General features: G+C 68.0%; 200 protein-coding genes, 2 tRNA genes and 4 pseudogenes (1 of these 206 only partly in view). 73 read left to right on the top strand and 133 right to left on the bottom strand.

The annotated features are described in order from the left end of the window. Positions 1 to 146: 146 nt before the first annotated feature. Positions 147 to 701 carry an MPT63 family protein gene (locus A5750_RS23945; RefSeq protein WP_067266168.1) on the bottom strand — a complete coding sequence of 185 codons (555 nt, stop codon included), beginning with the start codon at positions 699 to 701 and terminating at the stop codon, positions 147 to 149. A gap of 297 nt (positions 702 to 998) precedes the next feature. Here A5750_RS23945 and A5750_RS26190 point away from each other — a divergent pair, with 297 nt between their 5' ends. Next, the gene (locus A5750_RS26190) at positions 999 to 1,175 is read left to right on the top strand and encodes a hypothetical protein (protein WP_197505513.1); all 177 of its coding nucleotides are present in this window, start codon (positions 999 to 1,001) and stop codon (positions 1,173 to 1,175) included. Between the two features lie 30 nt (positions 1,176 to 1,205). Continuing rightward, positions 1,206 to 2,045: a glucose 1-dehydrogenase gene (locus A5750_RS23940; protein WP_066952634.1), complete on the top strand. Its 840-nt coding sequence runs from the start codon at positions 1,206 to 1,208 to the stop codon at positions 2,043 to 2,045. A gap of 30 nt (positions 2,046 to 2,075) precedes the next feature. Here A5750_RS23940 and A5750_RS23935 read toward each other — a convergent pair whose 3' ends face one another. After that, entirely contained in the window at positions 2,076 to 2,405 is a 330-nt protein-coding gene (locus A5750_RS23935; protein ID WP_066952632.1) for a DUF2795 domain-containing protein, read from the bottom strand. A 96-nt stretch (positions 2,406 to 2,501) separates the two neighbouring features. Beyond that, the gene (locus tag A5750_RS23930) at positions 2,502 to 2,915 is read right to left on the bottom strand and encodes a ChaB family protein (RefSeq protein ID WP_066952630.1); all 414 of its coding nucleotides are present in this window, start codon (positions 2,913 to 2,915) and stop codon (positions 2,502 to 2,504) included. A gap of 124 nt (positions 2,916 to 3,039) precedes the next feature. Between A5750_RS23930 and A5750_RS23925 the strand changes: the two genes are divergently transcribed. Next, on the top strand, positions 3,040 to 3,459 hold the full coding sequence (locus A5750_RS23925) for a MarR family winged helix-turn-helix transcriptional regulator (RefSeq protein ID WP_066952628.1): 420 nt from the start codon (positions 3,040 to 3,042) through the stop codon (positions 3,457 to 3,459). Positions 3,460 to 3,495: 36 nt separating this feature from the next. On the opposite strand, the gene A5750_RS23920 is transcribed toward A5750_RS23925, so the two are convergent. Genes A5750_RS23920 through rpsB form a run of 3 tightly spaced genes read right to left on the bottom strand, consistent with a single transcriptional unit; the run spans position 3,496 to position 6,586 of the window. Continuing rightward, entirely contained in the window at positions 3,496 to 4,893 is a 1,398-nt protein-coding gene (locus tag A5750_RS23920; protein ID WP_066952625.1) for an amidase, read from the bottom strand. Between the two features lie 32 nt (positions 4,894 to 4,925). Then, a complete protein-coding gene (tsf, locus tag A5750_RS23915) occupies positions 4,926 to 5,741 on the bottom strand; it encodes a translation elongation factor Ts (RefSeq protein WP_066952624.1) in 816 nt (271 codons plus the stop codon). An 11-nt stretch (positions 5,742 to 5,752) separates the two neighbouring features. Further along, on the bottom strand, positions 5,753 to 6,586 hold the full coding sequence (rpsB, locus tag A5750_RS23910; RefSeq protein ID WP_066952622.1) for a 30S ribosomal protein S2: 834 nt from the start codon (positions 6,584 to 6,586) through the stop codon (positions 5,753 to 5,755). A 263-nt stretch (positions 6,587 to 6,849) separates the two neighbouring features. On the opposite strand from rpsB, the pseudogene A5750_RS23905 reads away from it, so the two are divergent. Beyond that, positions 6,850 to 7,344 (top strand): annotated as a pseudogene (locus A5750_RS23905) (M23 family metallopeptidase); the annotation flags it as partial. 17 nt (positions 7,345 to 7,361) lie between these two features. Here A5750_RS23905 and A5750_RS23900 read toward each other — a convergent pair. The 4 genes from A5750_RS23900 to dprA are packed head-to-tail and all read right to left on the bottom strand — an operon-like array spanning position 7,362 to position 11,539. Next, complete coding sequence (locus tag A5750_RS23900) at positions 7,362 to 8,258, bottom strand: tyrosine recombinase XerC (protein ID WP_066952617.1); 897 nt, start codon at positions 8,256 to 8,258, stop codon at positions 7,362 to 7,364. Positions 8,259 to 8,291: 33 nt separating this feature from the next. Further along, positions 8,292 to 9,455 carry a lactate 2-monooxygenase gene (locus tag A5750_RS23895; RefSeq protein ID WP_066952616.1) on the bottom strand — a complete coding sequence of 388 codons (1,164 nt, stop codon included), beginning with the start codon at positions 9,453 to 9,455 and terminating at the stop codon, positions 8,292 to 8,294. Positions 9,456 to 9,488: 33 nt separating this feature from the next. Further along, positions 9,489 to 10,340, bottom strand: coding sequence for a siderophore-interacting protein (locus A5750_RS23890; protein ID WP_066952614.1), 852 nt, complete (start codon positions 10,338 to 10,340; stop codon positions 9,489 to 9,491). A 32-nt stretch (positions 10,341 to 10,372) separates the two neighbouring features. Continuing rightward, entirely contained in the window at positions 10,373 to 11,539 is a 1,167-nt protein-coding gene (gene dprA / locus A5750_RS23885; RefSeq protein ID WP_067266165.1) for a DNA-processing protein DprA, read from the bottom strand. Positions 11,540 to 11,652: 113 nt separating this feature from the next. On the opposite strand from dprA, the gene A5750_RS23880 reads away from it, so the two are divergent. Continuing rightward, positions 11,653 to 11,928: a DUF4190 domain-containing protein gene (locus A5750_RS23880; protein ID WP_066952610.1), complete on the top strand. Its 276-nt coding sequence runs from the start codon at positions 11,653 to 11,655 to the stop codon at positions 11,926 to 11,928. Between the two features lie 14 nt (positions 11,929 to 11,942). On the opposite strand, the gene A5750_RS23875 is transcribed toward A5750_RS23880, so the two are convergent. The 4 genes from A5750_RS23875 to A5750_RS23860 all read right to left on the bottom strand — a co-directional run bounded on the left by A5750_RS23875 (position 11,943) and on the right by A5750_RS23860 (position 15,819). Next, positions 11,943 to 13,454: a YifB family Mg chelatase-like AAA ATPase gene (locus A5750_RS23875; RefSeq protein ID WP_067266162.1), complete on the bottom strand. Its 1,512-nt coding sequence runs from the start codon at positions 13,452 to 13,454 to the stop codon at positions 11,943 to 11,945. Next, positions 13,454 to 13,831, bottom strand: coding sequence for a YraN family protein (locus tag A5750_RS23870; RefSeq protein ID WP_066952605.1), 378 nt, complete (start codon positions 13,829 to 13,831; stop codon positions 13,454 to 13,456). Before A5750_RS23870 ends, A5750_RS23875 begins: the two co-directional genes overlap by 1 nt. Positions 13,832 to 13,945: 114 nt before the next feature. Beyond that, on the bottom strand, positions 13,946 to 14,764 hold the full coding sequence (gene fdhD, locus A5750_RS23865) for a formate dehydrogenase accessory sulfurtransferase FdhD (protein WP_066952603.1): 819 nt from the start codon (positions 14,762 to 14,764) through the stop codon (positions 13,946 to 13,948). Positions 14,765 to 14,838: 74 nt separating this feature from the next. Further along, a complete protein-coding gene (locus A5750_RS23860; protein WP_066952601.1) occupies positions 14,839 to 15,819 on the bottom strand; it encodes an SDR family oxidoreductase in 981 nt (326 codons plus the stop codon). Positions 15,820 to 16,094: 275 nt separating this feature from the next. Between A5750_RS23860 and A5750_RS23855 the strand changes: the two genes are divergently transcribed. Next, on the top strand, positions 16,095 to 16,853 hold the full coding sequence (locus A5750_RS23855) for a GAF and ANTAR domain-containing protein (RefSeq protein WP_066952704.1): 759 nt from the start codon (positions 16,095 to 16,097) through the stop codon (positions 16,851 to 16,853). A 4-nt stretch (positions 16,854 to 16,857) separates the two neighbouring features. Here the strand turns inward: A5750_RS23855 and A5750_RS23850 are convergent, their stop codons facing one another. The 4 genes from A5750_RS23850 to rplS all read right to left on the bottom strand — a co-directional run bounded on the left by A5750_RS23850 (position 16,858) and on the right by rplS (position 19,254). Further along, complete coding sequence (locus tag A5750_RS23850; RefSeq protein ID WP_046184425.1) at positions 16,858 to 17,163, bottom strand: DUF2469 domain-containing protein; 306 nt, start codon at positions 17,161 to 17,163, stop codon at positions 16,858 to 16,860. Positions 17,164 to 17,167: 4 nt separating this feature from the next. Further along, on the bottom strand, positions 17,168 to 17,962 hold the full coding sequence (locus tag A5750_RS23845) for a ribonuclease HII (protein ID WP_066952599.1): 795 nt from the start codon (positions 17,960 to 17,962) through the stop codon (positions 17,168 to 17,170). Positions 17,963 to 17,964: 2 nt separating this feature from the next. Further along, positions 17,965 to 18,843: a signal peptidase I gene (lepB, locus tag A5750_RS23840; RefSeq protein WP_066952597.1), complete on the bottom strand. Its 879-nt coding sequence runs from the start codon at positions 18,841 to 18,843 to the stop codon at positions 17,965 to 17,967. Between the two features lie 69 nt (positions 18,844 to 18,912). After that, positions 18,913 to 19,254: a 50S ribosomal protein L19 gene (gene rplS, locus A5750_RS23835; protein ID WP_066952595.1), complete on the bottom strand. Its 342-nt coding sequence runs from the start codon at positions 19,252 to 19,254 to the stop codon at positions 18,913 to 18,915. 353 nt (positions 19,255 to 19,607) lie between these two features. Between rplS and A5750_RS23830 the strand changes: the two genes are divergently transcribed. Then, a complete protein-coding gene (locus A5750_RS23830; protein ID WP_066952593.1) occupies positions 19,608 to 20,576 on the top strand; it encodes a hypothetical protein in 969 nt (322 codons plus the stop codon). On the opposite strand, the gene trmD is transcribed toward A5750_RS23830, so the two are convergent. The 5 genes from trmD to A5750_RS23805 all read right to left on the bottom strand — a co-directional run bounded on the left by trmD (position 20,573) and on the right by A5750_RS23805 (position 23,182). Next, positions 20,573 to 21,277 (bottom strand): tRNA (guanosine(37)-N1)-methyltransferase TrmD, encoded by a 705-nt coding sequence (gene trmD, locus A5750_RS23825; RefSeq protein ID WP_066952591.1) that lies wholly within the window; start codon positions 21,275 to 21,277, stop codon positions 20,573 to 20,575. The two genes, A5750_RS23830 and trmD, sit on opposite strands and share 4 nt — an antisense overlap. Beyond that, positions 21,274 to 21,795, bottom strand: coding sequence for a ribosome maturation factor RimM (gene rimM, locus A5750_RS23820; RefSeq protein WP_066952589.1), 522 nt, complete (start codon positions 21,793 to 21,795; stop codon positions 21,274 to 21,276). Before rimM ends, trmD begins: the two co-directional genes overlap by 4 nt. 17 nt (positions 21,796 to 21,812) lie before the next feature. Next, a complete protein-coding gene (locus tag A5750_RS23815; protein WP_003878715.1) occupies positions 21,813 to 22,055 on the bottom strand; it encodes an RNA-binding protein in 243 nt (80 codons plus the stop codon). Positions 22,056 to 22,060: 5 nt separating this feature from the next. Continuing rightward, a complete protein-coding gene (gene rpsP / locus A5750_RS23810) occupies positions 22,061 to 22,585 on the bottom strand; it encodes a 30S ribosomal protein S16 (RefSeq protein WP_066952587.1) in 525 nt (174 codons plus the stop codon). A gap of 177 nt (positions 22,586 to 22,762) precedes the next feature. Further along, positions 22,763 to 23,182 carry a nuclear transport factor 2 family protein gene (locus A5750_RS23805; RefSeq protein ID WP_066952585.1) on the bottom strand — a complete coding sequence of 140 codons (420 nt, stop codon included), beginning with the start codon at positions 23,180 to 23,182 and terminating at the stop codon, positions 22,763 to 22,765. A 57-nt stretch (positions 23,183 to 23,239) separates the two neighbouring features. On the opposite strand from A5750_RS23805, the gene A5750_RS23800 reads away from it, so the two are divergent. Next, positions 23,240 to 24,115, top strand: a complete 876-nt coding sequence (locus A5750_RS23800; protein ID WP_066952583.1) for a D-alanyl-D-alanine carboxypeptidase family protein — start codon at positions 23,240 to 23,242, stop codon at positions 24,113 to 24,115. Here A5750_RS23800 and A5750_RS23795 read toward each other — a convergent pair whose 3' ends face one another. From A5750_RS23795 to ffh, 4 genes are all read right to left on the bottom strand, one after another. Then, complete coding sequence (locus A5750_RS23795; protein WP_066952581.1) at positions 24,116 to 24,724, bottom strand: TetR/AcrR family transcriptional regulator; 609 nt, start codon at positions 24,722 to 24,724, stop codon at positions 24,116 to 24,118. A gap of 1 nt (position 24,725) precedes the next feature. Further along, entirely contained in the window at positions 24,726 to 26,555 is a 1,830-nt protein-coding gene (locus A5750_RS23790) for an amidohydrolase family protein (protein ID WP_067266159.1), read from the bottom strand. A 69-nt stretch (positions 26,556 to 26,624) separates the two neighbouring features. After that, the gene (locus A5750_RS23785) at positions 26,625 to 27,704 is read right to left on the bottom strand and encodes an amidohydrolase family protein (protein ID WP_156659462.1); all 1,080 of its coding nucleotides are present in this window, start codon (positions 27,702 to 27,704) and stop codon (positions 26,625 to 26,627) included. A 98-nt stretch (positions 27,705 to 27,802) separates the two neighbouring features. Beyond that, on the bottom strand, positions 27,803 to 29,359 hold the full coding sequence (ffh, locus tag A5750_RS23780; RefSeq protein ID WP_066952577.1) for a signal recognition particle protein: 1,557 nt from the start codon (positions 29,357 to 29,359) through the stop codon (positions 27,803 to 27,805). Positions 29,360 to 29,501: 142 nt separating this feature from the next. Between ffh and A5750_RS23775 the strand changes: the two genes are divergently transcribed. Both A5750_RS23775 and A5750_RS23770 read left to right on the top strand, forming a co-directional pair. Continuing rightward, on the top strand, positions 29,502 to 30,296 hold the full coding sequence (locus A5750_RS23775) for an alpha/beta hydrolase (RefSeq protein WP_066952575.1): 795 nt from the start codon (positions 29,502 to 29,504) through the stop codon (positions 30,294 to 30,296). A 104-nt stretch (positions 30,297 to 30,400) separates the two neighbouring features. After that, a complete protein-coding gene (locus A5750_RS23770; protein ID WP_067266156.1) occupies positions 30,401 to 32,131 on the top strand; it encodes a DEAD/DEAH box helicase in 1,731 nt (576 codons plus the stop codon). Between the two features lie 5 nt (positions 32,132 to 32,136). On the opposite strand, the gene A5750_RS23765 is transcribed toward A5750_RS23770, so the two are convergent. From A5750_RS23765 to A5750_RS23735, 7 genes are all read right to left on the bottom strand, one after another. Then, positions 32,137 to 34,596: a [protein-PII] uridylyltransferase gene (locus tag A5750_RS23765; RefSeq protein ID WP_082959192.1), complete on the bottom strand. Its 2,460-nt coding sequence runs from the start codon at positions 34,594 to 34,596 to the stop codon at positions 32,137 to 32,139. A gap of 46 nt (positions 34,597 to 34,642) precedes the next feature. Further along, entirely contained in the window at positions 34,643 to 34,981 is a 339-nt protein-coding gene (gene glnB, locus A5750_RS23760; protein ID WP_066952569.1) for a nitrogen regulatory protein P-II, read from the bottom strand. Further along, on the bottom strand, positions 34,978 to 36,369 hold the full coding sequence (locus A5750_RS23755) for an ammonium transporter (RefSeq protein WP_066952563.1): 1,392 nt from the start codon (positions 36,367 to 36,369) through the stop codon (positions 34,978 to 34,980). Before A5750_RS23755 ends, glnB begins: the two co-directional genes overlap by 4 nt. 184 nt (positions 36,370 to 36,553) lie before the next feature. Beyond that, positions 36,554 to 37,864: a signal recognition particle-docking protein FtsY gene (ftsY, locus tag A5750_RS23750; protein ID WP_066952561.1), complete on the bottom strand. Its 1,311-nt coding sequence runs from the start codon at positions 37,862 to 37,864 to the stop codon at positions 36,554 to 36,556. A 54-nt stretch (positions 37,865 to 37,918) separates the two neighbouring features. Further along, positions 37,919 to 41,536: a chromosome segregation protein SMC gene (gene smc, locus A5750_RS23745; protein WP_066952559.1), complete on the bottom strand. Its 3,618-nt coding sequence runs from the start codon at positions 41,534 to 41,536 to the stop codon at positions 37,919 to 37,921. Between the two features lie 175 nt (positions 41,537 to 41,711). Continuing rightward, positions 41,712 to 42,005: an acylphosphatase gene (locus A5750_RS23740; RefSeq protein ID WP_067266149.1), complete on the bottom strand. Its 294-nt coding sequence runs from the start codon at positions 42,003 to 42,005 to the stop codon at positions 41,712 to 41,714. Further along, a complete protein-coding gene (locus A5750_RS23735) occupies positions 41,992 to 42,405 on the bottom strand; it encodes an OsmC family protein (RefSeq protein ID WP_066952555.1) in 414 nt (137 codons plus the stop codon). Before A5750_RS23735 ends, A5750_RS23740 begins: the two co-directional genes overlap by 14 nt. Before the next feature lie 53 nt (positions 42,406 to 42,458). On the opposite strand from A5750_RS23735, the gene A5750_RS23730 reads away from it, so the two are divergent. Then, positions 42,459 to 43,235: a PIG-L deacetylase family protein gene (locus tag A5750_RS23730; protein ID WP_066952553.1), complete on the top strand. Its 777-nt coding sequence runs from the start codon at positions 42,459 to 42,461 to the stop codon at positions 43,233 to 43,235. A 54-nt stretch (positions 43,236 to 43,289) separates the two neighbouring features. On the opposite strand, the gene mutM is transcribed toward A5750_RS23730, so the two are convergent. Genes mutM through sepIVA form a run of 4 tightly spaced genes read right to left on the bottom strand, consistent with a single transcriptional unit; the run spans position 43,290 to position 46,242 of the window. After that, positions 43,290 to 44,150 carry a DNA-formamidopyrimidine glycosylase gene (gene mutM / locus A5750_RS23725; protein WP_067266144.1) on the bottom strand — a complete coding sequence of 287 codons (861 nt, stop codon included), beginning with the start codon at positions 44,148 to 44,150 and terminating at the stop codon, positions 43,290 to 43,292. Further along, complete coding sequence (gene rnc / locus A5750_RS23720) at positions 44,151 to 44,864, bottom strand: ribonuclease III (RefSeq protein WP_066952549.1); 714 nt, start codon at positions 44,862 to 44,864, stop codon at positions 44,151 to 44,153. After that, a complete protein-coding gene (locus A5750_RS23715) occupies positions 44,861 to 45,445 on the bottom strand; it encodes a DUF177 domain-containing protein (protein WP_197505512.1) in 585 nt (194 codons plus the stop codon). The genes rnc and A5750_RS23715 overlap by 4 nt, the downstream gene beginning before the upstream one ends. 59 nt (positions 45,446 to 45,504) lie before the next feature. Next, positions 45,505 to 46,242 (bottom strand): cell division protein SepIVA, encoded by a 738-nt coding sequence (gene sepIVA, locus A5750_RS23710; protein ID WP_066952700.1) that lies wholly within the window; start codon positions 46,240 to 46,242, stop codon positions 45,505 to 45,507. A gap of 321 nt (positions 46,243 to 46,563) precedes the next feature. On the opposite strand from sepIVA, the gene A5750_RS23705 reads away from it, so the two are divergent. Then, positions 46,564 to 47,739: a permease gene (locus A5750_RS23705; RefSeq protein WP_082959191.1), complete on the top strand. Its 1,176-nt coding sequence runs from the start codon at positions 46,564 to 46,566 to the stop codon at positions 47,737 to 47,739. Positions 47,740 to 47,773: 34 nt separating this feature from the next. On the opposite strand, the gene coaD is transcribed toward A5750_RS23705, so the two are convergent. The 5 genes from coaD to A5750_RS23680 form a co-directional block, all read right to left on the bottom strand. Then, positions 47,774 to 48,256, bottom strand: a complete 483-nt coding sequence (gene coaD, locus A5750_RS23700) for a pantetheine-phosphate adenylyltransferase (RefSeq protein ID WP_066952547.1) — start codon at positions 48,254 to 48,256, stop codon at positions 47,774 to 47,776. Positions 48,257 to 48,381: 125 nt separating this feature from the next. After that, positions 48,382 to 48,936 carry a 16S rRNA (guanine(966)-N(2))-methyltransferase RsmD gene (gene rsmD / locus A5750_RS23695; protein WP_066952543.1) on the bottom strand — a complete coding sequence of 185 codons (555 nt, stop codon included), beginning with the start codon at positions 48,934 to 48,936 and terminating at the stop codon, positions 48,382 to 48,384. A 10-nt stretch (positions 48,937 to 48,946) separates the two neighbouring features. After that, positions 48,947 to 49,570 carry a vitamin K epoxide reductase family protein gene (locus tag A5750_RS23690; RefSeq protein ID WP_197505511.1) on the bottom strand — a complete coding sequence of 208 codons (624 nt, stop codon included), beginning with the start codon at positions 49,568 to 49,570 and terminating at the stop codon, positions 48,947 to 48,949. Positions 49,571 to 49,578: 8 nt separating this feature from the next. Next, positions 49,579 to 50,343 carry a DsbA family protein gene (locus tag A5750_RS23685; protein WP_066952695.1) on the bottom strand — a complete coding sequence of 255 codons (765 nt, stop codon included), beginning with the start codon at positions 50,341 to 50,343 and terminating at the stop codon, positions 49,579 to 49,581. 97 nt (positions 50,344 to 50,440) lie between these two features. Next, entirely contained in the window at positions 50,441 to 51,556 is a 1,116-nt protein-coding gene (locus tag A5750_RS23680; protein WP_067266141.1) for an alpha/beta hydrolase, read from the bottom strand. A gap of 346 nt (positions 51,557 to 51,902) precedes the next feature. Between A5750_RS23680 and A5750_RS23675 the strand changes: the two genes are divergently transcribed. Then, positions 51,903 to 52,748 (top strand): aldo/keto reductase, encoded by an 846-nt coding sequence (locus A5750_RS23675; protein ID WP_156659475.1) that lies wholly within the window; start codon positions 51,903 to 51,905, stop codon positions 52,746 to 52,748. A gap of 1 nt (position 52,749) precedes the next feature. On the opposite strand, the gene A5750_RS23670 is transcribed toward A5750_RS23675, so the two are convergent. Genes A5750_RS23670 through A5750_RS23660 form a run of 3 tightly spaced genes read right to left on the bottom strand, consistent with a single transcriptional unit; the run spans position 52,750 to position 57,423 of the window. Beyond that, complete coding sequence (locus A5750_RS23670) at positions 52,750 to 53,463, bottom strand: HNH endonuclease family protein (protein WP_067266241.1); 714 nt, start codon at positions 53,461 to 53,463, stop codon at positions 52,750 to 52,752. Positions 53,464 to 53,515: 52 nt separating this feature from the next. Beyond that, positions 53,516 to 55,735, bottom strand: a complete 2,220-nt coding sequence (recG, locus tag A5750_RS23665; protein ID WP_067266138.1) for an ATP-dependent DNA helicase RecG — start codon at positions 55,733 to 55,735, stop codon at positions 53,516 to 53,518. A gap of 2 nt (positions 55,736 to 55,737) precedes the next feature. Further along, a complete protein-coding gene (locus A5750_RS23660) occupies positions 55,738 to 57,423 on the bottom strand; it encodes a DAK2 domain-containing protein (RefSeq protein ID WP_067266240.1) in 1,686 nt (561 codons plus the stop codon). A gap of 260 nt (positions 57,424 to 57,683) precedes the next feature. Here A5750_RS23660 and rpmB point away from each other — a divergent pair, with 260 nt between their 5' ends. Beyond that, positions 57,684 to 57,878: a 50S ribosomal protein L28 gene (gene rpmB / locus A5750_RS23655; RefSeq protein WP_046185726.1), complete on the top strand. Its 195-nt coding sequence runs from the start codon at positions 57,684 to 57,686 to the stop codon at positions 57,876 to 57,878. A gap of 7 nt (positions 57,879 to 57,885) precedes the next feature. Here rpmB and A5750_RS23650 read toward each other — a convergent pair whose 3' ends face one another. Next, positions 57,886 to 58,707: a mycofactocin-coupled SDR family oxidoreductase gene (locus tag A5750_RS23650; RefSeq protein WP_066952530.1), complete on the bottom strand. Its 822-nt coding sequence runs from the start codon at positions 58,705 to 58,707 to the stop codon at positions 57,886 to 57,888. A 2-nt stretch (positions 58,708 to 58,709) separates the two neighbouring features. After that, a complete protein-coding gene (locus tag A5750_RS23645; RefSeq protein ID WP_066952692.1) occupies positions 58,710 to 59,600 on the bottom strand; it encodes an SDR family NAD(P)-dependent oxidoreductase in 891 nt (296 codons plus the stop codon). Positions 59,601 to 59,696: 96 nt separating this feature from the next. Between A5750_RS23645 and A5750_RS23640 the strand changes: the two genes are divergently transcribed. From A5750_RS23640 to A5750_RS23630, 3 genes are read left to right on the top strand one after another with little or no spacing between them, the layout of a single operon-like run. Then, positions 59,697 to 60,140, top strand: coding sequence for a nuclear transport factor 2 family protein (locus A5750_RS23640; RefSeq protein WP_066952528.1), 444 nt, complete (start codon positions 59,697 to 59,699; stop codon positions 60,138 to 60,140). Positions 60,141 to 60,188: 48 nt separating this feature from the next. Then, the gene (locus tag A5750_RS23635) at positions 60,189 to 61,433 is read left to right on the top strand and encodes a DUF1214 domain-containing protein (RefSeq protein WP_066952526.1); all 1,245 of its coding nucleotides are present in this window, start codon (positions 60,189 to 60,191) and stop codon (positions 61,431 to 61,433) included. 2 nt (positions 61,434 to 61,435) lie between these two features. Then, a complete protein-coding gene (locus A5750_RS23630; RefSeq protein WP_066952524.1) occupies positions 61,436 to 62,266 on the top strand; it encodes an oxidoreductase in 831 nt (276 codons plus the stop codon). A gap of 1 nt (position 62,267) precedes the next feature. Here the strand turns inward: A5750_RS23630 and A5750_RS23625 are convergent, their stop codons facing one another. From A5750_RS23625 to A5750_RS23610, 4 genes are all read right to left on the bottom strand, one after another. Further along, a complete protein-coding gene (locus A5750_RS23625; protein WP_067266134.1) occupies positions 62,268 to 62,918 on the bottom strand; it encodes a nitroreductase in 651 nt (216 codons plus the stop codon). A gap of 108 nt (positions 62,919 to 63,026) precedes the next feature. After that, positions 63,027 to 63,953, bottom strand: coding sequence for an NADP-dependent oxidoreductase (locus A5750_RS23620; RefSeq protein ID WP_067266131.1), 927 nt, complete (start codon positions 63,951 to 63,953; stop codon positions 63,027 to 63,029). A 5-nt stretch (positions 63,954 to 63,958) separates the two neighbouring features. Continuing rightward, positions 63,959 to 64,672 carry a uracil-DNA glycosylase gene (locus A5750_RS23615; RefSeq protein WP_066952516.1) on the bottom strand — a complete coding sequence of 238 codons (714 nt, stop codon included), beginning with the start codon at positions 64,670 to 64,672 and terminating at the stop codon, positions 63,959 to 63,961. A 9-nt stretch (positions 64,673 to 64,681) separates the two neighbouring features. After that, positions 64,682 to 65,644 (bottom strand): thiamine-phosphate kinase, encoded by a 963-nt coding sequence (locus tag A5750_RS23610; protein ID WP_066952514.1) that lies wholly within the window; start codon positions 65,642 to 65,644, stop codon positions 64,682 to 64,684. Positions 65,645 to 65,787: 143 nt separating this feature from the next. Between A5750_RS23610 and A5750_RS23605 the strand changes: the two genes are divergently transcribed. Further along, on the top strand, positions 65,788 to 66,363 hold the full coding sequence (locus A5750_RS23605; RefSeq protein WP_067266129.1) for a DUF3515 domain-containing protein: 576 nt from the start codon (positions 65,788 to 65,790) through the stop codon (positions 66,361 to 66,363). A gap of 106 nt (positions 66,364 to 66,469) precedes the next feature. On the opposite strand, the gene A5750_RS23600 is transcribed toward A5750_RS23605, so the two are convergent. Both A5750_RS23600 and A5750_RS23595 read right to left on the bottom strand, forming a co-directional pair. Then, positions 66,470 to 67,582: a D-alanine--D-alanine ligase family protein gene (locus A5750_RS23600; protein ID WP_067266127.1), complete on the bottom strand. Its 1,113-nt coding sequence runs from the start codon at positions 67,580 to 67,582 to the stop codon at positions 66,470 to 66,472. Between the two features lie 81 nt (positions 67,583 to 67,663). After that, on the bottom strand, positions 67,664 to 68,683 hold the full coding sequence (locus A5750_RS23595) for an NAD(P)H-dependent glycerol-3-phosphate dehydrogenase (protein ID WP_066952508.1): 1,020 nt from the start codon (positions 68,681 to 68,683) through the stop codon (positions 67,664 to 67,666). A gap of 111 nt (positions 68,684 to 68,794) precedes the next feature. Here A5750_RS23595 and cofC point away from each other — a divergent pair, with 111 nt between their 5' ends. From cofC to A5750_RS23580, 3 genes are all read left to right on the top strand, one after another. Continuing rightward, positions 68,795 to 69,448, top strand: a complete 654-nt coding sequence (gene cofC / locus A5750_RS23590; RefSeq protein WP_067266125.1) for a 2-phospho-L-lactate guanylyltransferase — start codon at positions 68,795 to 68,797, stop codon at positions 69,446 to 69,448. 89 nt (positions 69,449 to 69,537) lie between these two features. Further along, on the top strand, positions 69,538 to 71,727 hold the full coding sequence (locus A5750_RS23585; RefSeq protein ID WP_067266123.1) for an RNA degradosome polyphosphate kinase: 2,190 nt from the start codon (positions 69,538 to 69,540) through the stop codon (positions 71,725 to 71,727). 85 nt (positions 71,728 to 71,812) lie between these two features. Then, the gene (locus A5750_RS23580; RefSeq protein WP_067266121.1) at positions 71,813 to 72,754 is read left to right on the top strand and encodes a bifunctional NUDIX hydrolase/histidine phosphatase family protein; all 942 of its coding nucleotides are present in this window, start codon (positions 71,813 to 71,815) and stop codon (positions 72,752 to 72,754) included. A gap of 90 nt (positions 72,755 to 72,844) precedes the next feature. Here A5750_RS23580 and A5750_RS23575 read toward each other — a convergent pair. From A5750_RS23575 to leuC, 3 genes and pseudogenes are all read right to left on the bottom strand, one after another. Continuing rightward, positions 72,845 to 73,354, bottom strand: a pseudogene (locus tag A5750_RS23575) (HU family DNA-binding protein); the annotation flags it as partial. 212 nt (positions 73,355 to 73,566) lie between these two features. Next, complete coding sequence (gene leuD, locus A5750_RS23570; protein WP_066952690.1) at positions 73,567 to 74,163, bottom strand: 3-isopropylmalate dehydratase small subunit; 597 nt, start codon at positions 74,161 to 74,163, stop codon at positions 73,567 to 73,569. A gap of 24 nt (positions 74,164 to 74,187) precedes the next feature. After that, positions 74,188 to 75,603, bottom strand: a complete 1,416-nt coding sequence (gene leuC, locus A5750_RS23565; RefSeq protein ID WP_066952688.1) for a 3-isopropylmalate dehydratase large subunit — start codon at positions 75,601 to 75,603, stop codon at positions 74,188 to 74,190. Positions 75,604 to 75,690: 87 nt separating this feature from the next. On the opposite strand from leuC, the gene A5750_RS23560 reads away from it, so the two are divergent. Continuing rightward, positions 75,691 to 76,392 carry an IclR family transcriptional regulator gene (locus tag A5750_RS23560; protein WP_067266117.1) on the top strand — a complete coding sequence of 234 codons (702 nt, stop codon included), beginning with the start codon at positions 75,691 to 75,693 and terminating at the stop codon, positions 76,390 to 76,392. 68 nt (positions 76,393 to 76,460) lie between these two features. Next, entirely contained in the window at positions 76,461 to 76,973 is a 513-nt protein-coding gene (locus A5750_RS23555; protein ID WP_067266114.1) for a pyridoxamine 5'-phosphate oxidase family protein, read from the top strand. Positions 76,974 to 76,980: 7 nt separating this feature from the next. Here the strand turns inward: A5750_RS23555 and A5750_RS23550 are convergent. From A5750_RS23550 to A5750_RS23535, 4 genes are all read right to left on the bottom strand, one after another. Continuing rightward, positions 76,981 to 77,053: transfer RNA gene (locus A5750_RS23550), tRNA-Glu, on the bottom strand. Positions 77,054 to 77,126: 73 nt separating this feature from the next. After that, positions 77,127 to 77,198 (bottom strand) — tRNA-Gln (locus tag A5750_RS23545). A gap of 147 nt (positions 77,199 to 77,345) precedes the next feature. Next, positions 77,346 to 78,815: a glutamate--tRNA ligase gene (gene gltX, locus A5750_RS23540; protein WP_082959190.1), complete on the bottom strand. Its 1,470-nt coding sequence runs from the start codon at positions 78,813 to 78,815 to the stop codon at positions 77,346 to 77,348. After that, complete coding sequence (locus A5750_RS23535) at positions 78,812 to 79,609, bottom strand: fumarylacetoacetate hydrolase family protein (protein ID WP_067266108.1); 798 nt, start codon at positions 79,607 to 79,609, stop codon at positions 78,812 to 78,814. The genes gltX and A5750_RS23535 overlap by 4 nt, the downstream gene beginning before the upstream one ends. A gap of 95 nt (positions 79,610 to 79,704) precedes the next feature. Here A5750_RS23535 and A5750_RS23530 point away from each other — a divergent pair, with 95 nt between their 5' ends. Continuing rightward, on the top strand, positions 79,705 to 81,009 hold the full coding sequence (locus tag A5750_RS23530) for an MFS transporter (RefSeq protein WP_067266105.1): 1,305 nt from the start codon (positions 79,705 to 79,707) through the stop codon (positions 81,007 to 81,009). On the opposite strand, the gene A5750_RS23525 is transcribed toward A5750_RS23530, so the two are convergent. Together A5750_RS23525 and serA are read right to left on the bottom strand one after the other, a co-directional pair. Further along, a complete protein-coding gene (locus A5750_RS23525) occupies positions 80,909 to 81,919 on the bottom strand; it encodes a 3-isopropylmalate dehydrogenase (RefSeq protein ID WP_067266100.1) in 1,011 nt (336 codons plus the stop codon). The genes A5750_RS23530 and A5750_RS23525 overlap by 101 nt on opposite strands. Beyond that, entirely contained in the window at positions 81,916 to 83,502 is a 1,587-nt protein-coding gene (gene serA, locus A5750_RS23520) for a phosphoglycerate dehydrogenase (RefSeq protein WP_067266097.1), read from the bottom strand. Before serA ends, A5750_RS23525 begins: the two co-directional genes overlap by 4 nt. Positions 83,503 to 83,611: 109 nt before the next feature. On the opposite strand from serA, the pseudogene wrbA reads away from it, so the two are divergent. After that, positions 83,612 to 84,209: pseudogene (wrbA, locus tag A5750_RS23515) on the top strand (NAD(P)H:quinone oxidoreductase). Between the two features lie 52 nt (positions 84,210 to 84,261). Here wrbA and A5750_RS23510 read toward each other — a convergent pair. From A5750_RS23510 to A5750_RS23495, 4 genes are all read right to left on the bottom strand, one after another. Next, the gene (locus A5750_RS23510) at positions 84,262 to 84,633 is read right to left on the bottom strand and encodes a nuclear transport factor 2 family protein (protein ID WP_067266096.1); all 372 of its coding nucleotides are present in this window, start codon (positions 84,631 to 84,633) and stop codon (positions 84,262 to 84,264) included. An 89-nt stretch (positions 84,634 to 84,722) separates the two neighbouring features. Beyond that, positions 84,723 to 85,724 (bottom strand): ketol-acid reductoisomerase, encoded by a 1,002-nt coding sequence (gene ilvC / locus A5750_RS23505; protein ID WP_082939807.1) that lies wholly within the window; start codon positions 85,722 to 85,724, stop codon positions 84,723 to 84,725. Between the two features lie 33 nt (positions 85,725 to 85,757). Further along, positions 85,758 to 86,258: an acetolactate synthase small subunit gene (gene ilvN / locus A5750_RS23500; protein ID WP_066952481.1), complete on the bottom strand. Its 501-nt coding sequence runs from the start codon at positions 86,256 to 86,258 to the stop codon at positions 85,758 to 85,760. Then, positions 86,258 to 88,126 (bottom strand): acetolactate synthase large subunit, encoded by a 1,869-nt coding sequence (locus A5750_RS23495; protein ID WP_067266095.1) that lies wholly within the window; start codon positions 88,124 to 88,126, stop codon positions 86,258 to 86,260. Before A5750_RS23495 ends, ilvN begins: the two co-directional genes overlap by 1 nt. Before the next feature lie 310 nt (positions 88,127 to 88,436). Here A5750_RS23495 and A5750_RS23490 point away from each other — a divergent pair, with 310 nt between their 5' ends. Continuing rightward, positions 88,437 to 88,796: a PH domain-containing protein gene (locus A5750_RS23490; RefSeq protein ID WP_197505523.1), complete on the top strand. Its 360-nt coding sequence runs from the start codon at positions 88,437 to 88,439 to the stop codon at positions 88,794 to 88,796. A 4-nt stretch (positions 88,797 to 88,800) separates the two neighbouring features. Here A5750_RS23490 and A5750_RS23485 read toward each other — a convergent pair whose 3' ends face one another. Next, positions 88,801 to 89,658, bottom strand: a complete 858-nt coding sequence (locus tag A5750_RS23485; RefSeq protein ID WP_066952475.1) for a DoxX family protein — start codon at positions 89,656 to 89,658, stop codon at positions 88,801 to 88,803. 260 nt (positions 89,659 to 89,918) lie between these two features. Between A5750_RS23485 and A5750_RS23480 the strand changes: the two genes are divergently transcribed. Then, the gene (locus tag A5750_RS23480; RefSeq protein WP_066952473.1) at positions 89,919 to 91,040 is read left to right on the top strand and encodes a sorbosone dehydrogenase family protein; all 1,122 of its coding nucleotides are present in this window, start codon (positions 89,919 to 89,921) and stop codon (positions 91,038 to 91,040) included. Positions 91,041 to 91,061: 21 nt separating this feature from the next. Here the strand turns inward: A5750_RS23480 and gatB are convergent, their stop codons facing one another. The 5 genes from gatB to gatC all read right to left on the bottom strand — a co-directional run bounded on the left by gatB (position 91,062) and on the right by gatC (position 96,892). Continuing rightward, a complete protein-coding gene (gatB, locus tag A5750_RS23475; RefSeq protein ID WP_067266090.1) occupies positions 91,062 to 92,573 on the bottom strand; it encodes an Asp-tRNA(Asn)/Glu-tRNA(Gln) amidotransferase subunit GatB in 1,512 nt (503 codons plus the stop codon). 155 nt (positions 92,574 to 92,728) lie between these two features. Continuing rightward, positions 92,729 to 93,904, bottom strand: coding sequence for a MinD/ParA family protein (locus tag A5750_RS23470; RefSeq protein WP_231989289.1), 1,176 nt, complete (start codon positions 93,902 to 93,904; stop codon positions 92,729 to 92,731). Positions 93,905 to 94,039: 135 nt separating this feature from the next. Then, positions 94,040 to 95,071 carry an ATP-dependent 6-phosphofructokinase gene (locus A5750_RS23465; protein ID WP_066952469.1) on the bottom strand — a complete coding sequence of 344 codons (1,032 nt, stop codon included), beginning with the start codon at positions 95,069 to 95,071 and terminating at the stop codon, positions 94,040 to 94,042. Between the two features lie 43 nt (positions 95,072 to 95,114). After that, complete coding sequence (gene gatA / locus A5750_RS23460; RefSeq protein WP_067266087.1) at positions 95,115 to 96,596, bottom strand: Asp-tRNA(Asn)/Glu-tRNA(Gln) amidotransferase subunit GatA; 1,482 nt, start codon at positions 96,594 to 96,596, stop codon at positions 95,115 to 95,117. Next, positions 96,593 to 96,892: an Asp-tRNA(Asn)/Glu-tRNA(Gln) amidotransferase subunit GatC gene (gatC, locus tag A5750_RS23455; RefSeq protein WP_067266084.1), complete on the bottom strand. Its 300-nt coding sequence runs from the start codon at positions 96,890 to 96,892 to the stop codon at positions 96,593 to 96,595. The genes gatA and gatC overlap by 4 nt, the downstream gene beginning before the upstream one ends. 96 nt (positions 96,893 to 96,988) lie before the next feature. On the opposite strand from gatC, the gene A5750_RS23450 reads away from it, so the two are divergent. After that, the gene (locus A5750_RS23450; RefSeq protein WP_156664398.1) at positions 96,989 to 97,645 is read left to right on the top strand and encodes an amino acid-binding protein; all 657 of its coding nucleotides are present in this window, start codon (positions 96,989 to 96,991) and stop codon (positions 97,643 to 97,645) included. Between the two features lie 7 nt (positions 97,646 to 97,652). Here the strand turns inward: A5750_RS23450 and A5750_RS23445 are convergent, their stop codons facing one another. From A5750_RS23445 to A5750_RS23405, 9 genes are all read right to left on the bottom strand, one after another. Beyond that, complete coding sequence (locus A5750_RS23445) at positions 97,653 to 98,897, bottom strand: glycosyltransferase (protein ID WP_066952460.1); 1,245 nt, start codon at positions 98,895 to 98,897, stop codon at positions 97,653 to 97,655. Positions 98,898 to 99,076: 179 nt separating this feature from the next. After that, positions 99,077 to 101,986 (bottom strand): RND family transporter, encoded by a 2,910-nt coding sequence (locus tag A5750_RS23440; protein WP_066952457.1) that lies wholly within the window; start codon positions 101,984 to 101,986, stop codon positions 99,077 to 99,079. Between the two features lie 7 nt (positions 101,987 to 101,993). Further along, a complete protein-coding gene (locus A5750_RS23435; RefSeq protein ID WP_197505510.1) occupies positions 101,994 to 102,440 on the bottom strand; it encodes an MmpS family transport accessory protein in 447 nt (148 codons plus the stop codon). Positions 102,441 to 102,598: 158 nt separating this feature from the next. Then, entirely contained in the window at positions 102,599 to 103,195 is a 597-nt protein-coding gene (locus A5750_RS23430; protein ID WP_066952455.1) for a TetR/AcrR family transcriptional regulator, read from the bottom strand. A 39-nt stretch (positions 103,196 to 103,234) separates the two neighbouring features. Beyond that, positions 103,235 to 104,350 (bottom strand): cystathionine gamma-lyase, encoded by a 1,116-nt coding sequence (locus A5750_RS23425; RefSeq protein ID WP_067266079.1) that lies wholly within the window; start codon positions 104,348 to 104,350, stop codon positions 103,235 to 103,237. A gap of 4 nt (positions 104,351 to 104,354) precedes the next feature. Next, positions 104,355 to 106,436, bottom strand: coding sequence for an NAD-dependent DNA ligase LigA (gene ligA / locus A5750_RS23420; RefSeq protein ID WP_067266075.1), 2,082 nt, complete (start codon positions 106,434 to 106,436; stop codon positions 104,355 to 104,357). A gap of 36 nt (positions 106,437 to 106,472) precedes the next feature. Next, the gene (locus A5750_RS23415) at positions 106,473 to 106,796 is read right to left on the bottom strand and encodes a helix-turn-helix transcriptional regulator (protein ID WP_066952449.1); all 324 of its coding nucleotides are present in this window, start codon (positions 106,794 to 106,796) and stop codon (positions 106,473 to 106,475) included. Beyond that, entirely contained in the window at positions 106,793 to 107,275 is a 483-nt protein-coding gene (locus tag A5750_RS23410; protein ID WP_066952447.1) for an SRPBCC family protein, read from the bottom strand. Before A5750_RS23410 ends, A5750_RS23415 begins: the two co-directional genes overlap by 4 nt. Positions 107,276 to 107,342: 67 nt before the next feature. Next, entirely contained in the window at positions 107,343 to 108,356 is a 1,014-nt protein-coding gene (locus tag A5750_RS23405; RefSeq protein WP_067266072.1) for a methionine synthase, read from the bottom strand. A gap of 106 nt (positions 108,357 to 108,462) precedes the next feature. Here A5750_RS23405 and A5750_RS23400 point away from each other — a divergent pair, with 106 nt between their 5' ends. Then, entirely contained in the window at positions 108,463 to 109,098 is a 636-nt protein-coding gene (locus A5750_RS23400) for a sensor domain-containing protein (protein WP_067266069.1), read from the top strand. On the opposite strand, the gene mnmA is transcribed toward A5750_RS23400, so the two are convergent. Genes mnmA through A5750_RS23380 form a run of 4 tightly spaced genes read right to left on the bottom strand, consistent with a single transcriptional unit; the run spans position 109,095 to position 113,109 of the window. Continuing rightward, positions 109,095 to 110,171: a tRNA 2-thiouridine(34) synthase MnmA gene (gene mnmA / locus A5750_RS23395; protein WP_067266065.1), complete on the bottom strand. Its 1,077-nt coding sequence runs from the start codon at positions 110,169 to 110,171 to the stop codon at positions 109,095 to 109,097. The two genes, A5750_RS23400 and mnmA, sit on opposite strands and share 4 nt — an antisense overlap. Beyond that, positions 110,172 to 111,350 carry a cysteine desulfurase family protein gene (locus tag A5750_RS23390; RefSeq protein ID WP_067266062.1) on the bottom strand — a complete coding sequence of 393 codons (1,179 nt, stop codon included), beginning with the start codon at positions 111,348 to 111,350 and terminating at the stop codon, positions 110,172 to 110,174. A gap of 53 nt (positions 111,351 to 111,403) precedes the next feature. Then, on the bottom strand, positions 111,404 to 112,252 hold the full coding sequence (locus A5750_RS23385) for a 1-acyl-sn-glycerol-3-phosphate acyltransferase (protein ID WP_067266058.1): 849 nt from the start codon (positions 112,250 to 112,252) through the stop codon (positions 111,404 to 111,406). Further along, positions 112,249 to 113,109, bottom strand: coding sequence for a GNAT family N-acetyltransferase (locus A5750_RS23380; RefSeq protein ID WP_067266055.1), 861 nt, complete (start codon positions 113,107 to 113,109; stop codon positions 112,249 to 112,251). Before A5750_RS23380 ends, A5750_RS23385 begins: the two co-directional genes overlap by 4 nt. A 136-nt stretch (positions 113,110 to 113,245) precedes the next feature. Here A5750_RS23380 and A5750_RS23375 point away from each other — a divergent pair, with 136 nt between their 5' ends. Continuing rightward, complete coding sequence (locus A5750_RS23375) at positions 113,246 to 113,641, top strand: SRPBCC family protein (protein WP_067266053.1); 396 nt, start codon at positions 113,246 to 113,248, stop codon at positions 113,639 to 113,641. A 61-nt stretch (positions 113,642 to 113,702) separates the two neighbouring features. Here the strand turns inward: A5750_RS23375 and A5750_RS23370 are convergent, their stop codons facing one another. Together A5750_RS23370 and A5750_RS23365 are read right to left on the bottom strand one after the other, a co-directional pair. Continuing rightward, complete coding sequence (locus A5750_RS23370) at positions 113,703 to 114,659, bottom strand: electron transfer flavoprotein subunit alpha/FixB family protein (protein ID WP_067266049.1); 957 nt, start codon at positions 114,657 to 114,659, stop codon at positions 113,703 to 113,705. Positions 114,660 to 114,698: 39 nt separating this feature from the next. Further along, positions 114,699 to 115,490, bottom strand: a complete 792-nt coding sequence (locus tag A5750_RS23365) for an electron transfer flavoprotein subunit beta/FixA family protein (protein WP_066952432.1) — start codon at positions 115,488 to 115,490, stop codon at positions 114,699 to 114,701. Positions 115,491 to 115,719: 229 nt separating this feature from the next. Between A5750_RS23365 and A5750_RS23360 the strand changes: the two genes are divergently transcribed. From A5750_RS23360 to A5750_RS23340, 5 genes are all read left to right on the top strand, one after another. Next, positions 115,720 to 116,529, top strand: a complete 810-nt coding sequence (locus A5750_RS23360; RefSeq protein WP_067266047.1) for a bifunctional 2-polyprenyl-6-hydroxyphenol methylase/3-demethylubiquinol 3-O-methyltransferase UbiG — start codon at positions 115,720 to 115,722, stop codon at positions 116,527 to 116,529. A gap of 26 nt (positions 116,530 to 116,555) precedes the next feature. Further along, positions 116,556 to 118,106 (top strand): glycoside hydrolase family 57 protein, encoded by a 1,551-nt coding sequence (locus A5750_RS23355; protein WP_156664400.1) that lies wholly within the window; start codon positions 116,556 to 116,558, stop codon positions 118,104 to 118,106. 13 nt (positions 118,107 to 118,119) lie between these two features. Then, on the top strand, positions 118,120 to 119,364 hold the full coding sequence (locus A5750_RS23350) for a glycosyltransferase family 4 protein (RefSeq protein ID WP_067266237.1): 1,245 nt from the start codon (positions 118,120 to 118,122) through the stop codon (positions 119,362 to 119,364). Between the two features lie 8 nt (positions 119,365 to 119,372). Next, positions 119,373 to 120,728: a TIGR01777 family oxidoreductase gene (locus A5750_RS23345; RefSeq protein WP_067266041.1), complete on the top strand. Its 1,356-nt coding sequence runs from the start codon at positions 119,373 to 119,375 to the stop codon at positions 120,726 to 120,728. Positions 120,729 to 120,796: 68 nt separating this feature from the next. Beyond that, positions 120,797 to 121,783 carry a hypothetical protein gene (locus tag A5750_RS23340; protein ID WP_067266038.1) on the top strand — a complete coding sequence of 329 codons (987 nt, stop codon included), beginning with the start codon at positions 120,797 to 120,799 and terminating at the stop codon, positions 121,781 to 121,783. Between the two features lie 40 nt (positions 121,784 to 121,823). Here the strand turns inward: A5750_RS23340 and A5750_RS23335 are convergent, their stop codons facing one another. The 3 genes from A5750_RS23335 to A5750_RS23325 all read right to left on the bottom strand — a co-directional run bounded on the left by A5750_RS23335 (position 121,824) and on the right by A5750_RS23325 (position 123,918). Further along, positions 121,824 to 122,501, bottom strand: coding sequence for a phosphodiesterase (locus A5750_RS23335; protein WP_066952422.1), 678 nt, complete (start codon positions 122,499 to 122,501; stop codon positions 121,824 to 121,826). An 80-nt stretch (positions 122,502 to 122,581) separates the two neighbouring features. Next, positions 122,582 to 123,307: a hypothetical protein gene (locus tag A5750_RS23330; RefSeq protein WP_067266035.1), complete on the bottom strand. Its 726-nt coding sequence runs from the start codon at positions 123,305 to 123,307 to the stop codon at positions 122,582 to 122,584. Positions 123,308 to 123,423: 116 nt separating this feature from the next. Beyond that, the gene (locus A5750_RS23325; protein WP_067266031.1) at positions 123,424 to 123,918 is read right to left on the bottom strand and encodes a MarR family winged helix-turn-helix transcriptional regulator; all 495 of its coding nucleotides are present in this window, start codon (positions 123,916 to 123,918) and stop codon (positions 123,424 to 123,426) included. 303 nt (positions 123,919 to 124,221) lie between these two features. On the opposite strand from A5750_RS23325, the gene A5750_RS23320 reads away from it, so the two are divergent. From A5750_RS23320 to A5750_RS23245, 15 genes are all read left to right on the top strand, one after another. Next, a complete protein-coding gene (locus tag A5750_RS23320) occupies positions 124,222 to 125,394 on the top strand; it encodes a polyprenyl synthetase family protein (protein ID WP_067266027.1) in 1,173 nt (390 codons plus the stop codon). 27 nt (positions 125,395 to 125,421) lie between these two features. Beyond that, positions 125,422 to 126,954 (top strand): phytoene desaturase family protein, encoded by a 1,533-nt coding sequence (crtI, locus tag A5750_RS23315; protein ID WP_067266023.1) that lies wholly within the window; start codon positions 125,422 to 125,424, stop codon positions 126,952 to 126,954. Next, complete coding sequence (locus tag A5750_RS23310) at positions 126,951 to 127,907, top strand: phytoene/squalene synthase family protein (RefSeq protein ID WP_067266021.1); 957 nt, start codon at positions 126,951 to 126,953, stop codon at positions 127,905 to 127,907. Before crtI ends, A5750_RS23310 begins: the two co-directional genes overlap by 4 nt. After that, entirely contained in the window at positions 127,904 to 128,227 is a 324-nt protein-coding gene (locus A5750_RS23305; protein ID WP_066952410.1) for a lycopene cyclase domain-containing protein, read from the top strand. Before A5750_RS23310 ends, A5750_RS23305 begins: the two co-directional genes overlap by 4 nt. Continuing rightward, complete coding sequence (locus A5750_RS23300; RefSeq protein ID WP_066952408.1) at positions 128,224 to 128,535, top strand: lycopene cyclase domain-containing protein; 312 nt, start codon at positions 128,224 to 128,226, stop codon at positions 128,533 to 128,535. Before A5750_RS23305 ends, A5750_RS23300 begins: the two co-directional genes overlap by 4 nt. Then, the gene (locus tag A5750_RS23295) at positions 128,522 to 129,244 is read left to right on the top strand and encodes a class I SAM-dependent methyltransferase (RefSeq protein ID WP_067266018.1); all 723 of its coding nucleotides are present in this window, start codon (positions 128,522 to 128,524) and stop codon (positions 129,242 to 129,244) included. The genes A5750_RS23300 and A5750_RS23295 overlap by 14 nt, the downstream gene beginning before the upstream one ends. Beyond that, positions 129,241 to 130,776, top strand: a complete 1,536-nt coding sequence (locus A5750_RS23290) for an FAD-dependent oxidoreductase (RefSeq protein WP_067266013.1) — start codon at positions 129,241 to 129,243, stop codon at positions 130,774 to 130,776. The genes A5750_RS23295 and A5750_RS23290 overlap by 4 nt, the downstream gene beginning before the upstream one ends. After that, positions 130,773 to 131,783 (top strand): DUF5914 domain-containing protein, encoded by a 1,011-nt coding sequence (locus A5750_RS23285; protein WP_066952402.1) that lies wholly within the window; start codon positions 130,773 to 130,775, stop codon positions 131,781 to 131,783. Before A5750_RS23290 ends, A5750_RS23285 begins: the two co-directional genes overlap by 4 nt. A 10-nt stretch (positions 131,784 to 131,793) precedes the next feature. After that, on the top strand, positions 131,794 to 132,153 hold the full coding sequence (locus A5750_RS23280) for a DUF2784 domain-containing protein (RefSeq protein WP_066952678.1): 360 nt from the start codon (positions 131,794 to 131,796) through the stop codon (positions 132,151 to 132,153). A 353-nt stretch (positions 132,154 to 132,506) separates the two neighbouring features. After that, positions 132,507 to 132,800, top strand: a complete 294-nt coding sequence (locus tag A5750_RS23270; RefSeq protein ID WP_066952397.1) for a lipopolysaccharide assembly LapA domain-containing protein — start codon at positions 132,507 to 132,509, stop codon at positions 132,798 to 132,800. 151 nt (positions 132,801 to 132,951) lie between these two features. Further along, positions 132,952 to 133,380, top strand: a complete 429-nt coding sequence (locus A5750_RS23265) for a hypothetical protein (RefSeq protein WP_066952395.1) — start codon at positions 132,952 to 132,954, stop codon at positions 133,378 to 133,380. Further along, positions 133,380 to 134,861 carry a DUF2867 domain-containing protein gene (locus tag A5750_RS23260; RefSeq protein ID WP_067266011.1) on the top strand — a complete coding sequence of 494 codons (1,482 nt, stop codon included), beginning with the start codon at positions 133,380 to 133,382 and terminating at the stop codon, positions 134,859 to 134,861. Before A5750_RS23265 ends, A5750_RS23260 begins: the two co-directional genes overlap by 1 nt. Before the next feature lie 13 nt (positions 134,862 to 134,874). Then, positions 134,875 to 135,090: a DUF2945 domain-containing protein gene (locus A5750_RS23255; RefSeq protein ID WP_066952391.1), complete on the top strand. Its 216-nt coding sequence runs from the start codon at positions 134,875 to 134,877 to the stop codon at positions 135,088 to 135,090. 8 nt (positions 135,091 to 135,098) lie between these two features. Next, on the top strand, positions 135,099 to 135,374 hold the full coding sequence (locus A5750_RS23250) for a DUF3140 domain-containing protein (RefSeq protein WP_067266008.1): 276 nt from the start codon (positions 135,099 to 135,101) through the stop codon (positions 135,372 to 135,374). Between the two features lie 127 nt (positions 135,375 to 135,501). Next, on the top strand, positions 135,502 to 136,086 hold the full coding sequence (locus A5750_RS23245; RefSeq protein ID WP_066952389.1) for a MarR family winged helix-turn-helix transcriptional regulator: 585 nt from the start codon (positions 135,502 to 135,504) through the stop codon (positions 136,084 to 136,086). Here the strand turns inward: A5750_RS23245 and A5750_RS23240 are convergent. Next, positions 136,083 to 137,333, bottom strand: a complete 1,251-nt coding sequence (locus tag A5750_RS23240; protein ID WP_066952387.1) for a glycosyltransferase — start codon at positions 137,331 to 137,333, stop codon at positions 136,083 to 136,085. The two genes, A5750_RS23245 and A5750_RS23240, sit on opposite strands and share 4 nt — an antisense overlap. 11 nt (positions 137,334 to 137,344) lie before the next feature. Then, positions 137,345 to 138,391 carry a type 2 isopentenyl-diphosphate Delta-isomerase gene (fni, locus tag A5750_RS23235; RefSeq protein WP_067266006.1) on the bottom strand — a complete coding sequence of 349 codons (1,047 nt, stop codon included), beginning with the start codon at positions 138,389 to 138,391 and terminating at the stop codon, positions 137,345 to 137,347. A 145-nt stretch (positions 138,392 to 138,536) separates the two neighbouring features. Here fni and A5750_RS23230 point away from each other — a divergent pair, with 145 nt between their 5' ends. The 4 genes from A5750_RS23230 (at position 138,537) to A5750_RS23215 (ending at position 143,141) form a co-directional block, all read left to right on the top strand. Continuing rightward, positions 138,537 to 140,636, top strand: a complete 2,100-nt coding sequence (locus A5750_RS23230) for an MMPL family transporter (protein ID WP_067266003.1) — start codon at positions 138,537 to 138,539, stop codon at positions 140,634 to 140,636. Further along, positions 140,633 to 141,112 (top strand): TspO/MBR family protein, encoded by a 480-nt coding sequence (locus A5750_RS23225; protein ID WP_067266000.1) that lies wholly within the window; start codon positions 140,633 to 140,635, stop codon positions 141,110 to 141,112. Before A5750_RS23230 ends, A5750_RS23225 begins: the two co-directional genes overlap by 4 nt. A 15-nt stretch (positions 141,113 to 141,127) precedes the next feature. Beyond that, positions 141,128 to 142,456 (top strand): deoxyribodipyrimidine photo-lyase, encoded by a 1,329-nt coding sequence (locus tag A5750_RS23220; protein WP_066952378.1) that lies wholly within the window; start codon positions 141,128 to 141,130, stop codon positions 142,454 to 142,456. Positions 142,457 to 142,589: 133 nt separating this feature from the next. Further along, the gene (locus tag A5750_RS23215; RefSeq protein ID WP_066952376.1) at positions 142,590 to 143,141 is read left to right on the top strand and encodes a DUF4333 domain-containing protein; all 552 of its coding nucleotides are present in this window, start codon (positions 142,590 to 142,592) and stop codon (positions 143,139 to 143,141) included. A 7-nt stretch (positions 143,142 to 143,148) separates the two neighbouring features. Here the strand turns inward: A5750_RS23215 and A5750_RS23210 are convergent, their stop codons facing one another. Then, the gene (locus A5750_RS23210) at positions 143,149 to 143,886 is read right to left on the bottom strand and encodes an acyltransferase (protein WP_066952374.1); all 738 of its coding nucleotides are present in this window, start codon (positions 143,884 to 143,886) and stop codon (positions 143,149 to 143,151) included. A 177-nt stretch (positions 143,887 to 144,063) separates the two neighbouring features. Between A5750_RS23210 and A5750_RS23205 the strand changes: the two genes are divergently transcribed. Together A5750_RS23205 and A5750_RS23200 are read left to right on the top strand one after the other, a co-directional pair. Next, positions 144,064 to 145,317: a PQQ-binding-like beta-propeller repeat protein gene (locus A5750_RS23205; RefSeq protein ID WP_066952676.1), complete on the top strand. Its 1,254-nt coding sequence runs from the start codon at positions 144,064 to 144,066 to the stop codon at positions 145,315 to 145,317. 18 nt (positions 145,318 to 145,335) lie between these two features. Next, positions 145,336 to 145,725: a DUF6264 family protein gene (locus tag A5750_RS23200; protein WP_067265998.1), complete on the top strand. Its 390-nt coding sequence runs from the start codon at positions 145,336 to 145,338 to the stop codon at positions 145,723 to 145,725. Between the two features lie 3 nt (positions 145,726 to 145,728). On the opposite strand, the gene A5750_RS23195 is transcribed toward A5750_RS23200, so the two are convergent. The 8 genes from A5750_RS23195 to ctaD form a co-directional block, all read right to left on the bottom strand. Beyond that, complete coding sequence (locus A5750_RS23195; protein ID WP_066952370.1) at positions 145,729 to 146,412, bottom strand: esterase; 684 nt, start codon at positions 146,410 to 146,412, stop codon at positions 145,729 to 145,731. Positions 146,413 to 146,471: 59 nt separating this feature from the next. Further along, positions 146,472 to 147,674, bottom strand: coding sequence for a class I SAM-dependent methyltransferase (locus tag A5750_RS23190; protein WP_197505521.1), 1,203 nt, complete (start codon positions 147,672 to 147,674; stop codon positions 146,472 to 146,474). Continuing rightward, positions 147,671 to 148,645, bottom strand: a complete 975-nt coding sequence (locus A5750_RS23185; RefSeq protein ID WP_066952368.1) for a class I SAM-dependent methyltransferase — start codon at positions 148,643 to 148,645, stop codon at positions 147,671 to 147,673. The genes A5750_RS23190 and A5750_RS23185 overlap by 4 nt, the downstream gene beginning before the upstream one ends. A 10-nt stretch (positions 148,646 to 148,655) precedes the next feature. After that, complete coding sequence (locus A5750_RS23180) at positions 148,656 to 149,420, bottom strand: enoyl-CoA hydratase (protein WP_067266235.1); 765 nt, start codon at positions 149,418 to 149,420, stop codon at positions 148,656 to 148,658. Then, a complete protein-coding gene (locus A5750_RS23175) occupies positions 149,417 to 150,238 on the bottom strand; it encodes an NUDIX domain-containing protein (protein ID WP_066952366.1) in 822 nt (273 codons plus the stop codon). The genes A5750_RS23180 and A5750_RS23175 overlap by 4 nt, the downstream gene beginning before the upstream one ends. Continuing rightward, entirely contained in the window at positions 150,235 to 151,065 is an 831-nt protein-coding gene (locus A5750_RS23170) for an ABC transporter ATP-binding protein (RefSeq protein ID WP_067265995.1), read from the bottom strand. Before A5750_RS23170 ends, A5750_RS23175 begins: the two co-directional genes overlap by 4 nt. A 94-nt stretch (positions 151,066 to 151,159) precedes the next feature. Continuing rightward, complete coding sequence (serB, locus tag A5750_RS23165; protein WP_066952362.1) at positions 151,160 to 152,398, bottom strand: phosphoserine phosphatase SerB; 1,239 nt, start codon at positions 152,396 to 152,398, stop codon at positions 151,160 to 151,162. A gap of 14 nt (positions 152,399 to 152,412) precedes the next feature. Beyond that, on the bottom strand, positions 152,413 to 154,173 hold the full coding sequence (ctaD, locus tag A5750_RS23160) for a cytochrome c oxidase subunit I (RefSeq protein ID WP_066952670.1): 1,761 nt from the start codon (positions 154,171 to 154,173) through the stop codon (positions 152,413 to 152,415). Positions 154,174 to 154,375: 202 nt separating this feature from the next. Between ctaD and A5750_RS23155 the strand changes: the two genes are divergently transcribed. Both A5750_RS23155 and A5750_RS23150 read left to right on the top strand, forming a co-directional pair. After that, positions 154,376 to 155,458 carry an iron-siderophore ABC transporter substrate-binding protein gene (locus A5750_RS23155; RefSeq protein ID WP_231989293.1) on the top strand — a complete coding sequence of 361 codons (1,083 nt, stop codon included), beginning with the start codon at positions 154,376 to 154,378 and terminating at the stop codon, positions 155,456 to 155,458. Positions 155,459 to 155,575: 117 nt separating this feature from the next. Further along, positions 155,576 to 156,616 (top strand): NAD(P)-dependent alcohol dehydrogenase, encoded by a 1,041-nt coding sequence (locus A5750_RS23150; protein WP_067265992.1) that lies wholly within the window; start codon positions 155,576 to 155,578, stop codon positions 156,614 to 156,616. Here the strand turns inward: A5750_RS23150 and A5750_RS23145 are convergent. Beyond that, positions 156,611 to 157,048, bottom strand: coding sequence for a DUF3349 domain-containing protein (locus A5750_RS23145; RefSeq protein WP_067265989.1), 438 nt, complete (start codon positions 157,046 to 157,048; stop codon positions 156,611 to 156,613). The two genes, A5750_RS23150 and A5750_RS23145, sit on opposite strands and share 6 nt — an antisense overlap. Positions 157,049 to 157,166: 118 nt before the next feature. Here A5750_RS23145 and A5750_RS23140 point away from each other — a divergent pair, with 118 nt between their 5' ends. Further along, positions 157,167 to 157,775 carry a restriction endonuclease gene (locus A5750_RS23140; protein WP_156664397.1) on the top strand — a complete coding sequence of 203 codons (609 nt, stop codon included), beginning with the start codon at positions 157,167 to 157,169 and terminating at the stop codon, positions 157,773 to 157,775. Between the two features lie 70 nt (positions 157,776 to 157,845). Here the strand turns inward: A5750_RS23140 and A5750_RS26685 are convergent. The 3 genes and pseudogenes from A5750_RS26685 to A5750_RS23130 form a co-directional block, all read right to left on the bottom strand. Then, positions 157,846 to 157,929, bottom strand: a pseudogene (locus tag A5750_RS26685) (hypothetical protein); the annotation flags it as partial. A gap of 222 nt (positions 157,930 to 158,151) precedes the next feature. Continuing rightward, positions 158,152 to 158,787 carry a DUF2335 domain-containing protein gene (locus tag A5750_RS25605; RefSeq protein WP_197505509.1) on the bottom strand — a complete coding sequence of 212 codons (636 nt, stop codon included), beginning with the start codon at positions 158,785 to 158,787 and terminating at the stop codon, positions 158,152 to 158,154. Between the two features lie 44 nt (positions 158,788 to 158,831). Then, a complete protein-coding gene (locus A5750_RS23130) occupies positions 158,832 to 159,302 on the bottom strand; it encodes a helix-turn-helix domain-containing protein (protein ID WP_067265982.1) in 471 nt (156 codons plus the stop codon). Between the two features lie 462 nt (positions 159,303 to 159,764). Here A5750_RS23130 and A5750_RS23125 point away from each other — a divergent pair, with 462 nt between their 5' ends. After that, positions 159,765 to 160,364 (top strand): hypothetical protein, encoded by a 600-nt coding sequence (locus A5750_RS23125; protein WP_067265979.1) that lies wholly within the window; start codon positions 159,765 to 159,767, stop codon positions 160,362 to 160,364. A 38-nt stretch (positions 160,365 to 160,402) separates the two neighbouring features. Here the strand turns inward: A5750_RS23125 and A5750_RS23120 are convergent, their stop codons facing one another. The 7 genes from A5750_RS23120 to A5750_RS23095 all read right to left on the bottom strand — a co-directional run bounded on the left by A5750_RS23120 (position 160,403) and on the right by A5750_RS23095 (position 164,847). Next, positions 160,403 to 160,612 (bottom strand): hypothetical protein, encoded by a 210-nt coding sequence (locus A5750_RS23120; protein WP_067265976.1) that lies wholly within the window; start codon positions 160,610 to 160,612, stop codon positions 160,403 to 160,405. Then, entirely contained in the window at positions 160,609 to 161,862 is a 1,254-nt protein-coding gene (locus tag A5750_RS23115) for a phage major capsid protein (RefSeq protein ID WP_067265973.1), read from the bottom strand. Before A5750_RS23115 ends, A5750_RS23120 begins: the two co-directional genes overlap by 4 nt. Positions 161,863 to 162,169: 307 nt before the next feature. Further along, entirely contained in the window at positions 162,170 to 162,394 is a 225-nt protein-coding gene (locus A5750_RS23110; protein ID WP_067265970.1) for a hypothetical protein, read from the bottom strand. 150 nt (positions 162,395 to 162,544) lie between these two features. Next, complete coding sequence (locus A5750_RS26010) at positions 162,545 to 162,739, bottom strand: hypothetical protein (protein WP_156664396.1); 195 nt, start codon at positions 162,737 to 162,739, stop codon at positions 162,545 to 162,547. Between the two features lie 202 nt (positions 162,740 to 162,941). Further along, entirely contained in the window at positions 162,942 to 164,225 is a 1,284-nt protein-coding gene (locus A5750_RS23105; protein WP_067265967.1) for a hypothetical protein, read from the bottom strand. After that, entirely contained in the window at positions 164,222 to 164,611 is a 390-nt protein-coding gene (locus tag A5750_RS26680) for a DUF2742 domain-containing protein (RefSeq protein WP_082959185.1), read from the bottom strand. The genes A5750_RS23105 and A5750_RS26680 overlap by 4 nt, the downstream gene beginning before the upstream one ends. A gap of 17 nt (positions 164,612 to 164,628) precedes the next feature. After that, the gene (locus A5750_RS23095; RefSeq protein WP_067265964.1) at positions 164,629 to 164,847 is read right to left on the bottom strand and encodes an AlpA family transcriptional regulator; all 219 of its coding nucleotides are present in this window, start codon (positions 164,845 to 164,847) and stop codon (positions 164,629 to 164,631) included. 209 nt (positions 164,848 to 165,056) lie between these two features. Here A5750_RS23095 and A5750_RS23090 point away from each other — a divergent pair, with 209 nt between their 5' ends. Beyond that, positions 165,057 to 165,632 (top strand): hypothetical protein, encoded by a 576-nt coding sequence (locus tag A5750_RS23090; protein WP_197505508.1) that lies wholly within the window; start codon positions 165,057 to 165,059, stop codon positions 165,630 to 165,632. Next, the gene (locus tag A5750_RS23085; protein WP_067265958.1) at positions 165,616 to 166,725 is read left to right on the top strand and encodes a tyrosine-type recombinase/integrase; all 1,110 of its coding nucleotides are present in this window, start codon (positions 165,616 to 165,618) and stop codon (positions 166,723 to 166,725) included. The genes A5750_RS23090 and A5750_RS23085 overlap by 17 nt, the downstream gene beginning before the upstream one ends. Positions 166,726 to 166,751: 26 nt before the next feature. Here A5750_RS23085 and A5750_RS23080 read toward each other — a convergent pair whose 3' ends face one another. Together A5750_RS23080 and nrdF are read right to left on the bottom strand one after the other, a co-directional pair. Beyond that, positions 166,752 to 167,522 (bottom strand): TIGR02391 family protein, encoded by a 771-nt coding sequence (locus A5750_RS23080; protein WP_067265955.1) that lies wholly within the window; start codon positions 167,520 to 167,522, stop codon positions 166,752 to 166,754. A 93-nt stretch (positions 167,523 to 167,615) separates the two neighbouring features. Further along, a complete protein-coding gene (gene nrdF, locus A5750_RS23075; RefSeq protein WP_174813777.1) occupies positions 167,616 to 168,590 on the bottom strand; it encodes a class 1b ribonucleoside-diphosphate reductase subunit beta in 975 nt (324 codons plus the stop codon). 184 nt (positions 168,591 to 168,774) lie between these two features. Here nrdF and A5750_RS23070 point away from each other — a divergent pair, with 184 nt between their 5' ends. Next, positions 168,775 to 169,221, top strand: coding sequence for an SRPBCC family protein (locus tag A5750_RS23070; protein ID WP_067265952.1), 447 nt, complete (start codon positions 168,775 to 168,777; stop codon positions 169,219 to 169,221). Next, positions 169,205 to 169,768 carry a TetR/AcrR family transcriptional regulator gene (locus A5750_RS23065; protein WP_067265947.1) on the top strand — a complete coding sequence of 188 codons (564 nt, stop codon included), beginning with the start codon at positions 169,205 to 169,207 and terminating at the stop codon, positions 169,766 to 169,768. The genes A5750_RS23070 and A5750_RS23065 overlap by 17 nt, the downstream gene beginning before the upstream one ends. A gap of 25 nt (positions 169,769 to 169,793) precedes the next feature. Here the strand turns inward: A5750_RS23065 and A5750_RS23060 are convergent, their stop codons facing one another. The 7 genes from A5750_RS23060 to A5750_RS23030 form a co-directional block, all read right to left on the bottom strand. Beyond that, positions 169,794 to 170,252, bottom strand: a complete 459-nt coding sequence (locus A5750_RS23060; protein ID WP_067265945.1) for a universal stress protein — start codon at positions 170,250 to 170,252, stop codon at positions 169,794 to 169,796. A 92-nt stretch (positions 170,253 to 170,344) separates the two neighbouring features. Continuing rightward, positions 170,345 to 171,889 carry an NAD(P)/FAD-dependent oxidoreductase gene (locus A5750_RS23055; protein WP_067265943.1) on the bottom strand — a complete coding sequence of 515 codons (1,545 nt, stop codon included), beginning with the start codon at positions 171,887 to 171,889 and terminating at the stop codon, positions 170,345 to 170,347. Between the two features lie 110 nt (positions 171,890 to 171,999). After that, the gene (locus A5750_RS23050; RefSeq protein WP_156659458.1) at positions 172,000 to 172,734 is read right to left on the bottom strand and encodes a TetR/AcrR family transcriptional regulator; all 735 of its coding nucleotides are present in this window, start codon (positions 172,732 to 172,734) and stop codon (positions 172,000 to 172,002) included. A 78-nt stretch (positions 172,735 to 172,812) separates the two neighbouring features. Beyond that, the gene (nrdE, locus tag A5750_RS23045; protein WP_082948029.1) at positions 172,813 to 174,978 is read right to left on the bottom strand and encodes a class 1b ribonucleoside-diphosphate reductase subunit alpha; all 2,166 of its coding nucleotides are present in this window, start codon (positions 174,976 to 174,978) and stop codon (positions 172,813 to 172,815) included. Further along, positions 174,948 to 175,394 carry a class Ib ribonucleoside-diphosphate reductase assembly flavoprotein NrdI gene (gene nrdI / locus A5750_RS23040; protein WP_066952343.1) on the bottom strand — a complete coding sequence of 149 codons (447 nt, stop codon included), beginning with the start codon at positions 175,392 to 175,394 and terminating at the stop codon, positions 174,948 to 174,950. The genes nrdE and nrdI overlap by 31 nt, the downstream gene beginning before the upstream one ends. A 35-nt stretch (positions 175,395 to 175,429) precedes the next feature. Next, positions 175,430 to 175,669 (bottom strand): glutaredoxin-like protein NrdH, encoded by a 240-nt coding sequence (nrdH, locus tag A5750_RS23035; RefSeq protein ID WP_066952340.1) that lies wholly within the window; start codon positions 175,667 to 175,669, stop codon positions 175,430 to 175,432. 517 nt (positions 175,670 to 176,186) lie between these two features. Beyond that, positions 176,187 to 176,747, bottom strand: coding sequence for an NAD(P)H-dependent oxidoreductase (locus A5750_RS23030; protein ID WP_231989288.1), 561 nt, complete (start codon positions 176,745 to 176,747; stop codon positions 176,187 to 176,189). Between the two features lie 89 nt (positions 176,748 to 176,836). Between A5750_RS23030 and A5750_RS23025 the strand changes: the two genes are divergently transcribed. Both A5750_RS23025 and A5750_RS23020 read left to right on the top strand, forming a co-directional pair. Then, positions 176,837 to 177,451: a TetR/AcrR family transcriptional regulator gene (locus A5750_RS23025; RefSeq protein ID WP_066952336.1), complete on the top strand. Its 615-nt coding sequence runs from the start codon at positions 176,837 to 176,839 to the stop codon at positions 177,449 to 177,451. Continuing rightward, positions 177,451 to 178,494 (top strand): DNA polymerase IV, encoded by a 1,044-nt coding sequence (locus tag A5750_RS23020; protein WP_066952334.1) that lies wholly within the window; start codon positions 177,451 to 177,453, stop codon positions 178,492 to 178,494. The genes A5750_RS23025 and A5750_RS23020 overlap by 1 nt, the downstream gene beginning before the upstream one ends. Here the strand turns inward: A5750_RS23020 and A5750_RS23015 are convergent. Then, the gene (locus A5750_RS23015) at positions 178,429 to 179,352 is read right to left on the bottom strand and encodes an SDR family oxidoreductase (protein ID WP_066952332.1); all 924 of its coding nucleotides are present in this window, start codon (positions 179,350 to 179,352) and stop codon (positions 178,429 to 178,431) included. The genes A5750_RS23020 and A5750_RS23015 overlap by 66 nt on opposite strands. Before the next feature lie 27 nt (positions 179,353 to 179,379). Beyond that, positions 179,380 to 180,015: a TetR/AcrR family transcriptional regulator gene (locus A5750_RS23010; protein ID WP_066952330.1), complete on the bottom strand. Its 636-nt coding sequence runs from the start codon at positions 180,013 to 180,015 to the stop codon at positions 179,380 to 179,382. Between the two features lie 114 nt (positions 180,016 to 180,129). Here A5750_RS23010 and A5750_RS23005 point away from each other — a divergent pair, with 114 nt between their 5' ends. After that, positions 180,130 to 181,608, top strand: coding sequence for a cytochrome P450 (locus A5750_RS23005; RefSeq protein WP_067265941.1), 1,479 nt, complete (start codon positions 180,130 to 180,132; stop codon positions 181,606 to 181,608). A gap of 3 nt (positions 181,609 to 181,611) precedes the next feature. Here the strand turns inward: A5750_RS23005 and A5750_RS23000 are convergent, their stop codons facing one another. The 4 genes from A5750_RS23000 to A5750_RS22985 all read right to left on the bottom strand — a co-directional run bounded on the left by A5750_RS23000 (position 181,612) and on the right by A5750_RS22985 (position 186,395). Then, positions 181,612 to 182,112: a homocitrate synthase gene (locus A5750_RS23000; protein ID WP_067265939.1), complete on the bottom strand. Its 501-nt coding sequence runs from the start codon at positions 182,110 to 182,112 to the stop codon at positions 181,612 to 181,614. 538 nt (positions 182,113 to 182,650) lie between these two features. Next, on the bottom strand, positions 182,651 to 183,640 hold the full coding sequence (locus A5750_RS22995; protein WP_067265937.1) for a sensor histidine kinase: 990 nt from the start codon (positions 183,638 to 183,640) through the stop codon (positions 182,651 to 182,653). 97 nt (positions 183,641 to 183,737) lie between these two features. Further along, entirely contained in the window at positions 183,738 to 185,168 is a 1,431-nt protein-coding gene (locus tag A5750_RS22990; RefSeq protein ID WP_067265935.1) for a FadR/GntR family transcriptional regulator, read from the bottom strand. A 33-nt stretch (positions 185,169 to 185,201) separates the two neighbouring features. Continuing rightward, positions 185,202 to 186,395 carry a thiolase family protein gene (locus tag A5750_RS22985; RefSeq protein ID WP_066952664.1) on the bottom strand — a complete coding sequence of 398 codons (1,194 nt, stop codon included), beginning with the start codon at positions 186,393 to 186,395 and terminating at the stop codon, positions 185,202 to 185,204. Positions 186,396 to 186,455: 60 nt separating this feature from the next. Here A5750_RS22985 and A5750_RS22980 point away from each other — a divergent pair, with 60 nt between their 5' ends. Then, complete coding sequence (locus tag A5750_RS22980; protein ID WP_067265933.1) at positions 186,456 to 186,791, top strand: Zn-ribbon domain-containing OB-fold protein; 336 nt, start codon at positions 186,456 to 186,458, stop codon at positions 186,789 to 186,791. 9 nt (positions 186,792 to 186,800) lie between these two features. Here the strand turns inward: A5750_RS22980 and A5750_RS22975 are convergent, their stop codons facing one another. Both A5750_RS22975 and A5750_RS22970 read right to left on the bottom strand, forming a co-directional pair. Next, positions 186,801 to 188,966 carry an acyl-CoA dehydrogenase gene (locus tag A5750_RS22975; protein ID WP_067265931.1) on the bottom strand — a complete coding sequence of 722 codons (2,166 nt, stop codon included), beginning with the start codon at positions 188,964 to 188,966 and terminating at the stop codon, positions 186,801 to 186,803. Between the two features lie 108 nt (positions 188,967 to 189,074). Beyond that, the gene (locus A5750_RS22970) at positions 189,075 to 189,833 is read right to left on the bottom strand and encodes an SDR family NAD(P)-dependent oxidoreductase (RefSeq protein WP_066952316.1); all 759 of its coding nucleotides are present in this window, start codon (positions 189,831 to 189,833) and stop codon (positions 189,075 to 189,077) included. Positions 189,834 to 189,954: 121 nt separating this feature from the next. Between A5750_RS22970 and A5750_RS22965 the strand changes: the two genes are divergently transcribed. The 4 genes from A5750_RS22965 to A5750_RS22950 are packed head-to-tail and all read left to right on the top strand — an operon-like array spanning position 189,955 to position 196,000. Continuing rightward, positions 189,955 to 191,484, top strand: a complete 1,530-nt coding sequence (locus tag A5750_RS22965) for an ATP-dependent DNA ligase (protein WP_067265929.1) — start codon at positions 189,955 to 189,957, stop codon at positions 191,482 to 191,484. Between the two features lie 39 nt (positions 191,485 to 191,523). Continuing rightward, positions 191,524 to 193,788, top strand: a complete 2,265-nt coding sequence (locus A5750_RS22960) for a carbon starvation CstA family protein (RefSeq protein WP_066952312.1) — start codon at positions 191,524 to 191,526, stop codon at positions 193,786 to 193,788. A gap of 9 nt (positions 193,789 to 193,797) precedes the next feature. After that, positions 193,798 to 195,327: an Hsp70 family protein gene (locus A5750_RS22955; RefSeq protein ID WP_067265926.1), complete on the top strand. Its 1,530-nt coding sequence runs from the start codon at positions 193,798 to 193,800 to the stop codon at positions 195,325 to 195,327. Positions 195,328 to 195,334: 7 nt separating this feature from the next. Further along, the gene (locus A5750_RS22950; RefSeq protein WP_066952307.1) at positions 195,335 to 196,000 is read left to right on the top strand and encodes a nitroreductase family protein; all 666 of its coding nucleotides are present in this window, start codon (positions 195,335 to 195,337) and stop codon (positions 195,998 to 196,000) included. Between the two features lie 14 nt (positions 196,001 to 196,014). Here A5750_RS22950 and A5750_RS22945 read toward each other — a convergent pair whose 3' ends face one another. After that, the gene (locus A5750_RS22945; RefSeq protein WP_067265923.1) at positions 196,015 to 196,479 is read right to left on the bottom strand and encodes a cyclic nucleotide-binding domain-containing protein; all 465 of its coding nucleotides are present in this window, start codon (positions 196,477 to 196,479) and stop codon (positions 196,015 to 196,017) included. A 138-nt stretch (positions 196,480 to 196,617) separates the two neighbouring features. On the opposite strand from A5750_RS22945, the gene A5750_RS22940 reads away from it, so the two are divergent. Beyond that, entirely contained in the window at positions 196,618 to 197,448 is an 831-nt protein-coding gene (locus tag A5750_RS22940) for an oxidoreductase (RefSeq protein ID WP_067265921.1), read from the top strand. Between the two features lie 125 nt (positions 197,449 to 197,573). On the opposite strand, the gene A5750_RS22935 is transcribed toward A5750_RS22940, so the two are convergent. Next, positions 197,574 to 198,680: an NDMA-dependent alcohol dehydrogenase gene (locus A5750_RS22935; protein ID WP_067265918.1), complete on the bottom strand. Its 1,107-nt coding sequence runs from the start codon at positions 198,678 to 198,680 to the stop codon at positions 197,574 to 197,576. Between the two features lie 16 nt (positions 198,681 to 198,696). After that, positions 198,697 to 199,443, bottom strand: partial view of a cytochrome P450 gene (locus A5750_RS22930; protein ID WP_067265915.1) — the 3' portion only. 531 nt of this gene lie beyond the right edge of the window; only the last 747 of its 1,278 coding nucleotides appear in the window; the start codon falls outside the window, past its right edge; its stop codon occupies positions 198,697 to 198,699.

Genomic DNA, 199,443 nt, shown 5'->3' with positions numbered 1-199,443 from the left:
GCTTTTTACCACCCACACCCCGCAATACCCCCTGCCCGCTTGTCTGGTGGGCTGGTATATGTTTATAAGACACACCACCACCGAAGGGCCGAAAACGCACCTCCCCGCGGCGCGGGCGCGCCGCGGGGAGATATCCGCAAGCGGGATCAGGTGTGAGCCGGGCTGGGCGGCGCACCCGGTGCCGGGCTTGGGCTCGGAGCGCCGGGCGCCGAGCTACCCTGCACGTTCGACGTCCACATCAGGACGTCTTGCATCCCGTCGTTGTAGACCACGCCGTTGGGCGGCGCGCCGGTCACGTCGAAGTACAGCGTCCCGGTCGACTCGCTACCCTGCGCGATCGGCGCCGGGTTGAGGCCGTTAGGGGCCCCCACCTTGTCGATCACCCGGTAGTTCTGGCCGTTCGGCCCGCGGGCGATGAAGTCGTTCACCATCGGGGTAACGAGCCCGCCGTCCGACCGAGCGGTAACGTCCGCCTGGTAGAGCGTCCCCTTGGGCGTGTAGCCGGGAATCGAGACATTGCTCGGCTGCAGGTTGCTCACCGTGTAGTTGGTGACCAGCGGCCCGTCCACGAGTTGCTCACTGGTGCCGAAGCCCTGGATGTTGGGCGGCGCGGCAGAAGCCGGCACCGCCGCGAAAATCCCTGCCGCCGCAATCCCCCCGGCAGCGGCAGCGGTCTTCAGCGCGGTCTTGGTGACCTTCATTGCTCATTCCTTTCGTGTCGAACAATCGCCCCCCAGAAGGGCAATACGCACATAGGCCGCAAATAGCCTCTTGCTGTCCGCTTTAAACATATGCGCCCGTTTTATTCGTGATTTTCGGCCGGTCAGCTGGCGAAACGGTGTTGTTTTGCTGGACAGTATCTTTCGCATCAGTTTTTAACATCCGTATCGCTATTCACGTCGAATGACTTGGGCGACGACGCTCTAGGCGCCCGATTAGCCCCGGCTGTGGCGGGTAGTCAGAGCGGGAGGAATCCCACCAGACGAAAGGGGCCGTCGATGGAACGCGGAAGCTCTAAACACAGTCCCCGCGAGGACGACGAACTCAAGCACGAATTGGACGGCACGCTGCGCGGTAACCGGCCCAGTCGCGCCGAGGAATGGCGCGATCCCGAGCCTCCGGCCGACGATGACCCCGACGTTCCCGCGGCCCGCCCGATGACACGCGAACCTTAGACCGGATTCGACCACCTATGGAGGAATCAGATGGGCTTTGCGCCTCAGCAACAGACCGCCCCGGGTGTGCAGAGCCGGATGAACCCCGTGCCCGACTGCGGCGAAAACACTTACCAGGGCTCGGGAAAGCTCACCGGCAAAAGGGCGATCATCACCGGGGGTGATAGCGGCATCGGCCGCGCGGTCGCTATCGCTTTCGCGCGCGAAGGCGCCGACGTGCTGATCTCCTACCTCGACGAGGACGACGACGCCCGCGACGTCGCGCGCTACGTGGAAGACGCCGGGCGCAAATGCGTCCTGGTGTCCGGCGACCTTTCCGATGCTGCGCATTGCCGCGCCGTCGTCGACCGGGCCGTCGAAGAATTCGGCGGCATCGACATCCTGGTCAACAATGCGGCCTACCAGATGATGCACAAGAGCCTTGACGAAATCAGCGATGAGGAATGGGATTACACGTTCCGGCTCAATGTCGGCGCATATTTTTATCTCACCAAGGCGGCGGTGCCGCACATGAACGCGGGGGCGTCGATCATCGGCAGTTCGTCGGTCAACTCCGACACGCCCAATCCGACGCTGGCGCCCTACGCCGCCACCAAGGCGGCGATCGCCAACTTTTCGGCCAGCCTCGCTCAGTTGCTGGGCGAGAAGGGGATTCGGGTGAACAGCGTCGCGCCCGGCCCGATCTGGACACCGTTGATCCCCTCCACCATGCCCCCGGACAGCGTTGAGTCGTTCGGCGACAACACGCCGCTCGGCCGCGCCGGCCAGCCCGCCGAACTCGCGCCGATCTACGTGCTGTTGGCCTCCGACGACGCCAGTTATATCTCCGGCGCGCGGGTGGCCGTCACCGGAGGCCGGCCAATTCTCTAGCGCCGCATCGCTTTTGCACTTGCGGACGGTTCAGGAGCCCCGGTTCTCGCCCAGTTCCTCGACGATCGGGCTCGAAGCGGGGATGTCTTTTGCGTTTTCGGCCAGCCCTGGTTTGGTGTGGGTGCGACGAGCCGCGGCCTTGTCGGCGTCGCCGAGGTCGCGATCGTCGATGATGGTGACCGACGCGAGGACCTGGGCGGCATTGTTGTAGGTCTCGGGCGGAATGCTGCGCAGGGCGCGGATCGTGTCGTCGTCGCAGCCATTGCGATCGGCGGCGTCAAGCAGATCCTGCTTGTTCGCCGGAAAGTCCACATCGGTGAAGCATTGACGCAGCTGATTGGGACTAACGGACGCAACCATGGCTGTCGGGATGCCCGGTGCCCAAAGGGCTAAACCGCTAAACCCGGCCCCGGGGTGACGTCTCGGTCACATCGGCGCGGCCGTGAAACGCCTTTCTCAACGGCCGCGGACTCTGCGGTTGTGCTTCATGATCGCGTCGACCAACTCCGCCTTGCTCATCTTCGACCGGCCCCGCACGCCGAGTCGGCGGGCCACGTCGAGCAGGTGCTTCTTGCTCGCGTTGGCGTCCACCCCCTCGGCCGTCGGGCCGGAGGCACGCGGCCCGCCGCTCTTGGCGCGCTCGTCGGACGGGCCCTTCTGTTCTTTGGGCTCCCAATGATCGCCGATCTTTTCGAAGCTGTGCTTAAGGGCGGAATACGCCACCCGGTGCGCGCGCTCTTCGCTGCCGTATTCGTCGGCCGCTGCGTCATGCGTTTTCGCGAACGTGCGTTGCGCTTTGGCGTTGGAACGCCGCAAAGTGCTCGGCAGTTCGTCCTTCTTCGGCTTGCCGCCTTTCGTCGTCTTCGGCATGAAAACCTCCTGATACGCCCGCGCGGTGCGAGTGACACTCGGTTACCCCATCGACGGGCCGGCAATCAGCACTTCGCCCAGCGAAGCCGCGTCCAGAGCCCGAAAATATGTCAATATCATTGACATGGTTCAGGCCGAAGACGCCCCGCTTGGTTACCTGCTGTACCGGGTGGCCAGCCTGCTGCGACCGGAGGTTTCCGCGGTATTGGGCCCGCTCGGCCTGACGCTGCCCGAATTCGTCTGCCTCCGCATGCTTTCCCTGGTTCCGGGGATGTCGAGCGCCGAACTGTCCCGGCAGGCCGGAGTCACACCGCAGGCGATGAACACGGTGCTGCGCAAGCTGGAAGACATCGGCGCCGTCGCCCGTCCGACATCTGTGTCCAGCGGTCGCGCGCTACCGGCCACGCTGACCGGTCAGGGCCGCGCCCTTTTGAAACGCGCCGAAGGCGCGGTGCGGACCGCCGATGCGCGCATCTTGGCCAAGCTGACCGAAACTCAGCAGCGCGACTTCAAGCGGATGCTCGACAAGCTCGGGTCCGACTGACCCCGCGGCGAAGCGGGCCGCCGCCGAGGCCGCAGATCAAGCGGTTTGGATCCGGGCCCATGGTCGGGCCTCTTCGAGTTCGTAGGCCAGCTCGAGCAGTAGCGCCTCCTGCCCGATGTTGGTCGAGAACATCATGCCCACCGGCATGCCTTCGTCGGACTGCGCCAACGGAAGCGAGACCGCCGGCTCGCCGGTTACGTTCTGCAACGGGGTGAACGAGACCCAGTCGATCAGCCGCTCGATGACCTGGTGGTAGTCGGTGGGTGCCAGATAGCCGATGCGGGGCGTCTCGTCGGCGAGCGTCGGGGTGAGCACTACGTCGTAGGTGTCGAAGAATTGTGCGGTGCGCCTGCGGATTCGGCGCAGGCGCATGATCGCCAGCGGCAGTCGATGAATGTTGTGGGCGGTGTGTCGCTCCAGCCCGAGCGTCAGGCTGTCCAGCCGGCTGCGGTCGAACGTCTTGCCGAACATGTGCCGCCCGGTGCGCACCTGGGCCAGCGCGAGGAATCCCCAGTAAAGGACGAAATCGTCGACGAAGCTGGCCGGCACCGGGGGCTCGTCGAGGTATTCGACGCGATGCCCCAGCTCCTCGAGAAGGCCGGCGGACTTCAGCGTCAGCTCGCGCACCTGGGGGCTGCAGTCGCGTTGCACCGACCGGGTCAGCACGGCGATCCGCAGCCGCTGCCTGCCGGGTCCGACGACGTCACCGACCGGTGCCAGTTTCGGATTGCGCCAAATCCGTTCGGCCTCCCGGTAGAACGCCGCCGTGTCACGCACCGAACGGGTCACCACACCGTTGGCGACGATGCTCACCGGCATCCGGCGCAGGTGGGCGTCCAGCGGCAGCCGCCCACGTGACGGCTTCAGCCCGACAAGTCCGTTGCAAGCGGCCGGGATGCGGATGGAGCCGCCGCCGTCGTTGGCGTGGGCGATCGGCACCACACCTGCGGCAACGAACGCACCCGAGCCCGACGAGGATGCGCCCGCGCTGTAGTCGGTGTTCCACGGGTTGCGGACCGGACCCAGCCGGGGATGTTCGGCCGACGCACTGAAACCGAATTCCGACAGCTGCGTCTTGCCCACCGGGGCCAGTCCGGTGGCCAGGAACAACCGGGTGAATGCGCCGTCGGAGGTGGCATTCCACGGCGTCCACGCGTCGGTGCCGTGCATCGTGGGCTGGCCGGCGATGTCGACGTTGTCCTTGAGGAACGTCGGGACGCCGTCAAAGAAGCCGTTCGCCGCCGCGGCGGTTCGCGCCTGCTGGAAGGCCGCATAGGCCAGGCCGTTGAGGATCGGGTCCACGGCCTCGGTGCGGGCGATGGCCGCCTCGACCACCTCGGCCCTGCTGACCCAGCCGGCCTGTATCGCGTGGGCGAGCCCGACCGCGTCCAGATCACCGAGGGCGTCGTCGCCGAACGCATGCACGTGTCGCATTTAACCGACGCTAGCCCGCGCCCGCGCGGGGCTTAGGCCTGCCCCACCTCGAAGCGCACGAACCGCGTCACCGTCACGCCGGCCTCGTCGAGCAGGGCCTTGACCGTCTTCTTGCTGTCGGACACCGAGGGCTGCTCCAGCAGCACGGAGTCCTTGAAGAAGCCGTTCAGCCGGCCTTCGACGATCTTGGGCAGCGCCTGCTCCGGCTTGCCCTCGGCCTTGGCCGTTTCCTCGGCGATGCGGCGCTCGCTGGCCACGATGTCCTCGGGCACGTCGTCGCGTGACAGGAAGCGCGCCTTGAGCGCGGCGATCTGCAGCGCGACCGAGTGCGCGGCCTCGACGTCGGAGCCGCTGTATTCCACCAGCACACCGACGGCCGGCGGCAGGTCCGCCGCCCGCTTGTGCAGGTAGGCCTCGACGGTGCCGTCGAAGTACGCGACACGGCGCAGCTCGAGCTTCTCGCCGATCTTGGCCGACAGGTCGGCGATGGCCTGCTCGACCGTCTTACCGCCCGTAGCGGCAGCCTTGAGCGCCTCGACATCGGTGGCCTTGGATTCGGCCGCCGCCGCGACGATGTCATCGGCGAGCTTCTGGAACTCGGCGTTCTTGGCGACGAAGTCGGTCTCGGAGTTCAGCTCGATCAGCGCGCCGCCCTTAGCCGCGACCAGGCCTTCGGCCGTGGCGCGCTCGGCGCGCTTGCCGACGTCCTTGGCGCCCTTGATGCGCAACGCCTCGACGGCCTTGTCGAAGTCGCCGTCGCTCTCGGCCAGCGCGTTCTTGCAGTCGAGCATGCCGGCGCCGGTGAGCTCCCGGAGCTTCTTGACGTCGGCGGCGGTGAAGTTGGCCATATCAGCCTTCCCTAGGAGGGTTCAGTGGTCGATTCGGGTGCGCCCGCAGCGACGTCGGTGGGGGCGCTGGCAGCAGCGGAGGCCAGCAGTTCCTGCTCCCATTCGGGCAGCGGCTCGGCGGCCTCGACTTCGGGCTTGCCGTCGGTGCGGCCGACCCCGGCGCGGGCCTGCAGGCCCTCGGCGACCGCGGAAGCGATCACCTTGGTCAACAGCGCGGCCGAGCGGATCGCGTCGTCATTACCCGGGATCGGGTAGTCGACCTCGTCGGGGTCGCAGTTGGTGTCCAGGATCGCGATGATCGGGATGTTCAGCTTGCGGGCCTCCGCGACCGCGAGATGCTCCTTGTTGGTGTCGACGACCCAGATCGCCGAGGGCACCTTGGCCATGTCGCGGATACCGCCGAGGCTGCGCTCCAGCTTGTTCTTCTCGCGGGTCAGCATCAAGATTTCCTTCTTGGTGCGTCCCTCGAAACCGCCGGTCTGCTCCATCGCCTCGAGCTCCTTGAGGCGCTGCAGGCGCTTGTGCACGGTGGAGAAGTTGGTGAGCATCCCGCCCAGCCAGCGCTGATTCACGAACGGCATGCCGACGCGGGTCGCCTCGGCGGCGACGGACTCCTGCGCCTGCTTCTTGGTGCCGACGAACATGATGCTGCCGCCGTGGGCGACGGTCTCCTTGACGAACTCGTACGCCTTGTCGATGTAGGTCAGCGTCTGCTGCAGGTCGATGATGTAGATGCCGTTGCGGTCGGTGAAGATGAACCGCTTCATCTTGGGATTCCAACGACGGGTCTGGTGCCCGAAGTGAGTGCCGCTGTCCAGCAGCTGTTTCATGGTTACGACGGCCATGCTCGTGCCTTACTTGTGTCGGTTGTCGCCCGGCATCGGGTGAAGCCGGGCCCTGGCGCCTGCTGCGATGCCGGACCCTGTTAAGGGACCGCCCGGCACGCGATGCGAACTCCTGGTGGAACTAAGGAGACGCGGGGCGGACGCGCGAAGTCAGCCCGCGAACGAGCTGCGACCAGGAGTTTACACCGACTCAGCTGGTGGTTTTGCACAGCACCGGCCCGCCCTGAGTGGTGCCGCCGCAGGCGGGGCGATGAACTGAGCCGATGCGACGGGTTTTGCGGCTGATGCTGTGCCTGGCGGTGCTCAGCGCGGTGCCCGCGGTTGCGGACGACGCTCGCCTGGATTGGCCGTTGCGACCGCCGCCGGCCCTGGACGGGCAAGCCCGCGGATTCGACGCCCCGTCACCGGACTGGAAATCGGGGCATCGGGGCGTGGATCTGCCCGGGGCTGCAGGTCAGCCGGTGTATGCGGCGGGCACCGCCACTGTGGTGTTCGCCGGGCAGCTGGCGGGGCGGCCGGTGGTTTCGCTGGCCCACCCGGGCGGGCTGCGCACCAGCTACGAGCCGGTCCGGGCGGCGGTGCGGGTGGGCCAACCGGTGACGGCCCAGACCGTCATCGGCTCGTTGCAGGCCGGACATGCCGGCTGCCGGGCCGCGGCCTGTCTGCACTGGGGCGCGATGTGGGGTCCGGCGTCGGGCGCCCACTACGTCGATCCGTTGGGTTTGGTGAAGTCGACGCCGATCCGGCTCAAGCCGCTGCGGGGTTGAGGGGGGCGTCACGCCCGCGGATGGGCCTGATCGTGCACCGCCCGCAACCGCGAGACGGCGACATGGGTGTAGAGCTGGGTGGTCGCCAGGCTCGAATGGCCGAGCAGTTCCTGCACGACGCGCAGGTCGGCGCCGCCCTCGAGCAGGTGCGTGGCCGCGCTGTGCCGCAGGCCGTGCGGGCCCATGTCGGGCGCGCCGTCCACCGCCGACACCGTCTCGTGCACGACGGTGCGAGCCTGGCGGACGTCGAGCCGCCGCCCTCGCGCACCCAGCAGCAGCGCCGGCCCCGACGCGGCGGTCACCAGGGCGGGCCGCCCCTCGTCCAGCCAGGCGCGCAGCGCCTCGGCGGCCGGCGTCCCGAACGGCACGGTGCGCTGCTTGTTGCCCTTACCCAGGACCCGGATCAGCCGATGCCCGGCGTCCACATCGTCGAGGTCCAGGCCGCACAGTTCGCTCACCCGGATTCCGGTGGCATAGAGCATCTCGACGATCAGCCGGTCTCGCAATGCCATCGGATCACCTTGCTGGGCACCGGATTTCGCGGCTGCCATGGCGTCGAGCGCCTGGTCTTGGCGCAGCACCGCCGGCAGGGTGCGGTGCGCCTTGGGCACCTGTAGCCGGACCGCCGGGTCCGCGGCCAGCAGGCCGCGCCGCGCGGCCCACGCGGTGAACGCCTTGACCGCCGAGGTGCGACGGGCCAGCGTCGTGCGAGCGGCGCCGGCGGCGCCCGAGGCCGACAACCACGAGCGCAGCAGGGACAGGCTCAATCCGTCCAGCCCTGCATTGCGGTCGTCGAGAAAGGCCAGCAGCGAGCGCACGTCGCCGAGGTAGGCGCGGCGGGTGTGCGCCGACCTGCCGCATTGCAGCGACAGGTATTCGTCGAACTCCTCGAGGATGGCCTCCACGCCTGCAACGTTCGCAGGAGCCGGGGACCTGAATCAGTCGACGCGCCGAAGTGTGTCCGGGGTGAGATCTTTGAGCAGCGGATATCCGTCGACGGCCATGATCAGGTCGGCTTCGGCCAGCAGCGAACGCAGGACGTGCACGATGCCGTCGACCCCACCGAGCGCCAGGCCATACGCGTACGGGCGGCCGATGCCCACCGCGGTCGCGCCCAGCGCGAGCGCCTTGACGATGTCGGCGCCGCTGCGGACCCCGGAGTCGAACAGCACCGGAAGACCGTCGGCGGCCTCGACCACGCCCGGCAGGCAATCGAGCGCGGGCAGGCCGCCGTTGGCCTGGCGGCCACCGTGGTTGGAGCAGTAGATGCCGTCGACGCCGCCGTCCTTGGCGCGCCGGGCGTCGTCGGGATGGCAGATGCCCTTGATGATGAGCGGCAGCTTGGTCAGCGACCGCAGCCAGGGAAGGTCGTCCCACGTCAACGGATTGCCGAACGTCGTGATCCACTGCAGCACAGTGGCTTGCGGGTCCTCCTCGGGCGGCCGCGGCAGGCCGGCGCGAAAGACCGGGTCGCTGGTGTAGTTGCTCAGGCATAACCCGCGCAACTGCGGAAAGTTTGCCGTGCGGAGATCGCGCGGACGCCACCCGGGAATCCAGGTGTCCAGGGTGACGATGATGCCCCGGTAGCCGGCGGCCTCGGCCCGCTGCACCAGGCTGGCGGCGAGCTCGCGATTCTTCGGCGTGTACAGCTGGAAAAAGCCCGGGGTGTCGCCGAACTGGGCGGCGACGTCTTCCAACGGGTCGGCGGTCAGGGTGGAAACGACCATCGGAACGCCGGTGACCGCTGCGGCTTGCGCGGTGGCCACGTCGCCGTGGCCGTCCTGAGCACAGATGCCGATGACACCGATCGGGGCCATGAACAGCGGCGACGGCAACGTCAGGCCGAACATCTCTACCGACAGGTCACGCTCGGCGGCGCCGACGAACATACGGGGCATCAAGCCCCAGCGGTCGAACGCCTCGCGATTGGCCCGCTGGGTGCGCTCGTCGCCGGCACCACCGGCGACGTAGGACCACACCGACGGCGACATGGCCCGCTCGGCCCGGGCCTCCAGCTCCGCGAAGGCCATCGGCAGCGCGGGCGCGATCCCGCCCAGGCCCTTGAAGTAGATCTCGTTCTGGTAGTCCCCGAAATGCGCCATGGGAGTAGAGGATGCCAGCCGGCGTTCAAGCCGCTAGGAGGCCCCGGCCTCCGCCTCGGCCAGTTCCTTCTTCCATTGCCGGAACGTCTCTTCGGTGCGGCCGCGACGCCAGTAACCCGAGATGGACGACGCCCACCTGGCGTCCACGCCGCGCTCCTTGCGGATGTAGGGCCGCAGATTGTGCATGACGCTTTGCGCCTCGCCGTGAATGAAGACGTGCACCTGACCGGGAAGCCACGGCGTGGTGGTGACCGCCTCGATGAGCGGGGCGTGGTCGCCCGCGCGGTCCTCGGGGACCAGATCGGCCCGCCCGCCGCGATAGACCCAATGCACCTCGACGCCTTCCGGTGCGGTCAGCGGAATCTCGTCTTCCTGGCCCGCCACCTCGATGAACGCCTTACCAACGGCGCTGGCGGGCAACGCTTCCAGCGCCGCGGCGATGGCCGGAAGCGCCGATTCATCGCCGGCCAGCAGATGCCAATCGGCGGCGGGATCGGGTGTGTAGGCACCGCCGGGGCCCATCAGGTAGATCCGCTGGCCGGGCTGGGCCGCCGCGGCCCACTGGCCCGCGACCCCGTGCTCGCCGTGCACGACGATGTTCAGCGTGATTACGCCGGCCGCCGCGTCCACGTGCCGGACGGTCATGGTCCGGACCGACGGCCTCTTCTCGGGGGGCAGGCCGGCGAAGCTGTCCAGGGTCAGCGGCTGGGGCAGGTCCGCGACGTCGATGTCGTCGGCGACGAACGCCAACTTGACGTAGGAGTCGGTGAATTTGCTGGGCACGAAGGCGTCGAAGTCCTTGCTGCCCAGCACGACCGCGACCATGTGCGGTGTGAGCTCCTTGGTATCGACAACCTCGAAGCGTTGCAGAGGTCGACCCGCCACTTGTCCTCCTGTCCCCGCCCGACCCCCGTCGACTATACGAGCCGCGTCGTCGATGCAGCTTGACCCCTTGCGGCCCGCACAAGTCGCCACTTGCCCTCCTGGCGCTGCACCAACCCAGCCAGCTCGAGGATCGCCAGCGGCCCCAACACCCGCTCGGGCGCCAGCCCCGACGCGACCGCGAGTTGCTCGACGGTTGCGTCGCCGCGGCCCGGCAGCGCCTCGTACACCCGGCGCTCATCGTCGCTGAGCCCGTCGAGCGCCGTCGCCGGGCGCGGTTCCTCGGCCGCCAGCTCGCCGATGCGGCCGATCAGCTCGACGATGTGGTCGGCCCGGGTCACCAGTTCGGCGCCGTTGCGCAGCAGCGCATGGCACCCCGCCGACGCGGACGACGTCACGGGCCCGGGCACGGCGGCCACCACCCGCCCCAGCGCCCTCGCCCAGGCGGCCGTATTCGCGGCGCCGCTGCGCAAGCCGGCTTCCACCACCACCGCGGCCCCCGCGACGGCGGCCACCAGGCGATTGCGGGTCAGGAATCGGTGGCGGGCCGGCCGAACACCGGGCGGGTATTCGGTGAAAAGCAGCCCGTGTTGCCCCACGCGGTGCAGCAACGCCGTGTGGCCACTCGGATAGGGGATGTCGAGCCCGCCGGCGAGAACGGCCACGGTGATGCCGTCCGCGTTCAGCACCGCCCGGTGCGCCGCGCCGTCGATGCCGTAGGCGCCACCGGAGACGACCGCGACCTCGCGTTGCGCGAGCCCCGCCGCGAGGTCCTCGGCCACCTGCTCGCCATAGGCCGTCGCCGCGCGAGTGCCCACCAGGGCGGCGGCGCGGTGCGCGACCTCGTCGAGCCGGGTCGGGCCCTGCGCCCACAACACCATCGGCGCCCCGCCGCGAGCTTTCGCCGGGGCATTCCCGAACGCGGCGAACGCCAGCAGCGGCCACTCGTCGTCGTCGGGGGTGATCAACCGTCCGCCCCGGCGGGCGAGCAGCTCGAGGTCGGCGGCGGCACAGTCGATTTCGCGCCGCGCTTCGGTGTGCCGCGCCAGGCCGTCGTCCACCAGCCTGCGGCGGACTCGGTCGGCCGCCTCCACCGGACCAACACGGCGCACCAGGGTGGCGAGCTCGGTGCAGGGCGGCTCGGCCACCCGGGACAGGTATGCCCAGGCGCGCAGCACGGGATCGTCGACCGCGGTCAGCATCGCCGTGTTCCGGGGTCCAAGAATTCGCCAAGGATCCGTATAGGCCCGTACGGGAATGTGTTGTCGTCGACCCCCATTCGCCGTCGCGCAGCCGGCACGGAACGGAGCGAACAATGATCGTCTGCCAGCCGACCCAGCTCGCCGCGCCCGCCCGCCCCGTAAACCCGTGGGCGGTCGCCGCGTTCGCTTTGAGCCTGGTCAGTTGGTGCGGCTTGCCCATTCCGATCCTGAGCGGCGCCCTCGCGTCCGTGGCGCTGCGCGACATGGAACAGCGCGGTGAGGGCGGCCGCGCGATGGCCCAGTTCGCCAGGGCGTTCGCCATCCTGGTGACCGTCGCGATCGCGGTCCGGGGCGGGCACAACGACTGGCTGGCGAAGGCGTACTGGTGACCCGGATACGACGCTCATCGCTGCGCTCCCGGCTGCCGGAAGCTGAGCGCGGCCGCGACCTCCGCGGGCCCGGGCGACACCCCGCCGGCCAAGTCGGTCAGGCTCCACGCGACCCGCAGGGTTCGGTCCAGGCCGCGGATGCTGAGCAGCCCCCGGTCCAGCGCTTTCTGTAGCGGCGTCATCGCGGCGTTGCCCGGCCGGAACTTGCGCCGCAACAGCACCCCGCTGACCTCGGCGTTGGTGCGGAATCCGTGCGGTGACCACCGCTCGGCCGCGGCCGCGCGGGCCTGCGCCACCCGCTGGCGAACCTGTGCCGTCGATTCGGCTTCGGTGCCCGAGAAGGCGCCCGCGCGCACCGCATGCATCTCCACCCGCAGGTCCACCCGGTCGAGCAGCGGCCCGGACAGCTTGCCCAGGTAACGACGCTTGACCGCCGCCGCGCAAATGCAGTCCTGCGGATCGGCGGGCGCGCACGGGCACAGGTTGGCCGCCAACACCAGTTGGAACCGGGCCGGGTAACAGGCCACCCCATCGCGTCGGGCGAGCCGAATCTCCCCGTCTTCCAATGGCGTTCGCAATGCCTCCAGCGCGCTGACGCTGATTTCGGCGCATTCGTCGAGGAAGAGCACCCCACGGTGCGCGCGGCTGACCGCGCCCGGGCGCGCCATGCCCGAACCGCCGCCGACGAGCGCCGCCACGCTGGAGCTGTGATGTGGCGCCACGAACGGCGGCGTGGTGATCAGCGGCGTGTCCCCCGATAGCAGCCCCGCCACGGAGTGGATTGCGGTGACTTCCAGCGACTCGCTCTCCGACAGCGGCGGTAACAGGCCCGGAAGCCGTTGCGCGAGCATGGTTTTGCCGACGCCCGGCGGGCCGGTGAGCATGAGGTGATGCGACCCGGCGGCGGCGACCTCCACCGCGAAGCGAGCCTGCGTCTGCCCCACCACATCGGAGAGATCAGTCGCGGCCTCGGGTTCGGTGGCCGTCGCGGTGATCCTGTTTTCCAGGGCGGCGGACCCGCTGAGCCACTTCTGCAGCTGCCGCAGCGTGCGCACGCCCCAGACGTCGATGCCGTCGACCAGGCTGGCTTCAGCCAGGTTGTCCACCGGGACGACGACGGCCGGCCAGCCGTCGCGTTTGGCGGCCAGCAGCGCCGGCAGTACGCCGCGCACCGGACGGACCCTTCCGTCCAGCGACAGCTCCCCCAGCAGCACCGTCTTCTCCAGGCGGTCCCACGGGTTCTTGCGTTGCGCCGACAGGACGGCCGCGGCCAGGGCGATGTCGTAGACGGAGCCCATCTTGGGCAGCGTCGCCGGGGACAGCGCCAGCGTGAGCCGCGCCATCGGCCAGCTGTTGCCGCAATTGGCCACTGCCGCCCTGACCCGGTCGCGGGACTCCTGCAGGGCGGCGTCGGGCAGACCCACCAGATGCACGCCCGGCAGTCCAGAGGTGATGTCGGCTTCGATCTCCACGATTTGGCCGTCCACCCCGCGCACGGCGACCGAGAACGCGCGACCCAGCGCCATCAGCCGATCCCTTGCAGATGGGTGATTTCGGGTGTGCGCCGGCGCCCGATCCGCACCCGGATCACGTCGATCCGTAGCGCCGCCCAGCGCTCGTCCTGGCCGGCCAGCCACAGGCCGGCCAGTCGGCGCAGCCGGCGAACCTTACGCTCGGTGACCGCGTAAGCCAGCCCACCGTAGCCGTCCCCGGTACGGGTTTTCACCTCGACGAACACCACCGTGTGGGTGGCCTCATCGCAGGCGATGGCGTCGAGTTCGCCGTATCGGCAACGCCAGTTGCGTTGCAGGATCGACAATCCCATCCTCTTCAGGTGATCCACGGCGAGCGCCTCACCCATCGCCCCGAGTTGGGCCCGAGTCAAAGTCGTTTCGGTCGTCATGGGAGCCAATGTGCTCGAGGACCCCGACACGGCGTGCCGCAGCGACGCCTGCGACCCATCCGCGACGGCCGGTTATCCCCAGTGCCGGCTACATCCACAACTGGCCGCAAACTACTAGCCGATGCGGTCCGCCCTGGTGTAGATGTTCATCGAGTCCTCGCGCAGGAACGCCACCAGCGTGATGCCCGACTCCTCGGCCAGCGAGACCGCCAGCGACGACGGCGCGGACACGGCGGCCAGCACCGGAATCCCGGCCAGCACAGCTTTTTGCGTCAACTCGAAGGAGGCCCGCCCACTGACCAGCAGCACCGAGCCGACCAGCGGCACCCGCCGATGTTCCAGCGCCCAACCGATGACCTTGTCGACCGCGTTGTGCCTGCCGACGTCCTCCCGCACCGCCAGCATGGTGCCGTCGACGCCGAACAGCGCCGCGGCGTGCAGCCCGCCGGTGCTGTCGAAAACCTTTTGCGCCGAACGCAATTGGGCCGGCATCGCCTCGAGCGCGGCCGCCTCGACGGTGGCGGGGTCCGCGCCGGGCGAGAAGCGGCCGATCAGCCGCACGGCGTCCAGCGAGGCCTTGCCGCACACCCCGCACGACGAGGTGGTGTAGAAGTTGCGGGTCACGTCGAGGGTCGGCACCGTGACGCCGGCGGCCAGTGTCACGTCGAGGACGTTATAGGTGTTCGTGCCCTCGACGGCGCCGTCGCAATACCGGATGGTCAGCACGTCGTCGCGGCCGGTGATGATCCCCTCGGTGAGCAGAAAGCCTTGGGCCAGTTCGAAATCCGCGCCCGGGGTGCGCATCGTCACGGTGACCGCCGCGCCGTTCACCCGGATCTCCAGCGGCTCCTCGACGACCAGCGTCTCCGGCCGGCTGATCGCTTTCCCGGCGGTGAGATGCTTTACCCGCCGGCGCGCAGTTACGTGCCGCACTAGGCGAATTCACCGTCAGCCGGGCTCGCGGCGGAACGCTGGAACCTCACGCAGCCAAACTACCCTGGTCGGCGTCACACCGCCGAAGCCAGCGCCCTCAGGGTTTCCGCCGACGAGTGCACCGGCCGCCAGCCCAGCTGGGTGCGCGCTTTGGTGGTGTCCATGACCATCGACGTGCGCGCGGTGTGCAGCCATTCCAGCATGGACGGGACCAGCGGCACCCGCGACAGCGCCGCCGACGCCGCCGAGGCCGCGACGGCCGGCACCCGCACCGGGCGACCGCCCAGCGCCCTGGCCACATCCCCCACCGTCACCACGCCCTCCCCGGCGATGTTGTACGCCCCGGGCGGCGCCGGGGTGGTGGCCGCCAGCGCAATCGCGCTCGCGACGTCGTCGTGGTGCACCAGCTGTAACGGGATGCCCGGGTCCGGGACGACCGGCTTCAAAATCGGCACCGCCTTGACCACGGCGCGCATCGGGCCCGGCAACTGGTTCCACGGCATGGCGTCGGCCAGGACGGTGGCATTGGGCCCGGCGACGATGCACGGCCGCAATACGAACACCTCGAGGGGCGAGTCCTTGGTGATCTCGCCGAGCAGCGCCTCGCACGCCGCCTTCTGCGCGGAGTAGTAATGCTCGTCGGAGCCCCGAGCCGGGACGTCCTCGGTCAGCGGGTCCGGGTTGTCGCCGTGATAGCCGTAGGCCGCCACCGACGAGGTGTACACCAGGCGCCGCGTCCGCTCGCTGGCGACCGTCGCCTCGAACACGTTGCGGGTGCCCTGCAGGTTGATGCGGGCACTCTCTTCCCGCGACCCCATGATGATGAAGGCCAGGTGGATGACCACGTCGGCCTGCGCCACCAGCGCGTCGACAGCCTCGCGGTCCAGGATGTCGCCCTGCTGATAGGTCGTCTTCTGCCAGCCGCGCGAAGACGGATCGAACGGCCGGCGCGCCATCCCGACGATGGCGTCCACGGCGGGTTCACGCTCCAGCGCCGTCACCGCAGACATGCCGATCTCGCCGGTTGGCCCTGTCACCGCGACGGTAATTCCCACTTGAAGGCTTTTTCCCGCCGGGCGCCCGCCGAAACCCCCGGTGGGAAATGTCACCAACGGGCGCCGCCGCGAGCGCCCCGATTCGTGCGTGCAAGGTGCTGGGGTACCCGTATTGTCAGCGGGTGCTTTCGCCGGTCCGGGGACTGGCGGCCGAGGCGCATAGGATTCGTCGCAATAGCACCGAACAGCGTGTGAGGGTCGCGCCCAGGACCGATAATCTACGGCGATCGAAACGCGGGGTCAGACTGCGGAATGCGCAGGGAATGAGGCACAACATGGCGGACGAATCGACGGCCGCAGGCAGGCCGACGCCGGGCGGGGAAATGGCCGACCCCGGGACGGTGTTCGCCGCGCTGGCCGAGATCATCTACCAGGGCTCGGACGCCGGCCAGATGTACGCGGCCATCTGCATCGCCGCCACCATGGTCGTGCGCGGATGCGACCACGCCAGCCTGTTGGTGCGCGACGGCGACCGCTACGTCACCGTGGGCGCCAGTGACCAACTGGCGCGGCAGATCGACGAGCTGGAACGGCGTTCGGGGGACGGTCCGTGCATCGACGCGATCGAGGAGGAGACCCCCCAGATCGACCCGGACCTGACGACGCCGTCGCTGTGGCCGCAGCTGGCGAAGGTGCTGGTGGCGGAAACCCCGGTGCGCGGGGCGATGGGCTTTCGGCTGTTGGTGGACAAACGCAAAGGCGCTGCGCTCAACCTGTTCAGCGACACACCCAACGTGTTCGACGCCGAGTCGGCCGGGCGCGCGGCGGTGCTGGCCGCGTTCGCCAGCGTGGCCATCAATGCGGTCGCCAAGGGCGAGGACGCCACCAGCCTGCGCCGCGGATTGCTGAGCAACCGCGAGATCGGCAAGGCGGTCGGCATGTTGATGCTGCTCCACGACATGACCGAGACGCAGGCGTTCGACCTGCTGCGGCGCCATTCCCAGACGCTGAACATCAAGCTGGCCGATGTGGCGCGGGAGGTCATCGATAGACGCGGCCAATTGCCGCCCGCCGAAGAGCAGGAGAACGACTAGCTCGCTACTCCGGCAACCGCAGCTCGGGCTTTTCCACCTCTTCGATGTTGACGTCCTTGAACGTCACCACCCGCACCTGCTTGACGAACCGGGCCGGGCGGTACATGTCCCACACCCAGGCGTCGGACAGTCGCAGCTCGAAGTACACCTCGCCGTCGGCGTTGCGGGGCACCATCTCCACGCTGTTGGCCAGGTAGAAGCGCCGCTCGGTTTCGACGACGAAGCTGAACTGGCCGACGATGTCCTTGTATTCGCGATACAGCGAGAGCTCCATCTCGGTTTCGTACTTTTCGAGATCCTCGGCACTCATCTGTTCAGACGTCCTTCTCGGAGAAACACTTCCCCGGCGTTCCGCCCGGGGAATCCTGGCCCCATCTTTCCTCACCGATATCCGCCGCGCGCGGGCGAGGGTCCGGTCGGCATTCGGCCACGACGCGGCCGCCCAACCCTGCTGACCCTATGGCCACGCGCCGGACATTGATGAACGAGTGGCGGTGTTCGGGGCAGGGACCCAGCCGCGTCAGCGCCGTGCTGTGCGCCGGTGTGCTGTAACCCTTGTGTTCGGCGAAGCCGTAGCCCGGGTGGTCGGCGTCCATGGCGACCATCAGCCGGTCCCGGCTGACCTTCGCCAGCACGCTGGCCGCGGCGATGCACGCCGCCACCGCGTCGCCGCCGATGACCGGGAGCGACGGCACCGGCAGGCCGGGCACCCGGAATCCGTCGCTGAGCACATAACCGGGCCGCAGCGACAGGCCGGCCACGGCGCGGCGCATGCCTTCGATGTTGGCGACGTGCACGCCGCGCCGGTCCACTTCGGCCGGGGGGATGAACACGACGTGGTAGGCCAGCGCGTAACGACGGATCAGCGGGAACAACTTCTCCCTGGCACTCTCGGTGAGCTTTTTCGAATCATCAAGCGCAGCAAGGCTTTCCAGGCGGCCAGGCCCCAGCACGCAGGCCGCCACCACCAATGGGCCCGCGCAGGCGCCGCGGCCGACTTCGTCCACGCCGGCGACCGGCCCCAACCCGCTGCGATACAGCGCGGATTCCAGGGTGCGCAATCCCGACGATTTGCGGATCACCGTCCGCGGCGGCCACGTCGTGGTCATGGCTACTGATGCTGCTGCGGGTTCACCGAAGACACGCCACCCCATCGCCCGGGCGGCCACACGATGAACCTCGCCTTGCCGATCACGTTGGACACCGGCACGGTCCCCGACGCGGGATCGCCCGTGCACAACACGCCCTTGAGCGCCTCGGTCGGGACACTGTTGCAGTGGGCGCGGGAATCCGCCGAGTGGGTCCGGTTGTCGCCCATCACCCACAGCCGCCCCTGCGGAACGGTGACCGGCCCGAACTCGCTGCCCAGGCACGGATACACCGACGGGTCGGCCATCATGGTGGCCGGATCCAGGTAGGGCTCTTTGAGCGGCTTGCCGTTGACCGTCAAGCCGGTGTCGGCCCGGCACTGCACCGTCTGCCCGCCGACGGCGATGACCCGCTTCACCAAGTCGTTTTCGTCGGGAGGCACGAAGCCGATGAAGGACAGCGCATCCTGTGCCCACCGCAGCACGGTGTTGTTGGACCGGATCGACTTGTACCCCAGGTTCCAGGAGGGCGGCCCCTTGAAGACGATGACGTCACCGGGGCGGGGTGACTCGAAGCGATAGCTGACCTTGTCGACCATGATCCGGTCACCGACACAACCGGCGCAGCCGTGCAGCGTCGGCTCCATCGATTCCGACGGGATCAGGTAGGGCCGTGCCACGAACGTCAACATGACGTAATAGAGGGCCACCGCGATTACCGCCAGCAGCGCGAATTCCCGCAGCGTGGATCGCTTGGTGCGCTCCGGCGTGTCCTCGTCGGGCGCCTCTCCCGGTTCGGGGACCTTCGGCGACTCGCCTTCGGGCGTGTCCGGGATTTGAGTGGAGACCTTCGGCTCTGACTGGGCGGACTGGGGCTCAGATGAGTCCGTGGGTTCGGTCACGAGATCAGAGTAGCCAGCGCAGATTGTGGCGCGCTAAACCGACCGTGACTGCCGCCCGGCCGTCCCAGCTCAGCGCTTTTCCTTGATCTTGGCCTTCTTGCCGCGGAGCTCACGCAGGTAGTAGAGCTTGGCGCGGCGGACATCTCCACGGGTCACCACCTCGATGTGGTCGATGTTCGGCGAATGCACCGGAAACGTCCGCTCGACGCCGACGCCGTAGCTCTCCTTGCGCACGGTGAAGGTCTCGCGGACGCCGCCGCCCTGTCGACGGATCACCGCGCCCTTGAACACCTGGATACGCTCCTTGGCGCCCTCGATGACCTTGACGTGCACGTTGATGGTGTCGCCCGGGCCGAAAACGGGGATGTCGTCGCGCAGCGACGCTTGGTCGACGAAGTCCAGGCGGTTCATCTGAGAAGACACTTCCTTGCGGTCGCGGCCTGCGGCAACAGCTCTCACCTGCACGTGAGGCAGTCGCCAAGCCGATGGTTTGGGGCAACTTGGGCGTATCTCGCAGCAGGCAAGAAGCGGCCCGGCCGGCCTGGAACCGCTGGAGACAACTGGTCAATTGTGCCAGACAGGAGGCTTGCCACGAAAATCACAGCGTCGGAGGCGGTTCGCAACGAGCCGAAAACGCTGGTGAATGGTACATATGACTGGGGCCAGAACGCGCTACCCGACCTTGCGTAATGGCCGGGACAGGTGGCGCGATGCGGCCCACACCAGTGCGCTTGGGTGCGTCGGAGCCACGTCGGAGGAGAGGAATGCGCGTTCGGCCGCTGATTTTGTTCACCGCCACAGCGGCGGTGGCGTTGATCGTGGCCGCCGGATGCGAGGCGAAGGTACAGGCCAACGTATATAGCCTCCCGGTCTACGTCACGCCCGACCGAGGCCTGCGCCAGCCGCCCCCGCAGTCGGCCGAGGTCCTGCTCGAGGCGGTCAAGCCACCGCAGCCCGAACTGCAGCTGACCGCCCCGGGGCCCGTCGGCCTGCAGGCGCGGGTGCAGCAGGCAACCGACGAAGCCGCCGCCGGCGGAGCCGCCCTCTCGGTGGCGATCCTCGATCGCAAGACCCACCAGCTGGTCTCCACCGGCAACAGCCAGGTCATCGGCACCGCGTCGGTGGCCAAGCTGTTCATCGCCGACGACCTGCTGCTGCACGAATCGGAGGGCAAGGCCGCGCTGACCGCCAACGACCGCCAGGCGTTGGACATCATGTTGCAGTCATCCGACGACGGCGCGGCCGAGAAGTTCTGGGGCCAGGGCGGCGAGAACGCCATCATCACCGCGGTCGCGGCCCGCTACGGGCTCACGTCGACCACCCCGCCCAGCGACGGACGCTGGTGGAACACCATGAGCACGACGACCGACCTGATCCGCTACTACGAGATGCTGCTCGACGGGTCGGGCGGGCTGCCCGCGGACAAGGCGAAGATCATCGTCGACGACCTGGCCCAGTCCACGCCCAACGGGCTGGACGGCTACCCGCAACGCTTCGGCATCCCGGAGGGTCTGTACGCCGAACCGGTGGCGGTCAAGCAGGGCTGGATGTGCTGCATCGGCAGCGACTGGATGCACTTGTCGACCGGGGTGATCGGCTCGGACCGTCGCTACATCATGGTGGTGCAGTCGCTGCAGCCCTCCGACGACGCCACCGCCCGCGACACCATCACCCGGGCGGTCAGGACGATATTTCCCGAGGGCCGAATCGACCCGTTGGGGCGCGGGCTCTAATCTTCTTGCCCGGGCTCGTCCAGCAGCTCCGGGCGTCGTTCGCGGGTGCGCTGCAACGAGACCTCCCGGCGCCAGGCGGCGACGCGCGCGTGGTCGCCGGATAACAACACCTCGGGAACGTCGAGCCCGCGCCAGCTCGGCGGCCGGGTGTAGCTGGGCCCCTCCAGCAGCCGGTCCAGCGCCGGGGAGTGCGAATCCTCGCGATGCGACGCCGGATTGCCGAGGACGCCCTCGAGCAGGCGCACCACGGCTTCGATCATCACCACCGCCGCCGACTCCCCACCCGGCAGGACATAGTCGCCGATCGAGACCTCCTCGACGCGCATCCGCCGGGCGGCATCCTCGATGACCCGCTGGTCGATGCCCTCGTAGCGGCCGCACGCGAACACCAGGTGCTCCTCGGCGCTCCATCGCTGGGCGTCAGCCTGTGTGAACAACGCACCAGCGGGGGTGGGGACAACCAAAACGGTTTGCTCCGAGCAGATCTCGTCCAGCGCTTCGCCCCACACCGGGGCCTTCATCACCATCCCGGGACCACCGCCGTACGGCGCGTCGTCGACCGAGCGATGCACGTCGTGCGTCCACCGACGCAGATCGTGCACCCGCAGGTCGACCAGCCCCGACTGAATTGCCTTGCCCGGCAACGATTGTCGCAACGGGTCGAGGAAGTTCGGGAAGATCGTGACGACGTCGATTCTCATGCGAGATCCAGCAGGCCCTCGGGCGGATCGATCTCGACACTGCGGTCGTCGAGCGACACCGACGTGACGATCGCGCCGACGAACGGCACCAGTACTTCCCCACCGTCGCCTCGGCGCACCGCCAACAACTCACCCCCGGCGGTGTGCAACACCTCGGCGACGACACCGACGTCCTGGCCCGCAACCGTCCGGACGTGCAGCCCTTCGAGTTGGTGGTCGTAGTAGGTGTCCGGCTCATCAATGGGGGGCAAATCAGCGGAATCGACGACGAACAGGGTGCCGCGCAGCGCGTCGGCGGAGTCCCGGTCGGCCACCCCGGCCAATCGCAACAGCAGCCGCCCGCCGTGCTCGCGCGCGCTCTCGACTACGAAGTCACGTTCTTCACCACCGCGGGATGGCTTGCCCCGCAGGGTGTTACCCGGCGCGAAGCGGGTCGCCGGGTCGTCGGTGCGGATCTCGACGACGACCTCGCCGCCGATCCCGTGCGCTTTCGCGACGCGCCCGACGGTCAACTCCAACGGAGCTCCATCAGCGGCTACTGGTCGGTGTCCACCACGTCGACGCGGATACCGCGGCCACCGATACCGGCGACCAGCGTGCGCAGCGCAGTCGCGGTGCGACCCCCGCGACCGATCACCTTGCCCAGGTCGTCGGGATGGACGTGGACCTCGACCGTTCTGCCACGGCGGCTGGTCACCATGTCGACCCGGACGTCGTCGGGGTTGTCGACGATCCCACGGACCAGGTGCTCCACTGCGTCAACGACGACGGTGCTCACGTCGGTCAGCTTTCGGCGCTCGGCGCGGCCTGCTCGCCGCCCTCGGCGGCCGTCTCCGCCGGCGCGGCCTCAGCGGCCGGCTCCGCCGGCGTCTCGGGGGCAGCCGCCGCCTCTGGCTCGGCGGCCTTGGCGGCCTTCTTCGCCGGCGCCTTCTTCTTCGGCTTCGCCGCCTCGGTGGTGGGACCGCCCTCGGCCTCGGCCAGCGCGGCGTTGAACAGCTCGAGCTTGCTGGGCTTCGGCGGGGCGACCTTCAAGCGGCCCTCGGCGCCCGGCAGGCCCTTGAACTTCTGCCAGTCGCCGGTGATCTTGAGCAGCTTGAGGACGGGCTCGGTGGGCTGAGCACCCACGGACAGCCAGTACTGCGCGCGCTCGGAGTTGATCTCGATGAGGCTCGGGTCTTCCTTCGGGTGGTAGCGGCCGATGACCTCGATGGAGCGACCGTCGCGCCGCGTCCGAGCGTCGGCGACGGCGATGCGGTACTGGGGATTGCGGATCTTGCCAAGCCGGGTCAGCTTGATCTTCACAGCCATGGTTAAGCGGGTTCTCCTGTGTGTGTCACGCTGCAATTCAGCGATCGGGGCGGGGATGCCCGGATCCGGTTTTGCCTCGCGTGTATGACCACGAAGCGATGCGTAATCGCTCGGCGGACAGCCGCCCATTGTGCCAGACCAGGGCGCCGCCCCAGAAATCGCGGCGGCGGCCGCCGCCTACATGACCTTCTGGAAGACCTTGGTCTCGACCCGACGGGTCATCCGCCAGCCGTCCGGCGTGCGGACGAACTCGTCGTCGTACCAGAGCCCGCAGAACAACACCTGCTCCTTGTCCCCGCCGAGCACCATCGGGTTGAAGCAGATCACCCGCGACGAGGCCTTATCCCCGTCGATGCGCACCGAGAAGTTGCCGAGCATGTGCGCGTACACCGGGAAGTTCGGCAGCACCTCCGACAGCCACTTCTTGACCTCCGGGTAGTGGCCCTCGATGCCGCCGAGGGCGGTGTAGTCGATGTACGCGTCTTCCGTGAACACCTGGTCGAGATCGTCGAATCGGCGCTGGTCAATGGCGGTGGAATAGTCCACCAGAAGCTGCTGGATCTCTAAGCGGTCGGAAATCTCGGCCAGGCTCAACATGCATCGGACAGTACTGAAATCGACGCCGAACAGGCCCGGAAGTTAGACTTTCCGGCCATGCGCAAGGTCATGGCCGCAGCGGCGGCCCTGCTCACGGTGGGTGCGTACGGGGCAACCGTCCCCACGGCCCGGGCCGACAGCATGCAGCCGGTGGGCTCGGTGCCGATCCCGGACGGCCCGGCCCAGACCTGGATCGTCGCCGATCTCGACACCGGCCAGGTGCTGGCCGACCGCGACCAGAACGTGGCCCACCCGCCGGCGAGCACGATCAAGACGCTGCTGGCCCAGGTGGTCCTCGACTCGGTGAGCCTGGACTCCACCGTCGTCGCCGACACCGCCGACACCCAGGTGGAGTGCAATTGCGTCGGCATCAAACCGGGCCGCACCTACACCGCACGTCAGCTCCTCGACGGCCTGCTGCTGGTCTCGGGTAACGACGCCGCCAACACGCTGGCGCACATGCTGGGCGGGCCCGAAGTCACGGTCGCCAAGATGAACGCCAAGGCCGCCTCGCTCGGCGCGACGAGCACCCATGCCGCGACGCCGTCCGGGCTCGATGGGCCAGGCGGATCCGGGTCATCGACCGCGCACGACCTGGCCGTCATCTTCCGCGCCGCGATGGCCAACCCGGTGTTCGCGCAGATCACGGCCGAGCCGTCGGCGATGTTCCCCGGCGATAACGGCGAACACCTCATCACCAATCAGGACGAGCTGTTGCAGCGCTACCCCGGCGCGATCGGCGGCAAGACCGGGTTCACCAACGCGGCCCGCAAGACCTTTGTCGGGGCCGCCGCCCGCGGTGGCCGTCGGTTGGTCATCGCCATGATGTACGGGTTGATCAAAGAGGGCGGCCCGACGTACTGGGACCAGGCGGCGACGTTGTTCGACTGGGGATTCGCCCAAGGCCCGCAGTCCAGCATCGGCTCGCTGTAGCTATTCCGCCAGGCCCGCGTCCCCCGCCGCCGCGGACAGCAGCGTCATCAGCATCGGGATCCGTTGCTCGGCGATCTGCGGCTGCGGCAGCACCCCCTCCACCACCGCGGCCCCGTCGAACACGTTGGTCAGCAACGCGACCAGCACCGGGAACGTTTCCTCGGGGAAGCTTTCGGCCCCGGGCAGCGTACGGGCGGCGTCGTGAATCTTCGCCGAGTACTGGCGCAGCTCGGTTTGCAAAGTGGCCCTGAGCTTTTCGTCGGTGCGCGCGGCGACCAACAGCTCGTAGAGCACGGCATTGCTCGGGGCGGCGGTGATGTCGCGGAGTATCGCCAGGGCGGCTTCGAGCGCCGGCCGATCGGCCGGGATTTCGGCGACCCGCTTGGTGAACGTCTCGAGCTGACGACGCAGCACCTCCGACGCCGTGGCGGCCATGAAGTCGCCCATCGTCTCGAAGTGCCGGAACAGGGCGCCCACCGACACCCCGGCGCGCTTGGTGATCACGGCCGCCGACGCTCGGGCGTATCCGACCTCGATGATGGTGGCGATGCAGGCGTCGAGAAGCCGTCCCACGGTCTCTTCCCGACGCTGCTGCTGGGTTCTGGCCACGTCAGCCCCCGATTCTCAGGGCGCTCCGGCCCCGGTGTCGCTGGCCCGCGCGCAGGTAGCGGCCCGACTTCAAGGTCCGGCCGTAGCCGTCCCTGAACTGCCCCGCGCGGAAGACGACGGCCCCGCCCACACCGGTCGCGACGACGGCGTCGTCGTTGCGATTGACCATGCGCCGCAAGCCCCCGTAGAACGGCACCTCCTCCTCGTAGTAGCCCTCGACCGTTTCGTTGAGGCCGGCCGGGTCGATCACCACGAAGTCCGCGCGGTCGCCCTGCCGCAGCGTGCCGGCGTCGACGCCGAACCACTCCCCCAGTTCGCCGGTCAGGCGATGCACCGCCTGCTCGATGGGCATGAACGGTGCGCCCGCCCGGGAGGCGTCCCGAGCCCGCTTGAGCAGCTTGATCGGGAAGTTGTAGAAGGCCATGTTGCGCAGGTGCGCACCGGCATCCGAGAAGCCCATGTGCACGCTGCCCTCATTGGCGAGCGCGTTGAGCAGCTTGGGGCGGTGGTTGGCCACGACGGTCGTCCACCGGACGTTGCGTTCGCCGTTCTCGACGAGCACGTCCAGGAATGCGTCGAGCGGGTGCAGCTTGCGCTCGTCGGCGATGGCCCCAAAGCTCTTGCCTATCAACGACTCGTCGGGGCACTCGACGATGACCGCGTCGTGGAAGTCGCGGTGCCACAACGACGGTCCGAGTTTGATCCGGTCGAACTCCTTGCGGAACTTCCGGCGGTATTCCTTGTCGGCAAGTAACTCGTTGCGCTCCAACTGGTCCCGCAGGTGCAGGGCGGCCGTTCCGGCGCCGAATTCCTCGAAGACCGGCAGATCGATTCCGTCGGAGTACAACTCGAACGGCACCGGCAGATGCTGGAATCGCACATGAGAGCCCAGCAGCTTGTTCAGCAAGCGGGTCCCCGGGCCGAAGACGTATACCGACAGCGGCATCGACTTGGCATCGGCGGATACCAGCATGCTCATGCGAACGCCCTTGCCGCGGTTGAGGATCCGGCTACTGGCCAGGAAGAAGAGCATTCCGGACGACGGCTTCGCCACGTTGGGCGCGCTCTGCAGCATGCGTCCGCGCTTGCGCAGCACCTTGATGAGCCGGCGGCGCTCGCGCCAGGTCGCGAAGGTGGACGGCAGCGCCCGCGACCGGAATCGCTCACCGTCGAGCTTGTCGATGGCCGCGTCCATCCCCGACATGCCGAGCACCCCGGCGTCGAGCGCCTCCTCCAGCAGGGCCGCCATCTGCTCCAGCTCGGCGGGGGTGGGCGTGACGGTGGCGTCGGTGGCCCGATCGAGCCCGAGAACCGCCGTCCGCAGGTCCGAATGGCCAAGCAGCGAGCCGACATTCGGCCCGAGCGGCAGGGCGTCGATGGCCTTGATGTATTCCGCTGCGGTGGACCACGTCTTGTTCTGCAGGGCGCCGTAGACGAACTCGCGCGGCACGGCTTCGACGCGGCTGAACAGGTCGGCGGCGTCCTCGGAGCTGGCGTAGACCGTCGACAACGAGCAGTTCCCGAGCAACACGGTGGTGACACCGTGCCGCACGGACTCCCGCAGGCCCGGATCCAGCAGCACCTCGGCGTCATAGTGGGTGTGCACGTCGACGAAGCCGGGCACGATCCACTTGCCGGCCGCGTCGATCACCTCGGGGCAGCCCGTCTCGTCCAGCGGCCCGTCCGACACGGTGGCCACCACGCCGTCGCGAATACCCAGCGTGCGGGTCTGCGGCGCGCTGCCGGTGCCGTCGAACCACAGCCCTTCGCGAATGATCACGTCGTAAGCCACTTTTGCCTCCAGTTGTCGTGGTGACATGGACCGTAACATAGATAGCAAGCACTCGCAATCTTTTCCGGAAGCCGGCGCGGCAACCCCGTGAACAGGGCCGATTCCGGGCTACGTCGGCGAGCGGAACACCTTGCCGCGCAAAATCACCAGGTCCGGACGGTGCAGCGCGGCCGGGCTCGACCGCGGATCGTCCGCGAAGCACAGCAGGTCGGCGGAAGCGCCGTGATCGAGGCCGGGGCGGCCCAGCCAGCGCCGGGCGTCCCAGCACCCCGCGCCCAACGCATCGGTCGGGCTCATGCCGATGCCCTTGAGCGCTTCGATCTCGTCGGCGATGCGCCCGGGCGCGACCATGGTGCCGGCGTCACTGCCGGCGTAGATCGGCACGCCCGCATCACGGGCCGCGGCGATCCGCGACAGCCCGCGTGCATGCAGGTCGCGCATGTGGGCGGCGTAGGTCGGATACTTCCCGGCCGCGGCGTCGGCGATACCCGGGAAATTCTCGACGATGTTGACCAGCGTGGGGACCAGGACGGTCCCGTGCTCGACCATCAGCGCGATGGTGTCATCGGTGAGGCCGGTGCCGTGCTCGATGCAGTCGATGCCGGCCCTGACCAGGCCCGGCAGCGCGTCCTCACTGAAGACGTGCGCGGTGACCCGGGCGCCATGGGCATGTGCGGTGTCGATGGCCGCCTTGAGCACGTCGTCGGACCACAGCGGTGCGAGGTCGCCGACGCTGCGATCGATCCAGTCGCCGACCAGCTTGATCCAGCCATCGCCGCGCCGCGCCTCTTCGGCCACCGCCTCGGGCAGTTGCCACTCGTCTTCCAGCTCGCGCGAGAAACCCGCCGCATACCGCTTGGGCCGGGCCAGATGTTTTCCGGCCCGGATGATGCGCGGCAGATCCTCGTGGTCGTCGAGGCTGCGGGTGTCGGTCGGTGAGCCGCAGTCCCGCAACAGCAGCGCACCGACGTCGCGTTCGATCTCGGCCTGGGCGATCGCCTCGTCGAGCCGAATCTCGCCGTGCTCGCCGAGCCCGACGTGGCAGTGCGCGTCCACCAGGCCCGGGATGATCCAGCCGCCGTCAAAGACGGTGTCGGCCCCCGCGACCGGTTCGGTGCTGATGCGCCCGCCGACGATCCACAGCTCGGTTGGGGTCTCGTCCGGCAGCCCAACACCTCGCACGTGCATGCGCACAGCGGGTCAGTTTCGTCGGGTCCGACGGTGACGACCTGGGGGCACCTCCCGCTTGCGGGGGACTTCGCCCGGCTTCGCCGCGCTCGCGATCGTCACGACTTGCCTGGGAACTTGAGTTTGGACAGGTCGAAATCCGCCAGCCCGGGCGGCAGCTCGTTGAGGCCTTCCGGCATGTGCGAAAGGTCCGGGAATCCGGCCGGCATGCCCGGCATCCCGGCGCCGAGCGGGTTCCTGGCCTTGGGCGGCGTCGGGCCCCGCCCGCCCTTCTTGCCCTTCTTGCCCTTGCCGCCCTTGGCCTTTCGGGTCGCCGACTTGCGCCCCATGCCGGGGATGCCCATGCCGCCGAGCATCGACGACATCATCTTGCGGGCCTCGAAGAACCGGTCCACCAGCTGGTTCACCTCGGACACCGAGACGCCGGACCCGTTGGCGATGCGCAGCCGCCGGGAGGCGTTGATGATCTTCGGGTCGGCCCGCTCTTGGGGCGTCATGCCGCGGATGATGGCCTGCAGGCGGTCGAGTTGCTTGTCGTCGACCTGTGCCAGCGCGTCCTTCATCTGCCCGGCGCCGGGAAGCATGCCCAGCAGGTTGCCGATCGGACCCATCTTGCGGATGGCGAGCATCTGCTCGAGGAAGTCCTCCAGCGTCAGCTCGCCGGTGCCGATCTTGGCGGCGGCGGCCTCGGCCTGCTCGGCGTCGAAGACCTGCTCGGCCTGTTCGATCAGGCTCAGCACGTCGCCCATGCCCAGGATGCGGCCGGCCATCCGGTCGGGGTGGAAGACGTCGAAGTCCTCCAGCTTCTCGCCGGTGGAGGCGAAAAGGATTGGGACGCCGGTCACCTCGCGCACCGACAACGCGGCGCCACCGCGGGCGTCACCGTCGAGCTTGGTCAATACCACCCCGGTGAAGCCGACGCCCTCGCGGAACGCCTCCGCGGTGGTCACGGCGTCCTGCCCGATCATCGCGTCCAGCACGAACAGCACTTCGTCGGGATTGACGGCGTCGCGGATGGCCGCGGCCTGGGACATCAGCTCGTCGTCGATGCCCAGCCGGCCGGCGGTGTCGACGATGACGACGTCGTGGTGCTTCGCCCGGGCCTCGGCGAGCCCCGCCGCCGCGACCGCGACCGGGTCACCGGGCCCCGATCCGGGGGACTCGCCGGGATGCGGCGCGAACACCGGTACCCCGGCGCGCTCACCGACGACTTGCAGCTGGTTCACGGCGGCCGGCCGCTGCAGGTCGCACGCCACCAACAGCGGAGTGTGCCCCTGCCCGCGCAGCCACGCGGCCAGCTTTCCGGCCAGCGAGGTCTTACCGGAACCCTGCAGACCGGCGAGCATCACAACGGTCGGCGGCGTCTTGGCGAACGCCAGCTGGCGGGTTTCCCCACCCAGGATGCCGATGAGCTCTTCGTTGACGATCTTGACGACCTGCTGCGCCGGGTTGAGGGCGCCGGAGACCTCGGCACCCCGGGCGCGGTCCTTGATCCGGGTGACGAACGCGCGCACCACGGGCAACGACACGTCGGCTTCCAGCAGCGCCAGCCGGATCTCGCGGGTGGTGGCCTCGATGTCGGCGTCGGTCAGTCGACCCTTGCCGCGTAGTCCCTGAAGTGCACCGGTCAACCGGTCGGACAGCGATTCAAACACCCCGCCAGCCTAGTGGTAGTCCAGCCCGGCCGGCTTGGCGCCGCCCATCGACCGCGACACCGCAACTACGCACACGACGCGCCGATAAAGGTGTGCGTAGTTTCAGTCTCGCCGAAACGGCGAGCGGGTTTGAATGGTTCCCATGCTCGAGGTGATCGACAAAGGATCCTGCAGCCGAGATCATCCGGTGCCGCTGCTGTTCGTGCACGGCGGCTGGCACGGCGCGTGGTGCTGGGAGCACTTCCTGGACTTCTTCGCCGACGCGGGCTACCGCGCGGTCGCGATGAGCCTGCGGGGGCACGGCGCCAGCCCGACGGCCAAGCCGCTGCACAAGGTTTCCATCGCCGACTACATCGACGACCTCCGTTCGGTGGCCGACGAACTGGGCGGCGACCCCGTGCTGATAGGCCATTCGCTGGGTGGCTTCGTCATCCAGCGCCACCTCGAAACACGCGGCGCCCCGGCGGCGGTCCTGGTGGGCTCCGTGCCGCCGCAGGGCGTGCTCAGGTTGGCGGTGCGCGTCTGGCGCCGCCGGCCATCGATGACGATGGAAGCCTGGACCGACCCCACGCTGCTGAAATTCCTCGCCACCCCGGCTCTGGTCCGTGAGTACCTGTTCTGCGCCGACACGCCCGAGGCGGTCGTCGAATCCTGCAGGCAACGCGCGGGGGCCGAGAGCATCCGCGCCGCCATGACCGATCCCGTGGTCCGCCGCGTCAGAACGCGGCGGGTGACCACGCCGATCCTGGTCCTCGGCGCGCAGTACGACGGCTTCGTCAGCGCCGGCGATGTGCGTGCCACGGCGCGCGCGTATGCGACCGAACCGGAATTCTTCCCGATGGGCCACAACATGATGCTCGAGCCGGGGTGGGCTGACGTCGCGCAACGCATCCACGGGTGGCTGCAGACCCGCGACCTCGCGGGCCGGCCACGGTAGCCGCGCCCGAGTCGTTACTGCGCCGAAAAGCGTTGGCGTGCTAGATTTCACAGCCACCGCTTCACCACTCTGGCCGGGTCGACAATTACAACAAACGGGGGGAAATGTCCGTGCAACCGCTCGCTCGCACGGAGTCTCCCGTCGACGACAGCGGCCGTGCGCTGCGGGGTTGGCAGCGCCGGGCGTTGGTGAAATACCTGGCCGGCCAACCGCGCGATTTCCTGGCCGTGGCGACCCCGGGCTCCGGCAAGACGACGTTCGCCCTGCGGGTGGCCGCGGAACTGCTGAGCCAGCGCGTCGTCGAGCAGATCACGGTCGTGGTGCCCACCGAGCACCTCAAGGTGCAGTGGGCCCAGGCCGCCGCACGGCACGGCATCGCCCTGGACCCGAAGTTCTCCAACTCCCATGCCCTGATGTCGGGCGAGTACCACGGCGTGATGGTCACCTACGCTCAGGTCGCGGCGCATCCGACGCTGCACCGGGTACGCACCGAGCAGCGCAAGACGTTGGTGGTCTTCGACGAGATTCACCACGGCGGTGACGCCAAGACCTGGGGTGAGGCCATCCGCGAGGCCTTCGGCGATGCGACGCGCCGGCTCGCCTTGACGGGCACGCCCTTTCGCAGCGACGACAGCCCCATCCCGTTCGTCGCCTACGAATCGGGCGCCGACGGGGTGCGGCGTTCGCAGGCCGACCACACTTACGGCTACGCCGAGGCTCTTGCCGACGGGGTGGTCCGACCGGTGGTCTTCCTGGCCTACTCCGGGGAGGCGCGCTGGCGGGACAGTGCCGGCGAGGAGCACGCCGCGCGGCTGGGCGAGCCGCTGACCGCCGAGCACACGGCGCGGGCCTGGCGCACGGCGCTCGACCCGGCCGGCGAATGGATGCCCGCGGTGATCGCGGCCGCCGACCAGCGGCTGAGCCAGAAGCGCGCGCACGTGCCCGACGCCGGCGGCATGATCATCGCCTCGGACCGCACCGCGGCGCGCGCCTACGCAACCCTGCTGACCAGGCTGACCTCCGAGGCGCCGACGGTGGTGCTGTCCGACGATCCCGGATCCTCCGCGCGCATCAGCGAATTCGCCGCCGGCACCAGCCGGTGGCTGGTGGCCGTGCGGATGGTCTCCGAAGGCGTCGACGTGCCCCGGCTCTCGGTCGGCATCTACGCCACCAGCGCCTCCACTCCCCTGTTCTTCGCGCAGGCCATCGGCCGCTTCGTGCGATCGCGGCGGCCGGGCGAGACCGCCAGCATCTTCCTGCCGTCGGTGCCCAATCTGCTGCAGCTCGCCAGCGAGCTGGAGGCCCAGCGCAATCACGTGCTGGGGGATCCGCACCGCCCCGACGACGACCCCCTCGACGGCGATCCCGCCATCAGGACGCAGACCGAAAAGACCGAGGCCGACAACGGCTTCACCTCACTGGGCGCCGACGCGGAGCTGGATCAGGTCATCTTCGATGGGTCGTCGTTCGGCACCGCCGCGCCGGCCGGAAGCGACGAGGAGGCCGATTACCTCGGCATTCCGGGGTTGCTCGATGCCGATCAGATGCGGGCGCTGCTGCACCGCCGGCAGGACGAGCAGCTGCAGCGACGGGCCGCACAGGCTGCGCCGGCCGCGGTGTCGGGGCCGCCGTCGATGCATGGCCAACTGCGCGAGCTGCGCCGCGAGCTCAACAGCCTGGTGTCGGCCACCCACCACCGCATCGGCAAGCCGCACGGCTGGATTCACAGCGAACTTCGCCGTCGTTGCGGGGGGCCACCGATCGCCGCCGCGACCCGCGAACAGATCCAGGACCGCATCGAGGCCCTGCGGCGACTCAACGCCGAGCACGCCTGACCCCGCTAGTCGCCGACCGGCTCCTGGAGCACTTCGACCGTGGGGCCGCCCAACACGGCGAGCAGGTTCTGCTCGATCGCGGCTCGCGCGTCGTGCTCGCCGTGCGCCGGCACCGTCACGCAGAAGACGTCGGCGGCGGTCGAGCCGAACGTGTTGACCTTGGCCCAGACGATGTCGGACCCCGCGCGTTCCAGCGCACGGGTCAACAGCGCGAGCAGACCCAGCCGATCCATGGCCCGGACCTCGAAGATCAACTGGCCGGCGGTCGTCGCGTCGAGCCACAGGATGCGCGGCGGGGCGGTAGACCGGGTGACGGGCACCCCGGCCTGAATCTCGCCGGCCCGGGCCGTCGCGGCGCTGACCGCGTCGCTGTCGCGTCTTTCCAGCGTGCCGAGGATGTCGAGGTCGCCGGCCAGGGCACCGTTGAATTGCTGGCGCAGTAAGCCTGATTCGGGCGGCGAGCCGAACACCGGCGACGCGACGAACTCGACGATCGCCACGCCGTCGTGAATGTTGGCCAACGCCGAATGGATACGCAGGGAGTTCACCGCCAGCACTGCCGCTGCTTTCGAAACCAGCCCGCGCTGGTTCGGCGCGAGCATCACCGCGGTCAAGCGCTCCCGGTCACCGGGGTGCAGCTCCACGTGCACGCCGCGGCCAGCCGCCAGCGAAAGATAGTGGGGCGCAATCGGTTCGGCCTCCAGCAGCGGCTCGCCCGCCATCACCAGCCGGCAGCGACGGACCAAGTCGTCGATCAACGACGCCTTCCAGTCGCTCCACACCCCGGGACCGGTGGACTTCGAATCCGCCTCGGCCAGTGCGTGCAGGAGTTCGAGCAGTTGCGGGTCGCCGCGCAGGGCCGCGGCCACCGACTCGATGGTCTTGGGATCGTTGAGATCGCTTCGGGTGGCCGTGATCGGCAGCAGGAGGTGGTGGCGGACCATTCCCGCGAGCGTGTCGGTGTCCTGGGCCGACAGCCCCAGCCGGTTGCCGATCGGGATCGTCAATTCCGCGCCGAGCACACAGTGGTCCGTGCCGCGCCCCTTGCCGATGTCGTGCAGCAGCGCGCCGAGGGCGAGCAGGTCAGATCGCGCCACGCGGGTGGTGAGCGGGGCCGCGTTGACAGTGGTTTCGACGATGTGCCGGTCGACGGTCCACTTGTGCGAGACGTCGCGCGGCGGAAGGTCGCGCACCGCATCCCATTCCGGGAACAGTCGGCCCCACAGCCCGGTGCGGTCCAGGGACTCGATCGTGTTCACCGCCGTGGGCCCGGCCAGCAGCACGACCAGCAGGTCGTCCAGCGCCTCCCGCGGCCATGGCGAGGGTAAATCCGGGACGCTGTCGGCGAGTCGCTTGAGCGTGCCGGCGCCGATCGGCAGGCCGGTGTCCGCCGACGCGGCGGCGACTCGCAACACCAGGCCGGCATCGGTTTGGGGTTGGGCGTCGCGGGCGAGCACCACCTCGCCGTCGTACTCGACCACCCCCTCGTCCAGCGGTCGCCGCTTCGGGCGCCGCACCAGGGCGGTGAGGCCGCGTCGGGGCAGGGCGTTCTGCGCGGTCCGGAGCCCGGTTTCGGCGTGGTACGCGATGGTGCGGCTGACGCTGGAGAGCATGCGGGACAACGCAAATCGATCCCCGACGCCCAAGGCCGCACTGACCTCGTCGGCGAACTGAGCCAGCAGTTGGTCGAGTCCGCGCTTGGATACCCGGTGCAGTTCTGTGCGGACATCGAGCAGCGTGAGGTACGCGGCGTTCAGCGATCCGCCGGGCGCGTCAGGATGACCCATGCCGTGGCGGTCGATGAGCTGCGCGACGCCCAGCGCGTCGAGCAGTTGGACGTCGCGCAGGCCGCCGCGCCCCGACTTCAGATCCGGTTCGGCCCGCTGAGCGATTCGCCAACACCGTTGCCAGCGTTCATATGTCATGGCGACGAGCTCGTCCATGCGGGACCGGATTGCGCTGCGCCACTGGCGTCGAGCCCCGTCGATCAGCTCCGCCGACAGGCGCTCGTCCCCGGCGATGTGGCGGGCGTCCAGCATGCCCAGCGCGGCCACCAGGTCGCTGTTGGCGACGCCGAGGGCCCCGGACACCGATCGCACGCTGTGGTCGAGCCTGACGTTGGCGTCCCACAGCGGATACCACAATCCGTCGGCGACCCGCTGCAATTGGGTATCAGACTTGTTGTCGTGCAACAGCATTAGATCGAGATCGGAATACGGCAACAGCTCGCGGCGGCCCAGACCACCGACCCCGACGACCGCGAAACCGCTACCGTCGGCGATGCCGATCTCGCCGGCCTTGGCGACCAGCCAGGATTCATGAAGCTCCAGCCAGGCTTTCCGGAGCTCCGCGGCGCCGAGGTGAGCGCCCTCCGACAGCAGTTGGCGCCGCGAGGCAGCCAAATCGGCTGCCCCGCCGGCGCTTCCTGTCCCCGCTTCAGATGACCTGTCGGATGGGCTTGTCATACCCTCCCGGCCCGTCCGGCCTGGTTCAGCAATGTGCGGCTAGGAGTCAGAGGGCATCGGTTCCGCGTTCACCCGTGCGCACGCGCACAATGGTTTCCACGGGGGTTACCCAGACCTTGCCGTCACCGATCTTGCCGGTGCGCGCCGCCCGGACGATGCTGTCCACGACCTTGTCCACGATGGAATCGTCGACCACCACCTCGATCCGCACCTTCGGCACGAAATCCACCGAGTATTCAGCACCCCGGTAAACCTCGGTGTGGCCCTTCTGCCGCCCGTACCCCTGGATTTCGCTGACCGTCATGCCCAGGACGCCCGCGTCCTCGAGGCTGGTCTTCACGTCATCGAGGGTGAACGGCTTCACAATTGCGGTGACTAGCTTCATGCCTGCTCTGCCTCCACTTTGTCGCCCACTCGGTCCTCCTCCAGGCCGTTGCGGTCCTCCAGGGGAACCCGCGCCGCCGGAAGAACGGATCCCTGCCCACCGATCGTTCCGAAATCGTACGCGCTCTCCGCGTGCTCAGACTCGTCGATGCCGGTTGATTCTTCCTCGGCGTCGACACGCAACCCGATCGTGTACTTCAGGATCAAAGCCAAGATCAGCGTGACGATGCCGGAGTAGAAGAGGACGGCGAAGGCGCCGACCGCCTGCCGCTCCAGCTGGGCCCAGCCGCCGCCGTAGAACAACCCCTTCGACACCCCGGCCACCCCGTTGATCGCGGTGGACTCCGGCGCGGCGAGCAGGCCGACCAGCAAGGTGCCCGCCAGACCGCCGACCATGTGCACCCCGACCACGTCGAGCGAGTCGTCGAAGCCGAACCGGAATTTCAGCCCGACCGCCAGCGCGCACACCACTCCGGCCACCGCGCCGACGACGATCGCGCCCAGGATGTTGACCGACGAGCAGGACGGTGTGATGGCGACCAGTCCGGCGACGATGCCGGACGCCGCTCCCAGCGTCGTGGGTTTCCCGTCGCGGATGCGCTCGGTCAGCAGCCACGCGAGCATGCCCGTGGCCGTGGCGACCGTGGTGGTCATGAACGTCGCTCCGGCGGACCCGTTCGAACTGGTCGCCGAACCGGCGTTGAATCCGAACCAGCCGAACCACAGCAAGCCTGCGCCGAGCATCACGAACGGCAGGTTGTGCGGCCGGAACAGCGTGGTGGGCCACCCGCGGCGCTTGCCCAGGACGATCGCCAGCGCCAGGCCGGCCACACCGGAGTTGATATGGACCGCCGTCCCTCCGGCGAAGTCGATGGCGTGCAGCTTGTTGTTGATCCAGCCACCGTGCTCAGACGCGAAGCCGTCGGCGGCGAAGACCCAGTGTGCGACCGGGAAGTAGACCAGCGTCGCCCACAGCCCGGCGAACACCAGCCACGCGGTGAACTTGAGCCGATCGGCCACCGCGCCCGAGATCAGCGCGACGGTGATGATCGCGAACATCAGCTGGAAGGCCACGAACACCGTCGCGGGCATGGTGCCGGCCAACGGGATGTCCACCTGCGTGACGCCCTTGCTCGGGTCCGCCTTGACGGCGTTGCCGCCGATGAGCTTCGCCAGGCCCCAGTAATCGGTCGGATTACCCACGACGCCGCCCCGGTCGTCACCGAACGACATCGAGTAGCCGTAGAGCACCCAGAGCACCGTCACGACGCCCATGGCGCTGATGCTCATCATGATCATGTTGAGCACGCTTCTGGTGCGCACCATGCCGCCGTAGAAGAACGCAAGACCTGGCGTCATCAACAGCACTAGCGCGGAACTCGCCAACATCCAGGCGGTATCGCCGGTATCTGGTTGGCCCAATTGCGGGAATGCCACTCGCTCACCTCCGGTCGGACATGAATGGCCGGCAGGCGACGCCTGTGGCCTGCGAGAACCATGCGCAATTGTTGTTTCCGCAGTGGGGCCGCCGTGTTTCGGCGGTATTAACGTCCGGCTCGCCCTGTAAGGGGTTTCAGCCGAGCAGGGCGTCGACGAAGGCACCCGGCTCGAACGGCGCCAGATCGTCGGGACCCTCCCCGAGCCCGACCAGCTTCACCGGTACCCCGAGTTCCTGTTGGACGCGGAATACGATGCCGCCCTTGGCCGTACCGTCCAGCTTGGTCAGCACGGCGCCGGTGATCTCGACGACCTCGGCGAAGACCCGCGCCTGGGCCAGGCCGTTCTGCCCGATGGTGGCGTCGAGCACCAGCAGCACCTCGTCGACCGCGGCGCGTCGTGTTACCACGCGTTTAACCTTGTCGAGCTCGTCCATCAGCCCGACCTTGGTGTGCAGCCGGCCGGCGGTGTCGATGAGCACCACGTCGGCGCCCGAGGCGATGCCCTTGTCGACGGCGTCGAACGCCACCGATGCCGGGTCGGCGCCTTCAGGCCCGCGTACCACCTCCGCGCCCACGCGGGACGCCCAGGTTTGCAGTTGATCGGCCGCCGCGGCCCGGAAGGTGTCGGCGGCGCCGAGCACGACACGACGTCCGTCGGCCACCAGCACCCGGGCCAATTTGCCTACGGTGGTGGTCTTTCCGGTGCCGTTCACACCGACGACCAGCAGCACCGACGGGTGGTCATCGTGCGGCAGCGCGCGGATCGAGCGGTCCATGTCGGGGTGCAGCTCCCGGATCAGCACGTCGCGCAGTACGGCCTTCGCGTCGGCTTCGGTGCGCACATCGCTGCCGGCCAGGCGGGCGCGCAGCTGCGCCATCACCGACTCGGTGACCACCGGGCCGAGGTCGGCGACCAGCAGGGTGTCCTCGACGTCCTGCCAAGCGTCTTCGTCCAGGTCGCCGCCGCCGATCAGGCCCAGCACGCTGCGTCCCAACGCGTTCTGCGACCTGGCCAGCCGGCCGCGAAGGCGCTCGAGGCGGCCTTCGGGCGGCGCGATGGCCTCGATCTCGGGGGCCGCTGGTGGCGGCTCGGCGGCCGGCGGCGTGGGCGCCGGTGCTACCGGCGGTGCGGCGGGGGTCTCCAGCGTCTCCGGTTCGGGGAGCTCGACCTCCGAGATGGTGCGCCGCGGCGCGTCGCGAGGAATGGTGGCGTCGTCGCCCACCGCGGGCAGGCCCGTGGTGTCGAGCCGATCGGCGGTTGCGGTCTGGCTGAAGGTGATGCCCGACGACGCGGTGTAGCCGCCCGAGCGGTCGATCGCGCCGGGCTCCGGCTTGGCCGTGAAGGTGATCTGCCGGCGGCGGTACCGCACCAGCCCCAGGACCAGCGCCGCGACGACAACCAGGACAGCGACGACCGCGATGGCGATCCAAAGACCTTGGGACACGGTGACATTGTTTCAGGGGCGCGACGCCGCGCGGTCGGCGCGGGGTCTACGCCGCTACGAAGACTGCGAGACCAGCTGCTCCACCTGCTGCCCGCGCATCCGCTGTGAGATCACCGCGGTGATGCCGTCGCCCTGCATGGTCACGCCGTACAGCGCGTCGGCGACCTCCATCGTCGGCTTCTGGTGCGTGATGATGATCAGCTGCGACCGGGCCCTCAGCAGCTCGAACAGGCTGATCAGCCGGCGCAGGTTGGTGTCGTCGAGCGCGGCCTCCACCTCGTCCATGATGTAGAACGGCGACGGGCGGGCGCGGAAGATGGCCACCAGCATCGCCACCGCGGTCAGCGCCTTCTCGCCACCGGACAGCAACGAGAGCCGGGTGATCTTCTTGCCGGGCGGACGGGCCTCCACCTCGATGCCGGTGGTGAGCATGTCGTCCGGATCGGTGAGCCGCAGCCGGCCCTCGCCGCCGGGGAACAGCACCGTGAAGACTTCCCGGAATTCGCGTTCCACGTCGACGAAGGCATCGCTGAACACCTGCAGGATGCGGGCATCGACGTCGGCGACGACGTCCAGCAGGTCCTTGCGGGCGGCCTTGACGTCCTCGAGCTGGGTGGACAGGAAGTTGTAGCGCTCCTCCAGCGCGGCGAACTCCTCCAGCGCCAGCGGGTTGACCCGGCCCAGCTCCGCGAGTTCCCGCTCGGCGCGTTTCGCGCGCCGCTCCTGGGTGGCCCGGTCGTACGGCATCGGAGCGGGCGCGACCACTTGCTCACCGCGTTCGCGCGCCTGCTCGAATTCGGCCATCTCGAGCTCGGTGGGCGGCAGGGCCACGTCCGGCCCGTACTCGGCGATCAGGTCGGGCGGCGCCATTCCGAACTGCTCGAGCACCATCTGTTCCAGCTGCTCGATGCGCATGGCCGCCTGCGCGTTGGCCACCTCATCCCGGTGCAGCGAGTCGGTGAGGGTGGCCACCCGGGCGCTCAACACGTTCACCTCTTCGCGCACCGCCGCCATCGCCGTCGCGCGCTCCTGGCGTTCGGCCGCCAGCGCGTCGCGGATCTTCGACGCCGCCGCGACCACCCTGTCCAGCCGCTGCGCCAGCAGCCGGCCGGAGTCGGCCACCGCGGCGGCCACGGCGGCCGCGCGCAGCCGCGCCTCGCGCGCCTGTTGGGCCCGCAGCCGTGCCTCGCGTTCGGCGGCCGCGGCACGGCGCAGCGAATCCGCGCGCCCGCGCACCGCATTGGCCCGCTCCTCGGCGGTCCGCACCGCCAGCCGGGCCTCCACCTCGGCGCTGCGGGCGGCCTCCGCGGCGGCGGCGATCCGCTGGCGGACCTCCGCATGGGTGGGTTCTTCGGCGTCCGAGTGCTGCGTCTGTTGAGCGTTGCGCAGCCGGTTTTCCAGCTCGGTGACTTCCTCGAGCGTCTGCGCGCGACCGGATTCGAGCTCCTCGCGCTGCCGCAGCAGCCTGCTCCACTCGTCTTCGGTCGTGCGGGCCTCCTGCCCGAGCCGGCCCAGCTGCTCGTACATCGCCGAGATCGCGGTGTCGGACTCGTTCAGCGCGGCCAATGCCTGTTCGGCGGAGTCCTGGCGCGCGGCCTGCTCGGTCAGCGCGCCCGAGAGCGCCGCGGTCAACTGGGCGACCTGCGACTCCGCGGCGGCCAGCTCGCTGCCGGCCTTGTCGATTTCCGAAGTCACCTCGAGCGTGGACAGCTTGCGGTCGGAGCCCCCGCTCACCCAGCCCGCGCCGACCAGGTCGCCGTCGAGCGTGACCGCGCGCAACTGCGGCCGCGTCGCCACCAGTTCGAGCGCCTGATCCAGGTCGTCGACCACCGCGACCCGCGAGAGCATCGCCGTGATGGCACCGCGAAGCCGCGCGGGCGCCTCGATCAGGTCCAGCGCCCATAAGGCGGTGCCCGGCAGGGCGTCGCGCGCCGCCTGGTGGTCGGCGGGCCAGTCACCGAGCACCAGCGCCGCGCGGCCGCCATCGGCCTGTTTGAGGGCGGCGACGGCGGACCGGGCCGCCCCGAAGCTTTCGGCGGCCAGCGCGTCGGCCGCCGATCCCAGCACAGCCGCCAGCGCCGCCTCGTAGCCGGAGCGGACTTTGACCAGCTTGGCGATTGGCCCGAAAAGCCCGGCCTGAGAATGATTTTCGGTAAGCCAGGCCGCGCCGTCCTTGCGCTCCAGCCCGACCGACAGCGCGTCGATGCGGGCCCGCAGCGAGGCCACCCGGCGTTCGGCGTCGCGTTCGGCGGATTGCAGTTCGGCGACGCGTGCGTCGGCCAACCGCAACGCGGCGACGGTCCGCTCGTGGTGCTCGTCCAGACCCACCTCGCCCTGGTCGAGTTCGCCGACGCGGCTCTGCACGGTTTCGAATTCCGCCTTGGACTGCTGCGCGCGGCTGGCGGCCTGTTCGATGCGTTCGGACAGCCGGGCGACGCTGTCGTCGATCGATTCGACCCGCGCCCGCATGGTCTCCACCTGACCGGCCAGCCGCGCCAGGCCTTCCCGCCGGTCCGCCTCGGCCCGCACAGCAGCGAGGTGAGCCCGGTCGGCCTCGGCGGCCTCGCGTTCACGTTCGCCCAGTTCGGCGCGGGCGGCATCGAGCCGCTTGCGCGTCTCGGCCAATTCGGCCAGCAATTGCTGCTCGGCGACGGCCACCCGCTCGGCCTCGGCTTCCAGCTCTTCCGGCTTTCTGGGGTCGGTGTCGCTGGGCGGCGCGGGTTCGGTGTCGAGATGGTGCGTGCGTTCGCTGGCGATGCGGACCGTCGCGGCCACCCGTTCGGCCAGCGCGGACAGCCCGAACCAGGTGTGCTGCACGGATTCGGCGCGAACCGACAGTTCGGTCACCGCCGCCTCGTGCGCGGTGAGCTCCTCGGACGCCACGGCCAGGCGGGCGGCGGCCTCGTCGTGCTCGCGGCGGATGGCCGCCTCGGCCTCGAAGATGGCGTCGCGCTGCACCTGCCGGCTGACCAGGTCGTCGGCCGCCAGGCGCAACCGGGCGTCACGCAGGTCGGCCTGGATGGTCTGGGCGCGACGGGCCACCTCGGCCTGGCGGCCCAGCGGTTTGAGCTGGCGGCGCAGCTCGGTGGTCAGATCGGTGAGCCGGGCCAGGTTCGCCGACATCGCGTCGAGTTTGCGGAGGGCCTTCTCCTTGCGCTTGCGGTGCTTGAGCACGCCGGCGGCCTCTTCGATGAAGGCGCGACGGTCTTCGGGTCGCGACTGCAGGATCTCGTCGAGCTTGCCCTGCCCCACGATGACGTGCATCTCGCGGCCGATCCCGGAATCGCTCAGCAGCTCCTGCACGTCCATCAAACGGCAACTGGCGCCGTTGATTTCGTATTCGCTGGCGCCGTCACGGAACATCCGGCGGGTGATCGACACCTCCGAGTATTCGATCGGCAGCGCATTGTCGGAGTTGTCGATGGTGACCGTGACTTCGGCGCGGCCCAGTGGGGCCCGCGACGAGGTGCCGGCGAAGATGACGTCTTCCATCTTGCCGCCGCGCAGGGTCTTTGCTCCCTGCTCCCCCATCACCCAGGCCAGGGCGTCGACGACGTTGGATTTGCCGGAACCGTTGGGCCCGACGACCGCGGTGATGCCCGGCTCGAAACGCAGAGTCGTCGGCGATGCGAAGGACTTGAAGCCCTTCAGCGTCAGACTCTTGAGGTACACGGCGAGCCAGACTACCGCTCAAATCGCCCGTGCCACCCTCACCGAGGGGTGTCGCCGGGGTCGAAATACAGCCGCCGAACACAGTCGACGCACTGGCCACAGTGACCACATCAGTCACGGGAACGGAAGTGAATCCCGGAGCCGAAACGTGATAGCGCCGGCGCTATCACGTTCGTCAGCGCTCGACGAAGCCTTCGTAACGTTCCTGCGGCTGCGACCAGTCGGCGACGACCTTCTCGACGCGGCCCGGCCTGGGCGGCCACGACTCGCCACCTTCCAGCAGGGCCAGCAGCTTCTCGCCGGCCTCCCGCGGACCCTGAGCGACCACCAGGACGCGGCCGTCGGCCTGGTTGGCCGCGTAGCCGGTCAGGCCCAACTCGAGCGCCCGACAGCGCGTCCACCAGCGAAAGCCGACGCCCTGGACCGTGCCGTGCACCCAGGCGGTGAGCCGGACGTCAGGATCCGACATCGGCGACCTTGAAATTGACCTGCGTGCCGGCTTTCAGCGTGCGCCCCACGGTGCAGACCAGGTCGATCGCCCGATCGACCACCACCAGCAGCCGCTCCCTCTCCTCCGAGGAGAGCCCGGACAGGTCGAGCTCGAGCGTCTCTTCCAGCAGCGGATAGACCTCGCGTTCGCGGTCGGCGTCCCCGGACACCTTGACCACCGCTTTGTAGTCGTCGCCGAGCCGGCGGGCGAGCGGCTGGTCGCTGGACATCCCGCTGCACGCGCCGAGCGCGATCTTCAGCAGCTCGCCGGGGGTGAACACGCCCTCGACGTCCTCCGAGCCGATGAGGACCTGCGCACCGCGCGAGCTGTATCCGGTGTAACGGCGCGATCCCGTGCGCTCCACCCAGAGTTCGGTCATGCCCTACTTTTTACCGGGCGTGCTTTCACCGCGCCCTGGGCATACTGCGTTTCATGGCCACCGTGGTCGCATTCCACGCACATCCGGACGACGAGGTGATCCTCACCGGAGGCACGCTCGCGCGGGCGGCTGCAGGCGGGCATCGCGTGGTCGTCGTCACCGCGACCGATGGGCGCGTGCACAACGCAGAAAGCGATTTCCGGCTGGACGAATTGCGTTTGAGCGCAGACATTTTGGGGGCGCGGCGGGTTGAGTGCCTCGGCTATGCCGATAGCGGTTATGGCCCGCTGTTCTACCCGGACCCGCCGGGACGGGTCCGCTTCGGGCGAGCAAACGTCGAGGAGGCGGCGCAGCGGCTCGCGGCAATACTCAGCGAGGAAGACGCGGACCTCCTGCTCAGCTATCAGCCCAACGGCGGCTACGGCCACCGGGATCATGTCCAGGTGCATCACGTCGGCAAGCGGGCCGCCGAACTCGCGGCGACCCCGCGAGTGCTGGAGGCGACGATGCCGCGCGAATTACTTTTGCGCATCGGCCATCTCGCCAGTCTGCTGCGGCTGCCGGCGCCCTACGAGCCGCACGTTGCGCGCACCGCGTACGCGCCGCGGGCGAGCATCACCCACCGCATTGACGTCTTCGGATTCGCGCGCCAGAAGCGAGACGCGTTCGCCGCCCACCGCTCGCAGATCGGTGAGTCCAGCGTGGGCGCCCGCATGTACGGGGTTCTACTTCGACTGCCACCCCAGGCGTTCGGCCTGTTGTTTCCCCGCGAGTGGTTTGTCGACCCGGCCTTGCCCGCGGGATCCGCGCGCCGGGACATCTTCGATTGATCCGCCTTCGACCCGCTCGGCGTTGGCGCACGCTGGCAAACCCTGGACGCACAGTCAAACTCGCGGTCGCGGCTGACATCTCGGGCAGAAGAACGACGACCGGTTCATGAACTTCTCCCGGCGCATCACGGCGCCGCAGCGCCGGCAGTTCTGCCCCTCGCGGCCATAGGCGTCCAGCGACCGGTCGAAATAGCCCGATTCGCCATTGACGTTGATATACAGCGAGTCGAACGACGTCCCGCCTTGAGCCAGTGCGTCGCGCATCACGTCGGCCGCGGCGTCCAGGACGGCGGCCAGCTGACGGCGGCTCAACCCGGCGGCGATCCGGGCGCCGTTGACCTTGGCCCGCCAAAGCGCCTCGTCGGCATAGATGTTGCCGATGCCCGACACCACCGATTGGTCGAGGAGCTGCCGCTTGATCTCGGAATGCTTGCGCCGCAAGACATTAACGACAGCATCGCGGTCGAAGAGCGGGTCCAGCGGGTCGCGGGCGAGGTGCGCGACGGGGACCGGCACAATGCTGCCGTCCACGCTCACCAGATCGGCAAGCATCCATCCGCCGAAGGTGCGTTGGTCGGCGAAGCTCAGCACCGTTCCGTCGTCGAGCAGCGCGGAGATGCGGACGTGGTCGGCGCGCGGCACTTCCCCCAGCAGCATCTGCCCGCTCATGCCGAGGTGCACCACCAGCGCGGTGTCGGGCTGGCCCGGACCGTCGAGCAGCAGCCACAGGTACTTGCCGCGCCGATCGGTGCCGGTGATCCGGGCATTGAGCAGCCGGGCGGTGAGGTCGGCGGGCCCGGCCCCGTGACGGCGCACGGCGCGCGGATGGTGCACCCGCACGGCCGTGATCGTTTTGCCCACGACGCGGGCCTGCAAGCCGCGGCGCACCACCTCGACTTCGGGCAGCTCGGGCATCTAGACGGACGTTTGTCCGGCGGTGTCCAGCACTTCCAGCGCTTTCCAGGTGGCCGCCGCGGCCTTCTGCTCGGCTTCCTTCTTGGAGCGCCCCACGCCGGAGCCGTATTCGGTGTCCATCACGACGACGACGGCGGTGAATTCCTTGTCGTGGTCCGGGCCGGTGGAGGTGACGACGTAGGACGGCGCGCCCATGCCCCGCGCCGCGGTCAGCTCCTGCAGGCTGGTCTTCCAGTCCAGCCCGGCGCCCAGGGTCGGCGCGGCGTCCAGCAGCGGGCCGAACAACCGCAGGATCACCTCGCGGGCCGTGTCGATTCCGTGCTGCAGGTAGATGGCGCCCAGCAGCGATTCCATGCCGTCGGCCAGGATGCTCGACTTGTCTGCGCCGCCGGTGTTGGCTTCCCCGCGCCCGAGGTAGAGGTGCACGCCCAGGCCGTCCGCGGACAGCTTGCGCGCGACGTCGGCCAGCGCCTGGGTGTTGACGACGCTGGCCCGCAGCTTGGCCAGGTCCCCTTCCGAACGGTCGGGATGCCGGTGGTAGAGCTCGTCGGTGATGGTCAGGCCGAGTACGGCGTCGCCGAGGAACTCCAGCCGTTCGTTGGTCGGCAGCCCGCCGTGCTCGTAGGCGTAGCTGCGGTGCGTCAACGCCAGCGAGAGCAGCTCGTCGGGCAGCTCGACCCCGAGGGCATCGAGCAGGTCTTGCCGTGACGTCACTGCTCACCCCGCGCAGCGTCGGCCTCGGGATACATTCCCGCCAGCTTGGCCCACCGCGGGTCGATGCGGTCGTGGTGATGGTCTGGCTCGGCCGCGAGGGCAACGCCGCATTCGGGGCACAAACCCGGGCAGTCGGGCGTGCACACGGGCGAGAACGGCAGCTCCAGTCCCACGGCATCGACGATCGACTGCTCGAGGTCGATGATGTCGTCGACAATGTGACCGACCTCGTCTTCCTCGGTGGTCGCCTCGGTCGTGCTGTCGGGGTAGGCGAACAGTTCGGTCAACCGGACCTGCACGTGGCCCTTGACCGGGGTCAGGCAACGGGAGCATTCGCCCACGGTGGGCGCATCCACCGTCCCCGTCACCAATACGCCCTCGGAGACCGACTGAACTTGCAGGTCGAGTTCCAACGGAGCGCCCGCCTCGATCGCGATCATGTCGAGTCCGATGCGCGACGGGGTGGGCACGGTCTTCCGCAGGGTCACCATCGCGCCGGGGCGCCGCCCGAGCCGGGCGATGTCAATCGTCATCGGCGAGCTCAGATGGCGCCGCGAGGTGGTGCTGTGCTGCCGCGTCATATCAGAAATCCTACGGCGCGGGCCGCATAATTCCAGGGCGCGGCCGCCCGGTCGACGCGCTAGCGCACCGCGTAGTCGTGCGTACCGGCCGCCGTCCGGAGTTGGTGACGACCGCGCCCGACCGAGCGCAGGGTGCCGTTGAGGAATTCCTCGAACTCGGCGAGCTTGTTGTCGACGTAGATGTCGCATTCACCGCGCAGCCGGTCGGCCTCGGCGTGCGCCGAGTCGATCAGCCGGGTGGCCTCGGCGTTTGCCGCCTCCACCACGCTGTTCTGCGATACCAGGCGCTGCTGCTCCTTGATGCCCTCTTGCACGGCCTTCTCGTAGGAGATGTTGCCGTTCTCAAGCAGCCGGTCGGCCTCGGCCTGCGCGCGGCCGACGCTGGCCTCGTACTCGCGTTTGGCCGCCGTGGCGATGCGCATCGACTCCTCGCGGGCCTCGCCGACCATCCGCTCGCTGTGCTGGCGGGCCTCGCTCACCATGCGGTCGGCCTGCGCTTTTGCGTCGGACAACAGCCGGTCGGCCTCCGCGCGGGCGTGGTTGAGCATCGACTCCGACTCGGTGGTCGCCGAGGAGACCATGGAGTCGGCGTGCGACTTGGCGTCCTGCAGCATCGAATCGCGCGCGTCGAGCACGTCCTGGGCGTCATCCAGCTCGCCGGGGATCGCATCCTTGATGTCGTCGATCAGTTCCAGCACGTCACCGCGCGGCACCACGCAGCCGGCCGTCATCGGAACGCCGCGTGCTTCTTCAACGATGGCGCTCAGTTCGTCGAGCGCTTCAAAGACTCTGTACACGGCCATGTCCTCCTGGCGTCTGCAAAAACCCTGTTGTTACTAGTGTGCCTGGTGTTGCCTTTGTGACAGCGGTGGCGAGGTCGGTGTGTCGGACATTTGACCGCGACAACGACGCGAAACGCCGCCAAAAACCGGCTTCGGCCTCGCCATCACCGGTGAAATGCATCGAAACGCCCGTCCGCGCCGCCAAGGTTGGCTGCACCTGTTGCGGCCATTCTAGGGATCGCGGAGGCCCCAGGCGCCGGCCAGCGCGCTCCACGGCGCTTGACCTATACCCCTGGGGGGTATAAGTTTGGGGGCCCAGCCCATCGAGGGGAAGGATTGGAACTCGTGCTAGCAGCGGTCGGACACGCCCTGGCGGTGGCGGGATCGATGACGTGGGAAATCCTGTGGGCGCTGATCTTGGGGTTTGCCCTGTCGGCGGTGGTGCAGGCGGTGGTGCGGCGCTCGACCATCGTGGCGCTGCTGGGCGACGACCGGCCGCGCACCCTGGCGCTGGCCGCCGGCCTCGGTGCGGCGTCGTCGTCGTGCTCGTACGCCGCGGTGGCGTTGGCCCGATCGCTCTTCCGCAAGGGGGCCAGCTTCACCGCCGCCATGGCATTCGAGATCGGCTCCACCAACCTGGTGGTGGAACTGGGCATCATCTTGGCCCTGCTGATGGGCTGGCAGTTCACCGCCGCGGAATTCGTCGGCGGCCCGCTGATGATCGTGGTGCTCGCCGTGTTGTTCCGGTTGTTCGTGCGCTCTCGGCTTGTCGATGCCGCCCGTGAGCAGGCCGACCGCGGAATCGCCGGCTCGATGGAAGGCCATGCGGCCATGGACATGTCCATCAAGAAGCAGGGCTCGTTCGCTCAGCGCCTCTTTTCCAGGGAGGGCTTCACGTCCGTTGCCCACGTGTTCGTGATGGAGTGGCTGGCGATCCTGCGCGACCTCGTCCTGGGCTTGTTGATCGCGGGGGCCATCGCGGCGTGGGTACCCGAAAAGTTTTGGCAGGTCTTCTTTTTGACCGACCATCCGGGCTGGTCGACGATATGGGGTCCGATCGTCGGACCAATCGTGGCGATCGTGTCCTTCGTCTGCTCGATCGGCAATGTCCCGCTGGCCGCGGTGCTGTGGAACGGGGGCATCAGTTTCGGCGGTGTCATCGCGTTCATTTACGCCGACCTGCTGATCCTGCCGATCCTCAACATCTACCGCAAGTACTACGGCACGAAGATGATGCTGACGCTGCTGGGCACGTTCTACGCCGCCATGGTCACCGCGGGCTATCTGGTCGAATTGATTTTCGGCGCAGCGAGTCTCATTCCCAAGCAGCGCAACGCCACGGTCATGGAAGCGACGATTTCGTGGAACTACACGACCTGGCTCAACATCGCCTTCCTTGCCGTCGCGGCCATTCTGGTGGTCCGGTTCGTCACCACGGGCGGAGTTCCGATGGCACGGATGATGGGCGGCTCCCCCGACGGTGGGCACGACCACGATCACGAGTGCCACTAGCTAACGGCGTGAAAACTCTTGAGCGAGTGAGGATTTAGGACCGGCCGGCGAGCTTCTCGCGCAGGCGGCGATTGACCGGTTCGGGCAGAAGTTCCGAGACGTCGCCGCCCAACAGCGCAACCTCTTTGGCCAAGGACGACGACACGAACGAATACCGCGGCGTCGTCGCGACGAAAAACGTGTCGACGCCGGCGATGTGCTTGTTCATCTGCGCCATCTGCAGCTCGTATTCGAAGTCGGTGCCGGTGCGCAGGCCCTTCACGATCGCGGTCATCCCCTGCGACCTGACGAAGTCCACCACCAGGCCCTGGCCGGCCTCGACGCGCAGGTTGGGCAGATGTGTCGTCGACTCGTTGATCATCGCGATCCGCTCGTCGAGTTCGAACATGCCCTTCTTGGCGGGATTGGTCAGGATCGCCACCACCACCTCGTCGAACTGAGCCGCCGCCCGCTCGAAGACGTCGATGTGGCCCAACGTCACTGGATCAAACGACCCCGGGCATACCGCGCCACTCATGACGCGCGCCGGCGACGATGCGGAACACAGAGATGAGACGGAGGTACGCCCCCGCACGTGGGAGGTACCCCCTCCCGCTTGCGGGGGAGAGCGGCGCACATGACGACAGACGGTACACGCCCGCCTCACAGTCGTTCGGCCATCTCCAAACGGGTGTCGCCGTACACGCGCGGCGGCCAGACGGACCAGCCGCGCGGCCAGGTCAGCTCCGCGCCGAACGCCGCCCGCTCCACCACCGCCACGGTTCCGGCCTGCGTCCAGCCGTGGGTGTCCAAAGCGGCCAGCGCGGCTTCCACGTCGGCGGCCTCGACGTCGTAGGGCGGGTCGGCCAGCACGAGGTCGACCGGGCTCTGGGTTCCGGTCGCCAAGACGGTCGCGACCGCGCCGCGGCGCACCGCCGCGCCGGGAAGACCGAGCGCGTCGATGTTGCGTGCGATGACGGAAGCGCTGCGCTGATCCGATTCCACGAACAGCGCCGAGGCGGCCCCTCGCGACAGCGCCTCCAATCCCAGTGCGCCGGAGCCGGCATAGAGGTCGAGCACCGCGACGCCGTTCAGGTCGCGCCGCACAGTCAAGATGTTGAAGAGCGACTCACGCACCCGATCGGTGGTCGGCCTGGTCCCTCGCGGCGGGACGGCGATGCGCCGGCCGCCTGCCACGCCGCCGATGATCCGGGTCACCTGCCACCACTTACAGCAGCGTCGACCAATAGTCCCAGAACCGCGCCATGATCAGCAGAAACACCGCGGTGAACCACAGCGCGGCGATGGACCACCGCCACTGGTACAGCACCCACGCCACACCGCGTCCCCGGCGTTGCAGCGCCGGGGAGAACACGATCGAGGCGACGACCACGAGCAGCGTCATGGTGGCCGCCCAGACCACCATGCAGTACGGGCACAACGCGCCGATGCTGTACAGGCTCTCGTAGATCAGCCAGTGCACGAACACGGCCCCGATCAGCAGCCCGATCATCAGGCCGATCCAATACCATTGCGGCAACGCCACTTTGGTCACCGCGAGCAGCCCGGTGACGACCACAACGGTGAACGCCCCCAGGCCGAGCAGCGGGTTGGGGAATCCCAGCACCGACGCCTGCGGCGTGACCATCACCGAACCGCACGACAGGATCGGGTTGAAGTTGCACGACGGCACGTACGCCGGGTTGAGCAGGAGGTCGATCTTCTCCACGGTCAGCGTCGCGGAGGCCACCAAGCCGATCACACCGGCGATCAGCACCCACCACGCGCTCGGCAAGGGCACGCGCGCTTCGGGACCCGATTCCGGTGTCAGGCCGGCGGTTTGGGCTGACACCGGGGTGGTCACGTGGCCGGGGGGGTCGCGGCGCCGTCGATGCCCGGCACGTCGCCCACGATGCTCTTGATCTTGGCGACCAGCGCATCGGGCGTGGACGGGTCGTAATCGTCGCCGTTGATCTTGATGGTCGGCGTGGCGTTGATCTTCGCGGCCGCCGCCTCACCCGTGACCTTGGCGATGTACTTGCCGCTGTTGATGCAGTCGGGCACCTTGCCCACGACGCCGGCCTCGCGCGCGAGTTCGATCAACCGGGCGTTGTCGGGAAAGCTGGTGCCGCGTTCGCTGGGCTGCAGGTCGGTAGTGAACAGCGCGGTGTGGAATCGGCGGAACGCGTCAAGGGACTCGTCGGCCACGCACAGGGCCGCGGCGCCCGCGCGCGACGAGTAGTTCTGGTTCCTGGAGTTGTCGAGGATCGACACCATGGAGTAGTCGGCCGCAATAGCGCCGACGTCGATCAGCCTGGAGACCGTCGGGCCGAAGGTGCGCTCGAAGTTGCCGCAGGCCGGGCAGAGGAAGTCCTCGTAGAAAGTGACCACGGCCTTGGGGTTGCTCGTACCGGGCTGGGTGACCAGCTTGCTCGATGTCACCCGCACGGTGTCGCCCGCGCCGATGGCCGCGGTCTTCTTGTGGTGCGTGACCACGATGTAGGAGACCAGCGCGACGAGGAAGATGACGACGACCGCGGTCCCGCCGATCTGGAGGAGTCGGCCCGATTTACCGTCGGCGGCCTTCATGTCAAAGCGCGGGGGGCGTTTGGATTTGTCGGCCACAGTTTCCGTGATCCTTCGGTGCTCGGGTTGTCGTTCGGTGGTGGACGTCACTCGTTCGTGGGCGCCTCTAGATTACCGGCGGCGACCGCGCAACAGGTCAGACCCGGCTCATGTGGGCGCGCAGCGCGGAAATCAACTCGGTGGTCGCGGCGGCGCTGCCGCCGCCGAGCTGGAACAGATTGGCGAAGCCGTGCGTCAGCGACCCCATGCACCGCAGATCGACCGCGGTCCCGGGGGCCTGCAGGGCCGCCGCGTAGCTCTCGCCTTCGTCGCGCAATGGGTCGAACCCGGCGACGGCGATCAGCGCGGGCGCCAGCCCGGCCAGCGACTCGGCCAGCAGCGGCGAGACCTGCGGGTCCGCCCGGTCGATGCCCGAACGCCTGAGGTATTGCGACTCGAACCAATCGATGTCGCGCTTGGTCAGCAGGAACCCGCGGGCGAACAGGCCCATCGAACGGGTCTGCGCGGTGAAGTCGGTCCGCGGGTAAATCAGCCACTGCAGCACGGGGGCGGGGTCACCCTCGTCGCGCGCCCGTTGGCACACGACGGCGGCCAGGTTGCCGCCCGCACTGTCGCCGCCGACCGCGACCCGCCCGGGCGCGGCGCCGAGTTCCCCGGCGTGGTCGTACGCCCACCTGAAGGCGGCGTACGCGTCCTCGACCGCGGCCGGCGCCGGGTGCTCGGGAGCCAGGCGGTAGTCGATCGACAGCACGTGGATGCCGGCGTCACGGCACGTCAACCGGCACAGCGCGTCGTAGGAGTCCAAGTCGCCGATCGACCATCCGCCGCCGTGGTAGAAGACCAGCACGGGCGCGGACGCGCCGTTGGCGGGACGGTAGTGCCGCGCCGGGATCTCGCCGGCCGGCCCGGGCAGCGACAGCTCCTGGACGTCGACGTGGATCTGCGGTCCGGGAAGTTCCAGCGACAGCTGGCGCATCTGAGCGCGGGACGCGCCCGGATCGTCGTCGACGACCAGGCCGTCGATGCCGACGGCGCGCAGACCGGAGAGCATCAGCTGAAGCGTGGGGTCCAGTGTGTTGCCGTCGATGGTCACCGAGCGGCCACCGAACAGCGCGCGCTTGGCAGGGGTCGGGATCCACGGAATGACCTTGACGCCGATCGTGGAAACCGCGCCCTGCATGCGACTGGTCAGGCGCATGGGCGTGTGCTTGACGCCCAGGTGCAGGTCCGGCGCGGGCACGCTCTTGGTCATGGGTACTCCCTCGAATAAAACGTCGTAACGCTCGACGCTGCCCGCCGTCGTCTCGGAGCCCTCCGGCCCCGGCGGCCACCGGTGAGTGCCCTTGGTGCCGGGCGCGCTGGGCGACCGACAGGGCACTTGCCGGTTCCGGTGCGCCGTGTGACCAACACTACGTGGTCACGATTATGCGAAATGCAGACCAGGGTCCGATAACACTGCGCGCCCCGCCCGGGCGTTTGACGAGGTGGTATTTTGCAGCCCGGTAATATCGCGCCGATGGAATGGCGTCGATCTCCTCGCTCGATGACGACATCCGGTTTGGTCCACGAACGTTCAATTTCATAGGCAGGTGAATACATTGGCTGGCGAGTCGGGCGTTGCCGTGCCCTCGATAGCTCTTAATGACGAAAACACGATGCCCGTCCTTGGCCTTGGCGTCGCGGATTTGTCGGAGGACGAGACCGAGCGCGCGGTCTCCGCGGCGCTGGAGATGGGCTGCCGGCTGATCGACACCGCCTCGGCCTACGGCAACGAAGCGGCCGTCGGCCGCGCGATTGCGTCCTCCGGGATTCCGCGCGCCGAACTGTTCGTCACCACCAAACTCGCCACCGCCGACCACGGGTTCCTGCGCTCTATGGAGGCCTGCAAGGAGAGCCTGGAGCGGCTGGGCCTGGATTATCTCGACCTGTACCTGATCCACTGGCCGGTCCCGGCACGAGGCGAATATGTGAATTCCTTCGGCGGGCTGATCCAGTGCCGCGGGGACGGGCTCGCGCGTTCGATCGGCGTCTCGAACTTCACCGACATACACGTGACGGACGTCATCGACCTGAGCTTTGTGACCCCGGTGGTCAACCAGGTCGAGTTGCACCCGCTGCTCAACCAGGAAGCGCTGCGCAAAACCAACGCCGAACACAACGTGGTTACCCAGGCCTACACGCCGCTGGCGCTCGGCAAGTTGAACGACAACCCGACGGTGACTTCCGTTGCCGGCGAATACGGCAAGACGCCGGCACAGGTGCTGCTGCGGTGGAACCTGCAGCTGGGCAACGCGGTCGTCTTCCGCTCCGCCAATCCCGAGCACATCGCCGGGAACCTCGACGTGTTCGACTTCGAGTTGGCCGCCGAGCACATGGACGCCATCAACGGGCTCAACGACGGCACCCGGCTGCGCCCGGACCCGAACACCTACGACGGCACCTGACCTAGCCCGCCGGGCAGGTGGCGGCCGCCTGACGCAATATCGGAGTCGACGGCTGGTCCACCGGTAACGAATAGCCGCGCAGCACGGCGATGAACTGCATGGCGTACTGACAGGCGAACGCGGCATTCGGCGGCATCCACAGCGCCGGCGGCGCGTCGCCCTTGTCCTGATTGGCCTGTCCTTGGACGGCCAGGAGGTTGGCCGGATCGTTGGCGAACCGCAGCCGCTCGCCCGCCGGCCAGGCATAGGCGCCCATGTCCCACGCGTAGGCGAGCGGGACGATGTGGTCGATCTGCACCGCCTCGCCGACCTTGGCGCCGCGCTGGAACGCGATCGTGGTGTTGGTATACGGGTCGTGCAGGGTGCCGGTGGCCACCGCGTCCGGACACCGTTTGGTCGACACATAGGTCTTGTCGACGAGGTCGCGGTTGAGGATGTCGTCGCGGGTGTCGCAGCCGTTGTGCCCCAGCGGGGCGTCGTTGTCGTCGTCCCACGCGTCGCCGAAGGCCGCCCTGCGATAGTCGTACCGGTGTGCGCGCAGCGGCAGCACCGCGATGCCCGCGAGCACGTCGGTGCCGGGTTGCACGGTGGGAACGTCGGCGCGAGCCGCGTACTCGGCGGCATGCCTGGCGGTCGAGGATCCGACCGTCTGGTAGGCGACCAGCAGCGCGAGCGCCGCGACCGCGGACAACCACAGCAGCACCTTGCGATTCACCGGCGCCGTCCCCCACAAGTGGGAGGTGCCCCCACTGCATCGTCGCCGGCGGTCACGACTTGTCCAGGTATTCGATCCGGTCAGTGTTCACGAAAGGCGCTGCCAGCAAAGCCAATTCGGGGCTGGCCGGATCATCGGCGTAGGCCCGCACGCAGAAGTCGCGCGCGGCCTCGATGACGTCGCGATGGTCGGCCAACGAGAGCAAGCGCAGATTGATCGCTCGACCGGACTGGTTGCGGCCCAAGACGTCTCCCTCCCGACGCTCCTTGAGGTCCAGGTCGGCGAGCGCGAACCCGTCCAAGGTGGCGGCAACGGCGGAAAGCCGCCGGCCCGCCGGTGACTCCGGCGAAACCCAGCTGGCGAGCAGGCACAGGCTGGGATGCTGGCCGCGGCCGATGCGGCCGCGCAGTTGATGCAGCTGGCTGATCCCGAAGCGGTCGGCGTCCATCACCAGCATCACCGTGGCATTGGGAACATCCACACCCACCTCGATGACGGTGGTGCATACCAGCACATCGATCTCACCGGCCCGGAAGGCTGCCATCGCGGCGTCCTTCTCGTCGGCGGACAACCGCCCGTGCATCAGCGCCAGACGCACATCGGCCAGCTCGCCGGAACGCAGCCGGGCGTAGAGACCCTCGGCGGTTGCCGACGGTCTGACGTTCTGCTCCTGCTTCTCCGCGTCGTCGGTCTCGTCGATCCGCGGCGCCACCACGTAGGCCTGGCGCCCGGCGGCGACCTCTTCGATGACACGCCGCCAGGCCCGCTCGAGCCACGCGGGCTTGTCCTTGACGAAGATGACGTTGCTGGTGATCGGCTGGCGTCCGCGCGGAAGCTCGCGCAGCGTCGAGGTTTCCAGATCGCCGTAGACGGTCAACGCGACCGTGCGCGGTATCGGCGTCGCCGTCATCACCAGCAGGTGGGGGGTGACACCGGGACGGGCCTTGGCGCGCAATTGGTCTCGCTGTTCGACACCGAACCGGTGTTGCTCGTCGACCACCACCATGCCCAGGTTGTGGAATTCCACCGCGTCCTGCAACAGCGCATGCGTGCCGACGACGATCCCGACCTGACCGCTTGCCACTTCGTCACGGACTTGCTTTTTCTGCGCGGCCGTCATCGAACCCGTGAGCAGGCCGACCCGGGTCGCGTTGTCCGCGCCGCCGAGCTGGCCCGCCATCGCCAACGGGCCGAGCACGTCATTGATCGACCGCAGGTGTTGGGCGGCAAGGACTTCCGTGGGCGCAAGCAGCGCACACTGATAACCGGCATCCACCAGCTGCAGCATCGCCAGCACCGCGATGATGGTCTTGCCCGAACCGACCTCACCTTGGAGCAGGCGGTTCATCGGCCGGGTTGCCGACAGCTCTTGCCCGAACACGTCGAGCACCTCGCGCTGCCCCGCGGTCAGCTCAAACGGCAACCGCCGCAGCAGTTCCGCGGCCAGACCGTCGGGGCGCGGCGGCGCCGGGGGCCCGGATTCCGACAACTCGCTGTGCCGCCGGGCGACCAGCGCCCACTGCAGCCCGACGGCTTCGTCGAAGGTCAGGCGCTCCCGCGCCCGCCTCCGTGCCGCCTCGTCTTCGGCCAAGTGGATGTCGCGCAACGCGAGGTCTTCGGCGACCAGGCCGTAACGGCCGCGCAGGTCGGCGGGCAGCGGGTCGCCCACCGGATCCAGGACGTCGAGCACTTGGCGCACGCACCTGAATATGTCCCAGCTCTGCAACTTCGTGGTGGCCGGATAAATCGGAAAGAAGGCTCGCTCGAAGGCCGCCATCTGCACCTCGCCGGTGGTGGCTTGCGAGGCGATGGCGATGTTCTTCAGGGAGCTGGTGCCGCGGTTCTTGCCGTCCGGTGAGTCGAGGATGAGGAACGCCGGGTGCGTCAGCTGCATGACGTTCTTGAAGAATCCGACCTCTCCGGAGAGCATCACCTTGGTGCCTTCGGTCAGGTCCTTCTTCAAATAGTTCGCGTTGAAGAACGTCGCGGTCACCTTGTTGCGGCCGGCGCCGAGGGTGATGCGGTGGCACAGCTTCTTCGGGGTCTTCTTCATCGGCCACGTCTTGGTTTCGGTGATCGTGTCGACGATCGTGATGTGCTCGCCGGCCGGCGGGCGTTGATCGTCGGAGCCCCAGCGGGTGGCGCCCTCGGTGTAGCTGCGCGGATAGTGGCGCAGCAGATCGTCGACGGTCCGGATGCCCAATTCCTCGTCGAGCTGGTCGGCGGCCTTGGCGCCCACCACGAAGTCCAGCCGGTCGCCGAGCGACGCCACGGCTACTCGACCCCGATCAAGAGCGCATCACCGCGATGGCCGGTGCGGTAGGTGACGAGTTCGGTTCCCGGGTGGTGGTCGTGCATGTGCCTTTCCAGGACGCCGCCCACGGCCGCCGCGTTCTCTTGCGTGTCGATGTCGGCGCCGACCAGCACCGTCACCAGGTCGCCGCCGGAGGCCAACAGCAGGTCGAGCAGGCCGATGGCAGCCGCGACCGCGTCGGCGGCCACGATCAACACCTCGTCCCCGGCGATCCCCAGGCCGTCGCCCGGCTGGCAGCGGCCCGCCCACGTCAGCGCGCTCTCGGTCGCGATGCGCACCGATGCGTGCCGGGCGGCACCGGCGGCACGGGCCATCGTGTAGCCGTCGTCCACCGCCTGCCGGTCGGTTTCGTGCACGGCCAGCGCGGCCAGCCCCTGCACCATCGACCCCGTCGGGATCGGCACCACGTCGATACCCCACCCGATGGCCGCGGTGCACCCGGCCACCAGCTCCTCGGCGGGCACGTAGCCGTTGGGCAGCACCATCACCTGCGCGGCAGCGGTGTCGACCACCGCCCGCATCAGCTGGTGGGCGCTGATGTTGGGTTCGTTGGCGGCCGGATCGCGCTGCAGCACACAGGCACCTTCGCCGCCGAACAGCTCGGCGGCGCCATCGCCGTCGACCACCGCCAGCACGGCGCGTTCCCGTGTCCAGCCACCGGCCGGCAGCCCCGTGCCGCCGGAGCTCAACGCAGAAATCACGATGCGACTCAGCCGCCCAGCCGCCAGCCCCGCCTCGACCGCGGCGCCGGCGTCGTCGGTGTGCACGTGCACCGAGTACGTGCAATCGGCCGACGACGGCGCGGCGGCGATGCCCACGGAGTCCCCCAGCTCCCCGAGCCGGTCGCGCAGCGCGTCGGCCGCGGACGGATCGCATCCGTCCAGCCGGTACATCACCTCGAACTGCGGTGCCGGCCGCTCGGCGGCGCCGTCCGGTTGCGGTGCCGGCGGCGAGAGCTCGTACACCGTTCGGGCGGGCGCCTGGCCGGTGACGGTGGTGCGCAGGGCGTCCAGTAGGACCAGCAGGCCCCGCCCGCCGGCGTCCACGGCACCGGCGTCGGCGAGCACGTCGAGCTGTTCGGGCGTCTTCTCCAGCGCGACGACCGCCGCATCGCCGGCGGCGATGATCGCCGCGGCGAGCCCTTCCCCGGCCTGGGCGCACTCCCCGACGGCGTCGGCCGCGGCCCGCAGCACCGAGACGATGGTCCCCGGGATCTCGTCCCCGCCCATCGAGGTGATGACCAGGTCCACGCCGCGGCGCAACGACGCCTCGAGGATGGCCGCGTCCATGTGGGGCAGCTCACCGCCGGAATCGGTGGCCGCGAGGGCGGTGACGTCGGCGATGCCCCGCAGGATTTGGGACAAGATCACGCCGGAATTGCCGCGGGCGCCGTTCAGCGCACCGGCCGACATCGCCGCGGCCGTCCGGGCGACGCAGGCCGAGCCGCCCTCGGAATTGACGCCCGCGTTGGCCTCGGCCAGCGCCGAGCGCATGGTGAACAGCATGTTCGCGCCGGTGTCGGAATCGGCAACCGGAAAGACATTGAGCCGGTTGATCTCATCGATGTGGGTGATCAGGTCGCTGACGGCGGTGTGCGCCCAGTCCCGCAAGGTGATGGCGTCCAGCAGACGCTCCGACGCTCCCAGTGTTACCCACCTCCTCCACACCCAGCTCCCGGTGGGCGCCAGCGTAGCTCGGCGGCCCGGGCGACGGCTGCCCGTGACCACCACCCGCCGGCGGGGCGATCCGACCCATTGAGCCTAGCCAGACGGGGCGACAGCGGCGTCGATCGTTTTGGTGGTTGCCAGGACAATCGCCTATCCTGGTTGGGCCCGGTCAGCCCGGGCTGTCCCGGCCGCGTGTCAGACCGCCGAGCCGGACCCCCGAGATTTGAGGAGCTTGAACCATGGCCGCTGTGTGCGACATCTGCGGGAAAGGCCCCGGCTTCGGTAAGTCGGTGTCGCACTCCCACCGCCGCACCAGCCGTCGGTGGGACCCCAACGTTCAGACCGTGCACGTCGTCACCCGGCCGGGCGGCAACAAGCAGCGCCTGAACGTCTGCACGTCCTGCATCAAGGCCGGCAAGGTCGTCCGGGGCTAGTCCGCCGCTACATCACGATGTGCCCGGCGTCCACGGGTATCGACACGCCCGTCACGTAGCGGGCACGGGGACCGACCAGCCACAGCACCGCTTCCGTCACGTCCTGCGGCTCGACCAACGGCACGTCGGGCAGCAGCATCTGGGAGACGGCCGGGTTCGGGTTCTCCAGCATCCGGTTGACGACGAAGTCGTTGAGGATCATCGGCGTCATGACGCCGCTCGGGTGGACAGAGTTGACCCGAATCTTGTGTTGCGCATAGGCGTTGGCCGCTGACCGCATCAACCCGACCACCCCGTGCTTGGACGCGGCGTAGGCGAACATCGCCGCACTGCCGTCGCCGCCCCGGCCGGTCAGCCCCTGCGACGAGCTGACCAGGACGATCGACCCCCCCTGGCCCTTGCGGATGATCGACGGGACCGTCGCCAACAACGTGTGCCACACCCCCTTGAGGTTGGTGTCCACGATCGAGGTGAACACCGGTTCGGAATGGGCTTCCGGGTCACCGATCGCCACCACCCCGGCGTTGGCGATGACGATGTCCACCTCCCCTAGCTCGTCGATTCCGCTTTGCACCGCGGCCTCCAGTTGGGGCAGGTCGCGGACGTCGGCGACGACGGGCACCACCTTGCGGCCCGCGGCTTCGACCAGCCGCGCGGTCTCGTCGAGATCCGATTTGGTCCCCAGCGGGTAGGGAATCGCGTCGATGTCGGCGCAGATGTCCACCGCGATGATGTCGGCGCCCTGTTCGGCCAGGGCGACGGCGTGACTGCGACCCTGGCCGCGCGCCGCACCGGTGATAACGGCGACCTTGTTGTCGAGTTCACCCATGGCTATACCTCCAGCTTCGTGCCGGTTTGTTCTTCGGCGAAGGCCACCAGGCGAGCGGCCGTGTCATAGTCGCAGGCGACCGGTGACCGTCCGATCAGCACCGGCCCGCCGCGCAGGCCGAACCTGCCGCTGACCCCGACGTAGCTGCCCGGGGGCACCGGTTCGCTGATGCAGTACAGCGTGGGTGCCGCCCCCTCGTCGATGTCGTTGGCCAGCCGGTCGGCCACCACCTTGACCACTTTGTGGGCCGCCGCCAGCACCGGCGAGTCGCCGAGCTGCGACAGGTTCGAGGCCACCCAGCCCGGGTGGGTGAGCTGGGTGACGATCGGCGACCCGGCGGCGCGCAACCGGCGGTCCAGCTCCAAGCCCCACAGCATGACCGCGAGCTTGGACTGCGCGTAGGCGCCCAGCCGGGTCCACTTGTGCCGGCGCAGGTGCAGGTCGTCCATACGCAGCGTCGCCGACCGGTGTGCGTCGGAGCCGACGTTGATGATCTGCGTGCGCACCTTGGGCAGCAGCAGGTTGGTCAGGGCGAACGGCCCGAGCAGGTTGGTGCCCAGCGTCATCTCGAATCCGTCGACCGTGTCGGTGCGGCGCTCGGTCAGCGCGCCGGCGTTGTTGACCAGGATGTCGATGTCGTCGTCGACCGACTTCGCGAAGGCGCGCACCGACGACAGGTCGGCGAGGTCGACCCTGGCCACCGACGTCGAGCCACCCATCTCGGCAGCGCGTTGCTCGCCCAGTTCGATGTTGCGCACCGCCAGGATCACGTGCGCGCCGGCTTTGGCCAGGGCACGTGCGGTGCCCAGCCCGACCCCGTTGGTCGCTCCGGTCACGACGATTCGCTTGCCGGTCAGATTGCCGAGTCGGCTCGGCGTCCAAGGTAACGTCACGGCGATCAAGAGTAATGGTCGGTTCTATGTAAATTGGACCGGTTCTGCCACCATTGTTCGCGGAAGCGGAGGAGATGGGTCCAAAGGTGGTTCCACATGAGTGACAGCGCAACCGAAATCACCAACCTCATCTACACCTACGCCGAGCTTCTCGACCGCGGCGACCTGGACGGAGTGGCCCGGCTGTTCGAACACGGCCGCATCTGCGGCGTGGAGGACGGTCCACCGGAGACGGTGTTCGCCGGGGCCGCCCGGGTGCGCGAGATGTATGAGATGGCCACGCGCATCTACTCCGACGGCACCCCGAAGACCAAGCACAACACGACCAACGTGCAGCTGCACATCGACGAGGCCGAAGGGACCGCCCGCAGCACTTCCTACTACTGCGTCACGCAGGCCACCCCCGACCTGCCGCTGCAGGTGATCGTGACCGGGCACTACAAGGACACGTTTGCGCGGGTGGACGGCGCCTGGCGGTTCGACAGCCGCACCATGTTCATCGATCAGGTCGGCGACGTCAGCCAGCATTTGAAGTTCTGATCGCGTTGTGTGCCAAGCGTTTTGAGCAGTACATCGGAGGAACAGCGCATGCATGACGACCCCGTCGCGACGACATCCCAGCACGAACAGGAACTGGCCGCCCTTGACCTGATCGAGCACCCGACCGTCAAGGCCGCCTATCGGACGGTGGCCGATACCTGGCTGGGCCGCGCCAAGGCGTCCGACGCGATGCGGGAGCGGTTCGACGACGCGTTCGCCGAGGTGATGTTCTCGGCGGCGGTGTGGTCGTCCAATCAGGACAAGCTGAGGCCGAAGGTCAGCTGCATCACCCGGCTGGCGCATCCCGTCGACGGCCGGCCCATCCCCGGGTCACGTTGGGGCATCGACAATCCGGACAGCGTGTACCGGGTGATCCCGATCTCCGGTGACGAACGCTACGAAATCCACGGCCGGGTGGGCGAACACCGGATGACCGAGAACTACTTCACGTTGTGGGATGCGAACATGGGCACCGTCGACGTGCTCAACGGCCGGACAATGCAGGTCGACTCCGACGGAAGCTTCACCATCACCGTGGACGCCGACCCCGCCGGCGGGCGGCCCAACCACGTGCGGACCACACCCGCGGCACACGAGTTCTACATCCGCGACGTGCTGCTGGACTGGAGCCGCGACGACCCCAATCATCTTGAGGTGCAACGGCTCGGGGGGCCGCCCGCGACACCGGCACGCACGCTCGACGAGCAGGCCGAGGCCACCGCGGCGATGATGGACTACTTCGCCAACTTCACCGGCAAGCTCAGCCACGGCGTGTACAAAATGCCGGCCAACCATTTCAACCTGGCGTGGTCGGCCGACAAGGTCGGCGCGATGCGCAACCAGGTCTACGTCATGGGGCGTTTCGATCTCGCACCCGACGAGGCGTTCGTGGTGGACCTCAACGACGGTGGCGCCGAATACTTCACGGTGCCGCTGAGCAACATCTGGGGCACCACGCTGGACATCCTCGACCGCACCGGCAGCCTCAACAAGGCGCAATCGGTCGCCAACGAGGACGGCAGCTACACCTACGTGATCGCGCCGGCCGATCCCGGGGCGGCCAACTGGATCGACTCCGACGGCCTGCGCGAGGGGATCTTGACCCTGCGCATGGCGGAATTCGGTGAGGCGGGTCCCCGCGAAGACCTCGGCGCCCGCGGGCGGGTGGTCAAGCTGGACCGGCTCGACGCCGAGGTGCCGCACTTGCCGCGGGTGGGCTCGCAGCAACGGGCCGCCCAACTCGCGGCTCGGCGAACCGCGTATCTGCGCCGACTACCGGAAGGGCCGATCTAGCGATGTCGCGCTGGCTGATCACCGGATGCTCCACCGGCTTCGGGCGCGAAATCGCGCGCGCCGCACTGGAAGCGGGCCACAGCGCGGTGGTGACCGCGCGGCGGACCGACTCGATACGCGACTTCGTCGACGAGTTCGGCGACCGGGCGCTGGCCGTCGCGCTCGACGTGACCGACGCCGACCAGATCGCGGCGGCGGTGTCGGCGGCCGATGCGGCGTTCGGCGGCATCGACGTCCTGGTCAACAACGCCGGTCATGGCTACCTGTCCGCAGTGGAGGAGGGCGAGGACGCCGAGGTTCGAAAGCTGTTCGAGGTCAACTACTTCGGTGCGGTCAACATGATCAAGGCGGTGCTGCCGGGCATGCGGACCCGCGGATCCGGGCACATCATCAACATGTCGTCGATGACCGGTCTGGTCGCCAACCCGCCCAACGCGTATTACTCGTCGACGAAATTCGCGCTCGAAGCGATCACCGAGGCGCTGGCCACCGAGGTGCGGCCGCTCGGGATCAAGGTGACCGCCATCGAGCCGGGCGCCTTCCGCACCGACTGGGCGACGCGGTCGATGAAGGAGTCGGGCACCCCGATAGCCGATTACGTCGACGTGGCGGCCCGCAAGGACTTGATCAAGCAGTTCGCCGATCATCTCCCTGGTGACCCCAAAAAGGTTGCCGACGCGGTGCTGATGGTGACCACGCTCGACGAGCCACCGCTGCGGCTGCTGCTGGGCCGCGACGTACTCAAGGCCATGCGCGACAAGATCGCCGCGCTGTCGTCGTCGATCGAACAGTGGAAAGCCGTCACCAAGGACGTCAACTTCGAGAGCTCGTAAGTCACTCGTCGAGGAACACGGCGTGCCGGTCCACGGGGTCTCGCCCGATGTGCAGGTTGTTGGCGGGAAAATCGGGATCGGAATAACCGATCGACAGGCCGCACAGGATGTTCATCTCCGGCGGGATATCGAGCTGCTCGCGCACGACGTCGGGATAACCGGCGATGGCCACCTGCACGCAGGTGCCCAATCCGCGTGCGGTCAACGCCAGCAGCAGCGTCTGCAGGAACATGCCGACGCCCATGCTGTCGGCGTAACCGAGGTCGCGGTGCATGCACACGATGCCGCCCAGCGGTGCGCGGAAGAACTCCCAGTTGCGCAGGACGGCGATGCGCCGGGCCTCGCTGTCATGGCGGGCGATGCCCATCGAACCGTAAACGTGTGCGCCGGTGTCACTCCGGAAATGAGCGAACGCGGCGGGCAGTGTCGGGACGCGGGGCGGTTCGGCGCGCGCCTTTTCCAGCATGGCGGCGACCAACCGGTCCCGGGCCGCACCGGATACGAACACCAGGTGCCATGGCTGCACGTTCGAATTCGACGGCGCGCGCATCGCCAGCTCCAGCGATTCCTGCACCAGGTGGCGCGGTACCGGGTCGGGCAGGAAGAGCCGCGTCGAATGCCGCTGTCGAATGGTGTCTTCGAGGTCGTACATAGCTTCATGGTGTCAGGCGCCGAGCTGACGGCGCCTTCCGCTTCCAAGGGTCACCCCAGCGTGACGGTCGTCGCCGAGCGTCACGCCAGCGTGATCGCCGAGAAGGCCCTAGTCCCGAACGACGATGACCGTCTTGCCGGGCCGCCGGCCCGGGCGGCCGCCGCTCTCGAAAGCCTCGCGGCCCTGCTCGAGCGGGAACGTCTCGGCGATCTCCACCCGCAATTGTCCCCGGTCAACCAGCGCCGCTAGCTCGACCAGCTGATCCCGATTCGGCGTGACGATGAAAAAGATTGCCCTGACGCCGTATTCATCGGCTACGCCCGTCGGCGGCGGCGCCGACAGGGTGACCAGCCGCCCACCCGGGCGGAGCGCCGGAAACGATCGGTCCAGCGTCTCACCGCCGACGGTGTCGATCACGACGTCGTAGACGGCGTCTTCGACTGTCTCGGTGCGGACGTCGATCACCCGGACGGCACCGAATCCACGGACGAGGTCACCGGCGTCGCTGCGCACGGTCGCGGTGACGCGCGCGCCCAGCATCGCGGCGAGCTGAACCGTCAAGGCGCCCACACCACCCGCGCCGCCGTGCACCAGCACGGCCTCACCCGGGCGCACGCCCGCGTGGTCGACCAACGCCTGCAGGGCGGTCAGGCCGGCCAGCGGCAGCGCGGCGGCGACGACGTGCGACACCGTCGACGGCTTGGCGGCCAGGTCGGCCGCGGGGACGCAGACGAATTCGGCTGCGGCGCCGTCGCGGTCGAACGGGACCAGGCCGTAGACCTCGTCCCCGGGCGCGAAGTCCGTCACGCCCGCGGCGGCCTCGCGGACGACGCCCGAGACTTCGTGCGACGGGATCACCGGCGTGCGGCTGACACCGTCTCGGGTCCAGGTCTCGTCCCACGTCAGCTCATCGAACGTGATGGCGGCGGCGTGGACGGCCAGCAAGACTTCGCCCGCGGCCGGGGCCGGCACGGGCGCCGGCTCGACCACCAGCTGCTCCGGGCCGCCCCGGTGGTGCGCCCGCAAAGCCCTCATCTCGGTCAAGGCAGTCGCCAATCGATGGGATCGGCGCCCATGCCCGTGAGCAGTTCGTTGGCGCGGCTGAACGGACGCGACCCGAAGAATCCCCGAGATGCCGACAGCGGCGACGGGTGTGGCGACTCGATCGCCACACAATTGTCCTCGGCCAGAATCGGTTTCAGCGTCGAGGCGTCGCGGCCCCAGAGGATCGCCACCATCGGCTGCGAGCGCGCCGCCAGCGCACGGATCGCGCATTCGGTCACCGCCTCCCAGCCCTTCCCCCGGTGCGAGGCGGGGTTGCTCGGGCGCACGGTGAGCACCCTGTTCAGCAGCATCACCCCCCGCTCGGCCCACGGCGTCAGGTCGCCGGACGAGGGCTGCGGATGCCCGAGGTCGGCGGCGTACTCGTCGAAGATGTTGGCCAGGCTGCGTGGCAACGGGCGCACGTCCGGGGCCACCGAAAAACTCAGGCCCACCGCGTGCCCCGGCGTCGGGTACGGGTCTTGCCCGACGATCAACACCCGGACGCTGTCGAAGGGAAAGGTGAACGCGCGCAACACATTCGGCCCGGCCGGTAAGTACCTGCGCCCGGCCGCGATCTCGGCCCGCAAGAATTGGCCCATCGCGGCGACCTGATCGGCCACCGGTTGCAGCGCGGTCGCCCAACCCTGCTCGACGAGTTCGCTCAGGGGCCGCGCCGTCGTCACCGGTCCTTTCGAAGCATCAAGGCTCATCGCGCCACCCTAACGGTCATATGACTGCCAGCCGGCGTAGCCGGTCCACTGTTGCCCGTCGACAAGGACTTCGGCCTTCCCCTCGAGAACCCGTCCGATGATCCGCCATCCGGCGGGCGCGGGGCCGGCGAAACAGGCCACCAGGGCGTGGTCTTCGCCGCCGCCGAGCACCCACGACCATGGGTCGGCGCCCGCGGCGGCGGCCGCAGCGGTCAGCGAGTCGTGGTCGGCGGTCAGTGCCGCCGTGGACAAGTCCATCGCCACCTCCGACGCCTCGGCGACGTGCCGCAGGTCGGCGACCAGGCCGTCGGAGACATCGATCATCGCTTGCGCTCCTCCGGCGGCCGCCGCCACGCCCTGCCCGTAGGGCGGCTGGGGAACCAGATGTCGATGGCGCAGCGGATCGAATCCCTCGATCCCCTTGCCCAATAACGAAAGTCCAGCCGCCGAACGGCCGAGTTCACCGGCGACCGCGATCACCGAGCCCGCTTTCGCCCCGGACCGCAGCACCGGCGCGCGGCCATCGAGGTCACCCAGCACCGTCACGGAGATCACCCATTGCGGGCAGCTGACGAGATCGCCGCCGGCGATGCCCGCGCCGATACGCTGCGCCTCGTCCCACATGCCGCCGACCAGTCCGTCGACGTCGGCCGCCCGAGTGTCACCGGGCGCGCCGAACGCGACCACGAAGGCCGTCGGCCGCGCTCCCATCGCCTCGATGTCCGCGGCGTTCTGGGCGATGGCCTTGCGGCCGACGTCGCGGGGGGTCGACCAGTCCAGCCGAAAATGCCGATCCTGCACGAGCATGTCGGTCGACACAGCGATGCGGCCGTCCCTGGCTTGTACCACCGCCGCGTCGTCGCCCGGCCCGACGGCCACCGCGGCCGGCTGCCGGCGGCCGCGCACCAAACGATCGATGACGGCGAACTCCCCGAGCTGCTGCAGTGTGGGCTCCGATGCGTCGTCGCGCACGCCACCTCCTCCGGCGCTCTCGTCCCCTGCGTGGGCCTCTGACGGGTCGCCGACCTGCGGTAAGTTAATTTACTGCCCGCGCGAGCGGCCCGCGCCAGTGTAGAACCCTGCACCGCTGTGCCAGAGATAGGAGGTGCGCGGCGGTGACGACCGACCCCGATACCGGCCCCGCCGTCGACACGGGGCCACCGCCCGCGGCGATCATTGCGGCGGTCGCGGTGGCCGTCGTGGCGATCGGCGTGATCCTGGTGATCGCGGCGAATCGTGAGGCGCCGCCGCAACCGGTCGCCGTGCCCGCCGCACCGGCGCCGCAGGCCGACAGCCCCGCCTGCCGGGCATTGGCCGGGGCGCTGCCGCAGCGGCTCGGCGACTATCAGCGCGCGCCCCTCGCCCAACCGGCGCCCCATGGGGCCGCCGCGTGGCGGGCCGGCCCGGACGGCGAGCCGGTCGTGCTGCGCTGCGGACTCGACCGTCCCGCCGAGTTCGTCGTGGGATCGCCGATTCAGGTCGTCGACCGTGTGCAGTGGTTCGCGGTGCGCCCCGAACAGCAATCCGCCGGTGACGCGGGCAGGTCGACCTGGTACACCGTGGACCGGCCGGTGTATGTGGCGCTCACGTTGCCGTCGGGATCGGGCCCGACGCCGATCCAGCAACTCTCCGAGGTGGTCGACCGCACCATCGCGGCGGTGCCCATCAACCCGGGGCCGGCGGCGGGCTAGTCCGATGGTGGCGACCCGCATCGCCCGGCTACGCCGCGCTCGCGATCGCCACTAGTCCGATGGTGGCGACCCGCATCGCCCGGCTACGCCGCGCTCGCGATCGCCACTAGCGCAGGCCCACGCCCCGGGCCAACGCCGTTTCGACCATGGTCGCCAGCAGGGTCGGGTAGTCCACGCCGCTGGCAGCCCACATCCTCGGGTACATCGAAATCGTGGTGAACCCGGGCATCGTGTTGATTTCGTTGAGCACCGGCCCGTCATCGGTGAGGAAGAAGTCGACCCGGGCCAACCCCTGACAGTCGATGGCGTTGAAGGCCCGGATCGCCAAATGCCGGATGGTGTCGGCGATATCGTCGTCAACCTTGGCGGGCACGTCCAATTCCGCTGCGTCATCCAGATATTTGGTGGCGAAGTCGTAAAACGAATCCTCACGTCCCCGCACCCCGGCCACCCGGATCTCGCCCAATGTGCTGGCTTCTATTGTGCCATCGGGCATTTCGAGCACGCCGCACTCCAGCTCGCGACCGGTGATCGCCGCCTCCACGATCACTTTCGGGTCGTGCCGACGCGCCACCGCGACAGCGGCGGCGAGGTCCTCCCAGCGCGCTACCCGGGTGACGCCGATCGAGGAGCCACCCCGGGCGGGTTTGACGAACACCGGCAGACCCAGCCGCTCGCACTCATCGGGTCGCAGGGTCGACCGCGACGGGCGTAGCACCGCGTACGGGCCGACCGGCAGGCCTTCGGCGACGAACAGCTTCTTGGTGAACTCCTTGTCCATGCCCGCCGCGCTGGCCAGCACGCCGGCGCCGACATAGGGCACGCCGGCCAACTCCAGCAGGCCCTGGATCGTGCCGTCTTCTCCGTACGGACCGTGCAGCACCGGGAACACCACGTCGACCGACGCCAGGACCTCGCCGGCCCCGGACGAGAGGGAGACCAGTTGGCCGCTGCGCCGCGGATCCGCCGGCAGGGCCAGTTCGGTGCCCGACTGCGCGGTCACCTCCGGCAACTGCCGGTCGCTGATGGCCAGCGCATCCGGGTCGCCGTCGGTGAGCACCCACGACCCTTGCGGGGTGATGCCGATCGCGACCACCTCGAACCGCTCGGGGTCGAGATTGCGCAGGATGCTGCCCGCGGACACGCACGAGATGGCGTGCTCGTTGCTGCGCCCGCCGAAGACGACGGCGACGCGAACGCGGCTTCCGCTGGCACTCACAACCTGGAGAGGCTACCGGTTGTGCGGCACGCGGGCCGGGCGGCGGGCCGCTAGCTGGGGTTTCGGTCGCCGCGCGGCAAGTCACTCGGGCTTGGTCCTGCGGCCCAGCAGCAGGGCCATCGCCTCGTCCACCAACAGCCCCTTGTGGCAGACCCGGTGCACGGCGTCGGTGAGCGGCATCTCGACGTCGTAACTGGACGCCAGTGCCAGCACCGACTCGCTCGATGTCACGCCCTCCACGACATGCCCTTCCCTGGCCTGCATCGCCGATTCCATCGTCCCGCCGCGACCCAGGCGTTCACCGAAGGACCGGTTGCGCGAATACGGCGACGTGCACGTCGCGACCAGGTCACCCACCCCGGCCAGCCCGGCCAGGGTGGTGCCCTTGGCGCCGAGCGCGATGCCCAGCCGCATGATCTCCGCCAGACCGCGGGTGATGATCGCCGCCGCGGTGTTCTCCCCGAGTCCGACCCCGGCCGCCATGCCGCACGCGAGCGCGATGACGTTCTTGCACGCCCCGCCGACCTCGGTGCCGACGACATCGCTGTTGGTGTACGGGCGGAAATACCCGGTGTTCAGCATGCGCTGCAGGGCGACCGCGCGCCCGGAGTCGCTGCACGCGACGACGGTGGCGGCGGGCTGACATTCGGCGATCTCGCTGGCCAGGTTGGGCCCCGAGACGACCGCGACCTGAGCGGGATCGACACCCGTCACCGAAACGATGACCTGACTCATCCGCATCAGCGTGCCCAGCTCGATGCCCTTGGCCAGGCTGACCAGGGTGGCGCCGTCGGGTATCAACGGCGCCCACGCCTCGAGGTTGGCCCGCATCGTCTGCGCGGGAACCGCCAGCAGCACCGTCGAGGCAAAGCCCAGCGCCTCGGCGGCGTCGGTGGTCGCGCGGACGTTCGCCGGCAGTGTCGCGCCGGGCAGATAGTCGGGGTTGGAGCGGGAGGCGTTGATCCGGTCGGCGACCTCGGACCGACGGGCCCACAGCATGACCTCCGCGTCGGGTTCGCCGGCCTCGACGAGCACCTTGGCCAGCGCGGTGCCCCACGCCCCGGCACCCATGACCGCGACGGCGCCCTTCGAACCGGTCATCCGCTATCCCCGTCTGTCGTCTCCCGTGTTGCAGCCGCTACACCCTAGATCAGCGGCCGTCACGCGAGCTAGGGCGTCCGCCTTCAGCGGTCGCTGGCAGGATGAGATCTCATGAGCGGCACACGAGCCGACGATGCGGGTAGAGACGTTGCCCTGATCGTCGCGGTCAAGCGGTTGGCCGCGGCCAAGACGAGGCTGGCCCCGGTGTTCTCGGCACGCACCCGGGAGGGCGTGGTGCTGGCCATGTTGATAGACACCCTGACCGCCGCGGGCCGCGTCGGTTCACTGGGCTCGATCACCGTCATCACGCCCGACGAGGCAGCGGCCGCCGCGGCGACCGAGCTGGGCGCCGAGGTGCTCAACGACCCGACGCCCGAGGGGCACGGCGACCCCCTCAACAACGCCATCGCCACCGCGGAACGGGCGGTGGGCGGTTTTTTCCCGAATGTCGTTGTGCTGCAAGGCGATTTGCCGGCGCTTCAAACGCAGGAGCTGGCCGAGGCGATCGCCGCCGCGCGTCATCACCGGCGCAGCTTCGTCGCCGACCGGCTGGCGACGGGAACCGCCGCGCTCTTCGCCTTCGGCGCTCCGCTCGATCCGCAGTTCGGTTCCGATTCGTCGGCGCGACACCGACGTTCGGGTGCGATAGAGCTGACCGGTGCGTGGCCGGGCCTGCGCTGTGACGTCGACACTCCCGACGACCTCGCCACCGCGCGCCGGCTGGGGGTGGGTGCGGCGACCGCTCGTGCCCTCGCCCAGCAGTGACTCATCCGTCGACGCGGCGTACCTGTCCACGCGGTTAACGACGACCCAACGGCGAATGGATGTCCGTCGAGCGCTAGCAGCATCGGCGCGTGATGAGCAATGATCGCAGGGTGACTGAAATCGAAGCTGAGGCGCGCCCCGAAGAGAACTTGTGGCATCAGGGCGACTCGGCTGTGGCAGCGCCGCCCGCCGCGACGCACGCCGCACTCACTGACCTGCCGGAGGACCGCTATCTCAACCGGGAGCTGAGCTGGCTGGACTTCAATGCCCGGGTGCTGTCGCTGGCCGCCGACAACTCGTTGCCGTTGTTGGAGCGGGCCAAGTTTCTGGCGATCTTCGCCTCCAACCTCGACGAGTTCTACATGGTCCGGGTCGCCGGCCTCAAGCGTCGCGACGAGATGGGGCTGTCCGTGCGCTCCGCCGACGGCCTGACGCCGCGCGAGCAACTGGCCCTCATCGGTGAACAGACGCAGCGGATCGCGACCCGGCATGCGCGGGTGTTCCTCGATTCGGTGCGACCGGCGCTCGCCGGGGAAGGCATACATATAGTCACCTGGGCCGATTTGGATCAGGGTGAACGCGACGAACTGTCCACCTATTTCCACGAACAAGTCTTTCCCGTTCTCACGCCGCTCGCCGTCGATCCCGCTCACCCCTTCCCGTTCGTCAGTGGGCTGAGCCTGAACCTGGCGGTCATGGTGCGCCAGCCCGAGGAAGGCGGCCAACATTTCGCGCGAGTCAAGGTGCCCAACAACGTCAATCGCTTCGTGGAGCTGGGCGCACGCGATACGGAGGACAGCGAAGGCCCCACCATAATTCGCTACCTGCCAATGGAAGAGCTGATCGCGGCCTTCCTGCCGGTGCTGTTCCCCGGCATGGAGATCGTCCAGCATCACGCTTTCCGCATTACCCGCAACGCGGACTACGAGGTCGAAGAGGACCGCGACGAGGACCTGCTGCAAGCGCTGGAACGGGAATTGGCGCGCAGGCGGTTCGGGTCGCCGGTGCGACTAGAGGTCGCCAACGACATGACCGAGAGCATGCTGGAACTGCTGCTGCGCGAACTCGACGTGAACCCGGGCGACGTCATCGAGGTGCCCGGCCTGCTCGATCTGTCGTCGTTGTGGCAGGTCTACAGCCTCGACCGGCCGGCGCTCAAGGACCCGGCGTTCGTTCCGGCAACCAGTCCCGCATTCGTCGACCGCGAGACGCCCAGGAGCATCTTCGCCACCCTGCGCGAAGGCGATGTGCTGCTGCATCATCCATATGAGTCGTTCTCCACCAGCGTGCAGCGATTCATCGAGCAGGCCGCCGTCGACCCCAATGTGCTGGCGATCAAGCAGACGCTGTACCGCACATCCGGCGATTCGCCCATCGTTCGGGCGCTCATCAACGCCGCCGAGGCCGGCAAGCAAGTGGTGGCGCTCGTGGAGATCAAGGCGCGCTTCGACGAGCAGGCCAACATCCGCTGGGCGCGCGAGCTGGAACAGGCGGGCGTGCATGTCGTTTACGGGTACGTCGGACTCAAGACGCACTGCAAGACCTGCCTGGTGGTCCGCCGCGAGGGTTCGACGATCCGGCGCTACTGCCACATCGGAACCGGCAACTACAACGGAAAGACGGCGCGACTGTACGAGGACGTCGGCCTGCTGACCGCGTCTCCCGAGATCGGGGCCGACCTGACGGACCTGTTCAATTCGCTGACCGGCTACTCCCGCAAGGTCTCCTACCGCAACCTTCTGGTCGCCCCGCACAGCATTCGCACCGGCATCATCGAACGCGTCGAGCGTGAGATCGCCGCCCACCGCGAGCACGGCGGCGGGCGGATCCGGCTCAAGATGAATGCGCTCGTCGACGAGCAGGTCATCGACGCGCTGTACCGCGCGTCGCTGGCGGACGTGCGGGTAGAGGTGGTGGTGCGCGGCATCTGCGCGCTGCGCCCCGGCGCCGAAGGATTCTCGGAGAACATCACGGTCCGTTCGATTCTCGGTCGCTTCCTGGAGCATTCCCGCATCATGCATTTCAATCGCATCAACGAGTTCTGGATCGGCAGCGCGGACATGATGCACCGCAACCTCGACCGGCGCGTCGAGGCGCTGGTTCAGGTGAAAGATTCCCGGCTGACCTCATACCTGGACGACCTGTTCGAGTCCGCGCTGGACCCGTCCACCCGGTGCTGGGAGCTGGGGGCCGACGGACAGTGGATCGCGTCACCGCAGGACGGCCACACCGTGCGCGATCACCAAGTGTCGTTGATGGAGCGACACCGCAGTCCGTAGCCCCTGCGTGGTGATTTACGGTTGTTCTCCGGCCGCATCGCAAACGTGTGCGCGGTCCCGACCGAATTGACCTGCAGGAGTTGAGTTGCCGACCAAGAGCTCATCCACCGCTCGGCGTCCGGGAAGCCGGATCGTGTACGCCGCCGGCGCGGTCTTGTGGCGGCCGACCGATTCCTCCAACCCCGGCCTCGAGCTCGCGGTGATCCACCGCCCCCGCTACGACGACTGGTCGCTGCCGAAGGGCAAGGTAGACCCGGGCGAGACGGCGCCCGTCGCCGCGGTGCGGGAAGTGTGCGAGGAGACCGGGCAGCATGCGGTCCTGGGCCGGCGGCTCGACATGGTGAGTTACCCGATCGAGGCGGGCGTCAAGAAGGTCTACTACTGGGCGGCGCGCAGCACCGGCGGGGACTTCATCCCCGGCAACGAGGTCGACGAACTGGTCTGGCTGCCGATGCCCGAGGCACTCAAGAAGCTCAGCTATTCACATGACCGAAAGATGTTGCGCCACTTCATGAAACACCCGGCCGACACGCGTTCGGTGGTAGTGGTGCGGCATGGCACGGCGGGACGGAAATCACGGTTCAAGGGCGACGACACCCAGCGACCGCTGGACAAACGGGGACGCGCGCAGGCCGAGGCGCTGGTTCCGCAGCTGCTGGCCTTCGGCGCCACCGACGTGTACGCGGCCGACCGCCTGCGCTGCCACCAGACGGTGGAACCGCTGGCCGAGGAATTGGGCGTGACGGTGCACAACGAGCCGACCCTCACCGAGGAGGCCTACGGCAAGAGCCCCAAACGTGGCCGGCACCGAATGCTCGAGATCGCCGAGCAGCAAGGCACACCGGTCATTTGCACTCAGGGCAAGGTGATCCCGGACTTGATCTCCTGGTGGTGCGAACGGGACGGGATACGTCCCGACAAGTCGCGCAACCACAAAGGCAGCACCTGGGTGCTCTCACTATCGGGTGGCCGACTGGTGGCGGCCGACCACATCGGCGGCGCGCTGGCCGCCAACGTGCGGGCCTGACACACGAATACCCTTCGGGCGCACCGCTGCGGCCCGAAGGGTATTCGCGTTGAGAACTCGGCTGTTGCCTTAACGGCGACCGCGACGCGCGGTGGCCTTCTTGGCGGGAGCCTTCTTCGCCGCGGTCTTCTTGGCCGGAGCCTTGGTCGCGGCCTTCTTGGCCGGAGCCTTCTTGGCGGGAGCCTTCTTCGCCGCGGCCTTCTTGGCGGGAGCCTTCTTCGCCGCGGCCTTCTTGGCGGGAGCCTTCTTGGCGGCGGTCTTCTTGGCCGCGCCGCTTGCCACTACACCACGCTTCACTGCAGGTCCTTCCGACGGGAGACGCTGTGCGCCAGAGACAACCGCTTTGAATTGAGCACCAGGACGGAACGCCGGGACGGAGGTCGGCTTCACCTTCACCGTCTCGCCGGTACGCGGGTTGCGGGCCACCCGGGCCGCGCGGCGCCGTTGCTCGAAAACACCGAACCCGGTAATGGTGACGCTGTCGCCCTTGTGCACGGCACGCACAATGGTGTCGACGACGTTCTCGACGGCGGCGGTTGCCTGCCGACGGTCGGTGTTCAATTTTTGAGTGAGCACATCTATGAGCTCTGCCTTATTCATCCAATCCCTCCGACGCTAGTGGTCCTCGATTTGAACCGACTAGTGCACACGGTAAACCCTCACCCAGCAAATTTCCAAGAGCCACGCGCAATTTCAGGGTCGGACAATCCGAGGTTTCGCAATCCGGTTGCCGCCCTTGACCGGTGGCGGGACTTGGAAATCGGCCCGGTTTAGTTAGGTGAGCGAGAAGAAATTCCGGCGTTCTCGACCGTTCAGGAGGCGGGCAGAGTGCGCGGTTTCCACCGCGGATAGGTGGCCTCGTAAGATTCGATTTTGTCGAGTTTCCGCAGCGTAAGGGCTATATCGTCGAGGCCTTCGAGCAGTCGCCAGGCGGTGTGGTCGTCAATCTTGAACGGCAACACCGTCGTTCCCGCGGTGATATTTCGATCTTGAAGATTGGCAGTGATTTCCAGTCCCGGGCTCTGCTCGATGAGCTTCCAAAGGAGTTCCACGCCGTCCTGAGAAACTTCGGCCGCCAAGAGGCCCGCCTTGCCGGCGTTGCCCCGGAAGATGTCACCGAATCGAGACGAGATGACCACCCGGAACCCGTAGTCCATGAGCGCCCACACCGCGTGCTCGCGCGACGAGCCCGTCCCGAAATCCGGGCCGGCGACCAGGACGGTCCCACGGTCAAAGGGGCTGAGGTTGAGGATGAATGAGGGATCCGAGCGCCAGCTGGCGAACAACCCGTCCTCGAAACCGGTTCGGGTGACCCGCTTCAAATACACCGCAGGAATGATCTGATCGGTGTCGACATTGGACCGCCGCAACGGCACACCGATACCGGTGTGGGAGTGAAATGCTTCCATGCTCATCTCTTCTTCTCGATTGGGTCAGGTCAAATCGGCCGGGGCAGACAATGTGCCGCGAACCGCCGTCGCGGCGGCCACGGCCGGCGACACCAGATGCGTGCGGCCGCCTTTCCCCTGGCGCCCTTCGAAGTTGCGGTTGGACGTCGCCGCGCACCGCTCCCCCGGCGCCAGCTGGTCCGGGTTCATTCCCAGGCACATCGAGCAGCCCGCCTGTCGCCATTCGGCGCCCGCTGCGGTGAAAACCTCGCCCAGCCCTTCGGCTTCGGCCTGCGCGCGCACCCGCATGGACCCGGGCACCACGAGCATCCGCACCCCGGGCGCCAGCTTGCGACCGCGCAGCACGTCGGCGACCACCCGCAGGTCTTCGATACGACCGTTGGTACAAGAGCCCACGAACACGGTGTCGACCGCGATATCGCGCATCGGAGTGCCCGGCCGAAGGTTCATGTAAGCCAAGGCTTTCTCGGCGGCCTGCCGCTCGGCGTCGCCGGTCATCAGCTCCGGGTCGGGAACGGCCGCGGCCAGCGGCACGCCCTGCCCAGGGTTGGTTCCCCACGTCACGAACGGGCTCAACGATGTTGCGTCGAGGTGCACCTCGGTGTCGAAGACGGCACCGGGGTCGGTGTGCAGCTCCTGCCAATAGCGCATCGCCGCGTCCCATTGCGGCCCCTGCGGCGCGTGCGGCTTGTCGCGCAGGAATTCGAAGGTGGTGGCGTCCGGGGCCACCATGCCCGCTCGGGCACCGGCCTCGATGCTCATGTTGCAGATCGTCATCCGGCCTTCCATCGACAGCGATTCGATGGCGCTGCCGCGGTATTCGATGACGTGCCCCTGCCCGCCGCCGGTGCCGATCTTGGCGATCAAGGCAAGAATGATGTCCTTGGCCGTCACACCGGCGGGCAATTCGCCGTCGACATTGACCGCCATCGTTTTGAATGGCCGCAGCGGCAAAGTCTGGGTGGCGAGCACGTGCTCGACCTCCGATGTGCCGATGCCCATTGCCAGTGCGCCGAATGCGCCGTGCGTCGACGTGTGACTATCACCACAGACAACGGTCATTCCCGGTTGGGTCAGCCCCAATTGCGGCCCGACGACATGCACGATGCCCTGCTCGATATCGCCCATCGGATAAAGGCGAATGCCGAATTCGGCGCAGTTGCGGCGCAACGTCTCGACCTGGATGCGCGACACCGGGTCGGCGATCGGCTTGTCGATGTCGACGGTGGGCACGTTGTGATCCTCGGTGGCCAGCGTCAGATCGGGCCGACGCACCGGCCGGCCGGCCAGCCGCAGCCCGTCGAAGGCCTGCGGGCTGGTGACCTCGTGCACCAGATGCAGATCGATGTAGATCAGGTCGGGCGCGTCATCGCTCCCTTTATCCACAACGTGGTCTTCCCAGACCTTTTCGGCCAGGGTGCGCGGCTTGCCGGATCCCATCTGAAAATTCGCCTCGATTCCCTCATCTGCGGCTCGCGGATCGACCATGGGCTGTGATCTCAGAATGCGAGACGCTAGTATCTCTTTGTGAGACAGCATAGCGGCATCGGCGTCCTCGACAAAGCCGTGGACGTCCTGCACACCATCGGCCAATCCCCGTGCGGATTGGCCGAACTGTGCGAAAGAACCGGACTGCCCAGGGCCACCGCGTATCGGCTGGCAGCGGCGCTGGAGATCCATCGCCTGCTGGCCCGCGACGACGAAGGACGCTGGGGACTCGGTCCGGCCCTCACCGAGCTCGCCGCCCATGTCAACGATCCGCTGCTGGCCGCCAGCGCCGGGGTGCTTCCCTTGTTGCGCGAGGCCACCGGCGAAAGCGTGCAGCTGTACCGCCGCGAGGGCACCGAACGAGTCTGCGTGGCCGCCCTGGAACCCGCTGCCGGCCTTCGCGATACGGTCCCCGTCGGGGCGCGATTGCCGATGACGGCGGGCTCGGGCGCCAAGGTGCTGCTGGCCCACAGCGACGCGGCGACGCAAAAAGCGGTGCTACCGGCGGCGAAATTCACCGAGCGCACCCTGGCCGAAGTGCGGCGGCGCGGCTGGGCGCAAAGCGTGGCCGAGCGCGAGCCCGGGGTGGCGAGCGTGTCGGTTCCCGTGCGCGACGGCCGCGGTGCCGTCATCGCCGCCATCTCGGTGTCGGGACCGGTCGACCGCATCGGCCGGCGCCCCGGTGCGCGCTGGGCTGCCGATCTGCTGTCCGCGGCCGAAGCGCTCACCCGCCGGCTCTGAACGTGGCGGGGCGCTTCCTCTGCCACCAGCGCACACTCGACCGCTCGCGGCCTGACAGACTGGCCGCCATGGGAACCAATCAGCGCGCGAGCATCGTCATGTCCGAGGACGAAATCGCCGACTTCGTCGTCAAGAGCCGCACCGGGACGCTGGCTACCATCGGCCCCGACGGCCAGCCGCACCTGACCGCAATGTGGTACGCCGTCGTGGACGGCGAAATCTGGCTGGAGACCAAGGCCAAGTCGCAGAAGGCCGTCAACCTCAAACGCGATCCCCGGGTGAGCTTCCTGATCGAGGACGGCGACACCTACGACACCCTGCGTGGAGTTTCCTTCGAGGGCGTCGCCGAGATCGTCGACGACCCCGACGTCTCACACCGGGTCGGGGTCAGCGTGTTCGAGCGGTACACCGGGCCCTACACCGACGAGATGAAGCCGTTCGTCGAGCAGATGATGAACAAGCGCGTCTGCGTGCGCATCGTCGCCCAACGCGCCCGCTCGTGGGATCACCGCAAACTCGGCCTGCCGGCCATGCCGGTGGGTGGATCCACGGCACCGGCCGTGCTGGGCACCGGCCAATAATTTTTTGTAGCCCCGATGGGATTCGAACCCACGCTACCGCCGTGAGAGGGCGGCGTCCTAGGCCGCTAGACGACGGGGCCGGACACGATCCGGAGAGTCAGCATAGCTCACACGCAGAGGCCCACCTAATCGCTTGAGGTGGCGAGATTTTTGCTGGGGTACCAGGACTCGAACCTAGAATGGCTGAACCAGAATCAGCTGTGTTGCCAATTACACCATACCCCATTGGCTGCCTAAAACCGCTGGTCAGCGGTCATTCGGAGCCTTATCGAGCTGCTCGGAAGACCGCTGCCGCCAACAGTTGTCGGCCTTTGTGAACCGCAGTGCAGACTACCAAAGACTCCCGGCACAATTCGCATGCGAGGTCTTCGCCTATCCGGCGACCGTTTCGCGTGCGGCGCGTAGGCGCTGCAAGCTGCGGTCACGGCCGAGCAGCTCCAGCGATTCGAACAACGGCGGGCTCACCGTCGTTCCCGTGGCGGCCACCCTGATCGGGCCGAACGCCTTGCGCGGTTTGAGGCCCAGGCTTTCGATGAGCGCGCCCTTGAGGGCGGCCTCGATCTGCGCCGTGGTCCAGTCCGTCATGCCGTCCAGCGCCGCCAGTGCGGCGTCCAGCACCGCGGCCGCGTCCGGACCGAGCTCCTTGGCGGCGGCCTTCGGGTCGATGGCGTATTCGTCGTCGTTGAGGAACTTCAACAGCTCCCACGCGTCGGCGAGCACGACGATGCGTGTCTGCACCAGGTCGGCGGCGGTGGCGAACGCCTCGTCGTCCAATCCGATGCGATGTCCGTGGACGTCGAAGTAGTCGCGCAGCCGGCCCGCGAAATCCGCTGGCTTGAGCATGCGGATGTGCTCGCCGTTGAGCGCGTCGGCCTTCTTCTGATCGAAACGGGCCGGGTTGGAATTGACGTCGACGACGTCGAACGCGGCGACCATTTCGTCGAGACTGAACAGGTCATGGTCGTCGGCGATCGCCCAGCCGAGCAACGCGAGATAATTCAGCAGCCCCTCGGGGATGAAACCCCGGTCGCGGTGGGCGAACAGATTCGACTGCGGGTCGCGCTTGGAGAGTTTCTTGGTCCCCTCCCCCAATACCGTTGGCAGGTGCGCGAACTCCGGGATGCGCTCGGCGACGCCGACTCGGATGAGCGACTGGTACAGCGCGAGCTGCCGCGGCGTCGAGGGCAGCAGGTCCTCGCCCCGCAGCACGTGGGTGATTTTCATCAGCGCGTCGTCGCACGGGTTGACCAAGGTGTACAACGGATCTCCGTTGGCGCGGGTCAACGCGAAGTCCGGCACGCTGCCCGCGGCGAAATTGGTGGGTCCGCGCACGAGATCGTGCCAGCCGAGGTCCTCATCGGGCATCCGCAGCCGCACCACGGGCTTGCGGCCCTCCGCCAGGAACGCGGCGCGCTGGGCATCGGTGAGCTGCCGGTCGAAATTGTCGTATCCCAATTTGGGGTTGCGGCCCGCCGCGATGTGGCGCGCCTCGACTTCTTCCGGTGTCGAGAAGGCGTAGTAGGCCTCGCCCGCCTCCAGCAGCTTGGCCACCACGTCGCGGTAGATCTCTTTGCGCTGCGACTGCCGGTATGGACCGTAGGGCCCGCCGACCTCGGGCCCCTCGTCCCAGTCGAGGCCCAGCCAGCGCAGCGCGTCGAGCAGCGCCAGATAGCTTTCCTCGCTGTCGCGTTCGGCGTCGGTGTCCTCGATGCGGAAGACGAAGGTGCCGCCCGTGTGCCGCGCGTAGGCCCAGTTGAACAGCGCGGTGCGGACCATTCCGACGTGCGGGGTGCCGGTGGGCGACGGACAGAACCTGACGCGGACTTTCGTTTCGGGGGTCACGACTTTCCCTTACGGACCACGGGATTGGTGAGGGTACCGATGCCCTCGATGGTGATGGAGACGGTGTCGCCGTCCTCGATCGGACCGACCCCGGCCGGCGTTCCGGTGAGAATGAGGTCGCCGGGCAGCAGGGTCATCACGGCCGAGATCCATTCGATGATGGCGCCGACGTCGTGGATCATCAGCGAGGTACGGCTGTGTTGCTTCACCTCGCCGTTGACCTCGGTTCGGATTTCGAGATCAGCCGGATCGGCATCGGTGACGATCCACGGACCCACCGGGCAGAAGGTGTCGTGCCCCTTGGCCCGGGTCCATTGGCCGTCGGCTTTCTGTTGGTCGCGGGCCGACACATCGTTTCCGATGGTGTAGCCCAGGATGCTGTCGGCGGCCTCGGCGGCGGAGACGTCCTTGCAGGGCCGGCCGATGACCGCGGCCAGCTCGCCCTCGAAGTGCACGGGTGATGCGTTGGCGGGCAACCGGATCGGCACGTTCGGGCCGACGATGGCCGTATTGGGCTTGAGGAAGATGATGGGATCCGGTGCCGCGGGGCCGGTGAGCTCGGTCATCTCGGCGATGTGATCGGCGTAGTTCTTGCCGATGCAGACCACCTTGCTGGCCAATATCGGAGCCAGCAGTCGCACATCGGCCAGCGGCCATGATCGGCCGGTGAAGTTCGGCGTGCCAAAGGGATGCTCGGCGATTTCGCGGGCGATCATGGCGGCGGGATCGGCGAGTTCGCCCTCGATGCTGACGAAGGCGACACCGTCCGGGCTGGCGATTCGACCAAGGCGCATTTCGTTGAGCCTAGTGACGGTCGCGAGCGAGCTGTTGGGGGCACCTCCCGCACCAGTATTACCAGCGGTTTTCGGTGCATGTGCAAGCATTAAGGATGCAAACGGGGACGGCCACGACGCGGGAGCTGGGCGCGCGCGGGCGCTGGTCCATCATGGTCGTATCGCTGGTGGCCACGGCGAGTTCCTTCCTCTTCATCAACGGCGTCGCGTTTTTGATTCCCTCGCTCCAGACGGCGCGCGGAATCCCGCTCGATGAAGCCGGTCTGCTGTCCTCCATGCCGAGCTGGGGCATGGTGGTGACACTGGTGCTGTGGGGCTACGTGCTCGACCGCGTGGGCGAGCGGCTAGTGATGGCCGCGGGTTCGGCGCTCACCGCGGTGGCCGCCTACGCCGCGGCGTCGGCGCATTCGATGGTGTTGATCGCCGTCTATCTGTTCCTCGGGGGCATGGCGGCGGCCAGTTGCAATACCGCCGGCGGGCGGCTGGTGTCGGCGTGGTTCCCGCCGCACCAACGCGGCCTGGCCATGGGCTTTCGCCAAACCGCGCAGCCCCTCGGAATCGCCTTGGGAGCGCTGGTGATTCCCGAGCTGGCCGAACACGGGCCGGCCGCGGGGCTCAGATTCACGGCCTTGGCGTGCGCGTTCGGGGCGGCAGCGAGTGCGGTCGGCATCATCGACCCGCCGCGCAAGCCCCGGGAGAAGGCCACCGATTCCGAACTCGCCAGCCCGTACCGAGGGTCCTTGGTGCTGTGGCGAATTCACACGGTGGCGGGCCTGATGATGGTCCCGCAGACGGTGACCGTCACGTTCATGCTGGTATGGCTGATCAAGAATCTGCACTGGTCGGTCGCGGCCGCCGGCAGTCTGGTGACCCTTTCGCAGCTGCTGGGTGCGATCGGCCGCGTCATGGTGGGCCGCTGGTCCGACCGCATCGGCTCGCGCATGCGACCGGTCCGCATCATCGCGGGCGCCGCCGCCGTCATCCTCTTCCTTCTGGCCTGGGCCGACTTCCTGAATTCGAGTTGGCAGGCGCCCTTGATGGTCGCCATTTCGGTGATTGCCGTGCTGGACAACGGTTTGGAGGCCACGGCCATCACCGAATTCGCCGGGCCGTTCTGGAGCGGACGCGCCCTCGGCATTCAGAACACCACCCAGCGGGTGTTGGCGGCGGCCGCGCCGCCGCTGTTCGGTGCGTTGATCACCGCTGCGAAATACCCGAACGCGTGGATATTGTGCGGACTGTTTCCGGTGGCCGCCGTGCCGTTGGTGCCGACGCGGTTGCTCCCGCCCGGGTTGGAAACTACAGCCCGGCGGCAATCCGTTCGCCGACTTCGGTGGTGGCGAGCCGTTCGCTCCCACGCGTCGACAGGTAGGCCTCGACGGCCCGATCCACCCGCCTAGCCGCATCGTCCTCGCCGAGATGGGCGAGCAGCAACGCCACCGACATGATCGCCGCGGTCGGGTCGGCGATGCCCTTACCGGCGATGTCCGGCGCGCTGCCGTGTACCGGCTCGAACATCGACGGGTTGGTCCGGGTGGCGTCGATATTTCCGCTGGCGGCCAAGCCAATTCCGCCGCACACCGCCGCCGCCAAGTCGGTGATGATGTCACCGAACAGGTTGTCGGTGACGATCACGTCGAAGCGACCGGGGTCGGTGACCATGAAGATGGTGGCGGCGTCGACGTGTTGGTAAGCGACCTCGACGTCGGGGTAGCCCTCCCCGACCTCGGCCACGATCCGCGACCACAGCTTCCCCGCGAAGGTCAGCACATTGGTCTTGTGCACCAGCGTCAGGTGCTTGCGGCGGCGCTGGGCCCGTTCGAAGGCGTCGGCCACCACACGGCGCACGCCGAAGGCGGTGTTCAGGCTCACCTCGGTGGCCACCTCATGCGGCGTTCCGGTGCGGATCGCGCCGCCGGTGCCGGTGTAGGGACCCTCGGTTCCCTCGCGCACCACCACGAAATCGATGTGCGGATTTCCGGCGAGCGGGCTGCTCACACCGGGATACAGCCGTCCCGGCCGCAGGTTGACGTGATGGTCCAGCTCAAAACGCAGGCGCAGCAACAGACCCCGCTCCAGCACACCGCTCGGCACAGACGGATCGCCGATCGCCCCGAGCAGGATGGCGTCGTGCTGGCGCAGCTCGGCGAGCACCGATTCCGGCAGCAACTCACCGCTGGCGTGAAAACGCCGGGCGCCCAGGTTGTAATCGGTCTTCTCGACACCGGGCAACACCGCGTCAAGGACTTTGAGCGCCTCGCCTGTCACTTCCGGCCCGATACCGTCGCCGCCGATAACCGCGAGTTTCACGACAGATCAACCACCTCAAGCTTGTTGGCGCCCACCGCCGCGCCGATTGCCGACCGCACCTCGCTCGGCACGTCGCGGTCCAGCCGCAGCAGGATCGTCGCACCCGGGCCCTCGGCATCCTCGGAGAGTTGCGCGGCTTGGATGTTCACGCCCGCCGAGCCGAGCAGGGTGCCGATCTTGCCCAGCGCCCCGGGCTGGTCGACGTAGTTGATCACCAGGTTGGTGCCCCGGGCCCGCAGGTCGAAGTTGCGGCCGTTGATCTGCACGATCTTCTCCACCAGCTGCGGCCCGGACAAGGTTCCGGCGACGTTGACGGCGGTGCCGTCGTGGGCTACTGCGCGCACGTCGACGACGCTGCGGTGGTTCGGGCTCTCCGAGGCCTTGGCGAGTTCGGCGGTGACGCCGCGCTCTTCGGCCAGCGCCGGTGCGTTGACGAACGTGACTGGCCCCTCGACCACCGCCGAGAACAGACCGCGCAGAGCCGAAAGCTTCAGCACCTCAACGTCTTCGGAGGCCAGCTCGCCGCGTACCTGGACCGAAACCGAAACCGGCGGCCCGTCGGACAGCGATGCGGCCAGCACCCCGAGCTTGCGCACCAGGTCCAGCCAGGGCGCCACCTCTTCGTTGACCGCGCCGCCGCCGACGTTGACGGCGTCGGGGACGAATTCACCGGCCAGCGCGAGCTTCACGCTTGCGGCGACGTCGGTGCCCGCCCGGTCCTGGGCCTCGGAGGTGGACGCGCCCAGGTGCGGCGTGACCACCACCTGCGGCAGCTCGAACAGCGGGCTATCGGTGCACGGCTCCTTCGCGAAGACGTCGATACCGGCCGCGCGGACGTGTCCGCTGCTCACCGCTTCGGCCAGCGCGGCCTCGTCCACCAGGCCGCCGCGGGCGGCGTTGACGATGATGACGCCCGGCTTGGTCTTCGCCAGCGCCTCCTTACCGATCAGCCCCGCCGTCTCGGGCGTCTTCGGCAGGTGCACCGAGATGAAGTCGGCGCGGCCGAGGAGGTCGTCGAGGGGCAGCAGTTCGATGCCCAGCTGAGCGGCCCGGGCCGGCGAGACGTACGGATCGTAGGCGACGAGGTGGGTGCCGAAGGCCGTCAACCGTTGAGCGACCAACTGCCCGATCCGGCCCAGCCCCACCACCCCGACCGTCTTGCCGAAAATCTCGGTGCCGTTGAACGATGACCGCTTCCAGGCGTGCTCGCGCAGCGAGGCGTCGGCCGCCGGGATCTGCCGGGCAGCGGCCAAGAGCAGCGCCAACGCGTGCTCGGCGGCGCTGTGGATGTTGGAGGTGGGGGCGTTGACCACCAGCACGCCGCGCTCAGTCGCGGCGGGCACGTCGACGTTGTCCAGCCCGACCCCGGCGCGGGCGACGATCTTCAGCTTGGGCGCGGCGGCCAGCACCTCGGCGTCGACGGTGGTGGCCGAGCGCACCAGCAGCGCGTCGGCCTCGCCCACCGCGGCCAGCAGCTTTTCCCGGTCCGGCCCGTCTACCCAGCGCACCTCGACCTGGTCTCCCAGGGCGGCGACAGTCGATTGGGCGAGTTTGTCGGCGATCAATACAACAGGCAGATTCACCCGGCCAGCCTAACGGCTGCCTTCGACGGCCATCGACGGGCTCACCACTGCCGTCACCTGCGCCGACACGCGCTTGGGGAGCGCGTCATCGCGGTCCTAGGATGCGCTCGTGACCAAGCTCGCGATCATCTACTACTCGGCCACCGGTCATGGCACCGCGATGGCGCAACGCGTGGCCACGGCGGCGGAGTCCGCGGGCGCCGAAGTCCGCGTGCGGCACGTCGCCGAAACCCGTGACCCGGGATCGTTTGCCCAGAACCCGGCCTGGACCGCGAATTACGAAGCGACCAAGGACCTTCCGGCGGCGACGGGTGCCGACATCGTCTGGGCCGACGCGGTGATCTTCGGTTCGCCGACCCGCTTCGGCTCTCCCGCTGCGCAATTGCAATTTCCTGGACTCGCTGGGCGGGCTGTGGGCCGAGGGCAAACTCGCGGACAAGGTGTACGCGGCTTTCACGTCTTCCAACACCGTGCACGGCGGTCAGGAGACCACGCTGCTGTCGCTCTACATCACGCTGATGCATTTCGGCGGCATCATCGTCCCGCCTGGATACACGGACCCGCTGAAGTTCGTCGACGGCAATCCGTATGGGGTGAGCCTGGTCTCCACCCACGACAACATCAACGAGTTCGATGAGGCCACGGAGAAGGCCCTGGATCACCTGGCCCGGCGCGTGGTCGAGGTGGCTGATCGCCTGAGTTCTTGAGCCGCGACACTGAAACTACGCACGCGACACGCCGGAGCACGTGTGCCTAGTTTCAGGCTCGGGGATCGGGCGTTTGCGCTAAATACGTTCCGTGGCCTTCGATTACGAAGTCGCCGCTGAATCGAAGGACTTCGCTCACGCGGCCACCGTCCTGGTTGCGATAGGCGATGACGATGGTGTCGACACCCTGATAGACCGCCTCAACGCTGAACCGCAGGTGAGGAATACGCTGCAACGCCAGGTTCCAGTAGCGTCGCAATTCCGATTTCCCGCGAACGACTCCGGCGCTCTCCGGCACAATCGTGGCGGCCACCGGCGACGTGAACACCACGTCGTCGTGAAAGTGATCGAGGACCGCCTCGACGTCGTGGGCGTTCCACGCATCGACCCACTGCTGGCCGAAGGCGACCGCATCGACGTTCATCCGGGCACTCCGTGCCTGACCGCCGAACGTGCACTGACGGCGAGAAATCCGCCGAAAACTCGCCCTGAGTGCACGTTCGGCGCCAAAGGCTACGCCGTCTCGGTGATGGGCCGGTCGACCCAGCTCATCAGGTCGCGCAGCTTCTTGCCGGTCACCTCGATGGGGTGCTCGGCGTTCTCCTTGCGCAGCTGCTCGAGTTGCTTGTTGCCGCCCTCGACGTTGGCGACCAGCTTCTTGGTGAAGGTGCCGTCCTGGATGTCGCGCAAGATCTCTCGCATCCGCTCCTTGGTGCCGGCGTCGATGACCCGTGGGCCCGACAGATACCCGCCGAACTCGGCGGTGTCGGACACCGAATAGTTCATCCGGGCGATGCCGCCCTCATACATCAGGTCGACGATCAGCTTGAGCTCGTGCAGCACCTCGAAGTACGCCATCTCCGGCGGGTAGCCGGCCTCCACCATGACGTCGAAACCGGTCTTCACCAATTCCTCTGTGCCGCCGCACAACACGGCCTGCTCACCGAACAGGTCGGTTTCGGTCTCGTCCTTGAAGGTGGTCTTGATGACGCCGGCCCGCGTGCCGCCGATGGCCTTGGCGTAGGACAGCGCCAGCGCCTCGCCGTTGCCGGTCGGGTCCTGGTCGACCGCGATCAGGCAGGGGACGCCCTTGCCGTCGACGAACTGGCGGCGCACCAGGTGACCGGGCCCCTTCGGGGCCACCATCGCGACGGTGACGTCGGCGGGCGGCTTGATCAGACCGAAGTGGATGTTGAGGCCGTGCCCGAAGAACAGCGCGTCACCGGGCTTGAGGTTGGGCTCGATGTCGTTCTTGAAGATGTCCGCCTGCGCCGTGTCAGGCGCCAACAGCATGATGACGTCGGCCCACTTGGCCACCTCGGCGGGCGTGTCGACGTCCAGGCCCTGCTCCTCGACCTTGGCCCGCGATTTCGAACCCTCCTTGAGCCCGACGCGCACCTGCACACCGGAGTCGCGCAGGCTCAGCGAGTGCGCGTGCCCCTGGCTGCCGTAACCGATCACACCGACCTTGCGGCCCTGGATGATCGACAGGTCTGCGTCGTCGTCGTAGAACATTTCTAGTGCCACTGTTGAATATCTCCTTGTGTGTTACTTGGCCGTGGCGATGCCGCGCGGACCGCGGGACAACGACACCACTCCCGATTGGACTATCTCGCGGATGCCGAACGGTTCCAGCACCCGCAGCAGCGCCTCGATCTTGCCGCGATCACCGGTCGCCTCGATGGTCAGCGCCTCCGGCGATACGTCAATCACCTTGGCGCGGAACAGGTTCACCGCTTCGATCACCTGACTGCGGCTGCCCGCGTCGGCGCGGACCTTGATCAACGCCAATTCCCGTGACACCGCGGCCCCGTCGTCCAGCTCGACGATCTTGATGACGTTGATCAGCTTGTTCAGCTGCTTGGTGATCTGCTCGAGCGGGGTCTCCTCCGCGCTGACCACAATGGTCATGCGCGACATGTCCTTCTGCTCGGTGGCGCCGACGGCCAGCGACTCGATGTTGAAACCGCGCCGGGAGAACAGCGCCGCCACGCGGGCGAGCACACCGGGTTTGTCCTCCACCAACACCGACAGCGTGTGCGTGTGCATCAGGCGTGCCCTTCGCTCTCGTCGTCGAACAGCGGGCGAATGCCGCGGGCGGCCTGGATCTCGTCGTTGCTGGTGCCGGCGGCCACCATCGGCCACACCTGCGCGTCCGCGCCGACGATGAAGTCGATCACCACGGGACGGTCGGTGATCGCCCGAGCCGCATTGATCACGTCTTCGACGTCTTCCTCACGCTCGCAACGCAATCCGACACATCCCAACGCCTCCGCCAGCTTGACGAAGTCCGGGATGCGATGCGAATGCGTGGCCAGGTCCGTCTGCGAATACCGCTCCTCGTAGAACAGCGTCTGCCACTGGCGCACCATGCCCAGGTTGCCGTTGTTGATCAGCGCCACCTTGATCGGCACGCCCTCGATGGCGCAGGTCGCCAACTCCTGGTTGGTCATCTGGAAGCAGCCGTCGCCGTCGATGGCCCACACCTCGGCCTCCGGGCGAGCCATCTTGGCCCCCATGGCCGCCGGAATGGCGAACCCCATGGTGCCCAGCCCACCGGAGTTGATCCAGGTGCGCGGGTTCTCGTACGTGATGAACTGCGCCGCCCACATCTGGTGCTGGCCCACCCCGGCGACATACACCGCGTCCGGGCCGGCGATCTGACCCAGCTTCTCGATGACGTATTCCGGGCCCAGGCTGCCGTCGCTCTGCGGGTCGTAGCTCAGCGGGTAGGTGGACTGAACGCTGTCCAGATAGGCCCACCATTCCGTCATGTCGACGTTGCCGGGGATGTCGTAGTGCCGCAGCATCGCGATCAGGTCGGTGATGACCGCTTTGACGTCGCCGACGATCGGCACGTCGGCATGGCGGTTCTTGCCGATCTCGGCCGGGTCGATGTCGGCGTGGATGACCTTGGCCTCCGGCGCGAAGGTGTCGAGCTTGCCGGTCACCCGGTCGTCGAAGCGGGTGCCCAGGGCGATCAGCAGGTCGCTGCGCTGCAGCGCCGCCACCGCGGCGACCGTGCCGTGCATGCCGGGCATGCCCATGTGCTGTCGGTGGCTGTCGGGGAACGCCCCGCGCGCCATCAGGGTGGTGACCACCGGGATGCCGGTCAGCTCGGCCAGCTCGCGCAGCTGCTCGGTCGCCTCGCCGCGGATGACGCCACCGCCGACGTACAGCACGGGCTTGCGGGCGTCCGCGATCAGCTTGGCGGCCTCGCGGATCTGCCGGTTGTGTGGCTTGGTGTTCGGCTTGTAGCCGGGCAGGTCCATGCGCGGCGGCCAGCTGAACGTGCACTGCCCCTGCAGCACGTCTTTGGGGATGTCGACGAGCACCGCGCCAGGACGGCCCGAGGCGGCGATGTGGAAGGCCTCGGCCATCACCTGGGGGATCTCATCGCCCGAGCGGACCAGGAAGTTGTGCTTGGTGATCGGCATCGTGATGCCCGAGATGTCGGCTTCCTGGAAGGCATCGGTGCCGATCAGGGTGCGACCGACCTGGCCGGTAATCGCGACCACGGGCACCGAGTCCATTTGGGCGTCGGCCAGCGGCGTGACGAGATTGGTGGCGCCGGGGCCCGACGTGGCCATCATGACGCCGACCTTGCCGGTGGCGTGCGCGTAGCCGCTGGCGGCGTGGCCGGCGCCCTGCTCGTGGCGAACCAGCACGTGGCGCAGCTTTTTCGAGTCGAACAGCGGGTCGTAAACCGGCAATACGGCACCACCGGGAATCCCGAAGATGACCTCGACGCCGAGCTCCTCCAGCGACCGGATCACCGACTGGGCACCGGTAAGTTTCTCGGGCCCAACACGTTTCGGCTTTTTGGTGGGGGCGGCGGCAGGGGTTTCCGCCGCGTCGGAGGCGACGTCGGCGGCACGCTGTGGCTGTGTGGCGTGCTGCCTGGTGGGTGCGCTCACTGTCTTTGTTCCTTATTCACTCTGGGAGTTTCGCTGGGGGCAACAAAAAACCCCCGACAGCTCATCTGCTGCACGAGGGTTGCGCGTTGGTCTGGATAGCTTCAAATGCCGAAGAGGCTAGTCAGGCACCAACGCGCCGACTAATTACTACGAGCATCCCGGGCTGTCCGGCGGTATCCATAACGTCCGACGGTAGCCTTCGCACAGCTCAGCCGTCAAATCCGCTACGGTCCGCTCGCGCGGCGATCCGGTGTCCCGTGCCGGGTGAAATGATGGTCGGGTGGCTACCGGTTCGTCTTCCCACACGCCCGTGGTGATCAAGCTCTCCCCCATCGCGCACCTGGCCGTCGGGTTCTTGACCCTGGGGTTGCTGATACCGGTGATGCTGTGGCCGCTGTCCGTGCCGCTGCTGGTGATCCCCGTGCTGCTGTCGGCACTGATCGTCCGGCTACGCACCGTCGCCGACGACCGGGGCGTGACGGTCCGCACGCTGCTGGGCAGCCAGACGGTGCAGTGGGATGACATCGACGGGCTGCGCTTCCATCGGGGCTCCTGGGCACGCGCGCACCTCAAGAGCGGCGCGGATTTGCGGTTGCCCGCCGTGACGTTCGCGACCCTGCCCCAGCTGACCGAGGCCAGCTCCGGGCGCGTGCCCAACCCCTATCAGTGAGGGGTCAGGCGATCGGGTTGACCCCGTTGAGCAGTACCCACACCGCGATGCCGGCGGCGATGCCCACCAGCAGCGCGACGAACGACCCGATGAACGGGCGATGGGCCCAGCCCCGCCGCGCGTCGAGGCCGTAACGTCCGGGCCCGCACAGGATGACCGCGACGGCCAAGACGATCAGGGTGATCTGGTATTCGTGCCCGTCCGGCAGGAAGTACGTGAAGGTGTGCGGATGCGGGCGCGCCGTGATGGTGGCCAGCATGCCGTTGATCAGAAAGGCCAGCGCACCGGCCGCGGCCAGCGGGGTGAAGAGCCCCAGCACCAGCAGCACACCGGCGACGAGCTCGCCGCCCGCGCTGACGTAGGCGAGGATGTCGGCGTGCTGGTAGCCGACGTCGGACAGTGAGTTCTTGAACCCGCCGACTCCGGAGCCGCCCCACCAGCCGAACAGCTTCTGCAGACCGTGGGCGGCCAACACGACTCCGAGGCCGACCCTCAGTATCAGCAAACCCAGATGCTGGGTGCCGCGCCGACCGACGTCGTGCAGCCGGTCGTGGTGTTCGTCCGCGTCGATCTCGGTCGGTTCGGCGGCCGCGTGCCGGGCGGATTGCCCCTGGACGTAGGGCAGGGGTTCCTGCTGTTCGAGCAAGTTGTAACTCGTCGCCCTGGGGCCCACGCCGGCGTGGTCGCCCATGTAGGGGATGACGGTGGTGGTTCCAGTGGAGGGGTTGAAGTCGCCGGGGTAACCGACGGGCGTCAGATCATCTTCGGGGTCAACCACACGCGCCGTCGCGGGGCGTCCCGGGGTTGGCTCCGGGGATTCGCCGGGCCGCTGCCAATGTCCGTCATTCGGTTGACTGGTCACGCGTGACAGGGTAAGGGCATTTGGCGCTGAATTGGGGATTTGAGCGGCGCTTTCGCCAGGCAATCGATGGTTTGCCCGCCAAAGTGGCGCGGATTGGGCCGAAATTAGCCCGCTCGCGGCTCCAGCGGGCACCAAACCCCACATTTCGGCCCCCTGGGGCGGCCGTTGGCCGGCGCCAAAAGTGGTCGGATCGTGTGGCGCCGGGCGGGCAGCCCCAGGCATGTGGCGGCGGCGGGCGCACTATCCGTAGCCTGTCGGTCATGCGACTACGGCACTCGGTTCGGTGCGGGTTTGCCGCGCTTTGCGCGGTGGTGCTGGTCGCGAGCGGCTGCGCGCGGTTCAACGACGCCCAGTCGCAGCCTTTCACCACCAACCCGGAACTCAAGCCGCAACCCAGCTCGACGCCTCCCCCACCGCCGCCGCTGCCGCCGACGCCGTTCCCCAAGGCTTGCCCGGCTCCCGGCGTGATGCAGGGCTGCCTGGAGAGCACCAGCGGACTGATCATGGGGCCCGACAGCAAAACCGCGCTGGTCGCCGAGCGCACCACCGGCGCCGTCAAGGAGATCTCGGTCAGCGCCGAGCCGAAGGTGAAGATGGTCATCCCGGTCGACCCGTCCGGCGACGGCGGCTTGATGGACATCGTGCTGTCCCCGACCTATGCGCAAGACCGGCTGATGTACGCCTACATCAGCACGCCCACGGACAATCGGGTGATCCGGGTGGCCGATGGCGACATCCCCAAGGACATCCTCACCGGGATCCCCAAGGGGGCGACCGGCAATACCGGCGCGCTGATCTTTACCAGCCCCACCACGTTGGTGGTGCTGACGGGTGACGCCGGTAATCCGGCCGCCGCATCTGACCCGAAATCGCTGGCGGGCAAGGTCCTTCGCATCGAGCAGCCGACCACCATCGGTCAGGCGCCGCCCACGACGGCGCTGTCGGGCGTCGGCTCCGGTGGCGGCTTGTGCGTCGATCCGGTGGACGGCTCGTTGTACGTGGCCGACCGCACGCCGACGGCGGATCGGTTGCAGCGAATCACCAAGGCTTCCGAGGTCTCCACGGTGTGGACGTGGCCGGACAAACCCGGCGTGGCCGGCTGCGCGGCGATGGACGGGACCGTGCTGGTCAACCTGATCAACACCAAACTGACGGTGGCGGTGCGGCTGGCGCCGGCGACGGGTGCGGTCACCGGCGAACCCGACGTGGTGCGCAAGGACACCCATGCCCACGCGTGGGCGCTGCGGATGTCACCGGACGGAAACGTCTGGGGCGCAACGGTCAACAAGACCGCCGGGGATGCCGAGAAGCTCGACGACGTGGTGTTCCCGTTGTTCCCGCAGGGCGGCGGATTCCCCCGCAACAACGACGACAAGACCTAGCGGACGCTGCGAGAGCTCTCGTCAGCTCTGCCCGCAGGCGGCCAGCACCAGTTCGCGCACCCGGGCCGCGTCGGCCTGCCCCCGCGTGGCTTTCATCACCGCGCCGACGATCGCCCCCGCCGCCGCCATCTTGCCGCCGCGGATCTTTTCCGCCACATCGGGATTGGCTGCCAGCGCCTCGTCGACCGCGGCCTGGGTCACCGAATCGTCACGCACCAGCTCGAGGCCGCGGGATGTCATCACCTGCTCGGGTTCGCCCTCGCCGGCCAACACCCCCTCCACGACCTGGCGGGCCAGCTTGTTGGACAGCTTGCCCTCGTCGACGAGTGCGATCACCGCGGCGACCTGGGCTGGGGTGATCGCCAGTTCGTCGAGGCCGATGTTCGCTTCGTTGGCCTTCTGCACCAGGAAGTTTCCCCACCAGGCGCGCGCCTGCTCGCTGGCCGCGCCGTGCTTGACGGTCTCGATGACCAGTTCCACGGCGCCGGCGTTGACCAGATCGCGCATCACCTCGTCGGAAACGCCCCACTCCTGCTGAATCCTCTTGCGGCTCAGCCACGGGAGCTCCGGGATCGTCTGGCGTAGCCGCTCGACCAACTCGCGGCTGGGCGCGACCGGTTCCAGGTCGGGCTCGGGGAAGTAGCGGTAGTCCTGGGCCGTCTCCTTGGCGCGGCCCGGGCTGGTGTACCCCGCCTCGTGAAAGTGCCTCGTCTCCTGGATGATCCGGCCGCCGGATGCGAGGACGGCGGCCTGCCGTTGCATCTCGTAACGCACCGCCACCTCAACGCTTTTCAGCGAGTTGACGTTCTTGGTCTCGGTGCGCGTCCCGAACTCGGTCGTTCCGGTCGGCATCAGCGACACGTTGGAATCGCAACGCATCGAACCCTGGTCCATCCGAACATCGGATACGCCCAAGGCCCGCAACAGGTCTCGCAACGCCGTGACATAGGCACGGGCGATCTGCGGCGCCCGGGCACCGGTACCGACGATGGGCTTGGTCACGATCTCGATCAGCGGCACCCCGGCACGGTTGTAGTCGAGCAGCGACGTGGTGGCGCCGTGGATCCGGCCGGTCTCACTGCCCAGGTGGGTCAGCTTGCCGGTGTCTTCCTCCATGTGCGCGCGCTCGATCTCGACCCGCCAGGTGGTGCCGTCGTCCAACGGCGCTTCGAGGTAGCCGTTGATGGCGATCGGCTCGTCGTACTGGGAGATCTGGTAGTTCTTCGGCATGTCCGGGTAGAAGTAGTTCTTCCGCGCGAAGCGGCACCAGGGCACGATCTCGCAGTTCAGCGCCAGCCCGATCCGGATGGCCGATTCCACCGCCGTGCGGTTGAGTACCGGCAGCGATCCGGGCAGGCCGAGGCATACAGGACATACCTGGGTGTTGGGTTCGGCGCCGAAAGCGGTGGAGCAGCCGCAGAACATCTTGGTGACGGTCGACAGCTCGACGTGCACCTCGAGGCCGAGTACCGGGTCGAAGCGCGCGATGACGTCGTCGTAGTCCATGAGATCGGCGCTGGCAGCAACACTCATGCCGTCGATCGTAGTGGTGACCGCGAGCGCGGCGGAGCCGGGCGAAGCGGGTCACCACCATCAGGCGTAGTGGTGACCGCGAGCGCGGCGGAGCCGGGCGAAGACCGCGAGCGCGGCGGTGGGGGCACCTCCCGCTTGCGGGGGACCGGGCGAACTCAGGGCCAGTGCGGCGAGCGCGGCACCGGGAACCGATTGCGCTCCTCACCCCTGCCGGGGAACATGTCGGCCAGCACGGCCGCCATCTCCAGGTAACTGCGCCGGCTTTCCTTGCTCAGCCGATCCAGCTCGATCTGTTTGCCCTCGTGTATGTGGCGATCGAACGGCAGCACCACCGTCGCGGCGACGCGTGCGGACAATCGCTCGAGTTCCTTGGCGGCCAGCAGCTCTACCTTGGCCGGCTCGACGTGGTTGATCGCCAGTATCGTCGACCGCACCAGCGCTTGATATCCGTTGTTGCCCAACCAATCCAGCGTGGTCGCCGTCTTGCGTATCGCATCGATCGAAGTGCTGGTCACCACGACCAGCGCCCGCGCCTCGGGCAGGACCGCGTCCATCACACCGGAATTGAGGGCCTTGGCGCAGTCCACCAGCACCACCGAATAGTGATTTCGCAGCAGCGAAAACGCTTTCACCACATGGTGACGCTCGAGCCGCCAGTCGGTGTGCGCATAGTCGGGCAATCCGAGCACTTCCAGGCCGAAATTGTTCATGTAGGTGTGCGCCCGGACATCCGCATAATTCGTGATCGCCCCGTCGGCGAGCAGGTCGGCCATGTTCAGGGAGTTAGGACGGCCATGCCGCTCCACCAAATCCCCGGCGTCGATGTCGACGGCGATGATCCGGTCGTGGCGCACATCGGCGAACGTGGACCCCAGCGCCTCCACCACCGAGGTCTTGCCGACGCCGCCTTTGAGGTTGAGGACGGCGATGGGAAATGCGCCGCCCACGACCGCGCGAATGCGGTTCCGCAGGTCCTCTTTGTACTGCGAGTCCTTGCCGGGGCCCAGATCAACGCCGGTCAGGCGATGGACCACCTTGCGCCAGTTGAACCGCGCGGAGCCCTCGTGTCCCCGCTGGTCGAGTCCGTCCAGCGCCGTCCCGCCCGGAAGTCGCGCCGGCCGCGGCGGCGCGGGGACGCGCGCGGGCGGGGGCGCCTGGAACGGCGGACGGCGGATGGACGGATCGGAGCGATGGGCCTGCGGCACCGTGGCCGCCGCCGGATCGCCGTCGACGCGCCGAGGTGGTTGCGGCGGATTGAGCGGCGGGGCCGGGGGCCCCGCCGACGCCGCGGGATGCTGAACGACTCCGCGAACCGAACCGCGGTTGCTCACATCCCCGGTATAACCCCTGAGGACCAGTCCGGAAACCACCAATTTGCGCCGACGGGTCCTAAGCTGGTCCATCGCCGGGCAAATTCAGGCCGGCGTCAGCTCGAAGCCACCCAACGTTCGCCGAACCGGCCGGGATCACCCGAAGAAGGCGGCGGCGTCGTCGTAGCGACTTTCCGGCACCAGTTTGAGCTGGCGGACCGCGTCGGCCAGCGCCACCCGGCCGATGTCCTGCCCCCGAAGCGACACCATCTGGCCGTATTCGCCCGCGTGCGCGGCGTCGGCGGCGTTGACGCCGAACCTGGTGGCCAATACCCGGTCGTAGGCCGTGGGCGTCCCGCCGCGCTGAACATGGCCCAACACGGTCACCCGGACGTCCTTATTGATCCGCTTCTCCACTTCGGCGCCCAGCTGGGCCGCGACGCCGGTGAACTTCTCGTGGCCGAACTCGTCAATTCCGCCTTCGCGCAACGAGATCGAGCCGGGGACGGGTTTGGCACCCTCGGCGACGACGCAGATGAAGTGCGCATCCCCGCGCTGGAAGCGGCGTTTGACCAGCCGGCACACCTCCTCGACGTCGAAGGGCTGTTCGGGAATCAGCGTCATGTGCGCGCCGGAAGCCAGCCCGGCGTTCAGCGCGATCCAGCCGGCGTGCCTGCCCATCACCTCCACCAGCATCACCCGCTGGTGGGATTCGGCGGTGCTGTGCAGGCGGTCGATGGCTTCGGTGGCCACCGTCAGCGCGGTGTCGTGGCCGAAAGTGACATCGGTGCAATCGATGTCGTTGTCGATGGTCTTCGGCACCCCGACGACGGGCACGTTCTCGTCGGACAGCCAGTGGGCGGCGGTCAGGGTGCCCTCGCCGCCGATCGGGATGAGGACGTCGATGCCGTTGTCGTCCAGCGTCTGCTTGATCTGGTCGAGCCCGGCCCGCAACTTGTCGGGATGCACCCGGGCGGTCCCCAGCATCGTGCCGCCCTTGGCCAACAGCCGGTCATTGCGATCGTCGTTCTGCAGTTGAATGCGCCGGTTTTCCAGCAACCCGCGCCACCCGTCCTGGAAGCCGACCACCGACGAGCCGTACCGGGCGTCGCAGGTGCGCACCACCGCCCGAATGACGGCATTCAGCCCCGGGCAGTCACCGCCCCCGGTGAGAACTCCGATCCGCATGCCCTCATCTTGCCCTGCCCGACACTCGCACGGCGACGAAAGGTCAGATGGCGGACGGCAGCGGGCCGCGGGCGGCCTCGTAGGCGGCGCCCACCCGGTACAGGCGGTCATCGGCCAGCGCCGGCGCCATGATCTGCAGCCCGACGGGCAGGCCGTCGTCGGGCGACAACCCCGACGGCACCGACATGCCGCAGTGGCCGGCCAGATTCAGCGGCAGCGTGCACAGGTCGAACAGGTACATCGCCAGCGGATCGTCGACCTTCTCGCCGAGCGCGAAGGCGGTGGTCGGGGTCGCGGGCGACACGACCACGTCGACGGACTCGTACGCCTTGTCGAGGTCGCGGGCGATCAGCGTGCGCACCTTCTGCGCCTGGTTGTAATAGGCGTCGTAGTAACCGGCCGACAGCGCGTAGGTGCCGATCATGATGCGCCGCTTGACTTCCGGTCCGAAACCGGCGGCCCGGGTCAGCGCCATCACTTCCTCGGCGCTGTGCGTCCCGTCGTCACCGACGCGCAGGCCGTAGCGCATCGCGTCGAAGCGGGCCAGGTTGCTCGACACCTCCGACGGCAAGATCAGGTAGTAGGCGGCCAGCGCGTATTCGAAGTGCGGGCAGTCGACTTCGCTCACCTCGGCGCCCAGTTCGGTCAGCTGACCGACGGCCGCCTCGAAGGAGGCCAGCACTCCCGGCTGGTAGCCGTCGCCGCGCAGCTGCTTCACGATCCCGACGCGCACGCCCTTGAGGTCACCGGCCGCACCCGCCTTGGCGCCCCCGACGACATCGGGCACCGCGGCGTCGACGGACGTGGAATCGCGGGGGTCGTGCCCGGCGATCACCTGGTGCAGCAGTGCGGTGTCCAGCACCGTGCGCGCGCACGGGCCGCCCTGATCCAACGAGGACGCGCACGCCACCAACCCGTAGCGCGACACCGTGCCGTAGGTGGGTTTGACGCCGACCGTCGCCGTCAGCGCCGCCGGTTGCCGAATCGAGCCGCCGGTGTCGGATCCGATGGCCAGCGGCGCCTGGAATGCGGCCAACGCCGCCGCGCTGCCTCCGCCGGACCCGCCGGGCACCCGGTCGAGGTTCCACGGGTTGCGGGTGGGCCCGTAGGCGGAGTTCTCCGTCGACGAGCCCATCGCGAATTCGTCCATGTTGGTCTTGCCGAGGATCGGGATGCCGGCGGCACGCAACCGCATGGTGACGGTGGCGTCGTAGGGGGACCGCCAGCCTTCGAGGATCTTGGAGCCGCAGGTGGTGGGCATGTCGACGGTGGTGAAGACGTCCTTGAGCGCCAGCGGCACCCCGGCCAGCGGCGACGGCAGGCGCTCCCCCGCGGCCACCGCCGCGTCGACCACGGCCGCCGCGGAAAGCGCCTCGTCGGCGGCCACGTGCAGGAAGGCGCGATACCGGTCGTCGGTCGCGGCGATCTGGTCCAGGCACGCCTGGGTGACCTCGACCGACGACAGTTCCTTGGCGGCGATCCGGGCGGCCAGGGTCGCGGCGTCGGCGCGGATGACGTCGTTCACTCGCTGTCTCCCAGGATCTGCGGCACGGCGAAGCGGCCATCGGCGGCCGCGGGCGCCTCGGCCAGCGCCTCCTGCTGGGTCAGGCAGGGGGTCGGTTCGTCCGGGCGGGTGACGTTGACGTCCTTGAGCGGATTGCCGGTCGCTTCGACGCCGGTGACGTCGACCGCCTGCACCTGGCTGACATGGGTCAGGATGGCGTCGAGCTGGCCGGCGAAGCTGTCGAGCTCGCTATCGGTGAGCGCCAACCGGGACAGCCGGGCCAGGTGCGCCACCTCGTCGCGGGAGATCTGAGACACGACAGGAAAGCCTAGCCGCGAGTGTGCGGGCGGGTTCAGGCCCGTTGGTTCTGCGCGAAAATGCAGTCCACGCATCGCTGTGTAACAGTGTTGGCCGTGCCGTCGTATCTGTTGCGCATCGAGTTGGTCGACCGCCCGGGCAGCCTGGGCTCGCTGGCCGTGGCGCTCGGTTCGGTGGGCGCCGACATCCTGTCGCTCGACGTGGTCGAGCGCAGCTCGGGCTATGCCATCGACGACCTGGTGATCGAGTTGCCGCTGGGGGCGATGCCGGACACGCTGATCACCGCCGCGGAGTCGCTTTCCGGCGTCCGGGTGGAGAGCGTGCGCCCGCACACCGGGTTGTTGGAAGCCCATCGCGAGCTCGAGCTGCTCGACCATGTCGCGGCCGCGGGCGACAAGGCGTCGCGGCTACAGGTGCTGGCCAACGAGGCGCCCAGGGTGCTGCGCGTCAGTTGGTGCACCGTGCTGCGCGGCACGGGCGATGAGCTTCAGCGCCTGGCCTTCAGCCCGGGTACGCCGGAGACGCGGGCGGATTCCGCCCCGTGGTTGCCCATCGAACGGGCCGCGACGCTGGACAGCACGGGCGAGTGGGTGCCACAGTCGTGGCGCGACATGGACACCACGATGGTCGCCGCCCCGCTGGGCGATCCGCATACGGCCGTCGTGCTCGGCCGCCCGGGCCCGGAATTCCGGCCGTCGGAGGTGGCTCGCCTGGGCTATCTGGCCGGGATCGTCGCCACCATGCTGCGCTGAACGCCGGCTATGCGGGCACCGGGTCCAGCAGGCTGTTGTAGATGGCGATGATCTTCTCCGTTTGCACGGATTGACGGCCGCTGTCGCGGTGTTCGGTGGCGACGCCGGACATTTCCCGCAATCGGTCGCGGTCCGAGGCGAGCGCACGAATCGCCGCCGCCAGTGCGGACGGGGACGGGTCAGCGGCGAGGATGCCCCCGCCTTCCGGAACGGTTTCGCTCAGCGCGGGGTCGCAGTAGATGACGGGCGACGACATGGCCACCGCTTCCAGGAGGACGAGCCCCTGGGTGTCGAAATCATAGGACGTGAACAGCAGCGCATCGCTCGATCCCATCGCGACCAGGCAGGCTTCGCGGTCGACCCGGCCGTGCAGGCGGATTCGGTCAGAGAGTCCGGCCGAGTGGATGAGTTTCCTCATCGACGCCTCGAGGTGACCCTGGCCGTAGATGTCGAGTGTGCAGTTGTCGACCTGGGCGACGGCCTCGATCGCTTCGAGAGCCCGCTTCTCCGACGATAGGCGCCCACACCACACGAGTCGGAGCGGCTCGTCGTCCGACAAGGCGCCGACCACGGCCGTCCGGGCCCGGTCGACGACGTCATCGTCAAAGCCGTTGGAAATCGCCGATATTGGACGGGTCACCCCGCGTTTGGCCAGCGACCGCGCGAAATGCCGCGTCGGTGTGATCTGGTGGTCCACGGCTTGTGCGTTCGCCACCATGAACCGCCACGCCAGTCGCGAAGCCGCACTTTCCTTTTCGGGGGTCAGGTGGAATTCCTGCGCGAGGTACCGCTTCTGCACCTGACTGACCAATATCGCCAGGAACAGCGGGGCCGGGGTGGCTTGCTCGAAATACGTGTCGTAGCGAGTGTGTTTGGTCTGAACCACCGGAATGCCGTGGCGGCGAGCGGCTTCCACCCCGGCTATCGCCACACCCAAGTCACCCTGGGTGTGCACGATATCGATGGGTCCCCGGCTGCCGAACGCCTCGTCGATGATCGCGCGATTCGCCTTGGAGGGCCACACCAGAACAAAGTCCTCATGCCTGCCCAATTTGCGCATGATCGGGTCGATGACGGGCACCGGCTTCAATTCGACGACGCAGGGGTCCGGATCGACCGCGCCGGGCATCGGTGCCGTGAAGACCGTGACCCGGTGCCCACACTGCTCGAGCGCACGACGCTGGGTGGCCACCGAAACCTGCGTCCCCCCGAGGCCGTCGGGATGGAGATCGGTGAACAGTGCGACATGCATGGGAGAACCTCGCGAAGAGTTGAGTCGGGTGACGGTTGCCCATCGGATTTGGTCGGCAACCTACGATCGCCCCGCCCGCTCTGCCACGAGGGAGACCAAGCGGTCGTCGGACGCATCCTACTGACCGGCCCGGCGCCCCGCGCGGGGTGTGGCGGCGCGGCGGTTGCGACCGGGCTAAATCAGTGCGCCTGCGAGTTCGATCCCGCCAGCACCGCATGATCGTCGTCGTCCCACAGCAGCAGCTGCCGGACCGCCGGCCGCGAACCGTAAGGCCGCAGCATGGTGCTCGCCGGGCGCGGCCGCACCCGCTGCGGCCACCAGAACCACCGCCCGAGGATTTTTGCGACAGAGGGCGTCATGAACGAGCGCACGATCAGCGTGTCGAACAGCAAGCCGAGACCGATCGTCGTGCCGATCTGACCGAGAACCTGAAAACCGCTGAACACGAACGCACACATGGTCACGGCGAAGACGATGCCCGCCGAGGTGACCACCGACCCGGAGCCGGCCATCGCGCGGATGATGCCGGTGTTCAGGCCGGCATGAATTTCTTCCTTGAACCGCGAGATCAACAGCAGGTTGTAGTCGGATCCGACCGCCAGCAGCAGGATCACGGCAAGCGCGAGCACGACCCAATACAACTGGATGCCGAAGAGGTACTGCCAGACCAGAACCGACAACCCGAACGAGGCGCCCAGCGACAGGGCGACGGTGCCCACGATGACGAGCGCGGCGATCAGACTGCGCGTGATGATCATCATGATCAACAGGATGAGACTCAGCGCGGCGAACGCCACGATCATCAGGTCGTACTTGGCGCCATCCTGGATGTCCTTGTACGTCGAGGCGGTCCCACCGAGATAGATCCCCGCGCCCGCCATCGGCGTGCCCTTCAGGGCCTCGCGCGCGGCCTTGGCCATCGGATCGATGTGCGAAATGCCCTCGGGCGTCGCGGGATCGCCTTCATGCGTGACGATCATGCGCGCGGCCTTACCGTCGGGTGACAGGAACAGTTTCAGCCCGCGCTTGAAATCGGGGTTGTTGAAAACGTCGGGCGGCAGGTAGAAGGTGTCGTCGTTCTTGGCGGCGTCGAAGGCCCGCCCCAACGCCGTCGCATTGTCGATCGCGGCCGCGGTCTGCGCGTAAATGCCGGACAGCGTCGCGTAATTGGCCAACGTCAGATCGCGGTTGGTCTGCTGGCTGTCGATCTGCGGAGGTATGAGCGCCACCAGTTTCGGCTGCAGCGCGTCGAGTTTGTCGAGCGAAGCCGTGAGGCCTTCGAACTTTTCGGTGAGTTGGTCAATGCCGTCGAGCGCGTCGAAGAGTGATCGGAAAGCAAAGCAGATCGGAATGTCGAAGCAATGCCTTTCCCAGTAGAAGTAACTCCGCACCGGCCGGAAGAAATCGTCGAAGTTGGCGATCTTGTCGCGCAGATCCTGAATTGTGCCGAGAGTGTCGTGAAAGCTTTGAGTTTCGTCGTGGGTGGTGTTGGCCAACTGCTGCTGCAGCTCGTACTGCTGCCTGAGGATGTTGATGGTTTTGTTCAGTTCATTGGCCTGCTTGAGCGCATCCTCGGCCCGATCTCGTTGATAGGTCAGGTTTTCCTGCTGCGCCGCGCTGGAATTGCTGACCACGAACGCGAGCGAGCTGTGGACCAGTGGGGTGCCCAACGGACGGGTGATGGTCTGCACCTGCGCGACGCCGGGAACGTGAAATACCGCCTTGGCCACCTTGTCCAGGACGAGCATGCTTTCCGGGTTACGCATGTCGTGGTCGGTCTCGACCATGAGCAATTCGGGCTCGAGCCGGGCCCGCGAGAAATGCTTCTCGGCGGCGGTGTAGCCCACATTGGCCGGCGCGCTGGCGGGCATGTAGGGACGAGTGTCGTAACTGGTCTTGTATCCGGGCAAGGCGATCAGACCGACCAGGGCCAGCGCGCAGGCCGCGGCGAGAACGGCACCGGGCCAGCGCACGATGGCGGTGCCGATCCGCCGCCAGCCGCGAGTTCTGACCGCGCGCTTGGGGTCGAAGATGCCCACCCTGGCGCCCAGGGTGAGGATCGCAGGCCCCAGGGTGAGCGCGGCGCACAGTGCGACGAGGATGCCCAGCGCGGCCGGAATACCCAAACTCTGGAAGTAGGGCAGCCGGGTGAAGCCCAGACAGGCGACCGCGCCGGCGACGGTCAGCCCCGATCCCAGCACGATATGGGTCGTGCCGTGATACATGGTGTAGAAAGCTCTTTCGCGGTCTTCACCGGTTCCGCGCGCTTCCTGGTAGCGGCCCACGAAAAATATCGCGTAGTCGGTGCCCGCGGCAATCACTAAGAGCGTCAACAGATTCGTCGCATACGTCGACAACCCGATGACGCCGGCGTTCCCGAGAAACGCGACCAGGCCCCGCGCGGCCGACATCTCGATCAGGACCGTGGCGAGCACCAGCAGCGTGGTGAGCACCGAACGGTAGACGAAAAACAGCATCAGGGCGATCACGCCGACGGTGATCATGGTGACCTTCGCGGTTCCCTTGCTGCCGACGTCGAACTGGTCGGAGATCAGTGGCGCCGCGCCGGTCACGTAGGCCTTGACGCCGGGCGGCGGCTTCATGCGCTCGACGATGTCGCGCAGCGCCCCGACGCCCTCGTTCGCCAACGCCGAGCCCTGATTGCCCGCGAGGTTCACCTGAACGTAAGCGGCCTTGCCGTCGCTGCTCTGCGACCCCGCCGCGGTCAGGGTGTCGCCCCAGTAGTCCTGGACATGCTCGACGTGCTTTTTGTCCTGCTCGAGCCGGCGGATCATCTCGTCGTAGAAACGGTGCGCGTCCGCGCCGAGCGGCTTGTCGCCTTCCAGCACGATCATGGCCGAGCTGTCGGTGTCGAACTCGTGAAACTTTTCACCGATGCGCTTGATGGCCTTGAGCGACGGGGCGTCGGGCGAGTTCAGCGCCACATTGTGCGTCTTGCCAACCTCTTCCAACTGCGGCACCGCGATGTTGGTGATCGCGGCCAGCGCCACCCAGAACAGCAGGATGGGCAATGCGAGCCGGCGGATGGTGCGCGGGACGCGGGCCCGCGACTGTTCGTGGTTGCTCATCGGGAATTCATCCAGACTTGTCGAGGCAGAAGGTGTAGGCGTCGGCTTTGTCAACGGTGCGTTGGTCTTTCACTTCCCCGTTGACGGTGATGCGGCAGCCAAGACTGTCTCCGTTGCCCTGCGCCACGACGTTGCCGATGACCGCGGGCTCCGTCGTGGTGATCGTGAACGACCACGGCAACGGGGCGTCCTTGACTTGCTGCGGCTGGGCGTTGACATCAAGGTAGTTGATGGTCGCGGTTGCGCCGGGCCTGCCAAAGACCTCGAGCACCACCTGCTTGGGGTTGAACGGGACGATCTCGTTGGCCAGACCGCTGTCGGCCGAGGTGCTGCTCTGGGAGCCGAAGATTCCGTGCAGGCGATAGATGGCGAAGCCTGCGAGCACGACGACCAGCACCGCAACCATCACCATCCACCCGCGCTTGACGAGGGCTGCCAACGAAATCCCCTTCACCCGTTCACCTTTCGATCATCGGGCGACACCGTCACCCCCGAACCGACGGCGGCAGCCGGCGGGCCGGGCGTGATCGACAGGTATGACAGTACGGTACGGGACCGTACTGTACAAGAGACGCGAGCGTACACATTCCGTCTCGGCGGATTAACCCGCCGTTACGCGGTGGTTCTGGTCAGACCCGGGATGAGGAACCCGTCGACGAGCGCTTGCACGGTGCGGCGGGTGGGTGGCCGGCCGGGGATGATGGACCGGAAGATGAGGTAGCCCGGCAGCAGGTCCCAGAGTTCGTCGGTGATGACTTCCTCGCTGATCTCACCGCGGTCGACGGCCTGATGCAGCACATGCTGAATCAGCGCCTTGCGCTGCTTGAGGAATTGCTCCTGCAAAGCGTCGTTGAGCGCCGGGTGCCGCGACACCTCGACCATCACCGCGCGAATGGTGCTGGCGTGCTCGGCGCCGTGCTGACCGCACGTCTCCCCCAGGCTCAACAGATCGCCTCGCAAAGTGCCGGTGTTCGGCGGAAGCGCGACCTGGCGGACGCCTTCGATGAAGGCGGCCAGGACCAATTCCGCCTTCGAAGGCCACCGCCGGTACACCGTGGCCTTGCTGGCGTGGGCGGCACCGGCCACGGCTTCGACGGTCAGTTGGTCATAGCCGTGTTCCTGCAGCAGCCGCAGGGTCACGGCCAGTATCTCGGCCTCGCGGGGTGACCACGGCGATGCCTGCGTGCACTCCTCGACCGTCTGCGTCATAGCGCCCACGATAGGACCGCTTCGGCGATGCGGGCCACTTTATGACCGGATGGTGTTGAGCGCCTGCTCGATGTCGGCGACCAAATCGTCGGTGTCCTCGATGCCCAGCGAGATGCGCGCGAACCCCTCGGGGACATGATCGCCCCAGCGTGCGCGGCGGTCCACCGAGGTGTGGAGGCCACCAAAGCTGGTGGACGCGATGAGCAGCTCGCTGTTGTCGATGAGGGTGTGGACCGCGGCGGCGTCGGCCAATTCGGCCGAGACCAGACCGCCGAACCGGCGCATCTGCGCCATGGCCACGCGATGCGCCGGGTCCTCGGCCAACCCCGGGTAGCGGACCGCACGGACCGCAGGGTGGCGGGCCAACATCGTCGCCACCGCCCGGGCGTTCTGGCATTGACGCTCGAAGCGCAGACCGGCACTTGCCAGGCTGCGCAACAGCAGCCAAGCCTCGAACCCGCCCAGAATCGCACCGGCGAGCAGTCGTTGGCGCTCCGCGCCTGCGAGCAACTCGGGATCGTTGGTGGCCACGTAGCCGGCCACCAGGTCGCTGTGACCGGACAACGCCTTGGTGGCGCTGGCCACCACCGCGTCCGCCCCCAGCGACAGCGGCTGCTGACCCAACGGGGTGGCGGCGGTGTTGTCGACGATCAAGCGTGCACCGCGGCCACGGCAGACGGTGGCCAACCGGTGCAGATCGATCACATCCAACGCCGGGTTGGTGGGAGTTTCGGCCAGCACCACGTCGGCGGCCGCGGCAGCGTCATACATCTGCGGGCTCGACGCCTCGATGACGGTCACACCCGCGGGCACCAGGTCTTCCCTGGCCAAGCGGCGCACTTGGTAGTAGCCGTCGGCGGGCACCACCAGAGCCGATCCCGGCGTCGCCAGCGCCCGCAGCACGGCGCCGATGGCCGCCATACCCGAGCCGAACACCAGCGCACCGGTCGCCCCTTCCAGCTCGGCGAGCGCCGACTCCGCTTGCCGCCAGGTGGGATTCGAGCTGCGGCCGTAGCTGTCCAACGCACCGGTTTCGTCGCCGGACAGGTGGTAGGCGGCGGCCAGCACCGCCTGCGGCGCCACCGGTTGCCCCGAGATCGCCTGTGGGCTGGCCGCTTTGAGGCTGCGGGTGGAATCGCCGTAGCGACCGCTCATCGGCCTAGTCCGCCGGTGTTTCCGGCGGGCCCTCGGCCAACAGTTTTCGGAAGCCGTCCTCGTCGAGGACCGCCACGCCCAGCTCGATCGCCTTGTCGTACTTGGATCCCGGCGCATCCCCGGCGACGACGAAGTCGGTCTTCTTCGACACCGAACCGGCGGCCTTCCCCCCGCGCGCGATGATCGCTTCCTTGGCGTCGTCGCGCGAGAAACCGGCGAGCGAACCGGTGACGACAATCGTCAGCCCTTCCAGCGTGCGGGGCACGGTGGCGTCGCGTTCGTCGGCCATCCGCACACCGGCGGCCCGCCACTTGTCGACGATCGCGCGGTGCCAGTCGACGGTGAACCACTCGGTGAGCGCGGCGGCGATCGTCGGTCCGACACCCTCGACCGCGGCCAGCCGCTCGGTGGACGCCGCCATGATCGCGTCCAAATCACCGAACTCGGTGGCCAGCGCGCGCGCGGCCGTCGGCCCGACATGCCGGATCGACAGCGCCACCAGGACACGCCACAGCGCCACCGATTTGGCCTTGTCGAGGTTGTCGAGCAGCCGCCTGCCGTTGGCGGACAACGCGCCGGCCTTGGTCCGGAAAAGCTCGGTGCGCAACAGGTCTTCCTCGGTGAGGGTGAACAGGTCGCCCTCGTCGGCGATCACCCCGGCCTTCAGCAGCGCGATGGCCGCCTCGTAGCCCAGCCCCTCGATGTCGAACGCTCCCCTGCCCGCGACGTGAAAGACGCGCTCGCGCAGCTGCGCCGGGCAGGACCGGGCATTGGGGCAGCGGATGTCGGCGTCGCCCTCCTTGGCGGGCGCCAGCGTGGTTCCGCATTCGGGACACGTTGTCGGCATGACGAACTCGCGCTCGGACCCGTCCCGGAGGTCGACGACCGGGCCGAGCACCTCCGGGATCACGTCGCCCGCCTTGCGGATCATCACTGTGTCGCCGATCAGCACCCCCTTGCGCTTGACCTCGGCGGCGTTGTGCAGGGTGGCCAGCCCCACGGTCGATCCGGCCACCTTCACCGGCGTCATGAACGCGAATGGCGTGACGCGCCCGGTGCGTCCGACGTTCACCCGGATGTCGAGCAGCTTGGTCTGTGCCTCCTGGGGCGGATACTTGTACGCCACCGCCCAGCGCGGCGCCCGCGACGTCGTTCCAAGCCGGCGCTGCAGCGCAAAGTCATCGACTTTGACCACCACGCCGTCGATTTCGTGGTCGATGTCATAGCGGTGCTCACCCCAATACCCGATCCGATCCTCCACGGCTGCGAGGCCACGCACGCGCGCGGTCTCTTCGGCCACCGGCAGGCCCCAGGTTTTCAGCGCGGTGTAGGCCTCGTGCAGCGTCTTGGGCGCGAACCCGTCGGTGCGGCCGATGCCGTGACAGATCATTCGCAGCTTGCGCCGCGCGGTCACCGCTGGGTTCTTTTGCCGCAGCGAACCGGCCGCGCTGTTACGCGGATTGGCGAACGGCGCCTTGCCGTCCTCGACCAGGCTGGCGTTGAGCGCCTCGAAATCGGCGAGCATGAAGAAGACCTCGCCACGTACCTCGAGCACGGCGGGAAGCGGCAAATCGGCACCGGCGGTAAGCCGTTCGGGCACGTCGTCGATGGTGCGCGCATTGAGCGTCACGTCCTCACCGACCCGGCCGTCGCCGCGCGTGGCGGCCCGTTCCAGCCGGCCGTCGCGGTACACCAGCGACAACGCCACCCCGTCGATCTTGAGTTCGCACAAGTAGTGCGGCTCACGGCCGATCTCATTCTCGACGCGGTTGCTCCAGGCGACCAGCTCGTCGCGGTCGAACACGTCGTCGAGGCTCAACATGCGCTCGAGGTGCGCGGCCTCGGTGAAGTCGGTGGCAAAGCCCGCCCCGCCGACCAGCTGCGTCGGCGAATCCGGAACCCGCAGCTCCGGGTAACGGTCCTCCAGCGCGACAAGGTCGTTGAACATCTTGTCGAATTCGGCGTCGGAGACGATCGGCGCGTCCTTGATGTAGTAGCGGAACTGGTGTTCGCGGACTTCATCGGCCAGTTCCTGCCACTGTCGCCGGACCTCGGGCGCCACCGAATCAGCTTCTGGTGAGCTCACCCTCGCAGGCTATCCGAGAACGCCGACACTCCCGACTCAGTCCTCCACGTAGGCCCGTAACCGGTCCACCGCCGCATCCCACCGGCGCGACAACGCGGTGAGGTAGTCACTGGCCTGGGCCAAGGGGGCCGTCCGCACCGCCCACACCCGCTCGCGCCCCCGCTTGCTGCTGGTCACCAAACCCGCCGACTCCAGCAGCTGCAGGTGTTTGCTGGCAGCCTGCCGGGTGACCGGGATGACGCCGGTGAGCTGCGATGTCGAGCTCGGGCCCAGATCGCAGAGCCGCACGATGATGCGCAGCCGGTTCGGATCACCGAGTGCGTCGAAGAGCGGCGCGCCCACGGCGACGCGACCACTCATTCGCGGGCTTCTTCCAGATACCTGCGCACCAGTCCCGCCTGGATAGCCCACCCCTGGGCGTTGGCCTCGAACGAGGACGGGCGGCGCGCTTCGGGAATGTCCTCGAATCCGGATTCGGTGATGGTGAGCAGCACGCCATCGGCAGCCTCCGACAAGGTGAACTCGACCAGCGTGGTCGGCTCTTGCTCGTAGTCGACGTCCGGGTCGACGGCGAAGGGATGCCAGCGATAGGCGAACCGCCGCTGCGGCTCGACCGCGACGATGTGCCAGGTGCTTTTCACCCCGGCGTGCGGCTCCTGACGTTTGGCGACCTCGTCGTCGACCGTTGTCGGGCTGATCACCGCGCCGACCGAAGTCCCGGCGACGAAGGGCCCGTCGAAGCGGACGCCGAACCAGCGGCCGAACTCGTCGGCGTCGCTGATGGCCCGCCATACCCGATCCAACGGTGCGTGCAGCACGACGCTCTTCTCGATCCTCATACGCAACCTCCTGGTTGCCTATTAGTCCATCACGCGACCAGAAAAAGCGCAACTTTTTGGTTGCCTATCAGATGGCGTCGGGGTCCTCGGCGAACGCCTCGGCCGCCTTGCGGGCCAGCTCGATCGCCAAACGGGCCCACTCGGGCGTCGCACCGGCCAGGCCACACGCCGGGGTGACGCCGATGCGGTCGCGCAACGCCGAACGAGCGAAGCCGAGCCGATCCGTCACCGCAACCAGCGCGGCGGCCACCTCCTCGGTCGACGGCCGACGTGGCGGTGCGTTGCCGGCAACCACTCCCAACATCACCGTGCGGCCCGATTCGACGAAGGCGGCGATACCGTCGAGATCCGCCGCGCCCAATGTGCTGGCGTCCACCGATACCGCATTAAAGCTGCTGTCCTGCAACATCTTCCACGGCAGTTCCGGAGCGCAACTGTGCAATAGCACCTCGCCTCCGACCGTGGCGACACAAGTGTTGAGCAGGGCGGCGGCCACCGCTTCGTCGAGCGGCGCCACCGGGCTCAGCGCCGTCACACCGCCCAGCCGCCCGCCCAATGCCCGCGGCAGCGCCGGCTCGTCGAACTGCACCACCACCGGTGTTTCGAGGCGGCGGGCCAGCGCCGCGCGGTGGGCGGCGACGCCTTCGGCCAGCGACGCCGCCAGATCGCGCACGGCGCCGGGGTCGGTGATCGCCCGGTGGCCATTGGTCAGCTCTAGCTCCGCGGCCAGCGTGATCGGCCCGGGAGCCTGCACCTTGACCACGCGGTCGCGACCGCCCAGGCCGGCTAACTCCCAGGCCTCTTCCAGCGCGTCCATGTCCTCGTCGAGGAGACTCACCGCGCGGCGGACGACCGCCCCCGGCCGAGCGGCAACGCGATAACCGCGCGGCACGATGTCGATGGCCACATCGATCAGCAGCGCGCCGGCCCGGCCGAGCATGTCGGCGCCGACTCCGCGGGTGGGCAGCTCGACGATGTGGGGCAGCCCGCCGGCCAGCTCCCCGACGACGACCTCGGCGGCCTCCCGGGGCTTGATGCCGGGCCACGACCCGATGCCACTGCCGATCGCGAAAACACTCACCCGCCCAACCGTATTCGACGCCACCTCGGACGCCCATGGCCAGGGGTGTCTGCCGCGCGGCCGCACGGGTAGGTTCGACGCCGGAAGGGTGCGAAACGTGTCGCGGATGGCGAGATTGGCACGCCCGCTGCTGTGGTGCGGGGCAGTGGCGCTGGCTGCCGCGTGCACCCGGGTGGTGGACGGCGCGGCGGTGGCCGGATTCGGTGCCCCACACAGGGCCGTGCACGGCGTCAATGTCGACACGGTCCTGCTGGACCAGTCGCGGATGCGCGCGATCACCGGCGCCGGCGAGCACCTCACGATCATCCCCTCCATGGACGGCACCAGCCTGGTTGACATCGACGCGCTCGCCGACACCACGCCGCACGAATGCCGATTCATCTACGCCGAGACGGCGACGTTCGGGCCCGAGGTCGAAGAGTTCCACAAGACGACCTTCCAGGACCCGCCCGACGGCGCGCTGATTTCTGAAGGGGCCGCGGCCTACCGGGACGTCGACACCGCACAGCGCGCGTTCGGCGCGTTGGTGACCACGGTCGGGGACTGCGCGAACGACTCGTCGGGCCAGCAATACGTCGGCGACTGGAAGGCCGACGCCGGTTCGCTGCACCTGCGGCCCGGTGGCTGCGGCCGCGACTACCGGCTGCGTTCGGTGGCCATTCTGGAGGTCACGTTCTGCGGCTTTGCGCAATCGGTGTCCGACATCGTGATGACCAACATCGTCGCGAACGTGCCGAACTAGCGCGCGGTGGCGGCGATGATGGCGCTGCCGAGCACCTCGTCACCGCCCGGGTCGGGGCGGTACAGCACCAGCGTCTGACCGCACGCGACTCCGCGAAGGGGGGCGCGCAACCGCACGACCAGCTCGTCGCCGACCAATTCCGCTACGGCACTTACAGTCTCACCGTGCGCCCGCACCTGCACCACGCACTCGAGGGGACCAGACGGCGGCCGTCCCGCGGTGAAGACCGGCTCACGCCCGCGCAATTCACGCACGTCGAGGTCGGCCGCCTCCCCCACCCGCACGGTCGCGGTGTCGGCGTCGATGGCCGTCACGTAGCGCGGGCGGCCGTCGGGCCCCGGCCCGGCGATGCCCAGGCCTTTGCGCTGGCCGATGGTGAAGCCGTGCACCCCATCGTGCTCGGCGAGCACAGCGCCGTCGGCGCCGACGACGGTGCCGCGGCGGACCGCGATGCGCTCGCCCAGGAATGCCCGGGTGTTCCCGGACGGGATGAAGCAGATGTCGTGGCTGTCCGGCTTTTCCGCGACCGCGAGGCCGCGACGGGCGGCCTCGGCGCGGATCTGCGCCTTGGGGGTGTCGCCGATCGGGAACGTGGCGTGGCGCAGCTGCTCGGCGGTCAGCACGGCCAGCACGTAGGACTGGTCCTTGTCGCTATCGACCGCGCGGCGCAGCCGCCCGCCGGACAGCCTGGCGTAGTGGCCGGTGGCCACCGTGTCGAAGCCGAGCGCGAGGGCTTTCGCCGACAGCGCCGAGAACTTGATCCGCTGGTTGCACCGCACACACGGGTTGGGCGTTTCGCCGCGCGCGTACGACGAGACGAAGTCGTCGATCACGTCCGCCTGAAATCTCTCGGCGAAATCCCAGACGTAGAAAGGGATTCCGAGGACGTCAGCGACGCGGCTGGCGTCCGAGGCGTCTTCCTTGGAACAGCACCCGCGCGAGCCGGTGCGCAACGTGCCGGGCGCGGTCGACAGTGCCAGGTGCACGCCGACCACGTCGTGCCCGGCGTCGACCATGCGGGCGGCGGCGACAGACGAGTCGACGCCACCGCTCATCGCGGCGAGGACCTTCACTTAAGGAGCCCCCGCGGCGGCCAGTGCGGCCCGGCGGGCGCGGTCCACCGCCGCGGGCAGCACCTGTAACACCGCATCGACATCGGAATCAACGCTGGTGTGCCCCAACGAAAGTCGCAGGGACCCGCGGGCACTTGTCGGGTCGGCCCCCATCGCGAGCAACACGTGCGACGGTTGCGCGACGCCGGCGGTACACGCAGACCCGGTCGAACACTCGATTCCATTGGCGTCCAACAACATCAACAGCGCGTCACCTTCACAACCGCGGAAGGTGAAGTGCGCGTTGCCAGGCAATCGCAGCGGGTCGCGGGCACCGTTGAGGCCGACGTCCTCGATGCCGGTCAGCACCCCGTCGATCAGGCGATCGCGCAACGCCCGCAGCCGCGCGCTATTCGTTTCGAGGCTGTCCACCGCGATGCGGGCCGCGGCCGCCATGCCGACCGCGCCGGCGACATCGGCGGTGCCGGAGCGAATGTCTCGCTCCTGTCCGCCCCCGTGCGCCAGCGGGACACATGCCACGTCGCGGCGCAGCAGCAGCGCACCCACGCCCGGAGGACCGCCGAATTTATGCGCGGCCACGCTCATCGCCGAGAGCCCGCTGGGGGCGAAGGCCACCGGCAGCTGCCCCACCGCCTGTACGGCGTCGCTGTGCATCGGAACCCCGAATTCGGCCGCGACCGCGGCGAGCTCGGCGGCCGGCATGACGGTGCCGACCTCGTTGTTGGCCCACATCACCGACACCAGCGCGACGTCGTCATGGCTGCGCAGCGCCTCACGCAGCGCGGTCGCCGACACCGATCCGTCGGCACCGGTCGGCAGCCAGGTCACCTCGGCGCCTTCGTGTTCGACGAGCCAGTTCACCGAGTCCAGGACGGCGTGGTGTTCCACCTCGCTGGTGATGATGCGCCGACGGCTTGGTTCGGCGTCGCGGCGGGCCCAGTAGATGCCCTTGACCGCCAGGTTGTCGCTTTCGGTCCCGCCCGCGGTGAAGATGACCTCGGACGGACGCGCGCCCAGCCGGTCGGCGATCAGCTCGCGGGATTCCTCGATGCGCCGCCGCGCCGTCCGGCCGCTGGTGTGCAGCGAGGAGGCGTTGCCGACAGTGCCGAGCACCGCCGTCATCGCCTCGACGGCGGCGGGGTGCATCGGCGTGGTGGCCGCGTGATCCAGGTAGACCATGACGCGACCCACGATACCGGCAGGTCCGAGGGCCTCCGGAGCCCACTACTCCGTTAGGAGGCCACCAGCACGGGCCCGTGCCCGGCGGATCGGGTCGCTCGCGCGCCCACCACCGACTGGCAGCGGCGCGCCAGGGCTCGCCGATCGGTCCCCGGGAGCTGCAGAGATTCGACGTGCACCCGCGCCAGCGTCCGTCGCACGGTCAGCAGCCGGCGGATGGACCCCACGAGGGTCTCGTCGCCGACGAAGGCCGGCACGGTCGAGACGCTGCCGTCGGCGTGGTGGTAGGTGAGTCGAAGCGGCTGCACCGGACGGCCGGCGTCGATCGCGGCCTGGAACATCGCGGGATAGAAAGCCCCGCCGTCCCGACCACACCAGGTGGTGCCCTCCGGGAAGCACACGACCGTCTGGCCGCCGCTCAGCCGGCGGGCGACGGTGTCCACCACCGCGGGCAGCCGGCGCAGACTGGACCGCTCGATCGGGATGATTTTCAGGATGCGGGCCACGATCCCGGTGGCGGGCCCGGTGAACATGTCGGCCCGCGCGACGAACGACCCGGGCAACACCGAGCCGATGGCGAAGACGTCGAGCCAGGACATGTGCGGGCTGACCACCAATACCCCGCTCAGGTTGCGAATCGGGCTGCCGGTGACCGTGATCCGGATGCCGAAGCAGCGCAACACCATCCGGCAGTAGATGCGCTGCACCCGCGTCCGCCCGGGCAGGGGCATCGCCAGCAGCGCCACCCCCGGCGCCAGCACTAGCGCCAGCATGAGGCGAAGCGTCACCCGCAGCGCGACCAACAGCGGCCGCGAGGCCGCCACCTCGCCGAGACGCACACAACCGGCGTCACACGTTGCGCGCGGGAGCCAGGAGTGCGCGCCGGCCGCGGAAGCGTTCATCGGTCGCCGCCGGCCATTTGCGAGGCCGCCGATACGGACCGGAGGCGTTTCAGATATCGGGTATCGGCGCGCCCCTTGTCGAGTAGGACGCAGAAATCACCCACCCCGAAGTCGGGGTCGTGCGCGGGCTCGCCACACACCTGGGCACCCAGCCGCAGGTAACCGCGCATCAGCGCCGGGACCGACGGGCGCGCGGGCGCCGGGATGTCGTCGAGGGCCGTCCCGTCGACGATCACCGGGCGGTGCGGACGCACCCGGTACTGCGCCGGTGCGGCGTGCCGGCTCAGGATGAAGTCGCGGACGCCGCGCAGCTGACGGCCCGGGGCCCGATTCTCCGGATCGTCGGAATCACCGCAGACCGGCACCGACACGCAGCCGGTCACGTAGTCGTAGCCGTAGCGGTCCAGGTAGGCCAGGATGCCCGCCCACATCAGCAGCACGACGCCGCCGTTGCGGTGGCCCTCGCGCACCACCGCGCGTCCCATCTCCACCAGCGACGGCCGGAGCGGGTCGAAAGCGCGAATATCGAACTCCGTAGCGGTGTAGAGGCCCCCGGCCGCGATAGCGCCCGCGGGCGCCAGCATGCGGTAGCAGCCCACCAGTTCGCCGGTGCTGTCGTCGCGGACCAGGAGGTGGTCGCAGTGCTCGTCGAACCTGTCGACGTCGCGTCGGTCGTGGTTGTTCGTCGGCAGCGCGAAGCCGGGGGTGCTGGAAAAGACGTCGTACCGGAGCCGCTGCGCCGCCTCGATCATGCTGGCGTCGGTGGACAGCAACAGTGAGTAGTGCGGCCCGGCGGGCGACGCCGGCGTCGCCCCCGCGGGCTTGTCGCTGGGAATCAGGACAGAAGCAATGCTCATGTCAACCAACGTTGCGTAGTCGATGAGCGAGTCGGCATCGTGGCTGTGACGTGTCCGTGCACGTCAGGTGACGAAATGTGGTTGCGAAGGGCACCGGATCCGCGGGGTTTCGGGGTCGCGTCACACCATTCCGGGTATGCCGACCCCCATGATGCTCACCACCGACCGCGCGATCGCGGCGCCCCCGTCGGCGGTGTGGGACCTGCTGGTCGACCTGGACGCCTGGCCGAAGTGGGGTCCGACGATCCGGGGGGCCAGCCTCGACGAGCCCTACACCGAATTGGGTCTGCACGCGACGGGCACGGTTGACACCTCGCTGCTCATCACGGTCCCGTTCGTCGTCACCGAATTCGAGCCGGGCCGCCTCTGGGCCTGGAAGGTTGCTGGCATCCCGGCGACGCGGCACTGGGTGGATCCGATGGGCGAGGGCGCCCGAGCGGGCATGGGCGTCCCGTGGTGGGCGGCGCCCTACGTGAGCGTGTGTGCGATCGCGTTGCGGCGCATCGACGCACTGCTGACGGATGAGCGCTAGCCCCCAATACGCAAGAGCCCCCGGCACCTGGGTGCCGGGGGCTCTCGGGCCGACAGAAAGCTCAGCCCTTGCGTGCCTTGACGGCGTCGGTCAGCTGCGGAGCGACCTTGAACAGGTCACCCACCACGCCGTAGTCGGCGATCTCGAAGATGGGCGCCTCTTCGTCCTTGTTGACCGCGACGATGGTCTTGGACGTCTGCATGCCCGCGCGGTGCTGGATGGCTCCGGAGATGCCCAGCGCGATGTAGAGCTGCGGCGACACCGTCTTGCCGGTCTGGCCGACCTGGAACTGGCCCGGGTAGTAGCCGGAGTCGACCGCGGCGCGCGACGCGCCGACGGCGCCACCCAGCGAGTCGGCCAGGGCCTCGACAACGCTGAAGTTCTCGGCGCTGCCGACCCCGCGACCACCGGACACCACGATGGTGGCCTCGGTGAGCTCCGGCCGGTCGCCGGCGACCGCCGGTTCGCGGGCCGTGATCTTGGTGGCGTTCTCGGCGGGGGCGGGCACCTCGACGGTCACCTGCTCGCCGGCGCCGGCCTGCGGCTCGGCGTCGATGGCGCCACCGCGCACCGTGATGACCGGGGTATCGCCGTTGACCTGCGACTCGACGGTGAACGCCCCACCAAAGATGGAGTGCACCGCCTTGTTGCCTTCCTGGACGCCGACCACGTCGACCAGCAGGCCGGATCCGATCCGGGCGGCGAGGCGGCCCGCGATCTCCTTGCCGTCCGCGTTGGCGGAGAGCAGGACGGCGGCGGGCGCGTTCGACTCGGCCAGCGCGGCCAGCACGTCGACCACCGGCGTGATCAGGTAGTTCTCGGCGTCGTCGGACTCGGCGACGTAGATCTTGGCGGCGCCCGCCTCCTTCAACCCGTCGACCAGCGGCGCGGCCGTTCCGGGCTTGCCGACTACGACGGCGGCCGGATCGCCCAGCGCGCGGGCGGCGGTGATCAACTCGGAAGTGACTTTTTTCAGTGCGCCTTCGGCGTGCTCAACGAGCACCAAAACTTCAGCCATGGTTTCTTCGCTCTTCTCGTCTGTGGGTTGGGTGCTCGTCTAGATGATCTTCTGGCCGACCAGGTACTGGGAGATCTGGTTACCGCCCTCACCCTCGTCGGTGACCTTCTCACCCGCGGTCTTCGGCGGCTTCGGCGTCGACGACAGCACCGTCGACCCGGCGTTGGCAAGCCCGACCTCGTCGCTTTCGACGCCGATCTCGGCGAGGGTCAGCACCGTGACCTCTTTCTTCTTCGCGGCCATGATGCCCTTGAAGGACGGGAATCGCGGCTCGTTGATCTTCTCGGTCACACTCACCACAGCGGGCAACGACGCCTCGAGCGTGAACAGGCCGTCGTCGGTCTCGCGTTCCCCGGTGATCTTGCCGCCCTCGATGGACAGCTTGCGCAGGTGGGTCAGCTGCGGCAGGCCCAGGTACTCGGCGATGATGGCCGGCACGGCGCCGCCGGAGCCGTCGGTGGACTCGTTACCGGCGATGACGAGCTCGGTGCCCTCGATGGTGCCCAGCGCGCGCGCCAGCGCCCAGGCGGTTTGCACCACGCAGGAGCCGCGCATGCCGTCGTCCTTGAGGTGGACGGCCTTGTCGGCGCCCATCGACAGCGCCTTGCGGATCGCCTCGGTGGCGCGTTCGGGGCCCGCGGTCAGCACGGTCACCGAACCGTCGCCGCCCTCCCGCTCGCGGATCTGCAAGGCCTCTTCGACGGCGCGCTCGTTGATCTCGTCCAGCACCGCGTCGGCAGCCTCGCGGTCCAGCGTGTAATCGCCGTCGTTCAGCTTGCGCTCCGACCAGGTGTCTGGGACCTGCTTGATCAGGACCACGATGTTCGTCATGAGTGTGGTTCGTCCTCCTATTGAAGGAGCCTCGCAGCAGTCGACCACGAGACTTTCAGTACGCGTTTAGCAGCGCACGGTCGTGTTACTACTCGGTAACTTTGTGCAGCCTGCATTCACACCATAGCGGGTCGTACTGCACGTTCTTGCGGCATGTCTACCGTCGGCAACCGGGGGCTCCCCGCTCCCGGTTCGCGAATCCGACACTTCGCGTTAGCCTGCCTATGCGATGAGCGCAACCGTCCCCGACGTCCCCCGACGCAGCCCCGGCGATCCCTCGCCGTCGGCTGACCCCGTGCTGACGTTGACGGGCGAGCGCACCATCCCGGATCTGGACGTCGAAAACTACTGGTTCCGCCGCCACCAGGTGGTTTACCAGCGACTGGCGGGACGCTGCGCGGGCCGCGAGGTGCTCGAGGCCGGCTGCGGAGAGGGGTACGGCGCCGACCTGATCGCCGGCGTCGCGCGCCGGGTCGTGGCCGTGGATTACGACGAGGCCGCGGTGGACCACGTGCGCGCGCGCTACCCGCGGGTGGAGGTGATGCGGGCGAACCTGGCCGAGCTCCCGCTGCCCGGCGCGTCGGTGGATATTGTGGTCAACTTCCAAGTCATCGAGCACCTGTGGGATCAGCCACAATTCGTGGCCGAGTGCGCGCGGGTGCTGCGGCGCGGCGGGTTGCTGATGGTGTCCACACCCAACCGGATCACCTTCTCTCCCGGCCGCGACACCCCGATCAACCCGTTTCACACCCGCGAACTCAACGCCGACGAGCTGACGGAGTTGCTGGTGGACGCGGGCTTTCGCGAGGTGTCGGTCAGCGGGTTGTTCCACGGTCCGCGGCTGCGGGAGATGGACGCGCGCCACGGCGGCTCCATCATCGACGCGCAGATCCAGCGGGCGGTGGCCGGGGCGCCCTGGCCGCCGGAGCTGCAGGCGGACGTCGCCGCGGTGACGTGTGACGACTTCGAGATCCTGGACAGCGGCCGCCGTGACATCGACGACAGCCTGGATCTGATCGCAATCGCGGTAGCGCCGTGAGTAATTCGCACGACCGGGTGCCCGGCATGTTCACCCTGGTCCTGCACACCCACCTGCCGTGGCTGGCGCATCATGGGCGGTGGCCGGTCGGCGAGGAGTGGCTCTACCAATCCTGGGCGGCGGCCTATCTGCCGCTGATGCGGGTGCTGACCACGCTGGCAGACGAGGACCGCCAGGGGCTGGTCACGCTCGGCGTCACTCCGGTGGTCAACGCGCAGCTCGACGACCCCTACTGCCTCGACGGCATGCATCACTGGCTGGCCAACTGGCGACTGCGGGCGGCCGAGGCCGCCAGCGTGCGGTCCAATCCCCGTTCGAAGTCCGCGGGCTTCTTGTCGTGCGCGCCGGAAGCGTTGCGCGACTTGGGTATTCGCGAATGCGCCGAGGCGGATCAGGCGCTGAACGAATTTGCCACCCACTGGCGGCACGGCGGTAGCCCACTGTTGCGGGGCCTGATCGACGCCGGCACCGTGGAGTTGCTCGGCGGCCCGCTGGCCCACCCGTTCCAACCGCTGCTCGCGCCGCGGCTGCGCGAGTTCGCCCTGCGCGAAGGGCTGGCCGATCCGCAGCAGCGGATGGCGCACCGCCCGAGCGGAATCTGGGCGCCCGAATGCGCCTACGCGCCCGGCATGGAGCACGACTACGCCGCCGCGGGTGTCACCCACTTCATGGTCGACGGGCCGTCGCTGCACGGCGATACCGCGCTGGGCCGGCCGGTCGGCGACACCGACGTGGTCGCGTTCGGGCGCGACCTGCAGGTCAGCTATCGGGTGTGGTCACCGAAATCGGGCTACCCGGGGCACGCCGCCTACCGCGACTTCCACACCTACGACCACCTCACCGGGCTCAAGCCGGCGCGGGTGACCGGCCGCAACGTGCCCTCGGAGGCCAAGGCGCCCTACGATCCCGAGCGCGCCGACCAAGCGGTCGACAGCCATGTCGCCGACTTCGTCGAGGTGGTCCGCAACCGGCTGACGAGCGAATCCGAGCGGATCGGGCGGCCCGCCCACGTGGTCGCCGCCTTCGACACCGAACTGTTCGGCCACTGGTGGTACGAGGGCCCCACGTGGCTGCAGCGGGTGCTGCGCGAGCTGCCCGCCGCCGGCGTGCGGGTGGGGACGTTGAACGACGCCATCGCGGACGGATTCGTCGGGCGCGCAGTGCAATTGCCACCCAGCTCGTGGGGTTCGGGCAAGGACTGGCAGGTGTGGGCCGGCGACAAGGTGGCCGATCTCGTCCAGCTCAACAACGAAGTGGTCGACATGGCGCTCAGCACCGTCGACAAGGCGCTGTCGCAACGGGCGTCGCTGGACGGGCCGCTCCCCCGCGACCACGTCGCCGACCAGATCCTGCGCGAGACCCTGCTCACCGTCTCCAGCGACTGGCCGTTCATGGTGAGTAAGGACTCGGCCGCCGACTACGCGCGGTACCGCGCCCACTTGCATGCCCACGCCACCCGCGAGATCGCGGGCGCGCTGGCGTCCGGCCGGCGTGACGCCGCCGGGCGGCTGGCCGACGGATGGAACCGCGCCGATGGACTTTTCGGCGCGCTGGACGCGCGCAGGCTGCCCCGATGAGCGGGGCGACACCGTGAAAGTCCTGATGGTGTCGTGGGAGTACCCACCGGTGGTGATCGGCGGGCTCGGCCGGCACGTGCATCACCTATCGACCGCGCTGGCCGCCGCCGGCCACGAGGTCGTCGTGCTGTCCCGCCAGCCCACGGGCACCGACCCCAGCACGCACCCGTCGTCCGACGAGGTGGTCGACGGTGTCCGGGTGATCGCGGCCGCCCAGGATCCGCACGAATTCTCTTTCGGCGCCGACATGATGGCGTGGACGCTGGCGATGGGCCATTCCATGATCCGCGCGGGGCTGTCGCTGAAGAAGCGGGGCACCACCCGGTCGTGGCGTCCGGACGTCGTGCACGCGCACGACTGGCTGGTGGCTCATCCCGCGATCACACTCGCCCAGTACTACGACGTGCCAATGGTTTCCACCATTCACGCCACCGAGGCCGGACGGCATTCCGGCTGGATCTCCGGCGCCATCAGTCGTCAGGTGCACGCCCTGGAATCGTGGTTGGTGCGCGAATCCGATTCGCTGATCACGTGTTCGGCGTCAATGGGCGACGAGATCACCGAACTGTTCGGTCCGGGCCTGGCCGGAATAACGGTCATCCGCAACGGTATCGACGCCGCGCGCTGGCCATTCGCCGAGCGGCGAGCGCGCACCGGTCCCGCCGAACTGCTCTACCTCGGGCGGCTGGAGTACGAGAAGGGCGTGCACGACGTCATCGCCGCCCTGCCGCGGATCAGGCGCAGCCATCCGGGGACCACATTGACCATCGCCGGCGAGGGCACCCAACAGGAGTGGCTCGTCGAGCAAGCCCGAAAGAACCGCGTGCTCAAGGCAATTCGCTTCGCCGGGCACCTCGACCATGCCGAGCTGCTCGCGGTGCTGCATCGGGCCGACGTCGCGGTGCTGCCCAGCCACTACGAGCCGTTTGGGATCGTCGCGCTGGAGGCCGCCGCGGCGGGCACTCCGCTCGTGACGTCGAACATCGGCGGCCTGGGCGAGGCGGTGATCAACGGCCGGACCGGGGTGTCTTGCGCGCCCCGCGATATCACCGCGCTGGCCTCGGCCGTGCGGATCGTGCTCGACGATCCGGCTGCCGCTCAGCGCCGCGCCCGCGCCGCCCGCGAGCGACTCACCTCAGACTTCGACTGGAAGACCGTGGCCGGCGAGACCGCCCAGGTGTATCTGGCGGCCAAGCGCGCCGAGCGGCAGCCGCAGCCGCGCATGCCCATCATCGAGAACCCCCTGCCGAACCGCTAGCCTGCAGTATGGGGTTGGAATATTCGAGCGTGGTCGACGCGCCGATCGCCGACGTCTTCGCCTGGCACGCCCGGCGGGGCGCGTTCGCCCGGCTCTCGCCGCCGTGGCAGCCGATGCGACTGGTCACCGAGGCCTCGTCGCTGAAGGACGGTCGGGCGACGCTGGCGCTACCGGGCGGCCTGCGCTGGGTCGCCGTCCACCAGGCGGCGGGTTACGACCCGCCGCGGCGCTTCGTCGACGCGATCGGTGGCGACGGCCTGGCCGCGCTGCCGGCACGAATGGCAGTGCGCTGGCGGCACACCCACGACTTCGAAGACGTCGGCGACGGCCGCACCCGGGTCATCGACCGGGTGGACACGCCCGTGCCCGGGTCGTTGCTGCGCCCCATGTTCACCTACCGGCACCGTCAGCTGGCCGACGATCTGGCCGCGCACCGGCTGGCCGCCGACAACGGGCTGGCTCCGGCGACGGTCGCGATCACCGGAGCGTCCGGGCTGGTGGGTTCGGCGTTGACCGCGTTTCTGAGCACCGGCGGCCATCGCGTCGTCCGGTTGGTTCGCCACGCCCCGCGGACCGACGACGAGCGGCAGTGGGATCCCGACGACCCCGACCCGGCACTGTTCGACGGTGTGGACGCCGTCATCCATCTCGCGGGCGCCTCGATCGCCGGCCGGTTCACCGAGAAGCATCGACATGCCATCCGCGACAGCAGGATTGACCCGACCCGCCGGCTGGCTGAAGCTGTGGGCCGCGGCCCACAGCGGCCGGACGTGTTCATCTCGGCTTCGGCGATCGGGTACTACGGATACGACCGCGGTGATGACATCCTGACCGAGGACAGCGACCGCGGCGACGGCTTTCTCGCCGATGTCGTGGCGGATTGGGAGGCGGCGACCGCACCCGCGGCACAGGCCGGGGTGCGGGTGGTGCAGGTGCGCACCGGCATCGTGCAATCCCCGCGCGGCGGAACGTTGAAGCTGATGCGTCCGTTGTTCAGCGCCGGCCTGGGCGGCCGGCTCGGCGACGGCAGGCAATGGCTCTCGTGGATCGGGATCGACGACCTGGTCGACATTTACCACCGCGCCCTATGGGACGAAGCACTGGCGGGACCCGTGAACGCCGTTGCCCCTCAACCGGTTCGCAACAGCGAATACACCGCCACCCTGGCTCACGTCGTGCACCGGCCCGCGGTGTTGCCGGTGCCGTCGCTGGGGCCTCGGCTGCTGCTCGGCGAGCAGGGCGCCCGCGAGCTCGCGTGCGCCAATCAGCGAGTGGCCCCGCAAAAGCTGACTGCCGCCGGGCACCGGTTTCGCCAGCCAGACCTCGACCAAGCCCTGCGTCACCTGCTCGGGCGCACCGGCTGAGGACTAGGACCTCCCGCATTTGGGCCTGATCAAGCCCGATCCGCTCACCTAAATGGTTCAATTTCTTAATGATCTCCGGTGCGCTGGTCCGGCGCGCCCGTCGCACCAGCGCGGCCGCAATGTGCGTCGCCGCGGCGGCCGCCGTGCTGCTTGGCCCGCGCCAGGCCGGCGCCGAATCCACGGAAGCGGACAGCACGACCGACGTCGCATGCGCGACCGAGACCCGGGCGGTTCCGACGACATGGTATTTCCCGAGCACGCCGCCGGTGGGATTGGTCTGGCTGCAGCACGGCTTCGTCGAGGGCGCGAAGGTCTGGTCCACCTTCGCCGCCGAGCTCGCCGGCAGCGGATACCTCGTGCTGGCCACCAAGCTGCCCACCGTCAACCCCTTCGGCTGCACCGTGGAGCACCTCATTGACAACACCGGCTTCCTGAACAACATCGCCGATGTCTTTGCCCACAAAGACGATCCGACTGGCGCGTTGGCGTCATCCTTCGCGATGGCGGCCGCCAAGGCCGGCCGGTCTGTCATCCCGCTACCCGACAAGTTGGTTTTCGTGGGGCATTCGGCAGGGGCCGAGGCCGTCGAATACGTCGCCGAGCGCCTGCACACGGCTTATCCGGACACCTTCGCCCAAATGCGCGGCATCGTCAGCGAAGACGGCGTCAAGTCGTTCCTCGGATCCAACACCGACCAAGCGCTGGCAGGTTTGGCGGGCACCACGCTGCCTATCTACGCCACGGCGTCGCCCCATCTGCTGTGCAACTTTTTCCAACTCGGTACGAAGGCGATCGAACGGTTCCTGTCGGACCGGACATTTCATGGGGTGAAGATCGTCACCGGCGCGCACGGCGACGCGCTGGGACCGTCGTCGCCGGCGTACGAAAACCTGGTGTGCGGTCGTCCGAAGCCGGGCAATGTCGCGGCGGTATGGGGCCTCACGCGGGGCTGGATCGCCGATATGTTCGCGGGGACCCTGACACCCGATTTCTACCCGGGCGGAAGCTACTACAACGAACTCTTGACGGACGGCACCATCAGCACGCTGCCGTGACGGGGTGCGGCGCCGATGCGCTTGGACACGGCGCCGCCCCCTAGTTCGCGTCTCGGCCGCGACGGCTCCGCCGATAAGCCCGGGCCCGCAGGTCGGCGAGCCACCGCGGGTGCAGGCTCAGGCCGGGAGGAGTGTTGATGACGGGATCAAACGATACGTCCCCCGCCCGTTCGGGATCGATGACACCGGTCAGCGCGAGCCGGCCCAGTGGCGTGAAATCGCCTGTACCACAAGCCTGATCGAGTGACACCTCGATTTTGTCATGGTCGAGCCGGTTGCGGACGCTGTTCAGCGAGAGGCCGGGGCCGTCGATCTCGCTCACGATCCGGGCCCTGAGCCACCAGTTGTCCCCCTGATAGTGCAGCGGCATCAGGGTGGTCAGAGTCTGACCGCTCCAGGAGATGGCCGGCCGCAGTGCCAGCGCGCGGGACAGCACCCCCGAGCCCGAGGAGACGAGCAGGATGTCCCATGGCCCGGGAGCCTGCTGCGGCGTTGACCGGAAGGCCAGGCCGATGAAGTCCGGCAAGGCGCCCGGGGTGCCGCTGGCCTTGGACACCCGCGCGACAATCTCGGACGACGATATGGGCAGCCCCTGACCGGGGGGCGCGACCCGTTCGAGGAAGCCTTCCGCCAGCACCCCGATGGGATGGAACAACCGTTTTCCCCGGATAGCGGAGCCCCACTGGAAGGGCGCCGCGACAAGATCGGAAACATTCACCGGCGGCGGGTTCCCGTTTCCCGCCGAAGAAAACGCGCTCGGACGGTTGCCTTCAGGCGAGCTTCAAGAGTCCAGAGCGGTCACGCGATCACCCGATGTCCGATCATGCGCGCTTCACCGGGCAATTGTTGCTGCTGATTCTGTGAGCGACCGTCGATGTAGACCTGCTGCATGACTGCCTGCCACGACTCCATCTCGGGCACCGATCCCCAAATCCCCTCGAACAACCCCACGATCACGGCCCGGTTGTCGTCCGTCAGCGCATAAACGGGGCCGCCGAAGTCACGGCTGTCCACGGCGACGTCTTCAATGATGAAGCGGCCATCGCTGACGGAGCTGATCGATCCGCACCGCTGGCCGTCCGCCCGGCGGAACTGGCACACCGGCAGGCCGGGTTGCGCGCGCAGGCCGGGCGACGACGTCAGCTGCCGGCCAGTCGGCAACACGTCCGAGGCCGTCACGGTCGCACCAAGCCCAATGACCTCGTATTCGACGGGCAGCATCGCGCCGTTCGCCGCCGTGTCGTCGGCGGCCTGGCGGCGCGCGAGCACCACCGTTCCGACCGGGTTTCCGTCCCGGTCGGTGACTTCCGACGTTCCGCTCTCGCATTGGCCGCTGGTCACCGCGACCCGCAACCGGGGCTCAACCAGGCCGACCATGCAAACCGTGCCACCTTGCCGGATCTCCATACCGGGAAACACCGTGACGGCCGGATCGGCGGTCGCCGAGCCCGGGGATCCGACGACCATCAACGCGAACGCGAACACGATCGCCAGGCGACCGCACCGGCAGCTGACCGCTTCCATTGGGCCACACCACCCCTCACGTAAGTCCGACGATTTTGCCGGACACGCTGATGAGCCGTGGATACCCGCCGGCAATGCCGTCAAACCGGCAAAAAGCCAGCTCGGAGGTCGCCCGATCAAGGCCGGGGGCCGCTTCCGTCGCCCTGGAATCGCTGCATCGCGTCGATCATCGCGCCGAGCACCCGATGGGCGGCCATCAAGTCCGCATCGGGCAGCTCCTCCAGGGCGGCCCGGGTGAGGGCGCCCAGCGGACTGAAGAAGGACCGGGCGGTGGCCAGGCCGGTTTCGCCATGACGCAGGACGACCTTACGACGATCGTCTGGGTGTGAATCGCGACGGATGTGTCCCGAATCGATCAACCGATCGACGAGGTAGGTGATGGCCGAACCGGACAGTCCCATCCGCTGGCTGAGATCACCGGAGGTCATCGGACGCCCGGCGCCTTCTGCGACCATGACATACATCAACGCTCGGAAGTCATTGGGCCGCAGACGATGTGACATCGCGAACTGCCGCCCGATCTGGTCGGATTCGGCTGATATCTCTCGCAGATCGGCAGAGATCAGCGACTCCAGCGCATCGCGGCTCCCGCGCTGCCCGTCAGCTTCCATAACAATGTGAGCATATCCCTGAACCGCCACACAGTTCAGTTCGTTAATGGTTAATTGACTGAAATGATCCTCGGTGACGAGCTTGCCGGCAGCGCGAAGGGTCGAGGCGGCGACGACTACGACCCGCTCCCGGCTGGCGGACCGAGAAGAATTTCATTAAGTTAATGTTTAAGTTATTGAAGGTGATGGGTAAGGTCGTCCGAGGTTGAACAGGGTCGATCGGAGCGGTTGCTGTCGCAAGGGCGTTTTGATGCTCCGAGCAGCGGCGATGACCGCGTGTGTTTGAGCCGATCTAACCTGGGAATGCCAAGCCGTCCAGGAGGGAAGCGCGTGGCCAAAATGGGTGCTTTGTCGTTGACACCCGCCACCGAGTCGCCGGTAATCGCGGCGGAACGGTCAGAAGTACAGGACTTCGACGAATGGCGCTCGGACGAATGGCGCTCGGACGTGCGGCACGCGGTTCTCGCCCACCTCGCCGACTTCGTCGCGCCACGGCGTCGCGAGCTCGACGACACGCGCATCGATGCCGCGAGCGACATCCTGACGGCGTTCATCTCCGGCGGTAAATGCGTGCGATCGACCTTCGCGTATCTGGGATGGCTCTGCGGTGCAGCGCCGTGCGAAGCGGCGTTGCAGGCGGCCGCGAGTTTCGAGCTGCTGCACGTTTTTGCGCTGCTGCAGGACGATGTCATGGACGGTTCGACCGAACGGCGGGGGCGCCCCTCGGCGCACCTTCATTTCGCCCAATGGCACCGCGAGCGTGGGTTATCCGGGTCGGCGCGACGGTTCGGTGAATCGGCCGCCATCCTGCTGGGTGACCTCTGCCTGATCTGGTCCGAGCAGATGCTGCGCGAAAGCGGCGTCCCACCCGGGCGCTTGCAGCAGGCGTGGCCCCGCTACGACACGATGCGCACGGAGCTGGCGATTGGTCAGTTCGGGGACCTGACGACCGATGTCCGGCACATGCCTCCGCTGGAGGCCGTGCTCGACGTGGCGCGGCGCAAGTCGGGCAACTACACCGTGCGGCGACCGCTGGAGATCGGCGCGGCGATGTCCGGTTGCGACGATCGAACCATGACACGACTGGGCCGCTACGGCGCCGCGGTCGGGGAAGCGTTCCAGCTTCGCGACGACGTCCTCGGCATCTTCGGCTCGCCGGCCACCACGGGGAAGCCGTGTTCCGGAGATCTGCTGGAACGCAAGGCAACCAGCGTCGTGGTGGCCGCACACCAGCTGGCCGATCCGACGACCCGCGCCGCAATGAACGAATTGATGAACGGCCACGTCCTCGACGACGACGCGCTCGACCAGTGGAAGGCGTTGATCGTGAAGACCGGGGCCGTCGCGATGATCGAGGAGATGATCAGCGACCGGGTCGCGTCGGCGCGTGAACACCTTGGGGACACCCCGATCGACGAGCCCGTCCGTGCCGCGCTGGACGAAATGGCGGCCGCGTGTACGGATCGTGCCGAATGAGTGCCACAAGTTTGGGAGCATGCTGATATGCGGACCATCGAAGGACGCAGCGAGCACGTGGTGGTGATCGGGGCCGGCCTGGCGGGCCTGGCCGCCGCGTTGCACCTGGCGGGACGGGGGCGGGCGGTCACGGTGGTCGAGCGCCAGCCGTGGCCGGGCGGCCGCGCCGGCCGGCTCGACATCGACGGCTACCGCATCGACACCGGGCCGACGGTGATCACGATGCCGGACATCATCGACGAGACTTTGGCGGCCGTGGGGCGGAGCCTGTCGGGCCGGCTGGAGCTACTGCCGCTCGATCCGGCCTACCGGGCGGTGTTCGCCGACGGCAGCGCGCTCGACGTGCACACCGATCCGGACCGGATGGCAACCGCCATTGAAGAGTTCGCTGGCTTCGGGCAGGCAGCGGGCTACCAAAAGCTGCGCGAGTGGCTGAAGCGGTTGTACCGGATCGAATTCGACGGGTTCATCGCCGCCAATTTCGATTCCCCGCTGTCGTTGCTCACGCCCCAGTTGGCGCGGCTGGCCGCGATCGGCGGGTTTCGCAAATGGGATCGCGTGGTCAGGCGCCACATCAGCGATCCCCGGCTGCAGCGGGTATTCACGTTTCAATCGCTGTACGCCGGCGTAGCGCCCCGCAACGCTCTGGCCGTCTACGCGGTCATCGCCTACATGGACACCGTCGCGGGCGTGTTCTTTCCGCGCGGCGGCGTTCGCGCGCTCCCCGACGCCCTGGCCGCGGCGGCCGCCGACGCCGGGGTCCAGTTCCGTTACAACGCGACGGTGACCGGGCTCGACCGCGCCGGAGGGCGGGTCAGCGCCGTGCGAACGGACCGCTTGGACCCGATCGCCTGCGACGCGGTGGTGCTGACCACCGAACTGCCGAAGACCTACGAATTGTTGGGCCGCACACCACGTCGCCCGGTGCGGCTGCGGCACGCGCCGTCGGCGGTCGTGGCTCACCTGGGCTGCCGCCGCGGCGCGTCGGACACGGCGCATCACACCATCCTGTTCGGTGACTCCTGGGATCAGACGTTCACCGACATCATCCGCGACGGACGGCTGATGCAGGATCCGTCGCTCCTGGTCACCCGCCCCACCGCGAGCGACCCGACGCTGGCCCCCGACGGGCGCGACCTGCTGTACGTGCTCGCCCCGGCACCGAACCTGGATCGCGGGAACATCGACTGGGGCAGCGTCGGCGATCTCTACGTCCACGACCTCATCGGCGATGTGGCGGCGCGGTTGTTGCCCGGGTTACCCGAAGACGCAACGGTATTGGACGTCGTCACACCCGCCGACTGGGCGCGGCAGGGCATGGCCGCGGGCAGCCCCTTTGCGCTGGCCCACACCTTCGGGCAGACCGGCCCCTTCCGGCCGGCCAACATGGTGCGCGGCATCGAGAACGCGGTGCTCGCCGGGTCGTCGACCGTGCCCGGTGTCGGTGTGCCCACCACGCTGATCTCGGGGCGGCTTGCCGCCGACCGCATCACCGGCCCTAATGCCGGCCGAGCCGACCGGATGGCGACACACCACGACCTGGGAGCCGGGCTGACATGATCCGCAGCGAATTGGACGCGGCCGGCATCGATGAGCCGCGCCTGCGCGCAGGCTATCGACGCTGCCGCGAGCTCAACGCCGCGCACGGGCGCACCTTCTTCTTGGCCACCCGGCTGCTGGCGCCCGACCAACGGCCGGCGGTGCATGCCCTCTACGGTTTCGCGCGCTACGCCGACGACATCCTCGACGACCTGGATCCCCAGCTGCGCACCGACATCCGCGCCCAACGACTCCAGCAACTGGCCGACGAGTTCTTTGCGGGCGGAGACCACCTGGACAATCCCGTGCTCGCCGCGGTGACCCACACCGCACGCCGGTACCGGATCGGCACCGAGTTGTTCGACGATTTCCTGGCGTCGATGCGGATGGACCTCACGGTGACCGACTATCCGGACCGCGAAGCGCTCAATCTCTACATGCGTGGCTCCGCCGAAGCCATTGGGCTGCAAGTACTTCCCGTGCTGGGGACGGTGGCGCCGGTCGAGGAGGCCGCGCCGTATGCCGCCGCGCTGGGCAGGGCATTCCAGCTCACCAACTTCCTGCGCGACATCGACGAAGACCTCTTGCGGCAACGGGTCTACCTGCCGGCCGACGAACTCGCCGCCCATAGAGTCGACCGCGAGTTGTTGACCTGGTGTCACGAACACCGCCGCACCGATCCGCGGGTCAAGCAGGCACTGGCGGCTCAACACGAGATCACCCGGGAGACTTACCGTTTCGCCGCTCCTGGCATCGCCATGCTCAGCGCCCGCTCGCAACCCTGCGTCGCGGCCGCGGCAGCGCTGTACTCGGAAATCCTGGACCGCATCGAAGAAAGCGACTTCGCGGTGTTCAATCACCGGGCGACGGTCGGCAGGGCTCGACGACTGCAGGTCGCCGGCATCGGGCTGATACGGTCGTGGCGGGCGCGCAATGGCTCGCCCGGTGTTTCGGATTCCCCGGGGGCCGCATGACCGATCGTGGGCAATATCTCTTGGTCCTGGCCGCATGCCTGGCGATCACCGCGCCCCTGGAGATGTTCGGTCCCGGCGTCTACCGGCAATGGCGGCGGCTCGTCAAGGCGGTCTGGCCGGTGGCCGCGGTATTCCTGCTGTGGGACGAGATCGCCATCGCCGCGCACGTGTGGACGTACAACGGCGCCTACATCACCGGCCTGAGCATCCCGTTCCATGTGCCGATCGAAGAGGTGCTGTTCTTCGTCGTCATCCCGATATGCGCGCTGCTCACATACAACGCCGTCAGCACCATTCTGGAAAGGGTCAACCGCCGATGACGGGGGTGGGCTATACCGTTCCGGCCGTGGCGGCCGTATTGGCCGTGATCGCACTGGAATTGGCGGTGCTGCGCACGGGACTGTTCCGGCGGCCGGCCTACTGGCTGTCGATGCTGATCACCCTCGGCTTCCAGGTCCCGGTCGACGGCTGGCTGACCAAGCTCAGCTCCCCCATCGTCAGCTACGACCCTCGACACATCACCGGCCTGCGTTTCCCGTTCGACATCCCGGTCGAGGATTTCTTGTTCGGCTTCGCGCTGGCCACCGCCGTGTTGCTGGGATGGGAACGCCAACGTGCGCGTCGATGAGGCGGGTCCCACTCCCGACCAGTTGTCGGCAGCGTTCGACGCAGGAGCGACGGCCTATGATCGGCTGGTCGGCGCCAGCCCCGGTTACCACGACCAACTGCTGCTCTCCGCGCGCCGCATGCGAATCCGCGACCGCGGCAAGGGCTTACGGCTGCTAGACGTCGGGTGCGGTACCGGCGCCTCGACGGCCGCGCTGCTCGCCGTGGCGCCCGAGGCCGACATCGTCGCCGTCGACGCTTCGCGGGGCATGCTCGACGCGGCGGAAGCGAAAGACTGGCCCCCGTCGGTGCGGTTCGTGCACACCCCCGTCGAGCAGCTGGCAGAGCACGGCATCACCGGACCGTTCGACGGCATCCTGGCCGCCTACCTGATCCGCAACCTCGCCGACCGCGACGGCCAATTGCGGAAACTCCGGATGTTACTGCGACCCGGCGCCACCCTGGCGGTGCACGAATACTCGGTGCGCGACTCCGCCGCCGCCACCCGAATCTGGCACGCCGTGTGCTGGGGCATCATCATTCCCGCCGGGTGGTGGCGCACCCGGGACACGGCGCTGTACCGCTACCTGTGGCGCAGCGTGCTGGAGTTCGACGGCGCAGCACGATTCCGCACCCGCCTCGCCGATGCGGGGTTCACCGCGGTGCACAGCGAAACGATGCCCGGCTGGGAGGCCAACATCGTGCACACCTTCCTGGCGGATGCCCCATGACGGCCATCGGAACCGATCGGCGGCGCGAAACACATTCCGCGACAACCGGATTGCCGGATGCCAGTGCGCTGGAGTCACAACCCCGCGTGGTCGTCGTGGGCGGCGGCATCGCGGGCCTGACCGCCGCCACCGGACTGGCCGAACGCGGCGTCGCCGTCGAGGTGATCGAGCGCGAACCCTACCTCGGCGGCCGGGTGGGCGGCTGGACGGAGCAGCACGACGGAACCGGCCTCGCGATGAATCGCGGCTTCCACGCGTTCTTCCGGCAGTATTACAACCTGCGGTCCCTGCTCGGGCGCATCGATCCGCAGTTGCGGATGCTCACGCCCGTCGCCGACTATCCGCTCATCGACGGGGCGGGCCGGCGCGACACCTTCCGCGGGCTGCCGAGGACCCCGCCGTGGAACGCGGTGGCGTTCGCGGCGCGCAGCCCGACCTTCCGGCTCCGCGACTTCCTGCAGATCGACGCGCGCGCGGCCGCGCCCCTGGCGGCGGTCTCGGTGCCGGAAATCTATGAGCGTCTCGACCACTTCGACGCCGCGACCTTCCTGAAGAGCATCCGATTCCCGGAGGCGGCAAGGCATCTGGCGTTCGAGGTGTTCTCCCGCAGTTTCTTCGCCGACCCCGCCAAGCTTTCCGCGGCCGAGTTGGCGACCATGTTCCACATCTACTTCCTCGGGTCGTCCGAGGGCCTGATCTTCGACGTCCCCACGTCGAACTACGACAGCGCGCTCTGGGAGCCGCTGCGGCGCTACCTCGAGGCACGGGGCGTGCGCTTCCGGCTCGGCACCGGCGCCTCGCACATCGACACGGCGCCGTCGAAACCGTTCCGGGTGCAGACCGATTCGGGCGACCACGTGGAGGCGGATGCCGTGGTGCTCGCCACCGACGTGGCCGGTTTGCAGCGCATCGCCGCGGCATCGACCGGCCTGGCCACCGACGACTGGCGCGCACAGATCGCACAGCTGCGCACCGCCCCGCCATTCGCCGTGTATCGATTGTGGCTCGATCGGCCCGTCGCCGCCCGGCGGCCGGCGTTCCTGGGCACGGCCGGCCACGAACCACTGGACAACATCAGCGTGTTGGAGCGCTACGAACGTCAGGCCGCGGAATGGTCACGCACTCACCATGGGTCCGTCGTCGAATTGCACTCCTACGCCCTCGACGCCGCGCCGTCGAGGGCCGCCATGCTGCGCCAGCTGCACAAGATCTATCCGGAAACCGCCGCGGCGCAAATCGTTTGCGAGCGGCTGCTGCAACGCAACGATTGCCCGCTGTTTTCACCGGGATCGTATGCGCACCGCCCGCCGGTGGTCACGCCGCAGCCCGGTCTGCTGTTGGCCGGTGACTCCGTCCGCGTGGATTTGCCCGTTGCACTCATGGAGCGCGCCGCGACCACGGGATGGTGCGCCGCGAACCATTTGCTGGGAAGATGGGGACTGGCCGGTCACCCGTTGGTCACGGTGCCCACCCGTGGCCGGTCACCCGTGTTGCGATGGCTCGCCAGCCGCGAAGGACCCGCCCGACGATGAATTTTCGTGAACAGCTGCAACACCTGTTGCCGGCCACTCGAGCCAAAGACTGGCCGTTGCAGGTGGTTCCGCGTACGCCCTGGGCCGAGCAGCGCCCGACCTACCGGGACGCACAACCGGCCATCATCGACGGCGCGCTGGAACGCGCCCTGCAAAGACCCACCGGGAACTGGTTCGCGTTCGCGGGCAGCACCGACGTGCGTCCCGGGCGGCCGTTCGGCGCCCGGGTCGCCGGGGTCGAGGTCGTCGCCTGGCGCGACGCGGAACACCGGCTTTGTGTCGGGCCCCGCAGTTGCCCACACCTGGGGGCCGATCTGGCCACCGGGACCGTGCACGGCGGCACACTGATCTGCCGATGGCACGGGCTGGCCCTGGACGGCCGCGCGAGCGAATTCGGCTGGAGCCCCTTGCCCAGCCACGACGACGGCACCCTGGTTTGGGTGCGGCTCGACGGCGTGGGTGGGGAGACCCCGTTGGAGGAGCCGGTGATCCCGGCCCGGCCGGCCGGTGACACCCTGGCCGCCGTCGCCCGAATGGTGGGCGTGTGCGAGCCCGCCGACATCATCGCCAATCGGCTTGACCCCTGGCACGGCGCATGGTTCCACCCGTACTCGTTCGCCCGCCTCGAAGTTCTCACCACGCCAACCGAAGACATCGATCGCTTCTTGGTGGCGGTGACCTTCCGGATGGGCCGCCTGGGCGTTCCCGTTGTCGCGGAGTTCAGCTGCCCCGAGGCACGCACCATCGTCATGCGCATCGTGGACGGCGAGGGAACCGGCAGCACAGTGGAAACGCACGCCACACCGGTCGGTTCAGGCCCCGACGGGCGGCCACGCACCGCCGTGCTGGAAGCCACCATCGCGCATTCGGACCGTCCCGGGTTCAAGCGGGCGTTCCGGGCGGCGCCGCTGATCACACCGCTCATGCGCTTCGCGGCCGGCAGGCTCTGGCGCGACGATCTGGCCTACGCCGAGCGCCGCTACCAGGTGCGTGCCGGCCTCGGCTGACGGCTTGGCCATGCGAAGAGGGTATGCCGCCGCGGTCGTGGTGACGGTCGGCGTGCACCTCGCCTACCTGGCCTACGTGCCCGCAGGCGGCTTCCTCGCGCTGCGCTGGCCGCGAACCATTGTGCTGCACCGGGCGGCCGTCGCCTGGGGGGCCGCCGTCGTCGCGCTCAAGCTGCCATGCCCGCTGACATCACTGGAATCATGGGCCCGTCGCCGCGCCGACATGGATCCGCTGCCCAGCACGGGGTTCGTCGACCGTTATGTCGCAGGACTTTTCGTTCCGTCCGGCCGCATCGGTGTCGCACAGGCATTCGCGTTCCTGTCGGCGGCCGCCTCCTGGAGCCTGTTCTCGAGGCGCGTCAGCCGCTGAGGCCGGCCTGCGGCGGCGAGGCACCGGCCCATGAAGGATCCGTGACGGGCGGCACCGCGTCGGGTTGACTCCGAACCGACTTGCGTTGCCACTTTCGTTGCCACAAAGCCCAAGTGAGCGCCGAAAGCAAAACGGCCGACACGATCAACGTCGGCCAGACGGCCAACTGGGCAAGCCACAGGTCTCGTTGCAAGCGCATCACCTTGCGCCGGCCGCGCCAGACGCGCTGCGGTACCTCTTTCACAGTCATCGCAGGCCAGATACCCCAGAACCGGCGGATCAAACGGCGGGGCACGACACGATCTGGAGGCTCCGGCGTGTTTGGCCCACTGCGTGAGGGGCTAGTCACCAGCATGAGCACTGAGCCGCACGTTCCCTCCGAGCCGTCATCCCGATCGTTCACCCGGCTGGCGGCGGCCTGGTGGGCGCTCGTCGTCGGTTTGGTGATCTTGATCATTCTGCTTATCTTCGTCGCGCAGAACACCGAATCCATAACCGTTCACTTCCTTGGCTTCCACTGGAACTTGCCGGTCGGGGTGGGCTACCTTCTGGCGGCGGTCGCCGGTGCGACCACGACGGTGCTCGTCGGCGCCGCGCGGATCATCCAGCTGCGCAGGGCGACCAAGAAGCATCTCAAGGCGCTCTGATCCTGGCAGCCGGCGCCTAAAACCCTTGCTCGGCAAGCCATCACGAGCGGACCACTATGGCGGTGCCGGTTTATTCCAGTAACTTAACTATTAAGTGTTTTAAACTATGGATCCCAGGGAAATGCCATAGCGACCGGTCGGGGAGGAAGCCATGGATCACGCAGACACGGGCGACGCCGTCGCCGAGGCGGTCGGCAAAGTCACCGAGGCACTGGAAACCGTCGAGCGCGCCCGGGGACACCTGTACTCCTTCCACCAGTTGACCGGGCGGGCCGACCTGCAGCTCGACGCCGCGGCCGCCCAGCTGCACGAGCTTGGCCACTCCGATCTGGCGCAACACATCAGCCGCGAACTGATCGGGCGCAACGTGTTACCCGGCCGGTGGACCTTCCAGGTCGTCGACGATTACGACGAGGGCTACTACCGATGCTTCCGAGAAGTCGAACGTCTGGTGCGTAGCCGGCTCACCGACGGTCGCCGCCACGCCTACGAAGCGCGGCTGAAGGAGCGCCGGCGCACGTCGGGGCATCCTGCCCACACCGCCACCCCCAACGACCACCCGGCTGAAGGAGCGAATTGATGCACTGCGTCGTGTTCGGCGCCACGGGATACCTGGGCACGCGGCTCATCCCCGAGCTGCTGGAGAACGGTCACACCGTGCGCGTGCTGGCCCGAGACCCCGCCAAGCTTGACGACGTCGCCTGGCGTGGGCAGGTCGACGTCGTTCAGGGCGACGTCGTCGACGCCACCGCCGTGCGCCGGGCGCTGGAAGGCCGACAAGTCTTGTACTACCTGGTGCATTCGCTGATGCGCCCGGACTTCGTGGACTTCGACGAACGCGCGGCCCGCAATGTGGCCGAGTGCGCGGCCCAGGCGGGGCTGTTGCGAATCGTCTACGTCGGCGGCATCACGCCCGACGGGCAGAAGCTCTCCGACCATCTGGCCTCGCGCGCGCAGGTGGGGCGCCTGCTGAGAATTTCGGGCGTGCCCTCCGTCGAGCTGCGTGCGGCGGCCATCATCGGGGCGGGGTCGGCCAGCTTCGAGATGCTGCGGTACCTCACCGAGCGGCTTCCGCTGATCGTCGCACCGCGCTGGTTGCGTACCTGCGTCCAGCCCATCGGGGTGCGCGACGTGCTCTATTACCTGGTCCGCGCGGCGGAATTGCCCGCGGAGGTGAACCGGCCATTCGACATCGGCGGGCCGGACCGCTTCACCTACACCGAAATGATCCGCAAGTACGCCGTGATCGCCGGCCTGCCCAGGCGGCCCGCGGTGCCGGTGCCCTTATTGACCCCCCGACTGTCGGCGCCGTGGGTGGACCTGCTCACCCCCATTCCTCGCCAACTGGCGGTCTCGCTGATGGAGTCGCTGGAAAACGACGTGGTGTGCGCCAACCACGACATCGCCCGGTACATCCCCGATCCCGACGGTGGACTGATGCACTTCGAGGAGGCCGTCGAACTCGCCCTCGCGCACGTGCGCGAAAAAGATCTGCGCACCCGGTGGTCGCGCGCCGACATGAACGGTGCGCCTTCCCAGCCGCTGCCCACCGATCCGCAGTGGGCCGGCGGATCGCTGTATGAGGATTTGCGTCAACGCTGTAGCAGCACCGATCCCGAAACGCTGTGGCGGGCCATCCAAACGGCCGTCGCCGAGCGCAACTGGTCGGCGTTTCCGTTGGAATGGCCCCTGCGCGGCTGGATCAACGGCGCGCTGGGCGCCGTACGGTTTCTGCGCCGGCCGCTGGACGGGCAGCAGTTGCATGAAGGCGAAGCCCTGGACTGGTGGCGGGTGGAGCGCATCGACACGCCGCGGCTGCTCCGGTTGCGCGCCGATATCCCGTTGCCGGGGCGGCTGTGGCTGGAGCTGTCCGCGAGCCCCGACGGCAATGGCGGCTCCCAGTACCGCCAGCGGGCGTTGTTTCAGCCGTATGGCCTTGCGGGGCAGCTTTTTTGGAACGCGTCGGCACCCTACCGCGACGTGGTGTTCGGCGGCATCGCCCGCGATGTCACCGCTAAGGCGCGCGGTGGCGTAAGGCCGGCTGCGGCTCGGTCATGTTGAAAGGAGAAGCGACATGGGTGAGAAGAAATTTCACGAGGGCGACAAGGTTGAGTGGCGGAGCCACGGCAGCACCGTCCGGGGAACGGTCGAGGGCGAAATCACTTCGGACACCGAGGCCGCCGGACGCACCGTGCGCGCTTCCGAAGACGAGCCGCAGTACAAGGTCCGCAGCGACAAGACGGGCGCGGACGCGGTCCACAAGCCCGGCGCGCTGCGCCCCCGGGACTGAGGTCACCGATGGCCGACGATGACGAGTGGCTTGCGACCGAGCCGTCGCAGAGTGTGGGACAGAAGCGGGGCGGCGATGAGTCGACCGGCCACGCCAGCGATCGTCGCATTGTCCGGATACTCAGGGCCAAACGCAGTGACCTCGCGGCCGACGACTACGCGCATATGCGCAAGGTCGTCAGTTACGCCAAGCGCCACCTGGCGCAACGCCCCCGGGGCGACATCGACAAGAGCGTTTGGCGCTACTCGTTGATGAACTGGGCTCACGACCCGACCAAGTCCTGACCCTCGCTGGGTCGGTGCCTGCACCGGCCAATCGCGTGCAAATGCGAGACACTTGGCGGGGTGAGCGGGCCGCGCGCGGCGGTCGCCGATACGCTGAGCGGCGAATCTTGCAGAAGGACACAGACAAGTGACCAAGCGCGGTGCCACTGATCGGCGACTAGACCGAGCCGAACTCGAGAAGTTGATGTCGGCCGACATGCGCGCACTCACAGCGCAATCGGACCGCATCGGACGGCACTTCGCCCGCCAGCACGATGTCGGCGGCACCGACTTGCACGCCTTGCTGCACATCATGGTGGCCGAAACCGCCGGGACGCCGCTGACGCCGGCGCAGTTGCGACAACGGCTGGACGTGTCCCCCGCCGCGATCACCTACCTGGTCGACCGCATGATCGACTCCGGCCACCTGCGGCGCGAACCCGATCCCGTCGACCGGCGCAAAACGCTGCTCCGCTACGAAGAACCGGGCATGGCGTTGGCCCGCTCGTTCTTCACCCCCCTGGGCGCCGAACTGCGCGCCGCCCTATCAGACCTGTCCGACCGGGATCTGGCCGCAGCACACCGGGTTTTCCTGGCGATGATGGAGGCGATGTCCTCCTTCGAAGCGCAATTCGACACGGCAACCCCCAAACAGTCGGCGAACGAAGCCAAACTCGCGCCGGCCAAGGGCCGGCGCCGGTCGGTGAGCAAGACCGGCGAGCGCCCGACCTAGCGCACCGGCCGCCGGGCCGCCGGGCCGAGCACCCGCTGCTCGATCAGGTCCGCCCCGCGCTGCACGCCACCCGTCGCGGCGAACCCGGCAGCCACCCGGCGTGCGCCGTCCGCCATCGTCATCGCCGCGCGTACCTTCGCCCTCAGCCGTGCCACGGTGAGGTGTTTGGCCGCCAGGCGGGTGCCGCAGCGAGCGACCTCGACGCGCCGGGCGACTTCGGCCTGGTCCCGCGCGAACGGCACGACGCAGACGGGTACGCCGCGGTCGAGGGCCTTCAGCGTCGTCCCCATCCCCCCGTGCGTGATGGCGCAGCTGGCCCGCTCCAGTACCGCACCGTGGGGAACGAAGCGGCATATGGTCGCGTTCGGTGGCCGGGGAAGGTCGGGCGGTATGCCCGCGGGGAACGTCGCCACCACGTGCACGGGCTCATCGGCCAGCGCCCGCAGCGCGGTCCGCCCCAGCGCGGCGTCCGGCTGTTTGATCGAGGACGTGTTCACCAGCACCACTGGCTGCTCGATGGCGGCGACCCACTCCGGCGTGGGCCGCTGGGTGGGTTCGAATACACACGCGCCGATGTGGTGAACCAAACCGTCCCAGCCGGGGTGCCGATACTCGAATGGCTCGCCGCCGACGGCCAACAGCAGCGGTGCGCGCCGCACGAAGTCGTCGACCGAGGCGACCGGCGCCACCCCCAGCCCGGCGCGAATGGCGTTGACTCGCGGCAGCATTGGCCGATCGAACAGGTGCCGGACGATCGGTCGCACCGAGGCGTCCCGCAAGTCGCCGACAATGCCGGGAAGCGGTCGAAAGCCCGGGCCGAAGGGCGGAACGCCTCGGGACCGCAGGTATGGCGTGAAGGGCGAGAACACCAGCCATGGGATGCTTCCGGCATCCGCGGCCGACATCGCCCCCCAGCAGTTCGCGTCCACGATGACGGCGTCCGGGCGGACCGCGTCCACCGCGCGCCGCAGGTCCTCGACCTCGAGCACCGCGCGCCGGCAGAGCACGTCGATGGTCAACTTCAAGACTTCCAAGGCGTTTCGGGCTCGCCAATCCTCGCCGACGATCGCCTCGATGTCCGGGGCGACGGGCTCGGCGTGCACGCCGACCCCGCGCATCGTCGCGACGCCGGCCGCCATGGTGCGGGCATGAACCTCGTGACCCCGGGCGGCGAGCTCGGCCAGCAGCGCCCCGGCCGGCAGCAGGTGCCCGAGGGCCGGCGACCCGTAGGCCAGTATCACCGCCATGTCACACGCCGCTACGAGGCTGGCGTGAGGTCGACGGCGCGCAACCCCGAAAGGCTTGCGACACCGCAACCGTGCAGGCAGACGCGAAGCTCGTCGATGAACGGCTGCAGCCAATCGACAACGGCCGCAGCGGAATCGATCGCGGCTGGCAGCAGCGGCCGAGCCACCGCCACCACGTCGGCGCCCAACGCGATCGCCTTGGCCGCGTCCATACCCGTGCGGATCCCGCCCGAGGCCACCAGCGGGATCTCCGGCAGCACCTCCCGCACCTCGACGATCGCCGTGGCGGTCGGGATGCCCCAATCGGCCAGGTGCGGGTACCGCAGCTCGCCGTAGCGGACGAACTGCTCGACCCGCGACCATGACGTACCACCGGCGCCCGCGACGTCTATCCCGGAAACGGGCAAGTCCCCTTCGTCCCCAACGAGTTCCGCGGCCGCCGCGCCGCCGATCCCGTGGCCGACCTCCTTGAGCAGGACCGGGCAATCTATCGCGTCGGCCACATCCCGCAGCCTGGCCAACGACCCGGAGAAGTCGGTGTCACCATTGCTCTGCATCGCTTCCTGCAACGGATTAGTGTGCACCGCAAGCGCATCGGCGCCCACCCGGTCGAGAGCCTTCGCGAGCTCGGGCACGGCGGCCTCGGTCAGCTGGGCCAAGCCGATGTTGCCGAACAGCAAGACATCCGGGGCCACATCACGAACGGTGAAGCTGGCCGCCGCCCGCTCACCCAGCGCGCTGTCGAGCATTATCCGCTGCGACCCGAGCATCATCCCGACACCAAGCTGTTGAGCGGCCGCGGCCAAGTTCCGGTTGATGGTGCCCGACAACTCGGCGCCGCCGGTCATCGCACCGATCAGAATCGGCGACCGCAGGTTCGCACCGAAGAATTTGGTGGAAAGGTCGATGTCGCCGAGGCTGGTCTGGGTCAGCGCGTTGTAGGGCAACCGGTAGCGCTCCAGCCCGGTACTGAGCTGCTCGTAGTTGACCTGCTCACCGAGGCACACGTCGATGTGCCGGCGCTTGCGAGTGGTCAGCGGCCCGCGGTCGGCCGTCACAGCGGGCACCCCGGCGCGACGAACCCCCGGCCCCTGACATCCATAATGTTCATAGTGCCCCTTGTTGCGTGCCGTCGGCGCCCTAATGCGTGACGATGCGTAATTTCAGTTGATTAATGGTTAATATACTGAAAGACTTTGATCCGTGGTGTGGGATGGCTTGGCCGCAGCCCTGACGGGACGGCGCTCGTGGCTGTTCGCGCTGGGCGCGCTGCTGCTGGGCATTGGTTTCATGGTGGTCGTCGGCGCAAACGCGGCGGCGGGGCAGGCGCCGTTGTCCGTGCCGCCGGCTTCCGATTCGGCCCGGGTCGACGCCATGACACGCCAGTTTCCCGCCGGGGATCACGTTCCGTTGATCATGGTCGCCAGCCGCACCGACGGCGCCGCGCTCGCCCCGGCCGACATCACCGCCGCACAAGCGGCCCGCGACCGCATGCAGGCCGCCATCCGCCCGGACGGCGCCGTGGCGGCGCCACCGGCGCAGGTGTCCACCGACGGCAAGGCGGCCATCGCGGTGGTGCCCGTCAGCGCCGATCTTTCGGGGCTGACCCTGAGCGACGCGGTCGCCAACCTGCGCAAAACGGCCTCCACCGGCCTGCCGGCGGAGCTGCAGGTCCACGTGACCGGCGGCCCGGCGTTCGGCGCCGACATCGCCGGTGCGTTCACCAATGCCAACGTCACTCTGCTCGCGGTGACGGCCTCGGTGGTGGCACTGCTGCTGATCGTCACCTATCGCTCCCCGGTGCTATGGCTGCTGCCCCTGCTGGTGGTCGGGTTCGCAGACCGGGTCGCGGCGGCGGTGGGTACCGCCGTGGCGTCGCTGACCGGGCTGAGCTTCGACGGCGCCACCTCCGGAATCACCAGTGTCCTGGTGTTCGGCGCGGGCACCAACTATGCGCTGCTGTTGATTTCGCGCTATCGGCAGGAGCTTCGGCACACAACCGAACATCGAGACGCCTTGCGCCACGCGGTGCGAATGGCGGGGCCCGCGATCGTCGCCAGCAATGCCACCGTGGTGCTGGCGTTGCTTACCTTGCTGTTCGCCTCGACGCCCAGCACACGCAGCCTGGGCGCGCTGGGGGCGTGCGGACTCGTGGTCGCCGCGGTGTCGGCCCTGGTGATACTGCCACCGCTGCTGGGACTGTGCGGCCGTCGATTGTTCTGGCCCTTCATTCCCCGCCTCGAGGACAACCCGACCACGGATTCCGGTGTCTGGCATCGCGTCGGGGAGTGGGTGAACCGGCGTCCGGCACTGGTCGCGGCCGTCACGATCGCGGGTCTGGCGGCCCTAGCCACCGGCCTACTGGGCACGCGCATCGGTTTGTCGCAGACCGAGCAGTTCCGGGTCCACGCGGATTCGGTGGCCGGTTACGACATTGTGGCCGCGCATTTTCCGGCCGGCCTGGCCAACCCCACGCTCGTCGTCGCCCCCAGCGACCCGCGGGTGGCGCAGGCCATCACGGCGACCCCCGGCGTGACCTCGGCGACCGATTCCGGCCACTCGGCGTCCGGGCTGACGAAGTGGTCGGTGGTGATCGATGCGCCGCCATCCTCCGATCAGGCGTTCAATACCGTTGCCGCGCTGCGTGATACAACCAAGTCTGCCAACCCGGCGGCGCTGGTGGGTGGAGCGGATGCGCAGGCACTCGATGTTCGCAACGCGGCTACCCACGACCGGCATGTCCTGATCCCGGCGATTCTCGCGGTCATCCTCGTCGTGCTCTATGTCCTGCTGCGCTCCGCACTTGCGCCGCCCACGCTGCTCGCGGCGACGATCCTCGGGGCACTGGCCGCGCTCGGCCTGGGCGGCTGGGCGAGCGGCCACGTTTTCGGCTTTCCGGCGCTGGACAACAGCACGCCGCTGTTCGCCTTCCTGTTCCTGGCCGCCCTCGGGGTGGACTACACCATCTTCCTGGTCACCCGCGCGCGCGAGGAATCCGCGCGGCGCGGCGCACGGGCCGGGATGGTCGCGGCGGTGTCGGCCACCGGTGGCGTCATCACCAGCGCGGGAATCGTGTTGGCCGCCGTCTTCTGCGTGCTCGGCGTGCTGCCGCTGATCGTGCTGACCCAGCTGGGAATCATCGTCGGCCTGGGCATCCTGCTGGACACCTTCGTGGTCCGCACACTGGTCATCCCCGCGCTGTTCGCCGTCATCGGTGACCGTATCTGGTGGCCCGCCGCACCGAAACCCGCCAAAGCCGTTGCAGCACAAGTCGAGTATCAACACGAACGGAGCACGCCGTGAACAAGTCAACCCTGGCCGCGACAAGCCTCGCCGTCGCCATCGCCGGCGGATGCGGAAGCATCGCGAGCGCCAAGGCCGTTCCCGTCTGGTACGCGCGGCTGCGCAAGCCGCCGTACCAGCCTCCCAATGCCGCCTTCCCGGTGGCGTGGACCACCCTTTACGGCGACATCGCGGTCACGTCCGCCGTGGCCATCGACCGGTTTCGCGCGGCGGGACAACACGATAAGGCGCGCCGCTACGCCGTGGCGCTCGGGCTCAACCTTGTTCTCAACGCCGCGTGGAGCTGGATATTCTTTCGTTTCCACAAACTCGGCGCGTCCGCGGTCGGTGCCGCTGCCCTGACGGCTAGCAGCGTCGACCTCGCGCGCCGGACCGCACAAGCCGACCCGCGGGCCGGCCTAGCCTTGTCGGCGTACCCGCTATGGTGTTCGTTCGCGACCGTCCTGGCGACCCATGTTTGGCGGCTGAACCGCTGAGGAAACCAGCGAATCATGCCGACCCTCTTATGGTTTCGCCGCGACCTGCGGCTGAGCGACCATCCGGCGCTGAACGCCGCGGCCGCCGACGGCGAAGTGCTCGGCTGTTTCGTGCTCGATCCGAAGCTCGAGGCTTCCTCCGGCCGGCGCCGCCTCCAGTTCCTGGGTGACTCGCTGCGACAGCTGCGTGACGACCTGGATGGCCGGCTACTGGTGACCCGTGGGCGGCCCGACAAGGTGATCCCGCGCATCGCCGGGGAGGTCGGTGCGTCGGCCGTGCACATCTCCGGAGATTTCGCGCCGTACGGCACGCGCCGTGACGAAAAGGTGCGTGCCGCATTGGATTCCGTTCCCCTGGTGGCCACCGGATCGCCGTACCTGGTCTCGCCGGGCCGGGTCACCAAGAAGGACGGCACCCCCTACCAGGTGTTCACCCCGTTTCTGCGTCAGTGGCGCGAGTCCGGCTGGCGGGCACCGGCGAAATCGAGTGCCGGCTCCGCGCGCTGGCTCGATCCGGCGCAGCTGCCGTTCGAGCAATCCGAAATCCCAGATCCCGGTGCCGAACTCGACATCGCTGCCGGCGAGGCCGCGGCCCGCAAGCAGTGGAAGTCGTTCGTGGACAACGGGTTGCAACGCTACGCCGAGGAACGTAATCGGCCCGATATGCACGGCACCAGCCGGATGTCGGCGTATCTGAAGTTCGGCAGCATCCATCCCCGCACCATGGTCGCCGATCTCGACCTCCGTTCCGACGGGGCCCAGGCTTATGTGCGCGAGTTGGCATTCCGTGACTTCTACGCCGATGTGCTGCATCACCGGCCGGCCAGCGCCTGGCGCAATTGGAACAGCCAGTTCGACGGCATCCGTACCGACACGGGTTCCGACGCGAAACGCCGCTTCGAGTCCTGGAAGGCCGGCGAAACCGGCTTCCCGATGGTGGACGCCGGGATGCGTCAACTGCGCGAGACCGGCTTCATGCATAACCGGGTGCGGATGATCGTCGCATCGTTTCTGGTCAAAGACCTGCACTTGCCCTGGCAGTGGGGCGCCGAATGGTTCCTGGACCAGCTGGTGGACGGGGATATGGCAAACAACCAGCATGGGTGGCAGTGGTGCGCGGGGTGCGGTACCGATGCCGCGCCGTACTTTCGGGTGTTCAACCCGACCACCCAGGGCGAGAAGTTCGACCCGTCCGGGGAGTACATCCGGCGGTGGGTGTCCGAGCTGCGCTCGGTCGACGACGCACACCTGCGCACGGGCGAGCGGCCGGCCGACTATCCGGCACCGATCGTCGACCACGGCGCCGAGCGCGCAGAAGCGCTGCGGCGCTACCAGAGCATCTGAGCCACCAGCCACGCCAGCCCACTCGGCAACGAATTGTCGCGTGCGTGAATGTTTGCTCAATCGCCCTACCCGAAGCTAGTTGGCATGCAATTATCAGCCGATTCACAGTTGTCAAGCCGCTCGGGAGGCACTAATGGCCCACTCCATCGTTCGCACGTTGCTGGTCTCCGGTGCCGCCGCGGGATTGCTGGCCGGCGTCAGCGCCTGTTCGTGTTCCGTGGGCTCGTCGCACACGGTCAGCAAGAGCGATGTGGCCAGCCAGATCACCTCGAAGCTCACCGACGCCGCGGGCAACAAGCCCGATTCGGTGAACTGCCCGAACGACCTGCCGGCAAAGGTTGGGGCGCAGCTCAATTGCGAGATGAAGGTCAAGAACCAGACGTTCAATGTCAACGTGACCGTGACGAGCGTGAACGGCAATGACGTCAAGTTCGACATGGCGGAGACGGTCGACAAGAACCAGGTCGCCAGCATCCTCAGCGACAAGCTGACCCAGCAGGTGGGCAGGCGACCGGACGCGGTGACCTGCCCCGACAACTTGAAGGGTGTCCAGGGCGCGACGCTACGGTGCCAACTCGTCGACGGCAACGACAAATACGGCATCGCGGTGACCGTCACCAACGTCGACGCCGGCGACGTCAACTTCGATTTCAAGGTCGACGACCACGCTGAGCCGGCCGCCTAGTAACTCTCTAGCGTGCAGCCTTCTTGCGCTCGATGTCGGCGAGCGCCGCGGCCAGTTCCGCCCGCTGGGCGGCCGAGCTCTCCCAGGCGAGCTGGCGGTTCTTGACCACCTTGGCCGGCGCGCCGACCGCGATCGAGTAGTCGGGGATGACACCGCGGACCACGGCATGTGACCCCAGCACGCAGCCACGCCCGACGGCCGTGCCGCGCAGCACCGTCACCTTCACCCCAACCCAGGTGTCGGGCCCGATCCGCACCGGCGACTTCACGATGCCCTGGTCCTTGATCGGCAGGTTGATGTTGTCCATGCGGTGGTCGAAGTCGCAGACGTAGCACCAGTCGGCCATCAGGACCGAATCGCCAAGCTCGATGTCGAGGTAGGCGTTAATGACGTTGTCGCGGCCCAGCACCACCTTGTCACCGAACCGCAGTGAGCCCTCGTGGGCACGGATCGTGTTCTTGTCGCCGATGTGCACCCAGCGGCCGATCTCCAGCTGCGCGAGTTCGGGCGTCGCGTGGATCTCCACGTCCTTGCCCAGGAAAACCATCCCCCGGGTGATGATGTGCGGGTTGGCGAGCTTGAACTTCAGCAGCCGCCAATACCGCACCAGATACCAGGGTGTGTAGGCGCGGTTGCGCAACACCCATCTCAGCGACGCCAGCGTGAGGAACTTGGCCTGGCGCGGGTCCCGCAGGTTCGATCCACGCCAGCGGCGATGGACCGGCGCGCCCCACATGCTCGTCATGGCCGGACAGCCTAGCGATCAACCGCGCCGAGATCTCCACGGGTTACCCTCACCTGTACTCGATCGCTGCCCATGCCGACGTCCGCGGAAAGGATCTGGGGAATCCAAGTGCGTGCCCGACATCTGCTGCGTGGGCTTCGGCGTTGGTCATCCGCGCTGCTGGCCGCCGCGACCACGATGGGGCTCGGCGGTTGCGCCAACACCGACTCCTGGGTCGAGGCGTCAGCCTCGGCCGGCTGGCCCGCGCAATACGGCGACGCCGCCAACAGCAGCTACACCGGCACCAACGGCGCCACCAAGCTGGCGCTGGGGTGGACGCGCTCCGTCAAGGGGAGCTTGGCCGCGGGCCCGGCGCTGAGCGCGCGCGGCTACCTGGCCCTCAACGCGCAAACGCCGGCCGGATGTTCGCTGATGGAGTGGGAGAACGACCACAACGGCCGGCAGCGCTGGTGCGTGCGGCTGTTCCAGGGCGGCGGCTTTGCGGGCCCGCTCTTCGACGGGTTCGACAACCTCTACGTCGGCCAGCCCGGCGCGTTCCTCTCCTTCCCGGTGACGCAGTGGACGCGGTGGCGACAGCCGGTGATCGGAATGCCCGCGACGCCGCGGTTTCTGGGACACGGGCAGCTGCTCGTGGCGACGCACCTGGGCCAGGTGCTGGTCTTCGAGGCGCACCGCGGCGCGGTGGCCGGCAGCCCGATGGATCTGGTCGACGGCGTCGATCCCACCGACTCGACGCGCGGGTTGGCCGATTGCGCGCCGGCCCGGCAGGGCTGCCCGGTGGCCGCCGCACCCGCTTTTTCGGCGGCCAGCCAGATGGCGGTGCTCGGCGTATGGCAGCCGGGCGCCCCGGCCGCGGGACTGGTCGGGCTGAAGTATCACCCCGGGCAGACGCCCTTGCTGTCCCGGGAGTGGACCAGCGACGCCGTCGGGGACGGTGTCATCGCCAGCCCGGTGTTGTCCGCCGACGGGTCGACCGTCTATGTCAACGGCCGCGACCAACGACTATGGGCCCTGCACGCCGCCGACGGGAAGGTGAAATGGTCGGCGCCGCTGGGGTTCCTGGCACAGACCCCGCCCGCGGTCACGCCCGACGGCCTCATCGTGGCGGGCGGCGGGCCCGACACCCGGCTGGTGGCATTCAAGGACGCGGGCGATCACGCCGATCAGGCGTGGCGCCGCGACGACGTCGTCCCGCTGTCGTCGTCGAGCCTGGCCGGCGCCGGCGCCGGGTACACGGTCGTCAGCGCCCCGACCGCAAACGGCGCGCCCGGTATGTCGCTGCTGGCCTTCGATCCGGGGAATGGCCACACGCAGGGCAGCTACCCGCTCCCGGCAGCCACCGGATATCCGGTGGGGGTCGCGGTCGGCACCGATCGCCGCGTAGTGGCCGCGACCAGCGATGGCCAGGTGTACGGTTTCGCACCGGCATGACCGGGCCATACTGAGCCCATGGCCACCGATGACGACGAGATGCAGGGCGCTGTCGCCGCCTACTCCAGAAAAAGCGAGCGCAACCTGGCGGTGGACCGCACCGCGACCATTGTGCTGCTCGCCGTCCACGCTTTCCTGGTCGCCGTCACAATCGGCGTGCTGAGCCTGTTCGTCATGGGCACCGACCCGTGCGGCTCCCGGAAGTGCGGCGACCCGGCATGGATCGATCGCGCCATGTTCCTGGGTCTCGGCGGCGGCGCCCTCGTCTTCGTTATCGCCCTGGTCGTCGCCATCCGTCGCCTCACCCGGCGCCGCACCGCCTTCTTCGTTCCGCTGCTCGGTTGCCTCGCGCAGGTGGCGCTGGCCGTGGGCGCCGCGGCGATGGAGACACTGGCCGGGCCGGTCTAGCTGTCAGAGCGTCAGCGGCGGGATGGCGTTGCGGGGCACCTCGGCTTGGACCGGCCCGGCAAACGCCGGCAGCATCTCACCGGGCGCGAAGTAGAAGATCAGCTGATCGTCGGTGATCGCAAAGTTCTGATAGTGCGTCGGATCGTGGCCGGTCGAAGGCAAAATGGTTGCGCCCAATGGGGTTTGGCGTGCCAGGTCGCGCTGCACGACCGGGAAGATGCTGTCCAGCGGCGTGGTGCCCGGCGCAAACAGGTTGTCGAAGGTGATGGGCTGCTTCGTCCCGAGGTTGTAGTTGAACGCCTTGTACCAGATGGAGGGGTGCGACCCGCCGAGGTCCTGGAAGAGCTTGAGCACCACGCTGCGGGTGTTGTGCGGCGGCTGACCGGAGCTGCGTTGCTCGGTGGTGGCCTCCAATTGGTAGGGCTGATCGCGCGACCCGGAGCTCTGCGCGACGTTGACGAAACCGTCCCGGTTTTGCGTGATGTAGTCGGTCAGCGCCTGCTCGTCGGGATAGTCGGCGGGAAACACCATGTTGAGCATGTACGTGGGACCGGTGGCGCGCACACGGCACATCTGGCCGTCCTCCATGGCGCCGCCGAGGCTGACGCACGACGGTGGGGCGGCGGCGGCCGGCCAGCCCAGCAGGGCGGCCGATGCGAGCACCACGGCCGCTATCAGATAACGCATCCTTCTATTGTCCTTGCAGATTGGGCGGGGCTGGCGCCTCCAAGAGCGATCCCACCAGCCTACCGCGAGGGCCTGCATACGAACGCCGTCGCGCGACCGGCGGCGCCCGACCCGATGCGCGTGATGACCACGGACAGGGGCCGGCCACCGCGCAGCCGCATCCGTCGGCGCAGCGCGTCCGGATCGACCCGTACTCCGCGAACCAGGACCTCCAGCGTCCCGCAGTCCAGCGCCGACAACGCCTGGCGGAGCCGTCGCTCGTCGAACGCCAGCCGCTCGAGCACCTCGAAGCCGCGGACCGCCGCCGGCAGTGTGTCCCCCGACAGGTAGGCGATGTCGGGGTCGAGTTGCCACAGCCCGTGCCGCGCCGCGTAGTGGCGAACCAGCCCCGCCCGGACCACGGCGCCGTCGGGATCCACTATCCATCGCCCGGCGGGCCGCACCGGGCAGTCGTCCGGGTCGGTGTCCGTGATCTGCTCACCCCGGTCGAGGACGCTGGCCCGTCGGCGGACGCCGCTCTGCGCCAGTCCGCGCGACCACAGGCACGCCTCCCGTACCGCGCCGCGATAGGACGTCACCTCGATCTCGCCACCGAAGCCGAGTCGGCCCACTTCGTCGAAATCTATTCCGGGAGCAGATTTTACGACGAGATCACGGTCCTGATAGGTGTCGATCAAGGCTCCGAGGCCCGGCCGGTAGTCATCGATGCGCAAGCGGCGGCGCCCGCCGCCACGGCGCGCCGGGTCCACGAGCACCGCGGTGTCGCGGGTCACCGGCACCAGCGCGTCGGCGCGGCAGAGGTGGGCCGCCTCGCCCAGGTTGTGCCGGGCCATCGCCAGCCGCACCGCATCGATGTCGCTGCCCACCGCCCTGACCCCGACCCGGCGCAGCGCGGCCAACTCGGTGCCGATCGAACAGGTCGCGTCGTGCACGACGACTCCCGCCTCGGCGAGCCGCCTGGCGCGGTGCAAAGCCACCGGGGCCGCGGTGGCCTGCTGCAGCGCCTCATCGGTGAAAAGCCATTCTGACACGGGGATTTCGGAGCCCAGCGCGCTCAACTTCTCGGTGGCGCGCCGGCGCAGCAACGTCGTTTCCACCAACACCGCCGCCCGGTCGCCGAATCGGGCGCGCGCGGCGGCGATATCGGCGACTCGGGTGGCGTCGGTCAGCTCGAGCTCGGCGACCTCCGCCAGCGCCGCGGCACCCGATTCCGACCGCAGATAACGGACGTCCCCGGCGCCGAACGTGAGGCCGTCACTCAGGAGGGCTTGACCCCGGTGATCATCACGTTGTAGAACCAGCCCTTCGGCGCCAGGTGGCGCATGACGTTGGCGTCGAGCCAACTCAGTGTCTTCCAGCTGGTGAACGCGAACTTCGCCCAGCCCCAGCCGAGCCGCCCGGGCGGCACCGCGCATTCGAACGTGCGCAGCGGCCAGCCCAGCATCGCGGCGGTGAATTCGACGGTGGCCGTTTCAACTTCGGCCGCACCGGCGTCGACGGCCAGCCGCTCCAGGTCGTCCGGCGTGAAGGTGTGTAGGTCGACGACGGCCTCCAACGCCGCGGCGCGGGAGGATTCGTCGAGTTCGGCCTGCGGTCGCCGCCAGCCGTCCAGACCGGGCAGCTTGGTGACGTTGGTGGCGACGCGCCAGGTCAGGGTCGACAACGTGCGGGCGTAGGTGTCGCCGACGGTGGTCGGCTCGCCGGCGAATACGAACCGGCCGCCCGGCCGCAGCACCCGGACGACCTCGCGCAGGGCCAGCTCTACGTCGGGGATGTGGTGGAGCACGGCGTGCCCGACCACCAGGTCGAATGTGTTGTCCTCGTACGGAATGCCCTCGGCGTCGGCGACCCGGCCGTCGATGTCCAGCCCCAGCGACTGCCCGTTTCGGGTGGCGACCTTGACCATCCCGGGCGACAGGTCGGTGACCGATCCGCGGCGGGCGACCCCGGACTGGATCAGGTTGAGCAGGAAAAACCCGGTGCCGCAACCTAATTCGAGTGCCCGATCGTAGGGCAGCTCGCGCAGCACCTCGTCGGGCACGATGGCGTCGAAGCAGTCCCGCGCGTAGTCCACGCAGCGCTGGTCGTAAGAGATCGACCACTTCTCGTCGTAGGACTCGGCTTCCCAGTCGTGGTAGAGGACCTGCGCCAGCTTGCTGTCATGCCGGGCGGCTTCCACCTGCTCGGCTGTGGCATGCGGGTTGGGAACGGCATCGGTCGAACTCGTCGTCATGCAGGGCAGCCTAACGGGCGCCGGATTCGGAGTCGTCTTCACCGCTTCCACCAGCGGCGAACACGTCGGCGTAGCGGCGCCGCTCGGCGGTGGCCCGGTCGGCCGGGCCCAGCTCGAACACGTCGTTGATGCCGGCCTTCGCGGCGGCCAGCGCGTGCCGCGGGCCGTCGAGGAAGCGGCGCGCCCACCCCGCGGCGGTGTCGTACACGTCGTCGGGGGCCACCATCTCGTCGATCAGGCCCAGCTCCAGCGCCTCCTCGGCGTCGAAAAACCGGCCGCTGAACACCAGTTCCTTCGCCTTGCTCGCCCCGGCCGCGCGGGTCAGCCGGGCCATGCCGTCACCGCCGGGGATGAGGCCGGCCAGGACCTCCGTCGCGCCGAACTTCACGTTGTCACCGCTGACGCGCCAATCGGCGGCCAGGGCCAGCGTGAGCCCGGCGCCCAGCGCGTACCCGGTGATCGCGGCAACGGTCGGCTTCGGGATCCGCGCGACGGCGTCGATGGCCTGCTGCCGCGCCCGGGCCGCCGTCTCGGCCTCCGGTCCGGTCAGCGTCCTCAGCTCGGGCATGTCGTCGCCGGCCGAGAAAATCTCGTGGCCACCGAACAGGATGACCGCCGCCACGTCGTCGCGCTCCCCCAGTTCGGCGGCCGCGGAGACGATCTCCCGGTAGAGCTGACGGGTCATCGCGTTCGTCGGGGGTCGCGACAGCAGCAGCATGGCCAGCCCGGCGTCTTGCGAGCCGTCGCTGACCACGGTGCTGACGAACTCGCTCAATGCCGCCACCCCATCCCGCCGGCTTCGCGTGCCTGGTGGTAGCGGTCGGAGTCGAAGAACTCGAAGACCCAGTTGTCGCCCTGGATCTCCAGGTGCGGCTGCACGGTGACGATCTGCCGTTCGACGGCCAGCACTTCCGCGACGGTGCGCCCAGCCAGTGAATCCAGCTGAGTCCACGTCGGCGGCAGCAGAAAACAGCGGCCGGCCGAGAAGTCGTCGATGGCGGCCTGCGGCGTGGTCCAGCCGGCGCGGTCGGATTCGGTGTTCTCGCCGTCGGCCCGCTGCCCGTGCGGCAGTGCGCCCACAAAGAAGTAGGTGTCATAGCGGCGGGTGCGCTCGGCTTCGGGGGTGACCCAGTTGGCCCACGGCCGGAGCAGGTCGGAGCGCAGCTCGAGGTTCTCCCGGCGCAGGAAATCCGCGAACGACAACGTGCCGTCGGCGAGCGCGCGGCGGGCGTCGGCGTACACCGAGGCGTCGCCGACGATCCCGTCCGGGTCACCCGCGGGCCCCGCGAACAGCACCCCGGATTCCTCGAAGGTCTCCCGGGCCGCCGCGCAGACCAGCGCCTCGGCCAAGTCGGGCTCGATGCCGAACCGCTGCGCCCACCACTGTGGCGGCGGGCCGGCCCACGCGATGTCGGCGTTACGGTCGCGGTCATCGACGCCGCCGCCGGGGAACACCATCGTCCCGGCCGCGAACTCCATCTTGGCGTGCCGGCGCATCAGGAAGACGGCGATTCCGTCCGGGTCGTCGCGGATCAGCATCACGGTCGCCGCGGGCCGCGGCACCAGCGGGGCCTCGTCGTTTGGTGTCGTCATAGCTGCCTCCGGTGGGCTGCGCGGGTGCGGACGCGTCGGGCGAAATAACGCCCGTCGACGACGTCGAGGGCGATCGACTGGCCGAACGCGGTGGACAGGTTCTCTGAGGTCAGGACGTCGGTCAGCAGCCCCGCGGCGACCACCTCCCCTTCGGACAGCAGCATGCAATGGCTGAAGCCGGGCGGGATCTCCTCGACGTGGTGGGTGACCAGCACCAGCGCGGGCGCGTCGGGGTCGGCCGCGAGGTCGGCCAGCCGCGCCACCAGCTCCTCGCGCCCACCCAGGTCCAAACCGGCGGCCGGTTCGTCTAGCAGCAGCAGCTCCGGATCGGTCATCAAAGCGCGGGCGATCAACACCCGCTTGCGCTCGCCTTCCGACAGCGTTCCGTAGCTCCGGTCCGCGAGGTGCTCGGCGCCCAGGCTCTCCAGCATGTCGATGGCCCGGCGGTAGTCGACGTCCTCGTAGCGCTCCCGCCAGCGGCCGAGCACCGCGTAGCCGGCCGAGACCACCAGGTCGCGCACCACCTCGTCGGTGGGCACCCGCTGCGCCAGGGCCGATGAACTCAGACCGATCCGGGAGCGCAACTCCGACACGTCGACCCGGCCCAGCCGCTCGCCGAGGACGAAGGCCACGCCCGACGAGGGGTGCTCGGCGGCCGCGGCAATCCGCAGCAGCGACGTCTTGCCGGCCCCGTTCGGGCCGACGATCACCCAGCGCTCGTCGAGTTCGACCGCCCAATCCAACGGCCCGACAAGGGTGTGGCCGCCGCGCCGCAGCGACACTTTCCTGAAGTCGATCAGCAGATCGGGGTCGGCCGCCTCACTCATCTGGTCGGCTCCACCCTCGGATTCTCTCGAATCCTCGAGGCTCACCTCCGGCGTCCGTCTTTGGGCACCCGACCATCGTGCCGTACCGGGGCCGCTACTCGTCGGGCGGGATCTCCACCCTGCGGACCTCGCCGTCCACCGCGTCGGCGGCCTCGATTTCGCCGCGGGTCACGCCCAGCAGAAACAACACCGTGTCCAGGTATGGGTGGCTCAGCGAGGCGTCGGCCACCTCACGCAACGCCGGCTTGGCGTTGAACGCCACGCCCAGCCCGGCCGCGGCCAGCATGTCGATGTCGTTGGCGCCGTCGCCGACGGCGACGGTCTGCGCCATCGGGACCCCGACCCGCTGCGCGAAGTCCCGCAGGGCCGCCGCCTTGCCGGCGCGGTCGACGATCGGGCCGATGACCCGCCCAGTGAGTTTGCCGTCGACGATCTCCAGCTCATTGGCGGCGACGTAGTCCAGCATGAGCTCCTCGGCCAACGGCTCGATGATCCCCCGGAAGCCGCCGGACACCACACCGCAGTGAAAACCCAAGCGCCGCAACGTCCGCAGCGTGGTCCGGGCCCCGGGCATCAGCTCCAGCTGATCGGCGACCTCGTCGATCACCGTGGCCGGCAGACCCGCCAGGGTGGCCACCCGCTGTTCGAGCGACTGCGCGAAGTCCAGCTCGCCCCGCATGGCTGCGTCGGTGATGGCGGCGACCTTCCCCTCGGCGCCCGCCCGGGCGGCCAGCATCTCGATCACCTCGCCCTGCACCAGCGTCGAGTCCACGTCGAACACGATCAGCCGCTTGGCCCGGCGCTCCAGGGTGTAGTCCTCGACGGCCACGTCGACGCGTTTCTCGGCGGACACCTGGTTCAGGGCCGTCCGCAGCGCGGCGTCCGATCCCGGCGGCACCGAGACGCGCAGCTCCAGGCCGGTCACCGGGTAGTCGGAGACGCCGCGGATGAGGTCGATGTTGACCCCCAGGCCGGCCACCGCCCGGGCCACCGCGCCGAACGCACCGGCGGTGATGGGCCGGCCCAGCACGAAGATGGTGTGCGTCGAGGGTTCCCGGATGATCGGCACGTCGTGGCTGTGCTCGATGGTGACGTCCAGGCCCACCCCGCGGATGGCCGACTCAACGTCACGGCGCAGGTCGGGACCGTCGGCGACGTCCGCGGGACAACACACCAGCACGCCCAGGGTCAGGCGGTGCCGAATCACCACCTGTTCGACGTTGAGCAGCTCGACGCCGTGCCCGGAGAGCGCCTCGAAGAGGGCCGAGGTGACGCCCGGTTGGTCCACTCCGGTGACGGTGATCAGCACCGACACCTTCGGTGGTGTGCTCACCCCCGACTCAGCCGCTACTGCTGGGGGGTCGAGCGATCGGGCTCGGTCCGTGGACCGAATCCCTTCGGCGATTCCAGAGCCGTGGCGTGGCGCCCCACATGCGCCTCGGCGCGCAGCCGCTCCACCATGTGCGGGTAGTGCAGCTCGAAAGCCGGTCGCTCCGAACGGATCCGGGGCAGCTCGGTGAAGTTGTGCCGCGGCGGCGGGCAACTGGTCGCCCACTCCAGCGAGTTGCCGTAGCCCCACGGGTCGTCGACGGTCACCACCTCGCCGTAGCGCCAGCTCTTGAAGACATTCCAGACGAACGGGAACATCGACGCGCCCAGGATGAAGGCGCCGACCGTCGAGGCGATGTTGTACGGCTGGAAGCCGTCCGAGGGCAGGTAGTCGGCGTAGCGGCGGGGCATGCCCATGTCGCCGAGCCAGTGCTGCACCAGGAAGGTGGTGTGGAAGCCGATGAAGGTCAGCCAGAAGTGCAGCTTGCCCAGCCGCTCGTCGAGCAGCCGGCCGGTCATCTTGGGGAACCAGAAGTAGACGCCGGCGAACGTCGCGAACACGATCGTGCCGAACAGCACGTAGTGGAAGTGCGCGACCACGAAGTAGGTGTCGGTGACGTGGAAGTCCAGCGGGGGGCTGGCCAGCATCACGCCGGTCAGACCGCCCAGCAGGAAGGTCACCAGGAAGCCCACCGAGAACAGCATCGGGGTCTCGAAGGTGATTTGGCCCTTCCACATCGTGCCGATCCAGTTGAAGAACTTGATCCCCGTGGGCACCGCGATCAGATACGTCATGAACGAAAAGAACGGCAGCAGAACGGCTCCGGTGGCGAACATGTGGTGTGCCCACACCGCGACCGACAACGCGGCGATCGACAGCGTCGCGTAAACCAGGGTGGTGTAACCGAATACCGGCTTGCGGGAGAACACCGGGATGATCTCGGTGATGATCCCGAAGAACGGCAAGGCGATGATGTACACCTCGGGATGGCCGAAGAACCAGAACAGGTGTTGCCACAGCAGCACCCCGCCGTTGGCCGCGTCGTAGACGTGGGCCCCTAGATGTCGATCGGCGGCCAGCCCGAACAGCGCGGCGGTCAGGATCGGGAACGCGATCAGGATCAGGATCGACGTCACGAGGATGTTCCACGTGAAGATCGGCATCCGGAACATCGTCATGCCGGGCGCGCGCATGCACACCACGGTGGTGATCATGTTGACCGCACCCAGGATGGTGCCCAGACCGGCGACGATCAGGCCCGTGATCCACAGGTCTCCCCCGGCGCCGGGCGAGTGGACGGCGTCGGACAGCGGCGTGTAGGCCGTCCAGCCGAAGTCGGCGGCGCCACCCGGGACGATGAAGCCCGCCGACGCGGTCAGACCGCCGAACAGGAACAGCCAGAACGAGAAGGCGTTCAGCCGAGGGAAAGCCACGTCGGGCGCGCCGATCTGCAGCGGCAGCACCAGGTTGGCGAACCCGAACACGACCGGCGTCGCGTACAGCAGCAGCATGATCGTGCCGTGCATGGTGAACAGCTGGTTGTACTGCTCATTCGACAGGAACTGCAGCCCCGGCGCGGCCAGCTCGGTGCGCATCAACAGGGCCATCAGTCCGCCGATGAAGAAGAAGACGAAGCAGGTGACCGTGTACATGATGCCGATCATCTTGTGATCGGTGGTGGTGATCAGTTTGTAGACGAGGTTCCCTTTGGGGCCGGTCCGGTCCGGGTACGGACGAACGGCCTCGAGTTCTCCCAAGGGGGGCGCTTCGGCTGTCAACAGCTTCTCCAAACATCCGGATAGGACAGGGGCCCAAAATACAGAGCTGACACGAATCTTAACCGTCGATCCTGCCGACGTCAGGGCTGGTCCTACAAACTGTCGTAAACGGGTCGGCGGCGCGGCGTGTCCGTTCGGAGGGGCAAGCCGCGAGCCGGCGGGTGTTAGCGTCTGACGCGTGCTTTTCGGCGTGACCCGACCCGTGTCCCTGCGCGCGGCCGCCGCGCTGACGGCGGCGCTCGCCGTCGCATGCAGCGGTTGCGGATCGGGCAAGCCCGGAACTATGGCGCCGACTCCCACGCTGGTCACCCCCACCACCCAGATCGCCGGGGCGGGTGTGCTCGGAAACGACCGCCGCCCCGACGAGTCGTGCGCACGGGATGCCGCCGCGGCCGATCCGGGGCCGAAGACGCGGCAGGCCCACAACGCGGCCAGCGTCACCCCGGACATGGTGCAGGTGCCCGCCGAGCCTCAGCGCATCGTGGTGCTCTCGGGCGACCAGCTCGACGCCCTGTGCGCGCTCGGCCTGCAATCGCGGGTGGTCGGTGCCGCGCTGCCGGACGGGTCCTCGAACCAGCCCGCCTACCTGGGCAGCGCGGTGCGCGGCGTGCCCGGCGTCGGGACCCGCAGCAACCCGGACCTGGCCGGCATCGCGGCGACCCACCCCGACCTCATCCTGGGCTCGCAGGGGTTGACGCCCAAGCTCTACCCGCAGCTGGCCGCGATCGCCCCGACGGTGTTCACCGCGGCCCCCGGGGCGGCCTGGGAAGAGAACCTGCGCGGCGTGGGCGCCGCGACGGCGCGCGGTGCCGCGATGGACGCGCTGCTCAACGGCTTTGCGCAGCGGGCCAGCGACGTCGGCGCCAGGCATGACGCGTCCCACTTTCAAGCGTCCATCGTGCAGCTGACCACCGACACGATCCGGATCTACGGCACCAACAACTTCCCGGCCAGCGTGCTGGGCGCCGTCGGGGTGGACCGGCCGGCGGCCCAGCGGTTCACCGACAAGCCGTACATCGAGATCCGCGCCACCGACGACGACCTGGCCAAGAACCCGGACCTCTCCGCCGCCGATGCCGACGTCGTCTATGTGTCGTGTGCGTCACCGGCGGCCGCCCAGCGCGCCGCCACCGTGCTGGACAGCAACCCGTGGCGCAAGCTGTCCGCGAACCATGACAACCGCGTCTACGTCGTCAACGACGAGCTGTGGCAGACCGGCGAGGGCCTGGTCGCGGCCCGCGGCATCGTCGACGACCTACGCCTGGTCAACGCCCCCATCAATTAGCGCGCGGGCGAGCGGATACCCGCGGCCCTAAGGTGAGAACGAGCGGCCTCCGGTTGGCCCGGGACCATTACCTTAGCTAAACTTTTGCAGACGCGACCACATCGAAGAGGGATATTCATGAGCACTGTTTCGGCGTACGCCGCGACGTCGGCGACCGAACCGTTGACCAAGACCACCATCGAGCGGCGTGACCCCGGCCCACACGACGTAGCGATCGACATCAAGTTCGCCGGCATCTGCCACTCCGACATCCACACCGTCAAGGCCGAGTGGGGTACGCCGAACTACCCCGTGGTGCCCGGCCATGAGATCGCCGGCGTCGTCTCCGCGGTCGGCTCCGAGGTCAGCAGGTACAAGGTCGGCGACCACGTCGGCGTGGGCTGCATGGTGAACTCCTGCGGCCGGTGCAGCAGCTGCAAGGCCGGGCTCGAGCAGTACTGCAAGCCGGGCGCGACCTTCACCTACAACTCCATCGACAAAGACGGCACGCCGACGCAGGGCGGCTACAGCCAGGGCGTCGTCGTCGACGAGAACTTCGTGGTGCGCATCCCCGACTCGCTGCCGCTAGACAAGGCGGCGCCTCTGCTGTGCGCGGGCGTCACGCTGTTCTCGCCGCTGCGCCACTGGAAGGCCGGCGAGGGCACGCGGCTGGCGATCATCGGCCTGGGCGGCCTGGGGCACATGGGCGTCAAGCTCGGCGCGGCGATGGGCGCCGAGGTGACCGTGCTGTCGCAGTCGCTGAAGAAGATGGAGGACGGCCTGCGGCTGGGCGCCAAGCACTACTACGCCACCGCCGACCCCGACACCTTCAAGAAGTTGCGGAACAGCTTCGACCTGATCCTGAACACCGTCTCGGCGAACCTGAAACTCAACGACTACCTGAGCCTGCTCGACGTCGACGGCACCCTCGTCGAATTGGGCATTCCCGAGCACCCCATGGAGGTGGGGGCGTTCCCGCTGGCGCTGGCGCGGCGCAGCCTCTCCGGGTCGAACATCGGCGGGATCGCCGAAACCCAGGAAATGCTGGACTTCTGCGCCGAACACGACGTGACGCCCGAAATCGAGCTGATCGAGCCGGATTACATCAACGAGGCATACGAGCGCGTCCTGGCGAGCGACGTTCGCTACCGCTTCGTCATCGACATCTCGAAGCTATGAGGCGACCTCGGACGGCTCGTCGGGCGCGCAGTCGCGGGCGATGACTTCGGCCGCCTCCGCGTGCTCGTCGTCGGGAACAACCTCGCTGACGTCGATGCCGGCCAGCGGCCATCCGGCCGCGGCCAACGTGGCGGCCACCCGGATGATGTTTTCCTTGCCGGCGTCGAATTGCGTCATGTCGGAGATGAATTCGGCGATTTCGTCGCGATCGATGGGGTGATCGATGGCCTCCGGAGACCCTTCCTGCGCGGTGATGTGGCGCACCACCTCGCGGATCTGGTCTTCGGTCAGCGGTGTGCTGCGCAGCAATGCCATCAGCGGCACGCGGTCCGGGCCGGGGACGCCGTTCGGGTAGCCGACCTGCAGCCACTGGATCACTGAACGGCAGAAATGGTGGCGGTGATCCTTCTCGGAGGACGCGGGTTTCGTCACCAGAACAGTGTCAGGGCAGTGGCATCACCGGCGCTAGCGAGCCGTCGCTCCGTGCCCACAATTCACATGCCGTTCATTGCCCGAACATGTCCGGGTCGGGCGCGGCGCCTGAGGTTAAATGGCCCGTCTTGTCGTCGCCCATCCCTACGATCGAGGCGTGCTCAAGGCGCTCGTCGTGCTCCCGTTGGCCTGCGGCGTGGTCGTCGGCGTCGTCGACCACAGCCCTGGGATGGCTTTCGCGGCGTTCTACCTGATGCTGCTGCTCGAGGTGCTGGTCGGGTGGTCAACCAACCGTCAATGGCCGCGCGGGGGACGGGCCGTATTCGAGGCCGTTGACGCGATGGACGGGGTGGAGTTCGAGGGCTACGTGGCCGCCCGCCTGCGCCGCGCGGGCTGGCGGGTTACGTTCACGCCGCCGGTCGGCGACTACGGAGTCGACCTGATCGCGGAAAAGGACGGCCACTCCGTGGCCGTCCAGTGCAAGCGCCACGGCAAATCGGTGGGCATCGCCGCCGTCCAGCAGGTGGTCTCCGGCGCCCGCCACCACGGGTGCGTCAGGAGCATCGTGGTGAGCAATCAGGAATTCACCCGGGCCGCAAAGCAATTGGCGCATACCCATGGCTGCCAATTGATCGGCCGCAAAGTATTGCAGGCCTGGGTGCCGCCGCCGGCATGGAGCGCCAAGAATCCCGCGGGAAGAAAATCGGCCCAGCCGGCGTCTGAATAGGAGATCGGGCCGGCCCCAGTCCCTCCCCCCCGACGTGTGCGGCCGGCCCGATTCTCACCAACCTGCGGTTTTAGAAGTCCCAGTCCTCGTCTTCGGTGACGACGGCCTTGCCGATCACATAGGACGAACCCGAGCCGGAGAAGAAGTCGTGGTTCTAAACCGCCCCCAGTTCAAGGAGACGAAAACCGTTCTACCTGCCAAAAGGGGTCACACTCAGTCACGCTCAAACAGGCACTTCTGTGGGCAATTGTGGGCAAAATGTGGGCACGGGCGTACGCATGAACAGCGAAAGACAAGGCGGTCGACCCCCGCGAACAAGCATCCGGTCCATACCTAAGGAAACGCTGCGAGTACTGCGGACCTCTCACCGGGGGACCTAGTCGTCGTCGCTTTTCCTTGGCTCCCTGATGGCGCGTACCAGCGAGGAGGCGAACTCGAAGATGCTTGGTGCTCCGAACACTGCAACGGCCTCCCAGGGGGCCTTCACAAGTACGGCCGTGAGTGCGCCAGCGAGCGACAGTACGACAACCGCTGTGGACTGCCATTGACCACGCCTAACGGATCGCGTATCGCCGTGCGCCAGGGTCGTGTCAACCTCAACCTGCGCATCGAGCGCCTTCTCTGCCATCGACAGAATCCGGTCCGCGGCACCAGGAAGCACATCGTTGTAGGCCCGATACTCCGCCGCTGGCGGCAGTGGCCCTCGATAGGAAGTAAGTGTTTGCTTTACCTCGCGAGTTACGCGCTTAGCGACCTTTGCGACGACCTCGGCCTCAACGACGTCGTCGTCATCATCATCATCATCTAACTTGTCGGGTTGTCCATCGCCGACCGTATCGAGGCGCCCGTTTTCTCCCACGCTCGCCGGATTTGCGCTCCCGACCGCGTCGAGCGAATCCGCTCCGGAGTCCGCAGCTTCCTCGGATGAATGCTGGGCATCACCTCCACCCCCCGACTCCTGGCCCGAGATTGCGCCAGTGCGCTCGCTGTCACCCGGTTGCTCATGCGTCAACGCTAACCTTCCGTCTGAACTGCCGCCAGCCAGCGACGATCACCTTATAGCTGAACTATGTCTCGGCGGACAATATTCTGTCTCAAGTCAACACCAGCCCCATCTCTCACGTCTCGGCCAGCACATCCTCCGGTGATCTGCCCGTCTCGCCCGTATACCCACTCGGTAAACGCCGCCTCGCCGCGTCCATGATCGAACATGGCGCGCGCAGCGTCGCCCGCCGCCGAACCCGCCGGCAGACCTAGAAACCGGTAACGCTCAAGCGCGCTCAACCCGATCGCCACCTCCGAGGGCATCACACGCAGCCATGCCAAATCGTCACTGGTCAGCAAATACAGAATCGGATCATCCGCCGCCGCCACGCCATCACCACCATCCGCCGCCTTCTGCACCTGCGCCCGACGCCACGACCGCTGCACCGATCCTAACGATCGGCCTAGCGTCTCGGCGATACGCCGGAAGGTGTAACCCTCGGCCCGCAACTCGGCCACCTCCCGGTCGCGGTCATCCACCATCCGACCAGCGTATTCGCCGCCAGCAAACTTGGTGTATCGGCTCGCCGGTGATGTATCGGCCTAGAAGCGATACAGCCAGCAAATCCCGGTCAATCGCCCTATTCGCTTCGCCAGAGCGAACTTTCAAACACTACGGCCCGGCAGTTTGCTGTACTCGCGTAGTTCCTATTTCAGGGGCATGGCCTAGCTTGCGGGGGGAGACACCAAGACAGAACCGTCCCGCAAAGCGCCCTCCCAAAAGCTTTGCCGGGCAGGTCCCCTCGCTGCCTAGCTCGGCATCGCGGCGGTCGCGTGCGGTTCGCTGGTATGGCGTTGAGGCGCACCCTGTTTCGGGCCGCGTTGTGTTCGCTGTTACATTGTGCGCCAATGGCTTTCGGCCATACAGTGCATTGCGATTTACAGGGCTGCTGTGGTATTGTTGGTGTTTGCTGGGACGACGGGTTTGGGGGCAGAGGTGGCACCGTGAGCATCGACCGCGATCAGGTCGTGGACCTTGACACCGACGACGGTGGCGAGGGCTGGTCGTTCGCGGATTTGCGGCGCACCGGGCAGCCCGACCCGGAGTTGTTCAACGAGGCATGGCAGGAGTCGCGTCGGCAGGCCCGCGCCGAGCGTGATGCGAGGGCGGCGGTGGCGCGCCGGCAGGCGGTGGAGCGCAATGTGGCTGAGAGCCGGATGCGGGTCGCGCAGCGCCGCAGCCGGACGCAGACCACCGGGCGGGTCACGAAAGCGGCGCAGCGGGTTCCGCAGCCGGTGCGGTCGGCCCCGTCTGCCGGTGTTGTCGAGTTGTTGGGCGCGTCCGGTCAGCCGGTGCCGCCCGCAGGCACGCTCTTGCGGTATGCGCGGCTCGGTACCGGTGGTGCGGTGGTGGCGATCACGGCCGACAGCGTGATCGGCGGTTACCGGCGGTTCATGGTGTGGGCGATGGAGGGCGACGATTGGCGCTGGGTCGGAGGCGGTCTCGATGAGGCGCCGATACGGGAGCTGGCCGAGCAAGTGGCGGGGGGGGGGGCTCGTAGTCTGAACCCACGCCCGCGCACTTCCTCTCCGATGCCCGTCTGATGATGACGCAATCGGAGCCGGGCGCCCGGAGCCCTGTGTCAGCCGCTCTTGCTGCGGCTGCGCGGCGGCTTGTCTGCGGGTGCGGCGTAGCCGGAGTCGATCCAGCACTTGGCGACGACGGGCGGTACGTGGGCCACGCCGCCGGGCCGGTACAAGGTGCCGTCGTGGGAACAGCGGAATGGTGGATTGATTTTCACCGGTCCGTCAAATTCGGGTCCGCTCACTGCGGTGACGGCCATGTTTGTCATGTCGGCAAATTCTCGACGACCATGACGGCGGCGGGCCTGACCACAGCCAAATTTAATCTTTCTTCGGCGACGAACCTCACGACGTTGTTGGTGAAGTCGTTGCCCGCGAAGCCCATTCGCATCACCAGTGCCTCGCGGACGACGACCTGACCGAACTTTGCGCTGTCCAGCAAAATCGCGGTGCCGTCGGCGATCTGGGTGGTCTGCAAAACACTGATTCCCCACAGTGAATCGGGTTCGTCGTTGGCCGGATCGGGCGTGAGGATGTAGCGGGCATAGAGGTCTTTGATCTCCTTGAGCGCAGTCCACGTGTTCGGCGACACGATGAACATGTCCGGCACGGCGAGCGCGCTGCCGGTGCGCAACGCGGCCATCGCGAGTTGGATGGAGTCGATCGCGGTGAAATTCCCGGTGGTGGGGTCGGCGGCGGCGTTATGCGTCAATACGCCGGTGGTGTTGAGCAGCCCGGTCAACTGGCCTGATGCGCCGCTACCGTTGATGAATTGCTGGTTTTCGGCGTAGATGACCTGCCGGTACTGCTCGGCGTGCGCGTAGGAAGTGAAAGCGTCCCAGTCGGACAGAATTTCCCACGTCAAACCCAGATGGCAGGCGATTTTCTGCATCGGCAGCGTGAGTTGCGCCAGCTGGAAAACAAGCTCGGGCTTGGCTGCGCCTTCAGCGACCACGCCGGCTGCCCCGGTGGTGCCGGTGTGCTGCACGAACTCTATCGACGGGCTCTCGGTAGCGTAGCCGGGCCAGCAGTCCGCGAGCCGTGGTTCGTGCTCGATGACCTGGATCGGCCACGGATACAACGCGGGCGGCAGCATGCCGTCAGGGCTGAAGAAGTCGCGCTGCTCGAGGTCGGCATTGATCGCATACGATTCGCGGCGCTGCAAGGCGTCATGCATGCGGCGCAGGTCGCGTTCTTTGAACCGCAACGGCGCGAACCGCGACGCGCGGTGCTCCGGCCGGATTTTGGTGGTGCTCACGCTGGTTGTCCTTCCGGGCTGAGAGTTGCCGCCGTTGACGCGGGCCGACAGCCGCGCGACGCCGGCGTCCACTTCGCGGATGCGATCGAGTTGCTGATCGATGTCACGCAGCTCGGCGACCATTTCATCGAGCGCACGGGACTCGCGCGCCGTGAGTTTTTCGCGGCGTTGCTGATCGCGGATGCCGCGCAGCCACCGAGCGGCGTTGTCGCGGAGACTGGCTCGCCGCTGTTCAAGCAAGGTTGGGTCGACGTTGGTCATGTTGCGGCTTTCTCAGATGGCGGTGCGCATCCCTTTCGGGGGATAGAAGGTGGACGGCGCGGCGACCCCTGTCAATTTCGCCGCGACAGATCGGTTATTTGAAAAGGTGGCGCCTGCCGCCGCCGCCGCCCTGTGACGCCGGAGCCCGCATAGGTCCGCTTGCGGCTTGCGTCCAAGCCGGGCGTGCCGGGGCGGTGTGTCTGGCTCGTCACCGCGCCACGCGTCAAACAGCAGCGTAACCCTATACACCGCTGAGTCGGCAGCAACCTCGTCGCCCGTGTTGCGCTGCGCCGCAATATGTTTGCCGTTACTTGGGTGGTTTGGGTGGCGGTGGTTTCCGGATGCGGATTTCGGAGATCGGCGGCGGCGGTGGCGGCGGGTCCATCGGCGGCAGCGGAAACTGCTCGCGCATGATGCGCCGGGCTTCCGCGTTCTCGACCGCTTCGAGCGCGGACGCCAACGCTTCGTCGTACGGATCGCGGGTCTCGTTGGCCTTCTCGCGGGCTTCACGCGCCCTATCGCACAGTGACATCGGTGCTTCCTTTCATTCCTCCTGGGGCGGGGTGTGCTGCACGATTTCGTCCACTCCGGGGCGTCGCCGCGAGGGCTTCCGGTACACGTTCTGGACGTCGCACGCCAAGTCGTCGGATGCGTGCGCCCACGCTTCAATCTCGCTGCGCCATTAGGTCAGTGCCGCGATCTGCACGTCGTGTTTGTGGACTTTGCCCGGTTCGAACACCACCAGCACCCACGGGCATACCGGCGACGGTCGGGTCGGCGGCGGGTGCGGCGGCGGGGCAGCGGGGCGGTGCGACCGCGCAACCGCCCGCCGCACCCGCTGGCGGCGGCGGCGACGCGCACCCCGGTGACCAGTCATCTAGTCGGCTTCTGCTGCGAGGGCGTCGATAATCCGCAGCGCGATGAGCGACGCGACCTCGGCGTCAGCGAAGCGGTGCAATCGGAGCTGTGGTAACCGTTCACGACGCGGAAATATCCGCAGCCCTTGCACCATTCGGCAGGGCGGTCATGAGCTGCCTGGAAAACCTGCCGCCACACTTCGGCGGGCTTGCTCTCTTTACTCATCGCGGGGGCGCCTGCCGGCCGCCGCGTCCGACGCCGTTACCAGAAATGTCAGTAGCTATGTATCGACCCTTCCCAGAGGTCCCAGAGATAGGGGGTGACATTTCTGGTAACGGCCGCGCGGTCAAAGCGCTAGGAGACACGTCCTCGCTCAGGGTGTAGTACCAACGGGTTTGGTCTTTTCCAAAGCGCTCTTCGTTGTGCTCGTCGAGCACGGCGACGCCGAGCATGTGCAGCGCCTGCAGTTGGCGGTCGACTGTGGCGCGCGGCTTGCTGAGCCGTTTGCGGACTTCGGTCGGGGTTGAATGCGGATGTGCGGAAAGGTCGTCGATGATCGCCAGTCGCAGCGGCGGCATCGAGTCCCGCGCGCAGCGGAGCGACAACCGGACAGCGGCGGCGCGATCCATGCCGACCGCGACACCACCGCGTACGACCTGTGCGAGTTGCTTCGCGAAGCGGGTCGGCATCTCGGGTGCGTGCGCTTCGATCACATCGCCGCGGTAGTCGTACTCGACGCCGGTGCGGGCGCGAGTGACAAGGTCGGCGGCGTCTAGTAGCGCATCGGTTTCGGCCTCAGTGAGGTCGGTGGGTTTGTGGTTCATCGTGTCGATGACCCAGCCGACGGCATTGGCTAGTTCGCGGCGCATCTCGGTTTCGGCGCCAGTGTTGGTGATGGCTTGCCGGCCGGCGGGGAGACGGCCCGTGTGGGAGTCCATGCGCAGCAGCACAAACCGATCGCCCATGGTGGCGATGACATCGCGGGCGGTGTCCCATGCGGTTGTGACGGCGCCGATCACGGCGATACGTCCGGACCAGTTCATGTGCTGGCCGCCGTCGGTGCCGACGTGACGGCTCCAGCGCCCGTCATAAACTTCGCGGAAAGCGGCTAGGACCGAGGCGCGCAGGTCGCGGTGCATCGACAAGATGGACGTAACGTCTTTGATGACCAGGGTTCCCCGGTCGCCGATCTCCCGCAGCAGGCCGCCGGTGGCTTGCTTGGTGCGTTCTTTGCGTGGTGTCGCCGATAGCAGCGCCGCCTCAGACCTGATGACGCTTACGACGAACGCGCCGGCGCCATCGGCGGCCTGCACTGTCTCGGTTTTGGCGTTTCCCGGCCCGGAGATGATCAGCACCCATAGCGGGTCGCCGTCGAGTTGTTCGACCGCGAGAGTGGCCAGTAGCACGTCTAGTGCGTCGGTGTCGTAGTCGTTGCCGAGCCAGCGCCGGAATACCGTGTGGGCTTCGGTTAGTGGGCTTTCGGTCTGCGTCTCTGCGGTGGTCATGGTGACGTTCGCGGGATGTAGACGCGGCTGCGCTGCGTCATCTGCCGGGCAAATTCGCCGCATTCGATGGCATTCGAGACTACCTGCGACGCTTGGGCCATCGCGTCTTGACGGGCTGACTCGCTGACCGCCCAATACTGCGAGACGACCAGGCACCCGGCGACTTTCAGCGGATCATGGTCGGCCAGCTCGCACCAATGAACCGATCCAGGCAACGGGATTGGTCGTCCCGACCGCTCGACTAGCGGCGCAACGAATCGATGGACCTCAAACCAATTGATCTCGCGGGAGGCACTGACGGCCTGTCGGTGGGCGAGCCTAGACTGTTGAACGTCATGGGCTTCAAGCCGCCCGGTTCGCGCCGGGCGGTTCTCTCTTGTTGTCATGGAATGTCTGCCTGGGCTCACCGCGTGCTGCGTGCCCGGTCGCTCACGTCCGTGCGGGTGAAAGTCCGCTCCTCAAGCCACCTTTCGACGTCCTCAAGGCGGTACCGAATTTGGCGGCCGGTCACTCTGATGAACGGCGGGCCGGTGCCTAGATACCGCTGGTTGGCGGCCTGCCCGCGCGTTAGGCCGGTCTTTCGGCAGTAGTCATCGACCGTGAGCAGGCTGGTGGTTTCCATCCCTGGTCCTTCCTACGCAATCACGTCTCTGTAATTCGAGACGTGTAACTTCAGGATGGAGTCAGTGAGCGTTCATTGTCAAGTCTCTGATTTCCGAGTAATGTGTTAACGTGACCCAACGTGAGCCAGCGGTCCCGATTGCCGCCGTCATTGGAACCAACGCGCGGAGACTGCGCGGCGCCCATAAGGCCGAGGAGCTTGCCCGAGCCATGACCGAAGCCGGAATCAAGTGGGGCACCGGGCGCGTCGCCGATCTGGAAGCTGGCCGCGTATCACCGACCCTGCCAACGCTTCTCGTGCTCGCTCAGGCGTTCAGCGACCTGCTCGGCCGACCGGTCCGGGTAAAAGCCGACCTGCTCGCCGGGCACGGTCAGGTGATCGTTACCGGCGACCTAGTCGCCGATCTGGCCGACGTGCGCGGCGCGCTCAGCGGCCCCGTCAAGCTTGCCAAGCCGTCGCCGGTGTCCGACGAGCAAGTGCGTGAGCACGTCATCGAGATGCTGCCGGGCATGCTGACCGCGCTGTCAAGCCAGCCGGCGGGACGGACCGCGCAGCTGTGGCGGATCTGGCGCGACTGCGGATTGACCGAGGAGCGCACTGCCCGCGCGCTCGGCGTCGACTTGGGTCGGCTCACCGATGCGATGGCCGACCTGTGGGGTCACACGGTCAGCGAAGAACGCGACCGCCGGGCCGGGCCGGGCGCAAGCCCGCAGAAACGCGGACAGATCACGCGGCAGCTCAGAGACGAATTGCGGAAGGTACTCGGCGATGGCGACGATCAGTAAGTACCAGGCATCAAGCGGCGCGTGGCTTTACCGCGTCCGATACCGCACACCTAACCAGCGGCAGACCGACAAGCGTGGCTTTCGGACCAAGAAGGCTGCAGAGGCGTTCGCCGCTACGGTCGAGGTCGCCAAGCTGCGAGGTGAGTACGTCGCGCCGAGCAGCGCACGGGTGACGCTGGGCGAGTTAGGACCTGAATGGCTGGCCCGCCAACGTGGTCACCTCAAACCGTCCGGTTACACCGTGATAGAGACAACCTGGCGGCTGCGCGTAAAACCCCGATGGGGCGACACCGCCATCGGGGACATCCGCCCGAGCGCCGTACAGGCGTGGCTTTCCGAATTGGGTCGGGGAAGCGACGACACCAAGCCCGTCGGTGCCGCTGTGGTGAAACGCACCCACTTCGTTCTAGCGCGCGTGCTCGCCGATGCCGTGCGCGACAACCTCATCGCCAAGAACCCCACGGCGGGCGTGAACCTGCCCCGCACCACGCGCAAGCGTGCCGTCTACCTAACCCACGATCAGGTCGCCGAGCTGGCCGCCGCGACTGGCGAATGGGAAGGGCTGGTGCTGCTGCTCGCCTACTGCGGGCTGCGCTGGGGCGAGGCGATCGGTTTGCGCGTGCACGATCTGGACATGCTGCGCAAGCGCGCCAGCATCACCGAGAACGCCGTGCAGTCGGGTACCGGGATGTACCTCGGCACGCCTAAGGCGCACAAACGGCGCACCGTGCCGTTACCCGAGTTCCTGTTGCCGTACCTGGCCCTCCAGTGCGAGGGCAAGAACCGCGACGGGCTGCTCTGGCCCGGCGCAGATGGCGCACACCTGAGACGGCCTCACCCGGAGTCGGGATGGTTCGCCAAGGCGGTCGGCGAGTCGAAGGTTCCGCGTGTCACACCGCACGATTTGAGGCACACCGCCGCAAGCCTCGCGGTGTCCGCCGGGGCGAACGTCAAGGCCGTCCAGAAGATGCTCGGGCATGCCTCAGCGGCGATGACGCTCGACGTCTACGCCGATCTATTCGACGACGACCTGGAGGCCGTCGCATCTGCGTTGGACCGCGCCCGCAGCGTGTCGCATCAAGCCAGCCGATGAGGCACCACATCACAGAGGACTTTTTGCTACGTCGACTTTACGATGTCGGACCGGTCGACTAGGTGGGCGACATAGCTTAGAACGGCGATCATCTCCAGGGCTTCGCTGGCGCTCGGGTCAGGCCATCCGGGATGGGACACGAGATTGCGGACCGCCAGGAACGCCGCGCGAACCGATGAGCCCGCACCCTCGTGGGCTGACTTCCATGTCTTCGATGTCGGGTCGGGGTCAATACCGCGCAGCCGCAAGCGGGGCGACCCCGGCGTCGGATCGCTGAGTCCGTAGAGGGTGGCGAGGTCCGCGCCCGATACTGCAAGGCCAGCGATGGCCTGCAGAAGACCCTCCAGCGCACTGGCCGCGGAACGAACGGACTCGGGAAAGTGACCGTCGTCCCACAGTCTGGCGGCCCTGCTCCAAATTGCTGGATGCAGTTCGCTCGTCGAGAGCTGAGGGCCAATAGGGCCGACGACCTCGGCCAACTCCTCCCGCTGAGTGAGGATCGCCATTGCCTCGACAATTGCGACGCGGGCTTGGGTGAACGGATGCCCTCCGTACATGCCCTCTTCGTGCTCTACGACTTTTTCGGCAATTTCGTTCTCGCCCATCGCCGCGATTACGTCGTGCGCCAGCCTCGAACGCTTTCGGACCTCGTCGATGCCGTCTTTGAGGGGTTGGGCAAGTGCATCGTTTTGCACCGCGCCATGGCCGTAGCCCCAGCGGCGTTCGTAGAGGTCGCCCCAATGGTCAATCGTGTTCAAGACGCCCTCAAGGGTCTTGTGAGCAAGCTCGTGGTTCATCTCGGAGCGGGCAGCTTCCTATTGGAGAATGTGGGCAAATTGTGGGCACGAGGTGGGCACGCCGATGCGTAGAGCGTTGCTGTGACAGCCGCTCTAGAAGTCCCAATCCTCGTCCTCGGTGTTGACGGCCTTGCCTATGACGTAGCTGGAGCCCGAGCCGGAGAAGAAGTCGTGGTTCTCGTCGGCGTTGGGCGAGAGCGCCGAGAGGATCGCCGGGTTCACGTCGGTCTCGTCCCGCGGGAACAGCGCCTCGTAGCCGAGGTTCATCAGCGCCTTGTTGGCGTTGTAGCGCAGGAACTTCTTGACGTCCTCGGTCAGCCCGACCTCGTCGTAGAGGTCCTGGGTGTACTCCACTTCGTTGTCGTAGAGCTCGAAGAGCAGCTCGTAGGTGTAGTCCTTGAGCTCGGCGCGCTTGGCCTCGTCAACGAGCGCCAGCCCGCGCTGGTACTTGTAGCCGATGTAGTAACCGTGCACCGCCTCGTCGCGGATGATCAGCCGGATCATGTCGGCGGTGTTGGTCAGCTTGGCCCGGCTCGACCAGTACATCGGCAGGTAGAAGCCGGAGTAGAACAGAAAGCTTTCCAGCAGCGTGGAGGCCACCTTGCGCTTCAGCGGCTCGTCGCCCTTGTAGTACTGCATGACGATCTCGGCCTTGCGCTGCAGGTTGGGGTTCTCCTCCGACCAGCGGAAGGCATCGTCGATCTCGGCGGTCGAGCACAGCGTGGAGAAGATGTTGCTGTAGCTGCGCGCGTGCACCGACTCCATGAACGCGATGTTGGTGTAGACGGCTTCCTCGTGCGGCGTCAGCGCGTCCGGGATCAGGCTGACCGCGCCGACCGTGCCCTGGATGGTGTCCAGCAGTGTCAGCCCGGTGAACACCCGCATCGTCAGCTGCTTCTCGCCGGGGGTGAGCGTTGCCCACGACGGGAGGTCGTTGGACACCGGCACCTTCTCGGGCAGCCAGAAGTTCCCGGTCAGCCGGTCCCAGACCTCGGCGTCCTTCTCGTCCTGCAGCCGGTTCCAGTTGATCGCCGAAACGCGGTCAATCAGCTTCATGTTTTCGGTCACCAGAACCCCACTTCACCCGCCGTTTTGCCTGAGGGACGTCAGGCTCCAAACACTACCCCTGGGGTGCGACAACGGAGCGGAACACAAGAACTTGTGTTTGCGTGTCGCGAACACACCCAGCGTTCATTTGGACTCCCCTCCCAGTATCTACCCAAGACCGCGCGCGGGATGTACCATTTGGTACATGTTTACCGAAGACAGTGTCGAGATCGATGCGTCGCCGCAGCTGGTATGGGATGTCTTCAGCGAGGTGGAGCGCTGGCCCGAGTGGACCGCGTCGGTGACCTCGCTGGCCGGACGAGACGGTCCCGCGCTCGGGGTCGGCAAGCGGTTCACCATCAAGCAGCCCGGCATGTCGAAGCTGGTCTGGAAGGTGACCGAGATCGACCCGGGCTCGTCCTGGACCTGGGTGCAACGCTCCCCCGGCGTGCGGGTGAGCGCCCGGCATGACGTGATCCCGCAACCCGGCGGCCGCACCCTGGTGCGCCAGCAACTGGATCAGCGCGGTCCGCTCGGCGCGTTGGTCGGGCGGCTGATGCTCAAGAAGACCAAGCGATTCCTGGAACTCGAGGCGCAAGGACTCAAGGCCCGGTCTGAGCAGCTCAGCCGCGCCAATGGCTCGCACACCTGACTCGCTGCGGCGCCGCGAACTACTGCATGCCTTGTTCGAGGAGTTCGCTGCGAACGGCATCGGCAATCGCTCGCTCCGCGATGTCGCGGCCGCGGTCGGCACCAGTCACCGAATGTTATTGCACCACTTCGGTTCTCGAGACGATCTGCTGATCGCGGTCGTGGAGGAGGCCGAGCGCCGCCAGATGGCCATGGTCCCCGACTTGCCCACCGATCCGGCCGAGGGCTTCGCCGCCATGTGGGCCGGCCTTCGCCGCCCGGACCTGCGCCAGCTGGAGCGGCTCTTCTTCGAGTGCTATGCCCGCGCGGCCCAGGGCGAAAAGCCTTTCACGCGAATGGTTCCCGGGGCGGTCGACGGCTGGCTGCGCGAGGTCGAGACCGCCGCCGCCGGCGTCGCCTATAACGGCGCGCTGGCAAGGCTGGGGTTGGCCGTCACCCGTGGCCTGCTGCTGGACCTGGTCGCCACGAACGACGAGGCCGGCGTCGACGCGGCCGCGGCCGCTTTCGCGCAGCTGCTACGCGGACACGGCCCAACGGTCGGCGCGTGACGGCTGGCGCCAAGCGATCGATGCCTCAGCCGGTGGTGTAGACGATCAGCACGTCGGTTCTGGCCCTGCGGGAGACTTCGGATGGGACCGATCCCAGCAGCCGCCCGGCAACGCTGCTGAGCCCGACGTTGCCGACGACGAGCAGGTCGGCCTCGATCTCCTCGGCGAGTTGCACCAGCGCATTGATGGGAGCACCGACGATCGGCTTTTCCTCGACGTTCGTGGCCCCGGCTTGGTGCGCCCGCTCCCTGGCGTTCTGCAGGATCGCGAAGAACGGGGCCTCGCCCACCGTGCGGTAGTCCTGACCGTGGTCGCTTCCCGGTGGGATGGCGTAGCGGCCCTTTTCCAGGGGAACGGGAAGATGCGCGGTCGCAACGATCAATTTCGCGCCGTGATGCGCAGCGATCGCGGCTGCGCGGTCCACCGCGCGCAGCGACGAATCCGAGCCATCGGTGCCGACCACAACGGTCTGGTAGGCAGTCATTTCCCTCCCAGTGTAAGACCAGACGGCGGCTCAACACCCGCTCAGAGAAGAATTCATGGAGAGCCCGACTCGGGCCATGCCTACCCGGCGGCTCAGCCCCGCGCGGCCGCCGCCATGCGCTTGGCGCCCGACCCGTTGCCGAAGAATTCGTACTCCTCCGGCTTGACCGAGCGGGTGTCCCGCCAGTACTCCCAGGTGTAGCCGCCCCACAGCACCGTGTTCTTGCCGTGCTCGTCGAGATACCAACTGGCGCAACCACCGCTGTTCCACACCGACGGCCCCAGCCGGCGCTGCAACTCGTCGTTGAAGGCGTCCTGCGCGGCGCGCGTCGGCGCCAGCGCCTGCACGCCGAGCTTGTCGCAGGTCTTGATCGCGCTGGCCACGTAGCGAATCTGGGACTCGATCATGAAGACCACCGAGTTGTGTCCCAGGCCGGTGTTGGGCCCCAGCAGGAAGAACAGGTTGGGCATGTCGGCGACGGTGATGCCGCGGTGGGCGGCGATGCCCTCCCGGTTCCAGCGGTCCACCAGGTCCTCACCGTTGTGACCCTTGACCTGGACGTAGGTGTAGGAGTCGGTGACGTGGAATCCGGTGCCGTAGACGATGACGTCGGCCTCGCGCTCTTTGCCGTCGGCGGTGACGATCCCGGTGGGCGTGATTCGCGCGATGTGATCGGTGATCAGTTCGGTCTTCGGGTCAGCGACCGCACGATAATAGGTGGAGGAGTTCAGGATTCGCTTGCAGCCGATGCGATAGTGCGGGGTCAGCTTGCGACGCAGTTCGCGATCCTTGACCGACCGGCGGATGTTGTATTTCACGTAGGCTTCGATGAACTTCAGCGCGTTGGGGCGCTTGGTCATCCCGACGGCCAGCGCCTCTTGACCCCAATAGATCGCCACACGCGTCAGCGCCCGCAAGCCCGGGACGTTCGCCATGGCCCGGCGCAGTGCGACGGGAATCTCGGGGTTGGAGCGCGGCACCACCCACGGCGGAGTGCGTTGGTAGAGCTGAAGTTCGGCGACCTGCCCGACGATCTCCGGCACGATCTGGATCGCGCTGGCGCCGGTCCCGATCATCGCCACCCGCTTGCCGATCAAATCGACGCTATGGTCCCATTCCGCGGAATGGAAAGCAGGACCGCGGAATTCGTCGCGGCCGTCGATGTCGGGCAGGGACGGGATGTGCAACGCCCCCGCGCCGGAGATCAGGAACTGCCCGACGAATTCGCGGCCGTCTTCGGTGAAGACATGCCAGCGCTGTTCGTCGTCGTCCCAGTGGGCCCGATCGACGTGCGAGTTGAACTCGATGTACCGGCGCAGGCCGTATTTCTCGGTGACGCCTTTGAGGTAGTCCCAGATCTCGGGCTGATAAGAGAACGGGTTCTTCCAGTCGGGCTTGGGATCGAAGGAGAACGAATACAGGTGCGACGGGATGTCGCAGGCGCAGCCCGGGTAACTGTTGTCGCGCCAGGTGCCGCCGACGTCGTTGAACTTCTCCAGGATCACGAAGTCCACGCCCTGCTGCTGCAGCTTGATCGCCATGCCCAGGCCGGAGAACCCGGTCCCGATGATGATGGCGCGCGCGTGCACGGGCTGGTGTGCGGATGTCGGTTCGGCGTGTGTCACAACGTCGGTCACGGTGGATCGGTCTTCCTGTTAGCTCCCCAAATACCCAGTACCCAGGGTATCGAATGGCACGAGTGTTGACGATCGCCGGAACGATGTCAACGTGCCAAAGGTCCTCAGCCTCAGCTCGCCGCAGGGTTGCTGGGCACCACGCTGTGAACCGGCTGGTCGGGGTCCATCGTGATGCCGAGCACCTCGGCGGTGCCGACGATGACCCCCACCATGATGGTCGTCAGGTGGGCGACGAACTGGTCGCGCGGCATGCGGCGCGCGCTCTGCGGGTCCGGACCCAGCCACCACTCGGTGGCCGATGCGGCCGAGCCGAAGGCCGCGTGCGCGGCGAGCTCGAACGCCGCATGGTCGAGCTCCATCTCGCGCAGCTCGTCGTCGAACAGGTCGGCCATCGCCAACGTGATGCCGCGACCCTCGTTGAGGATCTGGGGGCTTGCCGACGAGCGGCCCTGGATGAACACCCGCAACACGTTGGGGTGCTGGTCGACCAGGCCCACGTACTCGTCGACGGCCCGCCTGATCACCTCGCGCGCCGAGTCGATCTTCAGATCGACCGACGGGAAGATCGCCGTCCAGAGCATGTCGCGCAGCCGTTCCCCGATGGCCTGGAACAGATCGGACTTGTCGTGGAAATGCCGGTAGATCTTCGGCTTGGCGGTGCCGGCCTCCTCGGCGATCTCCCGCACGCTCAGCTCGGGCCCCAGGCGGTCGATGGCGCGAAACGCCGCATCCACGATCTCGCCGCGCACCTTCTTGCGGTGTTCGCGCCACCGCTCGCTGCGCGCGTCGACCTTGGCCCCCGGCGGCTTGACGCTGGGGTGGGGTGGTCGCGGAATTCTCACCACGTCAAGCACCATACCCCTCTGGGACCGCCCTGAGCCGCTGACCTGGGCAGACTGCGCCCCAGGAGCCGGCTGCGACGCTCAGAGCATGCAGGACACGCAGCCCTCGACCTCGGTGCCCTCCAAAGCCATCTGCCGCAAGCGGATGTAGTAGAGCGTCTTGATGCCCTTGCGCCAGGCGTAGATCTGCGCCTTGTTCACGTCGCGGGTGGTCGCGGTGTCCTTGAAGAACAGCGTCAGACTCAGGCCCTGGTCCACGTGCTGGGTGGCCGCGGCGTAGGTGTCGATGACCTTCTCGTACCCGATCTCGTAGGCGTCCTGGAAGTACTCCAGGTTGTCGTTGGTCATGTAGGGCGCCGGGTAGTAGACGCGGCCGATCTTGCCTTCCTTGCGGATCTCGACCTTGCTGGCGATCGGGTGGATCGAGCTGGTGGAGTGGTTGATGTAGGAGATCGACCCGGTCGGCGGGACGGCCTGCAGGTTCTGGTTGTAGATGCCGTACTCCTGCACCGACTCCTTCAGCCGCTTCCAGTCGTCCTGGGTGGGGATCCGGATGTCCGCGTCGGCGAAGAGCTGACGCACCTTCTCGGTCTGCGGCTCCCACACCTGCTCGGTGTACTTGTCGAAGAACTCCCCCGATTTGTACTTCGACCGCTCGAAACCGCCGAACGCCCTGCCCCGTTCGATGGCAATGCGATTCGACGCCCGCAGCGCGTGGTAGAGCACCGTATAGAAGTAGATGTTGGTGAAGTCGATGCCTTCCTCGGACCCGTAGAAGATGCGCTCCCGGGCGAGATAGCCGTGCAGGTTCATCTGTCCCAGCCCGATCGCGTGGGATTCGTTGTTGCCCTGCTCGATCGAGGGCACCGACGTGATCGACGTCTGGTCACTCACCGCGGTCAGCGCGCGGATCGCCACCTCGATGGTCTGCGCGAAGTCGGGCGAGTCCATCGCCTTGGCGATGTTCAGCGACCCGAGGTTGCACGAAATGTCCTTGCCCACTTTGGAGTACGAGAGGTCATCGTTGAACTCCGACGGCGTGGACACCTGCAGGATCTCCGAGCACAGGTTCGAGTGCGTGATCTTGCCCTCGATCGGATTGGCCCGGTTCACTGTGTCCTCGAACATGATGTAGGGGTAGCCCGACTCGAACTGCAGCTCGGCCAGCGTCTGGAAGAACTCCCTCGCCTTGATTTTCGTCTTGCGGATGCGCGCGTCGTCGACCATCTCGTAGTACTTCTCGGTCACCGAGATGTCGGCGAAGGGCACCCCGTAGACCCGCTCGACGTCGTACGGCGAGAACAGGTACATGTCCTCGTTCTTCTTGGCCAGCTCGAAGGTGATGTCGGGGATCACCACGCCCAGGCTCAGCGTCTTGATCCGGATCTTCTCGTCGGCGTTCTCCCGTTTGGTGTCCAGGAAGCGGTAGATGTCGGGGTGATGCGCGTGCAGGTACACCGCGCCGGCCCCCTGGCGTGCGCCCAGTTGGTTGGCGTAGGAGAACGAGTCCTCGAGCAGCTTCATGATGGGGATGACGCCCGAAGACTGGTTCTCGATGTTCTTGATCGGCGCGCCGTGCTCACGAATGTTGGTCAGCAGCAACGCGACTCCGCCGCCGCGCTTGGACAGCTGCAGGGCGGAGTTGATCGATCGCCCGATCGACTCCATGTTGTCCTCGATGCGTAACAGGAAGCAGCTCACGGGCTCGCCGCGCTGCTTCTTGCCCGAGTTCAAGAACGTCGGGGTGGCCGGCTGGAAGCGGCCGTCGATGATCTCGTCGACCAGCTTCTCGGCCAGTCCGGTGTCGCCGGCGGCCAGGGTGAGCGCCACCATGACCACGCGGTCCTCAAAGCGCTCCAGGTAGCGCTTACCGTCGAAGGTCTTCAGCGTGTAGGAGGTGTAGTACTTGAACGCGCCGAGGAACGTCGGGAACCGGAACTTCTTGGCGTAGGCGCGGTCCAGCAGCTCCTTGACGAAGTTGCGCGAGTACTGGTCGAGAACCTCGCGCTCGTAATAGTTTTCGCGAATCAGGTAGTCGAGCTTCTCGTCCTGATTGTGGAAGAAGACCGTGTTCTGGTTGACGTGCTGCAGGAAGTACTCGCGAGCCGCCAGCACGTCCTTGTCGAACTGAATCCTGCCGTCGGCGTCGTACAGGTTCAGCATCGCGTTCAGGGCGTGGTAGTCCGTCTCGCCCGGTAGCGTGTGCGCGCCGGAGGTTACAGGCTCTGCAGTGACGGTTGGTGGCACGTCTGTTCCTTCCAGAAATCTTCCAAACCCGTGCGGACGGCTTCCACGTCGTCCGGGGTTCCCATCAGTTCGAAGCGGTAAAGGTAGGGAACGCCGCATTTGCGTGAGATCACGTTGCCCGCATAGGCGAATTCGGCGCCGAAGTTGTTGTTGCCCGCGGCGATGACGCCGCGGATCAACGACCGGTTGTGCTCGTTGTTCAGGAAAGCGATGACTTGCTTGGGAACATAGCCACCGGCATTCAGATCCGGGGTGGCCCGGCCGCCGCCGTACGTGGGCAGTATCAGCACGTACGGCTCGTCGACCTCGATCGGGCCATGCAGCGGTATCCGCGTGGCGGGAACACCCAGCTTTTCCACGAAGCGGTGGGTGTTCTCCGACACGGAGGAGAAATAGACCAGGTTGCGCGACTGCACCGCAACCTCCTTACCTGACGTCTGCCGCTAACTGCTCAGGCGCTGAGCGCCGATTCCGCGATGGCCCTGATGCGGTCCGGCCGGAACCCCGACCAGTGGTCGTTTCCGGCCACCACGACGGGGGCCTGCAGGTAACCCAGCGCCATCACGTAGTCGCGCGCCTCGTTGTCCAGCGTGATGTCGACCTTCTCGTAGCCGATGCCCTGCTTGTCCAGGGCCTTGAACGTGGCGCTGCACTGCACGCATGCCGGCTTGGTGTACACGGTGATGGTCATAGAAGCCGCTCCTTTGCGGAAGGTGGGACTTGTACGGACTGGCAACTACTCGGGTACTGCAACGAACTCTGTCCTCGCTGTGTTACAGCGGCCCGTCAAGTCCCCCGATTCCCGTCCTGCGGCCGTCGGGGTCGAATGACCTATCGAGCCGATTTCGGGTGGTGAACCAGGCCCCGGTCGGGCTGGTGAACCTGGGATCTGCCGGTCCTCGAAACACTACACCTAGTGGCTGGCAAGATATCGAGATACAAGATGTTCGGAATAACATTTCTGAAATTCGCTGGTCGTAAGCACTCTGGACGACACGCGCCCGGCGTGTCGCAGGTCACATTCGCCGCCTGAGTCATCCATGCGAACGGGTATATCACCGGCCACCGACAACTCCCCGCCGGCGCGGCGCGGGCCCCCCAATCCGACTCGCCGCCAGCAAAGCCGCCAGCCGGGGCTGGCGGCTTCTGCTATCCGGTTACAGCAACCTCGCTGGTCGTCCGGCGGCGGGCTTGTTGACTTCCGCCAATCAGTCGACTTCGGCGACCAGTTTCCCGACGACATCGCGTACGTTCCCCGAGAGCTCGGCGTGGTCCGCGGGCGCCTTGCCTTCCAGTGTTTTGAACGGCACCGAGAGCTTGATCGACTCGACCACGCGGGCACCGGCAATCCCGAACGACTTGCGGGTTTCGTCGTGCGCCCAGACCCCGCCGTACTGGCCGAACGAGCCGCCAATGACCGCCAGCGGCTTGCCCTTCAGCGCGCCGTCACCGAACGGGCGGGACAGCCAGTCGATCGCGTTCTTGATGACGGCCGGGATGCTGCCGTTGTATTCCGGGGTGACCACCAGCGCGGCGTCGGCCTCGGCCGCCGCGGTGCGCAGGGCGGTCACCGGGGCCAGCGGCGGGGCGTCGGCAGTCATCGCCTCATCGATCTCCTCGTTGTAGAACGGCAGGTCCGCCAGCCCGTCGAACACCGTCACGGTGACGCCGTCGGGGGCGATGTCAGATGCCAGTTCGGCGATCTGACGATTGATCGACGCCGCGCGCAGGCTCCCCACTAACGCCAAGACCTTGATGTTGTCTGCCACCGTCGCGTTTCCCTTCATTAGTTGGTCCATCCTCGCACACACAACCGGACCAGAGTCCGGTTGTATTCCCGCGGCGTTAAAGTACAGGAATGAGCAGTGTCGAGCGGTTGGGTGAACTACCCGTCTACCCGCTCCAAGCGGCCCAGCCGGAGCGGGGCGACGCGGCGCGCAACCGTGCCCTCCTGCTGGATGCCGCCCGTAGGCTGATCGCCGAGCGCGGCGCGGACGCGGTCACCATGGATGACGTCGCGGCCGCCGCCGGTGTCGGCAAGGGCACATTGTTTCGCCGGTTCGGCAGCCGCGCCGGCCTGATGATGGTGCTGCTCGACGAGGACGAGCAAGCCAGCCAGCAGGCCTTCCTGTTCGGCCCGCCTCCACTGGGACCCGACGCCGCGCCGGTCGACCGGCTGGTGGCGTTCGGTCGGGAACGCATCCGTTTCGCCCATACCCATCACGAACTGCTGTCGGAAGCACACCGCGATCCGCAGGCTCGCTACAGCGCGCCCGTCCTGGTGCACCACACCCACATCCGGGTGCTGCTCCAGGCGGCGCACACCACCGGCGACCTCGACGCTCAGACCGATGCCCTGTTGGCCCTCCTCCACGTGAACTATGTCGAGCACCAGCTCAACGAACGCGGCCACACCCTGCAGACGTTGGGTGACGCATGGGAAAGCTTGGCGCGCAAGCTTTGTGGGCGCTGATGAGCTCGGCCTGGGTCCTGCACGTCGACCTCGATCAGTTTCTGGCGTCGGTGGAGTTGCGCCGCCACCCCGAACTGGCCGGGCTGCCGGTCATCGTGGGCGGCAACGGCGACCCGACCGAGCCCCGCAAGGTCGTCACCTGCGCCTCCTACGAGGCCCGGGAATTCGGCGTGCACGCCGGCATGCCGTTGCGGGCCGCTTCGCGCCGCTGCCCCGATGCGACGTTTCTGCCCTCGGATGCGGCCGCCTACGACGCGGCGTCCGAAGAGGTGATGGGGCTGTTGCGAGACTTGGGGCATCCGGTCGAAGTGTGGGGCTGGGACGAGGCCTATGTCGGGCTGAACGGCGACGCGGCGGCCGATCCGGCCGCCGTGGCCGAAGAGATTCGCACGATCATCTCGTCGGAAACCGGGCTGTCCTGCTCGGTCGGAATCAGCGACAACAAGCAGCGCGCCAAGATCGCGACCGGCTTCGCCAAACCGGCGGGCATCTTCAAGCTCACCGATGCGAACTGGATGACCCTGATGGCGGATCGCCCGGTCGACGCACTGTGGGGCGTGGGGCCGAAGACGGCGAAAAAGCTTGCCACACTGGGAATTACGACAGTCTGGCAGCTCGCGCACAGTGATGCCGAGTTACTCACTTCTGCGTTCGGCCCGCGCACCGGCCTGTGGCTGCTGCTGCTGGCCAAGGGCGGCGGTGACGCGCAAGTCAGCGCCGAGCCGTGGATTCCCCGCTCCCGCAGCCACGTCGTCACCTTCCCGCGAGACCTCACCGATCGCGCCGAAATGGATTCGGCCATAACGCAACTGGCCGAACAGGCGTTGGCTGACGTGCTCGCGTCCGGCCGGATCGTGACGCGGGTGGCGGTTACCGTGCGAACCGCGACGTTCTACACCCGCACCAAAATCCGCAAGTTGGACGCGCCCACCACCGACCGCGACACCATCGTCGCCGCGGCGCTGGGCGTGCTGGAACTATTCGAGCTCGACCGCCCGATCCGGCTGCTCGGAGTGCGCCTCGAACTGGCCATGCCGGACTAGCGGCGCCGGAGCCGGCCGCAGCGCCCGGGTGAAGATGACGTTGACCTGACGCATCGCCACGCTGTAGGGCCACCAGGCCAGCCGCTTGAAGGCGTACAGCGCCCGGATGTCCGGTGAGGTGTAGATCAGGTAGCGGTTCTTGGCCACCCCGGCCAAGATCTTCTCGGCCGCCTTCTCCGGCGAGACGGCGTGGCCGCTGAACCGGTTCACCCAGCGCGCGACCTTGGGGTCTTCGCGGTCCACGCCGGCGATCTCGACGGTTTGCACCAGTGGGGTGTTCACCGCTCCCGGCACCACGACCGACACCCCGATGCGGTGGCGGGCCAGGTCGAAGCGCAGCACCTCCGACAGGCCGCGCAGGCCGTACTTGCTGGCGCTGTAGGCGGCATGCCACGGGAGCGCGACCAGCCCGGCCGCCGACGACACGTTGACCAGGTGCCCGCCATTGCGGGCGGCCACCATCGGCGGCACGAAGGATTCGATGACGTGGATCGGACCCATCAGGTTGATCGCGATCATCTTGCTCCACTGGTCGTGCGTCAGCCGGTCGACGGTGCCCCAGGCGGAGACTCCGGCGATGTTGAGCACGACGTCCATGCTCGGACGGTCGCGGTGGACGTCGGCGGCGAACGCCGCCACCTGGTCGTAGTCGGCGATGTCGAGCGCCCGGTGCGCGGGCACCTGAGCGCCCAGCGCGCGGGCGTCGGCCACGGTGAGCTCGAGGCCCTCCCGGTCCCGGTCGGTCAGATAGAGTTCGGCGCCCTGTGCGGCCAGCCGCAACGCGGTGGCCCGCCCGATGCCGCTGGCCGCGCCGGTGACCAGACACCGCTTGCCTGCGTAATACCCCTGCTGCCCCATTGCCGTGACGATACCGGCGGTAACGCCCTACGGGCGCCCGCCCCAGAGCGCGTGTAGCCACAACCGCTCGAGTACGCGCACGCGGCGGTCGCGATCGCTGTCACGGCCGGCCAGGATGGGATCGCCGGTCAGCATCAACGCGGTGGTACCGGCCAGGGTGCGGATCAGTGTCGGCAGGTCGTCGCTGATCGGGCTGGCGGTCCCGGCCTTCATCTCGGCCTCGACGATGGCGACGATCTGACCCAGCACCACCTCGAATTGTTGATCCATCAGGTTGCGAATCTCGACGTCGGTATTGCGGGCCTCGTTGCAGGCGGTCATCACCGGGTCGTTGTGCGCATAAACGGCCGCCGCGCTGCCGACCATGCGCTCGGCGAACTGCTCCGGCGACTCGCCCGGCTGGCGAGGGGCGAAATCCTGGGTTAGCGCTTCGAGTTCCTCGGCGGCCTCGGCCATCAGCTGGGCGAGTACGGCGTACTTGGAGTCGAAATAGAAGTAGAAGCCCGACCGGGCCACCCCGGCCCGGAGGCTGATGGTGCTGACCGACAGCTCCGCGAATGGCTTCTCCTGCAGCAGTTCCCGCACCGCCTGCAGGATCGCCTGGCGCTGCTTGTCGCCGCGCCGTTGCCCGCCCGGCTCCGGACTGGCGGGATGGCTGCTCATTCCCTGACCTTGCACCACGCCGGTCAAAAAGCAAACTTGACAGCCGTCAAGTTTTTTCCGAAGGTTATAAGACAGTGACGGCTGTCACCTCGGAGGGAACGCAAAGGAGCGTCTATGACCGCCACGATCAGCACCCCGCAGTACCTGCTGGACCAGGCGCGGCGCCGGTTCACCCCGACGCTGAACACCATCCCGGGGATGGGTGCGGTCGAAAGGCGTCTGCTCAGCCACGACTGGGAAACCAAGGTGCTGGCCGAACCGCCCGCCGGTAGCGGCCTCAAGCCCGTGCTGGGTGACGCCGGCCTCCCGATCCTCGGGCACATCATCGAGATGTTCCGGGGCGGGCCGGACTACGCACTGCATCTATATCGCACCCGCGGCCCCCTGCACTTCCTCGACTCGCCGATCATGCCGGCGGTGACCGCGCTGGGCCCGGACGCCACCCAGGCCGTGTTCTCCAACAAGAACAAGGACTTCTCGCAGAGGGGCTGGCACCCGGTGATCGGGCCGTTCTTCAACCGGGGCCTGATGATGCTGGACTTTGACGAGCACATGTACCACCGGCGCATCATGCAGGAGGCCTTCATCCGCAGCCGGCTGACCGGCTACGTCGAGCACATCGATCGGGTGGCCAGCGACATCGTCGCCAACTGGCCGACCAACGACGCGCGGTTCCTGTTCCACCCGGCGATGAAGGAACTCACCCTCGATATCGCATCCCTGGTGTTCATGGGGCACGAGCCGGGCACGGACCACGACCTGGTGACCAAGGTCAATCAGGCGTTCACGATCACGACGCGCGCGGGCGGCGCGATCATCCGGCAACCCCTTCCGCCGTTCAAATGGTGGCGCGGGCTGCGGGCCCGCAAGCTCCTCGAGGACTACTTCATCGAGCGGGTGAAGGAGCGCCGCAACGCCACCGGCAATGACATGCTCACGGTGTTATGCCACACCGAGGACGACGACGGCAACAGCTTCACCGACGAAGACATCGTCAACCACATGATCTTCTTGATGATGGCCGCCCACGACACGTCGACGTCGACGACCACCACCATGGTGTACAACATGGCCGCGAACCCGGAGTGGCAGGAGCGGGCCCGTGAGGAGTCGGCTCGGCTCGGCGACGGCCCGTTGGACATCGAGGCGCTGGAGAAGCTGGAGACGCTCGAGCTGATCATGAACGAGTCGCTGCGCATGGTGACGCCGCTACCGTTCAATATGCGGCAGGCCGTGCGCGACACCGAGCTACTCGGCCATTACATCCCCGCCGGGACCAACATCACCATCTGGCCGGGCATGAATCACCGCCTGCCCGAATTGTGGACGGACCCAGACAAATTCGATCCCGACCGCTTCGCCGAGCCCCGCTCCGAGCACAAGAAGCATCGCTACGCCTTCGCGCCGTTCGGCGGCGGCGCGCACAAGTGCATCGGCATGGTGTTCGGTCAGCTGGAGGTCAAGACCGTCGTGCACCGGCTGCTGCGACGCTACCGGCTGGAGCTGGCCCGGCCGGGCTATCAGCCGCACCTGGACTACGGCGGCATGCCGATACCGATGGACGGCATGCCGATCGTCCTGCGCCCGCTGTAGGCCTCAGGCGAGCAGTCGGTTAGCGCAGGCGATCACCGCGCGCAACGCCGACTGCGTCGAATCGTCCGACCAGCCCATCGCCCACTCGTCGCGGGCGCCGTTGCTGCCGCGGACGAAAGTGGCGGCGTGGCCGTCCGAGCCCAGCTGATGAAACTTGACGATCTCCACCGCGATCCCGCGATCATGCAGCATCGCAATCAGCGCCGCGATCGGGCCGCAGGCGGCGGCGGTTGAAGTTCTGATGTGGTCGCCGACGGCGATGACGGCCTCGAAGTTGCGGGCCTGCGGTCCCGGCCGGGCGGTGTCGATGAACGCCCAGCCGCCCAGCCGGACGGGCCCGCCCGTGTGGGCGTAGGTCGCAACGAAATCTTCCCAGCACATCGCGTCGGCCTGTTCCCGCAGACCGCGGGGTAACGGCGCGCCGAACTGCTGGGCGAACCACACCGTGGCGGCGCACTGGCTGGCTTGGTTACTGGACGGGTTGAGCCGCTCGGAAAGAGTCATCGTGCCGGTCTTCTTCGGTCGAAAGGAGTGACCGACGGCAGTAGCTTCCGACCCACAGCGGGGGGTCGGTCTGGGTCAGACCCCGCTGCGGGTGCTAGCTACTACGGCCTTCTTGAAGGCGCGCTCGAGAAGACGCACGAGCGACGACATTAGCCGCATACGGCCCTGACATGCAAGTTTGCATAACGCGTCGGACCGTCGCGAAATAAGGCGAAGATTTTGGTTTACGCGTGTGCAACAGGGGGTATTGGGCGGGGGCAACGGTCGTTCAACGGCTGTGCAACAACCCCTCGGAAGAATGATGAAAGAAGGCTCATCATGAAGTCAAAAAGCACCAAGAAGACCCTTAAAGCTGCGGCAGCGGCCGCAGGTGTGGTCGCGGTGTTATTAGTTCCGACCGGATGTGCAACTGCTGCGGGCGGCGGTGGCGGCGGCGGCCTCACCGGCGGCACCGGCGGCGGCGGGCTGCTAGGCGGCCTTCTCTAGCCCATGACGTCAAGCATCCCGCTGGGGCTCGTCTCCAGCGGGATGCTTGCGTTTAGCCGTTCGGCCCGGCCGACGGATCGAACCGCAGATACGCCTGGATCGTCGTGCCACTGGCGGTCGTGTGGGTGCGCACCAGGTCCGAGATCGCATTGACCAGGTATAGCCCGCGGCTAGCGGGGCCGCACGGCCCCGGGTCCATTCGGCCCACCAGCGGATCTTCGAAGCACCCGCTGTCGCGAGCCTCGCACACCAGATAGCCGTCGTCGTGCCAGAAGGCGAGCTGGCACGCGCCGTCGGTGTACATCAGGCTGTTGCTGGCCAGCTCGGTCGCGACCAATTGCAGGTCCTCAATCCCGTCCTGGGACAACCCGATCCACCCGGCGTAATTCGTGGCGAACGAACGCGCGGGGCTGAGGTCCGACGACTTTTTGACCAAGTAGGTGACGGCGCGCGGATTGCCGGGGAGCGGCCGGTTGCAGCGCCGCAACGCGGCGTCGGGCGCGTAGTCGGCGCTGCGCTGCAGCGCGTCGCCGCTCCACAGCAACGGGTGCGTCGCTCGGACGTCCGCCAGCACGTCGTCGTCGAGCCGGCTTCCGTCGTAGAGGCACAAACCGGTCACCTGGTAGCCGTCCATTGCTCCGTTGACCAGGGCCTCGTGCTCCACGCAGGCGACCAGCTCTTCCGCGGTGCGGCCGGGCCAGGCAACTTGACTGACGATCCGCACCCGCTGGTCGGGGTGGTCGTCGACGAAAGCCCCCTCCATTGCCATCAGCCGGCTGGGGTTGCGGGCGACCTCGGTGATGTCGACCATCTGCAGATCTGCCGACGACTCGGCCGTGCCCAGCGCGTCATGGAGTAGCGCCAGTTGTTCCGACGGCACGGCGACCATGACCGCCTCATCCATCGCCAGCCCGTCGCTGACGAAGCGGCTCACGAAATCCAAGTACTCAGGCTGGGATTGGTAGATGAGTGCCGAATGGAGGAACCCGAGCTTTCCGATTTGGGTGCTTGCCGTCACTCCAGCACTCTCGCTCTCGATCACTAACGCCAACCCCCTGCTGGACCGGCCGTTCACTTCCTCCCTCCCCAGTACCCCCGACGGGCCTTCGCTATACCGCGCTGCAGATCACATCTGCGAACTACAGCCACCAGGACGCGGCGGCGTCCAGATGACGCCGCACGCGATACCGGGCCAGGCTCTCGTCACCCGCCTCGATGGCGTCGACGATCCGCAGGTGAGCGTGGTGGACGGCTAGGACGTCCGCCCAGGTCGGCGGCGCCTGCCCGGTGCTCGACCAGTGCCGCCGGAACAACTCGACGATGATGCGCAGGAACAAGTCGAGCAGCGAATTGCCCGCCAGTTGGGCCAATCCGACGTGGAACCGGAATTCCTCCACGGCGGCGTCGGCGACGTCGCCGGGCTTTTCGTCGACCTCGGACCGATGGGCGGACAGGAAGGCGGCCACCTCGGATTCGCCGCGCCGCTTGACCACCTTGGCGGCGTTGTCGATCTCGATGGCGTCCCGGACGCACCGTAAGTCCTCGCGGCTCGGGTCGCGGTACTGGAGGTACAAAGCGATGGTGTCAATGCTCGCCTGCGCCTGCGGTGTGGCGATGACGAGCCCGCCGCCGGGCCCGCGGCGCATGTACGCGATCGAGTGGTATTCGAGCAGCCGCACCGCTTCGCGGAACACCGCGCGGCTCACCCGATAGCGCTCGAGGAGGGCCGTTTCGGTGCCGAAAACCGAACCGACCTTCCAACCGCCGGCCGCGATGTCGTCGCCGATAGTGGCCGCCAGCATCTCCGCCAGCTTGCCGCGGGGCATCTCGATGTTGAGCGGCCTGGGCCTGCGCCGTCTGCTCGCGTTGCGGGGGTGATGGTGCTGAAGCCAGGCGGTCACGGCCTCGACGTGTCGTTCGCTGAGGGTCTTGGCCCGCGCCGAGTCGCCGGACGTGACGGCCGCGACGATCTCGGAGTGGTCGACGTGCATCCGGTCGACCGCCTCGATGGCCTCGCTGGCCGTGTCCGTCCGCGACTGCAGGGCGTAGCGGGTGGTGAGCCGCATCAGCACGTCGATAAACAATTGCAGGACAGGGTTTTTCGATTGCTCCGCCAGGGCGATGTGGAACTCGTCCCGCGGTGTGGGCAACCCCGGCTTCCACTGTTCCTCGCCCCGCAACACGGCCCGCAGCCGAGCGATGCCCGCTTCGTCGATTCGTTCGGCGGCCAGCGAGGCCGCCAACGGCTCGAGCACCAGGCGCGCATTGAGCAGGTCGCCGAGCGTCGTGCCGAGGTATTCGAGATAGATGACGACGGCGCGGGTGGCGGGGCCGGCATCGGGCTCGCAGATGATCAGCCCGCCGCCCGGCCCGCGGCGCATCCGGGCCACCTGATGATGCTCGACGAGCCGGACGGCCTCGCGCAGCACCGAACGACTCACCCCGAAGCGCTCCTGCAGAGCGTGTTCGGAGCCCAGCGATTCGCCGATGGCCCAGCCGCGGCGGACGATCTCGGCCTCGAGGTCGCGCGCGATCTTGGAGGCCAGTTTGTTCCCGAGACCAGTGCTCATGTCAGGCCCAGCGGCGTTTTGGCGCAAGCCTTTTCAGCATGTGAGCAACATGCAGCCGGCGACGGGGCCGCCTCCGACGGAAACGACGCCGACGTCCGGGCGCTGCGCCACCTGCCGCTCCCCCGCCTCGCCGCGCAACTGCAGGCAGCCCTCGTGCAACGCCCAGTAGCCGTGCATGCGCCCGGCCGAGAGTTGGCCACCGTAGGTGTTCAGGGGGAGTTCGCCGTCGCGGGCGATGCGGGCGCCGCCTTCGACATAGGGCCCGGACTCGCCGTCGCCGCAGATTCCCAGGGCTTCCAGCCAGGCCAAGGTGAGATAGGTGAACCCGTCGTAGAGCTCGGCGACCTTGAGGTCGGACGGTTTCAGGTCGGTCCGCGACCACATCTGCGCCGCCGCATCCGACATCGCCATCTTCGGGTAGTCGTCGCGGTGGAACCAGCCGCCGGCGCCGTCGGATCCGCCGATCGCCTCCACCGCCACCGCGCGGTGCGGGCAGTCACGCGCGTACTCGGCGTGCGAGACCACCACCGCGATCGAGCCGTCGATCGGCACGTCGCAGTCCAGCAGCCCGAACGGCGTGGAAACCGGCCGCGCGCTGAGGTAGTCGGCCATGGTCATCGGGTCGCGGTACACCGCACGCGGATTCAGCGCGGCGTTGCGCCTGCCGTTGAGCGCCACCCAGCCCAGCTGTTGTTTGGTGGTCCCGTACAGCTCCATGTGGCGACGGCAGTTGAGTGCCAGCCAGTTCGCGGCGGAGTAGGCGTTGGCCGCGACCAGATCGTTGACGTCGTCCATCGCGCCGACGGCGGGCCGTTCGGCACCCTCAGGCGCCTCGAACATCCGCGCGAGCGGGGGCGCGGGCGCGTTCTCCTGCGGCTTGACGGGAACGGTGCCCCCGAGCATTTGGATGGTCCGGTACACCACCACGTGGCGGGCGCGACGCTCGGCGACCGCGCGGCACGCCGACATCACCGGGCTGAGCAGCCCGCCGGTGCCGAAGCCGGATCCGCAATCCGCCGCCTCGATCCCCAGCTGGGCGTTGACGTCCCCGGCGGGGGTATCGCCCAGCGTCGCGATGCCGTCGACGTCGGACGGGACCAACCCGGCGTCCTCGATGGCGGCCCGCACCGATTCCATGGTCAGGTCAAGACCCGCGATGCCGCTGCGGCGACCGATCCGCGATATGCCGATGCCGGACAGGATCGCGTCCTTCTCGAAATGCGTCATGCACACCGCCCGTCAGCCCACCAGCCCCGCATCGGATCAATTGAGTGTACTGTATTCGTCGTGCCGGACGAGCCGCTGCTCATCGAATATTGCGACCATTGCGCCCATTGGGTGCATCCGGCGGCCGGCGAATGCCGCACGTGCGCAGGCCCGCTGGTGGCGCGGCCGGTTTCCGGCCGCGGCACGGTGTTCACCTATACGGTCAACCATCACCCGTACAACCCGGAGATTCCCGTCCCGTACGTGATCGCCATCGTCGAACTCGCCGAGCAACAGGGTCTGCGGGTGGCCGCCAACATCGTTGACTGCGAACCCGATTCGGTCAGGTGCGGCATGACCGTCGACCTTCGGTCGGAAAAGGGCAGCGGCGGGGCGCCGTTGTTCGCACCCGCCTGACCCGGGCGGCTAGTTGATCAGCGGGTCGCGCGGCATGCCGAGGATCCGTTCGGCGATCTGATTGCGGGTGACCTCCGACGTGCCGCCGGCGATCGCCATGCCGCGCGCTCCCATCGCCAGCCGGCCCACCACCGCTCCGGGCCCATCCATGAGCGCGACCTCCGGACCGGCCAGTGCCGCCCAGATCGCGGCGCCGTCCACCATGTGGTCGGCCAGCTTCAGCTTGGTGATGTTGCCTTCCGGGCCGGGCCCGGCCCCCTCGACGCTGCGCGCGGCGCGACGCAGGTTCAGCAGCCGCAGCGCGTGATCGTCGGCGAGGAAGGATCCGATCCGAATCGGCGCGCCCGCCAAGCGATCTGACTGCTGCGCCGCGAGCTGCACCAGGGTGGACGCCAAGCCCTCGTAGAACGATCCGCTGCCACCGATGCTCACCCGCTCGTTGCCCAGCGTCGCGCGGGCGACCGTCCACCCCGAGTTGGGCGTCCCGACGACGTCCTCGTCGGGAACGAACACGTCGTTGAAGAACACCTCGTTGAATTCCGAGCCGCCGGTGATCTGCCGCAGCGGCCGCACCTCGACGCCCGGGCCCTTCATGTCGATGATGACGGTGGTGATGCCGGCGTGCTTAGGAGCTTCGGGGTCGGTGCGGACGGTGGCCAGGCCGCGCGCGCAATACTGGGCCCCGCTGGTCCAGACCTTCTGCCCGTTGATCTTCCAGCCGCCGTCCACCCGGGTGGCTCGGGTCTTGACCGATGCCGCGTCGGAGCCGGCCTCGGGTTCGGAGAACAACTGGCACCAGATCTCCTCTTGGCGCAGCGCCTTCTCCACGAATCTCTCGATCTGCCAATCGGTTCCGTGCTGGATCAGGGTCAGGATCACCCACCCGGTGATCGAGTAATCGGGCCGCTTGATGCCGGCCGCCCGGAACTCCTCCTCGATCACCAGCTGCTCGACCGCATCGGCGGCGCGACCCCACGGCTTGGGCCAGTGCGGCATGACGTAACCCGTCTCGATCAGCTTGTCGCGTTGCGCCGTTTTGTCCAGGGCGGCGATCTCGGCGGCGTCGGCATGGATCCGCGTGCGCAATTCTTCGGCCTCGGGCGGCAGGTCCAGGCTGTTCTCCCGCTTGGCGCCGGCGGCCGTGCGCTCGAAGACATCCCTTGCCGGCGCGTCACCGCCGAACAGCGCCGCGATCACCAACGCGCGGCGCAGATGCAGATGGGCGTCGTGCTCCCAGGTGAATCCGATGCCGCCGTGCACCTGAATGTTCAGCTCGGCGTTGCGTGCATAGGCGGGGAAAGCCAGGGCCGCGGCCACCGCGGCGGCCAGCTGGAACTGGTTCTCGTCCTCGGACGCCGCGCGCGAGGCATCCCACACCGCGGCGACCCCCGACTCGGCTGCCACCAGCATGTTCGCGCAATGATGCTTGACCGCTTGGAAAGTGGCGATGGTGCGCCCGAACTGCTGCCGCACCTTGGCGTAGTCCACGGCGGCGTCCACGCAGTCCGCCGCGCCACCCACCGCCTCGGCGGCCAACAGCGTCCGCGCCCGGGCCAGCGCCGATGCCCGCGCGCCCACCAGGACGTCGTCGGCGCTGACGTTCACGTTCTCCAGGCGGACCCGTCCGGAGCGCCGGGTCGGGTCGAAGTTGTTCGGCACCTCGACCGACACGCCGGCGCGATCGCGCTCCAGCAGCAGCACGTCCTCGCCCGCGGTGATCAGCAGCAGCTCGGCCAGCCCGGCGCCAAGCACGATTCGGGCGTCACCGTCGGCGATCCCGTTCTTGAATTGCACCTGGCCGTCCAAGCCGATGCCCGCGGTGACGGTCCCGTCGATCAGCCCGGGCAGCAGCCGCGACTTCTGTTCGGCGCTACCGTCTTTGGCGATCACCGCCGAGGCGATGACGGTCGGCACGAACGGTCCGGGCGCGACGGCGCGGCCGAGTTCCTCGACCACCACCACGAGTTCGGGCAGACCGTAACCGGAACCGCCGTGTTCTTCGTCGACGTGCAGGCCGAGCCAGCCCAGCTCGACGAGGTTCTGCCAGAAGGGTGGCCGGGATTCCTCGGCGGCGTCGAGCAGGGACCGCGCCGCCCAGCGAGCCTTCTGCGAGGTCAGGAACCCGCGCGCGACCTCGGCGAGTTCACGGTGGTCGTCGGTCAGTGCGATACCCATGAGGGGCCCTCCTCGCTACCGGCTGGGTAGCCGGCCCCGCTTCGAGGGGAAGCGGGGCGGCTACCTAAAGAGTGTACTTAATGCGAGGAGGGCGACCCGTGGGGGTGGCTACTTGGGAGCGAACCGCTGTCCGGCGTCCAGGCGCAGGCACTGGCCGTTGAGCATCGGGTTCTCCACGATGGCCGCCACCAGCTTGGCGTACTCGATCGGCCGGCCGAGACGCTTGGGGAAGGCCGCGTCCTTGGTGAGGGCCGCGGCGAATTCGTCCGGAATGCCCTGCGTCAATCCCGTGGCGAACAGGCTGGGCGCGATCGCCAGCACGCGGATGCCCAGCGAGCCCAGATCGCGGGCCATGGTCAGGCACATGCCGGCGATGCCGGCCTTGGCGGCGGTGTAGGCGACCTGCCCGATCTGCCCTTCGAAGGCCGCGATCGACGCGGTGTTGATGATCACGCCGCGCTCTTCGTCCTCGGGCTCGTTCTTGGCCATGTGCGCCGCCGCGAGCCGGCTGATGTTGAAGGTGGCGATGAGGTTGAGGTCGATCACGGACTGGAAGGATTCGAGGTCGTGGGGGCCGGACTTGGTCATCGTCCGCTTGGCGATGCCACCGCCGGCGGTGGTGATGATGACGTGCAGGCCGCCCAGCTTGTCGACGGCGGTCTGCAGGGTCTCCTCGGTGCCCATGAAGTCGGTGACGTCGACCGGGTAGAACGCGCCCCCGATGGCCTCGGCCACCTCTTTCCCGTCGGAACCCTCACGGTCGAAGATCGCGACGTCCGCCCCGCGCTCGGCCAGCAACTCCGCGGACGCACGGCCCATCCCCGACGCGCCGCCGATGACGACGACCTTCTTCCCGTTGATCTCCATCCGGACCCTTCCTTTCGGGTTGTCAGATCTCTTGCAATCTGTAACGTTACGTAGGCACGCTAGCGTGTCTGTCCGGCAGGGGTGACCCCGCCTTGTTCAAGAGCCATGCCAAGCTGATTTCGTGCTCCTTCTCGACGTCGCGACGACCTCACTTGACGTGGGCGGCACGTCGTCACGGCTGAGCAAGGTCGCCCACATCGCCGACCTGTTGCGCCGCGCGGCGGCCGACCCCGACGGGGTCGCGATCGTGGTCTCCTGGCTGTCGGGGGAGCTGCGCCAGCGCCAGATCGGGGTCGGCTGGGCGTCGTTGCGGTCGCGGCCGGCGCCGGCGTCGCGCCCGACGTTGACCGTCGCCGGTGTGGACGCCAGCTTCTCGGAGATCGGGGCGGTGTCGGGCAAGGGGTCACAGGCGCGGCGTGCCGAACTCGTGGCGGGACTGTTCGCCGCCGCGACCGACACCGAGCAGTCCTTCCTGGTGCGGTTGCTCGGCGGGGAGCTGCGCCAGGGCGCGCTGGCGGGCATCATGGCGGACGCGGTGGCCAGGGCAGCCGACATCCCGGTTGCGTCGGTACAGCGCGCCGCGATGCTGGGCGGGGACTTGCCGGCAGTGGCGGCCGCCGCCCTGAGCGGCGGGACCGGGGCGCTGGACGCGTTCGCCCTGCGGGCCGGCCGGCCGGTCGGCCCGATGCTGGCGCAGACCGCTACCGGGGTGGCCGATGCGCTCGAACGCCACGGCGGCACAACCATTTTCGAGGCGAAGCTGGACGGCGCCCGGGTGCAGATTCACCGGGCCGGCGATGAGGTCACCGTCTACACACGAAGCCTTGACGACGTCACCGCCCGGCTGCCCGAGGTGGTGGAGGCGACGCTGGCCCTGCCGGTGTGCGACCTCATCGCCGACGGTGAGGCGATCGCGCTGCGGCCCGACAACTCCCCGCATCGCTTCCAGGTCACCGCGTCGCGGTTCGGCCGATCGGTCGATGTGGACGCGGCCCGTGCGGCGCAACCACTTTCGGTGTTCTTCTTCGACATCTTGCACCGCGACGGCGCCGACCTGCTCGACGCGCCGACCGCCGAGCGGCTGGCCGCCCTGGACGCGCTGGTGCCGGCCGCGCAGCGGGTCGACCGGTTGCTCACCTCGGACGCCGCCGAGGCCGCCGGCTTCCTGGACGCGACACTGGCCGCCGGCCACGAAGGCGTGCTGGCCAAGGCGCCGGGCGCGCCGTATCAGGCGGGCCGGCGCGGGGCGGGCTGGCTGAAGGTCAAGCCGGTGCACACGCTGGATCTGGTGGTGCTCGCGGTGGAATGGGGATCGGGGCGCCGAAGCGGCAAGCTCTCCAACATCCATCTCGGGGCGCGCGACCCGGCCACCGGTGAATTCGTCATGGTGGGAAAGACTTTCAAGGGAATGACCGACGCCATGCTGGACTGGCAGACCGCACGGTTCAGCGAACTCGCCGTCAGCGGAACCGATGGTTACGTCGTGCGGTTGCGGCCCGAGCAGGTGGTCGAGGTGGCGTTGGACGGCGTCCAGAAATCCTCGCGCTACCCCGGCGGTGTGGCGCTGCGTTTCGCCCGGGTGGTGCGCTACCGCGACGACAAAGGCCCGGCGGACGCCGACACGATCGACGCCGTACGGGCGCTGTATTAAGTCGCGCGCTGTTCTTCTTCCGCGCGTAGGGTTTCCGCCGTGGCAGTGAAAGCGCGCGACGACGACGTCAGCTACATCCACACCGACGAGGAGCTGCCGCCCGTCGCGATCGTGGACCGCTCCCCCATCACCGTCCGGCACAAGATCGTGTTCGGAGCCGTCGCCGTGATCGGCGCGGTCGCGTGGGCGATCATCGCGTTCGCGCGCGGCGAGGCGGTGAACGCGGTCTGGTTCGTGGTCGCGGCGATCTGCACCTACCTCATCGGCTTCCGGTTCTACGCCCGGCTGATCGAGATGAAAATCGTCCGCCCGCGCGACGATCACGCCACGCCGGCCGAAGTGTTCGAGGACGGCACCGACTATGTGCCCACCGACCGGCGGGTGTTGTTCGGTCATCATTTCGCCGCCATCGCCGGAGCCGGACCACTCGTCGGCCCGGTGCTCGCCGCGCAGATGGGCTACCTGCCCTGCAGCATCTGGATAGTCATCGGCGCCGTGTTCGCCGGCGCGGTGCAGGATTACCTGGTCTTGTGGATCTCCACCCGGCGGCGGGGACGTTCCCTGGGCCAGATGGCCCGAGACGAACTCGGCGCCACCGGCGGCGCGGCCGCCCTGGTTGGGGCGTTCGTCATCATGGTGATCATCATCGCGGTGCTGGCGCTGGTGGTGGTGCGGGGCCTGGCCCAAAGCCCCTGGGGCGTGTTCTCCATCGGCATGACCATCCCCATCGCCCTCTTCATGGGGTGCTACCTGCGGTTCCTGCGGCCCGGGCGGGTCGCGGAGGTGTCGATCGTCGGATTCGTGCTGCTGATGCTGGCCGTGGCTTCCGGCAACTGGGTCGGTGAAACACCTTGGGCCGCAACGTGGTTGACCATCTCGCCGGTGACGGTTTCGTGGTTGATCATCGGCTACGGTTTCGTGGCTTCGGTGCTGCCGGTCTGGCTGCTGCTGGCCCCACGCGATTATCTCTCCACATTCATGAAGGTCGGCGCCATCGCTTTGCTCGCGGTCGGCATCTGCCTGGCCCGCCCGCTCATGCAGGCACCCGCGATCTCGCGGTTCGCCGCCAGCGGCGACGGGCCGGTGTTCCCCGGCTCGCTGTTCCCCTTCCTGTTCATCACCATCGCGTGCGGTGCGCTGTCCGGATTCCACGCGCTGATCTCGTCGGGGACGACGCCCAAGCTGCTGGAGAAGGAAAGCCAGATGCGGTTCATCGGGTACGGCGGCATGCTCACCGAGTCGTTCGTCGCCGTCATGGCCCTGATCAGCGCATCGATCCTCGACCAACACCTGTACTTCGCCCTCAACGCCCCGGCGGCGCAAACCGGCGGCACCGCGGCCACCGCCGCCGACTACGTCAATCGGCTCGGCCTGTCGGGGGCCCCGGCGACCGCGGACCAGCTCACCAGGGCCGCCGCCGGCGTGGGAGAAAAGTCGATCGTGTCGCGCACCGGTGGAGCCCCGACGCTGGCGGTCGGCATGTCGGAGGTGTTGCAGCGGGTCTTCGGCGGGGCGGGCCTCAAGGCGTTCTGGTATCACTTCGCGATCATGTTCGAGGCGCTGTTCATCCTGACCGCCGTCGACGCGGGCACCCGCGTCGCGCGGTTCATGCTGTCCGATGCGCTCGGCAACCTCGGCGGCCCGCTGGCCAAACTTCGCAACCCGAGCTGGCGCCCGGGCGTCTGGCTGTGCAGCCTCGCCGTGGCCGCGGCCTGGGGCAGCATCCTGCTGATGGGCGTCACGGATCCGCTGGGCGGTATCAACACCCTGTTTCCGCTGTTCGGAATCGCCAACCAGCTGCTGGCCGCCGTCGCGCTGACCGTCGTCACCGTGATCGTCGTCAAGAAGGGCCTGCTGAAGTGGGCGTGGATTCCCGGGATTCCGCTGCTGTGGGACTTGGCGGTCACGCTCACCGCGTCTTGGCAGAAGATCTTCTCGGCGGATCCCAATGTCGGTTACTGGACGCAACACTTCCAATTCCTCGCGGCGAGAAACGCCGGCAAGACGTCGTTCGGTTCGGCCAAGAACGCCCATCAACTCGACGACGTCATCAGGAACACCTTCATCCAGGGCACGCTGTCGGTTCTGTTCGCGCTTGTCGTCGTCATCGTGGTGATCACCGGGGTGGTCGTCGCGCTGGGCGCGATGCGCGGCGCGGGCAGGCCGCTGACCGAGGATGAGCCGGTGCCGTCGAAGCGGTTCGCGCCGTCGGGTCTGGTCGCGACCGCCGCCGAGCGGGAGTTGCAAAAACGATGGGACGCGCCGGTCAAAAAGGTCGTGTCGAACTCCCCAGCGCGGTCCTAAGATTGCGCGATGAGAGTCGGCATCGACTTTGGCACCACACACACTGTCGTTGCGGCCGTCGACCGAGGCAACTACCCCGTCATCTCGTTTGACGGCGTCGACGCGTGGCCGTCGATCGTTGCGGGCAACGCCGCCGGGGACTTGCGGTTCGGCGCGGAGGCCGCCGCCGTCCGCCACGACCCGGGGTGGTTGGTGTTGCGATCGTTCAAACGTCTGCTCAACGACGCCGGGCCCCAGACCGAGGTGAGCCTGGCCGGCCGCAGCCATCGACTGGCCGACCTGCTCACCGGCTTTCTGGCACAGCTCAAGAGCGACTTACTGCGCCACTCCAACGCCAGCCTCACCGCGGGGGAAACCATCGAGGCCGCTATCAGCGTGCCGGCCAACGCCTCGAGCGCCCAGCGCCTGCTGACACTGGATGCCTTCGTCGCGGCGGGGTTCCACGTCGTCGCGCTACTCAACGAGCCGTCGGCCGCGAGCCTGGAATACGCGCACCGGTACCGCTCCACGATCACCGCCAAACGGGAATACGTCCTCATCTACGACCTGGGCGGCGGCACCTTCGACGCGTCGCTGCTCAAGATGACCGGGCACGCGAACGAGGTCGTCATCAGTGAGGGCATCCAGCGCCTGGGCGGCGACGACTTCGACGAGGCGATCGTCGACCTCGTCCTGGCCGGTTCGCGGCTCTCCGGGGTGGACGACGCCGCCCGCGACCTGCTGCGGGAGGAGTGCGCCGCACGCAAAGAGGCCGTGGGTCCGCAGACCCGCCGCTTCCTGGTGGACCTGTCGGGCGTCGACGGGGCGGACCGGCCCCCGTTCTCGTGTCTGGTCGACGACGTCTATGCGGCCTGCGCGCCGCTGGTCGACAAGACGATGAAGCTGCTCGAACGCGTCCTGCACAACCCGGCGCCGGGCGGCGCCGACGTGACCTGGTCGGAGGTCGCCGGCATCTACGTCGTGGGCGGCGCCGGAAGCTTCCCGCTCGTTTCGCGGATGCTGCGCACCGCCTTCGGCGACAAGCGGGTCAAACGCTCACCGCACCCCTTCGCGGCCACCGCGATCGGCCTGGCCGTCTTCCTCGACAAGGAATCAAATTTCGCACTCGCCGAACGCTTCTCGCGCAACTTCGGCGTTTTCCGCGAGGCCGAGGCCGGCGCCGGTGTCATCTTCGACCCGATCGTGTGCAAGGACGTCTCATTGCCCGCCGATGGGCGCACCCCGCTGGTGGTGAAGCGGACCTACCGGGCGGCGCACAACATCGGCCACTTCCGGTTCGTCGAGTGCAGCCGCCTGGTCAACGGCCGACCCGACGGCGACGTGACGCCCTACGATCCGGTGTTGTTCCCGTTCGACCCGGCCCTGCACGGGCGCGACGACCTCGGGCGCCAGCCCGTCGGCCGGTGGCGGGACGGGCCCGATGTCGAGGAACGGTACGTCATCACGCCGAGCGGTGCGGTCGAAGTGACCCTGACGACGCAGCCGGCCGGATTCAAACGCACCTTCCGCCTGGAGCGCCGCGCCTCCGCGAGCGCGTGACGCGGCCATGGAGCTGTACGACGTCATGCGGACGACGTTCGCGGCGCGCGACTTCACCGACGACCCGGTGCCCGACGAGGTGTTGTGGCGCATCTTCGACAACGCCCGGTTCGCCCCGAGCGGGGGCAACCGGCAGGGCGCCCACATCACCGTGGTGCGCGACCCAGACACCCGTCGCCGCCTCGCCGAGCTGGGCGTGACCGCGGCCCGGCGCTACTACGCCCAGCTGCAGGCGGGTGAAAACCCTTGGAATTCAATCCATCCCAGCGGCGTGCCGCAGGACGTCATCGACCAGACCGAGATCCCCGACACTTTCGTCGCGCCGATCGCGAAAGCGCCAGTCGTTCTTGTGGTTTCGGTCGACCTGACCGTCGTCGCATCCATCGATCAGGACCTGGACCGCGTCGGCCTGGCCGGCGGCGCGTCGGTCTACCCGCTGATCTGGAACATTCTGCTGGCCGCCCGTAGCGAGGGGTACGGCGGCACCATCACGACCATGGCCATCGCGGCCGAGGACCGGGTCCGCCGGCTGCTGGGAATCCCCGACCTGCACGCGCTCGCCGCGGTTGTGCCCCTTGGCAAACCGGTGCGCCAGCCGACCAAGCTGCGCCGCCGCCCGGTCGGGGAATTCATCACTCGCGACCGTTTCGATGGTCCGGCGTTCGAGGGCTGAGGGGCTGTCCGTCCCTATTCGATGACATCGGCGTAGATGTCCAGCAGGCGGAACCTTGTCGCATCGAGATGCTCTCCGAGAACCGCGATCACACGCTTCTGCAGCTCGTACCCCAGTTCGTGGTCCTCTTCGCACTTGCCGCGCAGGCACTTGCCGTCGAAACCGATGGCGCGCGTCGTCTCGACCGCCCGCGCGTCGAACCGCCAGTTGTACGGTGGCACCAACCACGACCAGCCAAGGATGTCTCCGTCTCCGAGTGTCTGCACCGTCAAGCTGCCACGGCCCAGCGCGGGGGTTTCCAGCGCGATCCTGCCGGCGCGGATGAGGTAGAAGTGATCGGCGGGCTGGCCCTCGCGGAAGATCAACTCACCCGCGGTGAAGCGCAGGTTTGCCGCACACCCGACCGCCAACTGCACATAGCGCGGGTCCATCCCGCGGAAGAACGGGTGTCTGGCTAGAACGCCCTCTAGCGACCGCACTGCCTGTTTCCTTCACCGGTGCCGATCAATCCTTAAGACGGACGATAGTTGATGATGAAGGCCAACGTTCGGCGATCGAAGAGAAGAATTACCACGGCATAGCCCTGCCTTGCGTCTCGGCGATAAGGAGCCATCCGAATGTCCACCTGGTTCATCACCGGCTGCTCGACCGGACTCGGTCGCGCGCTTGCCGAGGCCGTCATCGGGGCCGGTCACAACGCCGTCGTCACCGCGCGCGACGTCGCGAAGGTCGCCGACCTGGCCTCGGCCGCGCCCGAGCGGGTGCTCGCCGTCGCCCTCGACGTCACCGCCCCCGCACAGGTCGCCTCGGCGGTGCGCGAGGCCCACGCCCGGTTCGGCGTCCCGGACGTACTGGTCAACAATGCCGGCTACGGGTACCGCGCCGCGGTCGAGGAGGGCGACGACGCCGATGTGCGCACGCTGTTCGAGACGCACTTCTTCGGCACGGTCGCCATGATCAAGGCCGTCCTGCCCGGCATGCGGGCACGCCGCAGCGGCGCGATCGTCAACATCTCCTCGATCGGCGCAGCGGTGACTCCGGTGGGCTCCGGCTACTACGCGGCGGCCAAGGCGGCCATCGAAGGCATGAGCGGCGCTCTGCGCGGTGAGCTTGCCCCGCTGGGCATTTCGGTGACCGTCGTCGAGCCGGGCGCGTTCCGCACCGATTTCGCCGGACGCTCGCTCGTCCAGTCGTCCACCGTCATCGACGACTACGCCGCGACCGCCGGGCAGCGCCGTAAGGAGAACGACACCATGCACGGGAACCAGGCGGGCGACCCCGCCAAAGCGGCCACCGCGATCATCGCGGCGGTCGAATCCGACGAGCCGCCCGGCTTCCTGCTTCTCGGTCCGGACGCTCTTGGTCTTTATCGCTATGTCGCGGAGGCGCGCGCGGTTGAGATCGCGAAGTGGGAAGGGCTGACGAGCGGCACTAACTTCGGGCCGTAATCCGGCGGCGCCAACGTGCGAAGCTCCTCCATCGGCCGGCGGCGTGGTGCGCGGCGCTGACGCCGGCCGGGATGCCCAGCGGGGCAGCGATAATGACGACGATGGTGATGAGGGTCATGGCCGCTTCAGAACCGGATCAGGCCGCGGAGATTGACCCCGGCGTGCAAGTCGGCGTAGCCGGTGTTGATCTCGTCGAGGGTGTATTCCCGGGTGACGAGCTCGTCGAGCTTCAGCCGTCCGGCGCGGTACAGGTCGAGCATCCTGGGTATGTCGTGCCGGGGATTGGATGACCCGAAAAGCGAACCGCGAACCTGCTTTTCGTACAGGGTCAAATCGAAGAGCGACATGGCGACGGACGTGTCGGTCGGATGCGGGATCGCGGTCATCACCACCCTGCCGCGCTTGCCGACCAGGCTCAGCGCCTGAGCCACATACGCGCCTTCGGCCGAGTCGGTGCTGACCACGCAGACGTCGGCCATCTGGCCGCGCGTCAGGTCGGTGATCAGGGCTTGCGCCTCGTCGACCGTCGCCGCGGTGTGGGTGGCGCCGAACTCCAGTGAACGGCCCCGCTTGTACTCCACGGGATCCAGCGCGACGATCACGCGTGCCCCCGCGATCCGCGCGCCTTGCACCGCGTTCATGCCGATCCCGCCCACGCCCATGACCACCACCGTGTCGCCGTCACGCGCTTCGCCGGTGCGCACCATGCTGCCGTAGCCGGTGGTGACTCCGCATCCCACCAGGGCGGCGGTGTCGAGCGCGGTGGATGGATCGACCTTGATCACCGATGCCAGTGGGACCACGGTGTATTCGGAGAACGTTCCCAGCACGCACATTTGGCCCAGCGCTTGGCCTTTCGCGTGGAATCGGAAAGTGCCGTCGAGTTGCGGTCCCGCGATGATGGCGGCGCCGAGCACGCACAGGTTGCTCATGCCGCGCGAACACGGTTCGCAGCGGCCGCAGGCGGGGATGAAGCTCAGCGCCACCGAATCGCCTTCGGCGACTTCGGTGACGCCCGGGCCGACATCGACGACGACGCCGGCGCCCTCATGCCCACCGACGACCGGTAGCTGCATCGGCATGTCGCCGGTGATCAGGTGGTCATCGGAGTGGCACAGCCCGGCGGCGGCCATCTTGACCAGGACCTCGTTCCCCTTGGGCCCGTCGAGGTCGACCTCTTCGACCTCCCACTTCTGGTGCAGCCCCCACAGCACCGCTGCTTTCGTTTTCATCGAAAACTCCTTGGGATCAGCGCTTCTCGGGTGTCCAGGTCGCCGGCAGGCTGTTGACACCGTTGATGAAGTTGGCCAGGGCGTAATTGGGCCGCGGTGCCGAGATGTCCGGGATGCGCGTGTAGACCTCGGTCAGCAACGCCTTGAGCATGGTGCGCGCCAGCGCCGCGCCCAGGCAGAAGTGCGGACCGCCGCCGCCGAAGGCGATGTGCGGGTTCGGGTTTCGCAAGATGTTGAACGAGTGCGGGTCTTCGAAGACTTCCTCGTCGCGGTTGCCGGAGTAGTACCACAGCACCACCTTGTCGCCGGCCTTGATCTCCGAGCCGCGCACGGTGATGTCCTGGGTGGCGGTGCGGCGCATGTGCAGCAGCGGCGACCCCCAGCGCAACACCTCCTCGACGGCGGTGCCGACCCGGCCCTCGACGTCCTCGACGAGCAGGGCGCGCTGGTCGGGGAATTTCGAGAGGGCGGCGATGGCGTGGGCCGAGGCGTGCCGCGTGGTGTCGTTGGACGCGACACCCATCAAAACGAAGAAGGCCTTCAGCTCGTCGTCGGTCATCTTCTTGCCGTCGAACTCGGCCTGCACCATCCAGGTCATCAGGTCGTCGCCGGGGTTGGCCCGCCGCTCGGGGATCAAGACCGTAGCCACCGCGTGCAGATCCATCACGGCGCCCATGAACAGTTCGAGTTCGCTCTGCTCGCCGCGAATGTTCGGGTCTGTCCAGCCCACGAGCCGCTGCGCGGCGCTGACGGCCTGGTCACG

The organism is Mycobacterium sp. 852002-51613_SCH5001154, assembly GCF_001667425.1.
Lineage (GTDB): Bacteria > Actinomycetota > Actinomycetes > Mycobacteriales > Mycobacteriaceae > Mycobacterium.
The sequence above is the reverse complement of the archived record's forward strand: the minus strand, read 5'-3'. Positions and strand labels throughout refer to the sequence as shown.

What these genes read in the sequence shown, in the direction of transcription:
- A5750_RS23535 (WP_067266108.1), bottom strand. Translation starts at nt 79,609, where the DNA reads ATGCGCCTTGGTCGAATCGCCAGCCCGGACGGTGTCGCCTTCGTCAGC.
- A5750_RS23430 (WP_066952455.1), bottom strand. Translation starts at nt 103,195, where the DNA reads ATGACGCAGACGGTCGAGGAGTGCACGCAGGCATCGCCGTGGTCACCC.
- A5750_RS22985 (WP_066952664.1), bottom strand. Translation starts at nt 186,395, where the DNA reads ATGACGCATTTCGAGAAGGACGCGATCCTGTCCGGCATCGGCATATCG.
- A5750_RS23630 (WP_066952524.1), top strand. Translation starts at nt 61,436, where the DNA reads ATGTCGCGCTGGCTGATCACCGGATGCTCCACCGGCTTCGGGCGCGAA.
- A5750_RS23415 (WP_066952449.1), bottom strand. Translation starts at nt 106,796, where the DNA reads ATGAGTGGTCGCGTCGCCGTGGGCGCGCCGCTCTTCGACGCACTCGGT.
- A5750_RS23530 (WP_067266105.1), top strand. Translation starts at nt 79,705, where the DNA reads ATGCAAACGGGGACGGCCACGACGCGGGAGCTGGGCGCGCGCGGGCGC.
- A5750_RS23340 (WP_067266038.1), top strand. Translation starts at nt 120,797, where the DNA reads ATGATCTCCGGTGCGCTGGTCCGGCGCGCCCGTCGCACCAGCGCGGCC.
- A5750_RS23065 (WP_067265947.1), top strand. Translation starts at nt 169,205, where the DNA reads ATGGCTCGCACACCTGACTCGCTGCGGCGCCGCGAACTACTGCATGCC.
- A5750_RS23210 (WP_066952374.1), bottom strand. Translation starts at nt 143,886, where the DNA reads ATGACGAGCATGTGGGGCGCGCCGGTCCATCGCCGCTGGCGTGGATCG.
- A5750_RS26010 (WP_156664396.1), bottom strand. Translation starts at nt 162,739, where the DNA reads ATGACTGGTCACCGGGGTGCGCGTCGCCGCCGCCGCCAGCGGGTGCGG.
- A5750_RS22940 (WP_067265921.1), top strand. Translation starts at nt 196,618, where the DNA reads ATGTCCACCTGGTTCATCACCGGCTGCTCGACCGGACTCGGTCGCGCG.
- A5750_RS23805 (WP_066952585.1), bottom strand. Translation starts at nt 23,182, where the DNA reads ATGTTGAGCCTGGCCGAGATTTCCGACCGCTTAGAGATCCAGCAGCTT.
- A5750_RS22935 (WP_067265918.1), bottom strand. Translation starts at nt 198,680, where the DNA reads ATGAAAACGAAAGCAGCGGTGCTGTGGGGGCTGCACCAGAAGTGGGAG.
- A5750_RS23365 (WP_066952432.1), bottom strand. Translation starts at nt 115,490, where the DNA reads ATGACGAACATCGTGGTCCTGATCAAGCAGGTCCCAGACACCTGGTCG.
- A5750_RS23330 (WP_067266035.1), bottom strand. Translation starts at nt 123,307, where the DNA reads ATGGAAGCGGTCAGCTGCCGGTGCGGTCGCCTGGCGATCGTGTTCGCG.
- rpsP (WP_066952587.1), bottom strand. Translation starts at nt 22,585, where the DNA reads ATGGCTGTGAAGATCAAGCTGACCCGGCTTGGCAAGATCCGCAATCCC.
- A5750_RS23170 (WP_067265995.1), bottom strand. Translation starts at nt 151,065, where the DNA reads ATGAGTGAGGCGGCCGACCCCGATCTGCTGATCGACTTCAGGAAAGTG.
- A5750_RS23220 (WP_066952378.1), top strand. Translation starts at nt 141,128, where the DNA reads ATGCCGACCCTCTTATGGTTTCGCCGCGACCTGCGGCTGAGCGACCAT.
- A5750_RS23775 (WP_066952575.1), top strand. Translation starts at nt 29,502, where the DNA reads ATGCTCGAGGTGATCGACAAAGGATCCTGCAGCCGAGATCATCCGGTG.
- A5750_RS23090 (WP_197505508.1), top strand. Translation starts at nt 165,057, where the DNA reads ATGACCGAAGCCGGAATCAAGTGGGGCACCGGGCGCGTCGCCGATCTG.
- leuD (WP_066952690.1), bottom strand. Translation starts at nt 74,163, where the DNA reads ATGGAAGCATTTCACTCCCACACCGGTATCGGTGTGCCGTTGCGGCGG.
- A5750_RS23635 (WP_066952526.1), top strand. Translation starts at nt 60,189, where the DNA reads ATGCATGACGACCCCGTCGCGACGACATCCCAGCACGAACAGGAACTG.
- A5750_RS23480 (WP_066952473.1), top strand. Translation starts at nt 89,919, where the DNA reads ATGCGACTACGGCACTCGGTTCGGTGCGGGTTTGCCGCGCTTTGCGCG.
- trmD (WP_066952591.1), bottom strand. Translation starts at nt 21,277, where the DNA reads ATGAGAATCGACGTCGTCACGATCTTCCCGAACTTCCTCGACCCGTTG.
- A5750_RS23945 (WP_067266168.1), bottom strand. Translation starts at nt 701, where the DNA reads ATGAAGGTCACCAAGACCGCGCTGAAGACCGCTGCCGCTGCCGGGGGG.
- A5750_RS23830 (WP_066952593.1), top strand. Translation starts at nt 19,608, where the DNA reads ATGCGCGTTCGGCCGCTGATTTTGTTCACCGCCACAGCGGCGGTGGCG.
- A5750_RS23850 (WP_046184425.1), bottom strand. Translation starts at nt 17,163, where the DNA reads ATGAGTGCCGAGGATCTCGAAAAGTACGAAACCGAGATGGAGCTCTCG.
- A5750_RS23305 (WP_066952410.1), top strand. Translation starts at nt 127,904, where the DNA reads ATGACCGATCGTGGGCAATATCTCTTGGTCCTGGCCGCATGCCTGGCG.
- leuC (WP_066952688.1), bottom strand. Translation starts at nt 75,603, where the DNA reads ATGGGATCCGGCAAGCCGCGCACCCTGGCCGAAAAGGTCTGGGAAGAC.
- A5750_RS23410 (WP_066952447.1), bottom strand. Translation starts at nt 107,275, where the DNA reads ATGAGGATCGAGAAGAGCGTCGTGCTGCACGCACCGTTGGATCGGGTA.
- A5750_RS26190 (WP_197505513.1), top strand. Translation starts at nt 999, where the DNA reads ATGGAACGCGGAAGCTCTAAACACAGTCCCCGCGAGGACGACGAACTC.
- A5750_RS23785 (WP_156659462.1), bottom strand. Translation starts at nt 27,704, where the DNA reads ATGCACGTGCGAGGTGTTGGGCTGCCGGACGAGACCCCAACCGAGCTG.
- A5750_RS23345 (WP_067266041.1), top strand. Translation starts at nt 119,373, where the DNA reads ATGGGGTTGGAATATTCGAGCGTGGTCGACGCGCCGATCGCCGACGTC.
- A5750_RS23060 (WP_067265945.1), bottom strand. Translation starts at nt 170,252, where the DNA reads ATGACTGCCTACCAGACCGTTGTGGTCGGCACCGATGGCTCGGATTCG.
- A5750_RS23425 (WP_067266079.1), bottom strand. Translation starts at nt 104,350, where the DNA reads ATGAGCGGTCGCTACGGCGATTCCACCCGCAGCCTCAAAGCGGCCAGC.
- A5750_RS23380 (WP_067266055.1), bottom strand. Translation starts at nt 113,109, where the DNA reads ATGAGCATTGCTTCTGTCCTGATTCCCAGCGACAAGCCCGCGGGGGCG.
- A5750_RS23385 (WP_067266058.1), bottom strand. Translation starts at nt 112,252, where the DNA reads ATGAACGCTTCCGCGGCCGGCGCGCACTCCTGGCTCCCGCGCGCAACG.
- rpmB (WP_046185726.1), top strand. Translation starts at nt 57,684, where the DNA reads ATGGCCGCTGTGTGCGACATCTGCGGGAAAGGCCCCGGCTTCGGTAAG.
- A5750_RS23390 (WP_067266062.1), bottom strand. Translation starts at nt 111,350, where the DNA reads ATGGTCTACCTGGATCACGCGGCCACCACGCCGATGCACCCCGCCGCC.
- A5750_RS22955 (WP_067265926.1), top strand. Translation starts at nt 193,798, where the DNA reads ATGAGAGTCGGCATCGACTTTGGCACCACACACACTGTCGTTGCGGCC.
- A5750_RS23555 (WP_067266114.1), top strand. Translation starts at nt 76,461, where the DNA reads ATGGGAACCAATCAGCGCGCGAGCATCGTCATGTCCGAGGACGAAATC.
- A5750_RS23870 (WP_066952605.1), bottom strand. Translation starts at nt 13,831, where the DNA reads ATGACGACCGAAACGACTTTGACTCGGGCCCAACTCGGGGCGATGGGT.
- A5750_RS23115 (WP_067265973.1), bottom strand. Translation starts at nt 161,862, where the DNA reads ATGACCAACGTCGACCCAACCTTGCTTGAACAGCGGCGAGCCAGTCTC.
- crtI (WP_067266023.1), top strand. Translation starts at nt 125,422, where the DNA reads ATGCGGACCATCGAAGGACGCAGCGAGCACGTGGTGGTGATCGGGGCC.
- rplS (WP_066952595.1), bottom strand. Translation starts at nt 19,254, where the DNA reads ATGAACCGCCTGGACTTCGTCGACCAAGCGTCGCTGCGCGACGACATC.
- A5750_RS23920 (WP_066952625.1), bottom strand. Translation starts at nt 4,893, where the DNA reads ATGCGACACGTGCATGCGTTCGGCGACGACGCCCTCGGTGATCTGGAC.
- A5750_RS23790 (WP_067266159.1), bottom strand. Translation starts at nt 26,555, where the DNA reads ATGTTACGGTCCATGTCACCACGACAACTGGAGGCAAAAGTGGCTTAC.
- A5750_RS23940 (WP_066952634.1), top strand. Translation starts at nt 1,206, where the DNA reads ATGGGCTTTGCGCCTCAGCAACAGACCGCCCCGGGTGTGCAGAGCCGG.
- A5750_RS23175 (WP_066952366.1), bottom strand. Translation starts at nt 150,238, where the DNA reads ATGACGACACCAAACGACGAGGCCCCGCTGGTGCCGCGGCCCGCGGCG.
- A5750_RS23130 (WP_067265982.1), bottom strand. Translation starts at nt 159,302, where the DNA reads ATGGTGGATGACCGCGACCGGGAGGTGGCCGAGTTGCGGGCCGAGGGT.
- A5750_RS26680 (WP_082959185.1), bottom strand. Translation starts at nt 164,611, where the DNA reads ATGACAACAAGAGAGAACCGCCCGGCGCGAACCGGGCGGCTTGAAGCC.
- A5750_RS22950 (WP_066952307.1), top strand. Translation starts at nt 195,335, where the DNA reads ATGGAGCTGTACGACGTCATGCGGACGACGTTCGCGGCGCGCGACTTC.
- A5750_RS23200 (WP_067265998.1), top strand. Translation starts at nt 145,336, where the DNA reads ATGGCCACCGATGACGACGAGATGCAGGGCGCTGTCGCCGCCTACTCC.
- A5750_RS23300 (WP_066952408.1), top strand. Translation starts at nt 128,224, where the DNA reads ATGACGGGGGTGGGCTATACCGTTCCGGCCGTGGCGGCCGTATTGGCC.
- ilvC (WP_082939807.1), bottom strand. Translation starts at nt 85,724, where the DNA reads ATGTTCTACGACGACGACGCAGACCTGTCGATCATCCAGGGCCGCAAG.
- A5750_RS23325 (WP_067266031.1), bottom strand. Translation starts at nt 123,918, where the DNA reads ATGGAAGCTGACGGGCAGCGCGGGAGCCGCGATGCGCTGGAGTCGCTG.
- A5750_RS23290 (WP_067266013.1), top strand. Translation starts at nt 129,241, where the DNA reads ATGACGGCCATCGGAACCGATCGGCGGCGCGAAACACATTCCGCGACA.
- A5750_RS23625 (WP_067266134.1), bottom strand. Translation starts at nt 62,918, where the DNA reads ATGTACGACCTCGAAGACACCATTCGACAGCGGCATTCGACGCGGCTC.
- A5750_RS23080 (WP_067265955.1), bottom strand. Translation starts at nt 167,522, where the DNA reads ATGAACCACGAGCTTGCTCACAAGACCCTTGAGGGCGTCTTGAACACG.
- A5750_RS23895 (WP_066952616.1), bottom strand. Translation starts at nt 9,455, where the DNA reads ATGGCGCATTTCGGGGACTACCAGAACGAGATCTACTTCAAGGGCCTG.
- tsf (WP_066952624.1), bottom strand. Translation starts at nt 5,741, where the DNA reads ATGGCCAACTTCACCGCCGCCGACGTCAAGAAGCTCCGGGAGCTCACC.
- A5750_RS23770 (WP_067266156.1), top strand. Translation starts at nt 30,401, where the DNA reads ATGTCCGTGCAACCGCTCGCTCGCACGGAGTCTCCCGTCGACGACAGC.
- cofC (WP_067266125.1), top strand. Translation starts at nt 68,795, where the DNA reads ATGAGCGGCACACGAGCCGACGATGCGGGTAGAGACGTTGCCCTGATC.
- A5750_RS23195 (WP_066952370.1), bottom strand. Translation starts at nt 146,412, where the DNA reads ATGCGTTATCTGATAGCGGCCGTGGTGCTCGCATCGGCCGCCCTGCTG.
- A5750_RS23265 (WP_066952395.1), top strand. Translation starts at nt 132,952, where the DNA reads ATGGATCACGCAGACACGGGCGACGCCGTCGCCGAGGCGGTCGGCAAA.
- A5750_RS23355 (WP_156664400.1), top strand. Translation starts at nt 116,556, where the DNA reads ATGTTCACCCTGGTCCTGCACACCCACCTGCCGTGGCTGGCGCATCAT.
- glnB (WP_066952569.1), bottom strand. Translation starts at nt 34,981, where the DNA reads ATGAAGCTAGTCACCGCAATTGTGAAGCCGTTCACCCTCGATGACGTG.
- mutM (WP_067266144.1), bottom strand. Translation starts at nt 44,150, where the DNA reads ATGCCCGAGCTGCCCGAAGTCGAGGTGGTGCGCCGCGGCTTGCAGGCC.
- nrdH (WP_066952340.1), bottom strand. Translation starts at nt 175,669, where the DNA reads ATGACCATCACCGTGTACACCAAGCCGGCATGCGTGCAGTGCAGCGCC.
- A5750_RS23880 (WP_066952610.1), top strand. Translation starts at nt 11,653, where the DNA reads ATGATCGTCTGCCAGCCGACCCAGCTCGCCGCGCCCGCCCGCCCCGTA.
- A5750_RS22990 (WP_067265935.1), bottom strand. Translation starts at nt 185,168, where the DNA reads ATGAGCACTGGTCTCGGGAACAAACTGGCCTCCAAGATCGCGCGCGAC.
- A5750_RS23270 (WP_066952397.1), top strand. Translation starts at nt 132,507, where the DNA reads ATGAGCACTGAGCCGCACGTTCCCTCCGAGCCGTCATCCCGATCGTTC.
- A5750_RS23250 (WP_067266008.1), top strand. Translation starts at nt 135,099, where the DNA reads ATGGCCGACGATGACGAGTGGCTTGCGACCGAGCCGTCGCAGAGTGTG.
- gatB (WP_067266090.1), bottom strand. Translation starts at nt 92,573, where the DNA reads ATGAGTGTTGCTGCCAGCGCCGATCTCATGGACTACGACGACGTCATC.
- A5750_RS23140 (WP_156664397.1), top strand. Translation starts at nt 157,167, where the DNA reads ATGGCCCGTCTTGTCGTCGCCCATCCCTACGATCGAGGCGTGCTCAAG.
- A5750_RS23935 (WP_066952632.1), bottom strand. Translation starts at nt 2,405, where the DNA reads ATGGTTGCGTCCGTTAGTCCCAATCAGCTGCGTCAATGCTTCACCGAT.
- A5750_RS23280 (WP_066952678.1), top strand. Translation starts at nt 131,794, where the DNA reads ATGCGAAGAGGGTATGCCGCCGCGGTCGTGGTGACGGTCGGCGTGCAC.
- A5750_RS23680 (WP_067266141.1), bottom strand. Translation starts at nt 51,556, where the DNA reads ATGACCAAGAGCGTGCCCGCGCCGGACCTGCACCTGGGCGTCAAGCAC.
- A5750_RS23085 (WP_067265958.1), top strand. Translation starts at nt 165,616, where the DNA reads ATGGCGACGATCAGTAAGTACCAGGCATCAAGCGGCGCGTGGCTTTAC.
- A5750_RS23715 (WP_197505512.1), bottom strand. Translation starts at nt 45,445, where the DNA reads ATGACGCGGCAGCACAGCACCACCTCGCGGCGCCATCTGAGCTCGCCG.
- A5750_RS23595 (WP_066952508.1), bottom strand. Translation starts at nt 68,683, where the DNA reads ATGACCGGTTCGAAGGGCGCCGTCGCGGTCATGGGTGCCGGGGCGTGG.
- A5750_RS23735 (WP_066952555.1), bottom strand. Translation starts at nt 42,405, where the DNA reads ATGACCGAACTCTGGGTGGAGCGCACGGGATCGCGCCGTTACACCGGA.
- A5750_RS23925 (WP_066952628.1), top strand. Translation starts at nt 3,040, where the DNA reads ATGGTTCAGGCCGAAGACGCCCCGCTTGGTTACCTGCTGTACCGGGTG.
- A5750_RS23640 (WP_066952528.1), top strand. Translation starts at nt 59,697, where the DNA reads ATGAGTGACAGCGCAACCGAAATCACCAACCTCATCTACACCTACGCC.
- A5750_RS23185 (WP_066952368.1), bottom strand. Translation starts at nt 148,645, where the DNA reads ATGACGACGAGTTCGACCGATGCCGTTCCCAACCCGCATGCCACAGCC.
- A5750_RS23615 (WP_066952516.1), bottom strand. Translation starts at nt 64,672, where the DNA reads ATGAGCCTTGATGCTTCGAAAGGACCGGTGACGACGGCGCGGCCCCTG.
- A5750_RS23360 (WP_067266047.1), top strand. Translation starts at nt 115,720, where the DNA reads ATGAGCGCAACCGTCCCCGACGTCCCCCGACGCAGCCCCGGCGATCCC.
- A5750_RS23070 (WP_067265952.1), top strand. Translation starts at nt 168,775, where the DNA reads ATGTTTACCGAAGACAGTGTCGAGATCGATGCGTCGCCGCAGCTGGTA.
- A5750_RS23240 (WP_066952387.1), bottom strand. Translation starts at nt 137,333, where the DNA reads ATGGCGGTGATACTGGCCTACGGGTCGCCGGCCCTCGGGCACCTGCTG.
- A5750_RS23930 (WP_066952630.1), bottom strand. Translation starts at nt 2,915, where the DNA reads ATGCCGAAGACGACGAAAGGCGGCAAGCCGAAGAAGGACGAACTGCCG.
- dprA (WP_067266165.1), bottom strand. Translation starts at nt 11,539, where the DNA reads ATGCTGACCGCGGTCGACGATCCCGTGCTGCGCGCCTGGGCATACCTG.
- A5750_RS23120 (WP_067265976.1), bottom strand. Translation starts at nt 160,612, where the DNA reads ATGACAAACATGGCCGTCACCGCAGTGAGCGGACCCGAATTTGACGGA.
- A5750_RS23205 (WP_066952676.1), top strand. Translation starts at nt 144,064, where the DNA reads ATGGGGCTCGGCGGTTGCGCCAACACCGACTCCTGGGTCGAGGCGTCA.
- A5750_RS23105 (WP_067265967.1), bottom strand. Translation starts at nt 164,225, where the DNA reads ATGACCACCGCAGAGACGCAGACCGAAAGCCCACTAACCGAAGCCCAC.
- A5750_RS23845 (WP_066952599.1), bottom strand. Translation starts at nt 17,962, where the DNA reads ATGACCACGACGTGGCCGCCGCGGACGGTGATCCGCAAATCGTCGGGA.
- A5750_RS23095 (WP_067265964.1), bottom strand. Translation starts at nt 164,847, where the DNA reads ATGGAAACCACCAGCCTGCTCACGGTCGATGACTACTGCCGAAAGACC.
- A5750_RS23310 (WP_067266021.1), top strand. Translation starts at nt 126,951, where the DNA reads ATGATCCGCAGCGAATTGGACGCGGCCGGCATCGATGAGCCGCGCCTG.
- A5750_RS23150 (WP_067265992.1), top strand. Translation starts at nt 155,576, where the DNA reads ATGAGCACTGTTTCGGCGTACGCCGCGACGTCGGCGACCGAACCGTTG.
- A5750_RS23650 (WP_066952530.1), bottom strand. Translation starts at nt 58,707, where the DNA reads ATGGGTGAACTCGACAACAAGGTCGCCGTTATCACCGGTGCGGCGCGC.
- A5750_RS23010 (WP_066952330.1), bottom strand. Translation starts at nt 180,015, where the DNA reads ATGAGCAGCCATCCCGCCAGTCCGGAGCCGGGCGGGCAACGGCGCGGC.
- A5750_RS23260 (WP_067266011.1), top strand. Translation starts at nt 133,380, where the DNA reads ATGCACTGCGTCGTGTTCGGCGCCACGGGATACCTGGGCACGCGGCTC.
- rpsB (WP_066952622.1), bottom strand. Translation starts at nt 6,586, where the DNA reads ATGGCCGTCGTAACCATGAAACAGCTGCTGGACAGCGGCACTCACTTC.
- A5750_RS23000 (WP_067265939.1), bottom strand. Translation starts at nt 182,112, where the DNA reads ATGACTCTTTCCGAGCGGCTCAACCCGTCCAGTAACCAAGCCAGCCAG.
- A5750_RS23110 (WP_067265970.1), bottom strand. Translation starts at nt 162,394, where the DNA reads ATGTCACTGTGCGATAGGGCGCGTGAAGCCCGCGAGAAGGCCAACGAG.
- A5750_RS23765 (WP_082959192.1), bottom strand. Translation starts at nt 34,596, where the DNA reads ATGACAAGCCCATCCGACAGGTCATCTGAAGCGGGGACAGGAAGCGCC.
- A5750_RS23755 (WP_066952563.1), bottom strand. Translation starts at nt 36,369, where the DNA reads ATGTTGGCGAGTTCCGCGCTAGTGCTGTTGATGACGCCAGGTCTTGCG.
- A5750_RS23320 (WP_067266027.1), top strand. Translation starts at nt 124,222, where the DNA reads ATGCCAAGCCGTCCAGGAGGGAAGCGCGTGGCCAAAATGGGTGCTTTG.
- A5750_RS23285 (WP_066952402.1), top strand. Translation starts at nt 130,773, where the DNA reads ATGAATTTTCGTGAACAGCTGCAACACCTGTTGCCGGCCACTCGAGCC.
- ilvN (WP_066952481.1), bottom strand. Translation starts at nt 86,258, where the DNA reads ATGCACACGCACACGCTGTCGGTGTTGGTGGAGGACAAACCCGGTGTG.
- A5750_RS23215 (WP_066952376.1), top strand. Translation starts at nt 142,590, where the DNA reads ATGGCCCACTCCATCGTTCGCACGTTGCTGGTCTCCGGTGCCGCCGCG.
- A5750_RS23730 (WP_066952553.1), top strand. Translation starts at nt 42,459, where the DNA reads ATGGCCACCGTGGTCGCATTCCACGCACATCCGGACGACGAGGTGATC.
- A5750_RS23620 (WP_067266131.1), bottom strand. Translation starts at nt 63,953, where the DNA reads ATGAGGGCTTTGCGGGCGCACCACCGGGGCGGCCCGGAGCAGCTGGTG.
- A5750_RS23020 (WP_066952334.1), top strand. Translation starts at nt 177,451, where the DNA reads ATGAGCTCGGCCTGGGTCCTGCACGTCGACCTCGATCAGTTTCTGGCG.
- A5750_RS23510 (WP_067266096.1), bottom strand. Translation starts at nt 84,633, where the DNA reads ATGAACGTCGATGCGGTCGCCTTCGGCCAGCAGTGGGTCGATGCGTGG.
- A5750_RS23875 (WP_067266162.1), bottom strand. Translation starts at nt 13,454, where the DNA reads ATGGCGCTGGGTCGCGCGTTCTCGGTCGCCGTGCGCGGGGTGGACGGC.
- A5750_RS23005 (WP_067265941.1), top strand. Translation starts at nt 180,130, where the DNA reads ATGACCGCCACGATCAGCACCCCGCAGTACCTGCTGGACCAGGCGCGG.
- A5750_RS23465 (WP_066952469.1), bottom strand. Translation starts at nt 95,071, where the DNA reads ATGCGGATCGGAGTTCTCACCGGGGGCGGTGACTGCCCGGGGCTGAAT.
- A5750_RS23855 (WP_066952704.1), top strand. Translation starts at nt 16,095, where the DNA reads ATGGCGGACGAATCGACGGCCGCAGGCAGGCCGACGCCGGGCGGGGAA.
- A5750_RS23740 (WP_067266149.1), bottom strand. Translation starts at nt 42,005, where the DNA reads ATGTCGGATCCTGACGTCCGGCTCACCGCCTGGGTGCACGGCACGGTC.
- A5750_RS23025 (WP_066952336.1), top strand. Translation starts at nt 176,837, where the DNA reads ATGAGCAGTGTCGAGCGGTTGGGTGAACTACCCGTCTACCCGCTCCAA.
- A5750_RS23445 (WP_066952460.1), bottom strand. Translation starts at nt 98,897, where the DNA reads ATGCATGTCGCACTGTTCACCGATCTCCATCCCGACGGCCTCGGGGGG.
- A5750_RS23800 (WP_066952583.1), top strand. Translation starts at nt 23,240, where the DNA reads ATGCGCAAGGTCATGGCCGCAGCGGCGGCCCTGCTCACGGTGGGTGCG.
- A5750_RS23375 (WP_067266053.1), top strand. Translation starts at nt 113,246, where the DNA reads ATGCCGACCCCCATGATGCTCACCACCGACCGCGCGATCGCGGCGCCC.
- A5750_RS23015 (WP_066952332.1), bottom strand. Translation starts at nt 179,352, where the DNA reads ATGGGGCAGCAGGGGTATTACGCAGGCAAGCGGTGTCTGGTCACCGGC.
- A5750_RS23370 (WP_067266049.1), bottom strand. Translation starts at nt 114,659, where the DNA reads ATGGCTGAAGTTTTGGTGCTCGTTGAGCACGCCGAAGGCGCACTGAAA.
- A5750_RS23255 (WP_066952391.1), top strand. Translation starts at nt 134,875, where the DNA reads ATGGGTGAGAAGAAATTTCACGAGGGCGACAAGGTTGAGTGGCGGAGC.
- A5750_RS23440 (WP_066952457.1), bottom strand. Translation starts at nt 101,986, where the DNA reads ATGAGCAACCACGAACAGTCGCGGGCCCGCGTCCCGCGCACCATCCGC.
- A5750_RS22970 (WP_066952316.1), bottom strand. Translation starts at nt 189,833, where the DNA reads ATGGAGATCAACGGGAAGAAGGTCGTCGTCATCGGCGGCGCGTCGGGG.
- A5750_RS23400 (WP_067266069.1), top strand. Translation starts at nt 108,463, where the DNA reads ATGGCGAGATTGGCACGCCCGCTGCTGTGGTGCGGGGCAGTGGCGCTG.
- coaD (WP_066952547.1), bottom strand. Translation starts at nt 48,256, where the DNA reads ATGAGTGGCGCGGTATGCCCGGGGTCGTTTGATCCAGTGACGTTGGGC.
- A5750_RS22975 (WP_067265931.1), bottom strand. Translation starts at nt 188,966, where the DNA reads ATGGGTATCGCACTGACCGACGACCACCGTGAACTCGCCGAGGTCGCG.